The sequence below is a fragment of the Streptomyces sp. NPDC090499 genome, from assembly GCF_044769305.1.
Taxonomy (GTDB): domain Bacteria; phylum Actinomycetota; class Actinomycetes; order Streptomycetales; family Streptomycetaceae; genus Streptomyces.
Map to the genome: position 1 here is coordinate 57,278 of NZ_JBIVXP010000005.1, position 229,134 is coordinate 286,411.

Annotated in this window: 201 protein-coding genes, 1 tRNA gene, 10 pseudogenes and 2 riboswitches (2 of these 214 only partly in view); of the genes and pseudogenes, 132 read left to right on the top strand and 80 right to left on the bottom strand. The window is 71.8% G+C overall.

What is annotated here, in order from left to right; translation table 11 throughout:
- The 6 genes and pseudogenes from ACIQVL_RS19545 to ACIQVL_RS19570 all read left to right on the top strand — a co-directional run.
- Positions 1-41 carry the 3' end of an NADP-dependent oxidoreductase gene (locus ACIQVL_RS19545; protein WP_403475933.1) on the top strand. It extends 868 nt beyond the left edge of the window, so only the last 41 of its 909 coding nucleotides appear in the window; its start codon lies off the left edge, out of view; its stop codon occupies positions 39-41.
- A gap of 66 nt (positions 42-107) precedes the next feature.
- The gene (locus ACIQVL_RS19550) at positions 108-578 is read left to right on the top strand and encodes a hypothetical protein (RefSeq protein ID WP_403442566.1); all 471 of its coding nucleotides are present in this window, start codon (positions 108-110) and stop codon (positions 576-578) included.
- A 232-nt stretch (positions 579-810) separates the two neighbouring features.
- Positions 811-1,566 carry a CoA transferase subunit A gene (locus ACIQVL_RS19555; RefSeq protein WP_403442563.1) on the top strand — a complete coding sequence of 252 codons (756 nt, stop codon included), beginning with the start codon at positions 811-813 and terminating at the stop codon, positions 1,564-1,566.
- Positions 1,563-2,207, top strand: coding sequence for a CoA transferase subunit B (locus tag ACIQVL_RS19560; protein WP_403442561.1), 645 nt, complete (start codon positions 1,563-1,565; stop codon positions 2,205-2,207). The genes ACIQVL_RS19555 and ACIQVL_RS19560 overlap by 4 nt, the downstream gene beginning before the upstream one ends.
- 158 nt (positions 2,208-2,365) lie before the next feature.
- Positions 2,366-2,809, top strand: a pseudogene (locus tag ACIQVL_RS19565) (PAS domain-containing protein); the annotation flags it as partial.
- A 379-nt stretch (positions 2,810-3,188) separates the two neighbouring features.
- Complete coding sequence (locus ACIQVL_RS19570; protein ID WP_403442558.1) at positions 3,189-3,914, top strand: PP2C family protein-serine/threonine phosphatase; 726 nt, start codon at positions 3,189-3,191, stop codon at positions 3,912-3,914.
- Positions 3,915-4,344: 430 nt separating this feature from the next.
- Here the strand turns inward: ACIQVL_RS19570 and ACIQVL_RS19575 are convergent, their stop codons facing one another.
- Positions 4,345-4,923: an NADPH-dependent FMN reductase gene (locus ACIQVL_RS19575; protein ID WP_403442555.1), complete on the bottom strand. Its 579-nt coding sequence runs from the start codon at positions 4,921-4,923 to the stop codon at positions 4,345-4,347.
- 778 nt (positions 4,924-5,701) lie between these two features.
- Here ACIQVL_RS19575 and ACIQVL_RS19580 point away from each other — a divergent pair.
- From ACIQVL_RS19580 to ACIQVL_RS19605, 6 genes are all read left to right on the top strand, one after another.
- Positions 5,702-6,049: a transposase gene (locus ACIQVL_RS19580; protein WP_403476211.1), complete on the top strand. Its 348-nt coding sequence runs from the start codon at positions 5,702-5,704 to the stop codon at positions 6,047-6,049.
- A gap of 345 nt (positions 6,050-6,394) precedes the next feature.
- Positions 6,395-6,946 carry a VOC family protein gene (locus ACIQVL_RS19585; RefSeq protein WP_403442552.1) on the top strand — a complete coding sequence of 184 codons (552 nt, stop codon included), beginning with the start codon at positions 6,395-6,397 and terminating at the stop codon, positions 6,944-6,946.
- Positions 6,943-8,127, top strand: a complete 1,185-nt coding sequence (locus ACIQVL_RS19590) for a hypothetical protein (protein ID WP_403442549.1) — start codon at positions 6,943-6,945, stop codon at positions 8,125-8,127. The genes ACIQVL_RS19585 and ACIQVL_RS19590 overlap by 4 nt, the downstream gene beginning before the upstream one ends.
- Entirely contained in the window at positions 8,124-9,002 is an 879-nt protein-coding gene (locus ACIQVL_RS19595) for an MBL fold metallo-hydrolase (protein WP_403442546.1), read from the top strand. The genes ACIQVL_RS19590 and ACIQVL_RS19595 overlap by 4 nt, the downstream gene beginning before the upstream one ends.
- A gap of 2,118 nt (positions 9,003-11,120) precedes the next feature.
- On the top strand, positions 11,121-12,053 hold the full coding sequence (locus ACIQVL_RS19600; RefSeq protein ID WP_403442544.1) for a LysR family transcriptional regulator: 933 nt from the start codon (positions 11,121-11,123) through the stop codon (positions 12,051-12,053).
- 859 nt (positions 12,054-12,912) lie between these two features.
- Positions 12,913-13,053, top strand: a complete 141-nt coding sequence (locus tag ACIQVL_RS19605) for a hypothetical protein (protein ID WP_403442541.1) — start codon at positions 12,913-12,915, stop codon at positions 13,051-13,053.
- 543 nt (positions 13,054-13,596) lie between these two features.
- On the opposite strand, the gene ACIQVL_RS19610 is transcribed toward ACIQVL_RS19605, so the two are convergent.
- From ACIQVL_RS19610 to ACIQVL_RS19635, 6 genes and pseudogenes are all read right to left on the bottom strand, one after another.
- The gene (locus ACIQVL_RS19610; RefSeq protein WP_403442540.1) at positions 13,597-14,376 is read right to left on the bottom strand and encodes an SDR family NAD(P)-dependent oxidoreductase; all 780 of its coding nucleotides are present in this window, start codon (positions 14,374-14,376) and stop codon (positions 13,597-13,599) included.
- A 76-nt stretch (positions 14,377-14,452) separates the two neighbouring features.
- Positions 14,453-15,208: an SDR family NAD(P)-dependent oxidoreductase gene (locus ACIQVL_RS19615; protein ID WP_403475934.1), complete on the bottom strand. Its 756-nt coding sequence runs from the start codon at positions 15,206-15,208 to the stop codon at positions 14,453-14,455.
- Positions 15,209-16,370: 1,162 nt separating this feature from the next.
- A complete protein-coding gene (locus tag ACIQVL_RS19620; RefSeq protein ID WP_403442535.1) occupies positions 16,371-17,030 on the bottom strand; it encodes a TetR/AcrR family transcriptional regulator in 660 nt (219 codons plus the stop codon).
- A 16-nt stretch (positions 17,031-17,046) separates the two neighbouring features.
- Positions 17,047-17,805: an SDR family oxidoreductase gene (locus ACIQVL_RS19625; protein ID WP_403442532.1), complete on the bottom strand. Its 759-nt coding sequence runs from the start codon at positions 17,803-17,805 to the stop codon at positions 17,047-17,049.
- 612 nt (positions 17,806-18,417) lie between these two features.
- Positions 18,418-18,615 (bottom strand): hypothetical protein, encoded by a 198-nt coding sequence (locus ACIQVL_RS19630; protein WP_403442530.1) that lies wholly within the window; start codon positions 18,613-18,615, stop codon positions 18,418-18,420.
- 75 nt (positions 18,616-18,690) lie between these two features.
- A pseudogene (locus ACIQVL_RS19635) lies at positions 18,691-18,813 on the bottom strand (helix-turn-helix domain-containing protein); the annotation flags it as partial.
- Between the two features lie 257 nt (positions 18,814-19,070).
- Here ACIQVL_RS19635 and ACIQVL_RS19640 point away from each other — a divergent pair.
- The 3 genes from ACIQVL_RS19640 to ACIQVL_RS19650 all read left to right on the top strand — a co-directional run bounded on the left by ACIQVL_RS19640 (position 19,071) and on the right by ACIQVL_RS19650 (position 22,026).
- The gene (locus ACIQVL_RS19640) at positions 19,071-20,069 is read left to right on the top strand and encodes a hypothetical protein (protein WP_403442528.1); all 999 of its coding nucleotides are present in this window, start codon (positions 19,071-19,073) and stop codon (positions 20,067-20,069) included.
- Positions 20,070-20,297: 228 nt separating this feature from the next.
- The gene (locus ACIQVL_RS19645) at positions 20,298-20,720 is read left to right on the top strand and encodes a VOC family protein (protein WP_403442525.1); all 423 of its coding nucleotides are present in this window, start codon (positions 20,298-20,300) and stop codon (positions 20,718-20,720) included.
- 688 nt (positions 20,721-21,408) lie between these two features.
- Complete coding sequence (locus tag ACIQVL_RS19650) at positions 21,409-22,026, top strand: TIGR03086 family metal-binding protein (RefSeq protein WP_403475935.1); 618 nt, start codon at positions 21,409-21,411, stop codon at positions 22,024-22,026.
- Between the two features lie 690 nt (positions 22,027-22,716).
- On the opposite strand, the gene ACIQVL_RS19655 is transcribed toward ACIQVL_RS19650, so the two are convergent.
- The 4 genes from ACIQVL_RS19655 to ACIQVL_RS19670 form a co-directional block, all read right to left on the bottom strand.
- The gene (locus tag ACIQVL_RS19655) at positions 22,717-24,042 is read right to left on the bottom strand and encodes a DUF3500 domain-containing protein (RefSeq protein WP_403442520.1); all 1,326 of its coding nucleotides are present in this window, start codon (positions 24,040-24,042) and stop codon (positions 22,717-22,719) included.
- 175 nt (positions 24,043-24,217) lie between these two features.
- Positions 24,218-25,720: a sensor histidine kinase gene (locus ACIQVL_RS19660; protein ID WP_403442518.1), complete on the bottom strand. Its 1,503-nt coding sequence runs from the start codon at positions 25,718-25,720 to the stop codon at positions 24,218-24,220.
- Entirely contained in the window at positions 25,714-26,442 is a 729-nt protein-coding gene (locus ACIQVL_RS19665; RefSeq protein ID WP_403442515.1) for a response regulator transcription factor, read from the bottom strand. Before ACIQVL_RS19665 ends, ACIQVL_RS19660 begins: the two co-directional genes overlap by 7 nt.
- Positions 26,443-27,483: 1,041 nt before the next feature.
- Positions 27,484-28,125 carry a GntR family transcriptional regulator gene (locus tag ACIQVL_RS19670; RefSeq protein WP_403442512.1) on the bottom strand — a complete coding sequence of 214 codons (642 nt, stop codon included), beginning with the start codon at positions 28,123-28,125 and terminating at the stop codon, positions 27,484-27,486.
- Positions 28,126-28,290: 165 nt separating this feature from the next.
- Between ACIQVL_RS19670 and ACIQVL_RS19675 the strand changes: the two genes are divergently transcribed.
- Both ACIQVL_RS19675 and ACIQVL_RS19680 read left to right on the top strand, forming a co-directional pair.
- Positions 28,291-30,105, top strand: a complete 1,815-nt coding sequence (locus ACIQVL_RS19675; protein WP_403442509.1) for an IlvD/Edd family dehydratase — start codon at positions 28,291-28,293, stop codon at positions 30,103-30,105.
- Positions 30,106-30,171: 66 nt separating this feature from the next.
- Positions 30,172-31,563: a gluconate:H+ symporter gene (locus ACIQVL_RS19680; protein ID WP_403442506.1), complete on the top strand. Its 1,392-nt coding sequence runs from the start codon at positions 30,172-30,174 to the stop codon at positions 31,561-31,563.
- 786 nt (positions 31,564-32,349) lie between these two features.
- Here ACIQVL_RS19680 and ACIQVL_RS19685 read toward each other — a convergent pair.
- On the bottom strand, positions 32,350-33,213 hold the full coding sequence (locus ACIQVL_RS19685) for an oxidoreductase (RefSeq protein ID WP_403442504.1): 864 nt from the start codon (positions 33,211-33,213) through the stop codon (positions 32,350-32,352).
- A gap of 125 nt (positions 33,214-33,338) precedes the next feature.
- Between ACIQVL_RS19685 and ACIQVL_RS19690 the strand changes: the two genes are divergently transcribed.
- The 3 genes from ACIQVL_RS19690 (at position 33,339) to ACIQVL_RS19700 (ending at position 36,549) form a co-directional block, all read left to right on the top strand.
- On the top strand, positions 33,339-34,211 hold the full coding sequence (locus ACIQVL_RS19690) for a helix-turn-helix domain-containing protein (protein WP_403442501.1): 873 nt from the start codon (positions 33,339-33,341) through the stop codon (positions 34,209-34,211).
- 137 nt (positions 34,212-34,348) lie between these two features.
- Complete coding sequence (locus tag ACIQVL_RS19695; RefSeq protein WP_403475936.1) at positions 34,349-35,011, top strand: MBL fold metallo-hydrolase; 663 nt, start codon at positions 34,349-34,351, stop codon at positions 35,009-35,011.
- Between the two features lie 539 nt (positions 35,012-35,550).
- Entirely contained in the window at positions 35,551-36,549 is a 999-nt protein-coding gene (locus ACIQVL_RS19700) for a hypothetical protein (RefSeq protein ID WP_403442498.1), read from the top strand.
- Positions 36,550-37,638: 1,089 nt separating this feature from the next.
- Here ACIQVL_RS19700 and ACIQVL_RS19705 read toward each other — a convergent pair.
- Together ACIQVL_RS19705 and ACIQVL_RS19710 are read right to left on the bottom strand one after the other, a co-directional pair.
- Positions 37,639-38,309 (bottom strand): annotated as a pseudogene (locus ACIQVL_RS19705) (nucleotidyl transferase AbiEii/AbiGii toxin family protein).
- Positions 38,306-38,673 (bottom strand): annotated as a pseudogene (locus ACIQVL_RS19710) (hypothetical protein). Before ACIQVL_RS19710 ends, ACIQVL_RS19705 begins: the two co-directional pseudogenes overlap by 4 nt.
- Positions 38,674-39,029: 356 nt before the next feature.
- On the opposite strand from ACIQVL_RS19710, the gene ACIQVL_RS19715 reads away from it, so the two are divergent.
- Positions 39,030-40,157 (top strand): 8-amino-7-oxononanoate synthase, encoded by a 1,128-nt coding sequence (locus ACIQVL_RS19715; RefSeq protein WP_403475937.1) that lies wholly within the window; start codon positions 39,030-39,032, stop codon positions 40,155-40,157.
- 110 nt (positions 40,158-40,267) lie between these two features.
- On the opposite strand, the gene ACIQVL_RS19720 is transcribed toward ACIQVL_RS19715, so the two are convergent.
- The gene (locus ACIQVL_RS19720; RefSeq protein WP_403442493.1) at positions 40,268-40,495 is read right to left on the bottom strand and encodes a DUF397 domain-containing protein; all 228 of its coding nucleotides are present in this window, start codon (positions 40,493-40,495) and stop codon (positions 40,268-40,270) included.
- A 9-nt stretch (positions 40,496-40,504) separates the two neighbouring features.
- Positions 40,505-41,365 (bottom strand): helix-turn-helix domain-containing protein, encoded by an 861-nt coding sequence (locus tag ACIQVL_RS19725; RefSeq protein WP_403442491.1) that lies wholly within the window; start codon positions 41,363-41,365, stop codon positions 40,505-40,507.
- 212 nt (positions 41,366-41,577) lie between these two features.
- Here ACIQVL_RS19725 and ACIQVL_RS19730 point away from each other — a divergent pair, with 212 nt between their 5' ends.
- Positions 41,578-42,036 carry an ATP-binding protein gene (locus tag ACIQVL_RS19730; protein WP_403476212.1) on the top strand — a complete coding sequence of 153 codons (459 nt, stop codon included), beginning with the start codon at positions 41,578-41,580 and terminating at the stop codon, positions 42,034-42,036.
- 37 nt (positions 42,037-42,073) lie between these two features.
- Here ACIQVL_RS19730 and ACIQVL_RS19735 read toward each other — a convergent pair whose 3' ends face one another.
- The 3 genes from ACIQVL_RS19735 to ACIQVL_RS19745 form a co-directional block, all read right to left on the bottom strand.
- The gene (locus tag ACIQVL_RS19735; protein WP_403442488.1) at positions 42,074-42,547 is read right to left on the bottom strand and encodes a C40 family peptidase; all 474 of its coding nucleotides are present in this window, start codon (positions 42,545-42,547) and stop codon (positions 42,074-42,076) included.
- A gap of 3 nt (positions 42,548-42,550) precedes the next feature.
- A riboswitch (cyclic di-AMP (ydaO/yuaA leader) is annotated at positions 42,551-42,735 on the bottom strand.
- Between the two features lie 361 nt (positions 42,736-43,096).
- Positions 43,097-43,405 (bottom strand): hypothetical protein, encoded by a 309-nt coding sequence (locus ACIQVL_RS19740; protein WP_366357513.1) that lies wholly within the window; start codon positions 43,403-43,405, stop codon positions 43,097-43,099.
- 7 nt (positions 43,406-43,412) lie between these two features.
- On the bottom strand, positions 43,413-44,048 hold the full coding sequence (locus tag ACIQVL_RS19745; protein ID WP_403475938.1) for an ATP-dependent Clp protease proteolytic subunit: 636 nt from the start codon (positions 44,046-44,048) through the stop codon (positions 43,413-43,415).
- 140 nt (positions 44,049-44,188) lie between these two features.
- Between ACIQVL_RS19745 and ACIQVL_RS19750 the strand changes: the two genes are divergently transcribed.
- The 8 genes from ACIQVL_RS19750 (at position 44,189) to ACIQVL_RS19785 (ending at position 51,519) form a co-directional block, all read left to right on the top strand.
- Positions 44,189-44,479 carry a type II toxin-antitoxin system Phd/YefM family antitoxin gene (locus tag ACIQVL_RS19750; protein WP_403442482.1) on the top strand — a complete coding sequence of 97 codons (291 nt, stop codon included), beginning with the start codon at positions 44,189-44,191 and terminating at the stop codon, positions 44,477-44,479.
- 456 nt (positions 44,480-44,935) lie between these two features.
- Positions 44,936-45,238 (top strand): urease subunit gamma, encoded by a 303-nt coding sequence (locus tag ACIQVL_RS19755; protein WP_037782101.1) that lies wholly within the window; start codon positions 44,936-44,938, stop codon positions 45,236-45,238.
- A gap of 11 nt (positions 45,239-45,249) precedes the next feature.
- The gene (locus tag ACIQVL_RS19760; RefSeq protein ID WP_351955696.1) at positions 45,250-45,561 is read left to right on the top strand and encodes an urease subunit beta; all 312 of its coding nucleotides are present in this window, start codon (positions 45,250-45,252) and stop codon (positions 45,559-45,561) included.
- A complete protein-coding gene (locus ACIQVL_RS19765; protein ID WP_403442478.1) occupies positions 45,554-47,275 on the top strand; it encodes an urease subunit alpha in 1,722 nt (573 codons plus the stop codon). Before ACIQVL_RS19760 ends, ACIQVL_RS19765 begins: the two co-directional genes overlap by 8 nt.
- Before the next feature lie 14 nt (positions 47,276-47,289).
- Positions 47,290-47,967 (top strand): urease accessory protein UreF, encoded by a 678-nt coding sequence (locus tag ACIQVL_RS19770; RefSeq protein WP_403442475.1) that lies wholly within the window; start codon positions 47,290-47,292, stop codon positions 47,965-47,967.
- A gap of 379 nt (positions 47,968-48,346) precedes the next feature.
- Positions 48,347-49,027, top strand: a complete 681-nt coding sequence (ureG, locus tag ACIQVL_RS19775; RefSeq protein WP_403442472.1) for an urease accessory protein UreG — start codon at positions 48,347-48,349, stop codon at positions 49,025-49,027.
- The gene (locus ACIQVL_RS19780) at positions 49,024-49,785 is read left to right on the top strand and encodes an urease accessory protein UreD (protein ID WP_403442699.1); all 762 of its coding nucleotides are present in this window, start codon (positions 49,024-49,026) and stop codon (positions 49,783-49,785) included. The genes ureG and ACIQVL_RS19780 overlap by 4 nt, the downstream gene beginning before the upstream one ends.
- A gap of 129 nt (positions 49,786-49,914) precedes the next feature.
- The gene (locus tag ACIQVL_RS19785) at positions 49,915-51,519 is read left to right on the top strand and encodes an alpha/beta hydrolase (protein WP_403475939.1); all 1,605 of its coding nucleotides are present in this window, start codon (positions 49,915-49,917) and stop codon (positions 51,517-51,519) included.
- 69 nt (positions 51,520-51,588) lie between these two features.
- Here the strand turns inward: ACIQVL_RS19785 and ACIQVL_RS19790 are convergent, their stop codons facing one another.
- Positions 51,589-52,314: a lysophospholipid acyltransferase family protein gene (locus ACIQVL_RS19790; RefSeq protein ID WP_403442466.1), complete on the bottom strand. Its 726-nt coding sequence runs from the start codon at positions 52,312-52,314 to the stop codon at positions 51,589-51,591.
- A gap of 217 nt (positions 52,315-52,531) precedes the next feature.
- Positions 52,532-53,755 carry a metallophosphoesterase gene (locus tag ACIQVL_RS19795; protein ID WP_403475940.1) on the bottom strand — a complete coding sequence of 408 codons (1,224 nt, stop codon included), beginning with the start codon at positions 53,753-53,755 and terminating at the stop codon, positions 52,532-52,534.
- Positions 53,756-54,113: 358 nt separating this feature from the next.
- Between ACIQVL_RS19795 and ACIQVL_RS19800 the strand changes: the two are divergent.
- The 4 genes and pseudogenes from ACIQVL_RS19800 to ACIQVL_RS19815 form a co-directional block, all read left to right on the top strand.
- Positions 54,114-54,275: pseudogene (locus ACIQVL_RS19800) on the top strand (RNA polymerase sigma factor); the annotation flags it as partial.
- A 46-nt stretch (positions 54,276-54,321) separates the two neighbouring features.
- The gene (locus tag ACIQVL_RS19805) at positions 54,322-54,882 is read left to right on the top strand and encodes a 2OG-Fe(II) oxygenase (RefSeq protein ID WP_403475941.1); all 561 of its coding nucleotides are present in this window, start codon (positions 54,322-54,324) and stop codon (positions 54,880-54,882) included.
- Complete coding sequence (locus ACIQVL_RS19810) at positions 54,879-55,154, top strand: Ada metal-binding domain-containing protein (RefSeq protein ID WP_403475942.1); 276 nt, start codon at positions 54,879-54,881, stop codon at positions 55,152-55,154. The genes ACIQVL_RS19805 and ACIQVL_RS19810 overlap by 4 nt, the downstream gene beginning before the upstream one ends.
- A gap of 79 nt (positions 55,155-55,233) precedes the next feature.
- Entirely contained in the window at positions 55,234-55,899 is a 666-nt protein-coding gene (locus ACIQVL_RS19815; protein ID WP_403439715.1) for a hypothetical protein, read from the top strand.
- 5 nt (positions 55,900-55,904) lie between these two features.
- Here ACIQVL_RS19815 and ACIQVL_RS19820 read toward each other — a convergent pair whose 3' ends face one another.
- Positions 55,905-56,384, bottom strand: a complete 480-nt coding sequence (locus tag ACIQVL_RS19820; protein ID WP_403439714.1) for a MarR family winged helix-turn-helix transcriptional regulator — start codon at positions 56,382-56,384, stop codon at positions 55,905-55,907.
- 64 nt (positions 56,385-56,448) lie between these two features.
- Here ACIQVL_RS19820 and ACIQVL_RS19825 point away from each other — a divergent pair, with 64 nt between their 5' ends.
- The 3 genes from ACIQVL_RS19825 to ACIQVL_RS19835 all read left to right on the top strand — a co-directional run bounded on the left by ACIQVL_RS19825 (position 56,449) and on the right by ACIQVL_RS19835 (position 58,045).
- Positions 56,449-56,829 carry a 4-oxalocrotonate tautomerase family protein gene (locus ACIQVL_RS19825; RefSeq protein ID WP_403439712.1) on the top strand — a complete coding sequence of 127 codons (381 nt, stop codon included), beginning with the start codon at positions 56,449-56,451 and terminating at the stop codon, positions 56,827-56,829.
- A gap of 108 nt (positions 56,830-56,937) precedes the next feature.
- Positions 56,938-57,345 carry a DUF6153 family protein gene (locus tag ACIQVL_RS19830; RefSeq protein ID WP_403439710.1) on the top strand — a complete coding sequence of 136 codons (408 nt, stop codon included), beginning with the start codon at positions 56,938-56,940 and terminating at the stop codon, positions 57,343-57,345.
- Between the two features lie 82 nt (positions 57,346-57,427).
- The gene (locus ACIQVL_RS19835) at positions 57,428-58,045 is read left to right on the top strand and encodes a DUF305 domain-containing protein (RefSeq protein WP_403439708.1); all 618 of its coding nucleotides are present in this window, start codon (positions 57,428-57,430) and stop codon (positions 58,043-58,045) included.
- Between the two features lie 56 nt (positions 58,046-58,101).
- On the opposite strand, the gene rocD is transcribed toward ACIQVL_RS19835, so the two are convergent.
- From rocD to ACIQVL_RS19850, 3 genes are all read right to left on the bottom strand, one after another.
- Positions 58,102-59,322 carry an ornithine--oxo-acid transaminase gene (gene rocD / locus ACIQVL_RS19840; protein ID WP_403475943.1) on the bottom strand — a complete coding sequence of 407 codons (1,221 nt, stop codon included), beginning with the start codon at positions 59,320-59,322 and terminating at the stop codon, positions 58,102-58,104.
- Between the two features lie 29 nt (positions 59,323-59,351).
- Positions 59,352-60,161, bottom strand: coding sequence for a dimethylargininase (ddaH, locus tag ACIQVL_RS19845; RefSeq protein WP_403439704.1), 810 nt, complete (start codon positions 60,159-60,161; stop codon positions 59,352-59,354).
- Positions 60,162-60,306: 145 nt separating this feature from the next.
- A complete protein-coding gene (locus ACIQVL_RS19850) occupies positions 60,307-60,792 on the bottom strand; it encodes an Lrp/AsnC family transcriptional regulator (RefSeq protein WP_093505900.1) in 486 nt (161 codons plus the stop codon).
- Positions 60,793-60,903: 111 nt separating this feature from the next.
- On the opposite strand from ACIQVL_RS19850, the gene ACIQVL_RS19855 reads away from it, so the two are divergent.
- From ACIQVL_RS19855 to ACIQVL_RS19870, 4 genes are read left to right on the top strand one after another with little or no spacing between them, the layout of a single operon-like run.
- Positions 60,904-61,653: a LytR/AlgR family response regulator transcription factor gene (locus ACIQVL_RS19855; protein ID WP_403439702.1), complete on the top strand. Its 750-nt coding sequence runs from the start codon at positions 60,904-60,906 to the stop codon at positions 61,651-61,653.
- A 2-nt stretch (positions 61,654-61,655) separates the two neighbouring features.
- The gene (locus ACIQVL_RS19860) at positions 61,656-62,024 is read left to right on the top strand and encodes a hypothetical protein (protein ID WP_403439701.1); all 369 of its coding nucleotides are present in this window, start codon (positions 61,656-61,658) and stop codon (positions 62,022-62,024) included.
- 42 nt (positions 62,025-62,066) lie between these two features.
- Entirely contained in the window at positions 62,067-63,779 is a 1,713-nt protein-coding gene (locus tag ACIQVL_RS19865; RefSeq protein ID WP_403439699.1) for a cation acetate symporter, read from the top strand.
- Positions 63,776-64,957 carry a sensor histidine kinase gene (locus tag ACIQVL_RS19870; RefSeq protein ID WP_403439698.1) on the top strand — a complete coding sequence of 394 codons (1,182 nt, stop codon included), beginning with the start codon at positions 63,776-63,778 and terminating at the stop codon, positions 64,955-64,957. The genes ACIQVL_RS19865 and ACIQVL_RS19870 overlap by 4 nt, the downstream gene beginning before the upstream one ends.
- A 110-nt stretch (positions 64,958-65,067) precedes the next feature.
- On the opposite strand, the gene ACIQVL_RS19875 is transcribed toward ACIQVL_RS19870, so the two are convergent.
- The 5 genes from ACIQVL_RS19875 to ACIQVL_RS19895 form a co-directional block, all read right to left on the bottom strand.
- Complete coding sequence (locus ACIQVL_RS19875) at positions 65,068-65,247, bottom strand: hypothetical protein (RefSeq protein ID WP_293996352.1); 180 nt, start codon at positions 65,245-65,247, stop codon at positions 65,068-65,070.
- 44 nt (positions 65,248-65,291) lie between these two features.
- A complete protein-coding gene (locus ACIQVL_RS19880) occupies positions 65,292-66,242 on the bottom strand; it encodes a cytochrome c oxidase assembly protein (protein WP_403439696.1) in 951 nt (316 codons plus the stop codon).
- 188 nt (positions 66,243-66,430) lie between these two features.
- On the bottom strand, positions 66,431-67,456 hold the full coding sequence (locus tag ACIQVL_RS19885) for a 6-phosphofructokinase (protein ID WP_403439694.1): 1,026 nt from the start codon (positions 67,454-67,456) through the stop codon (positions 66,431-66,433).
- A 180-nt stretch (positions 67,457-67,636) separates the two neighbouring features.
- Positions 67,637-68,365 (bottom strand): glutamine amidotransferase, encoded by a 729-nt coding sequence (locus tag ACIQVL_RS19890; protein ID WP_351499378.1) that lies wholly within the window; start codon positions 68,363-68,365, stop codon positions 67,637-67,639.
- Between the two features lie 20 nt (positions 68,366-68,385).
- The gene (locus tag ACIQVL_RS19895) at positions 68,386-69,624 is read right to left on the bottom strand and encodes a MurT ligase domain-containing protein (RefSeq protein WP_403439692.1); all 1,239 of its coding nucleotides are present in this window, start codon (positions 69,622-69,624) and stop codon (positions 68,386-68,388) included.
- 151 nt (positions 69,625-69,775) lie between these two features.
- Here ACIQVL_RS19895 and def point away from each other — a divergent pair, with 151 nt between their 5' ends.
- Positions 69,776-70,315, top strand: a complete 540-nt coding sequence (gene def / locus ACIQVL_RS19900) for a peptide deformylase (protein ID WP_403475944.1) — start codon at positions 69,776-69,778, stop codon at positions 70,313-70,315.
- Between the two features lie 70 nt (positions 70,316-70,385).
- Here def and ACIQVL_RS19905 read toward each other — a convergent pair whose 3' ends face one another.
- Entirely contained in the window at positions 70,386-71,030 is a 645-nt protein-coding gene (locus ACIQVL_RS19905) for a TetR family transcriptional regulator (protein WP_351499384.1), read from the bottom strand.
- 173 nt (positions 71,031-71,203) lie between these two features.
- Between ACIQVL_RS19905 and ACIQVL_RS19910 the strand changes: the two genes are divergently transcribed.
- Entirely contained in the window at positions 71,204-72,430 is a 1,227-nt protein-coding gene (locus ACIQVL_RS19910; protein WP_403439688.1) for an acyl-CoA dehydrogenase family protein, read from the top strand.
- 114 nt (positions 72,431-72,544) lie between these two features.
- On the opposite strand, the gene ACIQVL_RS19915 is transcribed toward ACIQVL_RS19910, so the two are convergent.
- Genes ACIQVL_RS19915 through ACIQVL_RS19925 form a run of 3 tightly spaced genes read right to left on the bottom strand, consistent with a single transcriptional unit; the run spans position 72,545 to position 75,418 of the window.
- Positions 72,545-73,066, bottom strand: coding sequence for a cupin domain-containing protein (locus tag ACIQVL_RS19915; protein ID WP_403439687.1), 522 nt, complete (start codon positions 73,064-73,066; stop codon positions 72,545-72,547).
- Positions 73,067-73,073: 7 nt separating this feature from the next.
- Positions 73,074-74,348 carry a cytochrome P450 gene (locus tag ACIQVL_RS19920; RefSeq protein ID WP_403439685.1) on the bottom strand — a complete coding sequence of 425 codons (1,275 nt, stop codon included), beginning with the start codon at positions 74,346-74,348 and terminating at the stop codon, positions 73,074-73,076.
- A 2-nt stretch (positions 74,349-74,350) separates the two neighbouring features.
- Positions 74,351-75,418, bottom strand: coding sequence for a type III polyketide synthase (locus ACIQVL_RS19925; protein ID WP_403439683.1), 1,068 nt, complete (start codon positions 75,416-75,418; stop codon positions 74,351-74,353).
- Between the two features lie 184 nt (positions 75,419-75,602).
- Between ACIQVL_RS19925 and ACIQVL_RS19930 the strand changes: the two genes are divergently transcribed.
- The gene (locus ACIQVL_RS19930; RefSeq protein WP_403439681.1) at positions 75,603-76,265 is read left to right on the top strand and encodes a transcriptional regulator; all 663 of its coding nucleotides are present in this window, start codon (positions 75,603-75,605) and stop codon (positions 76,263-76,265) included.
- An 81-nt stretch (positions 76,266-76,346) separates the two neighbouring features.
- Here ACIQVL_RS19930 and ACIQVL_RS19935 read toward each other — a convergent pair whose 3' ends face one another.
- The 5 genes from ACIQVL_RS19935 to ACIQVL_RS19955 all read right to left on the bottom strand — a co-directional run bounded on the left by ACIQVL_RS19935 (position 76,347) and on the right by ACIQVL_RS19955 (position 81,031).
- Entirely contained in the window at positions 76,347-76,577 is a 231-nt protein-coding gene (locus ACIQVL_RS19935; RefSeq protein ID WP_089105419.1) for a DUF6213 family protein, read from the bottom strand.
- A 25-nt stretch (positions 76,578-76,602) separates the two neighbouring features.
- On the bottom strand, positions 76,603-77,988 hold the full coding sequence (locus ACIQVL_RS19940; RefSeq protein ID WP_403475945.1) for an NADP-dependent succinic semialdehyde dehydrogenase: 1,386 nt from the start codon (positions 77,986-77,988) through the stop codon (positions 76,603-76,605).
- A gap of 75 nt (positions 77,989-78,063) precedes the next feature.
- Positions 78,064-78,531 (bottom strand): NUDIX domain-containing protein, encoded by a 468-nt coding sequence (locus ACIQVL_RS19945; RefSeq protein ID WP_403475946.1) that lies wholly within the window; start codon positions 78,529-78,531, stop codon positions 78,064-78,066.
- Positions 78,528-80,066 (bottom strand): ATP-dependent DNA ligase, encoded by a 1,539-nt coding sequence (locus ACIQVL_RS19950; RefSeq protein ID WP_403475947.1) that lies wholly within the window; start codon positions 80,064-80,066, stop codon positions 78,528-78,530. Before ACIQVL_RS19950 ends, ACIQVL_RS19945 begins: the two co-directional genes overlap by 4 nt.
- Positions 80,067-80,095: 29 nt before the next feature.
- Positions 80,096-81,031 (bottom strand): NAD(P)/FAD-dependent oxidoreductase, encoded by a 936-nt coding sequence (locus ACIQVL_RS19955; RefSeq protein WP_403439673.1) that lies wholly within the window; start codon positions 81,029-81,031, stop codon positions 80,096-80,098.
- Between the two features lie 78 nt (positions 81,032-81,109).
- Between ACIQVL_RS19955 and ACIQVL_RS19960 the strand changes: the two genes are divergently transcribed.
- The 6 genes from ACIQVL_RS19960 to ACIQVL_RS19985 all read left to right on the top strand — a co-directional run bounded on the left by ACIQVL_RS19960 (position 81,110) and on the right by ACIQVL_RS19985 (position 86,443).
- Entirely contained in the window at positions 81,110-81,682 is a 573-nt protein-coding gene (locus tag ACIQVL_RS19960) for a helix-turn-helix domain-containing protein (protein ID WP_403439671.1), read from the top strand.
- 120 nt (positions 81,683-81,802) lie between these two features.
- Complete coding sequence (locus ACIQVL_RS19965; protein ID WP_403439669.1) at positions 81,803-82,771, top strand: NADPH:quinone oxidoreductase family protein; 969 nt, start codon at positions 81,803-81,805, stop codon at positions 82,769-82,771.
- Positions 82,768-83,985, top strand: coding sequence for an acyl-CoA dehydrogenase family protein (locus ACIQVL_RS19970; protein ID WP_403439668.1), 1,218 nt, complete (start codon positions 82,768-82,770; stop codon positions 83,983-83,985). Before ACIQVL_RS19965 ends, ACIQVL_RS19970 begins: the two co-directional genes overlap by 4 nt.
- The gene (locus ACIQVL_RS19975) at positions 83,982-85,055 is read left to right on the top strand and encodes an acyl-CoA dehydrogenase family protein (RefSeq protein ID WP_403475948.1); all 1,074 of its coding nucleotides are present in this window, start codon (positions 83,982-83,984) and stop codon (positions 85,053-85,055) included. Before ACIQVL_RS19970 ends, ACIQVL_RS19975 begins: the two co-directional genes overlap by 4 nt.
- Before the next feature lie 227 nt (positions 85,056-85,282).
- Positions 85,283-86,146, top strand: coding sequence for a phosphatidylinositol-specific phospholipase C/glycerophosphodiester phosphodiesterase family protein (locus ACIQVL_RS19980; RefSeq protein ID WP_403475949.1), 864 nt, complete (start codon positions 85,283-85,285; stop codon positions 86,144-86,146).
- Positions 86,147-86,248: 102 nt separating this feature from the next.
- Positions 86,249-86,443, top strand: a complete 195-nt coding sequence (locus ACIQVL_RS19985; protein WP_093505948.1) for a hypothetical protein — start codon at positions 86,249-86,251, stop codon at positions 86,441-86,443.
- 46 nt (positions 86,444-86,489) lie between these two features.
- Here the strand turns inward: ACIQVL_RS19985 and ACIQVL_RS19990 are convergent, their stop codons facing one another.
- Both ACIQVL_RS19990 and ACIQVL_RS19995 read right to left on the bottom strand, forming a co-directional pair.
- The gene (locus ACIQVL_RS19990; protein WP_403475950.1) at positions 86,490-87,662 is read right to left on the bottom strand and encodes a phosphodiester glycosidase family protein; all 1,173 of its coding nucleotides are present in this window, start codon (positions 87,660-87,662) and stop codon (positions 86,490-86,492) included.
- Positions 87,663-87,805: 143 nt separating this feature from the next.
- The gene (locus ACIQVL_RS19995; protein WP_403439660.1) at positions 87,806-88,174 is read right to left on the bottom strand and encodes a DUF779 domain-containing protein; all 369 of its coding nucleotides are present in this window, start codon (positions 88,172-88,174) and stop codon (positions 87,806-87,808) included.
- On the opposite strand from ACIQVL_RS19995, the pseudogene ACIQVL_RS20000 reads away from it, so the two are divergent.
- From ACIQVL_RS20000 to ACIQVL_RS20010, 3 genes and pseudogenes are all read left to right on the top strand, one after another.
- Positions 88,173-88,397: pseudogene (locus ACIQVL_RS20000) on the top strand (LuxR C-terminal-related transcriptional regulator); the annotation flags it as partial. The gene ACIQVL_RS19995 and the pseudogene ACIQVL_RS20000 overlap by 2 nt on opposite strands.
- Before the next feature lie 187 nt (positions 88,398-88,584).
- Positions 88,585-89,703 carry an NADAR family protein gene (locus ACIQVL_RS20005; protein WP_403475951.1) on the top strand — a complete coding sequence of 373 codons (1,119 nt, stop codon included), beginning with the start codon at positions 88,585-88,587 and terminating at the stop codon, positions 89,701-89,703.
- A gap of 117 nt (positions 89,704-89,820) precedes the next feature.
- Entirely contained in the window at positions 89,821-91,152 is a 1,332-nt protein-coding gene (locus tag ACIQVL_RS20010) for an enolase C-terminal domain-like protein (RefSeq protein WP_403439656.1), read from the top strand.
- Positions 91,153-91,171: 19 nt separating this feature from the next.
- Here ACIQVL_RS20010 and ACIQVL_RS20015 read toward each other — a convergent pair whose 3' ends face one another.
- Entirely contained in the window at positions 91,172-92,764 is a 1,593-nt protein-coding gene (locus ACIQVL_RS20015) for an MFS transporter (protein WP_403475952.1), read from the bottom strand.
- A gap of 190 nt (positions 92,765-92,954) precedes the next feature.
- Between ACIQVL_RS20015 and ACIQVL_RS20020 the strand changes: the two genes are divergently transcribed.
- Positions 92,955-94,007, top strand: a complete 1,053-nt coding sequence (locus ACIQVL_RS20020) for an Lrp/AsnC family transcriptional regulator (protein WP_403475953.1) — start codon at positions 92,955-92,957, stop codon at positions 94,005-94,007.
- Between the two features lie 55 nt (positions 94,008-94,062).
- Here the strand turns inward: ACIQVL_RS20020 and ACIQVL_RS20025 are convergent, their stop codons facing one another.
- From ACIQVL_RS20025 to mdlC, 3 genes are all read right to left on the bottom strand, one after another.
- On the bottom strand, positions 94,063-95,337 hold the full coding sequence (locus ACIQVL_RS20025; protein WP_403475954.1) for a cytochrome P450: 1,275 nt from the start codon (positions 95,335-95,337) through the stop codon (positions 94,063-94,065).
- Between the two features lie 89 nt (positions 95,338-95,426).
- On the bottom strand, positions 95,427-96,176 hold the full coding sequence (locus ACIQVL_RS20030; protein WP_403439648.1) for an SDR family NAD(P)-dependent oxidoreductase: 750 nt from the start codon (positions 96,174-96,176) through the stop codon (positions 95,427-95,429).
- A gap of 33 nt (positions 96,177-96,209) precedes the next feature.
- Positions 96,210-97,820: a benzoylformate decarboxylase gene (gene mdlC, locus ACIQVL_RS20035; RefSeq protein WP_403475955.1), complete on the bottom strand. Its 1,611-nt coding sequence runs from the start codon at positions 97,818-97,820 to the stop codon at positions 96,210-96,212.
- A 472-nt stretch (positions 97,821-98,292) separates the two neighbouring features.
- Here mdlC and ACIQVL_RS20040 point away from each other — a divergent pair, with 472 nt between their 5' ends.
- A complete protein-coding gene (locus ACIQVL_RS20040; protein WP_403439645.1) occupies positions 98,293-98,697 on the top strand; it encodes a tautomerase family protein in 405 nt (134 codons plus the stop codon).
- Between the two features lie 138 nt (positions 98,698-98,835).
- On the opposite strand, the gene wrbA is transcribed toward ACIQVL_RS20040, so the two are convergent.
- Positions 98,836-99,438, bottom strand: a complete 603-nt coding sequence (gene wrbA, locus ACIQVL_RS20045; RefSeq protein ID WP_403439725.1) for an NAD(P)H:quinone oxidoreductase — start codon at positions 99,436-99,438, stop codon at positions 98,836-98,838.
- 135 nt (positions 99,439-99,573) lie between these two features.
- Positions 99,574-100,017: pseudogene (locus tag ACIQVL_RS20050) on the bottom strand (YceI family protein); the annotation flags it as partial.
- Between the two features lie 152 nt (positions 100,018-100,169).
- On the opposite strand from ACIQVL_RS20050, the gene ACIQVL_RS20055 reads away from it, so the two are divergent.
- From ACIQVL_RS20055 to poxB, 3 genes are all read left to right on the top strand, one after another.
- Positions 100,170-100,760, top strand: coding sequence for a MarR family winged helix-turn-helix transcriptional regulator (locus tag ACIQVL_RS20055; protein ID WP_403475956.1), 591 nt, complete (start codon positions 100,170-100,172; stop codon positions 100,758-100,760).
- Positions 100,761-100,833: 73 nt separating this feature from the next.
- A complete protein-coding gene (locus tag ACIQVL_RS20060) occupies positions 100,834-101,622 on the top strand; it encodes an acetoacetate decarboxylase family protein (RefSeq protein ID WP_403475957.1) in 789 nt (262 codons plus the stop codon).
- A 62-nt stretch (positions 101,623-101,684) separates the two neighbouring features.
- Positions 101,685-103,418 carry a ubiquinone-dependent pyruvate dehydrogenase gene (gene poxB / locus ACIQVL_RS20065; protein ID WP_403475958.1) on the top strand — a complete coding sequence of 578 codons (1,734 nt, stop codon included), beginning with the start codon at positions 101,685-101,687 and terminating at the stop codon, positions 103,416-103,418.
- A 24-nt stretch (positions 103,419-103,442) separates the two neighbouring features.
- Here poxB and ACIQVL_RS20070 read toward each other — a convergent pair whose 3' ends face one another.
- The gene (locus tag ACIQVL_RS20070; RefSeq protein ID WP_403439723.1) at positions 103,443-104,054 is read right to left on the bottom strand and encodes a TetR/AcrR family transcriptional regulator; all 612 of its coding nucleotides are present in this window, start codon (positions 104,052-104,054) and stop codon (positions 103,443-103,445) included.
- A 112-nt stretch (positions 104,055-104,166) separates the two neighbouring features.
- On the opposite strand from ACIQVL_RS20070, the gene ACIQVL_RS20075 reads away from it, so the two are divergent.
- The 3 genes from ACIQVL_RS20075 (at position 104,167) to ACIQVL_RS20085 (ending at position 107,603) form a co-directional block, all read left to right on the top strand.
- On the top strand, positions 104,167-105,594 hold the full coding sequence (locus tag ACIQVL_RS20075) for an aldehyde dehydrogenase family protein (RefSeq protein ID WP_403475959.1): 1,428 nt from the start codon (positions 104,167-104,169) through the stop codon (positions 105,592-105,594).
- A 213-nt stretch (positions 105,595-105,807) separates the two neighbouring features.
- Entirely contained in the window at positions 105,808-106,260 is a 453-nt protein-coding gene (locus ACIQVL_RS20080; RefSeq protein WP_351714496.1) for a MarR family transcriptional regulator, read from the top strand.
- A gap of 122 nt (positions 106,261-106,382) precedes the next feature.
- Positions 106,383-107,603 carry a low temperature requirement protein A gene (locus ACIQVL_RS20085; protein ID WP_403475960.1) on the top strand — a complete coding sequence of 407 codons (1,221 nt, stop codon included), beginning with the start codon at positions 106,383-106,385 and terminating at the stop codon, positions 107,601-107,603.
- 81 nt (positions 107,604-107,684) lie between these two features.
- On the opposite strand, the gene ACIQVL_RS20090 is transcribed toward ACIQVL_RS20085, so the two are convergent.
- The 4 genes from ACIQVL_RS20090 to ACIQVL_RS20105 form a co-directional block, all read right to left on the bottom strand.
- Positions 107,685-109,214 (bottom strand): GMC family oxidoreductase, encoded by a 1,530-nt coding sequence (locus ACIQVL_RS20090; protein WP_403475961.1) that lies wholly within the window; start codon positions 109,212-109,214, stop codon positions 107,685-107,687.
- A gap of 79 nt (positions 109,215-109,293) precedes the next feature.
- The gene (locus ACIQVL_RS20095) at positions 109,294-110,172 is read right to left on the bottom strand and encodes an LLM class F420-dependent oxidoreductase (protein WP_403475962.1); all 879 of its coding nucleotides are present in this window, start codon (positions 110,170-110,172) and stop codon (positions 109,294-109,296) included.
- Between the two features lie 85 nt (positions 110,173-110,257).
- Entirely contained in the window at positions 110,258-110,797 is a 540-nt protein-coding gene (locus tag ACIQVL_RS20100) for a DUF308 domain-containing protein (RefSeq protein WP_351714492.1), read from the bottom strand.
- Positions 110,798-110,918: 121 nt separating this feature from the next.
- Positions 110,919-113,810, bottom strand: a complete 2,892-nt coding sequence (locus ACIQVL_RS20105) for an AAA family ATPase (protein ID WP_403475963.1) — start codon at positions 113,808-113,810, stop codon at positions 110,919-110,921.
- Between the two features lie 84 nt (positions 113,811-113,894).
- Here ACIQVL_RS20105 and ACIQVL_RS20110 point away from each other — a divergent pair, with 84 nt between their 5' ends.
- Positions 113,895-114,344, top strand: a complete 450-nt coding sequence (locus ACIQVL_RS20110) for a MarR family winged helix-turn-helix transcriptional regulator (protein WP_403475964.1) — start codon at positions 113,895-113,897, stop codon at positions 114,342-114,344.
- A gap of 85 nt (positions 114,345-114,429) precedes the next feature.
- Here the strand turns inward: ACIQVL_RS20110 and ACIQVL_RS20115 are convergent, their stop codons facing one another.
- The 8 genes from ACIQVL_RS20115 to ACIQVL_RS20150 form a co-directional block, all read right to left on the bottom strand.
- A complete protein-coding gene (locus tag ACIQVL_RS20115) occupies positions 114,430-115,026 on the bottom strand; it encodes a cysteine hydrolase family protein (protein WP_403439626.1) in 597 nt (198 codons plus the stop codon).
- A gap of 79 nt (positions 115,027-115,105) precedes the next feature.
- A complete protein-coding gene (locus tag ACIQVL_RS20120) occupies positions 115,106-116,530 on the bottom strand; it encodes an MFS transporter (protein ID WP_403475965.1) in 1,425 nt (474 codons plus the stop codon).
- A gap of 213 nt (positions 116,531-116,743) precedes the next feature.
- Positions 116,744-117,367, bottom strand: a complete 624-nt coding sequence (locus ACIQVL_RS20125) for a DedA family protein (protein ID WP_403476213.1) — start codon at positions 117,365-117,367, stop codon at positions 116,744-116,746.
- Between the two features lie 124 nt (positions 117,368-117,491).
- On the bottom strand, positions 117,492-118,658 hold the full coding sequence (locus tag ACIQVL_RS20130; protein ID WP_403475966.1) for a substrate-binding domain-containing protein: 1,167 nt from the start codon (positions 118,656-118,658) through the stop codon (positions 117,492-117,494).
- On the bottom strand, positions 118,655-119,767 hold the full coding sequence (locus ACIQVL_RS20135) for an ABC transporter permease (protein ID WP_403475967.1): 1,113 nt from the start codon (positions 119,765-119,767) through the stop codon (positions 118,655-118,657). The genes ACIQVL_RS20130 and ACIQVL_RS20135 overlap by 4 nt, the downstream gene beginning before the upstream one ends.
- Positions 119,764-121,323 carry a sugar ABC transporter ATP-binding protein gene (locus ACIQVL_RS20140; protein WP_403475968.1) on the bottom strand — a complete coding sequence of 520 codons (1,560 nt, stop codon included), beginning with the start codon at positions 121,321-121,323 and terminating at the stop codon, positions 119,764-119,766. The genes ACIQVL_RS20135 and ACIQVL_RS20140 overlap by 4 nt, the downstream gene beginning before the upstream one ends.
- Before the next feature lie 179 nt (positions 121,324-121,502).
- A complete protein-coding gene (locus ACIQVL_RS20145; RefSeq protein ID WP_403475969.1) occupies positions 121,503-124,397 on the bottom strand; it encodes a SpoIIE family protein phosphatase in 2,895 nt (964 codons plus the stop codon).
- A 108-nt stretch (positions 124,398-124,505) separates the two neighbouring features.
- Complete coding sequence (locus ACIQVL_RS20150; RefSeq protein ID WP_403475970.1) at positions 124,506-125,522, bottom strand: cyclase family protein; 1,017 nt, start codon at positions 125,520-125,522, stop codon at positions 124,506-124,508.
- Between the two features lie 179 nt (positions 125,523-125,701).
- Here ACIQVL_RS20150 and ACIQVL_RS20155 point away from each other — a divergent pair, with 179 nt between their 5' ends.
- Positions 125,702-126,952 carry a PP2C family protein-serine/threonine phosphatase gene (locus tag ACIQVL_RS20155; protein WP_403439612.1) on the top strand — a complete coding sequence of 417 codons (1,251 nt, stop codon included), beginning with the start codon at positions 125,702-125,704 and terminating at the stop codon, positions 126,950-126,952.
- A gap of 33 nt (positions 126,953-126,985) precedes the next feature.
- Here the strand turns inward: ACIQVL_RS20155 and ACIQVL_RS20160 are convergent, their stop codons facing one another.
- A complete protein-coding gene (locus tag ACIQVL_RS20160; RefSeq protein ID WP_403439611.1) occupies positions 126,986-127,564 on the bottom strand; it encodes a TetR/AcrR family transcriptional regulator in 579 nt (192 codons plus the stop codon).
- 211 nt (positions 127,565-127,775) lie between these two features.
- Here ACIQVL_RS20160 and ACIQVL_RS20165 point away from each other — a divergent pair, with 211 nt between their 5' ends.
- Together ACIQVL_RS20165 and ACIQVL_RS20170 are read left to right on the top strand one after the other, a co-directional pair.
- On the top strand, positions 127,776-129,203 hold the full coding sequence (locus tag ACIQVL_RS20165; protein ID WP_403475971.1) for an MFS transporter: 1,428 nt from the start codon (positions 127,776-127,778) through the stop codon (positions 129,201-129,203).
- Between the two features lie 45 nt (positions 129,204-129,248).
- Positions 129,249-129,322: transfer RNA gene (locus tag ACIQVL_RS20170), tRNA-Pro, on the top strand.
- 170 nt (positions 129,323-129,492) lie between these two features.
- On the opposite strand, the pseudogene ACIQVL_RS20175 reads toward ACIQVL_RS20170, so the two are convergent.
- A pseudogene (locus ACIQVL_RS20175) lies at positions 129,493-129,771 on the bottom strand (IS1380 family transposase); the annotation flags it as partial.
- Between the two features lie 122 nt (positions 129,772-129,893).
- Between ACIQVL_RS20175 and ACIQVL_RS20180 the strand changes: the two are divergent.
- A complete protein-coding gene (locus tag ACIQVL_RS20180) occupies positions 129,894-130,634 on the top strand; it encodes a transcriptional regulator (RefSeq protein ID WP_403475972.1) in 741 nt (246 codons plus the stop codon).
- 273 nt (positions 130,635-130,907) lie between these two features.
- On the opposite strand, the gene ACIQVL_RS20185 is transcribed toward ACIQVL_RS20180, so the two are convergent.
- From ACIQVL_RS20185 to ACIQVL_RS20210, 6 genes are all read right to left on the bottom strand, one after another.
- Complete coding sequence (locus tag ACIQVL_RS20185; RefSeq protein ID WP_403475973.1) at positions 130,908-131,291, bottom strand: hypothetical protein; 384 nt, start codon at positions 131,289-131,291, stop codon at positions 130,908-130,910.
- A 139-nt stretch (positions 131,292-131,430) separates the two neighbouring features.
- Positions 131,431-132,276, bottom strand: coding sequence for a DUF1206 domain-containing protein (locus tag ACIQVL_RS20190; RefSeq protein ID WP_403475974.1), 846 nt, complete (start codon positions 132,274-132,276; stop codon positions 131,431-131,433).
- A gap of 225 nt (positions 132,277-132,501) precedes the next feature.
- Positions 132,502-132,975 carry a hypothetical protein gene (locus ACIQVL_RS20195; protein ID WP_403475975.1) on the bottom strand — a complete coding sequence of 158 codons (474 nt, stop codon included), beginning with the start codon at positions 132,973-132,975 and terminating at the stop codon, positions 132,502-132,504.
- Positions 132,972-133,115 carry a hypothetical protein gene (locus tag ACIQVL_RS20200; RefSeq protein ID WP_403475976.1) on the bottom strand — a complete coding sequence of 48 codons (144 nt, stop codon included), beginning with the start codon at positions 133,113-133,115 and terminating at the stop codon, positions 132,972-132,974. The genes ACIQVL_RS20195 and ACIQVL_RS20200 overlap by 4 nt, the downstream gene beginning before the upstream one ends.
- A gap of 63 nt (positions 133,116-133,178) precedes the next feature.
- On the bottom strand, positions 133,179-133,814 hold the full coding sequence (locus ACIQVL_RS20205; RefSeq protein ID WP_403439600.1) for an FMN-dependent NADH-azoreductase: 636 nt from the start codon (positions 133,812-133,814) through the stop codon (positions 133,179-133,181).
- A gap of 67 nt (positions 133,815-133,881) precedes the next feature.
- Positions 133,882-134,601, bottom strand: coding sequence for a DsbA family protein (locus ACIQVL_RS20210; RefSeq protein WP_403475977.1), 720 nt, complete (start codon positions 134,599-134,601; stop codon positions 133,882-133,884).
- 108 nt (positions 134,602-134,709) lie between these two features.
- Between ACIQVL_RS20210 and ACIQVL_RS20215 the strand changes: the two genes are divergently transcribed.
- A complete protein-coding gene (locus ACIQVL_RS20215; RefSeq protein ID WP_403475978.1) occupies positions 134,710-135,150 on the top strand; it encodes a winged helix-turn-helix transcriptional regulator in 441 nt (146 codons plus the stop codon).
- Positions 135,151-135,173: 23 nt separating this feature from the next.
- Here the strand turns inward: ACIQVL_RS20215 and ACIQVL_RS20220 are convergent, their stop codons facing one another.
- The 4 genes from ACIQVL_RS20220 to ACIQVL_RS20235 form a co-directional block, all read right to left on the bottom strand.
- Complete coding sequence (locus tag ACIQVL_RS20220) at positions 135,174-135,449, bottom strand: hypothetical protein (protein WP_403475979.1); 276 nt, start codon at positions 135,447-135,449, stop codon at positions 135,174-135,176.
- A 310-nt stretch (positions 135,450-135,759) separates the two neighbouring features.
- Positions 135,760-136,173 carry a hypothetical protein gene (locus ACIQVL_RS20225; protein ID WP_403475980.1) on the bottom strand — a complete coding sequence of 138 codons (414 nt, stop codon included), beginning with the start codon at positions 136,171-136,173 and terminating at the stop codon, positions 135,760-135,762.
- Between the two features lie 7 nt (positions 136,174-136,180).
- Positions 136,181-136,519: an MBL fold metallo-hydrolase gene (locus ACIQVL_RS20230; protein ID WP_403475981.1), complete on the bottom strand. Its 339-nt coding sequence runs from the start codon at positions 136,517-136,519 to the stop codon at positions 136,181-136,183.
- A gap of 726 nt (positions 136,520-137,245) precedes the next feature.
- Positions 137,246-137,641 carry a DUF3592 domain-containing protein gene (locus ACIQVL_RS20235; protein ID WP_403439588.1) on the bottom strand — a complete coding sequence of 132 codons (396 nt, stop codon included), beginning with the start codon at positions 137,639-137,641 and terminating at the stop codon, positions 137,246-137,248.
- A 160-nt stretch (positions 137,642-137,801) separates the two neighbouring features.
- Between ACIQVL_RS20235 and ACIQVL_RS20240 the strand changes: the two are divergent.
- From ACIQVL_RS20240 to ACIQVL_RS20400, 33 genes and pseudogenes are all read left to right on the top strand, one after another.
- Positions 137,802-137,909 (top strand): annotated as a pseudogene (locus ACIQVL_RS20240) (IS5/IS1182 family transposase); the annotation flags it as partial.
- A gap of 775 nt (positions 137,910-138,684) precedes the next feature.
- Positions 138,685-138,993, top strand: coding sequence for a hypothetical protein (locus ACIQVL_RS20245; protein WP_403439586.1), 309 nt, complete (start codon positions 138,685-138,687; stop codon positions 138,991-138,993).
- Positions 138,990-140,012, top strand: coding sequence for a phosphate ABC transporter permease subunit PstC (gene pstC / locus ACIQVL_RS20250; protein ID WP_403475982.1), 1,023 nt, complete (start codon positions 138,990-138,992; stop codon positions 140,010-140,012). Before ACIQVL_RS20245 ends, pstC begins: the two co-directional genes overlap by 4 nt.
- Before the next feature lies 1 nt (position 140,013).
- Entirely contained in the window at positions 140,014-141,237 is a 1,224-nt protein-coding gene (gene pstA, locus ACIQVL_RS20255; protein ID WP_403475983.1) for a phosphate ABC transporter permease PstA, read from the top strand.
- Positions 141,238-141,290: 53 nt separating this feature from the next.
- Entirely contained in the window at positions 141,291-143,036 is a 1,746-nt protein-coding gene (gene pstS / locus ACIQVL_RS20260; RefSeq protein ID WP_403439580.1) for a phosphate ABC transporter substrate-binding protein PstS, read from the top strand.
- On the top strand, positions 143,033-145,603 hold the full coding sequence (locus tag ACIQVL_RS20265; RefSeq protein WP_403475984.1) for a hypothetical protein: 2,571 nt from the start codon (positions 143,033-143,035) through the stop codon (positions 145,601-145,603). Before pstS ends, ACIQVL_RS20265 begins: the two co-directional genes overlap by 4 nt.
- Before the next feature lie 98 nt (positions 145,604-145,701).
- The gene (locus tag ACIQVL_RS20270; RefSeq protein WP_403439576.1) at positions 145,702-146,700 is read left to right on the top strand and encodes a hypothetical protein; all 999 of its coding nucleotides are present in this window, start codon (positions 145,702-145,704) and stop codon (positions 146,698-146,700) included.
- Between the two features lie 65 nt (positions 146,701-146,765).
- Positions 146,766-148,337, top strand: a complete 1,572-nt coding sequence (locus tag ACIQVL_RS20275; protein ID WP_403439574.1) for an Ig-like domain repeat protein — start codon at positions 146,766-146,768, stop codon at positions 148,335-148,337.
- Positions 148,338-148,542: 205 nt separating this feature from the next.
- Positions 148,543-150,387, top strand: a complete 1,845-nt coding sequence (locus ACIQVL_RS20280) for a hypothetical protein (protein ID WP_403475985.1) — start codon at positions 148,543-148,545, stop codon at positions 150,385-150,387.
- A 40-nt stretch (positions 150,388-150,427) separates the two neighbouring features.
- Positions 150,428-151,342, top strand: coding sequence for a hypothetical protein (locus ACIQVL_RS20285; RefSeq protein WP_403475986.1), 915 nt, complete (start codon positions 150,428-150,430; stop codon positions 151,340-151,342).
- A gap of 20 nt (positions 151,343-151,362) precedes the next feature.
- Positions 151,363-152,670, top strand: a complete 1,308-nt coding sequence (locus tag ACIQVL_RS20290) for an Ig-like domain repeat protein (protein WP_403475987.1) — start codon at positions 151,363-151,365, stop codon at positions 152,668-152,670.
- Positions 152,667-153,593, top strand: coding sequence for a sortase domain-bontaining protein (locus ACIQVL_RS20295; RefSeq protein WP_403475988.1), 927 nt, complete (start codon positions 152,667-152,669; stop codon positions 153,591-153,593). The genes ACIQVL_RS20290 and ACIQVL_RS20295 overlap by 4 nt, the downstream gene beginning before the upstream one ends.
- A gap of 62 nt (positions 153,594-153,655) precedes the next feature.
- Entirely contained in the window at positions 153,656-154,456 is an 801-nt protein-coding gene (locus ACIQVL_RS20300) for a phosphate ABC transporter ATP-binding protein (protein WP_403476214.1), read from the top strand.
- Between the two features lie 459 nt (positions 154,457-154,915).
- Positions 154,916-155,740 (top strand): hypothetical protein, encoded by an 825-nt coding sequence (locus tag ACIQVL_RS20305; RefSeq protein WP_403475989.1) that lies wholly within the window; start codon positions 154,916-154,918, stop codon positions 155,738-155,740.
- Between the two features lie 109 nt (positions 155,741-155,849).
- A complete protein-coding gene (locus ACIQVL_RS20310) occupies positions 155,850-157,040 on the top strand; it encodes a hypothetical protein (protein WP_403475990.1) in 1,191 nt (396 codons plus the stop codon).
- A 41-nt stretch (positions 157,041-157,081) separates the two neighbouring features.
- A complete protein-coding gene (locus ACIQVL_RS20315) occupies positions 157,082-157,474 on the top strand; it encodes a hypothetical protein (protein WP_393662020.1) in 393 nt (130 codons plus the stop codon).
- Positions 157,475-157,477: 3 nt separating this feature from the next.
- The gene (locus ACIQVL_RS20320; protein ID WP_403439561.1) at positions 157,478-157,792 is read left to right on the top strand and encodes a hypothetical protein; all 315 of its coding nucleotides are present in this window, start codon (positions 157,478-157,480) and stop codon (positions 157,790-157,792) included.
- 24 nt (positions 157,793-157,816) lie between these two features.
- Positions 157,817-158,326 carry a hypothetical protein gene (locus tag ACIQVL_RS20325; RefSeq protein ID WP_403475991.1) on the top strand — a complete coding sequence of 170 codons (510 nt, stop codon included), beginning with the start codon at positions 157,817-157,819 and terminating at the stop codon, positions 158,324-158,326.
- Positions 158,327-158,364: 38 nt separating this feature from the next.
- Positions 158,365-158,733, top strand: a complete 369-nt coding sequence (locus tag ACIQVL_RS20330; protein ID WP_403475992.1) for a hypothetical protein — start codon at positions 158,365-158,367, stop codon at positions 158,731-158,733.
- Positions 158,734-158,767: 34 nt separating this feature from the next.
- The gene (locus tag ACIQVL_RS20335; protein ID WP_403475993.1) at positions 158,768-160,411 is read left to right on the top strand and encodes a hypothetical protein; all 1,644 of its coding nucleotides are present in this window, start codon (positions 158,768-158,770) and stop codon (positions 160,409-160,411) included.
- On the top strand, positions 160,411-160,725 hold the full coding sequence (locus ACIQVL_RS20340; RefSeq protein WP_403439554.1) for a hypothetical protein: 315 nt from the start codon (positions 160,411-160,413) through the stop codon (positions 160,723-160,725). Before ACIQVL_RS20335 ends, ACIQVL_RS20340 begins: the two co-directional genes overlap by 1 nt.
- Positions 160,722-161,171 carry a hypothetical protein gene (locus ACIQVL_RS20345; RefSeq protein WP_403439553.1) on the top strand — a complete coding sequence of 150 codons (450 nt, stop codon included), beginning with the start codon at positions 160,722-160,724 and terminating at the stop codon, positions 161,169-161,171. Before ACIQVL_RS20340 ends, ACIQVL_RS20345 begins: the two co-directional genes overlap by 4 nt.
- On the top strand, positions 161,168-162,496 hold the full coding sequence (locus ACIQVL_RS20350) for a baseplate J/gp47 family protein (protein ID WP_403475994.1): 1,329 nt from the start codon (positions 161,168-161,170) through the stop codon (positions 162,494-162,496). Before ACIQVL_RS20345 ends, ACIQVL_RS20350 begins: the two co-directional genes overlap by 4 nt.
- Positions 162,493-165,729 (top strand): LamG-like jellyroll fold domain-containing protein, encoded by a 3,237-nt coding sequence (locus tag ACIQVL_RS20355; protein ID WP_403475995.1) that lies wholly within the window; start codon positions 162,493-162,495, stop codon positions 165,727-165,729. Before ACIQVL_RS20350 ends, ACIQVL_RS20355 begins: the two co-directional genes overlap by 4 nt.
- Entirely contained in the window at positions 165,722-166,333 is a 612-nt protein-coding gene (locus tag ACIQVL_RS20360) for a hypothetical protein (protein ID WP_403475996.1), read from the top strand. Before ACIQVL_RS20355 ends, ACIQVL_RS20360 begins: the two co-directional genes overlap by 8 nt.
- Before the next feature lie 8 nt (positions 166,334-166,341).
- Entirely contained in the window at positions 166,342-166,986 is a 645-nt protein-coding gene (locus ACIQVL_RS20365; protein ID WP_403475997.1) for a hypothetical protein, read from the top strand.
- Between the two features lie 16 nt (positions 166,987-167,002).
- Positions 167,003-167,638: a hypothetical protein gene (locus tag ACIQVL_RS20370; protein ID WP_403475998.1), complete on the top strand. Its 636-nt coding sequence runs from the start codon at positions 167,003-167,005 to the stop codon at positions 167,636-167,638.
- A gap of 9 nt (positions 167,639-167,647) precedes the next feature.
- The gene (locus tag ACIQVL_RS20375) at positions 167,648-169,918 is read left to right on the top strand and encodes a hypothetical protein (RefSeq protein WP_403475999.1); all 2,271 of its coding nucleotides are present in this window, start codon (positions 167,648-167,650) and stop codon (positions 169,916-169,918) included.
- A 6-nt stretch (positions 169,919-169,924) separates the two neighbouring features.
- Positions 169,925-171,613, top strand: a complete 1,689-nt coding sequence (locus ACIQVL_RS20380) for a hypothetical protein (RefSeq protein WP_403439541.1) — start codon at positions 169,925-169,927, stop codon at positions 171,611-171,613.
- 162 nt (positions 171,614-171,775) lie between these two features.
- Entirely contained in the window at positions 171,776-172,594 is an 819-nt protein-coding gene (locus ACIQVL_RS20385; RefSeq protein WP_403439539.1) for a BTAD domain-containing putative transcriptional regulator, read from the top strand.
- 112 nt (positions 172,595-172,706) lie between these two features.
- Entirely contained in the window at positions 172,707-173,678 is a 972-nt protein-coding gene (locus tag ACIQVL_RS20390; protein ID WP_403439537.1) for a glycoside hydrolase family 25 protein, read from the top strand.
- 39 nt (positions 173,679-173,717) lie between these two features.
- Complete coding sequence (locus tag ACIQVL_RS20395; protein ID WP_403439536.1) at positions 173,718-173,993, top strand: hypothetical protein; 276 nt, start codon at positions 173,718-173,720, stop codon at positions 173,991-173,993.
- Positions 173,994-174,330: 337 nt separating this feature from the next.
- Positions 174,331-177,414 carry an AfsR/SARP family transcriptional regulator gene (locus tag ACIQVL_RS20400; protein ID WP_403476000.1) on the top strand — a complete coding sequence of 1,028 codons (3,084 nt, stop codon included), beginning with the start codon at positions 174,331-174,333 and terminating at the stop codon, positions 177,412-177,414.
- Positions 177,415-177,510: 96 nt separating this feature from the next.
- Here ACIQVL_RS20400 and ACIQVL_RS20405 read toward each other — a convergent pair whose 3' ends face one another.
- A complete protein-coding gene (locus ACIQVL_RS20405) occupies positions 177,511-177,699 on the bottom strand; it encodes a hypothetical protein (protein WP_403439532.1) in 189 nt (62 codons plus the stop codon).
- Positions 177,700-177,962: 263 nt separating this feature from the next.
- Here ACIQVL_RS20405 and ACIQVL_RS20410 point away from each other — a divergent pair, with 263 nt between their 5' ends.
- The 17 genes from ACIQVL_RS20410 (at position 177,963) to ACIQVL_RS20490 (ending at position 209,472) form a co-directional block, all read left to right on the top strand.
- On the top strand, positions 177,963-179,219 hold the full coding sequence (locus ACIQVL_RS20410) for a helix-turn-helix domain-containing protein (protein WP_403439530.1): 1,257 nt from the start codon (positions 177,963-177,965) through the stop codon (positions 179,217-179,219).
- 79 nt (positions 179,220-179,298) lie between these two features.
- Complete coding sequence (locus ACIQVL_RS20415; RefSeq protein WP_403476001.1) at positions 179,299-179,742, top strand: cobalamin B12-binding domain-containing protein; 444 nt, start codon at positions 179,299-179,301, stop codon at positions 179,740-179,742.
- Positions 179,739-181,088, top strand: coding sequence for a methylaspartate mutase (locus ACIQVL_RS20420; protein ID WP_403476002.1), 1,350 nt, complete (start codon positions 179,739-179,741; stop codon positions 181,086-181,088). Before ACIQVL_RS20415 ends, ACIQVL_RS20420 begins: the two co-directional genes overlap by 4 nt.
- On the top strand, positions 181,070-182,065 hold the full coding sequence (locus ACIQVL_RS20425; RefSeq protein ID WP_403476003.1) for an asparagine synthetase A: 996 nt from the start codon (positions 181,070-181,072) through the stop codon (positions 182,063-182,065). Before ACIQVL_RS20420 ends, ACIQVL_RS20425 begins: the two co-directional genes overlap by 19 nt.
- Complete coding sequence (locus ACIQVL_RS20430) at positions 182,062-183,336, top strand: glutamate synthase-related protein (protein WP_403476004.1); 1,275 nt, start codon at positions 182,062-182,064, stop codon at positions 183,334-183,336. Before ACIQVL_RS20425 ends, ACIQVL_RS20430 begins: the two co-directional genes overlap by 4 nt.
- A gap of 195 nt (positions 183,337-183,531) precedes the next feature.
- Entirely contained in the window at positions 183,532-188,244 is a 4,713-nt protein-coding gene (locus ACIQVL_RS20435; protein WP_403476005.1) for an amino acid adenylation domain-containing protein, read from the top strand.
- 74 nt (positions 188,245-188,318) lie between these two features.
- The gene (locus ACIQVL_RS20440) at positions 188,319-192,872 is read left to right on the top strand and encodes an amino acid adenylation domain-containing protein (RefSeq protein WP_403476006.1); all 4,554 of its coding nucleotides are present in this window, start codon (positions 188,319-188,321) and stop codon (positions 192,870-192,872) included.
- Between the two features lie 38 nt (positions 192,873-192,910).
- On the top strand, positions 192,911-194,752 hold the full coding sequence (locus ACIQVL_RS20445; protein ID WP_403439518.1) for a non-ribosomal peptide synthetase: 1,842 nt from the start codon (positions 192,911-192,913) through the stop codon (positions 194,750-194,752).
- Positions 194,749-195,543 (top strand): thioesterase II family protein, encoded by a 795-nt coding sequence (locus ACIQVL_RS20450; protein ID WP_403476007.1) that lies wholly within the window; start codon positions 194,749-194,751, stop codon positions 195,541-195,543. The genes ACIQVL_RS20445 and ACIQVL_RS20450 overlap by 4 nt, the downstream gene beginning before the upstream one ends.
- Positions 195,513-196,745, top strand: coding sequence for a cytochrome P450 (locus tag ACIQVL_RS20455; protein ID WP_403439515.1), 1,233 nt, complete (start codon positions 195,513-195,515; stop codon positions 196,743-196,745). Before ACIQVL_RS20450 ends, ACIQVL_RS20455 begins: the two co-directional genes overlap by 31 nt.
- Positions 196,746-196,879: 134 nt before the next feature.
- Complete coding sequence (locus tag ACIQVL_RS20460; protein ID WP_361300713.1) at positions 196,880-197,089, top strand: MbtH family protein; 210 nt, start codon at positions 196,880-196,882, stop codon at positions 197,087-197,089.
- 11 nt (positions 197,090-197,100) lie between these two features.
- Positions 197,101-198,132: a TauD/TfdA family dioxygenase gene (locus ACIQVL_RS20465; protein WP_403439513.1), complete on the top strand. Its 1,032-nt coding sequence runs from the start codon at positions 197,101-197,103 to the stop codon at positions 198,130-198,132.
- A gap of 36 nt (positions 198,133-198,168) precedes the next feature.
- On the top strand, positions 198,169-205,197 hold the full coding sequence (locus tag ACIQVL_RS20470; RefSeq protein WP_403476008.1) for an amino acid adenylation domain-containing protein: 7,029 nt from the start codon (positions 198,169-198,171) through the stop codon (positions 205,195-205,197).
- Positions 205,194-206,483, top strand: coding sequence for an MFS transporter (locus tag ACIQVL_RS20475; RefSeq protein WP_403476009.1), 1,290 nt, complete (start codon positions 205,194-205,196; stop codon positions 206,481-206,483). The genes ACIQVL_RS20470 and ACIQVL_RS20475 overlap by 4 nt, the downstream gene beginning before the upstream one ends.
- Before the next feature lie 6 nt (positions 206,484-206,489).
- Positions 206,490-207,332 carry a dimethylargininase gene (gene ddaH, locus ACIQVL_RS20480; protein WP_403439507.1) on the top strand — a complete coding sequence of 281 codons (843 nt, stop codon included), beginning with the start codon at positions 206,490-206,492 and terminating at the stop codon, positions 207,330-207,332.
- A 126-nt stretch (positions 207,333-207,458) separates the two neighbouring features.
- Positions 207,459-208,370, top strand: coding sequence for a hypothetical protein (locus ACIQVL_RS20485; RefSeq protein ID WP_403439505.1), 912 nt, complete (start codon positions 207,459-207,461; stop codon positions 208,368-208,370).
- A 199-nt stretch (positions 208,371-208,569) separates the two neighbouring features.
- Entirely contained in the window at positions 208,570-209,472 is a 903-nt protein-coding gene (locus tag ACIQVL_RS20490; protein WP_403476010.1) for a hypothetical protein, read from the top strand.
- Here the strand turns inward: ACIQVL_RS20490 and ACIQVL_RS20495 are convergent.
- From ACIQVL_RS20495 to fae, 5 genes and pseudogenes are all read right to left on the bottom strand, one after another.
- The gene (locus ACIQVL_RS20495; RefSeq protein WP_403439502.1) at positions 209,469-210,629 is read right to left on the bottom strand and encodes an iron-containing alcohol dehydrogenase family protein; all 1,161 of its coding nucleotides are present in this window, start codon (positions 210,627-210,629) and stop codon (positions 209,469-209,471) included. The genes ACIQVL_RS20490 and ACIQVL_RS20495 overlap by 4 nt on opposite strands.
- Before the next feature lie 45 nt (positions 210,630-210,674).
- Positions 210,675-211,604 (bottom strand): NAD(P)-dependent oxidoreductase, encoded by a 930-nt coding sequence (locus ACIQVL_RS20500; protein WP_403476011.1) that lies wholly within the window; start codon positions 211,602-211,604, stop codon positions 210,675-210,677.
- 43 nt (positions 211,605-211,647) lie between these two features.
- Positions 211,648-213,169 (bottom strand): annotated as a pseudogene (locus ACIQVL_RS20505) (aldehyde dehydrogenase family protein).
- Positions 213,166-214,278: a mandelate racemase/muconate lactonizing enzyme family protein gene (locus ACIQVL_RS20510; RefSeq protein WP_403476012.1), complete on the bottom strand. Its 1,113-nt coding sequence runs from the start codon at positions 214,276-214,278 to the stop codon at positions 213,166-213,168. Before ACIQVL_RS20510 ends, ACIQVL_RS20505 begins: the two are co-directional and overlap by 4 nt.
- On the bottom strand, positions 214,275-214,838 hold the full coding sequence (gene fae, locus ACIQVL_RS20515) for a formaldehyde-activating enzyme (protein WP_403476013.1): 564 nt from the start codon (positions 214,836-214,838) through the stop codon (positions 214,275-214,277). The genes ACIQVL_RS20510 and fae overlap by 4 nt, the downstream gene beginning before the upstream one ends.
- A gap of 253 nt (positions 214,839-215,091) precedes the next feature.
- Between fae and ACIQVL_RS20520 the strand changes: the two genes are divergently transcribed.
- The 7 genes from ACIQVL_RS20520 to ACIQVL_RS20550 all read left to right on the top strand — a co-directional run bounded on the left by ACIQVL_RS20520 (position 215,092) and on the right by ACIQVL_RS20550 (position 221,912).
- Positions 215,092-215,880, top strand: coding sequence for an IclR family transcriptional regulator (locus ACIQVL_RS20520; RefSeq protein ID WP_403476014.1), 789 nt, complete (start codon positions 215,092-215,094; stop codon positions 215,878-215,880).
- A 157-nt stretch (positions 215,881-216,037) separates the two neighbouring features.
- Positions 216,038-217,513, top strand: coding sequence for an NAD-dependent succinate-semialdehyde dehydrogenase (locus ACIQVL_RS20525; protein WP_403476015.1), 1,476 nt, complete (start codon positions 216,038-216,040; stop codon positions 217,511-217,513).
- Positions 217,514-217,574: 61 nt separating this feature from the next.
- Positions 217,575-218,942, top strand: a complete 1,368-nt coding sequence (locus ACIQVL_RS20530; RefSeq protein WP_403439488.1) for an MFS transporter — start codon at positions 217,575-217,577, stop codon at positions 218,940-218,942.
- 212 nt (positions 218,943-219,154) lie between these two features.
- Positions 219,155-219,493, top strand: a complete 339-nt coding sequence (locus ACIQVL_RS20535) for a DUF2218 domain-containing protein (RefSeq protein WP_403439487.1) — start codon at positions 219,155-219,157, stop codon at positions 219,491-219,493.
- Positions 219,494-219,562: 69 nt separating this feature from the next.
- A complete protein-coding gene (locus tag ACIQVL_RS20540; RefSeq protein WP_403476016.1) occupies positions 219,563-219,814 on the top strand; it encodes a hypothetical protein in 252 nt (83 codons plus the stop codon).
- A 391-nt stretch (positions 219,815-220,205) separates the two neighbouring features.
- Positions 220,206-220,826, top strand: coding sequence for a TetR/AcrR family transcriptional regulator (locus ACIQVL_RS20545; protein WP_403439483.1), 621 nt, complete (start codon positions 220,206-220,208; stop codon positions 220,824-220,826).
- 45 nt (positions 220,827-220,871) lie between these two features.
- Positions 220,872-221,912, top strand: coding sequence for an SDR family oxidoreductase (locus ACIQVL_RS20550; RefSeq protein WP_403476017.1), 1,041 nt, complete (start codon positions 220,872-220,874; stop codon positions 221,910-221,912).
- A 171-nt stretch (positions 221,913-222,083) separates the two neighbouring features.
- Here the strand turns inward: ACIQVL_RS20550 and ACIQVL_RS20555 are convergent, their stop codons facing one another.
- Positions 222,084-222,896 carry a hypothetical protein gene (locus ACIQVL_RS20555; RefSeq protein ID WP_403439480.1) on the bottom strand — a complete coding sequence of 271 codons (813 nt, stop codon included), beginning with the start codon at positions 222,894-222,896 and terminating at the stop codon, positions 222,084-222,086.
- Between the two features lie 166 nt (positions 222,897-223,062).
- Positions 223,063-223,314 (bottom strand): hypothetical protein, encoded by a 252-nt coding sequence (locus ACIQVL_RS20560; RefSeq protein WP_403476018.1) that lies wholly within the window; start codon positions 223,312-223,314, stop codon positions 223,063-223,065.
- Positions 223,315-223,474: 160 nt separating this feature from the next.
- On the opposite strand from ACIQVL_RS20560, the gene ACIQVL_RS20565 reads away from it, so the two are divergent.
- From ACIQVL_RS20565 to ACIQVL_RS20600, 8 genes are all read left to right on the top strand, one after another.
- Positions 223,475-223,606, top strand: a complete 132-nt coding sequence (locus ACIQVL_RS20565; protein ID WP_403439476.1) for a hypothetical protein — start codon at positions 223,475-223,477, stop codon at positions 223,604-223,606.
- 128 nt (positions 223,607-223,734) lie between these two features.
- Positions 223,735-224,607: a glutathione S-transferase C-terminal domain-containing protein gene (locus ACIQVL_RS20570; RefSeq protein ID WP_403476019.1), complete on the top strand. Its 873-nt coding sequence runs from the start codon at positions 223,735-223,737 to the stop codon at positions 224,605-224,607.
- A gap of 77 nt (positions 224,608-224,684) precedes the next feature.
- Positions 224,685-224,808, top strand: a riboswitch (SAM riboswitch).
- Between the two features lie 388 nt (positions 224,809-225,196).
- Positions 225,197-226,177 (top strand): amino acid ABC transporter permease, encoded by a 981-nt coding sequence (locus tag ACIQVL_RS20575; RefSeq protein WP_403439472.1) that lies wholly within the window; start codon positions 225,197-225,199, stop codon positions 226,175-226,177.
- Positions 226,174-226,962 (top strand): amino acid ABC transporter ATP-binding protein, encoded by a 789-nt coding sequence (locus ACIQVL_RS20580; RefSeq protein WP_403439470.1) that lies wholly within the window; start codon positions 226,174-226,176, stop codon positions 226,960-226,962. The genes ACIQVL_RS20575 and ACIQVL_RS20580 overlap by 4 nt, the downstream gene beginning before the upstream one ends.
- Positions 226,963-227,016: 54 nt before the next feature.
- Positions 227,017-228,042 carry an ABC transporter substrate-binding protein gene (locus tag ACIQVL_RS20585; protein WP_403476020.1) on the top strand — a complete coding sequence of 342 codons (1,026 nt, stop codon included), beginning with the start codon at positions 227,017-227,019 and terminating at the stop codon, positions 228,040-228,042.
- Between the two features lie 48 nt (positions 228,043-228,090).
- On the top strand, positions 228,091-228,837 hold the full coding sequence (locus ACIQVL_RS20590) for a GNAT family N-acetyltransferase (protein ID WP_403476021.1): 747 nt from the start codon (positions 228,091-228,093) through the stop codon (positions 228,835-228,837).
- A gap of 52 nt (positions 228,838-228,889) precedes the next feature.
- Positions 228,890-228,985 carry a putative leader peptide gene (locus tag ACIQVL_RS20595; RefSeq protein WP_403439464.1) on the top strand — a complete coding sequence of 32 codons (96 nt, stop codon included), beginning with the start codon at positions 228,890-228,892 and terminating at the stop codon, positions 228,983-228,985.
- A gap of 66 nt (positions 228,986-229,051) precedes the next feature.
- On the top strand, positions 229,052-229,134 hold the beginning of the coding sequence (locus ACIQVL_RS20600; protein WP_403439463.1) for an LLM class flavin-dependent oxidoreductase. The gene runs 1,132 nt beyond the window's last position; 83 of the gene's 1,215 nt are visible here — the first part of the coding sequence; it begins with the start codon at positions 229,052-229,054; the stop codon falls past the right edge of the window.

A 229,134-nucleotide genomic window follows, 5' to 3' on the forward strand; every position in this document is an offset into this window, starting at 1 on the left:
AGGCCCACCACAACAAGGGCAAGGTCGTCCTCCTGCCCTGACCGCTTGACCCCCGAACCCGTGGGAGGGATCAACGCCTCCCACAAGCACAGGAAAGTGAACCAGTCATGAGCACCAAGCCCGCGATACACGTCGCCGACCTCCTCCGGATCGTCCAGGAGTACTACGACTCCGTCGACTCCCGTGATGCCGCCCGTGTCGCCGACAACTACCTTGCCGCGCCGAACACGACGCTGCAGTTCAACGCCGATGCCCCCATCGTGACCGTCGAGGCCATCAAGGAGTTCACGGCGCAGTTCTTCCAGATCGCCTCCGTCGAGCACTCGATGATCGAGGTCTGGACCACCCCGCTGATGGGTGACGTCGTGCCGGTGGACCTGGCGCCGGCCCGGTCTGCCTCCACCGTGACCGTCGCCTCCACCGCCCTGCCGACCTTCTCCGTCGGCACCGGATCGGCGGTGACACGTATCCCGGTGCCGGCGACCTCGATCTTCACCATCGACATCGAGTCGCAGAAGTTCGTCTCGGTCCACAACATGTTCGACCTCGCCAAGGTCTACGCCGCCGTCAGCGGCTGAACCAGCACGGACACCGACACGTCATGCCCGCCTCCCGTCGCAGGAGGGGGCATGGGTGTCGACCAAGACCCGGCTTCGGGACCACGGCGGCTCACTTGCCGATGGCGTTCGCCAGCGCCTCGTAGTGGTAATGGGGCTCTCGGAAGGCACGAGTGACGAAGTCTCGCCACAGAGTCTGGTCGAACGGGAGCAGGTGCCGTGTGCTCTGGTGCAGCAGCAAGAAGGAGACCAGATGAGCAGGACGGTGGTCACCGCCGCCGAGGCGGTTGCCGACATCACCTCGGGCAGCTCGCTGGCCGTCGGCGGGTTCGGGCTCTCCGGGATCCCGGACCGCCTGATCGCGGCACTGGCCGAGCAGGGAGCCGACGGCCTGGAGGTGTTCTCGAACAACTGCGGCGTGGACGGGATCGGGCTCGGCATCCTGCTCGACCTCGGCCGGATCCGCCGGGTCACGGCGTCCTACGTCGGGGAGAACAAGGAGTTCGCCCGCCAGTACCTCTCCGGCGAACTCGAAGTGGAACTCACCCCGCAGGGCACCCTGGCGGAGCGGTTGCGGGCGGGCGGCTCCGGCATCCCCGCGTTCTACACCCCGGCGGGCGTGGGCACGCCGGTCGCCGAGGGCGGCCTGCCGTGGAGGTACGACCGGGCGGGGAACGTCCTGGTCGCCTCACCGCCCAAGGAGGTCCGTGAGTTCCGCGGCCGCCGGTACGTCCTGGAGGAGGGCATCGTCGCCGACTTCGCGCTGGTGCACGCGCGGCTCGGCGACACCGACGGGAACCTCGTCTTCAACAAGGCGACGCTGAATTTCAACCCCCTTGCAGCGATGGCGGGGCGGATCTGCGTCGCGCAGGTCGAGGAACTCGTCGAGCCCGGTGAGATCGACCCCGCCCAGGTGCATCTGCCCGGCATCTACGTCCAGCGGATCGTCCACACCGGCCCGCAGACCAAGCACATCGAGAAGCGCACGGTCCGGGAGAGCGTGGCATGAGCGAGCAGCGGACCGGCTGGACCCGGTCACAGATGGCGGCGCGTGCCGCGCGGGAACTCCGGGACGGCGAGTACGTCAACCTCGGCATCGGCCTGCCGACCCTGATCCCCAACTTCCTCGCGGAGGGGGTCCGGGTCACGTTGCACAGCGAGAACGGCATCCTCGGAACGGGCCCCTACCCGGCCGACGACGAGGTCGACGCCGACCTGATCAACGCGGGCAAGGAGACCGTCACGGTCGGCCCCGGGGCGTCGTACTTCGACTCCGCGCAGAGCTTCGGCATGATCCGCGGCGGCCACATCGACACCGCCGTGCTCGGGGGCATGCAGGTTTCCGGCACGGGTGATCTGGCCAACTGGATGGTGCCCGGGAAGATGGTCAAGGGCATGGGCGGCGCGATGGACCTGGTCCACGGCGCCAAGCGGGTCATCGTCCTCATGGAGCACGTCGCCAAGGACGGCTCCCACAAGATCGTCGAGAGGTGCACGCTGCCGCTCACCGGGCAGGGAGTGGTGCAGCGGATCATCACCGACCTGGCCGTGCTCGACGTCACGGCCGAGGGGTGCCGGCTTGTCGAACTGGCGCCCGGTGTCACCGTGGACGAGTTGCGTGAGAAGACGGGCACTCCTGTCGCGGCCTGACCTGTGACACGACAAAACCGCCCCCCGACCGCGCGCGGTACGGGCCACGGCCCGCCGTGATCGTGGTGTATCCGTATGCAAGTCAGTCCCTTTCCGATACCTCCGCAGGTGAGCTCACGACCTCTGCAGCTCTGGTGGTCGCGGACTCCGGTGGCAGGGTGATCTGCTGGAGTGCCGGGGCACAGGATCTCTGGGGATACACGACGGCGCAGATCACCGGGCGGCCGTTGGCCGATCTGTTCGGAGCCGACGCCTCGGTCCTTCGGGATCGTGGGGGCAGGTCGCTGGAAGGGCGGGCACACCCGTATGCGTTGTCGGCTTACGAGCGACCGGCTGCCTTCCTCCTGACGGCGGAGCGCCGGACGGAAGAGGGCACACGCTCCGCTGATGACCAACTGACGCGATGGCTGTTCGAGCAGTATCCTTCCCCGCTTGCGCTCTTCGGTCCGGACGCGCGACTTCGGAGAATGAACCAGGCCGCGTGTCGCTCGGTCGGCGTGAGCGAAGACGATGTCCGAAATCGATTCGCCACCGACTTCATCAAAGAACCTGCTTACGCCGCGGCGCACCAGCGTCAGCTGGTGCGGCGAGCGTCCGAGACCTCACACCGACAGAGCAGCAGTCCATGGAGATTTTCGTCAGAACGCGGGACGAGCCCAGCGCCCACGCCTGGTCGCTGGATGGTGGGTACCGCCCGGGAACTCGCCGCGGTCGCCGTACCCCGCTTCGCGGACGTCGTCAGCGTCGAGCTGCTGGAACCCGTGTTCCAAGGTGACCTGCCCGGACCTGTGCTATCCGGGCAGGTCCGGATGCGCAGAGCGGCACACCGGTCGGTGGGCCAGCCCCACAAGAACGATCCCGCACCCGGTCCGACGACCCTCCGTCCGCCTTCGTCTCCCGTCGTCCGTTGCCTGGTCACCAGCCGGGCGGAACTGCACGGCGTCACTGCCTCGGACGCAGCCCGGTGGCTGGGCGCGGAGTATGCCCTCGGCCGAGGACGACCGCGCATCCAAAGCGCACTCGGTGATCGTGCCGCCCACCCGGGCGCGCGGCACCACGCTCGGCTCGGCCGTCTTCCTGCGTTGGGCATCCGAGGGCCGGGCCTTCGACTCGGGCGACCTCGCTTTGACCGAGGACCTGGTCACCCGTGTCGCGGTCTGCCTGGACAATGCCCGCCGCTTCACCCGCGAGCGAGGGATCGCGCTCGCGTTGCAACGCCGTCTGCTGCCTCAGGGGCCGATCGCGCATCCGGCTGCGGAGACGGCGGTTCGGTACCTGCCGGCAGGCGGGGAGACCGAGGTGGGAGACGACTGGTTCGACGTCATTCCGTTGCCGGGCGCACGAGTCGGCCTGGTCGTGGGAGACGTCGTAGGACACGGCATCCATGCCTCAGCCGCCATGGGAGGATTGCGTACGGCCGTGCGCACGCTCGCCGACATCGACCTGCCGCCCGACGAACTCCTCACGCATCTCGACGACATCGTGACCCACTCGGTGGACGGTGAGAACCCGGATGCCGAGGCCGCCGGGACGGACTGGATTTCCGGAGACCTCGGGGCGAGGTGTCTCCATGCCGTCTACGACCCGGTGGCCGGCACCTGCACCCTGGCCCTGGGCAGGTCAACTGGTGGGAACGACGCGGCGTTTGACGAGTTCGAATCCAGCGCGTCCGTAGTGTCGGCAAGCACGATCAGCGGACTGCGGTAGGGCAGAAAGGCCGCGATCTGATCGGTGATCGGTCGAGTGCCGCGGTCCGGCACCCCCGGTGCGGTCGCCGTGGCGTTCGCAGTCAGTGACGGGCGCGGCACCGCCGTCAGTGGCAGTCGCGTCCTGCCCACCTCGCCCCACGCCGGTGAGCGTCAGCGGCCGCGCCTTCCGCAGACGGCGGCGGACTCCGCGAGATCCCGACACGTGCCCGCGAATGTGGTCAAGGCTGTGGGTGGATTCCCAGCGTCTGACGTCTGGTTGGGTGACTGCCACTTCTTTGCCTTCCAACGGCACGCCATTGTCCTGGAACAACCAGGACGCCTGTCTGCGGTGGCTGGCCCCCGTTCCTTGCGGGCGGTGAGCAGGGGCGCGGCGTCGCGCCCCTCCCCGAATGCTGCCTTGCGACATGAGCGGCGAGCGGGTCGGCCGGTCAGGAACGCTGCTCGCGCAGCGGGCGCAGCGCACCGGAGACCCGGTGCAGCTCGGCGAGCATGTCGCTGGCCGCGGTGTCGAGGATGTCGGTGCTGTGGAAGTGGCCCGCCTCGTCGAAGAACTGCCCCACCAACGGGATCGCGACGCTCTGGTCGAGCGGCACCATCCTCAACGGCAGAGTGAATTGCCGGAGGGCCTGGACGGCGCGGGAACCGGCCGCGACGCCGCCGTAACTCACGAAGCCGAGGGGCTTGTACTGCCACTCGGCGTGCAGGAAATCGATGGCGTTCTTCAGGGCCGCGCTTGGGCCGTGGTTGTACTCCGGTGTGATGAAGACGAACGCGTCCGCTCGCGCGACGGTCGCGCTCCACTCCTTGGTGTGCGAGTGGGCGTAGCGGCCGAAGAACGCGGGCTCCGGTTCGTCCAGGAACGGCAACGCGACGTCGACGAGGTCGATCAGTTCCACGGTGAAGCGGCCGTCGGCTTCGGCCTGCTGCTGGAACCAATCGGCGATGGGCAGACAGAGCCGACCCGGCCGGGTGCTGCCCATGACGACGTGGAGAACGGGACGGTTCACGATGGACTCCTTCTGATGAGACGGCCGGTGCCGCCAATGGGACTCGGGGGAGAGATGGGGAGCTGAGGAAAACGCGAACCACGACGATGGCGGACATCCGAGCTGGTCGGTCATCGTCGTGGCCGCCCCGCGATCGAGGCCTCGACGGGTTGCCCCGGACCCGCGCACGCCCGGCGCTCGGGTCGAGAGGAACGATCCCAACCAGGTGGTTTTCCCTCGGGTGCGGCGAGCTCCGAGACCGGCCACCAGAGCGCGAGGCGAGCGCGCAGCGCCGCCCAGGCCCGTTTACGGTTCGAAGTCCTCCCACTCGAGGAGACGGTGCAGCTGTTCGTGGCCTCGGCGATCACCTTCCACGGTCCGACCACCCGGAACTCATACCGAGTGAGGACAAGGCGGCGCGCGGCGAGGTATCGGCGGGCCGACTCTTGCTGCCAGCGACGAGTCGGTAGTGGCGGTGCTCGACGACTTACACGGGGACCTCCTTCTTTCCACTGAAAGGCCGCCGATGTTCCTTACAGTAGAGAATGAATCTGTTGAGCGGAAGAGTTGGGCGGTGTTCGGGACCGGCAACGCGCCTCGGTGTGCGCAACGATCCGCAGATCGTGGTCAGGACCTGCCCGGCCGATCATGTGCCCGCCCCATGCTTGGGTCGTTGTCGTGGGCATGGGCGGGGCCGGCCTGACGGATGTGGAGTGGGAACGGCTGCGGCCGCTCCTGCCGGTCAGCAACGGGAGTTGTGGTCGGTGGCGGGATCACCGGCAGGTGACCGAGCGGGATTCTGCACCGGGTTCGCAACGGAGTGCCGTGGCGGGATCTGCCCGAGCGGTTCGGGGTGTGCAGGACAGTCTGGGAACGCCACCGGCTGTGGTCCGCCGACGGCAACTGGGAACGCCCAGCAGATCCAGGCCGCCGCCTATGCCGCCGGCGGCATCGACTGGGCGCTGCGGTGGACTCCACCATCGTGCGTCGAAGGAGGCCGGCACAGCGGAAGACCAGGACGGGACGCCGTGGCAGAGCCTGTGTGCACGCCTGCCTTATCCGGCTCCTCACGCGCCCGGAAGCCCAACCGGCTGCTGTGGTCGACCGGGATCCTCAACACTCCCTTGAACAGGACGAGTTCGTATAGCAGGTCGAAGACCAGACGGACCATGGCCGCACCTGCTCGTCGGGGCCCTTCATGGCCTGGCCGTCGGCGAACGGTCAGATAGCCGACCGGCAGCGGCAGGGCCGGTTCACCTCGGCGGGCCTTGTCGATCCGTTCGTGCCAGCCCGACGCGGATTCCCCGGGGCGACACAATCGATGGCGTGCATCGACAGAACGCAGACAATCTATTGGATTAACCAAGGCCGGGTGCCCAGACTCAGACAAGAGGATGCACCAGGCCGAGCCGTGGGACATGCCCCAGTTTCCATCTGGGGTGGTCGCGGCTGCGTCGGTTCATCTGGTGCCCGACAGTAAAAGGAGAGAATCATGGCGACTCCGTCCGCTCCCGCTGTCCTGGGTCTCGACCACGCTGCGTATCGCTGTCGCGATGCGGAGGAGACCCGTCACTTCTACGAGGACGTTCTTGGGCTGCGCCTCGTTCACACGGTGCGAGAAGAAGCGGTCGTGAGCACGGGCGAGCCCGGCGGGTTCGTGCACCTGTTCTTCGAGCTCAGTGACGGGTCCAGCATGGCGTTCTTCGACCTCGGTGATGGCGAAGCCGCGCAGCCGTCGCCCAATACCCCGCCCTGGGTCACGCACATCGCCTTCAAGCTGTCGTCGCAGGAGGCGCTGGCCGCGATGAAGGCACGGGTCGAGTCCCACGGGGTTGACGTCCTCGGCGTCATCGACCACGAGTCCCAGGTGTCGATCTACTTCTTCGACCCCAATGGCATCCGGCTCGAGTTCACCTTCCTGACGGCAACCGCAGAGCAGCGGCGCGAATATGCCATGACTGCTCATGATCTGCTCAAGGAATGGGACGCAGAAAAGCCCGACCGTCAGCGTCGGCAAGCAGCGGCAGCGGGCGCGCGCGTATGACACCAACCACGGTCGCTCAGTGGGATCGGATTCCGGTCACCATCACGTTTGCTGAGCCGTCCCGTATGGTCGAGACGTACGGCTTTGCAGGGTCTCAGGGGCATGTGGTGTTGGAGGGCCAGCGCCTAGTTCCGCGGGACCGGCCTTCGGACACGGTGTATCTGTTCATGCATCCGTCTTCGACGCTGAACGTGCTTCCGATGCCGACCGCGCTGGCTGACGCGGGACTGCATGTGTTGTGCGCCGGAAGTCGGTATGCAAAAAACGATTCGTCGTTGATCATGGAGAAGGTCGCGTATGACCTGGGCGTCTATGTCAGTCATGCGCGTGAGGTCTTGGGGTATCGCCACGTTGTTTTGGTGGGCTGGTCCGGCGGCGGTTCGCTGGCGCTGTTCTACCAGTCCCAGGCTGAACGGCCCACGATCACCCACACCCCGGCGGGCGACCCGTACGACTTGACCGAGGCCGGATTGCAGTCGGCCGACGGCGTCGTATTCATCGCTGCCCATTTGTCGCGCGCGGAGACGTTGACGGAGTTCATCGATCCGTCGGTGCTCGACGAAACCGACCCCGACACGCGTGACATCGCGTTGGATATCTACAACGACGCCTGCCCGGCCAAGGCGCCGTTCACCGCTGAGTTCGTGCAGGTGTTTCGGGCCGCCCAGCTAGCCCGCAACCGAAGGATCACCGATTGGGTGCGCGACACGCTGGACTTCCTCAAGCGCAAGAACGACGGCGAAATGGAACGGGGGTTCGTCGTTCACCGCACGATGTGCGACGTGCGGTGGCTCGACCTCTCGATCGATCCGAACGGACGCACCCTGAACCAGACCTATCTGGGTGATCCTCGGATCGCGAATGCGGCGCCGGGCGGGCTTGCACGCTTCTGCAGCCTGCGCTCGTGGATGTCGCAGTGGTCCTACGACTATTCCAACGCGACCAGCTGGCGCGCAGCGCCGTCGATCCGCTCGACACCCGTCCTTCAGATCGTCAACGGCGCCGAAGACGCGGTACCCGCACCCCATAACCCCAAAATCCGCGATCTACTGGCCACTCCAGACAAGGAGTATCGCGAGATCGACAATGCAACGCATTATTATCTGGGACAACCAGAACAGCTGGCTGAATGTGTCCGCACTCTCGCGGACTGGAGCGTCAGGAAGGGGCTGCTGAAGTGACTACCGATCTCATGATCGGCGACCTGGCGGTCAGCCGCATCGAAGAGTCATGCGGCCCCTTCTGGAGCACGGACCTGTTCGCGAACCTTCCCAACGGCGCCTTTGATCGCGAAATGCACTGGCTAGCTCCAAACTATTTCGATATCGAGTCGCAGTTGCTGAATTTCAGCTCTCACAGTTGGGTCGTCCGCACCAAGTATCACGTCGTGCTGATCGACACCTGTATCGGCAACGACAAGCCGCGGTGGATTCCGGATGTCAATGAAATGCAGACGCCCTATCTGGAGCGCTTGGCATCGGTCGGCCTGACACCTGGCGATATCGATTTCGTGGTGTGTACCCACCTTCACGTCGATCACGTCGGCTGGAACACTCGGCTGCTGGACGGTCGCTGGGTGCCGACGTTCCCCAAGGCGCGCTACCTGTTCGGACGCCAGGAATTCGAACACGCCAGGCGTGTGGCGACAGGTCCAGACCCGGAATGGGAAGGTGTCTTTTACAACGACAGCATCCTGCCGGTCGTCGAGGCCGGGCAGGTGGAGCTGGTCGACGACGGATACACGATCGACGACAGCCTGGTCATGGAGGCCGCGTATGGCCACACCCCCGGACATATGGTCGTCCGGGCGACGGGGCTGGGGCAGACGGGTCTGTTCACCGGCGATATGATTCATCATCCGATTCAGATTCACCATCCGGACGTGAACAGTCGGTTCTGCATGGACCCGGATGCCGCCGCCACTTCCCGAAGGCGCTTCCTGTCGGAGTGCGCCGACCGGGGCCATCTGCTTTTGCCTGCGCATTTCGGGCCGCCGCACTTCGGACGAATCAGCCGGAACGGCGTAACCTTCCGGTTCGAGCCCGGCCTTGGTTGAAATGCACCGGAAGGTCCCGCGGTGCGAACTGCGTTCGCACGAGTGCAGCGACCGGCCGGCGGTGGAGTCGGTGAAGCTGACCACGCGCTTCTGCGGCGTGGTCGCACTTCGGGGCGTCAATTTGCGCGGCGGATGAGGCCCGCGGGTTCAATTGATCTGACCTCGGACTCTCACAAAGGGGCCGTCCGAGGTTGATCGAATAAGCGCGGAGTGCCTCTGAGCGGGACGATGGGGCTTATCGAAGGTCCTGTTCGTCGCCAAGCCGCAGGCGGTGCACGACCCCCCGAGTGAAATCCTGCTGGACCTTTGCGCTGACGACCGCCCCGGGCGGGGACTGCCTGACCGATGTCGCGATGCCGCACGCCGAACCTGCCGTCTTCGGGCCGGTGGCCCACGACCCGACCGTCTTCTGCCTGGCCGGCATGCTCGCCGTGGCCGGCGCTCGGGAACTGACAGCCATCCGAACCCCCGAAGCCGAAGTCCCCGACAGATGCGTGGCAGTTGGCCGGGCCGGATGCTCCGCACACCGACGGGCAGGTGATCGTGCACCTGGACGGCATGCTGGTGCTGGCCCACCCCGACGCGACGGCCCCGGAGAGCGGGTCTCGGGGCTGCTGGCCGGGCAGGCGAGTTGGTGGGCATGACCGGCGCCGAGCAGATCCATCAGGCGGTGCTGCAGGTTCCCGCCTCCGCGTAGAAGTCGGCCGTCGAACCCGGCGGTGAGATCCGTGACGGTGGCTGGGGCGCCGAACTCGCTGGAGATGTGCTGAACGATTGGCCTAGGAGTATGTGGCTGATCGTCCGCACGGAACGCCCGCACCACAGTGCCCAGTTGCGTTTCCGATGCCGACGGCAGGCACCTGACGGCGTTCGCCACCAACACCGAGGACGTCCTGAACGCCGCGCTGGAGCTGCGGCACCGCCGGCGGGCCCAGGCCGACAAGCACGTTGTGCGTGCCCCGACCGGGGCTTTCACTACAGGGGCGTCACAGTCCCGGACCGCCACACCGACACGGCGTCGGCCACGGGTACGTCGTACCCGGAGTCGACACCCACACGGACACTCTCGTCGCTGCGGTGACCACCACGACGGGGACCATGCTGGACACCCACACCTTCCCGACCACCCAGGAGGGCTGCCGGCATTCTTGGCCTGGGCACACACCTTCAGGCGGCTCCAACGGGCCGACGCCGAGGGCACCGTCCCCTACGGTGCGGCGCTGGCACGCTACCTGCACCGCGAAGGCGTCACGGTCATCGAGGTCAACCAGCGCGACAAGGCCCCCCGCCGCTGGCGCGGCAGGACCGACGCCATCGACGCGGCGGCTGCCGCCCAAGCGGTGCTGTCCTGCCGGGCCCAACCACCAACGCCAAGAGCAGCGACAGGCCGCTGGTGGCCGTCCGGATTTTCAAGATGTCCAAGGGCTTCGCCATCAAGTACCGCTCGCAGGCGGTCAACCAGCGCAAGGCCGTCCGGGTGTCCGCGGATCCTGCTCTGCGCGAGTCACTAACCGGGCTGAGCGACTCCAGCTCATCCGCTGATGCTGCGAGCCGGAGGCCGTGGACGGGATCGGCCCGGCAGGAGCGTCCCGTCACACGCTCCGACTGCCGGCTCGGCGAATCCAGCTCTCAACGGAGAGATCAACGACCTCACCGTGCGCATCAATTGCCGCATCGGCCCGGCAGCGCTGCCGCGTTACCGACAGCGGCCGGTGACAACCCACAACGGATCGGCAAATGAAGCGCCCTTCGCGCATTCCGCAGCGTCAGCCCGTGGAGGCGTCCTCCGGCAAGGCCCAGGGCGCAGGCTCAACGGCAGCGGCGACCGCAAGCCAACTCCGCGCTCTGCGCCATCGTCCTGGCCGGCCTGTGCTGGGGCACCCGCTCGCGCGACTACGTGGAGCGACGCATCAGTGAAGGCAAAACCCGTCGAGAAGTTATCCACTGCCGGAAGCGGTACATCGCACGGGAGATCTACCAGACGATCACCCGCGAACCGGGGTGACAGCAGCACCAGCCGCTCGACATCCACAGGAGCATCGACCTGCTTAGTGGCAGAAAACTCCGCAAGACCTTCGGCCAGCTGGGCGCGTGCACAATCGAGGATAGACTGAAATCATGAGCGAACCGAACCTCACGCGCGTTGATCTCAACCTGCTCGTGGTGTTCGATGCCCTGATGCGCGAACGGCACGTAGGGCACGCCGCCGAGCGGCTCCTATTGTCCCAATCCGCAACGAGCCACGCTCTGAACCGGCTGCGCGCTCTGTTTGACGACCCTCTTTTCACCCGCCATCCAAGGGGCGTCGAGCCAACGCCCAGAGCCCGCGAACTGGCTGAGCCGATCGCGGATGTCCTTGCTCACGTGCGCGGAATCATGCAACCGGTTGCTCCGTTCGACCCCGGCCAGGCACGCCGGACGTTCAGGATCGCGGCCCATGATCTCAGCGTCCTCATGGTTATAGCCCCGATCATGTCCGAATTGATCACCACTGCTCCGGGGGTCGAATTCCGAACGCTCACTCTGGACCCCGAAACGGTCGTGGATGAACTGGACCGAGGTAATCTCGACCTGGCCCTGGGCCCATTCGATTCCATGCCCAAGGCGAGAGAGATTCCGCAGCGGATCGAAATGACGCCGCTGAGTACAGACGAGTTCTTCGGCGTGGCTCGCCGGGGACATCCCGGGCTGGAGCACGGGCGAATGAGTCTGGAGACGTTCGTCGATCTGCCGCATGCTCGGGTGTCGTGGGACGGAAGTGTCCACGGACCGCTTGACGACGCCTTGCATGGGTTGGGCCATCGCCGGCGTGTGGTCCTGACGGTCAGACATTTCCTGGCACTGCCGTTCGTCATCGGATCGAGCGATCTGATCTGCGCGCTTCCCCGCCGGGCTGCGGAGAAGTTGGCTGAGACGGCTGCGCTGACGCTGTTCCCGCTTCCCGTCACCATCGATCCCTTCATCACCTACATTCTGGTATCTCGTCAACTGGCTGGGCAGCCGGATCTGGCGTGGCTCTGCAAGATGCTGCTCAAAGCCGGCAACTGCTGACTTTGGCTATTCATGAGGGCCCGTCAGCCTGCTGACGGGCCCTCATGAATAGCCTTGGGGGGGCACAGTCCGAGCAGTTTGAGTGCGCGGTTGTCGCGTCGGGTGCGCGGGGTTCCTCGGTTCGGGTAGGGGTAGTCCTGCTCGTAGGGACGAGAAGGCGCTGCGCAGACGAGGTTTGGGAGGACGCGAAGCTGGTCCAGGGCTCAGATGGCCACATCGATACGGGGCCAGTTCCCGGCGGGACGGAGGATGCGGCGCCGTCCGGGAGACGGACTGGGTGGCGGTGGAGAACAGGCGCAACCGCAGGCCGCGGGGGTCTCAGAGCCTGGCCGTGGCCGATGAGGGTGACCCGGATGATCTTGCGTCACGTCTCTTGATTGTGCGGTGTTGTGGAGGGGAAGGCTGCGCACGCCGGTGAGGTGGACGGCACGGACGTGGTCCTCGCCGCGGACCCGTTGACGGCGGCGCAGTTCGAGGGTGGCGATGAGCCCTGGACTCTCGGCCTTGGACACTCAGGACACTTGGATCTCGATGGTCTAGGAGAGCAGATGTCCCGTGGACATGAAGCACTGCCCACCGGAGGTCAAGGCGGAGGCCGTCGCGTTTTACGCGGTCCGGCCCGGAGCGAGGAGCAAGTCCGCCGCCGATCTGGTCGTCCCCACCGAGACGCTGCGCAACTGGATTCGCCCTGCTGACGCGGACAGCGGCTTGGCTCCCGCTCCAAGGCCCAGGACCTACCCTCAACGCCGATACGGTGTGGTGCGGTACGTGGCGTCGCGCACCTACCGCGTTCCCAGGATCACAGCCGAACTGCGCGGACGGCGACGAACGCGGTACCCACAAGGGTGTTGTCCGTCGCATGCAGTTCATCGGGCTGGCGGGCCTGAGGCTGCCCACGAAGAACCGCAGCATGGTCCCGGACCAGTCCGCGCCGAAGGCGCCGGACCTGATCGGATGGAACTTCATTGCTCAGACGCCGAACACGACGGACGTTCGGTGACATCATCTTTATCCCGCTGACCGGCGAGAAGTGCCTGTATGTGGTCACGTCCATCGGCCTGCCTCATGGCGGCCGGCCTGCTGGGCCATTGTGGATCGTATGCGTTCCGAGGCCGTCACCGACTCCCTGGTCGCAACCGAGCGCTGCCTCGGCAGCCTCGCCGCCCTGCGCACGGATCCCGGGGGCAAGCAATACGTCTTGGGCGTTCGCCGACGAGCGCGAGGCGAGGCTCTCGCTGTTCCGTCAGCGTCACCACCACAATTCCGTTTGCCGTGACTCCAGCCCCGGAAAACCGCAGCCCGATCCCTCTCGAGACCTCTCGAGACGGCACTCGGTACAGCACCAACTGTGCTCGCCCCAGCCGCATAAACCCGTATCCGGATCAAAGGCTAGAGATCCGGAGACGTCATCCAGAAGATCAAAAACGTGACGAGGGAAATCAATTACCGCCGTCGCCTCGTCGGAGGATGTCTCGCTGGGACAAGCCCATCCCTTGCCCTGACGACTTCATGAGTTAAGGCGCGGTAACCAATTGTCTCAGATCTACGCACCGGTTGAAAAGCCGCCGCCAGAGTACATTTTGGCGTTGATGCCGCCATCGACGGACAGAATTGCACCCGTGACGAAGCGGGCATCCTCCGAACACAGCCAGGTCACTACACCGGCGACATCGTCCGGTTCACCCAAGCGGTTCATCGGGACCGACTGGATCGCCCACGCCATGCCTTCTTCTGGAAGGTCGCCCATGAACGGAGTGTAGATCGGCCCGGGTGCAATCGCATTGACCCGAATTCCCGACGTCGCCATCTCGACTGCTGCTCCCTTGGTCAAGCCCGCGACGGCGTGTTTGCTGGCGCTATACAGGCCGAAGGTCTCAAACGATCGGAACGCGAATACCGATGCCGCATTGACAATTGCCCCGCCGTGCCCGCTCGCCTTGATTGCCAGCAGTTGATACTTCATTGACAGGAAGGTGCCGCGCACGTTGATCGCGAGTAGCCTGTCCATCGCGTCGTCTGGTTCGTCGAGCAAGGGTGTGTTCGTCCCCGATATCCCAGCGCAATTGATTCCGTAATCAAGGCGCCCGAACCTCTGGACCGCCGTGTCGACACATGCCTTGACGTCCTCTGCCACAGAAACATCGCCTTGCAGTGCCAGCAACCTGTCGCTATCCATTTTCTCCAGGACAGCCTCCGAAACCGGAGGGTTTCGATCGAACAGGACGACGCGGGCGCCGGCATCCAGAAAGCGGCTGACGCATTGTCCGCCGATTCCACTGCCGCCGCCGGTGACCATCACTACTTTGCCGTCAAATTCCGTCATCTCTACTCATCCGATGTGTTCTCGCGGACATTTGTATTCGCTTGTGAACATTCGTTTCGGGATTGGAGTCTCAATCCTAGTACTCAATGATTCCCTTGATCCCCCCGCCGGCCTGGATGGTCTGTCCGTTCAGCGCCGTGCTGCTGGGAGAGGCCAGCATCGTGGCCAGCCAGGCAATGGTCGACGGATCGAACAGTCGGCCGCTGCTGGTGGCGGCGGCGAGGCGCTGCTGTACATCTGCGGGCATCGCATCCGTGGGCATGACGCCGGGGTGGATGGCCATGGCGCAGACGCCCTTCAGGCCGAGTTCGTCGGCGAGGTTCTTCGTCAGTGCGGAGACGCCGGCGGTCCGGATCGCCGCGCTGTAGTTTCCTGACAGGCGCGCTCCGAGGCCTCCGATGCTGATGATCCGGCCCCAGCCCGCCTCCACCATGTAGGGCGAGGCTGCGCGTGCGGCACGCAGATAGCCACCGATCTTGATATCGATATCATCGAGCAGATGGCGGACGTCCATCTCTTCAATCGCCGCCACCTTGCGTCCACCCGGAACGGCAGCGTTGTTGATGAGGATATCGATGCCACCGAGCATGTCCGCCGCCGTTGCGACCATGGCTTCGACGGAGCTGTCATCGCTGACGTCGGCCACGATCGGCACGATCTTTCGGCCGGTTTCCTCCGCGAGTTCCCGGGCCGTCGCTTCCAGGGCCTCGCGCGTTCGGGCAGCGATCGAAACATCTACGCCTTCCAGGGCAAGCTGGCGGGCAATTGCCCTGCCAATCCCGCGGCTGCCTCCCGATACCACCGCACGCTTGCCAGTCAACCCGAGATCCATCGCCAACCTCCTCTTCCGGCGACCGGAGAACCGTACTCTCGAAAGACCGAAGGATGGTCGCTGCCCGACGGCCCTGTCTGACTTGCTCGTAGGATGACTGATAACTAAATATCGAGCAAATGGCTTGTATTAAGCATCTTCATGCATGGCATGCATGACGGCATTGCATCGTCCGGCCCGTCGGCATGCGAAGGATTGGGTGCCCACAGCGCGAGCCGCAGTCGACCCAGGGCCAGTTACAAGGTTGTTGATCCTGTGATTCTGAGGAGCTGGACGGGGCCGATCACATTACGTGTGGGGCCGGAGGCGGCGGGCAGGATGCCCGCGCGAGCCAGGCAGGACGCCGCGTAGCCGTGCATCATGGCCCAGATCTTCCACAGGCTGTCGGGCATCTCCTGCCCGGCACACCAGGCCTTTTGGTTCCGCGACGCAGGGCCACCACGCCGCTGCGCGGCTTCGGAGGCCCTTGTGACGGGTCGGCTTCTCGTGACGTTTGATTCAAGGGCCGATGAAGCCGGGGCGGTCGGTTTCGTCGACGAGGTCGGCGACGGCGACACCGGCGCCTCCGTTGGGAGGTCTGGGCCGCGCTGTCCGTCGCCGCCGAGACCTCCGACCGGGTGCGGGAAATCCTCAAGGTGACCGATGACCAGCGGCGCCCAGCCGCACACCGCTGGTGTCCGCAACGACGGGCATCTGCAGAAGGAATCATGCGGCGGGCGTGCACGACGAGTCGGCAGATCACAGGCTGGGCCGAATCCGTCTGGGTGTGAGCAGGGGCAGGAGGTCCTAGCCCTGCGCGTGACCGCCGGGCATCGTGGCGACAGCCCGCAGTTCAACCCCGTCCTGCGCTGTATCCGCGTGGCCGCTCAGGTGCGGGTCGCCCCCGCATCTGCCCCCGCGTGGTCCTGGCTGCCACCGGCCGAGGCAACCGCGCATATCTGCGCTCACGCGGAAGCAAGACGTGCATCCCCCCGTAAGGAGGACCTGGATGTCTACCGCAAGGCCGAGGATTCCAAGAGCGGCCGCCGGTTGTGCCACGCCGTCGAGAACGGCATCAACCGGCTCCCACGTCACCACTCGGCGCGACAAAATCGCCGTCCGCTTCCAAGCCGTCCTGATCATCACCGAGGGAAACTGACCAGCTTATGGAGCAGGCCCCTCTTCAAGGCGCGTTCCACATGTCGCTGAGTTCCGCCCAGTTGGGTGCCGGGCCCGGCAGGGCGGTGGGTTGGTCGGCGGTCGTGACGCGCAGCCCGGCGAGGACCAGGTCGAGGTACCGGAGGTGGAGCGCTGCGGCGCGCTCGCCGGTGGCGGGTATCCGTACGGAGAGATGTTCGAGCAGCAACGGGATGTCAGCGGAGGTGAAATCGGGGCGCAGTGCTCCGGCCCGGTGGGCGCGTTCCACCAGGTCCTCGAACGCGGCCCGCAGCAGGTTGGCGGCAATCACGACGTCGTCCGTGGCGGGTAGGCGGCCTCCGACCAGAGGGAGAAGAGGATTGCCTGTCTCCTGGGAGGACAACGCGTCCCGCAGGAAGCGGACGAAGGCCGCCCAGGGATCGGGCTCCTCGGCGAGAGCCGTGCGTGCCTGGGCGACGAGCTGTTCCATGCCGACGATCCGCATCCGCTCGGCCAGCAGCTCCTTGCTGGGATAACGGCGGTAGAGACTGCCCATGCCGATGCCGGCTCGACGGGCGATCTCCGAGACGGGGGCATCCCAGCCGCGCTCGGCAAAGACCTCGCGCGCTGCCTTCATGAGGCGGACATCGTTACGGTCCGCCTCCCGCATCCGGCCGCGCGGCGTACCTGTGTGCGTGTCACCCATGACGAACCATTCTCCTCTACCGTCGGGCCACCCCGTGGCCACCGTCAACGGTGAGAACCGAGCCGGTGATGAAGTCGGCTTCATCTCCGACGAGCATCGCGATCGCTCGGGCCACATCCTCCGGCTCCGCGACCCGTCCGAGCGGAGTGTGCTCCGCCATGCGGTCTTGGAACTCCTGCGACGTTCGGGCACTGCGTTCGGTGCGGACGAAGCCGGGGGCGACGACGTTGACGTTGACTCCGAGTGGTCCGGCCTCGTAGGCGACGAAGCGGGCGAAGGCGTTCAGGGCGGCCTTGGCAGTGCCATGTGCGGCCATGCCCGGGGCGGGGGGACCGTCGGCCACGGTGCTGGAGACGTACACGATCCGGCCTTGCCCGTTGGCGTGCATGATCGCTAGTGCTTGCTGGGTGAGGGTGTAGACGGACGCGAGTTCGTTCGTCACCTTCGTCCTGAAGTCCTCCCAGGTCAGAGCCTGCACGGGGGTAGGTGTGAAGAGGGCGCCTGCGTTGCAGACAAGGACGTCCAGGTGCCCGTCGACAGCCGAACGCCTCAGGAGGTCGGCCGCCTGGGCGGGGTCGTACACATCGGCCTGTACGGCGAAGGCCTCGCCTCCGTCGGCCTCGATGAGCTTGACCACCTGGTCGGCCGCCTCGGCATTCGAGAAGTAGTTGACAGCTACGCGGTATCCCCGGCCGGCAAGTTCACGCGAAGTGGCTGCGCCGATTCCCCGGCTGCCGCCCGTCACCAGGGCCGTCGGCTTGGGTGTCGCCTTCATGTGTCCTCCACGTCGGTGTGTCCATGTATTGCACAGCAATCCTATTGGAACGGAGCGCTCCGTTCCAGACGTTCTCTCGTCACACGCCCGACTGCTCGGGCCGCCCTGTGAGGTAGGCCACGTCGGGTTGGGCCGGGGGCTGCCTCTGAAGCCGGATATCGCCGCTGGAGGTCTCGTCCCCGCACTGTTCGAACCCGCTGTGGGTGGCTGTCCTGTAGGGCCGTCCGCGCCTGGAGGGGGAGGCGTGGGTGGAGTGGAGGCCGATGGCGCCCTGTTCGCGGGGTGCGCGTGCCGGCAGCTTCTCGGCGAGCGGATCCAGCTGCCGGCGCGTCTCGGTGCCGTTGCCACGGCCGGGTGGTGGGGCGGGTGTGGAGGAACGGCGCCCTTCGGCTCGACGGACTTGGTGCCGAACGGGCAGGCGAGGATGTCCTGCCAGGGTGATGTTGTCCCCGACGTGCTCGATGCCGGGCCGGGCGCTGCCGAACCGTCAAGAGCGGTGAGCGGGTGTGCTGGTCGGTGCGGCGGCCCGGTGCTCTCCGGGACGGGGTGTGATCAGGTTCCGGTTGGGGCGAGTGCTTGCGGCAAGGTGCTGCCTCGTCGCAGGGCGGCGGGTTATTGGGTGGCGGTGGTCTGGATGCCGGACGGCTTGAGTACCTGGTTCAGGGCGGCTCGCCGGTCCTCGCTGATGCGGGTGAGTGCCTGGGCGCTGTCGGGGTGGTGGTCGGCCTGGGCGATGACGGCCAGTAGGGCGGTGCGCATTGCGGGGACGTTGATGCCGGTGCGCAGGCTCCTCAGCCAGGCGGTGGCCACGGTGCGTACGTCGCTGCCTGGTTCGGGGTAGTCGCCGATCTCGGGTCCTTCGAGGACGAGGTCGAAGAGGAGGGTGGCGCGGTCGGGCCAGTGCCGGTAGAGGGTCTGGCGGGTGACGTCGGCGCGTTCGGCCAGCAGGGCGTAGGTGAGTCCGGTGGGTCCGACCTGGGGCAGGAGTTCCCGGGCGATGGTCAGGATGCGGGCGCGGGTGCGCTGGACGCGGGGGTTGCTCGGGGTCGGCTGGCGGCGGTGGACAGGCGTCGGGGGGGCATGACTCCAGGCTGGTCAATACTCATACGCGATGTGTGATGTGGTTCTCGCACCCTTAGAGAATCATGCGCCGAGTATGATAAACCGTCACCGGCCTTACGTGTTGCATCATTTGCGTTTGCCCAGCCGGCGGCGAGCACTGCAGATCGGCGCCCGGGACGGCTGGCGAGCGGAGGGAGCGAGCCATGATGGATCCAGATCCCCGCCCGACCACGGGACGACGTCAGTTGCTGACGGCAGCGCTCGTTGGCGGCATCGCCACCGCCACCGCCCCGGCCGCGGCGGCCGCCACGTCTGGCCGGGTACACATTCCCGGCACCACCCGCTTTCTCGACCACACCGTGGATGTCGCACGTGCCACCCCGCAGTTGGTGCGGCAGCTGAGCGACTATTTCACCGACAAGACGGATCGCAAGCCCGCAATGACCATGGCCCACTTCTCCCGGCAGGTCATCTACGTCGACGCGATACTCGGCTGGTCTCTGTCATGGCAGGCCCTCGACGACCTCTTCGCCAGAATTATGCCGATGTGGCCCGCCACGGCCGAGTCGTACCCGGTAAAGATCCTCGGCAACGCGGACAGCGCGCTGGTCATGTTCACCGACACCCCGGAGCTGTTCGGTCATGAACTGCGCCCGCTGGGATTCGTCGACTTCAGGCACGGCCAGATCGTTCGATGGGTCGACTACTGGGACGGCCGGGAGTTCACCCTCGCGGACATTGCCGCCCAGCGCACGCCCGCCGACCAATTCCCCGACGACTTCGGTGAGAAGGCCGTGGGCGAGAACGCCGCACCCGCGATGCGACGAACCGCCCACGCGCTGGCCCAGGCTCTGGCAGCAGGTGACGCCGTCGCGGCCAGCGCACTGTTCAGCGCGGACGGGATCTTCGAGGACCGGGTCCTCCACACCGGCGTCCACGGACAACAGGCCATACGCTCCTACCTCGGCCGTGCGCTGCACCACCTGCCCTACGGCCTCGGCGCGCAGGTGCGGCACGTCGTGGGCAGCACGGTCGGCGGCGGCTACGAGTGGAAGCAGACCACCGGTCCGGTGCACCGTGGCGGAGCAGCCCTGGAACTGGACCAAGACGGACGCATCTCCCACTTCACCGCCGTCTGGGACGGTTCCCTGGTGTCCGGGGCGGAACTCAACCGCATCCAGTCACTCACCATCGAAAGCTGAGAGGGCTGGCTGGTTTCTTCTTGGGCGGGGACGTCCGTCAACTCCCGCACGTTCCCGCCTGCGCCGAAACGGCGTACCGCGATGCCGCAGGATCGGACAGCAAAGACGTGGAGATGATCGGGGCAGCGCGGAGCAGGCGAAGCGATCCCTAACTTGACCTCAAGTACGGTCGAGGTTTTAGCGTCAATACGCGCCCATCGCTAAAGTCGCATCGGGGAAGGAAATTTCATGCCCAGGCTCGACCACACCATTGTCCACAGCACCGACAAATTTTCCGGTGCCCGCTTCATAGCCGACCTGCTCGGCGCACCCGAGCCCAAGGAAGGCGGCCCGTTCGTCATCGTCCGTCTCGACAACGAGGTTTCCCTCGACTATGCCGAGCACCTGGTCAAGGGAAAGGACTGGGTACCCACCCATTACGCCTTCCACGTCACGGACGCGGAGTTCGACGTTATTTTCGCGCGGATCCAGCAGCGCAACCTGCCGTACTGGGCTGACCCTCAGTGCGCCGAGCCGCAGACCATCAATCACCTGGACGGCGGTCGCGGCGTGTACATCCAGGACCCTGACAGCCATGTCATGGAGTTCCTCACCGTCCCCTACAGTGACGAGACGCTCGCCAATGGGGGTGTCCACCACAGGCGGAGCTGACCTCGGAGCGGACGAGCGGCCTAGGGCTGAGAGACGGGCTCCGGCTCGGAAAACCCTGACACGTCGTGGATCAGCCGCTCGGTCCAGGAAGTGATCCACCGGCAGGGTGGCCCGAGCCGGTCAGGACTGTTGATCGCATCCGCCCCGTGAGCATGGCCCAGCCCGGCTCGGCATATGGGTCTTTGTCTTCGGGCGAAACTCCGCCGGTTGACCCTTGCTGCGCTCGACGGCGTACCCCCGGGCTGGGACCACCGTCAAGCTGCGTCCCGCCGAGTCGCTGAACGCCGAAGGCAAGGTCAGCCGGGCGTCGATCTCCGCTGGGGCCGCGCCGTCGGCCCGGATCTATCGAGTCGTGATCAATCTGGGGACTCGCCCTGGTGACGGGACGTGGTTCGCGCCTCTCCCCTGAGGCGCTGTCATTGAGCAGTAGGGCACTACTGCTGAACGGTGCGTAACGTGTCGGAGCATGACGCTGCTGCCGAACCTGCCTCACACACGGAGCTGCTCCACCTGTTGCGAGAACAGGCTTTCGGCAGGAGCGCGGTGCCTGTGTCTGCCAAGGAGTGGCCCGGCCCCCGCTGCCCTTTCGGACGGTTACGGCCAGCCGAAGGGACAGCACCAGGCAAGGACGGGCTGCTTACGCTGACAGGCATGGACCTGCCCGTCATCGCTTGAGGAGTTGCTACTGATGCAGGCTGTTCGTTTTGCCGTCTCTCCGCTGCTCACGGCCGCGGCGGCACCCACCGTGGGCGTAGTCCGCCAAGTCGGGGCCGATCAGCTTTCCGCCCCGACGCCGTGCAGCGACTGGACCGTGCGGCAGTTGGTCAATCATCAGCTGTCCGGGGCCCTGGCCCTGGGAAGCGTGGCACGCAAGGAGCAGGTGCCGCCGCCCGCCGAAAGCACCGCGGATCTGATCGGTGACGACTGGGCGGCGCGGCTCGAAGAGGAGATCGACCGACTCGTCGCGGCGTGGAGCGAGCCGTCCGCCTGGGAGGGGACCGTCTCGCTGGGTGGTAACGAAAGGCCCGCCGCGGTGGTGGGCGGAGTCGTCCTGACTGAACTGGTCCTGCACGGCTGGGACCTGGCCCGCGCGACCGGTTTGGACGCGGAATGGTCCGACGACGTTCTGGAGTTCGTCCGCGGCGATCTGGCCAAGAGGATCGAGCAGGGCCGCCAACACCGGATGTTCGGTCCCGAGGTCGCGTTGCCGGCCGGCGCATCCGACCTGGACAAACTGCTCGGCCTGAGCGGACGCGACCCGAACTGGACTCCTCGGCCCAGGAATGCAACTCCTCGGCAAAGTTGAGCATCGGCAGGTTCCCGTGCGTGCCGTGCCTGTATCCGCCATCAGACAGCCGGACCTGGCCCGAGCCGGCGTGCGGCTCCCCGATCTCGGCAAGCTGTAGGGCCTCCGAGCCACCCCGCACAGTGCAAATGCCGCGTCTGCACTCCTCGTCACATGCACCTGCCGCCGTACATACATCTCCCGCCGCGGGTGAGGGCGGCGGACATCACCTGAGATTCCCGGCAGGGACGGTCTGGCTCCCGCTGTCCCTCCGGCACACCCCGCTCGACTTCGCTTACTCACGTCAACGGCTGCTGGCCGCACCATTGTTGGAGCAGGTTGCGGAAGGCCCCTCTTCTCCGACCTCGCCGTCCTGATTCGTTTAGCCAGCGGGGACCTGGCCGAGCAGAAGGACGAACTGACCAGGGCCTGCCGCTACATAGGCTCGACCTGCTGGGCGCGGCCGCGATTCCAGCCGATCGGGTCAACCATCGGCGACACCGCCCTGCCCATGCGACTTACCGTACGGTCTCACGGACAAATCGCCGAGTGACCCCTGGTACCCCACTCGAGCAGGCCTGCCCCGCGGAGGCAGGGGGCTTCGACCTCGGTGGTCAAAACCCCCTGCGTGCTGTCGGCGAGCCCCATCGCCGTGCGGGAGTAGGGCGTGTCGCCACCTGCGGTGGTGATGGCGTACTGCCCTCGGTCAGCTCACCGGTGGTGCGGAGAGGTCAGGTAGTGCTGACGCAGGAGTTCCTTGCCGTAGTCGTTGCCGTTGGGCGTACGGATGACGGAGTGTACGTGCTTCTGCGTGGGAGCGTCCCCCTGCTTGGCGCCATACGCACCCGCGAGCGGCCCCGGGGCCTGGCAGTCGACCTCGACCCAGACGACGGGGCTCTGCACGCGGACGTAGAAGGCGTCGTCGTCGCCCGTGCCGCCTGCCCAAGTGACGTAAGTGTCGTCCAGGTGGCTGCGGACTTCGGCCATGCGTACGCGCGCCACGTCGGCCTTCCCGCGGCTGACGAAGGCGTCCACGATGCCGAGCAGCTTCTGCTTCTGCGTGGAGTTGAGGGCGTGGGCGCGCAGGCCTTCGTATGCCTGGACGCTGTTGTCGGAGAAGGCGCCGGCCTTCATCGACTCGTCCGACTTGGTCGCCGAGGCGATCATGACCTTCTGCTGTGCGGCCGTGAGCGACTTGGCGAACGCGAGGCTGGCGGCTACCTCTTCGTGGCAGACGGTGACGGTCTCGCCGTCGATCTCCATCGAGGTCGGCTCGGACCCCCAGAAACAGGGGCTCATGACGACCTGGTCGCCGAGGACGAAGTAGTTGATGACCAGGTGGTGGCCGTCGAACTGGAAGCCCCACGGCTCGTCGGCGGACGGGGTGCCCATGACAGTCCAGTAGTAGGCGTCCTCGTTGAACGACTTCGTGTTGTCGATGGCCTCACCGGCCGCTTGGTTGATCCGACGGATCTTCTCGGTGGTCTCAAGACCGTCGGCGCTGAGCGCCGCCTTCAGCAGGGCGGTACCCAGCTGCTTCTGCTTGTCGGTGAGGTCGGCGAGGGTCACCCCCTGACGCTCGTAGAAGTCGATGTTGCTCCACAGACGCCACTCCGTGGACTGCACTGTGAACTGGGCCGACTTCTTCTGGTCGGCTGTGAGGCCATCCAGGAAGTCGTTGACGGCGCTGATGACCGGGGCGGTGCTCACTCCGGTGGAGTGGATCGTGAACAGGTCGTCGATCCGCTTGCCGTCGGTGGTCACGCCGAAGAACTCCTCGGTGATCCCCTGCTCGGCCATGCCGGCCGGCGCGCCGTCGGGAGCGCCGCCGGCCGAAGGGCTTGCCGACACGTCGGCCGAGCCGGCGGTGGCATCGTCGGCGAGCGCCGTCCAGGCGCCGGCTCCGCCCATCGTTGCGACGGCCGTGGCACCCGAGGCGAAGAACACCCTCCGCATGAAGTTGCGTCGGCCGGCCTCCGCGCGGTGGCCGGCGAGCCGCTTGGGTTCCTTGTGGTCTGCGCTGTCCAGCTGGGGCATCGTCCCTGTCTCCCTTTGCCATGAGCAGGTTCCGTCCGGCACCTGCTGGGAGACACCACCGTGCCGCACTCCACTGAGATCAACCTGAAACGGACCCTGGTCCGGCGGTTGCAAGGCGACTCTGGCAGGCGCGCACCATGCTTGACCTGGCAATTCGCAGCGACTGTGGGACAGCTTAGAGCTGGCGGCTGGGACCGGCGAGCGCGGTGGAAAGTTCCGATTCGAGGGGGAGGGTCAAAGTGAACTCGGTGGCTCCCGGCCGACTTCGCACGGTGATCCCGCCTTCGTGGGCCTGGGCTATCGCGGCCGCGATAGCGAGGCCAAGACCTGAGCCGCCTTCCCGGCCAGGGCTGCGCTTACGGGAGGTTTCAGCCCGAGTGAAGCGTTCGAAGACCCGTGGCAGGAGCGCGGAGGGAATGCCGGGGCCGTTGTCGTGCACCCGGATGGAGCAGTGACCGTCCGAACGCTCCACGGTGACGGTGATCTCCGTGCCGGGGGGAGTGTGCACTCGTGCGTTTGTCAGCAGGTTGGCCAGAACCTGGTGAAGACGTGCCCGATCGCCGACCACGTAGACCGCTGCGTCGACGCGCAACCTGACCTGCCAGTGGTGCCCGGCGGCAGCCGCCTTGGCGTCCCACACGGCCTCTGCTGCAAGCAGGGAGACATTGACGCTGTCCCGGCTCAGAGGCCGGCCTTGGTCCAGGCGGGCAAGCAGGAGGAGATCCTCAACCAGCTCGGCCATACGTGCCGACTCCGCCGAGATCCGCCGCCAGGCGAGGTCCGGCTCCACTGTGCCTGAGCCGCCTTCCATCAGTTGTGCGTATCCTGCGATCGAGGCGAGCGGCGTGCGCAGCTCGTGGCTGGCGTCCGCCAGGAAGCGGCGCATCCCTTCCTCGGTGGCCTGCCGGGCGGCGATGGAACTCTCCACATGGTCGATGAGGTGGTTGAGCGCGAAGCCGACCTGGCCGGTTTCGGTAGCCGGCGAGAGATCGTGCTCGGGCACTCGGCTGAGCGTGGTCACCTCTCCGCGGGCGAGTGGCGCCCGTGCCACCTCGGCGGCCGTCGCGGCGACCCGGCCGAGCGGGCGCAGTTGGCGGCGCACCACCACTGCGCTCGCGGCACCTGCCGCGACGAGACCGCCTGCGGCGATGGCCGTCTCCAACACCACCAAGCCGTTGATCACGTGCTGAACGTCGTCCATGGGAAGTCCCACGAGCACCCTTACCTCGCCGTCGTCGACGAGTGTCAGACGGTAGGTGCCGAGTCCGGAGACCACCTGGGTGTGCATCGTGCCGTCGGCGGACAACCCCTCCAGGCTGTCGCGTTGCGCGGCGGAGAGGGCGCGGTGCTCACCGTCGTCGGTGACCACTCCGGCGGCCAGCACCCGTCCGGACGCGTCGACCCGGGCCGCCAGCGTTCCGGAGGTCTGTCCCCGGATACTGAGGAATCCCGTGTCGGTCGGCCCGCGGGTCCACTGCTGCAAAGCGCCCTGGCTGCGCTCGGCGGCTTCGGTGACCCGCTCGTCCAGGGAGCTCATCAGGTAGTCGTGTTGTGCCCAGGCGGTGACGACGGCCATGGTGGCGCACACGATCGTGAGGATCACGGACACGAAGACGACCAGGCGCGTCCGCAGAGACCAACCCGGCACACCTGGCGCTCGGCCAGCGCGTCTCAGCATGGACGGCCACCAGCGGGCCTCAGCACGTAGCCGACGCCACGCACGGTGTGAATCATAGGACTGCGTCCCTTGTCGATCTTCGATCTGAGGCTGTAGACGTACACCTCCACGAGGTTCCCCTCGCCGTCGAACGAGTGGTTCCAGACGTGATCGAGAAGCTGTGTCTTGCTCAGGACCTGACGGGGGCAGCCGATCAGGTACCAGAGAAGATCGAACTCCTTGGCCGTGAGAGTGATCTCTGCCGCACCGCGCCACACCTCGCGGGTCGTCTCCGACATGACCAGATCGCCCAACCGCCGCACGGTCTCATGGACACCCGCTGTGCCCGCACCACTACGGCGGAGCAGTCCGCGCAGCCGTAGGACCACCTCGTCGACCGAGAACGGCTTGGTCACGTAGTCGTCCGCGCCCGCCGACAGACCCTCCAACCGATGCTCCAGGGCGTCCCGGGCGGTGAGCATGAGTACCGGCAGGTCGGCGTTCTCGTAGCGCAGCCGGCGCAACACCTGCGGTCCGTCGAGATCCGGCAGCATCCAGTCGAGCACTACTACTTGAGGATCGAACACCCGGGCCAGTTCGACTGCATCGCGCCCGTCCGCCGCGAGCAAGGGCTGCCAGCCGGCCCCGGTGACAGCGGCCGACAGTACCTCGGCAAGCTCCGGCTCATCGTCCACCACCAGCACACGGACACCGTTCGGGGAGTCGATCACATTGCGAGACATGGCCTCATGCTGGCGAACAAGACTGTGGGTGTTCTGTGCGCGATTCTTTGGTCCGGGTCACCGCACTCGGCGGCACGGGATCACCTCGTCACGGTCCAGAGGCAGGCCGTTCCCAGGATGACCACTCAACTTGGCACTGCCGGGAAACTTGCTGTTTGCTCATGCGGCAGCGTGATCAAACGGAACGCTCAGGGTGTTCCGAAGCCCCGCTGTTGTCGAGGTGTTCGAAGTCCCGTTCCGGCGAGCGCATTCTTGTGCCGGCGAGCGACCTGGTAGGGACGAAAGCGATGTGGGTGAGAGACCCCCTCAACGTGCTGTGGTGCGACGAGGATCTGAGTGCTGTTCTCGGCACATACACGAATTCCGTGGCTGCTGGTGGTGTGTGCTGCCGGGCTGACCGAACTGTTGACGCAGCTGGCCGCAGTGTCGGTCGAGGGTGTGGAGGCCCGTCGCGACGCGCTGTGCCCGTGGACCGCTGCTGTTCCAGCACGCCCAGACACCGCTGATGGTCCGGCGCCGCTTCCTCCACCACCTCGGCCGTGGCCATGACAGTTGACTCGGCTGCAGAGACTGCCGGGCCTCGACGGGTTCCTCCCGCGTGGTCAGCCGCGGGGCAAGCTCAGTCTCGCCCCCTCAGCGCGTCGCGGGGCTTCCTCTTGCAGACCCTCCACCACCCGCACACGGGCTGCGACCTCCCGCTCCGCCGGTAATCCCAGCACCGACGCCACCGCGCACCCCTTGAGCACGAAGCGGACACAAGACGCCCGCATGTCTTCCTCAACCCGAGCTGCACCATTGGGATGCCGCCTCTGAGTCAAGCGTCGCATCCAAAGCAGCACGATGCGGGTGACGTCGATGAGGCCGGTTTCTTCGGGCCGGTGCACCGCGGCGTCGTGCAGTCGGCCCCGGAACCGGTTCAGACCTCCGGCGTGCGGGACACTCCGGCTGCGACAGTGGACAAGCAGGAGTGTCGGCGTGGACTCGACGTCGGCCCCGGGCCGGCATGCTGCGTGCCTCTGCGTTTGCCGAGTATGGGCCTCCTCATCGGGTCGCGAGGGGCTCCTGAGAGGCGACGATTCGCGCCAGATAGGCATCCCGTGAGGGCAGCAGATGAGCACGGGCGAGCTCGGCGAGTCTGTCGGTGTTGCCCTCTTCGAGGGCGGTGATCATGTGCCAGTGCTCACGCCGCGCGTTGGCCAGGATGTCTGACGAGTTCACGGTGATGGATCGCATGGCGTACGTCTTGCGGGCGTGAAGGCGGATGGCCTCCACCAGCGCGTCGTTGTCGGACAGGGCGAAGACCGCCTCATGAAAGGCGATGTTCGCGTACATGGTGCCTCGGGGATCCCCCGCTTCGGCTGCGGCGTCATGGCGTCGCTGCAGGTCTCTGAGCTCCTCAAGCCGCTGTGGGCCCACCGGTACCTGTATCAGGCGGGCAGCCTGCGTTTCTAGGATCTCCCGTACGACGTACACGTCGCAGACCTCGCGGGCGGTATAAGCGCGGATCAGGGCGCCGGCGTTCTTCCTGCGCTCCACCACACCGCGGACCTCGAGCTCCTGGAGGGCGCGGCGGACCACGTGGCGTTTTGCTTCGAACCGCTCCATGAGCTCGTCCTCGACGAGGCGCTCGCGGGGATACAGCGATCCGAGCGCTACCGCTTCCTCCAGGGCGTGGACGATCACTTCCGCTGTCCCTGCCTGCTGGGCGACTCCGTCCCGCTGCACTTCGCACCCCTCAACATCCCGTTGCCAGCACCGATTCTCGCACAACGGACCCCCTTGTCACGTGGCCGAAACCATGCTTGCATCGATTATCAATAATCATATTGATAATGAAGGTGGTCTGTCATGGAGGCTCTGGACACGGGTGCCATGCCCAGGGGGATGCGCAGTGAGCTGGTGAACTACGGCGACCCGGAGTTCGCGCTGTTCCTGCGCAAGGCCTTCATCAAGGGGGCCGGCTACACCGATGAGGTACTCGACCGCACGGTGATCGGCATCGTCGACACCGGCAGCGGGTTCAACCCGTGCCACGGGAACATGCCCCAGCTGGTGGAGGCCGTTAAGCGCGGCGTCATGCTCAGCGGGGGGCTGCCGGTCGCCTTCCCGACGATCTCGGTCCACGAGAGCTTCGCCAACCCCACGAGCATGCTGCTGCGGAACTTGATGTCGATGGATACCGAGGAGATGATCCGTGCGCTGCCCGTCGATGCGGTGGTGCTCATCGGCGGGTGCGACAAGACGGTTCCAGCTCAGCTCATGGGGGCCGCGTCAGCCGGCAAGCCGGTGATCCAGCTGGTAACCGGGTCGATGCTCACCGGCTCCCACCGGGGGCAGCGCGTGGGAGCCTGCACGGACTGCCGGGCCTTCTGGGGCCGCTACCGGGCCCAGGAGATCGACGACGCCGAGATCACCGAGGTCAACGGCCGGTTGGTCGGCAGCGTCGGCACCTGCTCGGTGGCCGGTACGGCGAGCACGATGGCGTGCATCGCCGAAGCGGCCGGCATCGCGCTGCCGGGAAGTGCCACGCCGCCGGCCGTCACCGCGGACCGCATGCGTGCTGCCGAAGCCACCGGGAGCCGGGCAGTGGGGCTGGCCGATGAGGGACTGACCGCAGGGAAGATCCTCACTCCTCAGGCGTTCGAGAACGCGCTGCGGGTGTTGCTGGCCGTCGGCGGGTCCACCAACGGCCTGATCCATCTGACAGCCGTGGCCGGACGGCTGGGCTACTCGCTCGACCTGGAGCTCTTCGACCGGATGAGCACCGAGACACCGGTCCTGGTCGATCTGAAGCCCTCGGGCAGCCACTACATGGAGGACCTCCACCGCGCCGGCGGCGTTCCCCGGCTTCTCTGGGAGTTGCAGGATCTGCTCCATCTCGGTGCACTCACCGTCACGGGCCGTACGTTGGGCGAGGAACTGGCGGACATGCCGGCCCCGTTCCCGCAGAACGTCATCCGGTCCCGCAGCAAGCCCGTATATCCGGCTGGGGGCATCGCGGTCGTCAGGGGAAACCTCGCACCCGGCGGGGCGATCATCAAGCGATCGGCTGCCACCCAGGATCTGCTCGAACACCGCGGGAGGGCCGTGGTCTTCGAGGACGCGGAGGATCTCGGCAGGCGCATCGACGACGAGAACCTCGACGTGCGGCCCGACGATGTCCTCGTTCTGAAGAACATCGGGCCGGTAGGGGGGCCCGGCATGCCCGAGGCGGGCTACATCCCCATCCCGAAGAAGATCGCCCGGACCGGCGTGAAGGACATGGTCCGCATCTCCGACGGCCGGATGTCGGGTACCGCCGCAGGCACGATCGTCCTCCATGTGACCCCCGAGGCAGCTGTCGGCGGTCCCTTGCAGCTGGTCCGGACGGGAGACACGATCCGGCTGAGCCTGAGCGAACGCTCCCTCGAACTCGAGGTCGCCGAGGACGTGCTGGCCGAGCGTGCCAAGAGCGCACCGGCGCGGCGAGAGGACCGGAGCGCACGCGGCTACCGCCGGCTCTACGTCGACGAGGTGACGCAGGCGGACGAAGGCTGTGACTTCCGCTTCCTGCAGGCCACCACCAAGCGGGGAACCGTGCCGCAGCCCACCGAATCCGGCAACCGCACGTCCCAACCGCTGGAAGGCGCCGATGTGCCTGCGCCTTTCGGCGCGGAGCACTGACGGCCTCCCAGGTGTCGATCAAGGCACGACGATTCATGCACGGCCACTAAACAGAGAGGTTTAGCTGTGCTCACTGGAGCTGAATTCGGCCTTCTGGCCATTGGGCTGGCTGGGATCGTGCTCGTGATCCTGCTGATCACGAGCCCCCTGAAAGTTCATCCGGTCCTCGCCCTCCTCGTCAGCGCGCTGGGCATCGGTCTCGTCGCCGGACAGGAGCCCGACGACGTGGTGAGCGCCATGACGAGCGGGGCAGGCAAAACGTTCGGTGGTACCGGCATCATCGTGGTGCTCGGCACGATCCTCGGGACGATGCTCGCAGAATCCGGTGGAACGCAGAAGCTCGCCGAGGCGCTCACCCGCGGGCGGTCTCTGCGGAGCATCCCATGGATGGTGAGCCTGCTGTCGGTGCTCGTCTCGCTCCCCCTGTTCTTCGAAGTCGCCCTGGCAGTGCTCCTCCCGCTGCTGATCAGCCTCGCCAAGGAGATCGAGAATCAGTTCCTTGACGTAGAAGGCCGCGACTCCCGAGGACGCAGGGTCTCCCCGTACATGCTCGTGGCTGTGCCCGCTCTGGCATCGATCGCGTCGCTGCATGCCCTCGTCCCACCGCACCCTGGGCCCGTGGCAGCGGCCGGCGCGGTTCACGCAAGCATCGGTACGACCGTAGCGTTCGGACTACCCATCGCCCTCCTTACCTCGGTGGTGGTCGGCCAGCTCTTCGTCTGGCCGATGGCGCACCGCATTTTTCCGGTGCCGCCGCAGCGGCTCGTTGACCAGTTCACCGGTAAGCGCGAGAAGGGCGAGGGCAGGGTCCCTTCGGTCCCCGCAGCCGTCGTGCCGGTCGTGCTCCCTCTCGTGCTCATCCTCGCCCCCTCGCTCCCTCTCGCAGCCGGCTTCGGCGCCGTCGTCGATGTCGTGGGCGAGCCGGTCGTGGCGCTCCTGATCGCTGTGATCGTCGCGCTCATCACTCTCGGCTGGGCCCGCGGCGCCAAGGGCAGCGAACTGAAGGGCCATGTGGAGAGCAGCATCGTGGCTGTCGCCCCGATCCTGCTGATCATCGCTGCCGGCGGCGCACTGGGTCAGGTCATGGTCAGCGCCGGTATCAGCGACGTCATCGCCACGGCAGCCCATTCCATCGGTCTTGCTGCTGTGGTCCTCGCCTGGGTCCTGGCGGCGCTCATCCGGCTTGCGGTCGGCTCCGCCACGGTCGCGATCATCACCGCGGCCGGCATCGTGGCCCCCGTGGTCTCGGACGTGTCCCCGGCGCAGGGTGCGCTGGTCGTCCTCGCGCTGGGCACCGGTTCGATCTTCTTGCCGCACGTGAACAACGCCGGCTCCTGGTACGTCAAGGAGAGCTTCGGCATGTCCCTCGGGGAGATGTTCAAAAGCTTCACCGTCATCGAGACCACCGTCTCCGTGCTCGGGTTCGTAAGCGTCACGGTGGCATCTGCGTTCGTTTGATCCGCAACCCGTGTCGACGACACCACGCGATCAGAACGTCTCACGCAGAGTCCCCTCTCTCGCACTGCAGCAGCGTCTTGCAACCTGACCTCCGACGTCGTGTGCAGGGGTGCTCCTAACAGACCACCCCTGCATGTCGGCTGCCCGACCCTCGAAGCGAAATTGTGTGCGGATCCTTCGGAGCGACGGGCGGGATCAAGTGGTGAGGCGGTGGTGCTGCTGCTCTGGGGGGGGAGTACAGGTAGGGATGTTCACGAGCTGTGTGGAAGATCCAGTAGTCCTCGAAGTCGCCGTTGGCGATCAGCGTGCGGAGTCGGAGGACGGCTTCCGTGGTCTCGGCGTCGCGGCCGCCGGGCGGGGCGGCGGAAGGCGTGCACGGCCGTCCAGCAGTACTCGGCAACGTTGACGAAGCCGAGAGCGGGGCATGCAGGCAGATGTCGCGACGCGGCGACGGACCATTCAACGTTGCTCTGACGCGCAATAGGTCCAGGCCATAGATCGTTTGGGCAGGGAGAGCTCCCGGTGGCTGGAGAGGCTGCGGGTGTTGACGTTCAAGGGGCAGACCACGGCTTCCCGCGGGTTGAGCAGTCACGGTCCGGCCGCACCGGTTGAGCGCCGTGATCGCACGGCGGGTGGTGCGATCGGGGGCGCGCTGGGCGAAGTAGGCGCCGTCACTGTGTCGGAAACCCGCGGGCGATGATCACTTCGGCGACCGCGCGGTTCACACCGGGCATCGTGTCGAGAAGGTCAAGGGAGCCTCCGCGTGGGACCACCTGACAGCACTGGTCAGCCGGCGATGGTGTCCAGGTCGGCAACCGCGTCGTCCGGGAGCTCCAGGCTCGCGGCGGCGATGTTCTCCCGCAGGTGCTCCGGCGAGGAGGTGCCGGGGATCAGCGCGATGTTCGGCGATCGGCGCAGCAGCCAGGCCAGCGCAACCTGCTGGGGTGAGGTTCCGAGCCGGCCGGCGACCTTCGCCAGTGTCTCGGACTGCAACGGGGTGAAGCCGCCGAGCGGGAAGTACGGCACGAACGCGATGTTCTCGGCCGCCGTGCGCTCCACCAGCGCGTCGTCCTGCCGGTTGGCCAGGTTGTACAGGTTCTGCACGGTCACGACGGGCGCGATCGAAAGGGCCTCGTCCAGCTGCGCCGCGGTCACTGTGCTCAGCCCGAGGTGGCGGATCAGTCCCTGCTTCCGCAGCTCTGCCAACGCCCCGAACTGCTCGGCCAGAGAGTCGTCGTTCGGGGAGTCCGCGTTTCCCCATCGCAGATTGACGACGTCCAGGGCCTCCAGGCCGAGGTTGCGCAGGTTGTCGTACACCTGTGCCTTCAGGTCCTGGGAATGCCGGGACAGCAGCCAACTGCCGTCGGCTCCCCGGCGAGCGCCGACCTTGGTGACGATGCGGAGCTGCGCGGGATAGGGGTGCAGTGCTTCCTTGATGAGCTCGTTGACGACCACTGGCCCGTAGAAGTCGGAAGTGTCGATGTGCGTGATGCCCGCTTCCACCACCGCGCGCAGCACCCCGAGGGCTCGGCCTCGGTCCTTCGGCGGGCCGAAGACGTGGGGTCCGGCCAGCTGCATGGCTCCGTAACCGACGCGGGTGAGGGTCAGGCCCTCGGCCGGGGTGAGGGTGCCGCCGAGCTGTGCTGTCATGTCGTGCCTCCAGTGATGACCTTGCTCTCTAACCTGCGGCAGTCTCCGCTGCCGTGGCTAGGCCCCGGTGTTCCTGGGAGTGACAGGGACAGGCACCGCCTACCGGTCGGCCGTACGGTGTGGTCATGGACGGATTGAATCCGCTCGGGGAGTTCCTGCGTGCCCGCCGTGCGCTGATACGGCCAGAGGACGTGGGGCTGCCCGGCGGTGGCCTGCGTCGGGTGCCGGGGTTGCGCCGCGAGGAGGTCGCGACGCTGGCCGGTATCAGCTCCGACTACTACCTGCGGCTGGAGCAGGGCCGTGACCGCAACCCGTCCGTGCAGGTTCTGGAGGCTGTCGCCCGGGTACTGCAGCTCGACGCCGACGCCACCACCCATCTCGTCGGCCTCGCCCAGGAGCGACCCAGTCCGGGGGCGGGCTCCGGGCGCTCACGGCAGGTGCCGACGAGCCTGTTGCAGCTCATCGACGGCTGGCCGCGCAACCCTGCATACGTGCAGAACCGCTACTACGACTGCTTGGCAGCCAACGCGCTCGCTACCGCACTCACTCCGAGCTTCCGACCCGGAGTCAACCTGCTGCGGGCCATCTTCCTTGACCCGGCAGAGCGCGAGCTGCACCGCGACTGGGAAGAGCTGACTTCGGAGGCTGTGGCCGCTTTGCGGTCCACGGCCGGGGCGGATGTGGACGGTCCGCGGCTGCGCGACCTGGTAGGCGAGCTGTCCCTGGGCAGCGAACGCTTCCGTACTCTGTGGGCCCGGCACGAGGTGAGGCCCCGCCGCGGCAGGTTGAGCCATCTGACCCACCCAGAGGTCGGCGACCTCGACCTCCGCTCGCACAAGTTGTCCGTGGACGGCACGGACGGGCTCAACATGGTCGTCTTCCATGCCGAGCCCGGCAGCCGCAGCGCCGAACTGCTGGGCATCCTCGGCAGTCTCGCCGCGTGTCCGAGCGGGGAGGCCCGGCGGGACGACGCGCAGGAACGCATCGAGGACCCGTAGACGCAGCCCGTTTTGGGAACCCCTCGTGCGCCGGGGCGGCGGCCCAACCGCCACCGGCACAGGAGGCCGGGGCAGCGTCGGTCCGGATCGCTTCGCCCCCGGGCTGCGCCTCACGCATCGGGTTGAAAGGAACGACCGTGCTCAACGGAGGTACCGACATGCTCAAGAAGATCCGTGACGACCTGTGGGAGACCCGGGGTGAGTCGCCGTTTCCGGGGCTGACCACGCATGCGTACCTGTGGACGCCGCCGTCCGGAGGCAACGTGCTGTTCTACTCGACCGTGACCGACGCCGACTTCGACGAAATCGAGCGGCGGGGCGGCGTGGCGCACCAGTACCTGAGCCATCATGACGAGGCCGGGCCGATGGTGCGGGAGATCGCCAGGTGGTTCGGCGCCCGTCTGCACGGCGGGCTCGGCGATGCCCGGCAGATCGAGAAGGTCGCCGGCGGGGGCGGAATGCGGCTGGACCACCGGCAGGTGGACGAGAACGGGGTCGAGGTCATCCCCACCCCGGGACACACACCGGGCAGCACCTGCTATCTCGTGAACGGTGCGGGCGGCGAAAGCTATCTGTTCACGGGCGACACCATCTATACCGAGCGTGACGGCTCATGGGCAGCCGGAAATCTCTCGTTCAGCGACCCGGTCGCCCTGGCGACCAGCCTGAGGCTGATCGCCGCGCTGCGCCCCGACCTGGTGGCCTCCAGCGCCGCTCCGGGCGGTGCCGGAACGCACGACCTGCGCGGCGACGACTGGGCCGGCAAGGTACGGCAGGCACTCGCCTCTCTGAGCCACTGACGCCCAACCGTCGGCCTCGGAGGGTTAGCCAGAATGAGACCAGCGGCGATGGACTCGCCCATCACACAACCGACAGCGTTCGGGGCACTCCCGCACGAGGACGTCCACCACATGCTGAAGCAGCGCAGGCTTTGGCATTCTGGGCCGGGCAACCCGCCGCAAGAGCGATCCCGACTCCTTCCTTCGGGAGTACCCGCTGATCGACATCCGTGCCGGGATCCGTTGGTGCGGGCGCCAAGACGGTCGTGGTGGTGGGCAACTCCGGCGTCGGTTCGCTCAAGCGACCGAACAGGTGCAGGGCGCCGATCCCAACACGATCACGGTGGCAGAGCACTTCAGACCCCGGCCGACGCAGGCGTCGGCTCAGCGGTCGGCCAGCAGCCCACCTCGCCGCTCGTGTGTCGGCCGAGTCGCAACCGCAGCAGCTGACACAGATCGACCTGTACATCGCGCTCAACCCCCGGGAGGGGCCGCCCCGACGTCTTGACGACGTGTACGGATCCCTTCCGCATCCTCGTGCTCCCCCTCAGGAGAGGCTCATGTTTCGATTGCCACGCCTGGCAGCCGTCACCGCCCTTGCTCTTGCCCTCGGCCTCCTCGCGACCACGCCTGCGGTGGCCGGCGGGCCGACGGTGTCCGATCCGCGAGTCCTCGCCCACTTCGATCTCGCAGCGGGCCAGACGCCCGAGAACATCGCCCTCGTCCCCGACGGCTCGGTCGACGTGACCCTCGCGTACGCCCGCCAGGTCGCCAACGTCAGCCGCAACGGCGCGACGCGCATCCTCGCGACCCTGCCGGACGTCGCCAACCCCAAGACCCCCCTGCTGGGCAGAGCCCTCGTCACCGGCATCGCGCGCGCCGACGACGGCACGCTCTTCGTCGACTATGCCACCGGTACCAGTGAGACCGGCATCTGGCGGATCGACCCCGGGGGCGGTGCTCCGCGCCAGATCGCGCAACTGCCGCCGGGCGGCCTGCCCAACGGCCTTGCCCTCGACGAGCGCCGGGGAGCGCTCTACGTCGCCGACTCCGTGCTGGGCACCGTCTGGCGCGTCCCGTGCACCGGCGGCACCCCCGCGGCGTGGGCCGGCGGAGCCGCCCTGGAGCCGGGCAGTCCCGTGCCGCCCGCTTACGGCATCGGCGTCAACGGACTGCGCTTCCACAATGGTGCGGTGTGGGTCAGCAACACCGACGCCGGTACTGTCCTGCGAATCCCGGTGGAACAGGACGGGTCCGCGGGGGCGATCGAAACCCGGGCGACCGGACTCGCCGGCATCGACGACTTCAACTTCGTGTCCCGCCACAGTGACACCGCCCTCGCCGCGCTCATGATCGCGAACCAGGTCGCCCTCATCCAGGCCGACGGCAGCCACACCATCGTCCTCACCCAGCAGAGTGGCCTGTCCAACCCCAGCTCGGTGGCCGTACGCGGCCACACCGCCTACGTGACCAACTCGGGATACTTCAGTCAGCCGGGCGGTGAGGGCGGCCCCAACCTGCTCGTGGCCCGCGTCCACCAGCGGTATCCGGGGCAATGATGTCCTGAGCCCTCACACCTCAACTTGGCCTCGGACGGGGCGCGGGTGCTGGACTTCGGTATCGCCGATGGCACCGCGGTCACCCGCACGGGCATGTTGACCGGGACGATCAACGGGTGGATAAGGGCTGGCCCGAGATCAATGCCGCATCGCGGCCGGGAGCTCCAAGCGCAGCGAGTGTGGCCGAGGGGGCGTTGTCGTTGCCACGGAAGTCGCGTAAGCCGAAGCGTCGCGTGCCGCCCACCGCCACGCTGATCGGTTTCATGTGGGCCGACTCCCGGGGGAGGAAGGTCCAGCCGGCCGCCGAGGCCGCCCTACTCCTCGGCATCAGCGACCAGACGATCTATGTCTGGCGTTGGCAACACCTCATCGATACGGGGCAGTTGCCCGGCACGAACAGCAGCGACCTGTCCGAGCTGGCTGCGGCACGCAAGCGCATCGCCGAGCTGGAGGCCGAGTTGGCCGTCCACCGGTGGGCAGCCTCACCTCTGGGTGAGGTAACGTCCCCAGAGGTGCTTCGAAGCCATCCGCGTCATGGCCCGCGAGCACCTGCCGGTGCAGCCGGCCTGCCGGGTGCTGCATGTCGCCGAGTCCGGATACTACGCCTGGCCGGACCGTCCACCGTCGAACCGCCTGGGTCAAGTACGCCTGGCTGACCGAGGCCATCGTCGGCATCCACACCGGCTCCCGCGGCACCTACGGCTCGCGCCGAGTGCACGCCGAGCTCGGCCTGGGCCTGGCCATCCATACCACGCCGGTTCGGGGGAGGTCGCCACCGGCCCCGCCTTGCTGGGCCTGGTCGTGCGGCGCTGCCGTTCGCCCTCCCCATCCTTTCGCGGCCCAGGTCAGCGTCGGCGTTCGTTCTGCACGTTCGGTGCCCGAAGGGAGCACACCAAGAGCCGCCAACTTGCGGCCGGATACGTGGGCCAGGGTTCGCCTGGTGGGGTCTGCGTCCAGTTCCGCTGGTCGCGGTACTCGCAGTCGTCGGTCTGGCAGTCGTGGCGGTGGTGGACCTCGTTGAGGTCCTCGGGGCTTGGAGTCGGTGAAGCGTCTTCGGCTGATGCCCGCCTGAGGCGCCCCCGGTCCCGGTCAGCCGTCGAGGTCGTCGTCCATGCCCGTGCTCAGCCGCTGCTCGAGGTCGCTGACCCATTCCTGGGCCCACTGCCGCAGTTCCGAGATCTCCTCTTGGGACAGGCCGTAGGCCTCGAACTCGGCGTCGTCGATCCACTGCGCGGTTCCGAGACGGTCGCGGAGGTCGTCGAGGCGGAAGTCCCCGCGGCCGTGCCGGCTCCCCAGCATCTCCAGATCCGCGATCGTGTGCTCGCGGGCTGCCGCCCGGACGTCGACGAAGTCGCGGGGCGCCGCGCGGTCGGCCAGCGCCCGGACTTTGGTGCCGATCACGTCGTCGAGGCCCAGGACGGTGCCGTACCTGTGAGGACCGGCCGTACCCACAGGTTCTCCTTGAGGACGTCGACCTCCCCCTGCTCCCCGTCGGCGCTGGTCGCCATCAGGCGGGCGGCCAGGGGGTCCACACTGATGATGCCGATGTGCCAGCCGCCTCGGTGAGACCGCGTTCCAGGTCGTCGGCGATGGCGGACCTGACGGGCCGGGTTTTCGGTGGCGACGTCGATGTCCTGGCTGAGGCGGTCGACCAGGCCGTGTGCCTGGGCGGCGTAGCCGCCGGTGATCACCAGCGGGTACGGGGTGCCGATCGCGAGGACGTCGGCAAGGAGCCGGCGGTGCAGAGCGCTGATGTTCACGCGGCGGCGGACGCCTGGTGCGCAAGCTCGGGGAACGCGGCCTCCCACACCTCGCGGACATGCCTGCTGATCATGGTTCTCATCAGGGGCCACTGCGCGAGGAGGAGATCGCGGTTCAGGAAGCCGGTGATGTCATCGCGCTGCCCCCCCCGGCGAGTACCGTCCGATAGAGGCCCATGCACTGACGGGGCCGGTCGAGATCGTAGGTGCGCAGTCCCGACCAGACGATGTGAAGCGGCAGCTCGACCTGACCGTGCTCCGGCCCTGTGAGGTCTTCCAGGGAGGCGGGAAGCCGCCTCGCGTACCGCTCGTGCAGCACCTCGGCGGCAGAGGGAGTGGCATCAGAAGATGACTGCTGGACCATGGCCCCCAGTATTACCGTGTGCGCCGGGCGAATGGCACGGCGGACGCGGCCCGGATGCGGCAACACCGAGCGCCTGTACTCCGCACTCGACTATCTCCCACCCGAGGAGTTCGAGACGGCTTACTACCGCTCTTTGACCACTCCGAACGCCGCCCGAGACACACAAGATCGGCCGCTACGAAACTCGGGGCAGCTCAACAGACCGTGAGAAACGATCACCCCGAGAGGGCGTGATACAGCATCTGACCTGGGCGTTTTCCCTGCTTGACAATACCGGGTGTGGGTATTGCCACACAGTGGGTGGCTGGTGATCCCGCTAGGGTCTGTCCACTGCCTACAAATTCACCGGAGGGGCCATGGCGTTCGGCTGGATCGACGAGCAGGCGGAGCAGCGCCGCCGCGCCGGACTCGTACGGACCCTGCGCCCCCGCCCCGCCGACTCGCCCCTGCTGGACCTGGCGAGCAACGACTACCTGGGCCTCGCCCACCACCCGGAGGTCGCCGAGGGCGCGGCCGGGGCGGCCCGGACCTGGGGCGGCGGCTCCACCGGCTCCCGGCTGGTGACCGGCACGACGGAACTCCACACCGAGCTGGAGCGGGAGCTGGCCGATTTCTGCGGGTTCGAGGCCGCCCTGGTCTTCTCCTCCGGTTACGCGGCCAACCTCGCCGCCGTCACCACGCTCGGCCCGCACGGTTCCCTGATCGTCTCCGACGCCCTCAACCACGCCTCCCTGATCGACGGTTGCCGGCTGGCCCGGGGCGCCACCCAGGTCGTCGGACACGCCGACCCGGACGCCGTGCGCAAGGCCCTCGGGACGCACGAGGGGCCCGCCGTGGCCGTCTCCGACACGGTGTTCTCGGTCGACGGGGACGCGGCACCGCTGGCCGCGCTGGCCGAGGCGTGCCGGGAGCACGGCGCCGGGCTGCTCGTCGACGACGCCCACGGGCTCGGGGTGCTCGGGGACGGCGGGCGGGGCGCGCCGTACGCGGCCGGGCTCTCCGGGGCCGACGACGTCGTGGTCACGGCGACCCTGTCGAAATCGCTGGGCAGCCAGGGCGGGGTGGTGCTGGGCCCGGCCCGGGTGATCGACCACCTGGTGAACGCGGCCCGGACCTTCATCTTCGACACCGGCCTGGCCCCCGCCGCGGCGGGCGCGGCGCTGGCGGCGCTGCGGCTGCTGCGCCGCGAGCCCGCGCGTGCGGAGCGGGCCCGCGAGGTGGCCGCGGAACTGCACGCACGGCTGACCGCCGCGGGTCTGGAAGCGGTACGTCCGGACGCCGCGGTGGTCTCCGTGCGAGCCCCGTCCCCGGAGCAGGCCGTGCGGTGGGCGGCCGACTGCCGTACGGCAGGCCTGGCCGTGGGCTGTTTCCGTCCGCCGTCGGTGCCGGACGGCATCTCGCGGCTCAGGCTGACCGCCCGTGCGGACCTCTCCGGGGCCGAGATCGAACGCGCTGTACGTGTGATCGGCAAGACACGACCATGAGTCGGCGTGACACGGCCGGGCCTGGCTCGCGAGCGGATACGGAGTCGGGAACGGATGGGTGCGAGTCTGATCGATTTCGTTCGTGTCTGATCAGACTCTTCGGGGGCTGATCAGCCGGCGAGTGCCGCCGTGAAACCCGCCCAGCTCTCGGGGGAGAAGAGCAGTGCGGGTCCGGCCGGAGCCTTGGAGTCGCGCACGGCGAGCAGTCCGGCCGACGGGCCGGAGCGCGGCCGTGCCGTCTCCACGCAGTTGTTCGCTCCGGTGCTGTAGCTGCTGCGCAGCCACCGCAGTCCGTGCAGATCAGCACTTGAAGGTACGTTCCGAGGCAGTGCAGTCATGGTGCCTCCTTACGCGCCGTCAGCTATTGCGGCGATGTAATCCAACGAGTCCTCGGGCGAAAGGGCGTGGATCCGGAGCGTGTCGAAGGCCTCCGTGTAGGCCTGCAGGTCTTCTTTCCGCTCCAGGTAGAGGCTACTCGTCAACTGGTCGATAACAACCACGTCCAGATCAGAAGTGCTCGGAAATGAGAAGATTACGAAAGGTCCGGTGATGCCGATATGCGCTCCGGCCGCGAACGGCAGCACCTGGAGCCGTACCTGCGGCAGCCGGGCCGCCTCCATCAGCCGCTCCAGCTGCCGTGCCATCACACCGGGACCGCCCACCTCCCGGCGCAGCACCGCCTCGTCCAGGACCGCGCTCAGCTCCAGCGGCGGATCGTTGCGCAGCACGTCCTGCCTGGCCAGGCGTACCTCCACCAGGGTGTCCAGGGAGTCGTCGGCGTGCCCGTCCATGGCCGCCCGGGTCACCGCGCGTGCGTACTCGGGGGTCTGCAGCAGCCCCGGTACGACCAGGGTCTCCAGCGTGCGCATCGCGCGGGCCTGTGACTCCAGGCTGATGAAGTCCCGGTAGGCGGGCGGCAGGACCCCACGATAGGCGTGCCACCAGTGATGCCGGCCCGCCGTGTCCTCCGACCCCGCCAACACCAGCAGCAACTCGCGCAGTTGCCCCTCGACCACGCCGTAGGCGTCCAGAAGTAACCGCACATCGGCCGGTTTCACACCGCTGGCGCCGGTCTCGATCCGGCTCACTTTCGACTGATGCCAGCCCACCAGACGGGCGGCCTCACCGCTCGTGAGGCCGGCGCCGGTGCGCAGTGTGCGCAGTTCGGCGCCCAGTTTCCGGCGGCGTACCGCGGGACCGTTCTGCATGGGCTACTCCTTACTCCTTCCGAGCCGCCCAAATACGGTCTGAGGTCGCAGAGTTCACCGCTTCGAGCGACAGATATATGCATATCTTGGTGGATCGCTCCCCGTGACCGGCCCGGTAATGGCAGTCTGGCGAAGAAGCACCAGTCCGGGACCGTACTCGAACCATCCGCTCCGTGTCGGACTCCGGTCCCGAGGAAAGGGACGACGTCGCCATGGCAGACCACCTGGAAGCATCCGTCACTCTGCCGAGCGATCCCGCCTCGGTCTCCGCCGCCCGCTCCTACGTGCTGGACACCCTCGCGGAGTGGGGGCTGCCACGGGAGACGGAGACCGCGGACACCGTCCGCCTCATCGTCTCCGAACTCGCCACCAACGCCGTGCAGCACACCTTCGGGCAGTCACCCACCTTCACGGTGGACCTCGTGCTCGACCGGGACGAGCAGCTGTGCATCGGCGTCACGGACAGTCATCCGCGCTTCCCGAAGAGACTCCCCGCCGCGGTCCAGCAGGACAACGGACGCGGCATGGTCATCATCCGCTGGCTGACCGCCGAGTGCGGCGGCAAGCTCCGGGTGCGCCCCACCCGGGAGGGCGGCAAGACCGTCTCCATCGAACTGCCCTGGACGGTCCCGGCGGGCACCGTCACGGCGGCCGGCCAGCAGGAGCCGTAGCCCCGAGCCCCTGCCGGCCGGCCGTCGTGGGAACGGGTCAGCTGACCCGGCCGTACCAGACGCTGCGCGTCCAGATCTTCTGGAGCCTGACCACGTCCCCGGTCTTCGGGGCGTGCCAGATCTTTCCCTTCCCGGCATAGATGCCGACGTGGTACACGCTGGACCCCGAGTGGAAGAAGACCAGGTCCCCGGCCTTGCGGTTGCCGGCCGAGATGTGACGGGTCTTGTTGTACTGCTGGGCAGCCGTACGAGGCAGCTTCTTGCCCGCCTTCTTGAACGAGTACAGCGTCAGCCCGGAGCAGTCGAACCTGTTCGGTCCGGTGGCGCCCCACCTGTAGGGCGAGCCCTTCTTCGAGGCGGCGACCTGAAGTGCCTTCGTCGCCATCGTGGCGGCCGAGGCGTCGGAGGCGACACCCGGTATCACGATCGAGCCGCCCACGGCGGCGATGGTCAGCGCCGAGGCCGTACCGGCCCGGGCCATCAGCGACGGAACACGATTGAGCGCAGTCATGCGCAACCCTTCGTCAGCCGCCTGTGAAGGATGACCTGTCGGATTCGGGCTGGCGAAGTTGCCCGGCCGTGTCACCACGGCTTCACCCCAAGGGCTGCTCGGCCCGGTCATGGCGTGACCGTGCCGGCGACCCGTCGTGCTTGGGTCCTCCACTCCTGCCGATGCACTTCTGTCGACGGGTCAATCCGGGCGGCGGCAGGACTCGGCGTCCGCCCGGACCGCCCCGCCGCTGTGGCGGGGGCTTGTCGTCAGACAGGGATCTTCACTCACGCGTGTCCGAAAATCCCAACGGAATCGGGGATTTGTGGGGTTACTCACCACCCACCCGTTCGGGTGGACAGCCTTCTGTTCGATTCTCCGTCAACTGCCCTGCGTAGCCCCGGACCTGCGCGGAAGCCGCCCGCGGGCACCCCCGCGCAGGCAACCTGAGCGGCTTCCGCGGTCGGGTAAAACCACGCCACGCTCCGCCGAACGGCGGTAACCCCTTTGGGTCGTTTCGGCTCCGGCCCGCCCGCGCCGTCGACGGGCCGGACCGGAGTCCGGCGGGTGTCAACCTACGCAGTCGGGCGGGAGCGCGACGCGAGCGGTCCGGCGCTCGCCGTCGAGCACCCGCAACGCACGTGCCAGCGTGTCCCCGTGAAGCTCCGTCTCGCCCCGCAGATGCATCAGGGCGAGCGCGTCACGCAGCTCGGACGCCGCGCGCACCAGCGCCTGCGCGGCGCGCAGCCCGCGGTAGGTGTCCTCGTTCCGCGCCGGATTGATCCGGCCCAGCAGATCCACCACGTCCAGATAACGGTCGATCAGCTCGCCCTCGGCGCGGGTCAGCGCCGGCAGCGGCGGAAGCTCCGGTGGCAGCATCGGCCGCTCACCCCGCGTCCGGCAGGCCGGGCAGGGACCGGCGGGTGGGCACCACCCGGTCCACCAGCCCGTACGCCAGCGCCTGCGGCGCGTCCAGGACCAGGTCCCGCTCCAGGTCCTGGTGCACCTGTTCGGCGGTACGCCCGGTGTGCCGGACGAGCATCTCCTCGATCATCGCCCGGACCCGGTCCAACTCCGCCGCCTGGATGGCCAGATCACTCGGCTGGCCCTGTACCGGTTCCGGCAGCGACGGCTGCTGGAGCACAATGCGCGCGCCGGGCAGCACGGACCGCTTGCCCGGTGTGCCGGCCGCCAGCAGGACCGCGGCCGACGCCCCGGCCTGCCCGAGGCAGACCGTCTCCACGTCGCAGCTCATGTACTGGACCGTGTCGTAGACCGCGGCCATCGCGCTGTAGGAGCCGCCCGGGGAGTTGATGTACAGGGAGATGTCCCGCTCCGGAGCCGTGTACTCCAGGTACATCAACTGCGCCATCACGTCGTTGGCCGACACCTCGTCGACGGGCGTGCCGAGGAAGACGATCCGCTCCTCCAGCAGCTTCGAGTACGGATCGAGGGTGCGCTGCCCCGCGGCCGTGCGTTCCGTGAACTCGGGCAGGACATAGCGGGCGGACGGTCGGGTCATGGCGTACCCCTCCTCGTGACTGAGGCAGCCCGGGGGCCGGGCTCTCTGTCAAAAATGTACAGGCCGTACAGACCATTAGGAGGGGATTCCGCTGTCGCCGAACAAGATGTGATGTCCGGGGTGCCCCGTAAGCTGGGTCCATGGCCTACGAGATTCCGGTGACCCAAGCCAGGGCTGAGCTCGCCGAACTGATCAACAGGGTGGTGTACGGCGGTGAGCGCGTCGTCGTGACGCGCCACGGCAAGCCGCTGGTCGCCCTCGTCTCCGCCGCCGACCTCGAACGGCTCGAAGAGCTTCCGGAGCCGGCCGAGGAGCACGTGGACCACGTGGTCAGCTCGGTCTCCACGGTCCGCGAGACGGCGGCAGCCGTACGCCCCGAGCGCGGCCGCTTCGGCATCGCGGCGGAGCACCGGGGAGCCGCGGGCTCCTGACGCAGGCTCCTGAACGAACGCCCCCGAAGAAGCGCCCCCGAAGCGGCGCCCCCGAAGGGGTGCGAGGAACTGCGCGACCGGCCACGACGGCGCTGCGGACGAACAACTGCGCATCGTGGCACCCCCGGCTGAGCACCCGGCACGTACCAGGACGCGTCCCGCGGGGCTGCTCCTGCGCCCCCCGGACCATCCGGGTGAGGGCCGTTCAGGTGTCATGGGCCCGCGGTCGGCCTCCGGCGCGGTGAGACGCGTCTTCGCGCCCCCGCCGTGAGGCCCATGCGCCGGTCATGAAGCGATCAAGGTCCGGTTAACGTCGCCGAAACTCCGGCAAACTAGCCTGCCGATCCACGCCACCTGGGGTTTTCCTAGCCGGATTGGGTCCGTGAGCCCATTCCGTCGCGGTGGCCGCGGCAACCGGACCCCGCACGGTCCGGAGCGAGGACTGTGAGGTGGGACGTGCAACTGACCCCGCACGAGCAAGAGAGGCTGCTGATCCACGTGGCGGCCGACGTGGCCGAGAAGCGCCGGGCCCGCGGGCTCCGGCTGAACCACCCCGAGGCGGTCGCCCTCATCACGTCGCACATCCTCGAAGGCGCGCGGGACGGCCGTACCGTCGCCGAACTCATGGCCTCCGGGCGCAAGCTGCTCACCAGGGACGACGTCATGGAGGGCATCCCCGAGATGATCCACGACGTCCAGGTCGAGGCGACCTTCCCGGACGGCACCAAGCTCGTCACCGTCCACGACCCGATCGTCTGAGGAGGCCGCCGATGATTCCCGGAGAAGTGCTCTTCGCCGACGGGCCTGTCGTATTCAATGCGGGCCGTGAGGTCACCCGGCTGACCGTCCTCAACGCCGCCGACCGGCCCGTCCAGGTCGGCTCCCACTACCACTTCGCCGAGGCCAACCCCGGACTGGAGTTCGACCGGGACGCGGCCCGCGGCAAGCGGCTGAACGTCGCCGCCGGCACCGCCGTCCGCTTCGAGCCCGGCATCCCCGTCGACGTCGAACTCGTCCCGCTCACCGGCGCCCGGGTGGTCCCCGGGCTGCGCGGCGAGACCGGAGGTGCCCTCGATGCCTGAGATCTCCCGCGCCGCCTACGCCGACCTGTTCGGGCCGACCACCGGCGACCGGATCCGGCTCGCCGACACCGACCTGGTCGTCGAGATCGAGGAGGACCGCTCCGGCGGCCCCGGACTCGCCGGGGACGAGGCGGTCTTCGGCGGCGGCAAGGTCATCCGCGAATCGATGGGCCAGTCGCGTGCTACGCGCGCAGACGGCACCCCCGACACGGTCATCACGGGTGCCGTGATCATCGACCACTGGGGCATCGTCAAGGCCGACATCGGCATCCGCGACGGCCGCATCACCGGCATCGGCAAGGCCGGCAACCCCGACACCATGGACGGCGTCCACCCCGACCTGGTGATCGGCCCCGAGACCGAGGTCATCGCCGGCAACGGCCGCATCCTCACCGCGGGCGGCGTCGACGCCCACGTCCACTTCATCTGCCCGCAGATCGCCGACGAGGCGCTGGCCGCGGGGATCACGACACTGGTGGGCGGCGGCACCGGTCCCGCCGAGGGCTCGAAGGCGACCACCGTCACCCCCGGCCCCTGGCACCTCGCCCGGATGCTGGAGGCCATGGAGCAGTACCCGCTCAACATCGGCTTCCTCGGCAAGGGCAACACCGTCTCGCACGAGGCGATGCTCTCCCAGATCCGGGGCGGGGCGCTCGGGCTGAAGCTGCACGAGGACTGGGGGTCGACCCCGGCCGTCATCGACGCGGCCCTCACCGTCGCCGACCGGACCGGCATCCAGGTCGCCATCCACACGGACACCCTGAACGAAGCGGGCTTCGTGGCGGACACCCTCGCCGCGATCGGCGGGCGGGGGATCCACGCCTACCACACCGAGGGCGCGGGCGGCGGGCACGCCCCGGACATCATGACCGTCGTCTCCGAACCGCACGTGCTGCCGAGTTCGACCAACCCGACCCGGCCGTACACCGTGAACACCGCCGAGGAACACCTGGACATGCTGATGGTGTGCCACCACCTCAACCCGGCGGTGCCGGAGGACCTGGCCTTCGCCGAGTCGCGGATCCGGCCGTCGACGATCGGCGCGGAGGACATACTCCACGACCTCGGCGCGATCTCGATCATCTCCTCCGACGCCCAGGCCATGGGACGCGTGGGCGAGGTGATCCTGCGGACCTGGCAGACCGCGCACGTGATGAAGCGGCGGCGGGGCGCGCTGCCGGGCGACGGGCGGGCCGACAACCACCGGGTACGGCGGTACGTCGCCAAGTACACGATCAACCCGGCCCTCGCGCAGGGCCTGGCCCGCGAGATCGGCTCGGTCGAGACCGGGAAACTCGCCGACCTGGTGCTCTGGGAGCCCGCGTTCTTCGGGGTCAAGCCGCAGGTCGTCCTCAAGGGCGGCCAGATCGCCTACGCGCAGATGGGCGACGCCAACGCGTCGATCCCGACGCCCCAGCCGATCCTGCCGCGCCCGATGTACGGCGCGATGGGGCGGGCGCCGGCCGCCAACTCCTTCAACTTCGTCGCCCCGTTGGCGATCGAGGACGGCCTGCCGGAGCGGCTGCAGCTCGGGAAGAGGTTCGTCGCCATCGGGTCGACCCGTGGCGTGACCAAGGCGGACATGCGGGAGAACGACGCGCGCCCGCACGTCCGGGTCGACCCCGACAGCTTCGCCGTGTACATCGACGGGGAACTGGTCGAGGCGACGCCGGCCGCCGAACTGCCCATGGCCCAGCGCTACTTCCTCTTCTGAGAGCTGGTGGTGTGATGTCTCGGGCGGCATTGCTGGTGCTGGCCGACGGCCGCTTTCCCGCCGGAGGGCATGCGCACTCCGGCGGGGCGGAGGCGGCCGTCAAGGCCGGCCGGATCACCGGGGCCGCGAGCCTGGAGGAGTACTGCCGGGGGCGGCTGCACACGGCGGGGCTGGTCGCCGGGGCGTTCGCGGCGGCCGCGGTGCTGGGCGCGGACGTGCGGGAGCTGGACGCCGCGGCCGACGCGCGGACGCCGTCGGCCGCGCTGCGGGGCGCTGCGCGCAGGCTCGGGCGGCAGTTGCTGCGGGCCGCGCGGGTGGCCTGGCCTTGTGCCGAACTCGACGCGCTGGCCGGGGAGTTCCCCAAGGGGGCTCATCAGCCGTTGGTGTTGGGGGTGGTGGCCAGGGCGGCGGGGCTCTCGGCGGGGGACGCGGCGTACTGCGCGGCGTACGAGTGCGTGAGCGGGCCGGCGACGGCGGTGGTGCGGTTGCTGGGGCTGGATCCGTTCGAGGCGACGGGGGTGCTGGCGCGGCTGGCGGGGGAGGTGGACCTGGTGGTCGACCGGGCGGTGGAGGCGGCGCGGGGGGTGGTCGGCGGGGCGGGGGTCGAGGCGTTGCCTGCGGCTTCGGCGCCGTTGACGGAGATCGGGGCGGAGTGGCATGCGGGGTGGGCGGTGCGGTTGTTCGCGTCGTAGGCGTTTCCTCGCCCCCGCCGCCCCTACCCGTCCCGTCCCTCCAGGGGGTGGGCCCCCTTCGACCGCCCGGTTCGGGGGCTGCCGCCCCCGGACCCCCGCATCGGCCTCCGGCCTCGTCCTCAAACGCCGGACGGGCTGGAGGGTGGGGGTGCGGGACGGCCGCCGCCCTTGGGTGGGGCTGGAGGTCGGGGGCGTAGCCCGGTCGGCGTCCTCAAACGCCGGACGGGCTGGAGGGTGGGGGTGCGGGACGGCCGCCGCCCTTGGGTGGGGCTGGAGGTCGGGGGCGCAGCCCGGTCGGCGTCCTCAAACGCCGGACGGGCTGGAGGGGGGACCGCCCTGGACGGGCTGAAACACAAAGCTTGTTGAAAAGGAGCCGAACATGCATCTCGACCACGATCACCAGCACGGCCCGGCCGCGCTCAGTGCCGATGCCCGGCGGTCCGACGGGTCCCGTCGGGCTTTGCGGATCGGGCTCGGCGGGCCCGTGGGGTCCGGGAAGACCGCTACTGTCGCCGCGCTGTGCCGGGCGCTGCGGGAGGAGTTGTCGCTCGCCGTCGTCACCAACGACATCTACACCCGTGAGGACGCCGAGTTCCTGCTCCGGGAGGCGGTGCTGCCGCCGGAGCGGATCGCCGCCGTCGAGACGGGGGCGTGTCCGCACACCGCGATCAGGGACGACATCTCGGCCAATCTGGAGGCCGTGGAGGACCTGGAGGACGAGGTCGGGCCGCTGGACCTCGTCCTCGTCGAGTCGGGTGGGGACAATCTCACCGCCACCTTCTCCAAGGGGCTCGTGGACGCGCAGATCTTCGTGATCGACGTGGCGGGAGGGGACGACATCCCGCGCAAGGGCGGGCCGGGGGTGACCACCGCCGATCTGCTCGTCGTCAACAAGACGGACCTGGCGCCCTACGTCGGGTCGGATCTGGCCCGGATGGCCGCCGATGCCAAGGCGCAGCGGGCCGAACTGCCCGTCGTCTTCCAGTCGTTGCGCAGTGAGGCCGGTGTCGCGGACGTGGCCGCGTGGGTGCGGGAGCGGATCGTGGCGTGGGCCGTATGACGGGGACGGCCGTACGCGCTGTCGCTCGGATCGTCGCGCGGGACGACGGGCGGGGCGGTACCTCGCTGCCGGTGCTGGAGGGCGAGGGGCCGCTCGCGCTGCGGCGTACCAGGGGGAGCGGGGCCGAGGCCCGGGTGATGGTCGTCGGGGCGATGAGCGGGCCGCTCGGCGGGGACCGGTTCGGGATCGAGGCCCGGGTCGAGGAAGGCGCCCGGCTGACCGTCGGGTCGGCCGCCGCGACCATCGCCCTGCCCGGACAGGGGAAGGAGGAGGCGCGGTACGACGTGCGGCTCGATGTCGCCGACGGAGGCGAACTGCGCTGGCTGCCCGAGCAGTTGATCTCGGCCAAGGGGAGTGAGCTGTGCGTGACGACACGCGCCGAGGTCGGCGCCCGGGGGCGGCTCGTGGTGCGGGAGGAGCAGGTGCTCGGGCGGGTGGGGGAGGAGCCGGGGCGGCTCGGCAGCCGGCTCACCGTGCGGGTGGCCGGGAGAGCGGTGCTGGACCAGGAGCTGGCCTGCGGGCCCGGGGCGCCCGGCGGCTGGGACGGGCCGGCCGTGCTGGCGGGACATCGCGCGATCGGGCAACTCGTGGTCGCGCGGCCCGAGTTCGCGGAGCACCCGGTGGCCGCACGGATGCTGGGGGAGGGAGCCGCGCTCACCCCGCTCGCCGGGCCCGCGGTGTTGGTGAGTGCGGTGGCGGGCGACGCGCTGCGGCTGCGCCGGATCCTGGACGAGGCGTTGGCCCAGTTCGGCGGTTGATCGCTCAGCGGGACGTCGACGTCCGGTTATCGGATTGGTAAAGACGGCTGTTGAGCCCTGTTCTCAGGGACCTCACAGCAGCAAGGATCTCCCCTGACCATTCGTCATGATGTACGGGGAGGGGCCCACTTGAGGGACAACTTCAGATCGAGGAGCCGGACGCTGGCGCTCGGTTCGGCCGGAGCGCTCGTCACGGCCAGCCTGATCACCGGTGCCCTCGCGGCACCCGCCGCCGGTGCCGAGGCCCGGCACGGCGGCCAGGACCGCGCACAGCAGGGGGCGGCGATCGCGGCCGCACGGGCCGCCAAGGCCGGGATCGGCTGGGCCGACTGCCCGGCCGACTGGGCCCTGACCAAGCCCGTCCAGTGCGGCTGGGTCAGCGTGCCGCTCGACTACACCAAGCCCTACGGCAAGCAGATCAGGCTCGCCGTCGACCGAATAGGCAGCACGGGGACGCCGGCCGAGCGCCAGGGCGCGCTCGTCTACAACCCCGGCGGCCCCGGCGGCTCGGGCATGCGCTTCCCGCTCCGGGTCACCACCAAGAACCCCCTGTGGGTCAACACCTCGAAGGCGTACGACTTCGTGGGCTTCGACCCGCGCGGCGTCGGCCACTCCGCGCCCATCTCCTGCGAGGACCCGCAGGAGTTCGTGAAGGCGCCCAAGGCCGACCCGGTGCCGGACACCGAGGCCGACAAGACCGCACAGCGCAAGCTGGCCAAGGAGTACGCGGACGGCTGCGCCGAGCGCACCGGCCGCGCCATGCTCCAGCAGATGACCACCGCGAACACCGCCCGCGACCTGGACGTCATCCGGGCCGCGCTCGGCGAGCAGAAGCTCAACTACCTGGGTGTCTCCTACGGCACCTACCTCGGCGCGGTGTACGGCACGCTGTTCCCGGGCCACGTGCGCCGGATGATCGTCGACAGCGTCGTCAACCCGTCCCGGAAGAACATCTGGTACCAGGCCAACCTGGACCAGGACGTCGCCTTCGAGGGCCGCTGGAAGGACTGGGAGGACTGGGTCGCCGCACACGACTCCGCCTTCCACCTCGGGACCACGCGGGACGCCGTCCAGGCCAAGTGGCTCCAGCTGCGCGCCACCGCCAAGGCGAACCCGATCGGCGGGGTCGTCGGACCGGCCGAGCTGATCGGCTTCTTCCAGAGCGCGCCGTACTACGACTCCTCGTGGGTCCCGGTCGCCACGGTGTTCAGCAAGTACTTCGCCGGCGACACCCAGGCCCTGGTCGACGCCGCCGCCCCGGACCTGACCGACACGGCCGGCAACATCACGTCGGAGAACGGCAACGCCGTCTACACCGCGGTCGAGTGCACCGACGCCCAGTGGCCGACCGGCTGGCACAAGTGGGACCGCGACAACACCGAGCTCAACACGCAGTACCCCTTCATGACCTGGGCCAACGCCTGGCTCAACCTGCCGTGTGCCACCTGGCCGGTCAAGCAGCAGACCCCGGTGGAGGTCAGGACCCACAAGGGTCTGCCGCCGGTGCTGATCGTGCAGTCCACGCGTGACGCCGCCACCCCGTACCCCGGCGCCGTCGAACTGCACAAGCGCTTCCAGGGCTCCCGCCTCATCACCGAGCAGGGCGCCGGCTCGCACGGCGTGACCGGCCTGGTCAACCCGTGCATCAACAGCCGTGTCGACACCTACCTGCTCACCGGCAGGCTGGACGGCGCGGACGTCCTCTGCACCCCGCACGCGACACCGCAGCCGTAACCCTTCCGGTACGACGACGAGGGGCGGCGGGATCCACTCCCGCCGCCCCTCACTCGTAGGTCCACGACCTCAACTCAGCGGCGCCCGCGGGAACCTGCGCTCCTTCTCGCCCTTCGCCGCCGTCTGCCCGGCCTTGACGACGGCCGCGTACTCGTCGACGTACTCCTGCTCGGACAGGGTCAGGATGGCGTACATGATCTCGTCGGTGATGGCGCGCAGGACGGCCTTCTCGTGCTCCATCCCCGCGTAGCGGGAGAACTCCAGGGGCTTGCCGAAGCGGATCACGACGGGGTGGACGTTCGGGATGACCTTGCCGGGCGGCTGCGCCTCGAAGGTGCCGATCATCGCGCAGGGGATCACCGGGACACCGGCCCGCAGCGCCATCACGGCGACCCCGACCTTGCCCTTGTACAGGCGGCCGTCGTGCGAGCGGGTGCCCTCCGGGTAGATGCCGAGCAGTTCGCCCTTGCCCAGCACCCCGAGCCCCTCCCGGATCGCGGCCTGGCCCGCCTCCTTGCCGGAGCGGTCCACCGGGATCTGCCCCGCGCTGCGGAAGAAGAAGGCGGTCAGCCGGCCCCGCACCCCCGGTCCCGTGAAGTACTCCGCCTTGGCGAGGAAGGTGATGCGCCGCTTGAGGACGGCCGGCATCAGGAAGTGGTCGGAGAAGGAGAGATGGTTGCCCGCGATGATCGCCGGTCCCGTCGGCGGCACATGTTCCAGGCCCTCGATCCGCGGCCGGAACACCACTCTCAGCAGCGGCCCCAGCAGTACGTACTTGAGCAGGTAGTAGAACACGGCTCGCCCCTTACTTGTTCGTTCCCCCAGGTTGGCTGGGCGGCGGGTCGGACTCTGGCGGCGGCTGTCTTCGCCCGTCCCGGACACGGGGTGTGGGTCTGTTCGGGGCAGCTCGATGTACCTGGGACAGGTGTGCCGGAGACTGTCTGGATCTTCGGCACAGTGTCTCAGCGATATGAGGGTGAGTCACTACGGGCGGACCCTGGAGCGTGCCTTCTTACCGCGGCGAGGTGGCCGGCTGCGGGGAGCGGAGCACCAGCAGGGTGATCTCGCTGGGGGCGAAGATGCGGAACGGCGGGCCCCAGAAGCCGGTACCGCGGCTGGTGTAGAGGAGGGTGCGGGCGCCGTGGCGGCTGAGGCCGGCCACGACGGGCTGGTCGATGCGGACCAGGTAGTGGAAGGGCCAGATCTGGCCGCCGTGGGTGTGGCCGGAGAGCTGGAGGTCGACCCCGCCCGCTGCCGCCCGGTCGACGAACTTGGGCTGGTGGGCCAGGAGCAGGACGGGCAGGTCGGGGTCGGCGCCGTCCAGGGCTCCGGCGAGGTGGGCGCGGTGGCCGGCCAGCCCGGAGGACTCGGCGGTGACGTCGTCCACGCCGGCCACCACGATGGTGTCGCCGCCGCGTTCGACCAGCAGGTGGCGGTTGCGCAGCGGCTCCCAGCCCAGCTCGTCCATCAGGTCGACCCAGCCCTGGGCCTCGCTGTAGTACTCGTGGTTGCCGGTGACGTAGACGCGGGCCCGGGTGGCCCGCACGGTACCGAGGGGGACCGCCTGGGCGCGGCGGCGTTCGGCCGTGCCGTCCGCGATGTCGCCGGTGTGGCAGACCACGTCGGCTTCGAGGGTGTTCACCGTCTCGCACACCCGTGCCGACCAGCGGGCGCGGTCGAGCGGGCCGTAGTGGGTGTCGGTGATGAGGGCGACACGCAGGCCGTCCAACCCGGCACCCAGCCGGGGGAGTTGCACGTCGAGGCGGCGTACCCGGGGCACGCGGCGGGCCTCTGCGTACCCCCAGGCGAGCAGTACGGCGGTGGTGCCGAGGACGGCCCACGTGACGATGCGGGCCCGGTCCTGGCTCGCGCCGACTCCGGCCACGGTCAGGGCGAGCCGCAGGAGGACGCCGAGCAGGACGGACCAGGTGAACAGAGTCCAGCCGGCGCCCAGCAGGGTGTCACCTATGATCGCCGCCCGGTCCTGCTGGCGCCGGCCGTGGCCGCGCACCATCGCGAGCGGCATGCCGACGAGGCCGAGGGCGAACAGCGCGGTGGCGGCCGGCGAGACGGGCAGCGGCCAGTGCTGGCCGGTGTACAGGAGCACCCAGCAGGGCACGGCCCACAGCAGGACGGGGGCGATCAGGGGGAGGAAGCGCATCAGGCGGAGCAGTCGGCTCTGCCGCGGAGCCGGCGCTTCGCTGTCGGCGGGTCGGGTGCTGCTGGTGTCGGTCACGCTTGCCCTCTCTGACCAGGCTGCCGTCCCGCGCACTGTATCCGGTCGCCCTCGGGGCAGCGGGACGGGCGTTCACGGGGCGTCGGGACCGGCGTTCACGGGCGTGGCCGGGCCGGGCGACGCGACGGCACCAACCGAGATCTCACGTTCCGTGGGCGGTGTACGTCTACAGGTCAGGAGAAGGGAGACGCGGATGGGCACGCGACACATGGCGATCGACACCCGCCTCGGACCGGTCGTACGCGTCGCCGAGGCGAGGCGATCGCCGACCTGTACTTCGGGCACCACGTCGTTCTGACCGGAAACAAACTGGAATGCAATCGTTTGGCACCCTGGGCGCGTCTTCTATGGGATGGACATGAAACAACCGTTCGAGAGCGTGGTCGTGCGGCACGGTACGACCGTGCTGCGCGTCTGCCGGGTCGTCCTTGGCCCGCACGATGCGGAGGACGCGTGGTCGGAGACCTTCCTGGCCGCCATGCGTGCCTATCCCGGCCTGCCGGGGACGGCGAATGCGGAGGCGTGGCTCGTGACGATCGCGCACCGCAAGGCGGTCGACGGGCTGCGTGCCGCGAAACGGAACCCGCTGCCGGTCGACGAGGTGCCGGAAGCGCCGGGAGGTCAGGGCGTCCCGGACGGAGCCGGTCGAGCGGCTCAAGCAGGCGCTGTACCCGCGGCTGCTGCCCATCGCCCGCAACTGGTGGGCCAGGCTCGGCCGGCCCGCGCCGTGGCCGGACTCGCTCGACGAGTGGCTGCGGATGTGTCACGACGCCGGCCAGACGAAGTCCACGGCGATCCTGCTCCGCTACGGCGAGAAGGACTGGGACGCCCTGCACCGCGACCTGTACGGCGACCTCGTGTTCCCGCTGCAGGTCGTGATCAACCTCAACGAGCCGGGAGTGGATCACACGGGCGGCGAGTTCCTGCTGCTGGAACAGCGCCCGCGCGCCCAGTCCCGGGGCACCGCCACGCTGCTGCCGCACGGCCACGGGTACGTGTTCACCACCCGTGACCGGCCGGTCAGGTCCGCCCGCGGATGGTCCGCCGCGCCGGTCCGGCACGGCGTGTCCGCCATCCGGTCCGGTGAACGCCACACCCTCGCCCTCGTCTTCCACGACGCCGCATGAGCGACGCGCTGAACATTTGCACCCTTCTCGGGACCGACGGCCGCCCCTACCGGTCGCCGGTCAGGGGGCTGTGGGGCGGCCACCGTGGCTCGAAGATCTACGGACGCCTCGACTGCCCGAGCGCGCTGCGCGCCATCGCCCGCGGCAGCTGTGCGAAGCACCGGGTCTTCTTCGCCGACGAGACCACGGCAGCCGCCGCCGGGTTCCGCCCCTGCGGAGCCTGCTGCAAGGACCGCTACCAGGAGTGGAAGGCCGCCCGCGCGCCCCGCTGAATCGGTCGCGCTGTCCAAGGAGGTCCGCGAGCCGCACCCGCACGCGGCCCATCGCCGAAGACGCGTCAGGATGATCGCCATGACCGACGGAATTGCATGGCTTGCCGCTCCCCAGTCGATCGCCTTCGGTGGCTACAGCGTGGTGCTCGCCCGGGGGCTCGACGCCCAGGAGCTGGTGTCCCGGCTCACCGCGACGGTGTTCGGGCCGACACGGACGCCGCGTGGTCTGGGCCGCCTCACCGGCAGGGACCTCATCGATGTCGTGGAGGACGGTCCCTGGCAGCCCTACCCCGCGATAGGCCTGCGCCACGGAGAGGCCGGCGAATGGGTCTTCGTGGTCAAGTACGGCGGCTGGCAGGCGGAGTTCGGCCCGCAGCCGCCGGTCTCCCGGGGTGGCGCACACGTCTTCCAGCTGGAGTTCGAAGAGGAGAACGGCAAGCCGGTACCGCCCCAGTTCTCCTATCTCCATGACGACCGTCTCATGTGTGCGTTCAATCTCCATCTGGACGGCTCATGGGGATACGACGGCGTGGACGGTGACCGTGAGACGGCGGTGCGCGTCGAGGAGATGCTGGCTGCCGCCGGTCTGCCGGATGCCGGCATGCCCCGCCGCGACGTGCACCGCACCGCGCTGGAGGTCGTCCAGCGGTGCTTCGGCCTTTCCCTGCCGCGCAGGCAGGTCCTGGAGGCCGCGCTTCCCGCCGTGGTCCTGGAGCTCGCCCAGCCGGCGACCCCGTCCGGCTGACGCCGCTACGCGTTCCGCTGTCCGTCGCCCGCCTGCTCCAGGGCGGCCTCGTAGGCGTGCAGGGCGGTGATGACCGTGGCGCGCTCCGCGGGGGCGAGGCCGTGCATGACGCATTCCCAGGCGGAGGCGCTGCCGGACAGCCATTCGCCGATCGGAGCGGCGTAGGAGGGGGCGATGGCGACGATGCGGCGGCGCCGGTCGGCGGGATCGGCGGTGCGTTCCAGGACGCCTGGCCGTGACAGCTCGCTGACCATGAGGCTGACGGTCGTCGGGGCCACCTCCAGCCGGGCGGCCAGTTCGTTGACGCTGGTGGGGCCGTCGAACTCCAGGTGGGCCAGCAACGCGAGATGCCGCGGTGCCAGGTCCAGGCCCCGGAGCGCTGGAGGGACGGGCAGGCGCTTGGCGCGGCCGACGAGCCGTGGCATGAGCAACAGCAGGGTGCGGACGGCCTCGTCGACGGCTGGACCGTCCGATTCCGTGGACATCGGCGACCTCTTCCAACTACCTTTAAATACAAAGACTTTGAGTCCAAAGGGAACGGGGTCCACTATGCCGCACCTGACCGTCCACCTTCCAGAGACCAGGCTGACCGGCAAGGAACCCGTGCTCGTCGCCGCGCTGACCGACGCGGTCGTCGACGTCTACGGCGAATGGGCCCGCGACCTCGTGAGCATCCGCCTGGCCGGAGTCCCCGCAGGCCGTTACGCGCAGGGCGGCAAGGCCGTGGACACCAACGCCTCGGTGATCCTGGGTGTCCGCGCCGGCGTCTTCGACCGCCCCGACGCCGCCCGGATCACCGAACGCCTCGGCGCCGGCCTCACCGAGGCGATCGCGCGTGTCGTCGGCGACGACCTCCGCGCCGGGACCATGGTCGAACTCGTGGCGTCACCGCCGGACCGGACCTTCCTCGGCGGAGTCCTGACCGTGTGACGCCCTTTCCGGGCGCCTGCTTGGCCTGCCTTTCGAACGGCGGTCGACACCGTCGACCGGGGCGTGCCCGGGGCGGCCGGTCCTCAGGGTGTGCATAGGATGGGCCCGATGCGCCCCACCGAGCCGCCCGCCCCCCGACCGCCGCACCGGCGTCGGCGTGCCCTGCTCGTGCTGGGACTGCTGGTCGGGCTGTTCGGCATGCACGCGCTGGCGCCCGGCGGTCTCATGGGAATGGGCGGTGGGCACGAGCGGACCGTTTCCCGTCCCGCGGTCGTGGTCACCGCGTACGACGGCTGCTCCGGCGACGACGGCCACTGCGGCGGCGACCACGCGCACCACGCCGACGCGACCTGCGCCTCCGGCGCGGTCAGCGGCGGACCGGCGCTGCCCGCGCTGGTCCCGGACCCGGTCCCCGTGCCCGCGGGCGACTGCCTGGCCGCCGCCCGCCCGGCCACGGCGCCGGACGGCGCACGGGCACCCCCCGACCTGGCCGAACTCCAGCTCCTGCGGATCTAGAGGCACCCGAGCCGGCCGTGCGCGCACAGCGCGGCGGTCGCGCTCCCGCGTGCCCGTACAGACCTATCGCAGGAGACCCAGCATGACCATCACGCGTACCCGTGCCGTCCTCGTCGCGCTCACCGCGACCGCCGCCCTCGCGCTCACCGGGTGCGGCAGCGGCGACGACAGCTCCGACACCGCACACGCGTCGCACTCGGCGGCGGCCGGCACCACCGCGACCGCCAGTGCCGGTGCGCACAACGCTCAGGACGTGTCCTTCGCGCAGAGCATGATCCCGCACCACGAGCAGGCCCTGGAGATGGCCGGGCTCGCCGTCGACCGCGGCTCCTCCGCTCAGGTGCGCAGCCTCGCCGCCCGGATCGAGAAGGCCCAGGACCCGGAGATCAGGACCATGACCGGCTGGCTGAAGGCCTGGGGTGAGGACGTGCCGATGGCGGGCATGGACCACAGCGGTCACGCCGGCATGGCCGGGATGATGTCCGACAAGGACATGACCATGCTGAAGCAGGCCAAGGGGACGGACTTCGACTCGATGTTCCTGACCATGATGGTCGAGCACCACCGGGGTGCCGTCGAGATGGCCGGCACCGAGAAGGCCAAGGGCGCCTACGGCCCCGCCACGAGCATGGCCGATGCCATCGTCACCGCCCAGAACGCCGAGATCAAGGAGATGAAGAAGCTCCTCGGCAAGGGCTGACCGGGGTCGGGGTGGCCGCGCCCACGGGCGAGGCCACGGGCGCGGCCACCCCGGGCTCAGGCCGCCAGCACCTTCTCCAACGCGCCCAGCGCCGACCGCAGTTCCTCCGCCGTGACGGTCAGCGGCGGGGCCAGCCGGATCGTGGAGCCGTGGGTGTCCTTGACCAGGACGCCCTCCCGCATCAGGCGCTCCCCGATCTCCCGCCCGGTGCCGATCGCCGGGTCCACGTCGACGCCCGCCCACAGCCCGCGCGAGCGGAATCCGACCACGCCGTTGCCGACCAGCTCCGCCAGGCCGTCCCGGAGGATCACGCCCAGCTCGGCGGCCCGGCGCTGGAAGTCGCCGGTCTCCAGCAGCTCGACCACCGCGGTGCCGACCGCCGCCGCGAGCGGGTTGCCGCCGAACGTCGAGCCGTGCTCGCCGGGGTGCAGCACCCCGAGCACCTCCCGGCGGGCCACCACCGCCGACACCGGCACGATCCCGCCGCCCAGCGCCTTGCCGAGCAGCAGCACGTCCGGGACGACGTCCTCGTGGTCGACGGCGAGGGTGCGGCCGGTGCGGCCGAGGCCGGACTGGATCTCGTCGGCGATGAACAGGCAGCCCTTGCGGCGGGTCAGCTCCCGGACCCCGGTCAGGTAGCCGTCGTCGGGGATCAGCACCCCGGCCTCGCCCTGGATCGGCTCGATCAGCACCGCCGCCGTGGTCTCGTCGACCGCCGCCTCCAGCGCGGCCAGGTCGTTGTACGGCACGATCCGGAAGCCCGGCGTGAACGGGCCGAAGCCCGCGCGGGCCGTCTCGTCGGTGGAGAAGCTGACGATCGTGGTCGTACGGCCGTGGAAGTTGTCCGCGGCGACGACGATCGTGGCCCGGTCGGCCGGGACGCCCTTCACGTCGTAGGCCCACTTGCGGGCCACCTTGATGCCGGACTCGACCGCCTCGGCACCGGTGTTCATCGGCAGCACCATGTCCAGGCCGGTCAACTCCGCCAGGCGCTCCGCGAATTCGGCGAGCCGGTCGTTGTGGAAGGCGCGCGAGGTGAGGGTGAGGCGGTCCAGCTGGCGGTGCGCGGCCTCGATCAGCGCCGGGTGGCGGTGGCCGAAGTTGAGGGCCGAGTAGCCGGCCAGCATGTCGAGGTAGCGGCGGCCCTCGACGTCCTCCACCCAGGCGCCCTCGGCGCGGGCCACGACGACGGGCAGCGGGTGGTAGTTGTGCGCGAGGACCGGTCCCTCCGCCTCGATCAGCTCGGCGGAGGTGCGTGCGCGTGCGGGTGCGGTCATCAGGGGGATCTCCTGGCCCTCGGCGGATGTCAGCGGATTTCCTGGGTGCAGCACTTGATGCCGCCGCCTGCCTTGTGGAACTCCGACAGGTCGACGGGGACGGGCTCGTAGCCCTGGTCGGCGAGCCGGGCGGCGAGCGCCTCGGCCTGCGGCGCGATGAAGACGTGGCGGCCGTCGGAGACCGAGTTCAGGCCCCATGCCAGCGCGTCGTCGCGGGTGGCGAGGACCGCCTCCGGGAACAGCCGGCTCAGCACCTCGCGGCTGCCGGGGGAGAAGGCCTCGGGGTAGTAGACGATGTTCGCCTCGTCGAGGACGAACAGCGCGGTGTCCAGGTGGTAGAAGTACGGGTCCACCAGGGTCAGGCTGATCACCGGGTGGCCGAAGAACTCCTGGGCCTCGCGGTGCGCCTCGCGGCTGGTGCGGAACCCGGTGCCGGCGAGCAGGTACCGGCCCGTCCACACCAGGTCGCCCTCGCCCTCGACCACCGAGCCCGGACGGTGCACGTCGTAGCCCGCGGTCTTGAACCAGAGGTCGTAGTGGGAGGACTCGGGGCGCCGCTCGGGCGCGTGGAAGAGCGAGCCGAAGACGCGGCCGCCGACGACGACCGCCGAGTTCGCGGCGAACACCATGTCGGGCAGACCGGGGACCGGCTCCAGCCGGTCGACGCTGTGGCCGTGGGTGCGGTAGGCGCCGATCAGCGCGGTCCACTGCTCCTGGGCCAGGTCGACGTCGACCCTGGTGTCGGGGTTCATCCACGGATTGATCGCGTACTGCACGGCGAAATGTCTGGGCTCGCAGACGAGAAAGCGCCTGAGGCGCGGTACACGGCTTTCGGACACAGAGGGGTTCCTCCGCTTTCCCGCGGTGTCGACTGGGGGTTGACACCAAGGTAGAAAGCGTCGGATACGGACGACAAGAAACAAATGTTGCGCGTCTGCGCAGGAACGCTGCGTCTCCGGTCGTACAAACGCAGCATCGGTGCGTTTACTCCGGTACGGGGTGCGTGGCCCCGGCCTCCGGGCTCTCCGGCAGCAGATGCGACAGCACCATCACGCTGATCGTCTTCCGGATGAACGGCTCCACCCTGATCCGCTCCAGCACCTCCTCGAAGTGGTCCACGTCCCGGGCCCGCACATGCAGCAGTGCGTCCGCGCCGCCGGTCACCGTCATGGCCGCGGTGATCTCCGGATGGTTGCGGACCACCTCCGCGAGCCGCCGGGGCGGCGCCGCGCCCTCGCAGTACACCTCGACGTACGCCTCCGTGCGCCAGCCGAGGGCCGCCGGGGTGACGGTGGCCGTGAACCCGGTGATCACACCGGTCTCGCGCAGCCGGTCGACCCGCCGCTTCACTGCCGTCGCGGAGAGCCCGACGGCCGCGCCGATCTCGGCGAAGCTGGTCCGCGCGTTCGCCATCAACGCGGTGGTGATCTTCCGGTCGAGGTCGTCGAAGGGGGCGGTGCCGCTGTTCATGCCCGCACTGTAACCACGGGTGCAGACAGTTCGGGAACACCACGTCATCCGGCGCGAACGTCCACGTCCGGCGCATGTCCAGCGTCGCGTTCCGCCGCCTACACTCCGTTCATGCTGCGCGCCCTCGCCGTCGACGACGAACGCCCCTCGCTGGAGGAGCTGCTCTATCTGCTGAACGCCGATCCGCGCATCGGCAGCGTCGAGGGCGCCGGGGACGCCACCGAGGCGCTGCGCCGCATCACCCGCGCCCTGGAGTCCGGCCCGCAGGGCCCCGAAGCCATCGACGTCGTCTTCCTCGACGTCCAGATGCCCGGCCTGGACGGCCTCGACCTGGCCCGGCTGCTCACCGGCTTCGCCCGGCCCCCGCTGGTCGTCTTCGTCACCGCCCACGAGGACTTCGCGGTAAGGGCCTTCGACCTCAAGGCGGTCGACTACGTCCTGAAGCCGGTCCGCAAGGAGCGCCTCGCGGAGGCCGTGCGCCGGGCCGCCGAACTGCGCGGCACCGCGGCCCGGATACCCGTGCACGAACCCGACCCCGACCACATACCCGTCGAACTCGGCGGTGTGACACGGTTCGTGGCCGTCGACGACATCACCCACGTCGAGGCCCAGGGCGACTACGCCCGCCTGCACACCGACCGCGGCAGCCACCTGGTCCGCATCCCGCTGTCCACCCTGGAGGAGCGCTGGCGCTCCCGCGGCTTCGTCCGCATCCACCGCCGCCACCTCGTCAACCTCCGCCACGTCGGCGAACTCCGCCTGGACGCGGGCACGGTGAGCGTCCTGGTCGGCGGCGAGGAGCTCCAGGTCAGCAGGCGGCACGCCCGCGAGCTGCGGGACCTGCTGATGAGGAGGGCCTGACGATGGCCGCCGACCCCGCCGAGCGCCGGGTCACCGTCACCGGCCCGCCCCGCCGCAGCCGCCGTACCTCCGGCTACTACCGGCCGCGCACCGAGATCGACGAGCAGACCACCCTCGGCCACACCTACGTCCGCTCCCTCATGCGCAGCCAACTGCGCGTCGCGCTCGTCGTGTTCGCCGTCCTGGTGCTGCTCGTCGGCCCGCTCCCGCTGGTCTTCGCCGCCGCCCCCGAGGCCCGCCGCCTGGAGTGGCTGGTGCTCGGCTTCTGCCTCTACGCCCCGCTGATCCTGCTCGCCCGCTGGTACGTGCGCCGCGCCGAACGCAACGAGGAGGACTTCGTCCGCCTCGTCGAGGACCGATGGGACCGATGAACTCCAGCCGCGACGACGCGAGATGAACTCCGACGAGGCCAGATGAACTCCAGTTACGCCGTCCCGGCGGTCGCCCTCGTGGTCGTCGCGACCGTCCTCGTCGGCGCCTTCGGCCTGCGCATCTCCCGGACCACCTCCGACTTCTACGTGGCCTCGCGCACCGTCGGCCCCCGCCTCAACGCGGCCGCGATCAGCGGCGAGTACCTCTCCGCCGCCTCCTTCCTGGGCATCGCGGGACTGGTCCTCGTCCAGGGCCCCGACATGCTCTGGTACCCGGTCGGCTACACCGCCGGCTACCTCGTGCTCCTCCTCTTCGTCGCCGCCCCGCTGCGCCGCTCCGGCGCCTACACCCTCCCCGACTTCGCGGAGGCCCGGCTCGCCTCGCAGGCCGTACGGCGGCTGGCCGGGGCGTTCGTCGTCGGTGTCGGCTGGCTCTACCTGCTGCCCCAACTCCAGGGCGCCGGACTCACGCTGGCGGTCCTCACCGGGGCCCCCGACGCGCTCGGCGGGCTCATCGTCGCCGTGGTCGTGGTGGCCACCGTGGCCGCCGGCGGCATGCGCAGCATCACCTTCGTGCAGGCCTTCCAGTACTGGCTGAAGCTCACCGCCCTGTTCGTCCCCGCCCTCTTCCTCGTCCTCGCCTGGCAGCGCGCCGGCGCCCCCGTCCACGCCTTCGACGAACCGGCCACCTTCCGCGCCCAGCGCGTCGTGGACGTCCAGGACAGCCTCTCCCTCCGGCTCGACCGCCCGCTCGCGGTCACCGTCTCCGGCACGGTCGACGGCCGCCCGCTCCGGGACACCAGGGTCACCCTCCCCGAGGGCACCCACCGCATCGCCGCCGGCACCCGCCTGACCTTCGCCAAGGGCACCCGCGTCCCCGCCACCGACCGGGGCACCAACGGCGGCATGTCCACCTCGCTCGCCGAGAGCCGCGAGGAACGCCCGCTGTACGCCACGTACGGCCTGATCCTCGCCACCTTCCTCGGCACCATGGGACTGCCGCACGTCGTCGTCCGCTTCTACACCAGCCCGCACGGCGTGGCCGCCCGCCGCACCACGGTCGCCGTACTGGCCCTGATCGGCCTCTTCTACCTCCTGCCGCCGGTCTACGGCGCCCTCGGCCGCCTCTACACCCCCGAACTCACCCTCACCGGCGAGACGGACGCCGCCGTCCTGCTGCTGCCCGACCGGGTCGTCGGCGGACTCGGCGGCGACCTGCTCGGCGCGCTGGTGGCGGGCGGCGCGTTCGCCGCGTTCCTCTCCACCGCCTCCGGCCTGACCATGGCGGTCGCCGGCGTCCTCACCCAGGACGTCCTGCCGTCCCGCGGCGTACGGCACTTCAGACTCGGGACCGTGCTCGCCATGGCCGTACCGCTCGCCGCGAGCGTGCTGGTCGGCGGTCTGCCGGTCGCGGACGCCGTCGGACTGGCCTTCGCGGTGTCCGCCTCCTCCTTCTGCCCGCTGCTGGTCCTCGGCATCTGGTGGCGCCGGCTCACCCCGCCCGGCGCGGCCGCCGGGATGCTGGCCGGCGGCGGCTCGGCGTTCTGCGCGGTGGCCGCGACGATGGCCGACCTGCCCGGCACGGGCGACCTGCACGCCCTGCTGGCCTGGCCCGCGCTCTGGTCAGTCCCGCTGGGGTTCCTCACCATGATCCTGGTCTCCCTGGCGACCCCGGGCCGGGTACCGGCCGGCACGGCCGCGATCCTGGCCCGCTTCCACCTGCCGGAAGAGCTGCGCGCGGAGGTCAAGGCGTGACCGGGTTCCTGGCGGGCCTCCTCGTGGCCGTCCTCCCGCTCCTCGCGGCCGGCTTCTGGCTCGGCCGCCGCACCGCCCGCCCCGAGAACCTCGGCGGCCTCGGCACCCCCGTCGAGCACGCCACCTTCGAGACCCTGCACACCGCCTCCCTGGCCGCGCCCCCGCTGCGCGCCGGCCTGACCGAGGAGACCGCCCGCCGCTCGGCCCGCAGGCTGCGCACCCTGCTCGGCACCGACGCGCTCTGCCTCACCGACCACGAGAACCTGCTGGTCTGGGACGGCGTCGGCGACCACCACCGCACCGAGATCATGGAGCGGCTCGCCGGGCCGCTGGAGTCCGGCCGCGGCGAGGCCTTCCGGCTGCACTGCGAGACCCCCGACTGCCCGGTCCGCTGGGCCGTGGTCACCCCGCTCACCGTCGACGACCGCGTCCACGGCATCCTGGTCGCCTGTGCCCCGCGCGAGTCCGCCGTCCTGGTCCGGGCGGCCGGCGAGGTCGCCCGCTGGGTCAGCGTCCAGCTGGAGCTGGCCGACCTCGACCGCTCCCGGACCCGGCTCATCGAGGCCGAGATCCGCGCCCTGCGCGCCCAGATCTCACCGCACTTCATCTTCAACTCGCTGGCGGTGATCGCCTCGTTCGTCCGCACCGATCCCGAACGCGCCCGCGAGCTGCTGCTGGAGTTCGCCGACTTCACCCGCTACTCGTTCCGCCGGCACGGCGACTTCACCACCCTCGCCGACGAGCTCCACGCCATCGACCACTACCTGGCACTGGTCCGGGCCCGCTTCGGCGACCGCCTCACGGTCACGCTCCAGATCGCCCCCGAGGTCCTGCCGGTCACCCTGCCCTTCCTCTGCCTTCAGCCGCTGGTCGAGAACGCCGTCAAGCACGGCCTGGAAGGCAAGACCGGCACCTGCCGCATCCAGATCACCGCGCAGGACGAGGGCGCCGAGGCCCTGGTCGTCATCGAGGACGACGGCGCCGGCATGGACCCGGCGCTGCTGCGCCGCATCCTGGGCGGCGAGACCAGTCCGTCCGGCGGCATCGGCCTGTCCAACGTCGACGATCGGCTCCGCCAGGTGTACGGCGACGACCATGGACTTGTCATCGAGACGGCGCCCGGGGCGGGGATGAAGATCACCGCGCGGTTGCCGAAGTACCAGCCCGGGGTGCACTAGACGCTCCGCGGCGCCGTTGTCGTGTGCCGCGCCATGGGGGCTGGTCGCGCAGTTCCTCCCCCAGCCTCCGGCCGGGGGTACCCCCAGCGCCCTTGCGGGGCGCCGGTGTGTCAGTTGCTCTGGGTGACGACCATGGCCAGGGTCAGCAGGCCCAGGACCACCCAGCCGAACCAGAGCCAGCCGTTGCTGCCGAGGGCCACCGTGTAGGCCGTCACCACGACGAGGCCGCCGACGGTGAGCACCCCCATCGCCTTGGTGGCACCGTTCGAGCCGTTCGCAGAACCGGGCATCGCGACACCCTCCTCATGGTCCGACTCCCTCCATGGTGCCCCGGTCAGCCCTCGCGTGCGTTCAGTGAGGCCAAATACGCGTTGTACGCCTCGAGCTCCTTGTCGCCGTCCCGGTCGGCGGCCCGGTCCGTGCGCCGGGCCTGGCGCTGCTCGGAGCCGTACCACTGGAACAGCAGGGCGATCAGCACCAGGACGGACGGGACCTCGCTGAACGCCCAGGCGATGCCGCCGGCCGCGTTCTGGTCGGAGAGCGCGTCGATGGCGAGCGAGGCGGGCGGGTTCTTGAACGTCTCGACCATGGGCTCCGACGCCATCATCAACGCGATGCCGAAGAACGCGTGGAACGGCATGCCCGCGAACAGCTCCAGCATGCGCATGAGGTACCCCGGCCGGTGCGGGCCCGGGTCGACGCCGATGATCGGCCAGAAGAAGACGACACCGACGGCGAGGAAGTGCACCATCATCGCGATGTGCCCGGCCTTCGAGCCCATCAGGAAGTCGAACAGCGGGGTGAAGTAGAGCGCGTACAGGCTCGCGATGAACAGCGGGATGGTGAAGGCGGGGTGGGTGATGATCCGCATGTACCGGCTGTGCAGCAGGGCCAGCAGCAGCTCACGGGGCCCCTTGCGGCCCTTCCCGGCGACAGGCAGCGCGCGCAGCGCGAGGGTCATCGGCGCGCCCAGCAGGATGAAGATCGGCGACAGCATGCTGATGACCATGTGCTGCACCATGTGCACGCTGAACATGACCATCCCGTAGTCGTTCAGCCTGGTGCACATCACGAGCATGATGGTCAGCACCCCGACGACGAACGACACCGTCCGTCCCACGGACCACGCGTCCCCGCGCCGCCACAGCCGCACCACACCCCACCCGTACAGTGCGAGCCCCGCGAGACACGCGACGAGGAAGAAGGGATCCGCCGACCACTCCAGCCCGCGCCCCAGCGTGAACGGCGGCAGATCCATCATCATGCCGTGCCCGCTGTGATCCATCCGGCGGCTCCTGATTCGTGGGGGTATTTCTATCGACCCCACATTAGAACTGCAGCCGACCCAGCCTGTGAGCGGGGTGCACGATCCCTACCTAAAGGGGCGCTGGGGGTACCCCCGGCCGGAGGCTGGGGGAGGAACTGCGCGACCAGCCCCCACGCACCAGCGGACAACACTCGACCGCGCAATCCTCAAAGCACGGTCTCCGCCTCGTCGTACCGCTCCGAAGGAACCGTCTTCAACGTCTCCACCGCCTCCGCCAGCGGCACCATCACGATGTCCGTCCCCCGCAGCGCGGTCATGTGACCGAACTCCCCCCGGTGGGCGGCCTCCACCGCATGCCACCCGAACCGCGTCGCAAGGACGCGGTCGTACGCCGTCGGCGTGCCACCCCGCTGCACGTGCCCGAGGATGACCGGCCGTGCCTCCTTGCCGAGCCGCTGCTCCAGCTCGATGGAGAGCTGCCGGGCGATCCCGGCGAACCGCTCGTGGCCGTAGATGTCCTTGCCGCCCTCGTCGAAGGCCATCGTGCCCGCCTTCGGCTTGGCCCCCTCCGCCGCGACGACGATCGCGAACCGCTTGCCCGCCTCGAACCGCTCGCCGACCCGGCGGGCCAACTCCTCGATGTCGAAGGGGCGTTCGGGGACGACGATGGCGTGGGCGCCGGCCGCCATGCCGGAGTGCAGGGCGATCCAGCCGGTGTGCCGGCCCATGACCTCGACGACGAGCACCCGCTGGTGGGACTCGGCGGTGGTCTTCAGCCGGTCCAGCGCCTCGGTGGCGACCCCCACGGCCGTGTCGAAGCCGAAGGTCACGTCGGTGACAGCGATGTCGTTGTCGATGGTCTTCGGGACGCCGACGATCGGCAGGCCGGCGTCCGACATCAGCCGGGCCGCCTTCAGCGTGCCCTCACCGCCGATCGGGATGATCGCGTCGAGGCCGAGTTCGGCGACATGGCCCCTGGCCCGCTCCACGCCGTCCCGCAGATGGGAGGGCTGGACCCGGGACGATCCGAGGATGGTGCCGCCGCGGGCCAGGATGCCGGCCACGGCGTCGAGGTCGAGCTTGAGGTAGTCGCACTCCAGGAGGCCCTTCCAGCCGTCCCGGAAGCCGATGACCTCGTCGCCGTGGTCGGCGACGGCGCGGTGCACGACGGACCGGATGACGGCGTTCAGGCCGGGGCAGTCGCCGCCGGACGTGAGGACACCAATGCGCATAGCCCGAAACAACCTTCTCCACGTGGGCCGGAGACCGGACCACGCTGTCCGGCTGACATCGCGGCCACCCTACCGGCGCAAGGGGGTCATTCCGTACCGGGCGTCCGCCTGCTGGACGTGCCCGCACATGTGAGCGGACACCCTGTCAGGCGGGCCCGGAACCGACCGTTCCGACGCAGCTCAGGCGGGCTGCTGGGCGGCCGCGATGCGCTCGTTGCGGAGCGCCTCGTACCAGCGGTCGTCGATCGGCGGCAGCGCGTTCACGTCCAGCGCCAGCTTCAGCAGCAGGTCGGCGATGAGCGGGTTGCGGGCGAGGACCGGCCCGTGCATGTAGGTACCGAAGACGGTCTCGTTGTACGCGCCCTCCGTGCCGTCCCCGGTGCCGTTGCCCCGGCCCAGCTTGACCCGGGCGAAGGGGCGGGCGGTGGGGCCGAGCTGCGTGACGCCCTGGTGGTTCTCGAAGCCGGTCAGCGGGGGCAGGCCGAGCCGCGGGTCGATGTCGCCGAGGACGTCACCGACGCACCGCTCGCCGGTCCCGCGCACGGTCGTCACGTCGAGCAGGCCGAGGCCCGGCTCGCGCTGCCCCAGGTCGTTGATGAACTCGTGGCCGAGGATCTGGTACCCGGCGCACACGGAGAACACGATCGCGCCGTTCTCCACCGCCCGGTACAGGTGCCCGTCGCGGCGCAGCCGCTCGGCGGCGAGCCGCTGCGGACGGTCCTCACCGCCGCCGATGAGGTAGATGTCGCCGGAGGTCGGGATCGGCTGGTCGCTGCGCACGTCGAGCCGGGCCACGTCCAGACCGCGCTGCCGGGCCCGCCGCTCCACGACGAGCGCGTTGCCCTGGTCGCCGTAGGTGCTGAGCAGGTCCGGGTAGATCCACACCAGCCGCAGTTGGTTGTCGCTCATGAACTGTTCGTCCTTCGTGGTCAGTTGCCGACGCGGCGGCGCAGGTCCTGGAACGCGGTGTAGTTCGCGATGACCTCGATCCGGCCGGGCGGGCACATCTGCACGGCCTGGTCGAGGGAGTCGCAGACCTGGAAGTGCTGGTTCGCGACCTCCAGCCGCACCGCGAGGTCCAGCTTGCGGTCGCCGAGCACGAAGATCGGGTGGCCGGTCAGGCGCGTGTAGTCCACGTCCCACAGCCAGGAGGTGTCCGTGCCGTCGGCGCCGCGCGCGTTCACCGAGAGGATGACCGGCGCCGGCGGCGGGTCGATCAGCGAGAACGTCTCCAGCCAGCCGGCCGGGTTCTTGGCGAGCAGCAGCCGCAGGTCGCGGCCCTGGAACTGCACGACGTCGTAGCGGCCGGCGACGGCCTGCACCTGGTACATCCGCTCCAGGGCGACCTGCGGCGGCACCCCGAAGACGGCGGCGACGGCGGCCGAGGAGGCGGCGTTCGCCTTGTTGGCGCGGCCCGGCAGCTGCAGGTGGATCGGCCAGGCCGAGCCGTGCGGGTCGAGCACGTGGTCACCGGAGAGCACCCAGCTCGGCGTCGGCCGCCGGAACCCGCACTCGCCGCAGAACCAGTCGTCGCCGGGCCGCTGCATCACGCCGCCGCAGGACGGGCAGGACCAGGCGTCGTCCTTCCACATCTGCCCGGCCGCGACCCAGATCACGTTGGGGGAGGAGGACGCGGCCCAGACCACCAGCGGGTCGTCGCAGTTCGCCACGATGACGGCCTTCGACCCGGCCAGCCCCTCCCGCCAGTTCTCGGCGAGCATCCGGGTCTCCGCGGCGCGGTCGAGCTGGTCGCGGGAGAGGTTCAGCAGCGCGATGCACTTCGGGTCGGTGTCCCGGGCCACCCCGGCCAGGTACTTCTCGTCGACCTCGATCACGCCGAACTTGGAGTCCGACCCGCCCGCAAGGGCGGAGGTGATACCGGCCGGCATGTTGGCGCCGAGCGCGTTGGAGACGACCGGCCCCGCGGCCTTGAGGGCCTCGGCGATGAGCCTGGTCGTCGTCGTCTTGCCGTTCGTCGCCGAGACGAGGGTCACGTCCAGGTTCTGGGCGAGCCGGGCGAGAAGGTCGGGGTCGAGTTTGAGCGCCACCCGGCCGCCGATCACGGATCCGCTGCCGCGTCCCGCGGCACGGGACGCCGCCGCGACCGCCTTGCCCGCGGTCACGGCGATCTTGGCCCGCGGCGTGAGCGGGTCCGAGTTGCCTGCCATCAGTTCTCGATCCTCCTTGACTACGCGCCGCGCCTGAGCCATCCGGCAACGTGGTGTGCACCTCAGCCTATCGAGATCCATTCGCACACCCGAATTCCGGCCCATGCCTGCGCGGCGAGCAGGGGCCCATCCGAACCGTACCCTTGCGGCCATGCGACACGGTTCCATTCCGGGCGCCCACGGGCGGGTCCGGCCTCTCACCCTGCTCGGCGACCCCGTCCTGCACGCCCGCTGCGCGGAGGTCACCGACTTCGGCCCCGAACTCTCCCGGCTCGTGGAGGACTTGTTCGCGACGATGTACGCGGCGGAGGGCGTGGGCCTGGCCGCGAACCAGGTGGGGGAGTCGCTGCGGGTGTTCGTCTTCGACTGCCCCGACGACGACGAGGTCCGCCACCTGGGCCACGTGGTGAACCCGCGCCTGGTGACGGCGGACGGCTTGACCGTCCGCGGCCCGGAGGGCTGCCTGTCCCTGCCGGGACTGGAGGCGGGCACGGAGCGCTACGACCACGCGGTGGTCGAGGGTTTCACGGCTACGGGAGAGCCGGTCACGATCCACGGAACCGGCTTCTTCGCCCGCTGCCTCCAGCACGAGACCGACCACCTGGAAGGCCGCGTCTACGCCGACCACGTCACCGGCCGGCGCAAGCGCAAGCTGATGCGACAGGTGGCGAAGTCTTCCTGGCGCCGGTGAGGAGACATACCCAGGGGCGCGGGGAACGGCGCGATCAACTCCCACCGGCGGTCAGCCGAAACTCAACCCCTCAGAAGCCCGGACCGCCGATCTTGTCCCCCGCCGCAGCAAGCCGCCCCCACAGAAGATCCGCCAGACTCTTCACGAGTTCCGCACGAGAACAGGGGCGTTCCCCCAGCCACCAGTCCCCGGCCGCATGCATCATCCCGACGATCCCGTGCCCCCACACCCGCGCCAGCTGCTGACTGTTCGGCCCCAGATCCAGCCGGTCCTCGATGACCTGCGCCAGCTCCTCACCCATCCGCCGCAACAGCGGAGCCGAGTGCTTGCCCACGTCGAACCCCTGGTCGGTCCCCGTGCTGCCCTCCGCGGGATGCATCAGGAACCGGTACACCTGGGGCCGCGCCTCGATCGCCGCGAGGTACGTGTCCAGGGTCGCCTCGACCCGCTCACGGCGCTCCGCGGGCGCGTCCAGCGCGGCCCGCAGGGAGTTCAGCAGCGCGTCCGTGTGCCGGGTGGCCAGCGCCGCGTACAGCCCGCTCTTGTCGCCGAAGTGGCGGTAGAGGATGGGTTTGGTGATGCCCGCCTCGGCCGCGATGGCGTTCATGGAAGCCTGTGGGCCGTCGCGCAGCACCACCCGGTCCGCGGCCTCCAGCAGCTCGCGCCGTCGGCGGTCGGCGGACCGTTGCTGTTCGGTCCGCTGCGTGGTGTCCATGTGCTCTCCCCACCCCGTGCTCTTTTCGGTGACGCCTGCGCAAACTAACACCTGACAGCCATCTGCTCTCGAACTGGCTGCCGAGGTGACCTTGGGAGTTGACTTTTCCTACCGACGGGTAACAGACTCGGGTTACCGCTAGTAACACATTATGCGCCGCCGCTGGAGGGGTCATGGCCGAGTTCACCATGGAACTCAACGACGAACAGAAGGAGGTCCGGGACTGGCTGCACGGTTTCGCCGCCGACGTCATCCGTCCCGCGGCCGCCGAATGGGACGAGCGTGAGGAGACTCCCTGGCCGGTCATCCAGGAGGCCGCGAAGGTCGGCATCTACTCCCTCGACTTCTACGCCCAGCAGTACTTCGACCCCACCGGCCTCGGCATCCCGATGGCCATGGAGGAGCTGTTCTGGGGCGACGCGGGCATCGCCCTGTCCATCGTGGGCACGGGCCTCGCCGCGGTCGGCGTCCTGGCCAACGGCACCGAGGAGCAGATCGGCACCTGGATCCCCCAGATGTACGGCGACCCCAACGACGTCAAGGTCGCCGCGTTCTGCTCCTCCGAGCCCGACGCCGGCTCCGACGTCGGCTCCATGCGTACCCGGGCCGTCTACGACGAGGCCAAGGACGAGTGGGTGCTCAACGGCACGAAGACCTGGGCGACCAACGGCGGCATCGCCAACGTCCACGTCGTCGTCGCGGTCGTCGACCCGGAGCTCGGCTCCAAGGGCCACGCCTCCTTCATCGTCCCGCCGGGGACCCCCGGCCTGTCCCAGGGCCAGAAGTTCAAGAAGCACGGAATCCGCGCCTCGCACACCGCCGAGGTCGTCCTGGACGACGCCCGGGTACCCGGGTCCTGCCTGCTCGGCGGCAAGGAGAAGCTGGACGAGCGCCTCGCCCGAGCACGGGAGCGGGCGAAGTCGGGCGGCGAGCGCGTGAAGAACGCGGCGATGGCCACGTTCGAGGCCTCGCGGCCCGCCGTCGGTGCGATGGCCGTCGGCACGGCACGCGCCGCCTACGAGGTCGCCCTCGACTACGCCGTGACCCGGGAGCAGTTCGGGCGGCCGATCATCGACAACCAGGGAGTGGCGTTCCAGCTCGCCGACATGCGGACGGCCGTCGACGCGGCCCGGCTGCTGGTGTGGCGGGCCTCCTGGATGGCGGTGAACGGGAAGCCGTTCACCGCGGCCGAGGGGTCGATGTCGAAGCTGTTCGCGAGCGAGACCGCGAAGAAGGTGACCGCCCAGGCCATCCAGATCCTGGGCGGCAACGGGTACACGCGGGAGTATCCGGTGGAGCGGATGCACCGGGACGCGGCGATCTACACGATCTTCGAGGGCACGAGCGAGATCCAGCGGCTGGTGATCGCCCGTACCTTGTCGGGGATGCCGATCCGGTAGCGCCGTAAGGGTGCGGGTGCTTCGCGGGCAGACCGTGCGTCGTGGTTGCTCGCGCAGTTCCTCCCCCAGCCTTCGGCCGGGGGTACCCCCAGCGCCCCTGCGGGGCGCTCGATCTCACCGGTGCTTCAGAGGTGTGAGTTGCTCGATGTCGTAGCGCTTGCGGAGTATCTCGATCGCCTCGAGGTCCGGAGGACCGCCGCTGCCCAGGATCTCCAGGAGCTCCTCGAAGTAGCGCTCGTGGTCGGGCGGCGGGGAGGACTGGAAGAACATCCGCGCCGGGGTGTCCGTCGGGTTGGCGAAGGCGTGCGGGCAGCCCGGGGGTACGGCGATCAGCGTGCCCGGGGTCGCCCGTACCACCCTCGTGCCCGAACTCGACTCCCATTTCTGCCAGTTGTCGGGGGTACGGATGCGCGGCTCGAAGGCGAGGACGTCCAGCTCGCCTTCGAGGACGTAGAACAGCTCCTCGCTGCGGGTGTGCACATGGGCGCCCACGTCGAAGCCCGGCGGGACGTCCACCTCGAAGGTGGAGGCCATCCGCGAGTGCGTTCCCGTCACCTTGAAGGTGACGCGCTGGGCCGGCGTGTGGACCACGCGCCCGTGTCCTGGCGGGACGAGGAGTCCCTCGGCTGTGGTCATGGTTCACTCACCAACTCACCGGTAGTGCTTCGGGGCCCCGGATCAGCGCGCCCTTCCTGAAGGGCACCTGCTCCGCAGGAACGGCGAGCCGCAGTCCGGGCAGCCGGTCGAGCAGGGCGTCGACGAGGAGTTCCTCCTCCAGCCTGCCGAGCTGGCCGCCGGGACAGTAGTGCGGGCCGAACCCGAAGGACACGTGCGGATTGGGGCTGCGGGCGAAGTCGATGGTCTCGGGGTCCGGGAAGACCTCCGGGTCGCGGTTGGCGGCCAGGTACGAGACGTAGACCGCGTCGCCCGCGCGGATGCGTACGCCCTTGATCTCCACGTCCCGGGTGGCGATCCGGGACAGCCCGACCGCGCTGCGGTGCGGGATCCAGCGCAGCAGCTCGTCGATCGCCCGGGGGCGGATCGCCGGCTCGGTGCGCAGCCGGTCGAGGAGGTCGGGGCGGGTCAGCAGCAGGTAGAACATCTGCCCGCTGTTGTTGGTGACCGCCTCGCCGCCGATCTGGAGGAGGACGGCGAGACCGACGGCCTCCTCCAGCGCGACCTCGCCGCGGCCCACGGCCGCGCCCAGCAGGGAGGTCACGTCCTCGCCCGTGCTGTCCTCGCGCAGGGCGACGAGGTCGGCGAAGTAGGCGCTCATCTCGCGCTTGGCCCTCTCGCTGACCTCCTTGCCGTGGCTGGAGGACAGGATCAGCTGGGTCCACAGGTGCATGGTGTGCCGGTCGGCGGCGGGTACGCCCATCACCTCGCAGATCACCGCGATGGGAAACGGGCTGAGCACCGCCGCCGTGAGATCGGCGGGCGGGCCGTCCTGGACCAGCTCGTCGACGATCTCGTCCAGCATCAGGCGCGCCTTCTCCCGGACCCGCTCCACGCCCTTGGAGGTCAGCGCGGGGGCCACCGTGCGGCGCAGCCGCGTGTGGTCGGGCGGGTCCAGGAAGCCGACCGCTCCGCGGTCCGGAATGAAGTGCGGGGCGAGCCGGGTGACCGGCTGCCTCATCACCGCCTCACGGCTGAACCGAGGGTCGTTGGCCACCGCCCGCACGTCGTCGTACCGGGTGACCAGCCACGCCCAGCCCTCGCCGTTGGGAAGCCGGATCCGGGTGACCGGACCCGCCCGCATCAGCTCGGCCAGGGTGGGGTCGAAGTCCACCCCTGCCAGGTCCGGCACTTCCCAGTGCCGGACCGGACAGGCGGCCGCACCGGCGGCCGCGGAGGTGCCCGCACCGGCGGCCTCCCCGGCGGCCTCGCCGGCGGGGTCGAGCGGTTCGGTGAGCGCCATCTCTACCGCGCCGCCTCTCCGTCCGAACGCCGCCAGCGACCGAGCGACATCTCCGCGGTGATGCCGGGACCGAACCCGGCCAGCAGGCCGCGCGCCTGGTGCTCGGCACCGCCCTCGTCGAACATCCGGCGCAGCGCGTCCAGGACGACGGCGCTCGCGATGTTGCCGTACTCGGTGAGCGTGGACCGGCTGAACCGGAAGGCGTGCGGGTCGACCTCGAGGAACTTGCTCAGGTCGTCCAGGATGCGCGGCCCGCCCGCGTGGACTATGTAGAAGTCCAGGTCGGACGCGTCCCAGCCGTGCAGCCCTGCCAGGTCCTGGAGAGCCGGCGCCAGCGGCTCCATGGTCGCCGGGACCCGCTTGTCCAGCAGGAAGTGGAACCCGGTGGCCCGCACGTCGTACATGATCCACTCTTCGGTCTTCGGGATCAGGTACGAGCCGTTGCGTTCGAGTTCGACGCCCGTGCCGCCCTGGCCGCGGACCACGGCGGCGGCGATACCGTCACCGAAGAGGCCGTTGGAGAGCAGCGAGCCGACGCCGAGGTCGGTCGGCTGGTAGCACAGCGAGCAGAACTCGCAGGCCACGATGAGGGCGTTGGCGTTCGGGTACGCCGAGCAGAAGTCGTGCGCCCGGTTGATCGCCGCTCCGCCGGCCGCGCAGCCGAGCTGCGCGATGGGGATCTGGCGGGTGGTGGAGTCGAAGTCCATCTCGTTGATCAGCCACGCGGTGAGCGACGGCATCATGAAGCCCGTGCACGAGACGTAGATGATCACGTCGATGTCGGTGGTGAGCAGCTCTGCCTCGTCGAGCGCCCGCTGGATGACCGCGGGGACCCGGGCCTTGGCCTCGGTCTCGTAGAGCTTGTTGCGCTCCTCGAAGCCGGGGTGCTTCAGGGTTTCCTCGATCGGCTGCACGATGTGCCGGGTGCGTACGCCCGTGTTCTCGATCAGTCTCAGCGCCAGCGGCAGCTGCGGGTGGTTCTCGTGGTGGGAGCGCGCCAGTTCCAGCGTCTCCTCCATCGTGATCACGTACTCCGGGACCGACACTGAGGGTTTGCACAAAGTCGCCATGAACCGTGCCTGCTTTCAGCCTTCCGGTGGGTTTGGCCCGACCGGTCAGAGAGGTGGTTCACCTCAGGAGGTGGTTCCCTCACGATCACCCGTGAGGGCGACGATCTCTCGCCGGGCTACTCCGAACCGGTGACCCCGTGTCAGGGTCGGATCAGCACAGAGGTATCCAGACGAGGAGGACGCGATGCCCGGCACGGCCGCGGAAATGCTGAAAACGACCAGGTCAGAGCTTGCCCCGGACCCGAACGCCAATCCATTGGTCCCTCTCGTCGCCAGCGGCCGGGCGAGTCTGGAGACACTCGCCGCACTTGCCCTGGAACAACACCGAGTGATCCCCGCCGACCGGCGCGCGTTCCTGCATCTGGCGCAGCGCGCCTCCGGGGAGCCGGCGGCCGCGGGGTTCTTCACCATGCTCGCCGAGGGCGAGGAACTGGCGGCAGAGCGGCTGGGCGCGTTCACCGAGGCGTGCGAAGTGGATGACGAGCGCATGCAGGCGTACGAGCCCCTACCGGGCTGCCAGGCGTACCCGGCGTACATCTCCTGGCTCGCCCTCAACGCGGCCCCGGCGGACGCCGTCCTCGCCATCACGGCCAACTTCGCGACGTGGGGCACGTATTGCGCGACCATCGCGGAAGGGCTGCGCACGCATTACGGCTTCACCGACGAGGCCTGCGCCTTCTTCGACTTCTTCGCCGAACCGGCCCCGGACCTTGACGAGCAGGCGGAGGCGGCGGTGCAGGCGGGACTGGACACTGGCCGACTGGACACGAGCTCGGCGTACACCTACGGCCGCCTGCTCCAGGCCTATGAGGCGATGTTCTGGTCGGCGTTGGGCCAAACCCCCTAGGGGCGCGGGGCTGTGTCGATTTGCGGCTGCCGCCGCGTGGGCGCGACCAGCCCCACACAACCCGCACCCGCCGAACCACCCCTACTCCCCACTGCTATGGGCGATACAAGCCACGTCGATCCGATCGGCGAGCTTCGCGAGCTCGATGGTCAGCGCAGCCACCGTGTCCTCGTCCAGCCCACCCTCGTCGGCCTCCACCAGGCGCAGCCACCGTGCCCCCAACGTCCGCAACAACTTACTCACGTCGGCCGCGGCCACCTGCAAGGTCCCGCGGTCGTCGACGATCAGAGGCAGGGTCACTTCGCGGTTCACACTCGGGATCGTAGTCGTGCGATCCTCACGCACCCTGCCAAACGGTGGTGATGTTGCAGAACTCCCGGATTCCGTGCCCGGACAGCTCACGGCCGTATCCGGACCGCTTCACCCCGCCGAACGGAAACGCCGGGTGGGAGGCGGTCATGCCGTTGACGAACACGCCACCGGCCTCCAGATCCCGTGCGAACCGGTCCACCTCGGCCTCGTCACGCGTCCACACGTTCGAACTCAGTCCGAAGGGCGAGTCGTTGGCGATGAGGATCGCCTCGGCCAGGTCCCCGGCCCGGTACAGCGTCGCCACCGGCCCGAACGCCTCCTCGCGGTGGATGCGCATGTCCCGGTGGATCCCGGCGAGCACGGTCGGCGGGTAGTACCAGCCCGGCCCGTCCGGCCGCTCGCCGCCGCACAGCACCTGGGCACCCGACCGCTTCGCGTCCTCGACCAGCTCCTCCAGGTCCTTGCGCCCCTGCTCGCTGGCGAGCGGCCCGACGTCCGTCGCCTCGTCCGTCGGGTCGCCCGTCCGCAACGCGGCCATGCCCGCGACGAACTTCTCGGCGAACGCCTCGTAGACGTCCGTGTGCACGATGAACCGCTTCGCGGCGATGCACGACTGCCCGTTGTTCTGCACCCGCGCCGTCACCGCGATCTTCGCGGCGCGGTCGATGTCCGCCGAGGGCATCACCACGTACGGGTCGCTGCCGCCCAGTTCCAGCACCGTCTTCTTGATCATCTCGCCGGCGGTGGCGGCGACCGCGCGCCCCGCGGGCTCGCTGCCGGTGAGCGTCGCCGCCCGCACCCGCTCGTCGCGCAGGATGTCGTCGACCGCGCCGGAGCCGATCAGCAGGGTCTGGAAGCAGCCCTCGGTGAAGCCGGCCCGGTGGAACAGGTCCTCCAGGTAAAGGGCGGTCTGAGGGACGTTGGAGGCGTGCTTGAGCAGGCCCACGTTGCCCGCCATCAGCGCGGGCGCGGCGAAGCGGACCACCTGCCAGAGCGGGAAGTTCCACGGCATCACGGCGAGCACCGGCCCGATGGGGCGGTAGCGCACCCGCACCCGGGACGCGCCCGAGTCCTTCACGTCCGTGTCCGCGGGCTCCTCGTCGGCCAGCAGCTCCTCCGCGTGGTCGGCGTACCAGCGCATCGCCTTCGCGCACTTGGCGGCCTCCGCGCGGGCCTGCTTCAGCGGCTTGCCCATCTCGGTGGTCATGGTGCGCGCGATGTCGTCACGGTCGGCGTCCAGCAGGTCGGCGGCGGCGTGCAGCAGCCGGGCGCGCTCGGCGAAGGTACTCGTGCGGTACGTACGGAACGTCGCCTCGGCGAGTTCGAGCCGGCGTTCGAGCTCGTCCTCGTCCATGGCCTCGAACGTTTCGAGCGTCTCGCCGTTCGCCGGGTTGACCGTCGCGATGGGCATGGCTGACCTCCCTGGGAGCGAGCTTGCTAAGACCTTCCCGCGCGGCCGGGTCGGGCGCAACGTATGGGGCTCCGTTCAGCCCGAGTGCTCCGCCAGCCGGTCGAGAAACGCGGCCTGTGCCTTCACGATCACCTCGCGGGCCCGGTCCGGGCTCAGCCAGGCCACCCGGTCCAGTTCGGGGAACTCCTGGATGCGGCCCGACCGCGGCGGCCACTCCATCACGAAGGTGCCGGGGTCGATCGTGTCCGGGTCCAGGTCCGCCTCGATCGCCCACGCGGTGACGACCTTGCCGTTGGTCTGCCGCACCTCGCCCAGTTCGATCGGCTCCCCGTCCGGCGGCGCCAGGCCCAGCTCCTCCCGGAACTCTCGGCGGGCCGCCTCCCAGGCCGGCTCGTCCGGCTCGTACTCGCCCTTGGGCACGGTCCAGGCACCCGCGTCCTTCTTCGCGAAGAACGGCCCGCCCATATGGCCGAGCAGCACCTCGAGTCCCGCGCCGGTACGCCGGAACAACAGCAGTCCGGCGCTTCGCCTCGGCTCCGTCAACGCCGTACCTCCGGGTGCGCGGCCAGTAGGGCTTCCACCGTATCGGCATCCTCGGGCCGTTTGTCCTCGCGGTAGCGGACGACCCGCGCGAAGCGCAGGGTGACGCCGGCCGGGTACCGGGAGGAGCGCTGCAGGCCGTCGTAGGCGATCTCGACGACGAGTTCCGGGCGTACGGTCACCACCCAGCCGTCGTCCGACACCTCCAGCCCCTTGAGCCGGGCGGTCTGCCACTCCAGCATCGCGTCGGTCATGCCCTTGAAGGTCTTTCCGAGCATGGCGAAGGTGCCGTCCGGATTGCGGGCGCCGAGGTGGAGGTTGGACAGCCTGCCGGTGCGGCGGCCGTGGCCCCACTCGGCGGCCAGCACGACCAGGTCGAGGGTGTGGACGGGCTTCACCTTCAGCCAGGACGCGCCCCTGCGGCCCGCGCTGTAGGGGCCGTCCAGCGACTTGACGACCACGCCCTCGTGACCGCGGTCCAGGGCGGCGGCGAGGAACTCCTCGGCGGCCGCCGTGTCGTCCGGCCCGGACACCAGTGCCCGGCGCACCCGCATCGGCTCGGGCACCAGCCGGGCCAGCTCCGCGTGCCGTTCGGCGAACGGCAGGTCGAGCAGGTCGCGACCGTCGACCGAGAGCGCGTCGAAGAAGACCGGGGAGACCGGGACCTCCCGGGCCGCCCTCGCCACGTCGGTCCGGGAGCCGACCCGGCCCGCCGTCTCCTGGAAGGAGCGGGGCCGGCCGGCCGCGTCGAAGGAGATCACCTCGCCGTCCAGGACGAACCGGTCGCCGCCCAACTCGCGGGCGGCGGAGGTCACCTCGGGAAGGCGGTCGGTGATGTCGTCCAGGGTGCGGGTGAAGACCCGTACCGTGTCGCCGTCCCGGTGGACCTGGACCCGGATGCCGTCCAGCTTCTCCTCCACCGCCGAACCGCCCAGCTTCGCCACCGCCTCGGCCACCGAGGAGGCGGTGTGCGCCAGCATGGGCAGCACCGGGCGGCCGACGGTGAGCCGGAACCGGTCCAGGGCCGGCGGCCCGTCCGCCAGCAGTGCCTCGGCCACCGTCTGGAGGGACCCGGCGAGCATCACCGCCCGGCGGACGTCGGCCGCCGCCGCGCCGGTCGCCTGCGCGAGCCCTTCGACGGCGACCGCGTCCAGGGCGCCCTGCCGTACCTCGCCGGAGAGCAGGCCCAGCAGGAAGCGCTGCTCGTCCGCCGTCGCCGCGCCCATCAACTCGCCCACGATCCGGGCCCGTTCGGCCTGCGAGCCGGCCCCGGAGACCTTGCCCAGCTCGCTGAGCCGGGCGTCGACCTCGCGCACGGTGAGGGACGGCTCGCCGGCCGCCGGGACGGCCCGGCTCAGCAGCTTCCAGCCGACGCCGAGGCGGCCCTGCGGGAGCCGTCCGGCCAGGTAGGGGATGACGACCGGTACGTCGTCGGGGGCCGTCTCCCGGAAGAGGCCGGCGAGCAGTGCGGTCTTGCGGGACCTGGCCGCGGTGGCGGCGACCTCCCGGGACACTTCGGCGAGCCGGGTCAGCAGCATGCAGCCATGGTGCAACGGGCCGGCCCGGACTACACCCGCACGGCCGCGTCCAGGGCCGCGAAGAGCAGCTCGCCGTTGATCGCCGCGCCGGCCCGGTAGCCGCGGCTGGCCGCGTTCACCACCTGCTCCGCGAAACCGCTCGCGTTGCCGGCCGCCCACAGGCGGGGCACGGTCGTCCGGCCCAGCTCGTCGATCACCGGGTAGCTGCCGAAGGGGGTCTCCGCCAGCTCCGCGCCCAGCTCGCGCAACAGGTCGTTCCGCGGGACCGGCCGCGGGGCGACGAACAGCGCCTCCCGGTCGTGCGCGCTTCCGTCCCGGAGCCGTACGCCCGTCAACCGGTCGTCCTCGATGCGCAGCCCCGCGACCTCGCCCGGCACCACCCGCACCCCGGCCGCGGCCAGCCGGCGCAGGTCGTCGTCGGTCAGCTCCGTCTCCTCGACCTGGTGCAGGAAGAGGGTCACGTCCTTGGACCACTGGGTGACCATCAACGCCTGGTGCACGCTCATCGGGGTCGTGGCCAGCACGCCGAACGCCTGGTCACGGACCTCCCAGCCGTGGCAGTACGGGCAGTGCAGCACATCCCGGCCGAAGCGCTCGGCCACCCCCGGGACGGGCGGGAGCTCGTCCTTCAGGCCGGTGGCGACGACCAGGTGCCCGGCCCGGACCGTGCGTCCGCCCGCCAGCACCACCGCGAAGCCGTCCGCGCCGTCCTTCGCCGCGCCCACCGCCCGGTCCCGGACCAGCTCCACGCCGTACCGGGCGATCTCCTCCCGGCCCACCGCGAGGAACTCCGCGGGCGGCATGCCGTCGCGGGACAGGAAGCCCTGCATGTGGGCCGCCGGGGCGTTGCGCGGCTCGCCCGCGTCGACGACCAGGGTGCGGCGCCGGGCCCGGCCCAGGACCAGCGCCGCGGACAGTCCGGCCGCGCCGCCTCCGACGACGACCACCTCGTACGTATCGGTCATGGTGACCACCTCCGCGGCCGAGGGTCGCCGGTGCGCTGCCGGATTGACAAACGGCTTTGCCGAAACTGCAATGCAGGCATGACTACGGACGACGTCCTCGCGGGCGTGGGGCCCCGGCTGCGCCGGCTCCGCAAGGAGCGCGAGGTCACCCTCGCCGCCCTCTCCGAGACCACCGGCATCTCGGTCAGCACCCTGTCCCGGCTGGAGTCCGGGCTGCGCAAACCCAGCCTGGAGCTGCTGCTGCCGATCGCGCAGGCCCACCAGGTGCCCCTGGACGAACTGGTCGGCGCCCCGCCGGCCGGCGATCCCCGGGTGCGGACCAAGCCGATGGAGCGGTACGGCCGCACCTTCCTGCCGCTCACCCGGCAGCCCGGCGGACTCCAGGCCTTCAAGGTGGTCGAGCCGAAGCGGAAGCTCGAACCCGAGCCGCGCACCCACGAGGGCTACGAGTGGCTGTACGTGCTGTCCGGGAAGCTGCGGCTGGTGCTGGGGGAGCACGACGTCGTGCTGGGGCCGGGGGAGGCGGCCGAGTTCGACACCCGGGTGCCGCACTGGTTCGGGTCGACGGGGGAGGGGCCTGTGGAGTTCCTCAGCCTGTTCGGGCCGCAGGGGGAACGGATGCACGTGCGGGCGCGGCCGAAGCGGGCGTGACGAATCCGGCGTTCCCCCGGGCGGCTGTTCCCTCCATGGCAAGCGACCGCTTAGTATGCGGTGGACCCGGTCGGACGACGGTCGGACGACGCAGTCGGCACAGTCCCGTGGAGGCACCGCATGCAGGCATGGCAAGTGCACGAGAACGGCGAGCCGAGCGAGGTGATGCGGCTCCAGGAGGTGGAGCGGCCCACGCCCGGCGACGGCCAGGTGCTGCTCAGGGTGCGTGCCGCCAACATCAACTTCCCGGACGTCCTGATGTGCCGGGGGCACTACCAGGTGCGCCCGCCGCTGCCGTTCACCCCGGGCGTCGAGATCTGCGGCGAGACCGAGGACGGACGCCGGGTGATCGCCAACCCCGTGCTTCCCCACGGCGGTTTCGCCGAGTACGCGGTCGCGGACGCCGCCGCGCTGCTGCCCGCCCCGGACGCACTGGACGACGCCGAAGCCGCCGCGCTGCACATCGGCTACCAGACGGGCTGGTTCGGACTGCACCGCAGGGCCGCCCTCCAGGCCGGCGAGACCCTGCTCGTGCACGCCGCCGCCGGCGGGGTCGGCAGCGCGGCCGTCCAGCTCGGCAAGGCGGCCGGGGCACGCGTGATCGGGGTCGTCGGCGGCGCCGACAAGGCCGCCGTCGCCCGTGCGCAGGGCTGTGACGTCGTCGTCGACCGGCGCACCGAGGACGTCGTCGCCGCCGTCAAGGAGGCCACCGGCGGCCGGGGCGCGGACGTGATCTACGACCCGGTGGGCGGCGACGCCTACACCCAGTCCACCAAGGTCGTCGCCTTCGAGGGCCGGATCGTGGTCGTCGGCTTCGCCAGCGGCACCATCCCCAGCCCGGCGCTCAACCACGCCCTGGTGAAGAACTACTCCATCCAGGGCCTGCACTGGGGCCTGTACGCCACCAAGAACCCCCGGCTGATCCTGGACTGCCACCGGCAGCTCACCGAACTGGCCGCCAAGGGCGCCATCAAGCCCCTGGTGAGCGAGCGGGTCCCGCTGTCCGAGGCCGCGGCGGCCGTGCAGCGGGTCGGTGACGGCGTCACCACCGGCCGGGTCACCGTCGTACCGAACGGAGCCGCAGCATGACCGACGCCGCCGAACTCACGCGCCGCACCGCCGAGTTGCTGGCCGCCAACCCGCCCGCCTCGACGGACAGGCTGGACTTCCTCAAGGCCCGCTTCGACGCGGGACTGGCCTGGGTGCACTACCCGGAGGGCCTCGGCGGTCTCGGTGCCCCGCGCTCCCTCCAGGCCGTCGTGGACGCGGCGCTGGAGGCCGCGGGCGCCCCCGACAACGACTCCCGGCGCAACGGCATCGGGCTCGGCATGGCCGCGCCCACCATCCTCAAGTACGGCACGGAGGAGCAGAAGCAGCGCTACCTGCGGCCGCTGTGGATCGGGGAGGAGGTCTGGTGCCAGCTGTTCAGCGAGCCGGGCGCCGGCTCCGACCTGGCGGCGCTGGGTACCCGGGCGGTCCGCGAGGATGGGGGTCCCTCCCGCTCGAGCGAAGCCGAGAGCGGGGGAGGGTGGGTGGTGAACGGGCAGAAGGTGTGGACCTCCGGCGCGCACAACTCCCGCTGGGCCATCCTCATCGCCCGCACCGACCCGGACGTGCCCAAGCACGCGGGCATCACCTACTTCATCTGCGACATGACCGACCCCGGCGTCGACGTCCGCCCGCTGCGGCAGATCACCGGCGAGGCCGAGTTCAACGAGGTCTTCCTCACCGACGTCCGCATCCCCGACTCCCGCCGCCTCGGCGCGGTCGGTGACGGCTGGCGGGTCGCCCAGACCACGCTCAACAACGAGCGCGTCGCCATCGGCGGCATGCGGCTGCCCCGCGAGGGCGGCATGATCGGCCCGGTCGTGAAGACCTGGCGCGAACGCCCCGAACTGCGCACCCACGACCTGCACCAGCGGCTGCTGAAGCTGTGGGTGGAGTCCGAGGTCGCCCGCCTCACCGCCGAGCGCCTGCGCCAGCAGCTGGTCGCGGGCCAGCCCGGCCCCGAGGGCGCCGGCATGAAGCTCGCGTTCGCCCGCCTCAACCAGGAGATCAGCGGCCTTGAGGTCGAACTCCGCGGCGAGGAAGGCCTGTTGTACGACGACTGGACCATGCGCCGGCCCGAACTGGTGGACTTCACCGGCCGCGACGCGGGCTACCGCTACCTCCGCGCCAAGGGCAACAGCATCGAGGGCGGGACCAGCGAGATCCTGCTGAACATCGTCGCCGAGCGCGTCCTGGGCCTGCCGGCCGAACCGCGCACCGACAAGGACGTCGCCTGGAAGGACCTGGCCCGATGACGGATCTGCTGTACTCGGAGGAGGAAGAGGCGCTGCGGGCCGCGGTGCGGGACCTGCTCTCCGACCACTGCGACGCGCCGGGCGTCATCGCCCGCACCGAGTCGGACACCCCGCACGACGCGGCCGCCTGGAAGGCCCTCACCGAGGGCATGGGGCTCGCCGGCCTGCTGGTCCCCGAGGAGCTGGGCGGCCAGGGCGCCTCGCACCGCGAGGCCGCCGTCGTCCTGGAGGAACTGGGGCGGGCGGTCGCGCCGGTGCCGTACCTGACCAGCGCCGTGGTGGCCACCGAGGCGCTGCTGGCCTGCGGCGACGGTCAGCTGCTCGGGAAGCTGGCGTCCGGGCGGACCGTCGGGGCGCTGGCCGTCGGGCTGCACGTCGCTCCGGGCGGCGAGTTCAGGACCGTACGCGTCGAGGACGGGCGCCTGCACGGCGAGTTGACCGGGATCGCGGACGCGGTCGCGGCCGACGTGCTGCTGGTGCCCGGCGACGACGGCGGGCTGTACGCGGTCGAGGCGGGCGCCGTGACCGTCACCCCGCAGGTGTCCTTCGACCTGACCCGGCCGCTCGCCACGGTGACGCTGGACGGGGCGGCCGGGCGGCGCGTGGGCGACGCGGAGCCGGCCGTACGGCGGGCGCTGCGGGCCGGAGCCGGTCTGCTGGCCTCCGAGCAGTTCGGCGTCGCCGAGTGGGCGCTGACCGAGACCGTGCGGTACCTCAAGGAGCGCAAGCAGTTCAACCGGCCGGTGGGCGGCTTCCAGGCGGTCAAGCACCGGCTGGCGCAGCTGTGGCTGGAGGTGGTGAACCTTCGCGCGGCGGCGCGCGGTGCGGCCGACGCGCTGGCCTCCGGCGGGGACGCCGATGTGCTGGTGGCCGTCGCGCAGGCCTACGCGGCGCCGGTTGCCGTGCACGCGGCCGAGGAGGCGCTGCAGTTGCATGCGGGGATCGGGATGACCTGGGAACACCCGATCCAACTGTATCTGAAGCGGGCCAAGGCGGACTCGATTGCCTTTGGTACGGCAGGGGTGCATCGGGAGGCCCTGGGCGCACTGGTTGATGTGCAGGCGCCGTGAGGTAGCGAGTTCGGGTGCGGGTGCGTGGGGGGCTGGTCGCGCAGTTCCTCCCCCAGCCTTCGGCCGGGGGGACCCCCAGCGCCCCTGACGGGGCGCTGCCGGTGAGGCTCGGATGAAATGAACCGGGGGTGGCAGTCCAGCCAACCTCCTGCGCAGGTGCGCCAATTGGGCTCCGGTCGCACGCATACTCCCTTGGGTCACTCATGGCCCTACAAGGGAGGCAGAGCATGGCCCTCACCACCCGTCGCAGAGCCCTCACCACCCTCGGCGCCGCCCTCGTCGGCGCCGTCGCACTGCCCGGCGCGCAGGCCTGGGCGGGCGGCGGCCGGCGTGGTCGGCGACCGCTGTGGCGTGCCCACGCCCACAACGACTACGAGCACACCCACCCCCTGTACGACGCCCTCGGCCACCGGTTCGGGAGCGTCGAGGCCGACATCTTCCTCGTCGGCGACCAGCTCCTGATCGGCCACACCGCAGACGACCTCGACCCGAGCCGCACCCTCGAATCCCTGTACCTCGATCCGCTGGCCGCCATCGTCAAGGCCAACCACGGTTCCGTGTACCGGGGTTGGCGCCGGCCGCTGCAGCTGCTCATCGACATCAAGACCGAGGGCTCCTCGACCTACCTGGAGCTCGACCGGCATCTGCGGCGCTACCCGCACCTGTTCACCACCTACGCCCACGGCCGGGTGATCCCCGGCGCGGTCACCAACGTCATCTCCGGCGACCGTGCCGCGCGCACGCCGATGGAGGCGCAGAGCGTGCGCCGGGCCTTCTACGACGGCCGGCTCACCGACCTCGGCACCTCGGCGCCCGCCTCCTTCGTCCCGCTGATCAGCGACAACTGGCAGCTCAACTTCACCTGGCTCGGCGCGGGCGCGTTCCCCGACGCCGAGCGGCAGAAGCTCCGCGACATCATCGGCCAGGCGCACGCGCACGGCCAGACGGTGCGCTTCTGGAACACCCCCGACGTGGCCGGCTCCGACCGCGACGCGCTGTGGGGCGAACTGCTGGCCGCCGGCATCGACTACTTCAACACCGACGACCTGGCAGGCCTGGAAGCCTTCCTGGACGCCCACGCCGGGTCGTAACACCACTCGAACGGGGGCCGTGTCAACCGCACGGCCCCACCCTCCGCTACGCCACACTTGCGGCCGAACGCCCCCGAACGGGCGTGGCGGAGGAGGTTCGCGATGGCCGTTTCCATCTCTGTGGTGCTGCTGCTCCTGTTGCTGGCCGTGATCTTCATGCGCCAGGGCGCGCTGAAGATCTCGCACGCCCTGGTCTGCATGCTGTTCGGGTTCTTCCTGGCCAGCACCAGCATGGCGCCGACCATCACCAGCGGGCTCACCGCGACCGCGGACCTGGTCAGCAGTCTGCGGCCCTGAGCTTGCCGCCGGGGGTTCCGTCAGGGGGTTCCGTCGGGGGGTTCCGTCAGGGTTTCCAGAAGACCCCGATCCCGTTCGCCACAGCGCGCTCCGGGCTCTCGGTCGGGTGGTTGAGCACGCTCACCGTCTTCGCGCCCGCGGTGCGGGCCACCATGGTCGTGGAGCCGCCGCCGTCCAGGCTGAACGCGTCGGCCGCTCCCAACTGCCGCATCTCGGCGGCCACTTCGGCGATGGTCAGGCCGCTGCGGTAGGCCACCGCACCGTCCAGTGCGAGCAGCAGCAGCCGGCGCCCGCCGTTCGCGTAGCCGACGGCCGTGCGCACCGCCGCGGTGGTGTCGTTGAGGCCGGCCAGCGGCTCGCCGCCGCGCAGCACCGGGTAGCCGCCGACCGCGAAGCGGTACGGGATCCTGGACGCGGACGCCACCATCCGTTCGCGCACCGTGACCCGTTCGCCCTTGGTGAGGGCGCGCAGCCGGTCCGCGCCGGCCTCGCGGCCCAGCAGCACGGTCGTGCCCGCGGCGATCGCACCGCTGCCCGGGGCGGCCGACGTGGCGACGACCTTGCCGCCGCGGATCTGCACCTCGTAGGTGTCCGTGGCGCACCCGGCGGCCCGGTCGGTGTCCGAGCCGCAGGTGGCGCGCTTGCGGGAGGCCGAGCCCCAGGCGGCGGTGTAGGCGCCCACCGACCCCTGCGCCAGGGCGTACTGGTTGAGGCCCCGCAGCGCCAGGGTGGCGTCGGGGGTGCGGACCGTGCCGACGAGGGTCAGCCGGTCGAGCCGGGCCCGGCGGTCCACGCCGACGCCGAGGACATCGGTGGTGTCGGTGCCCGGCGGCAGCGACGGGCCGAACCGCTGGGCCGTCGGCACCGCGGCCTTCAGCACCCTGCCGTGCGCGATCGCCGGGCCGACGCTCGCGCCGGTCGCCGCGACGCCCGGGTGCTGGGTCTCGGTGATGTTGAAGAAGTCGCCGTTCACGCCCGCGACCGCGCCCGCCGCGTCCGCCATCGTGGACACCGGCGACCGTGCGGCCACCGCGCCCGGCGAGAGCAGGTCCACGCGGACGTGCGGGTCGGTCAGGTCGACGGTCAGCAGATGGACGTGGACCGTGCCCTTGGCCGCGGGGAGGTCGAACTGCCGGTAGGCGACGCCGGACGCGATCCGGCCGGCGCCCGACGCGGCGCCGGCCGGTGCCGCCCCCGCGAGGGCCGCACCGGCCAGCACGCCGGACGTGGTGAGAATCGTGCACAGGTTTCGGGTCGTCGCTGCAAGCCGTCTCCGACGATGCGTCACCGCACCCCCTGATGTCTCGTCAAGTTCCTGAGGGACTCAGGAAGTGCAGCAGACGAGAGTGGCCCGCGGGGCGGCTAGCCGTCGACTACGCGAGAACGGGTGAGGAAACGCACCCCCTCGGGTGCCTCCAGGGAGAAACCGCTCCCCCTTCCGGGTACCACGTCCACGATCAGCCGGGTGTGGCTCCACGCCTCGTACTGGCTGCGGGACATCCAGAAGGTGACCGGCTCCTCGACCCCGTCCACCGCCAGCTCGGCGAGCAGCACGTCCGAGCCGCCGGTACGGAACTCGCCGTCCGGATAGCACATCGGCGCGCTGCCGTCGCAGCAGCCGCCGGACTGGTGGAACATCAGCGGCCCGTGCTCGGCATGCAGCCGGCGCACCAGCTCGGCGGCGCTCGGGGTGAGTTCGACGCGCGGGGGCGTCGCTGTCGTGTCGGCCATGGTCACCCTCCTGGGGCCGGGGCGTCGGACCCCTCAGTCTCACGCCTCGTCACCGGCACGTCCAGAAGCGGTCGTCAGGCACCGGCTTCGCGGCCCCGCCCCGCACCGCGACCTCGCCCACCGCACCCCGCGTGAACCGGACGTCCTGCGGCTGCTCGCGCAACGGCTCTCCAACGCCGGACCCGCCGCCCGTCTCCACCTCTCCGAAGCCACCGTCAAGACCCATGTCCCCCGCGTCCTCGGCAAGCTGGGCCGGCGGGACCGCGCCCGGGCGGTGGGCGTCGCCGACGAGACGGGACCGGTCAACCCCCGGCGGCCGTTGCGAGCCTCCTTCCGGCAAGGCGGACACGGCCCGGCAGCCGTCACAAATGCAGGCGCGGCCCGGCCGGTAAGGCCGTCACAATGGCGCGATGATCGGCAAGAGGATCACCTATCGCACGGCGGACGGCATACGCGTCCGTGGAACCTGGCGGCACGCCTTCATCCGCAACGGCGACTACTTTCTGACCGACCTGTTCATCTACGCGGACGGGCTCGTCGACTGCTGGGGTCTGGTCACCCTGGAGGAGTTCGAGGAGAAGCTGCGCACCGGCTGGGTGGCCACCGCACTCCCGGACGGAGCGAGGGCGTCGGCACACGACCTGGCCTCCTGGAAGTTCGGCGAACCGCGTATGTGGCACACCCCCGAGCAGCTCCTGGGCGAGGTACGCGACACCATTGACCAGCTCAACGGCCGCCCGGACTCGACGGAACGCTGCCTGGCCGCGGCAGACGCGTTTCTCGCCGACCGCACCGAGGAGAAGCGGGCGGCCGCCCGGGACGCCTATCTCGCCATCCCCGAGACCTCGCGCCGCTACGCCCTCGGTGACATGGACAACAAGGACTGGCCGTTGCGGGTCCTGGTGACCGGGCCCGGCGGGTGCCTGGACGGACGGCCCCAACCGGTCACGCAGGAGGCGTACGACAGGGCCGTCGCCTACTTCGAGGAGCGGGCGGAGTGGGCGGCCGCACGGGCCTCGCGGGTCCCGGCCGACGGCCCCGAGACGGCCGTGGCCCCCGCGATCCACCTGTACCAGAGCTATCCGCACAGGCCGTCCGAGTCCCCGGGCACCGACGCCCTGCGCAACGACTACCCGGCGCCCGTCGAGGCCGACGGGGCCACCTACCCGTCCGTGGCGCACGCCTACTGGGCGCTGTCCACCGCCGGCGCCCGGGTGCGGACGTCGATCGCGGCGGCGGACAGAGGCGCGGCCGCCCGTGCGCTCGCCGTCGAGGCGCCCCGCCGCGAGGGCTGGGAGCAGGTCCGTACGGCCGTCATGACCGCTCTGCTGCGGGCCAAGTTCGCGCACCACCCGGACCTCGCCGAGATCCTCCTCGCCACCGGCGACGCGACCCTCGTCTACGACGACGCCGACTCCGCCTACTGGGGCGACCGTGGCGGGAGGGGCCGCAACTGGGCCGGCCGGCTCCTGGAACTCGTCCGCTCGGAACTGCACGCCGCACGCGCGGGGCTCGGTCAGGTGATCTGACCGGGGTGTGCGGGAGCTGTCCGGGCCACGCTCCCGCACGCCCATTGACCTGGGCCTGTCCGTATCCTTAACCTCTGTCTGCATACGTAGACGTCGTCGTCCCGAGGATCTCCGCCCATGAGCCAGCCCGTCGTCACCCGCTTCTCCGTGTATCCGGTGGCAGGCCGGGACTCCATGCTGCTCAACCTCTCCGGCGCGCACGCCCCGTACTTCACCCGCAACGTCGTGGTCGTCGAGGACTCCGAGGGCCGCACCGGGCTCGGTGAGGTACCCGGTGGAGAGGCGATCACCCGGACCCTGCGGGATGCCGGGTCCCTGGTGGTCGGAGCCCGGCTGGGGGACTACAAGCGGGTACTGCGGGCCGTGGGGGAGGAGTTCGCGGGGCGGGACGCCGGCGGCCGCGGCGCGCAGACCTTCGACCTGCGCACCGCCGTGCACGCCGTCACCGCCGTGGAGTCCGCGCTCCTCGACCTGCTCGGCCAGCACCTGGAGGTACCCGTCGCCGCGCTGCTCGGCGACGGCAAGCAGCGCGACTCGGTCCGCGTCCTCGGCTACCTCTTCTACGTCGGCGACCCGGACCGCACCGACCTGGACTACCTCCGCGAACCCGACTCCGACGTGCCCTGGCACCGCATCCGCCGCGAGGAGGCCCTCACCCCGGAGGCGGTCGTCCGGCAGGCGGAGGCGGCCTACGACCGCTACGGCTTCCGGGACTTCAAGCTCAAGGGCGGCGTGCTGGCGGGGGCCGAGGAGGTCAGGGCCGTCCGGGCGCTGAAGGACCGCTTCCCCGAGGCCAGGATCACCCTCGACCCCAACGGCGCCTGGTCCCTGCGCGAGGCCGTCGAGCTGTGCCGCCCACTGCTCGGCACCCTCGCCTACGCCGAGGACCCCTGCGGGGCCGAGGGCGGCTACTCCGGGCGGGAGATCCTCGCCGAGTTCCGCCGGGCCACCGGGCTGCCCACCGCGACCAACATGATCGCCACCGACTGGCGGCAGCTCACCCACGCCCTCGCCCTGCAGTCGGTGTCGATCCCGCTCGCGGACCCGCACTTCTGGACCATGCAGGGGTCGGTGCGGGTGGCGCAGCTCTGCCACGAGGCGGGACTGACCTGGGGCTGCCACTCCAACAACCACTTCGACATCTCGCTCGCGATGATGGCGCACTGCGGTGCCGCGGCCCCCGGCGAGTACAACGCCCTGGACACGCACTGGATCTGGCAGGAGGGACAGGAGCGGCTCACCGTCGAGCCCCCGCGGATCACCGGCGGCGAGGTCGCCGTCACCGACGCCCCCGGGCTCGGCGTCCGGCTCGACATGGACCGGCTGCTCGCGGCCCATGCCCGCCACGAGGAGCTGGACCTCGGGGCGGGCCGGGACGACGCGGCCGGGATGCAGTACCTCGTGGCGGGCTGGAGCTTCGACGCCAAACGGCCCTGCCTGGTGCGGTGAGCCGAGCCGTCGGGCGCCGTCAGGCGCCCTGCGCGGCCGAGGACTTCTCGGCGGTGGTGTGCCCGGCCGCCCGGAGCGTGAGCTGCTGCCGGGGTGCGCGCAGCAGGATCAGCGCGACCAGGGCGGCCAGCAGCGTCAGGCTCCCCGCCGTGATCAGGCACAGGCGCATGCCGTCCAGGAAGGAGTCGCCGAGCGCGCCCATCGTCTGCCCGGTCCGGGCGCCCAGGTCCAGGCCGGCTACCGCGCCGAGGCCGTCCGTCCGCGCGGTCGTGACGATCTGGTCCCGCGTCGCGCCGGTGACGCCCGCGTCGGTGAGGTGACCGGGCAGCGCGTCCAGGGCCCGGGTGGTGAGCAGCGCGCCCAGGACGGCCGGGCCGAGGGCGCCGCCGACCTGCCGGAAGGCGTTGTTGCCGGCGGCGGCCATGCCCGCCAGGTGGTGCGGCACGGAGGCCACCGCGGTCGCGGTCATCGCCGTCATGACGAAGCCCATGCCGAGGCCCAGCAGGGCGAGCCGCCAGGCGGCCGAGCCGAACGAGGTGCCGGCGGTCAGACCGGTCAGCGCGAACAGGGCGGCGGTGACCACCAGCAGACCACCGGTGATCATCACCCGGGCCGATATCCGGTGCATCAGCCGCCCGGCCGGTCCGCCGACCAGCAGGGCCGCCCCGGTGACCATCAGCAGCCGCCATGCGGCCTCCATGGTGTCGAGCCGCTGCACCATGCCGAAGTAGAGGCTCAGCACGAAGAAGAAACCGATCAGCGCCAGGAAACTGGTCGTCGCGACCAGCGTGGTGGCGGTGAAGGCGGGGCTGCGGAACAGGCCCAGGTCCAGCATCGGGCTGTCGCTGCGCCGCTCCGCCAGCACGAACCCGGCACCCGCGACCACGGCCGTGAACAGCGCCACCATCACCTTGACGTCGGTGAACGAACTCGCCCCGCCCTCGATCACGCCGTACACCAGGGCGGTGACCGCGAGCGTCGCGGTGAGCTGGCCGGGCCAGTCCAGACGGCGCCCGCCCGGTGCCCGCGAGTCGGCCAGCTGCCGGGCCGCGACGGCGACGGTCAGCAGCGCGACGGGCACGGTCGGCAGGTAGATCCAGCGCCACGAGAAGTGCTGGACGATCACACCGGCGAGCAGCGGACCGACGGCCAGGGCCGCCGTCAGGCAGGTGGCCCAGATGCCGATGAACTTGCCGCGCTCCCGGTGGTCCGGCACCGCATGGCTGATCAGCGCCAGCGTGGTCGGCAGCAGTGCGGCCGCGCCGACGCCGGCCAGGGCCTGTCCGGCCCAGACGGCCTCGACCGAGTGCGCGCACAGGGCGGTGGCCGCGCCCGCCGCCGAGAACAGCAGGCCCGCCTGGAACACCTTCTTGCGCCCGTGGACGTCCCCGAAGACGCCCGCGGTCAGGATGAACGCGGCCATCGGCAGCACGAACGCGTCCTGCACCCATGACAGCTGGGCGGTCGAGGCGTTCAGCGCGGCCTGCAGGGCGGGCAGGCTCACGGCGACGGTGGTGACCGGAAGATAGGCGACGAAGACGCCCAGGCAGGCCATGACGATCGTGGCCGCCCGCCGCTCGACCGGCGCGCTCGCCGGTGTCGTGACGTTCACGGAGATACTCCTTCGCGGCGCACCGCACCGCGGTCGAAGGCCACCGGCGTGTCCGGCGGCCTGTGTCGAACGGGCTTCCGAGGGGAAACCCGCCGCCACAGCATCCGATCCCGCTCACGCAACCGCCAAGCAGAGCACCGGCAGGCAGCAGAATCCTCCAACCTGCCGACGCTCGTGGCAGACTTCCCGCATGCTCGACGAGACGGTCCGGAAAATCCTCCGCGCCCTCCAGTGCGCGCCCCGGCTGCCCTTCCGCCGGATCGGCGAGGTGGCCGGGGTCTCCGAGCAGACCGCGGCCCGCCGCTACCAGGCGCTGCGCCGCGCCGGGGCACTGCGGGTGGTGGGGATGGTCAACCCGTGGGTGTACGGCGCCGCGCAGTGGGTCACCCGCATCCGCTGCCGCCCGGACCGGGTCGCGCCGCTCGCCGACGCCCTCGCCCGGCGCCCCGACATCTCCTGGGCCCACCTGGCCTCGGGCGGTTCGGAGATCATCTGCGTCATGCGCTCGCCGCTCGGCGGGCCGCGGGAGGACGTACTCCTCCGGCAGCTGCCCAGGTCCGCCTCGGTCCTCGACCTCAGCATCGACCTGATCATCCACGGCTACGACGCTCCCGGCACCGCCGGCTGGACCGGCTACGGCGACAGCCTCGACGCCGAGCAGGTCCGGCAGCTGACCTCGGAGCGGCCGCCGCCCGCCGCCGGGCCGCCGCCCCCGCCGGCCGCCGAGGACGCCCCGCTGCTCGACGCCCTCGCCCAGGACGGCCGTACCACCCACACCCGGCTCGCCGAACTCACCGGCTGGTCGCTGTCCCGGGTGGCCCGCCGGCTGGAGTCGCTGGAGGGCTCCGGAACCCTGGAGTACGAGGTCGAACTGCTTCCGGAGCGGCTGGGGTTCGGGCTCAACGCCATCCTCTGGCTGCGGGTCGCCCCCGCTCACCTGGAGCGGGTCGGCGCGGAGACCGCCCGGCTCGACGAGGTCCCCTTCGTCGGCGCCATCAGCGGGGAGAACAACCTGATGGTCAGCGTCATCACCCGTGACCCCGAGGACTTCTACCGCTTCCTGACCACCCGCATCGCCGCGACCCCGGGCATCGACGGCTACGACGTCAGCATCAGCCTCCGCCACCTCAAGAAGGCGGCATCCCTCATCTCCCGGGGCCGACTGGTACCGCCGGTGTCCGTCCAGGGACCGTCCGGCGGATCACGTCACAGGAACGCCGCGGCGACCGATCAGCCGAGGTGAGCGGGTCGGCGCCGCAGCAGGCAGCCGGCATGCCGCGGGGCTTCCGGCGGAGCGCCTAGGCGGAGCCCCCGGAGCCCCCGGAGCCCCCGGAGCCCCCGGAGCCTCCGGTGTCCTCCGCGGCCACGACCGACACGGGCAGTCGCCGTACCCCGTGCATCAGCAGACCCGGCGTCCACTCCAGGTCCGTCTCGGCCACGGCCAGCCCCGCCACCCGCCCCACGAACGCGGTGACCGCGACCTCGGCCTCCATCCGGGCCAGCGGAGCGCCCAGGCAGTGGTGGACGCCGTGCCCGAACGCGAGATGGCCGCCGGCCGGACGGCCGAGGCGGAAGGTGCCCGGGTCCTCGAACCGGGCCGGGTCCCGGTTCGCCGCGGCCAGGGACACCAGCAGCATGTCGCCCCGGCGCACCGGCACCTCGCCGACCTCCAGGTCCTCGGTGGCGAAGCGCTCCGTCGCCGTCAGCACCGGCCCGTCCACCCGGAGGAACTCCTCGACCGCCGCCGCGACCAGCCCCGGATCCGCGCGCAGCGCCTTGAGGAGGTCCGGCTGCCGGGCCAGGCCGAGGAGTACGGTGCCGATGAGGTTCGCGGTCGTCTCGTACCCGGCGATCAGCAACAGGAAGGCCATGCCGACCAGTTCGGGGTCGGTGAGCCGGTCCTCGCCGGTGTCGGTGGCCAGCGCGCTCAGCAGGTCAGGTCCGGGCGCGGAGCGCTTGCCGGCGATCAGCTCCGCCAGATACCCGCTCATCCATACGTAGGCCTCCTCCCGGTCCGCGCCGGCGACCGGGGCCACGATCTGCTCCGAGGCCCAGCGGAACCGGTCCCGGTCGGCGAGCGGCACGCCGAGCAGTTCGCAGATCACGGCGATGGGGACGCGGGCGGCGAAGCCGTCCACCAACTCCGGTGTCTCCTCGGCCAGTACGTCGTCCAGCAGCCGGGACGCGATCTCCCGGGTCCGCGGCCGCAGCGCCGCCACCCGTTGCGGGGTGAAGGCGCGCGCCACCACCGCGCGCAGCCGGGTGTGTTCGGGCGGGTCCACGGTCAGCATGTAGTCGACCCCGACCTCGTCCCGGACCCCGCTCATCAGCCAGCCGGGCGCCAGGCCCGCGCGTTCGCTGCGCTTGGACACCCGCGGATCGGTGAGTACGGCGCGTGCCGCCTCGTACCCGGTGACCAGCAACTGCGGTGGGGCTCCCGCCGGTTCGCAGCGGTGCGCGGCGCCCGACTCGGTGAGCCGCCGCAGCACCGCGTGCGGGTCCGCCCGGAACGCGGACCCCTCCAGCACGGTCCGCAGCGCGGTGCCCTCGCCGTCCGGGGTGTCTGTGGTCATCGGGGTCTCCCACCTGAACATATTGCTTTCGTCGGCAAGCATCATGGCCAAGTGGGAGGCTGTCAAGGAGAGTTCGGGTGGAGAAGACGTCAGAAGCTGGTCCGTGTTCCGCCGTCCACCGTCACCATGCTGCCCGTGATGTAGCCCGCAGCCGGCGACAGCAGGAACGCGGCGGTGCGGCCGAACTCCTCCGGAGTGCCGAGGCGGCGCAGCGGGATGCCGGCGGCGGTGGTGGCGGCGTCGCCGGTGATCGACTGGAGTTCGAGTGTCCGGTCGGTCCCGATGTGGGCCGGCACCAGCCCGACCACGCGGATGCCCCGCGGGCCCAGCTCGCCCGCGAGGGTCTTCGCGTAGCCGGCCAGCGCGGGCCGCATGGCGTTGGAGATGGCGAGGCCGGGGATCGGCTCGTACACCGAGGTCGACAGCACGAACCCGATCACCCCACCCTCGCCGAGCCGCGCGGCGACGGCCCGCGACAGCCGCACCGCGCCCAGGAAGCCCGACTCGAAGGAGGCGCGCCACTGCTCGTCGTCGATGCCGTCCGTGGTGCCCGTCGGCGGGCCGCCGACGCTGATGAGCACGCCGTCGAGCCCGTTGAACGCCTCGTGCGCCGCCGTCAGCAGCCGGTCCGGCGTGCCGGCGTCGGCGTTGTCGGCGACCACCCCGACGGCCTGCCCTGGGCCGCCCAGCTCCGCCTCGGCCGCGGCCAGCGAGTGCGTACTGCGCCCGCTGACCACCACCTTGGCACCGCCGGAGGTCAGCTCGCGGGCGGCGGCCAGGCCGAGACCGCGGGTGCCGCCGGTGACGATGTAGACGCGGTCCTTCAGTCCGAGATCCATCTCTGCTCCCGTGTTCCGTGCTGTCGGCCCCGTCTAGAGCATGGCCTTCTGGGGCTGGGTGGCCACCACGATGACGGTGGTGGTGTCGGCGCCCAGGGCCGTCTTGAACTCGCGCTGCAGGTCCTCGGTCGTGTCGACGTCGACCGCGCGGCACCCGAAGCCGCGGGCCACGCTCGCGATGTCGAGACCCGGCAGGTCGAGTCCGGGGACGCCCGGCGTCTCCTCCAGGACCGCGAACGACTTGAGGATCGAGTACTCCTGGTTGCGCATCACGACGTAGACGACGGGCAGCCGGTGCTGCGCCGCCGTCCAGACGGACTGCACGGAGTACTGGAACGAGCCGTCGCCGATCAGGCCGACGACCGGCCGGGACACGCCCCGCTCCCGGTCGGCGAGGGCCACGCCGACGGCGGCCGGCGCGCCCCACCCGATGCCGCCGCTGGCGGTGGCGAAGAAGGAACCGGTCCGGGTGGTGGGCAGCCACTCGATCTGCTGGGCCATCGTGGAGGTCGACTCGTTGACGATGACCGCGTCGGCCGGCTTGACGCTGCTCAGTGCGGCATAGACCTCCGGCGGGGTGAGCGGGCTGTTGGGCGCCGCCGGGAGCACCCGCGGGCGCTCCATCGGCTGCGGGGCGGTCCGCGCGGAACCGTCCGCGACGGCGGCCAGCAGCTGCTCGATCGCCGCCCCGGGGTCGCCCAGCAGGCTGTCGCCCACCCGGGCCGCGGCGGCCACGTCCGGGTTGCCGGTGATCTGCAGGAGCTCGGTGCCCTCGGGCAGGTACGGGCCCGGCACGTAGGGGTAGTAGCGGAAGACCTCGGCGCCGATCACGACCACCAGGTCGTGGCCCTCCAGACGGTCGCTGATGGTCTTGACCGACATGCCGAGGGGGCCGCGGAAGAGCGGGTGGTCCTCGGGGAAGGAGGCGCGGTCCAGGAGCGGGGAGCCGTAGACGGCCGCGCGCAGCTTCTCGGCGAGGGCGACGGCCGCGTCCCAGCCGCCGGCCTTGTCGACCTCAGGGCCGAAGACCAGCGCCGGACGGCTGCTGGCGGAGATGCGGTCGGCGAAGCTCCGCAGCCGGTCCGGGTCGGGCAGCACCCGGTCGCTGAAGGTCCGCATGCGGGTGAAGCCGGACAGCGGCCGCTTCCAGTCGTCCATGGGGATCGACAGGTAGACGGGTCCGGCGGGCGGCTGCAGGGCCATCGCGTAGGCCCGCAGGAACGCCTCGGGCACGTCCTCGGCGCGTGCGGGTTCGTACGACCACTTCACCCACGGCTTGGGCAGCGTGGTGGCCTCCCGGTTGCCCAGGTAGGGCTCGCCGATCAGCAGTTCCCGGTGCTGCTGGCCCGAGGTCACGATCAGCGGGGTGCCGCCGTGGTAGGCGGCGACCAGGTTGCCGACCGCGTTGCCCAGCCCGGCCGAGGAGTGCACGTTGACCAGCGCGGGCCGGCCGGTGACCTGGGCGAAGGTGTCCGCCATCGCGATGACGGAGGCCTCCTGGAGGGCGAGTACGTAGGTGAAGTCCTCGGGGAACTCCTGGAGGAAGGGCTGTTCGGTGGAGCCAGGGTTGCCGAAGACGGTGGTGAGTCCGAGAGAGCGCAACAGATCGTAGGTCACGCTGCGGACGGTGGCTTGCTCGGTCATGGCAACCTGCCAGTTCTGGTGCGGGGCCCGAAATCGGGATGATCCCGCCCATCCTGACCCGGTCCCGGCCGCGGCGCCTTCCGTCCGATGACTGAGGCCCTGACTGAGCCGACGGCTCCCGGTCGCCTCCGATCCGGTCGCCGGCCACGGCAGTTCCGGTGTCAGTCGGATGACCGAAGCCGGTCCGCGCTGGGCCGTCGGAGTGTGGAGTGAGCCGTTGCCCGCCACGAACACCGCGCCGGACCCGTGGCAGGTGCGGCGCGTGCAGGTCGCTGCCGCAGATGCCGCGCAGGCCGACCTCCACGACGATCTCCACGACGGCCCGGTCGAAGCGGAGTCCCGGCTCGGACCCCGACTCCGGCACGATCTTCCGGTCCGCACCCAGGACCACCGCGTCCGTCACGGCCCGCGCCGCCCGGCCGGCGTCGCCGTGAGCGCTTCCGATGCCGCACCCGTCCGATGAGGAGCCGACATGCCCGTCTACACCTGCACCGCAGCCCAGGGAACACTGACCGGTGAGTCGAAGGCCGCGCTGGCCTCCGAGATCACCCGGATCCACGTGGCGGTCAACCACGTACCGGCCGCCTACGTGAACGTGATCTTCTCCGAGCCGCCGGCGGACAGCGTCTTCGCCGGCGGCTCGCCCGGGGCCCCGCTGATCGTCTCCGGCTGGGTCCGGCGCGGGCACCCGCAGGAGGAGGCGACGCGCCTGGCGCTGGAACTGTCCTCGGCCGCCGCCCGCGTCACGGGGGTGCCGGAGAGCCACGTCATGGTCGTGCTCCAGGACGGCCCCGCCCGCTCCGCCGTCGAAGGCGGCCGCGTGCTGCCCGAACCGGGCGAGGAGCAGGAGTGGCTGGCCCGGAAGGGCGAGTCCTGACCTGGTCCGCGTGCCGGTCCAGCGCCTTGCGGGTGTCCGCACCCTGGTGCCGGGACCGGGTGCCCGGCGGCAGCCCCCTGCCACCGGGCACCCGGCCGTCCGTGGACCGGCCGGCACGTGGTCCCGGCCGCCCGGTGGTTACGCGGCCGTGAAACGGGCGGTGACGGTGGCGACCCGCTTGCCCTGGTAGACGGCGGCGGCGCGGGCGGTGTCGTCGACGGGGATGGCGCCCTGTCCGTTGACGTGGCTGGTGCCGTAGGGGTTGCCGTCGACGAACTTCACCGGGTCGGTGTAGCCCGGGGTGACGAGGATGCCGCCGAAGTGGTGGACGGAGTTGTAGAGCGCGAGCAGCGTGGACTCCTGGCCGCCGTGCGCGGTGGCCGTGGCGGTGAAGCCGCTGTAGACCTTGTCGGCCAGCTTGCCCTGGGCCCACAGCCCGCCGAGCGTGTCGATGAACTGCTTCAGCTGGCTGGCGATGTTGCCGAACCGGGTCGGCGTGCCGAAGACGACGGCGTCCGCCCACTCGATGTCGGCCGGGGTGGCGATCGGGATGTCCTTGGTGGCCGCGGCATGCGCCGACCAGGCGTCGTTGCTCGCGACGGCCTCCTCGGGCGCGAGCTCGGACACGCGCAGCAGCCGTACCTCGGCACCCTCCTTGCGGGCGCCGTCGGCCACCGCCTCCGCCAGCTCGTGGACGGTACCGGTCGACGAGTAGTAGATGACCGCGATCTTGGGGGACATGGGGAATTCCTCTCGCTGTTCTGCGCTGTCGACGGCGGACGCCGTCTCGGTCTTGTGGGCGGCGGATGCCGCCGGGTGGGCGGTGGCGGACAGGGTGAGCCGCAGCAGCCGCGCCGCGAGCCCCTTCGCCGCGGTCAGCCCGTGGCGGTACCGGTCGACGGTCGCCGAGGCCGAGATCCTCAGCGAGCCGTTCTCGACGGAGAGGGTGTCCACCGTCAGCTCGACCGGCGCGCGGTGCCCGCGGACCGTCAGATGACCGTCGACGACCCAGTCGCCGGCCGCGCCGCGGCGCACCCCGGCCGACTCGAACCGGATCTCGGGGTGGCGCTCCGCGTGCAGGAACGCGGCGGAGCGCACGTGCTCGTCACGGCGGGGCGTCCCGGTGCGGAAACTGCCCGCCTCGATCACGGCGTGCGCGGTCGACAGGGTGACCGGCTCGGCGACCGTGAAGCTCCCCGACGCCACCCGGAAGGTGCCGTCCACCCTGCCCAGACCGAACATGTGCCGCGTGCTGAAGCCGATGGACGACCGCTCCGGATCGACCGTGTAGGTCCCCGTGGGGGGCAGTTCGACGCTCATGCCTCTCCGGCCTCTCGGTTGGCGTCGCGCGGCTGGTCCGCTGCGGCGCTTTTGCTTGCCTCGGCAAGTATCTTGACCCTCGTCGAAATGCTTTGTCAAGCAAGTAATATGTGCTGCAGTGGTGAGGCCGGACAAGGAAGGGAGGTCGGCACGTGTCACCGCAGTCGCCGGAGCCCGGGTATCCGCTGAACAACGACGAGGAACGCCTCTGGCGTGCGCTGCAGCGGATGCTGGTGGCGCTGCCCCGGGCGCTCGACGAGGACCTGCTGTGCGCCACGGGCCTGTCGCTCACGCAGTACATCGTGCTGGCCAACCTCTCCGAGGCCGACGGAAACAGCATGCGCATGACCGAACTGGCGGGCGCGGCCGCGCTGTCCGCGAGCCGCATCACCAGGGTGGTGGAGAACCTGCGGGACCTGGGCCTGGTGACCAAGCGCCGCCACTGCTCCGACGCCCGCGGATACGTGGCCGAGCTGACCGAGGCCGGCCGGCTGCGGCTGGCCGGCGCCTATCCGGCGCATCTCGCCAGTGCGCGCAGACGCGTCATGGACCAGCTGGACCCCGCCCTGGTGCGGAGGCTGGCCGAACAGCTGCAGTCGGTGGCCGTCCCGCTCGCCGCCCCGTGCGAACGCGGCACCGCGCGCCGGGAGCGCCCCGCGGCCGGGAACGGGGACGACGGCGGCGGGTGCGAGGAGCTTCCGGGTGACGCGGATGTCTCCAGTCACCGCGAAGCAGTCATCTGACCCAAGCCGGGGAGCGGTGTCCGTGCGGAGCATGGTCTCTTCCGGCCCGCCCACCTTTCTCTGGAGACCCCCCATGCTGCAGGGCTACACCTACCCGCTGTCGCCGCGCGGAGAGGCGAACCTCGCCTCCGCTCCGCCGTGGCACTACGCCGGCGACATCGTCGGCGTCGAGTTCTGGACCGACCCGGCGGCCGCCGCGGCGACCCTCCCGGAGGGCCTGACACCGGACGACGAGTCCGACGGGCGGGTGGTGGCGCTCTTCGTCGACTGGCAGTTCTCCGCGGGGCACGACGAGTACCTCGACCCGGTGCGCAGCCAGTACCGCGAGTTCATGCTGCTGGTGGACGCCCGCTTCCAGGGCGAGCCGGTGTCCTGGTGCCCGTACATCTACGTCGACAACGACCTCGCCATGGCCCGCGGCTGGGTCCAGGGCTTCCCGAAGAAGCTCGGCTCGGTGCACCAGACCCGCGTCTTCGCCTCGCCGGGCAAGGCCTCGCCGTCCCTCGCCGCCGGCGGGCGGTTCGGCGCGTCCCTGTCGGCGGCCGGGCACACCCTCGCCGAGGCACGGGTCACCCTGGAGCGGCCGGCGAGCGACCCGGCGGCCCTGTTCCGGCCCACGGTCAACCTCCGGCACTTCCCGACGCTGACCGCCGGCCAGTACGACAAGCCCGCCGTGCACGAGCTGGTCATGGCCGAGTTCCGCGACCAGCAGCTCGCCGACGTCTGGACCGGCGCCGGCGACATCAGCCTGTTCCCGGCCCGCGGCGAGGAACTGGCGGACCTGGCCCCGGTACGCACCGGCACCGGCTTCCGCGCCTCGATGTCCTACACCGTGACGGACGTCCGCAGGCTGAGCGAGTAGCGGAACAGGACCGGGACCGCCCGTAGCACCCCTCGCACGACCGCCGTACCGAAAGGAAGCTGATGCACACCATCGCCGACCTCATAGTGGACGGCCTGCGGAGCGCGGGCGTCTCCCGGATCCACGGGCTGCCCGGCGACTCCCTCAACGGGCTGACCGACGCCCTGCGCAGGAATCCCTCGGTGACCTGGGAGCACTACCGGCACGAGGAGGCGGCGGCGTTCGCCGCCGCGGGCGAGGCGGCGGTCACCGGCTCGCTCGCGGTCTGCGCCGGCAGCTGTGGACCGGGCAACCTGCACCTGGTCAACGGGTTGTTCGAGGCCCAGCGCAGCCGCGTCCCGGTGCTCGCGATCGCCGCACACATCCCGGGTTCGGAGATCGGCACCGGCTACTTCCAGGAGACCCACCCCCAGGAACTGTTCCGGGAGTGCAGCGACTTCTGCGAGCTGGCCGCCACGCCCGAGCAGTTCCCCCGCCTCCTCGACATCGCCCTGCGCACGGCGGTCGAGCGCAGCGGGGTGTCCGTCCTCGTCGTTCCGGGCGACGTGCTGCTGCACCGGCTCGACCACCCGCGCAGGCCGTCCGTCGTGCTGCCCACCGCGCCGGTGGTGCGCCCGGGTGACGCGGAGATCGAGCGCGCGGCCGCTCTCCTCGACGCCTCGGAACGGATCACCATCCTGGCCGGTGCGGGCTGTGCCGGTGCCCACGACCAACTCGTGCGCCTCGCCGCGGCGTTGCGCGCTCCGGTCGTGCACACCCTGCGCGGCAAGGAACACGTCGAGTACGACAACCCGTACGACGTCGGCATGACCGGGCTGCTCGGCTTCACCTCCGGCTACCGCGCGATGGAGCGGTGCGACACGCTCCTGATGCTCGGCACGGACTTCCCCTACCGGCAGTTCCTGCCCGAGCACGCCACCACGGTGCAGGTGGACGTGCGCGGTGAGCAGATCGGCAGGCGCACCCGGGTGGACCTGGCGCTCGTCGGCACCGTGCGGGACACCGCCGAGGCCCTGCTCCCGAAGCTCGCACCCAGGACCGGTTCCCAGCACCTCGACGCGGCGCGCGCCCACTACGTGGACACCCGTGCAGCCCTGGACCGGCTCGCCGTCGACGACCACGACCGCACCCCGGTCCACCCGCAGTACCTGGCCAGGGTCGTCGACGAACTCGCCGCCGACGACGCGGTGTTCGTTCCGGACGTGGGCTCTCCGGTGATCTGGTCGGCGCGCTATCTGACCATGAACGGCCGCCGCAGGCTGATCGGTTCGTTCACCCACGGCAGCATGGCGAACGCCCTGCCCCAGGCGATCGGCGTCCAGTCGGCCTTCCCGGACCGGCAGGTGATCGCGCTGTCCGGGGACGGCGGACTGGCCATGCTGCTCGGCGACCTGATCACCCTGAAACAGCAGCGGCACCCGGTGAAGATCGTGGTCTTCAACAACGGAGCCCTGAGCTTCGTGGAGCTGGAGATGAAGGCCGAGGGCATGGTGAACTTCGGGACCGACCTCGACAACCCGAACTTCGCCGACGTCGCGACCGCCCTGGGCGTCCACGGCCGCCGGGTGGAGCACCCGGCCGACCTCGGCGAGGCGCTGCGCACCGCGTTCGCCCACCCGGGTCCGGCCCTGGTGGAGGTGATGACGGCCCGGCAGGAGCTGTCCGTCCCGCCGACGATCAAGTTCGAGCAGGCCAAGGGCTTCGCGCTCTACGCCGCCCGTACGGTGCTGTCGGGACGCGGCGACGAGCTCCTCGAACTGGCCCGCACGAACATCTCGCGCCACCTGCCCTCCTGAGCCTGCTGAGCGGCCCGGGGGGTCCTAGGGGGCGTCGGGCGGGCGGGGGTCCGCGAGCCCGATCAGGCTCAGCACGGCCTGCCGGATGCCCTCCAGGTCGTACTCGCCCAGCGGGATCCCCGAGGCGCGGGAGTGCTTGGTGACCCCGACGAAGGCGCCGAACGCCATCGAGAGCAGCACCTGCGGATCACCGGCGCGGAGGGCACCGGCCTTCTGCGCCGCCCGCAGGATCTCCACCAGTTCGGCGTTGAGCCGGTCGGCGACCTCGTAGGCCTGCGGTCGCAGATACGAGCCGTGCACCTGGTGTTCGAGGAACGAGAACGCCTGCGGATAGGCCATGGCGAACGCGACCTGGTGCTCCCAGACCAGGCCGATCGCGGTCACCGGGTCGGCCTCGCGCACGGCGTCGGTGACCACGGTGTCCGCGAACGCCGCCTTCGCCTCGGTGAAGACCGCCTCGCCCAGCGCCTGCTTGTTGGGGAAGTAGCGGTAGATCGTGCCCACCGCGACCCCGGCCCGGGCGGCGATCTCGGGCACGTTGGTGCCGTCCCAGGTCCGCTCGTCGAACAACTCCAGCGCGGCATCCATCACTCTGCGGCGCAGGGGGGTCTCGTCGACTGTCGCGGAGAGGGGCATGGTCACGAATGAAACTTCGTTCAGTCGCTCGATCCTTGTCAAGACGGTGGAGTAGGGTGCGAAGTGAATGAAAATTCATTCACTCGGTTACTCGTTTTTGAGGAGTGCGCTGATGACGCGCTACGGCCACTGGATCGCAGGCGTGGAAGTCGACCCGGCATCGGATCGCTGGCTGCCGTCCCATTCTCCGGGGCAGGACCAGGTCGTGCACGAGATCGCCCTCGGTGACGCCACCGACGTGGACCGGGCCGTCTCGGCGGCCGCCGGCGCGGTCGACGGCTGGTGGAACCGGCAGCCCGTCGAGCGGGGGCGGGTGCTGGCCGCCATCGCGGAGCGGCTGCGCGACCAGGCCGCCGAGCTGGCGGAGCTGGAGTCGGCCGAGACCGGCAAGCCGGCCTGGCAGTCCCCGCTGGAGGTGGAGGGCGCGGCCAACTACTTCGAGTTCTACGCAGGCCTGGTCAACCTGCCCGGCGGCGAGCTGGTCAACATAGGGCCGGGCTTCCACGCGTACACCCGGCGCGAGCCGCTCGGTGTCGTCGGCGTCATCACCCCCTGGAACGCACCCCTGAACCAGGCGGCCCGCTCGATCGCCCCGGCGCTCGCGGCCGGCAACGCGGTCGTGGCCAAGCCGTCCGAGTTCACCTCGGCGACCACGCTCGCCCTGGCGCGCATCGCCACCGAGTGCGGTCTGCCCGAGGGCGTGCTGAACGTCGTCACCGGCACGGGAGACACCGTGGGCGCGGCGCTCGTCGGCCATCCGAAGGTCCGCAAGGTGGCGTTCACCGGTTCCGTCCGGGCCGCCCGCGAGATCGGCCGGATCGCCGCGGACCGCATCATCCCGCTCACGCTGGAACTGGGCGGCAAGTCACCCAACATCGTCTTCGCGGACGCCGACCTCGCCAAGGCCGCCCAGGGGGCCGTCGAGGCGTTCCTGCCCAACGGCGGCCAGTCCTGCATGGCGGGCACCCGGCTGCTGGTGGACGCGCGGATCCACGACCGGTTCGTCGCGGCCCTGCAGACCGTGCTGACCCACATCACGCCCGGGGAGACCTACGGGCCGGCGATCACCCGCGCCCAGTACGACAAGGTCAACGAGTACTTCAAGATCGCCGAGCAGGACGGCGCCACCCTGCTGACCGGCGGCCGGCCGACCGGGGACGGCTGGACCTTCGAGCCGACCGTCTACACCGACGTCACGCCGGACATGCGCATCGCCCGCGAGGAGATCTTCGGTCCGGTGCTCTCCGTCCTGCGCTTCGAGGACGAGGACGAGGCGGTGGCCGTCGCCAACGACTCCGACTACGGTCTCGTCGCCGCCCTGTGGACCGCTGACGTGACCCGCGCCCACCGCGTGGCCGCCCGTCTGGAGGCCGGGCAGGTCTACGTCAACGCCTACCCGCCCGGCATGATGGTCGAAGGCTCGTTCGGCGGCTACAAGAACAGCGGGTACGGCCGTGAGAAGGGCCTGGAGGCGCTGCACCACTACACCCAGACCAAGTTCGTCGCCGTGCGCCTCCAGGAGGACCAGCAGGTGTGGTGACACCGCCGCCGGGTGTGACCGCCCCGGCGCGGGCGGTCACACCCGGGGGAGCCGTGTACGGGCCGCGGCACACTTCGTCGAGCGGCTCCTCCGGGGTCGGCCCGCTCTGTACCCCTCCCTTCGGAGGGCGACGAAAGAACCCAGGCATGAGCGGCTGACCGGCACCCCCGTCACGGGTTGAGGTTGGTTGCTTGAGCACGCTATTCTGGGCGGATGACCGCTGAAGATCCACTGAACGCCCAGGAAGAACGGCTCTGGCGCGCCCTGATGCGCGTCATCGTCGCGCTGCCGCGTTCCCTGGACGACGATCTGCTGCGGTCCACGGGGCTCACGCTCACCGAGTACGTGGTCCTGATGAACCTCTCCGAGGCCGAGAACCAGGAGCTCCGCATGACGGATCTCGCCTCGGCCACCGCCCTGTCGGCGAGCCGCATCACCCGTGTCGTGGACGCCCTGCAGAGCCGCGGCCAGGTCGTCAAGCGGCGCTACGAAGGGGACGCCCGCGGCAATGTCGCGACCCTCACGCCCGAGGGGCTGAAGCGGCTCCAGGACGCCTACCCGGTGCACCTGGCGAGCGCCCGCAAGCGGGTCGTCGACCTGCTCGACGGACGGTCGGTGCCGGCCATGGTGCGGCAGTTCGAAGCGGTGGTCGAGAAGCTCGACTGAGCGCTCCTGACGAGGCTCCCCCGCTACTGTACAAGTGTCAAACAGTTGCCCTGTGCGGCTCCGGCCGGACCGCGACCCCGGGGAGAAGCCATGCAGCAGCGCCTTCGGCGGAGACCGTCGGCATGACCTCGCGACCGGAGAGGCGGGAGGCCTGGGCTCGGCTGCGCCGACAGCTGTGGCGGCCGCCGCGCGCCCACGGCGAACAGCCGCGGCACCGGGTGGTCGGTCCGCTCGAACTCTTCTACGACCTGGTCGTGGTCGTCCTGGTGGCGCAGGCCGCTCATCACCTGGCGGACCATCTCACCTGGCACGGGCTCGGCGAGTTCGCGGTGGTGTTCGCCCTGGTGTGGACCGCCTGGCTGAACGGCACGCTCCACCACGACCTGCACGGCCACGACGACGCCCGGGGCCGCAGCCTCTTCCTCCTGCAGATTCTCGTCCTCGTCCCGCTGGGGTCGTTCATCCCCGGCGCCGGCGGCGCGGAGGGCGCTCATTTCGCGGTCAACGCCGGGATCCTGTTCGCGGTCCTGGCCGTGCTCTGGTTCCTGGCCGGACGCGGCAGCTCCGCGGAGTTCCGCAGACCCACCCGGCTGTACGTGATCGGGACGGCGGCCTGCGCGGTGGTCCTCCTCGCGAGCGCCGGCCTGCCCGTCGGCGCCCGGCTGCCGACCTGGGGGCTGCTGGTCCTCGGCTACCTCGGCGGGTTCGCGTGGATGGTCCTGGCGGCCGCGCCGGCCCAGGAGTCGGCGCTCGCCCTCACCGACTCCCTCGTCGAGCGGTTCGGGCTGCTCATCATCATCGTGCTCGGCGAGACCGTGACCGGTGTCGTGGACGGGCTGGCGGGCGAGCCGACCACCGCCCTGAGCCTCGCGGTCGGGCTGGTGGCCGTGGTGGTCGGATTCGGCGCCTGGTGGACGTACTTCGACTTCGCCGGCCACCGCCGGCCCCGGCGGACCCGCACGGTGACCCTCCGGTGGATGCTCACCCATCTGCCGCTCACGGCCGCGGTGACCGCCATGGGTGCCGCGATGGTCGGCCTGGTCGAGCACGCCCACACCCACCGGACGCCCGCCGCCACGGCCTGGGTGCTGTGCGGGGGCGTGGCCGTCGTCCTGACCGGGACCATGCTGCTCGCGACCGGACTCGAGGTCTGGCAGGGCGAGCGGGACCTCTACCGCCCGCTCGCCCGCACCTGCCTGGCCGTGGCCCTCGCGGCCGTGGCCCTGGGCGCCGCCCGCCCCGCCCCCCTGCTCCTCGGCCTCGCCCTCGTCGCCCTCCTGGGCATCCCCTGGGGTCTTGCCGTGACCCACCGGCTGACCCGCGACGAGCAGGCGGTCCTCTGAACGCCCGGGGCGCCGACTAAGGCCCGGGGCTCGCGGTGCGGGCCCGTAGGGCCTGCTCGGACGGCCGGGGCCGTCGGTGGGTCAACTCCCGTACGCGCGGCGGGCGATGAGTTCGGCGAGCATGATGGTGGTGGCGTTGGTCACCGTCGACGGGACCTCGGGCATGATCGAGGCGTCCACCACGCGCAGCCCGGCCAGGCCCTTGACCGCACCGGACTCGTCCACGACGGCCCACCGGTCCTCGGGTCCGCCCATCGGCACGGTCGACGTCGGGTGCCCGTAGGTGGCGATGCCGCTCTCGATCGCCGCCGCCAGTTCGTCGTCGCCCACGGCGGCGCCCGGAGCCAGTTCCGCCGCCACCGCACCGGCGAGCGGCGCGCTGCCCGCGAGGCGGCGCACCAGCCGTACGGCCTCCAGCATGCGGCGGCGGTCCCGGTCCGTCGCCAGGTAGTTGTCGTCGATGACCGGGGCGTCGTAGGGGGCACGGCTGGCCAGCCGCACCGAGCCGCGTGACTCCGGACGGGTGACGGCCGCCGCGAGGACCATCGCCCCGCCGGTCGGGCTGAAGGAGCCGTCCAGAAGGTGGGTGCCGACGACGGCGAGGTCCAGTTCACCGGGGAGCGCCTCGCGGGAGGCGAGCCAGAGGTGGGCGGCGAAGGCGGACGTCATGGTCTGGTGTGCGGGCGCGAGGGCGAACAGCGAGTGGAAGAACGGGTGGTCCTGGAGCCGGCGGCCGACGGGCAGGTCGGCGACCACCTCGATGCCGAGGTTCCGCAGGTCCGCGGCCGGGCCGACGCCGGAGCGCAGCAGGATGGCCGGGCTGCCGTACGAGCCCGCGCTGAGCACCACCTCACCGGCCCGGAAGAGCGCGCCCGACGCGCTGACGACACCGCGCGCCCTGCCGTCCTCGACCACCACCCTGTCGACCGTGACATCGCTGAGCACCGTCAGGTTGGGGCGGCTGCGCACCTCGGACGTGAGATACGCCAGGGCGGTGTTCCGGCGCACCCCGTCCACGATGTTGACCGGGTAGGGGCCGGTGCCGTCCTGGCGGTCGCCGTTGAAGTCGTCGTTCCGCCGGAAGCCCAGGCCCGCCGCGCTGTCCACGAACGCCCGCATGGGGGAGGTGAGTTCCTCGTACGTCCACTGCCGGACGGGGAAGGGGCCGGTGCGCCCGTGGTGGGCGTCGTCGCCGGACGGTGTGTTCTCCATGTCCCGGAAGACCGGCAGGACCTCGCCGTACGACCAGCCCTTGATCCCGTAGCGCTCTTCCCAGGCGGCGAAGTCCGCGGCCCGCGCGCGGATCGCCACACCGGCGTTCACGGCGGAACTGCCGCCCATGGTCCGGCCGCGCGGTGCGGCGATGCTCGGGGCGCGGTCGGTGGCACGGGCGGTGTAACCCCAGTCGTGGTCGGGGTCGGCCAGGAGGTGCGGGGTCAGCAGTCCTTCGGGAACGCTGTCGGCGGAGTAGTCCGGTCCCGCCTCGACCAGCAGGACCGTGCGTCGCGGGTGCTCGCTGAGCCGGGCGGCCAGGACGGCGCCCGCGGAACCCCCGCCGACGATGACGACATCGGCCTCGTGCGGCGCCGGGTGTTCGCTTGTGGTGGTCATCTGCGTCTCTCCCCAAAAATCTGCTTCAGCAAGCAAATAAAATAGAAGTGATGATGGTCGGTGTCATGTGTGTGCCCGCTCAGAACCGCATCGCCTCGGGCACGACGCGCTCGCCCAGCAGGCGCAGCGCGGCGTGCTGGTCGGCGCCGCGGACCGGGCCGATGACGTGGTCGATGCCGATGCGGTCCAGCCGTCGCAACTCCGCGAGCAGCGCGGGGACCCGCTCGCCGTGCGTGCCGGGATCGAGGGGGAGCAGGACGGTCTTCTCGATCTCGTCGTAGTCCCGCCCGGCCCGTTCGCAGTGCCCGCGGAGCACGTCGAGCTTGTGCGGGAGGTCGGGGCCGTGGAAGAGGTTGCAGGCGTTCCCGTACTCCGCGACGAGCTGCAGCGTCTTGCGCTCGCCGGAGCCGCCGATCAGGATCGGCGGGTGCGGGCGCCGTACCGTGCCGGGGGAGTTGAGGGTGCGTTCGAGGCGGTAGTGGCGACCGGCGAAGGGCTTCTCGTCGTCGCTCCACATCTGCAGGCAGATCCGGAGGGTCTCCTCCAGTCGCTCGAACCGCTCGGCGACCGGCGGGAAGGGCAGTCCGAGCCCGCGGGCCTCGGCGAGGTTGAAGCCGGCGCCGATCCCGATGCCCAGAGCGGCGCGGCCCCCGGAGAGCACGTCGAGCGTGGTGATCATCTTGGCCAGCAGTCCGGGTTCCCGGTAGCCCACCGAGGTCACCAGTGCGAGCAGCTCCGCCCGTTCGGTGGCCGCGGCCAGGTAGCCCAGCGTCGTGTACGCCTCCAGCATCTCCTGCTCGGAGGCGCCCACGATCCCGATCTGGAACAGGTGGTCCATGACAGCGATCCGGGTGAAGCCGAACTCCTCCGCACTGCGGGCGAGTTCGGTCACATGACGGGCGATGCCCGCCGGACCGCCGGACTGGGTGAAATCCGCGATGGCGATGCCTAGGTTCATGCGGGCCTTCCGTGCTCCGTGCCGTCGCCATCGAGTATGCCGGGACTACTATGTGCTTTGTCAAGCAAGGAAAAAGGAGGGTGGCTCAGCCCCCGAGGGCCTCCGGCCGACGGCGGCGGCGCACCTCCGACGAGGCGAAGACCGCCGAGATGCCGTGCACGATGCTGAAGAGGCCGAAGACGGTGGCGAGCGAGACCGCGCCGATGTCCGGCCGTACGAACAGGACGAACCCGAGCGCGACCGACACCAGGCCGGTCAGCAGGAACAGGGCGCGCTCACCCGCCGTCTCCCCGCGCATGAAGGCCAGGGCGACCTCCATGGCACCCGTCGTCAGGGCCCACGCGGCGACCCAGAGGGTGAGCACCAGGGCCGTGATGCCCGGCCAGGCCAGGGAGCTGACGCCGGCCACGACCGACAGCACGGCCAGCAGCAGCCAGCCCAGCACCGGGCCCACCCGGTCGCTGCTGAAGGCGCGGACCCCGTCCATCACCGCGTACATGAACGCGTACACGGCGAAGAGGACGACGAACGCGCCGACGGTGATGCCAGGCCAGGAGACCGAGACGATGCCGATGACGACGGCCAGCAGGCCGCGCCAGAGCAGGGCGTTGGGCGAACTGAGCAAGATGACCTCCGAGAACGAGGGTGCCGTGGCGTCGGCTTCCACCCCGGCCCAGCACCGCGATGACGGGCACGAAGGCTACCGGCGGGACGGCCTCGTGCGATCCGTCATTCGACTCATTCGGCTACTGCTCTGCCGCGTCACCGGGTGCGTGGTCGTCCGCCCCGGCGGCGGACAGCGCCTCCAGCGCGGCGCGCAGAGCGGCCCGCGAGGTGATGCCCAGCTTCGGATACACGCGGTACAGATGCGAGCCGACCGTGCGGTGCGACAGGAACAGCCGCTCGCCGATCTGCTTGTTGCTCAGGCCCGTTGCCGCCAGCTCGGCGATCTGCCGTTCCTGCGCGGTCAGCGGCTCGGGCGCCGCGTCGGACCGGGGGGTGACGGAGACACCGGTCGCGCGCAGCTCGGCCGCGGCGCGCTGCGCCATCATCACGGCGCCGATCCGGTCGAACGTCTCCAGCGCCGCGCCCAGTTGCACGCGGGCCCCGGCCATGTCGTGGGTGCGGCGCAGCCATTGGCCGTACGCGAACCGGACCCGGGCGTAGTCCCAGGGCCAGCGGCAGGCGTCCGGAAGGGCCAGGGCCGCCTCGAAGAGCCCGGCGGCCGCCCGGTCGTCGGCGGCGACGGCGGCGGCCCCCGCGGTGATCAGCTCGATCCGGGGCCCGATCCTGGGCAGCCCGGCCTCCTGGGCGGCACGGACATGTGCCCGCGCGTCCGCCAGGTGACCGGTGCGGACCGCCGCCTCCACGTAGTCCAGCACCATCCAGCGGCCCGGTACACCGGGGGTGGGGGCGCCGGGCGGGCCGATCCGCGCCGCCTGGGCGAGCGCCTCCTCGTAGTCGCCCTGCCCGATGGCCGCGAGGTTGCGCGCCGACCGCGCGTACCCCTCGGTCACCTCCATGCCGCGGGGCGCCGCCCAGGTGGTGGTCTCCGCGCTGCGGCTGCGGGCGAGATCGGCGTTGCCGCGCAGCGCCGCGCCCGAGGCCAGCACGGCCCGCAGCTGCTGTTCCCAGAACTGGTAGCCGTAGGCCGTCGCCAGGTCCAGCCCCTCCTGCGCGAGCTGCTCCGCCTCGTCCCACCGCCCGTGAACGTAGGAGTCCTGGCAGAGCAGCAGCAGTGCGGGGATCACCATGCCGATCGCGCCGCCGTCGCGTTCCCGCTCGATCATGCGCACCAGCAGGGAGCGGTGGTCGGCGAGGGTGTCCATGGCGACGGCGGCGAACCCCAGCGGCACGATCTGCCAGGGAGCCGCGTCGATGGGCAGCTCCGCGAACGCGTCCGCGAGCCCCTCCCGGATCGCGTCGGACTTCCGGACGGGATCGATGTACGCGTCGTAGCAGAGCCGGAACGGCGTGACCGCCTCCGCGGGGAACCGGGCCATCGCGGTGTCGAGCAGCTTCCACGGCTCGGGCCTGAGGGTGTAGAGGCTGACCAGCAGCAGGGTGTACAGGATGCCGAGCCGGTCCCAGTCGTCGGCCGTGGCCTTGCAGGTGACGTCGTCCAGGGCCCGGGCCAGCAGCCGGTAGGCGGCGTCGACGTCGCCGTCGTCGTGCGTGAGGAGGTGGGCGGTGGCGGCGAAGACCAGGCCGGTCGGGGTGTCCGGGGTCTGGCCCGCGTCGGTCAGCAGCCGGTTCACCTGGTCGAGCTGGCCGGTCATGGTGGCGAGGAAGGCGGCCTCCACCAGGCGGCGGGAACGGTCCACCGGGTGCGGACTGAGCTCACCGGCGCGCACGAGCGCCGTGACCGCGCTCGACGCGGCGACCCGCCGCCGGTCGGAGACGAGCGCGCCGACCGGCGGCGGCAGCTCGACGGGGGCGGTGCCGCGCCGCCAGGCGGTCAGCGCCGCCTCGTCCAGCGCCCGCGCCACCGACTCGTCGGGTCCGGTGGCGGCCTCCGCGAGGTGCCAGGCGCGGCGTTCGGGTTCGTCGGTCAGGGCGGCGGCCAGCGCCTCGTGCGCGGCCCGGCGGTCGCTCGGCGCGGCCAGGTCGATCACGGCCGTGCCGATCAGCGGATGGCAGAAGGTGAGGCCGCGGCCGGCCGCGGGCGCGAGCACCAGCCCGGCCCGCTCGGCCGGGACGAGGTCGTCGAGATCGGCCGTCCCGCGCGCCGCGGCCCGCAGGACGGTGACTCCGGCGTCGGCGTCCAGGGCCGCGAGCAGCATGAGCGTGCGGGTCGGAGCGGGCAGTTCCGCGAGCAGGCCGGCGCAGGTGGCCGCCAGCCGCCGGGACAGTGGCAGCCGGTCGGGCAGCGGGTCCTGACCGCACAGCTGCCGCTCGGTCAGCGCCGCGGGCAACTCCCGCAGCGCGAGCGGGTTGCCGTCCGCCTCGGCCAGCAGCCGCCTGCGCACGGCGGGGGCCAGCCCGGACGCGTGCGCGTCCAGAACGGTGCCGGACTCCCCGGCGGCCAGCGACTCGACCTTGTGCTCGGGCAGCCCGGAGCGCCGGAAGAGATCCTCGGTGCCGGTCCGGGAGGCCGCCAGGAAGACGATGGGGGCGTCCGCGATGCGCCGTACGACGAAGCCCACGACGGCCGCGCTGGAATCGTCGAACCACGCCACGTCGTCGGTGACCATCAGCAGTCCGCGCTCGGCGGTGATCAGTTCCAGGAGGGCGAGCACCGCGGTCGACACCAGCGGCTCCGGGGCCGCGGGCAGGGTGAGGCCGAAGACCTGGTGGAGGGCGTCCCGGTGCTGCCCGTCGAGCCGGTCCGCGTCATGCCGTACCGGGTACAGCAGCTGGTGCAGCGCCGAGTACGGGATCCGGGCCTCGCTCTGCACGCCGGCGGCGCGCAGCACCCGCATCCCGAGCGCCGTGGCCCGGGTCGCGGCGGCGTCCAGGAGCGCGGTCTTGCCCACGCCCGGCTCGCCGTGCAGCAGGAGACCCGAGCTGCCCCGGCCGGGACCGGCGAGCAGGGCGCCGATCAGCTCCAGCTCGGCCTTGCGGCCCGGCAGCCGGCCCTCGCCCGATGCTGATCCGGGCGGCTCCTCGGTCCGACGACGCCTCTCGGAGGTGCTCACAGATCTGAATATAGCCTCCCCAAAGTGCTTGACGGCGCAAACAGTTGCGTAAACGGGGAGGTGGGCGCTGGGTAAGGTGGGCGGATGACGAGTGATCCAAGGCCACAGGCCCAGGTCGCCGCCGAGTTGATGAAGGCGATGACCCGGCTGCGCGCCCGGCTGCGCACCGAGTCGGCGCCCAGCGACCGGCGGTGGAACTGGTCGCAGCTGACCACGCTCGCCCGCATCGTCGAGGAGGGCCCGGTCACGGCCACCGAGCTGGCGCAGGCCGAGCACGTACGCCGCCAGTCGATGGCCGAGACACTCGCCGCCCTGCGCGCCGAAGGCCTCGTCGGCACCAGCAAGGATCCCGGCGACGCCCGCAAGACCCTCGTCCACGCGACGCCCGAGGGGCGCACGCTGATCGGGACGATCCCGGTGGCCCGGGCGGCGTGGCTCGGCGCGGCGATCGAGGCGCACCTGCGGGCGGACGAGCGCGAGACCCTGCTGAAGGCCGCCGCGATCATGAACAGGATCGCGGACAGCGGGAGCTGACGGGCGGGGCCCGGCGGCGGCACCGGCAGGGGTGGCCGCCCGTGGCCGCCGGTGGGCGGGCAGGGGCGGCCGGGATCGGTCCGGACTAGGCCTGCTTGGTGAGGTCGGGCAGTTCGCGGGTCTCGACGACGTGGGCCTGGTGCGGGAAGACCTTCTCCGTCAGGACGCGGTGGACCTCGGGGTCGGGGTCGGCGGTCGCGTCCTTGAGGAGGTAGAGCGCGAAGTCGTCGTCGGCCGCCTGCCGAAGCGTCGTCAGGACCACGCCGCCGGTGGACAGTCCGGCGAGGACGAGCGTGTCGACGCCCCGCTCGCGCAGCAGCCCGCGCACGTCGGTGGCGGAGGCGAAGGCGCTGAACCGGGTCTTGCGCACGGTGATGTCCCGCTCCGCCACCTCGAACGACTCGTGCAGGTCGGCCTCGGGGCTGCCGTCGGGCAGGAACCCGTTCTCGGCGACGGCGGCGAACGCCTTGTTCAGCGCGGGTATGGCGGCGAAGTCCTCCGGGGCGAAGGCGACGCGGACGTGGACGACCTGGACGTCGTTCGACCGGGCCCAGGACAGGGCCTCGTGGGCCCGGGAGAGCGCCTGGTCCGGGTCGGCCACGGCGGCGAGGACGGCCGGCTGGAAGTCCATCAGGAACAGGGCGGTGCGGGCGGGGTCGAGGTGCGGGACGGTGCTGGTCATGACCTGAACTTTCTTGTCTTGCCGGATGGTTGAAGCCGTACCGGACGGTCGGGGTGGTGCCGGACGGCGGGGGAGAGGGTCAGGGGGCGGGTCGCCGGTCGGCGTGTGCCAGCTGCCGGTCGAGGACCGTCATGACGAGGACGACGGCGGCGATGCCGACCAGCGCCCAGGAGATGTGCCGGAGGCCGGTGTCGTCGACGTGGGTGTGGAAGGCGGTGCCGGTGATGGCCGCCGAGGCGATGGAGCCGATGTAGCCGAAGGTGCGCAGCAGTCCCGAGGCGGTGCCGACGCTGTCCGCGGGCGCCTCCTGGTACAGCACCGTCTGGTTCGCCACGGTGCCGGCGCCGGAGGTGAGGCCGAACACCGCCGTGATCGCGACCACCACGGCGATGGGCGTGCCGCCGTCCACGAACAGGGTGGCGACCGCGCCCACCAGCAGGAGCAGCGCCGAGACGACCAGCGGCGCGCGGACCCGGCTGCGCCGGGACACCACCCGGGCGGAGACCGCCGACAGGACACCCATCGGGACGAGGACCAGGCCGGACCGGTAGGCGGTGAGTCCGCGGGACGCCTCCAGCCACTGGGTGAGCCCGTAGAGGATCACGTAAGTGCCCAGCAGGGTGAGGCCGTTGCGCAGGTAGGTGCGGGTGAGCGCCAGGTTCGAGGCGAGCAGCCGGACGTTGAGGAAGGGGTTGGCGGCACGCAGTTCCCAGGCCACGAGGACGGCGGCGAGCGCGACGGAGACGCCGAGGGCCGGCCACTCGGGGCCGGGCAGCGAGGACAGGAACACCAGGAGTGCGGTGAGCGCCCCGCCGAAACCGGCGATGCCTGCCAGGTCGACGCGGGAGACGAGTTCGCGCGCCGAGCGTCCGCGCACCCGGTCGGTGTCCCTGGGGATCCAGACCGCGGCCATGACGAAGGCGACGGCCGCGACGGGGACGTTGATCCAGAAGGCCGTCTGCCAGCCGAGCCGGCCGATGAGCAGGCCGCCGACGGCGGGGCCGACGGCGACGGTGGCGGCGCCCGCGATCGCGAGCCCCCCGAGGACGCTGCCGGGCGGTTCCTGCCATCCGGCGGCACGGGCGCGGCGCCGGATCAGCAGCATCGCGGAGGGGTAGCCGGTGGAGGTGCCGGCACCGATGAGCACCCGGGCCGCGACCAGCAGTGATATGTCACGTGCCACCGCGCCGAGGATCCCGCCCGCCAGGACCAGGAGGATGCCGGCGAAGAACACCCGCCGGGGTCCGAGCTCCTCGCCCAGCCGCCCGGCCGCCGGCTGGGCTATCGCGCTGGTCAGATACAGGCTCGATATGAGGATCGCGGTGCCGCCGACGGACGTGTGCATCGCGGCGGCGATCGCCACCAGGGCGGGTGCGATCACCGAGCTGTTGATCGGGTTGAGGACGGCGCCCATGTAGAGCGGGGTCACGAAGGCCGCTCCGAACGGCTTGTCCGGCGGAGCCTGTTCCCGCTGTACGGAGGCGGTGTCGGCGGTGGTTTCCAAGGTGCTTGCTCCTCCCTTCCCGTGCTGCTGCCGGGCCTGCGTGAGGCCGGTCCGGCAATTTACGCAGGCTGCCTGACAAATAATAGCAGGCAGCCTGCCTATCTTTTCGCGGGCGACCCCGGGGGAGGGTGAGGAGGCGGGTGCGGGGGTGTTACGAAGGGCTGGTCCTGCCGGCGGCGGACCGATCCGGCCGCCGCTCCCGCGGCCGTCCGGTCAGCGGTGGCGGCGGGTCCGGCGGGCCTCCAGCAGCAGCGGCAGCAGGGACAGTACGACGATCGCGCCGACCAGCGGCAGCAGGTAGCGGTCGATGTGGGAGACCGAGGAGCCCAGGGCGTACCCGGCGAGGACGAAGGTCTGGGACCAGAGGACTCCGCCGACGGCCTGCCAGACGGTGAACGGCCGTACCGGCACCCCGAGCGCCCCCGCCGCCGGATGCAGCACCGACCGGAGCATCGGCACGAACCGGCCGATCACCAGCGCCTTGCCGTACCCGTAGCGGGCGAGCAGTTCCTCCGCGCGGGCGGCGCCCTGCCGCACCCGCGGCCGCGAGGTACGGGCCAGCAGCGGCCGCCCGCCGTGCCGGCCGATCAGATAGCCGACCTGCCCGCCCGCCACCGCGCCGACGGCCGCGCACACCAGCACCTGCCACAGCTCCAGCCGGGGCGCCCGGTCCGCGGTCGCCGCGCACAGCACCCCGGCCGGGAACAGCAGCGTGTCCCCCGGCAGGAAGAAACCGACGACCAGCAGCCCCGACTCGGCGAAGATCACCGCCAGGACGCCCAGCGCGCCGAAGGCAGCGAGCAGCGAGCCGCTGTCCGTCGGATTGACGGCGATCACCACGCTCGCCTCCCCGCCCCGCTCGCCGGCCGTCTCCCTCAAGTGTCGCGTGGCGACGGCCGCGTACCCGCCCGCAACACCGCGCGTCCGGACGCCTCCGGGACCGGAGGCGGGCCCGGCCGGCTCATCTGCCCCAGATCCTCCGGTAGGCCTCCCGGTAGCCCGGTGGGTCCCAGGCGGTGGCTCCCGCGCTGTTGGCGGCCGTCGAGACGTGGGTGGGGGCGACGTAGCCGCTGGCCGGGCGGCCGGCGAAGGCGCGGTTGAACTCGTCCACGATCTGCCAGCCCTGCTGCGACAGCGGCTCGGGAACGGTGGCGGCCTGGTACTGCCCGCCGTCGATGCGCTGGAAGGCGGACGGGTCGCCGTCCCCGGCCCCGATGTTGAACGGCGGCCCGGTCCCCTTGCGGCCGGCCGCGCGGAAGGCGGGGGCGGCGTCGGCGAAGTACAGGTCGTTGATGGCGGCGGAGTGCGTCCACGTCTCCGGGAAGCGGGCGAGCAGCGAGGCGATCTCGCGCGGGATGCGAGTGCTCGCGTCCGGGACCGGGATGTTCTCGTACGCCAGCAGCCGCACCCCCGCGCAGGTGGCGAGAGCCTTCCTGATCAGGTCGGACTTCGTCCGCGCGAACGGGACCGAGGCGTCGGTGAACAGGACGACCCCGGCCCGGCCGCCGGAATGCGCGATGATCCACTGCGCGCTGATGCCGGCCACGTCCTCGACCCGGGTGGTGACGTTGGTGAAGAGCGGGGGCCGTCTGCTGGGGCCCGGCGCGACGACCGCGTGCCAGCCGACGAGCGGGATGCCGTCGGCGCCGGCCTCGGCGACCTGCTGTGCGGTCGAGCCCGGGTCGAAGCCGCCGATGACGATGCCCGAGGGCCGCAGGGCCACCGCCTCGCCCATGGCCGCCTGGATGCCGGCGGGACTGCCGGCACCGTCGATCACCCGGACGTCCCAGCCGATGACGCGCGCGGCCTCCCGCAGGCCGTTGGCGACGCCCGCGACACCGGGGTTGGTCATGGTCTCCGCGACGAAGACGACCGTCCTGCCGGACACCGCCCTGGGGCCGGTGGCCGGTCCGTCCCAGGCGGTCCCGGTCCGCTCCGCCCGCGCGACGGCGGCTTCCGCCGAGGCCTGGGCGACGGGACACCCGCCGGGGCCGGTGCTGGCGACGGCGGGGCCGTCCGACGAGCCGCGCTGGCAGCCGGTCAGGGCGGCCGCCCCGGCCAGCAGCGCGAGGGCGACGGCCCGCGGAACGGTGGCCCTGCGGCGGCGGGCTGCCCCGGCGGGGGTCATGGCGCGGTGCCTGCGGTGCCGCCTCCGGACGCCGCCGTCGGCGGGCGCGCCGCGGCCGCCGGTGCGTCGCGGGCCGCGTCGGCCCCGGTGCGCAGCCGGCGTGCGGAGTAGCCGGCCAGGCCGACGGCGAGCAGCAGCGTGCCGCCGTAGAACAGCGGGACCGTCCAGAAGTCGGCGCCGAGCTGTCCGATGCCGGTGAGGCCGACGGCGAGCACGGCCACGGCGACGAGCGTGCCGAGGGCATTGGGGCGGCCCGGTCGGATCGCCGTCGAGCCGAGGAGCGCGCCGACGAACGCGGGCAGCAGGTAGTCGAGGCCGACGCTGGGATTGCCGATCTGCTGCTGCGCCGCCAGCAGCACCCCGGCGAAGCCGACGATCAGCCCCGAAGCGGCGAACGCGTGGACGGTGTACCTGCGGGTCGGGATGCCGACCAGTTCGGCGGCGCGCGGATTGGCACCGATGACGTACAGGAACCGGCCCAGCGGCAGCCGCTCCAGCACCACCCAGAGGACGGCGGCGAGGGCGAGGACGTAGAACGCGGGCAGCGGCAGGCCGAGGAGCGTGGAGTCGTACAGGTCGGTGAAGGCGGCCGGCAGACCGGCCGGGCCCGGGACGATCCTGCCGCCGCCGGTCACCCACCCGGTCACCGCGTACAGCATGCTGCCGGTCCCGAGGGTGGCGATGAACGAGTCGATCCGGCCGAACTCGACGGCCACGCCGTTGAGTACCCCCACCACCCCGCCGCCGGCGATCACCGCGAGGCACGCCCAGGGCCAGGGCCACCCGTTGTCGACGACGAGCCGCAGCACCATCACGTGGGCCAGGCCGAGTCCGTAGCCGAGGGAGAGGTCGAAGGAGCCGGTCACGATGGGGACCATGGCGGCGAGCGCGAGGACGGCCGGGATCGACTGGTTGGACAGGATCGAGTCGAGGGTGTCCCGGGTGGGGAACGTGTGCGGCAGCGCGAGGGAGAAGACCACGACGAGCAGCGCGGTGAGGACCAGAAGGCCGTAGGCGGCCGCGAGGTGCCGGGCCGTGTCCCGCCGCAGCGGCCGGGAGCGCGGCGCGGCGGGCGGGGGCACCGCGGGCGGGGGCGCTGCGGCGGTCATGAGCCCGCGCCGGTTCCGGGGACAGGCAGGGCCGAGGCCGCTCGGGCCAGACCGGTTGCCGTGAGGTCCGCACCGCTCAGCTCGGCGGTCACGCGGCCGCGGACGAACACCAGGGCGCGCCGGCACACGCCCGCCACCTCCTCGAAGTCGGTCGAGACGAGCAGGACCGCGAGACCGCCGGCCAGCGCGTCGTCGAGCAGGCGGTGGACCGCGGCCTTGGCGCCGACGTCCACGCTCGCGGTCGGCTCCTCCAGGACCAGCAGCCGGGGGCGCACGCCGAGCCAGCGGCCGATCAGGACCTTCTGCTGGTTCCCGCCGGACAGGGCGGCGAGCGGAGCCTCGCCGTCGCGGGGCCGCACGGCGAACCGCTCGATCAGCTCCGCGGCCCGGTCACGTTCACGGCGCGGACCGGTCCAGCGCAGTGCGGGGCGCCCGCCCGCCCGGGGATTGGCGAGCAGGTTCTCGCGCACGGTCAGTCCCATCGCACAGCCCTCGCGCTGCCGGTCGCCGGGCACCAGGCCGACCCCGGCCGCGACGGCGTCCGCGACCGTACGGGGCCGGTAGGGCAGCCCGCCCAGCAGGACCCGGCCGCCGAGGAAGGGCCGGGCACCGGCCAGCGCGCGGCCCAGCTCCTGGTGCCCGGCGCCCGAGAGGCCGACCAGGCCCAGAGCCTCCCCGGCCCGCAGCTCCGCGGTGACCGGCGCGGTGCCTGCGGTCCGCGCGCCGTCGAGAACCAGGACGGCGGGCGCGGCGGCGGGGACGGCAGGGGCGGCGGGGACGGCGGGGGGAAGCGGGCGGCCCGGTTCCGCGCCGACGGCGGGGTCGCGGGCGGCTTCCGCGCCGACGATGTCGTGGACCAGCCGGGCGGGGTCGTGGCCCGCCAGCGGGCCGTGGCTGACCAGCCGGCCGTCGCGCAGGACGGCGAAGGCGTCGGCCACCTGGTACACCTCGTCCATGCGGTGGGTGACGTAGAGGATGCCGTGCCCCCGGTCCCGCAGGTCGTGCAGGACGTGGAAGAGCCGGGCGCAGTCCGCGGCGGGCAGGCGTGCGGTCGGTTCGTCGAGCACGACGAGTCGGGCGCGGGCCGCCAGCGCCCGGCCGACGGCGACCAGGGAACGCTCGGCGGGACCGAGCCGCGCGACCGGTGTGTCCGGATCGAGGTGTCCGGCGACCGCCTCCAGGGCCCCGGCGCAGCGCTCCCGGGTCCGCCGCCACGAGATGAGTCCGGCGCGGCGCGGATATCCGGTGGTCAGGGCGATGTTCTCGGCGACGGTCATCCACTCCACGAGCCCGAGGTCCTGGTGGATGAAGGACATGCTGCGGGCGGCCGCCTGGCTGCCGAGCGGGTGTCCCGCCACCGTGACCGACCCCGCGTCCGCGTGATGGACCCCGGCGAGCACCTTGATGAGCGTGGACTTCCCGGCGCCGTTGGGGCCGAGGAGGGCGAGGACGCTACCGGCCCGGACATCGAGATCGACACCGTCCAGTGCACGGGTCCCGCCGAACCGCTTGGCCAGCCCGCGGATCCGGACCAGGGGGTCGGGAGGCTCGTGCACGGACAGCTCCGGGGGTCGGCCTGACGTTCTCTTCTTCCCGACTCTCGCCGGTGATACTAGTGGTCCGAGTCGCGGTATTCCGGATTTGCGACTCCTGTGCCGTTTTCGGTGCCGGATCGGACGGCTGCCGCGGCACCGAAACGGCCGGTCACCCCTCCGGCCCAGGCGGGTCCGCGGCCTCAGGCGGCGTCGGTCCCGCACTCGGCCCAGATGACCTTGCCCTGCCGGATGTAGCGGGTGCCCCAGCTGCGCGACAACTGGGCCACCAGGAACAGGCCGCGGCCGCCCTCGTCGGTGGTGGCCGCCCGGCGCAGGTGCGGGGCGGTGTTGCTGCCGTCGGAGACCTCGCAGATCAGGGTCCGGCCGTGCAGCAGACGTACCCGGACGGGGCCGGAGCCGTGCCGGATGGCGTTGGTGACCAGCTCGCTCAGCACCAGCTCCGCCGCGAACCCGGCCTCCTCCAGTCCCCAGTCGGCCAGCCGGCTCAGCGCCGAGGAGCGGACCTCGCTGACGAGGGAGGGGTCGGCGGGCAGGTCCCAGGTGGCGATCCGGTGCGGGGCCAGCGCGTGGGTACGGGCGACGAGCAGGGCGATGTCGTCGTGGGGGTGGACCGGGGCCACCGTGTCCAGCAGCGTCTCGCAGATCTCCTCGGGTGTGCGGTCCGGGGTGGCGAGGGCGCCGCGCAGCCGGTCCAGGACCAGGTCGACGTCGCGGTTGCGGCCCTCGATCAGCCCGTCGGTGTAGAGGACCAGCCGGCTGTCCTCGGGGAGGTCGATGTCGACGGCCTCGAAGGGCAGGCCGCCCAGGCCCAGCGGGGGCCCGGCGGGCAGGTCGGGGAAGGAGACCGTGCCGTCGGGGAGGACGAGCGCGGGAGGCGGGTGCCCGGCGCGGGCCATGGTGCACTGCTGGGTGGTCGGGTCGTAGACGGCGTACAGGCAGGTCGCGCCGAGGATGCCCGTGTCGCCCGCGGCGGGGTCCTCCCGGTCCAGGCGTCCCACCAGGTTGTCGAGGTGGGTGAGGACCTCGTCCGGGGAGAAGTCGAGTTCGGCGAAGCTGCGGGCGGCGGTGCGCAGCCGTCCCATGGTGGCGGCCGAGAGCATGCCGTGGCCCACGACGTCACCTACCAGGAGGCCGACCCGGGTGCCGGAGAGGGGGATGACGTCGTACCAGTCCCCGCCCACGTCCGACTCCGAGGGCAGGTAGCGGTGCGCCACGTCGACGGCGTCCTGGTCGGGCAGTCCCTGCGGGAGCAGGCTGCGCTGCAGGGTCAGGACCATGGTGCGCTCCCGCGTGTAGCGGCGGGCGTTGTCGATCGACAGGGCGGCACGGGCGGCGAGTTCCTGGACGAGTGAGCGGTCGTCGTCGTCGAAGGGCGCGGGCTGCTGCCCGCGGTAGAACGCAGCCACGCCGAGGATGACGCCGCGGGCCACGAGGGGCACGGTGATGAGCGAGTGGACGTGGTCCAGCATCGCCTCGGTGCGCGGCGGGTCGTGGGAGAGCCAGCCCATGGCGGTTCTCAGGTCCGGTTCCAGCACGGCCTGTCCGCCGGTGAGGCAGCGCAGGTGCGGAGTGGCCGGCCCGTATTCGACGCGCTTGCCGACCGGGTGGAACGGACAGTCGTCGGCGATGCCGTGGACCACCGTGCGGTACAGGTCGGAGAACGGGTCGGCGGCCTCCTCGCCGTGCAGCACGGCCTCGGGAAGGTCGATCGTGACGTAGTCGGCCAGCCGTGGCACCGCCGTCTCGGCGAGCTCCTCGGCGGTGCGCCGCACGTCCAGGGTGGTCCCGATGCACGTGCTGGCGTCGGTCAGCAGCTCCAGGCGGCGGCGGGCGGCGAGCGCGTACCGCCCCACGTGCGGCTCTCCCACCAGCACGAGCCCTCTGGCCGGGGGCTCCGCAGGGGGCACCGGCGGGTCGGTGCCGTGCGTCCCGACCCGGAGTGGCACGAGGCCGGGTGCGGTGGTGCCGGGTACGGGGCCGGGTGGTGCGGCGGCGGGGACGGCCGCGGGCGGCGGGACGGCGGGCGTCGCCCTTGCCCCGGCGGTGGACGCGACGGACCCGGCGCCGGCGTGGGCGAAGTCGGCGGGGACGAGGATGGGGCGCGGTGGTTGCTCGGCCTGCCACGGGACGAGGAGGGGCCCGTGCGGTGCGGGGCCGGGCAGGACCGCCTCGATGACGAAGCCCTGCACGCCGGTGGCGGTCGTCGTCGGACGGCTGACCAGCGTGACCCGGCGGCCGTCGGACAGGGCCACGTGGACGGCGGCCCGCTGCGCCCACGCGATCAGCTCGACGGCCTTCTCCATCAGGACCGCCCGGTCGCCGGGGCGCACCTCGAGGGCCGGCTCACCGAGCCCCAGGCGGTGGTGGGGGCCGGCGGCGGTCTCGGCGTCGGTGTCCAGGTACGCCCGCAGCAGGGCCCGCTCGCGTTCGGAACCCTGCCCGAGCAGCCGCCTCTCGATGGCGTGCGCCGCCCGGCGTATCACGGTGGCCAGTGCCGGGTCCTCGGCGCTGCGCGGGTAGCCGAGGCACAGGACGCCCTCGATGCGGCCGCTAATCGGGTCGCGGACGGGCAGCGCCCGGCAGGCGTTGCCCTGTGCGCGCTCGGCGAAGTGCTCGGCGCCGTAGACCTGGACGAGCTGCCGTTCCGCGAGTGCGAGCCCGATCCCGTTGGTGCCGGCGTACCGCTCGGCGAACACGAACCCGGGGACGCGCTGGAACGCCGGCAGGCTGCTGGCCAGCGACGTCTCTCCGAAGCGGCGCAGCAGGACGGTTCCGTTCGCGTCCGCGACGGAGATGTTCATCCTGGTGCCGGAGAACCAGGACTGCAGCCGGTCGAGCACCGGCCCGGCCGCACGGATGATCCGGGCATCACGCTCGAAGTCGTCCCGGAAGGGGAGTCCCGGCTGGTCGGGGGAGAGCCCCAGGGCACGGCAGCGCTGCCACGAGTGCGAGATGGGAGTGCGTACGCCGGCCTCGACCGCCTCGCCCTGGAGGAAACGCTCACGCGAACGGGCGGGGCCCTTGCCGTCCGTCGCACGCCCTGTCGCTGCCGCTTTCCCGCCGCCCCGAACCACGCTTCGCCTCACTCGCGTCCGCAGAGTCCGTTTCGCCAGCACGTCTTGCTGCCAACTTTTACTACAACAATACGATATAGGTGAGATTACGGACATTGCGTACCCGGCTCACAGGACGGCGACCGGGTTGACCGGCGAGCCCGTCCCGCCCGGGATGTCCAGCGGCGCCACCACCAGCAGGAACTCGTACCGCCCGGCCCCGGCCGTCGCCGCCGACAGGGCCTCCAGGTCGAGGTTGTCCAGCAGCGGCACCCCCATCGCGGCCACGACGAGGGCGTGGACGGGCGAGTGCACACCGGCCACGGGGGAGGGGCGTACGTCGCTGTCGCCGTCGCCGCCGAGCAGCGCGATGCCGCGCTCGGCCAGCAGCGGTACGGCGTGCACGTGGAGGCCCGCGCAGGCCGTGCCCGGGTCCCAGGCGCCGAGTTCCGCACGACGGCGGGTCCGCCCGGAGCGCACGAGCACCGCGTCGCCCTCGCCGATCCGCACACCGAGCGCCCGCTCCGCGGCGAGCACGTCCTCCGCGTGCACCGCCAGTCCCGGCTCCAGCCAGCGCACCCCGAGCACGGCGGGGAGATCGAGGAGGACGCCCCGGGTCACGAGGGGGCCGAGCGCCGACACCGCTCCGAAGCGGGCACCGGCGGCGCCGACGACGTCCTTCGACGGCCGGCCGTCGTACAGCCGTCCCCGGTAGGAGACGTGGCACAGGGCGTCGAGATGGGTGACGGACTTGCCGTGGTAGTCGGCGGCGATGAAGTCCTTGTGGGTGGCGGGCTCCGGGCTCTCGACGTCGCCGAGGTCGGTCATGTGGTGCAGGGCGGGCCTGGGGTTGTCGGGGCCGGGCACGGTGTTCCAGGGCAGCGCCAGCGGTACGACCCGGCCGGATCGCACGGCGGCCGCGGCCCCTCGTACCCGCTCCGCGGTCACCCGGTTCCAGGCGCCGCGGTCGGCCGGGGTCCAGCGGCCCCAGGTGCGGACCGCCGCGAAGAGCGCGTCGAAATCCCGGCGGGAGACGGCGGGGCCGTTCCGGGCACCGGTGGGGCCGGGGTCCGGGCCGTCCGCGGGGCCGGGGTCCTGGCCGTTCGCGGGGCCGGGGTCCGGGCCGTTCGCGGGGCTCGCGCTCATCCGTGGTCACCGCCGTCCCTGTCGGTCCGGATCTCCAGCCTGGCACGACCCGCGCCGGGGCGCCGGGTGCACCCGCCCGGGGCGGGGCCCGCCGGTCCGCGAGGCCGCACGGCGGGCACAGGCGCAGTGCGGACCGTAGATTGAGGACGGAGCCGTTGAGGCGGGAAGGAGCGTCAGCGGTGGCATCGCGGGTTGATCACACGGCGCTGTTCGCCGCGACGCCGAGCCCGTATCTGGTGCTCGGTCCCGACCTGGTCATCGTCGATGTGAACCGGGCCTATCTGGCAGTCACCGGACGTACCCGGGAGGACCTGCTCGGGCGGCACATCTTCACCGCGTTCCCGGACAACCCCGCCGACCCGGACGCCGACGGGGTCCGCAACCTCGGGGCCTCCCTGCACCGGGTCCTCGCCACCGGCCGGCCCGACACGATGGCGCTGCAGAAGTACGACATCCCCGTCGTCAGCCGTCCCGGGGTCTTCGAGGAGCGCTGGTGGTCCCCGGTGAACACCCCCGTGCTCGGCCCGGAAGGAGAGGTGACGTACATCATCCACCGGGTGGAGGACGTCACCGCGTTCGTCCAGGAGTACCGGGTCACCCACCCCGACGGAGTCCGGGTGGGGCAGCGGCTGCAGGAGGCGCAGGCCCTGGAGGCGGAACTGTACGCACGGGCACGGGAGTTGCAGCGGCTGAACGAGGAGCTGCGGCAGGCGCACACCCGTGAGCGCGAGGTCGCCGTCATCCTCCAGGAAGCCATGCTGCACGTCCCCGACCTGGCTCACCACCGCGACATCGCGGTGCGCTACCTGCCCGCCACCGGCTCCCTCAACGTCTGCGGCGACTGGTACGACGTCGTCGACATCGCGCCGGACCGGCTCGCCGTCGCGGTCGGCGACGTCATCGGGCACGGCCTGGAGGCGGCGGCGGTCATGGGCATGCTGCGCAGCGCCCTGTCCGCCGCCATCCGGGCCCTGGAGCGCCCCGCCCAGGCCCTGGAGGTGCTCGGCCTGTACGCCAGGTCCGTCGAGGGGGCGCTGGGCACCACCGCCGTCAAGGCGGTCGTCGACATGCGCAGCCGTCTGATCACCTACAGCAGCGCGGGCCACCCGCCGCCGATGCTCATCCATCCCGACGGCAGCTGCGATCTGCTGGACCAGGCCACCGACCCGCCGCTCGGCGCCCGTCCGCAGCACGTGCCCCGTCCGCAGGCGAGCCTGCCGTACCGGCCGGGCGACACCCTCGTCCTGTACACCGACGGGCTCATCGAGCGGCGGGACCAGGACATCGACGTCGGTCTCGGGCAACTGGCCGCCGTTCTCGGCGAGTTCGCCCACGTGGGCACCGAACAGCTCGCCGACACCGTGCTGGCCCGCCTGGGTGTCGCCAGTGGCGGCCGGGACGACATCGCGCTCATCGTCGTACGGCTCTGAGCGGCGGCACTCCGGCGGGGGGAGCGGTGCCCGCTAACGGCCGGCGCGAATTCCGTCCAGGGCGATGCCGAGGACACGGTCGCGCTGGACGTCGTCGTCGAAGGCCGTCGCCGTGATGCCGGAGACCATGCGGAGCAGGTCGCCGATCTCCATGTCGGTGCGGACCACGCCCGCCTTCTGGGCCCGCTCGAGAAGCGGGCCGCCGGCCGCGTACATCGAGTCACGGCAGGCCTGGAAGATCTCCGACTCGTCGTTGAGGGCCTCGCGCACCGCCCGCTTGGTGACCATGTAGCCGGTGAAGCGGTCCAGCCAGGCCGTCAGGGCCTCCCACGGCTCCAGCCCGGCCAGCTCCACGGCGGCCTGGCACAGCGCGTTGACCTCGTCCGCGTAGACGCTCTCGAAGAGGTCGCGGCGGGTGGGGAAGTTCCGGTACAGGGTGCCGATCCCGACTCCGGCGCGGCGGGCGACGTCCTCCAGGGAGACGTCGGCGCCCCGCTCGGCGAACGCCTGACGGGCGGCCGTGACCAGCGCGTCGTAGTTGCGGGCCGCGTCCTTACGGTGCGGTCTGCGGGACGTGACGATCTCGCTGACGGGGAACGGGCTGTCCGTCACTGCTGCCTCCCGTGCGACCGGGGTGAACCGGAGGGTTTCCTCGACTTCGGTTGAAGCGGAGGGTTGCCTCCAGTAGAGTGGAGGGGTACCTCCACTTTAGCAGTGCGGAGCGGTACCGCCATGGCCGGACGCGGCCCGGTGTCCCCTTCCCGCACGCTGACGGAAGTCTCGCTCACTGTTTCCCTCCGTTCCGATGTCGGAGAGGCTCTCCATGCCCCGGAAGTCCACCCGCCTCACCTTCGCGGTCCTCGCGACCGGTGCCGGCGTGTTCTCCATGCTCCAGTCGCTGGTGGCCCCGGCCCTGCCGACCGTCCAGCACGCCCTGCACACCTCCCAGTCCACCGCGACCTGGGTGATGACGGCCTATCTGCTGTCCGCCTCGGTCTTCACCCCGATACTCGGCCGGGTCGGCGACCTGATCGGCAAGAAGCGCACCCTGGTCGCCGTCCTGCTGGCCGTCCTGGCCGGCTGCCTGGTCGCCGCCCTCGCGCCGAACATCGGCGTCCTGATCATCGCCCGGGTCGTCCAGGGCATCGGCGGCGCCCTGTTCCCGCTCTCCTTCGGCATCATCCGCGACGAGTTCACCCCGGCCGAGGTCAGCGGCAGCATCAGCAACCTGTCCGCGGTGATCGCGGCCGGCGGCGGCGTCGGCATCGTGGCCGCGGGGCCGATCGTCTCGGCGCTCGACTACCGCTGGCTGTTCTGGATCCCGGTCGGCGTGGTCGCGGCCACCGTCCTGATCGCCGCCCGCTATGTTCCCGAGTCGCCCAAGCGGGCCGAGGGCAGTGTCAGCTGGCTCGGTGCCGGGCTGCTCTCCGCCTGGCTGGTGGCGCTGCTGCTGCCGCTGAGCCAGGCCGGGCAGTGGGGCTGGGGATCGGCCAGGGTGCTGGGCCTGTTCGGCACGGCCGTCGTCCTGTTCGCCGTCTGGCTGCTCACCGAGTCCCGCTCCGCCAGCCCGCTCATCGACCTGCGCGTGATGCGGCTGCCCGCCGTCTGGACCACCAACTCGGCCGCCCTCCTCTTCGGCGCCGGCATGTACGCGATCTGGTCCTTCCTGCCCGGCTTCGTCCAGACCCCCACCGCGGCCGGCTACGGCTTCGGCGCCACCGTCACCGAGTCCGGCCTGCTCATGCTGCCGATGCTCATCGCCATGTTCCTCTCGGGCATCCTCGGCGGCCGCATCGAACCCCGCGTCGGCGCCAAGGCGCAGCTCACCGCGGGCGCCGCGCTCGGCGCGCTGGCCTGCGGCTTCCTCGCCCTCTGGCACGACAAGGAGTGGCAGATCGGCGTGGTCGCGGGCCTGTTCGGACTCGGTATCGGCCTGGCCTTCGCCTCGATGGCCAACCTCATCGTCGGCAGCGTGCCGCCCGAGCAGACCGGCGCCGCGACCGGCATGAACGCCAACATCCGCACCATCGGCGGCTCCATCGGCGCCGCGCTCACCAGCGTCCTGGTCACCGGCCGGCTCCAGCCCTCCGGGCTGCCGTACGCCTCCGGCTACACCCACGCCTGGACCCTGCTCGCCCTGTTCTGCCTCACCGCGGCCGGGGCGGCCCTCCTCGTCCCGGTCCGCCGCGCGAGCCGCGTCGTCGGCCCGGTCGTGGAGCAGCCGGCGGCAGCACCCGTACGCGTACGGTAGTGTTGACCTGCGTGATCACGCGGCAGGCGCCGCGTGACTCCGCAGCGGGACGTGGCGCAGCTTGGTAGCGCACTTGACTGGGGGTCAAGGGGTCGCAGGTTCAAATCCTGTCGTCCCGACTGGAGACAGTCGCAGGTCAGGGCCGGTTTCGGAGGCATCCGCAACCGGCCCTTGATCATTCTTGGGGACCAGCTGGGGACCAGTGTTCCTTGACCGCTGTCAGCGCGTGAGGACAGTACTGGCGGGCAGGTTGACGGCCCGGCTGTCGCGTCGGGTGGGCGCCGGGTTACGGGCGTTCCTTGCGGACGATCAGCCGCATGCCCCTGGGCCGGCCGTCCACGACATCTCCGGCGAGTTCGGCCACCCAGGCACCCGCACGGATCTCGCCGCCGGGTTCGACGGCCGGTGTCCACGCCGAGGCGGAGATCTTCAACACCGCCTGATGAATTTGCTCGGTGATGGTCATACCGACCGAACACGACAGCCACCGCCCGCGCGCGGTGAGCCAGTTGAGGAACGCGTGAGCGCCGCCGGCGGAGTCGGTCCGGATCAGGGTGGGCCGGCCGCGTCAGGGAGTTCCTCGCCTCCCGCCGGGCCCGCATCACCCCCGAGCAGGCGGGGCTGCCCTCCTACGGCGGCCGCCGACGGGTCAAGGGGCTGCGACGCGAAGAGGTCGCGCTGCTGGCCGGCGTGTCGGTCGACTACTACGTGCGACTGGAGCGGGGCAATCTTTCGGGTGCTTCCGACAGCGTCCTGGACGGCGTGGCCCGCGCCCTCCACCTGGACGACGCCGAACGCCAGTACCTGTTCGACCTCGCACGCCGCCCTTCTCCCCCCGTCACAGTCCGCCGCCGCACCCCCGCAAAGCGCCTCCGACCAGCTCTGCAGTACCTGCTCGACGCCATCACGGATGCGCCCGCGTGGGTCCACAACGACCGCCAGGACCTGCTCGCCGCCAACGATCTGGCGCAGGCCCTGTACGCCCCACTCCTCGCGGGCCCGCGCCGCCCTGCCAACATCGCCAGGTTCACCTACCTCGACCCAGCCGCCCGCGTTTTCCTCCCCGACTGGGACAAGGCCGCCAACGACGTCGCCGCAATGCTCCGCGCCGGAGCCGGCCGGAACCCCTACAGCAAGGACCTCACCGACCTCGTCGGGGGGCTGTCCACCCGCAGCGAGATCTTCCGGAGACGTCGGGCCGACCACAACGTCCGCCAACACCGCACCGGACCCAAGAGGCTCCACCAACCGGCCGTCGGGGACCTGCAGCTGAACTTCGAGACCATGTCCCTCGACTCCGACCCCGGCCTCACCCTCGTGGTCTACACCGCCGTTCCCGACAGCCCCAGCGCTGACGCCCTTCGCCTTCTGGCCACCTGGGCCGCCACCCAGAACCAGGCGCAAGCCGGCCGTCAGGAGCACCTCACGTAGAGAGCTGGGGGAGCACGCGCACTGATGGAGAGCGGCACCTCGTGCATCGGGCAGGGAGCACGCGGCTTTGTTCATGAGAACGGGTTCTGGCACAGCTTTCGTGCAGCGGCCACGGTGAGTGACCACTGAGCGTCGACGGGCAGCGCTCGAAGTCGCCCGAAAATGAGCCGTGGTCAGGGACTGCAAGCCCTACCTGGACGACCGCTGGAACGAGGGCTGCACCAACGCCTGGAGACTCTGGGAAGAGATACTGCCCCTCGGCTACAAAGGCAGCTACCAGCGCGTCCGCGCCTGCCTGCACGACAGGCGCACCTCGCCACGGCCGGTGACCGCACGGCCGCCCTCGCCCCGAACGGTCGCCGGACGGTCGCCGGACGGGTCCTTCGCCGCCCGGACGCCCTCATCGAGCCCGAGCAGGTTCAACTCGAGTCCGTCCGGACACACTGCTCCGAACCCGACGCTCTGACCCGCCACGTCGGGTCCTTCGCGACCATGCTCACCGAGCGCCAAGTCGAACGACTTCCGGACCGGCTCGACGCCGTCCGGCCGGACGACCGTCCCAGCCTCCACACCCTCGCCGCCGGCATCGACCGTGACCGCGATGCCGTCATCGCCGGCCTCACCCTGCCCTGGAACTCCGGAGTCGTCGAAGGCCACGTCAACCGGATCATTCTGTGGAATCAAGATTGTCAAGGATGCCTGGTGCCAGTCGGCGGAAGGCGCTACGGCAGCGGACGCCTTGTTCGTGGTGGCCCTCGGCGGGACGCACGCTCCCCGGCGGGGCGCAGACCCGCCGTCAGACGTCTCGCCAGCGCGCGCTGGCCAAGGAGAAGGCTCCGAAGGACATGAGGCCGACCGCTATCAGCGCCAGCAGCCAGGGGCCCGCAGGGGTGTCGGCGAACGTGCGCAGGGTGTCGTCCATCCCCTTGGCCTTGCCGGGCCTGTGGCGGACGGCCGCGGCGATGGCGAAGCAGCCCGCGGTGGCGAAGACGACGCCCCGGGCCGTACCGCCGAACATGCCGAAGAAGGACACGACTTTGCGCATCCTCTGCGACATGGCGGACATCCTGAGGTGCTTCTCGAACCTGCGCAGGAGAGCCCGGACGGCGATCCATACGCCGACGGCGGCCACCGCGGCGCCCGCCACGCCGACGATCCACTGTCCGCCCGGCCAGGCCAGCGCCTTCGCCGTGACGTCCTGGGAGTTCTTGTCGGAACTGCCGCTGCCGCTGCCCTTGTCCCCGGCCGCGTAGGAGAGCACGGAGTACGCGACGAATCCGTAGAAGCAGAAACGGCCCGCGGCCATCGCCCTTCTGCCCGGCTTCCCGCCGTCGGGGCCCGCCTGTCCGAAGACAGCCTCGGACAGCCGCCACAGAGCCATCCCGGCCAGGGCGATGCCGAGCAACCACAGCAGTACGGTCCCGAAGGGCTTCTGAGCGATTTCGGCGACCGCGCCGCCCCGGTCGGCCTGTCTGCCCCCGCCGGTGAACGCGATCCGCAGTGAGAGAACGCCGATCAGTACGTAGATGACCCCGCGGCCGACGAAGCCCGCACGGGCCGCCGCCGCGACCGCTCTGCCGTTCGCCGCACGGTGAACCCGGCCGAGTCCGCGTGTCGTTGCCGATGCCGATCCAGTAGCCATGTCCTACCGGATGCCCCCGAAGGGCGATGCCATCCTGGCCGCCGACCGGCGTCTTGCCAGGACACGCTGCCGGCAGGGAGCGGCGCCCGACCTCCCCAGGTGCCGCGCCGCTCCCCCACCAACGCACGTCGACTACCCGCGGAATTCCGCCCTACCCTGTCCGACGCCGGCCGCCGGGCCACCGCGCGTGCCGACATCGTTCCCTGCCGGCCGCGGCGGCAGCCTTCAACTGCGGCCAGCGGTGGTCGTGGTGGCGATCGTGATCCGCGTGCCGGCCGTTGTACCAGCCGGGGTGCAGTCCAGGGCCTGGACGATCGACGTCACCAGGACCAGGTTGACGGGCAGCCGGACGGCGGCCAGGTGGTGGTCCTGCTGTCCGCCGACGGCTTCACCGGCCAGGGCGAGCACTTCCTCCACCGTGAACGCCGCCTCTTCCAGGCCCACCCATGTGGCGATGCCGTACCCGGCCACATGCCCGGCCGCCGTCTCCTCCTCCAGGACGACGCAGGCGTCCCGGATCGCCCGGTGCAGGCCCGGCCGGTCTCCGCGCTGAAACCGCTCCGGGTTGTGCAGCAGGACCAGGTCCAGCCGCTTGCGCCCGAACTGGGCGCGGGTCGGCCGGTCTGCCGGCGCACGTAGTCCGGCGTGAGGCTGTGCCCGGCTGCGGCCCGCGTCCTCGCAGAGGGCGCCGTCGTTCACGCGTCGGCGCCGGTGGCTGCGGTGAGGAACCCGGACTTCACGGCGATGCGCATCTGCGGGCGGGCGGCCAGGACCGGGGCGAGGGTGTGTGCCTCGCCGGTGGCGTAGTCAGGGACGCCGCCGGCCGTGCCGTGTTGCATGACGTGGACGGGATCGGGTGCGGTGATCGGTGTGGTCGGTTGCGAGCCCTGAGCTGGGTGGTCTCAGGCCGCCGGGGTCAGGGCCGCGGCGGTGCGGCGGGCCAGGTCGTGGGCCTCGGCGAGCGAGGTCTCGTGGAGCGGGACCAGGTGCCTCATCGGCTCCATGACCGGCGCGTACGTCAACTCGGGAGTGATGGTGCGCACGTCGAGGCCCAGCGCGTCGCCGAGGATGGTCTCCAGGGCGGGAACGACGAAGTCCTTGCCGTGCTGCGGGCTGCCGGGGCCGTAGCCGCCGCCGCGGGCGGAGACGAGGACGGCCGGGCGGCCGGCGGCCGGGGCGTCCGCCGTGCCGAAGGTCCTTCCGGGGATCATGATGTGGTCGAGCCACGCTTTGAACACCGAGGGCATCGAGTAGTTGTACATCGGGACCGCGAACAGGTAGGCGCTCGCGCCCAGGAACTCCTCGACGAGCTCGTCCTGCAGGGCCGCAGCCGCTCGCTGGTCGGGGGTCTGCTGGCCGGCCGGGGTCGCGCGGGCGGTGATCCCGGTGGCGTCCAGGTGGCCGAGCGGGTTGATGGCGAGGTCGCGGGTGACGATCTCTGCGCTCCAGTCCTTGGCGAAGGTGTCGGCGACCTGCCGGGAGTACGAGGCGTCGCCGGAGGCGGAGGAGTCGATGCGAAGCAGGTAGGACTTGGGCATGGTCGTGCTCTCTGTGACGTCGGTGGTGTTCGGGGGTGGGTCGGATGGTGCGGGTGGGTGCGTGGTTTCAGGAGCCGTGCGTGCCGGGAACGGCGCAACCGTCCGGACCACAGACGCTGCCGGTGCCGTCGACGGCGGGCAGCGGCTGCGCGGCCGGGTGGCCGGCGTCCCATGCCTCGGTCATCGCGGCGAGGAGCTGGTCCGTGCCGACGGCGCCGTTGATGGTGCGGCGGCCGTCGATGACGAGGAAGGGCACCCCCCGGGCGCCCAGGCGCTGGGCCTCACGCTGGTCGGCAGCCACCTGCGCGCGGTAGCGGCGCTCTTCGAGGACCTCGGCGGCACTCTCGCCGCCCAGCCCCAGCTGGTCGGCGAAGTCGAGCACCTCGCTCGCGGTCCACAGCTTGCGGCCCTGCCCGAAGTGGGCGCGGAACATCGCCGTCCACGCCTCATTTCCGCGCTCCTGAGCGGTGGCATGGGCGAGCAGTTCGTGGGCCAGGTCGGTGGGGCCGAGCGTGCGGTCCAGGACGCGGTAGGGCGCCAGGCCCTCGGCTGCCGCCTGCCGCTCGACCGGCCGGAGGACCTGGTCGGCGACGGAGGGCACACCAGCCCGCTCCAGCAGTTCCCGCTGGGTCACGCCTTCGCGCGGCAGGTCGGGGTGGAGCTGGAAAGAGCGGTGAACCAGTTGGACGTCAGCGGCGTGGTCGAAACGCTCCAATGCCTTGTGCAGCCGGTGGTCCATCAGCCCGCAGTAGGGGCAGACGATGTCCGACCAGAACTCGATCCTCACGATGGCCAGCTCCCGTAACTCACTTTATGTTCGTAGCCCCACTGTCCATTAGTCTGGCAAGGGTTACAAAAGGCACACTCGTGTGCGTGGCGAGGAGAGGTGACGGTCATGAGCTCGCGCAAGATCGGAGCGGCGCGTGCCGACGTGCTGCGGGCTGTGCGGGCCACGCCGGGTCCGTGCGCGCAGTGGGACAGCGCGGAGACGAACTTCATCCGCGAGATCCTCGACATGGTCGGCGACAAGTGGAGCGTGCTGATCATCGGCACGCTCGCCGAGGGCCCGGTGCGCTACTCCGACCTCGCCGACGCGATCCCCGGCATCTCACAGCGCATGCTCACCCTCACCCTCAAGCACCTCCGGCGCAGCGGAATCGTGAACCGCATCGCCTACCCGGAGGTCCCGCCCCACGTCGAGTACTCCCTGACCGGCCTGGGCACCTCGCTGCTGTCCACGGTCCTGGACCTGGCCGCCTGGTCCGCCGACCACCACCGCGAGATCCGCGACAACCAGAGCGCCTTCGACGCCGAGGCCTCACGAACAAAACGGTAGAGACGCACCGGAACCAGACGCTGCTAAATCGTCGCGTTCGCCAGCCCCACCCCCGACTCGATGGACACGACGTTCACCCCGCGGCGATGCGGCCGAGACGTCAACTCTCGGACAAACACCCGCACTTGCGGCCGACCCGCCGACAACGGATCGACCGCCTCGCGCTCACGCAGCGCCAGGTATTCCGCCGGCCCGCGCGCGTGGGCGTCCAAGGTCCGCGGCGCGCGCCCGAGGTCTTCCCACGCCTGCAGCCAGGTCGCCGCGTGATCGTTTCGTGCCAGTACCGGCCGCTTGGCCATGAGTACCGAGGTACTGCTCGAGCCGTTCCCCAGGATCGTGGATGAAGCCGGGCTGCATGATCACCCAGCTGGATTCCACGTACCTTCAACAAGCAGCATGCTCTGCGTCCACCTCGCAGACCGCTTGCCCCTCGGCAACACCACACAGGCGCGTGACTGTGGACCGCACCCGTCCGACGAAACTGCAAACAGCCACAGCATGGCGGGAGGGGGGGACTGCGCGCACCAAAGGCGTCGCCTTCCGGCAACCAAGTACTCGCTTCCAGACCGGCACCCGGTACGAGTGGCTACGAGGGCGGCGGGTGGATCCTCAGGACAGTGCGGCCTTCGCCGAGTTCCAGAGCACGCCGCGGTTCACGCGGTCGGGATACAGGCGGACTACCGTCTCGTAGAGGTCGGTACAGCTGTTCGCTTTCCCCGCCGCGGCGGTGAAGTCCTCGATGTAGCAGCGGGTCCGGCCGATGTCGTCAGGGCCGTCCTCGTCGCCGTCGCGCTCGTGACCCGAGACCACGGAGGCCGGACGCAGATCCGCGAGGACATCGAGCGCGTGCAGCCACTGCTGCGCACCGTTTTCCTTCGCTTCGCCGAGGTACAGACGGACGTCGCCGTAGACCGCGTCACCGGCGATCACCAGGCCGATGGAGGGCACGTGCAGGACGCTGGTGCCGTCGGTGTCCGTGTGGCCGAGCTCGATCGCGTGCAGCTCCTCGCCCTCCGGTTCCATCCGGCCGTCAGGCAGCGGCTCGGGGGACCAGGTGCCGGTCGGAGATCTGGTCCGGGAAGCGTGGCTGCCAGAACCCGTCGAACCAGGCGGAGCCCCACTGGGCTGCGGCGTGGGCCGACACGTCCGCCGCGGCGACCAGCCGGGCCTGCGGGAAGTGGTCGAGCACCGCGGGTGCCCCGAAGAAGTGGTCGCCGTGCGCGTGGGTGACGAAGATCGTGGTCACGTTCTTGCCCTGGGCGACGACCCAGTCGGCCAGGCGGCGCGACTCGTCCACGGTCAGCAGCGGATCCACCAGGACAGCGTCACGCTCGCCGTAGATCAGCGTCGACGCCGTCGGACACCACATCCGCCGGTCCTCGCCCGGTGGGAGTCGTCCGACACCGCCGGCTTGGACGGAGCGACATGGACGGTGTAGCTGAGTGCGGCCATGGTGACTCCCACAGTCACGGACCATCCAGCGGCCGCGCCGGCCAACAGGCGAGGCCGGACCCGTAGCGGCCGGAATGACCCAACCTCCCCGATTTCCCGCACTATGGACAGTAGCTGCGTCTCAGCAGGGTCACCACTCTGCTCTGCCCTGCCTCGCCGATCTCCGACGAGGCGCGTCGGCTGGCTGAGCATCCACCGCAGCGCCCCGATACGGCCGGCAGGAGCATCGAGCATGCCTTCCGGCCACACCTCCCCGGCCCGGGGACCGCCGACGACCACAACACGCCCGAACCGGTCCTTGCCCAAGAGAGCAAAGCTGATCTCCGCGCGCTGCTTGCAGAAATCGAGCTGCTGATCGGCAGGCGGCCCGGACAGAGACTCGTAGCCGAGCACTGCGCTCACTGTCCACGGCCGAGCAGGCTTTGCGGCGATCCCAGCGACAGCAGCTCGATTTCCGGACTGCGGGAACGGGCGAATGTTGCCTGATGCGGCACCAGTCGTCATCGGGCGGTCAAGGTGTTCCATCTCCCGGTCGGCGCAGCAGCGACCTCTGTGGAGGGAGGGAGTACCAGGGCGCGTCCGATGGGTCCCGTGACGGGTCTGGTGGTGGATCCGTTGATGAGAACGAGGAGGGAGAACAAGGTCAGCGCGTGAGCAGGCACCCAGCCGCGACGCCGAGGAAGATCATGGCTCCGAAGAACAGGCCGACGATCCCGTGCAGGCGGTACTGCCGGGTGAACACCCGTGCGCTTTTCGGCCTTTCGGGCAGGTAGGCGACCGGTACACGGGTTCCGAGGTCCAGACCCGTCGCCGTCGTGGGTGGCCGGAACCTGACGGGCTGGCCCTGCCGGTCGACGAACGCGATGACGGGCGTTGAACTATCGTCCCCGGGTTCATGCTCCTGGTCCACCACCACCCCCTCGGCACGTAGCCCGTGGCGGCTCAGCCGCATCTGCAACCGCGCCTCCCGTGCACTGGCCCACAAACCGGCCAGGCCGACCAATACGGCCAGCCCGATGCCTACCGTTTCACCCGTCATCCGTCCCCTGCTCTCCCTCGCACAGCGCATGCCCGGCACGGGCCGCGCATCAGGAGGACGCGGCACGCAGCCCGATGGTTCACGAAGGGCTGGTGGCCGCCTTCGCCGTCGGCACACGACTTCCGCCCCTGACGAGCCTTCGCTGAGTCGAGCCGGCCCACTGAGTCGGTATCCCGGCGACCTTTCCGATGCCCGCTGGGAGTTGACCGGTCCAACCCTCACCGCCTGGCGGGCCGAGCGCAGAGGCAAGGGCCTGGACGTCGGTCGGACCCTCGGTTGGCCCATGCGCAACGCCGCCTCGCCCGTGACTACGAGACCCCCAGGGCGCCACCGTCGCCGTTGCCCGGGTGCGTTCCTGTGGCTGCCGTGAGTATGTGTGGTGGGAGCCGCCCCGCCGTTGCGGCGATGCCGTATCTCCGGCGAGGCGCGCGTTCACCGACGAGGCCGTCCGTACGGTGCTGGACCGGACCCTCTTCGCCCATGACGGACGCCACTGGCGAACCGCGTCGCCGGACGACGCGCGACGTTCGCTGGTGCCGGTCCGGCCTCAAGGAGCGCCGTGCGGAAGCTTCGTGAGCCACTTGCGTGCCGTCTGGACTGCCTGCCGCACGCCACCCCCGGTGACGGTGCCGATTCGGAGCGCAGTGTGATGGCGGCCTTGATCGTTGTCACAGCGGGTTCTCCAACACCTCCCGTTCATCTTCGTTCCGTTCGGCCTTCGCTCGGCTGTGTTCACAGAACCTCCACAGCCGAAGACTCTCGGGTGCGGCTGCACCAAGGGGGATTTTTTCGGTCAGCGGCGAAAAAACCACATAGGGGAGGGGGTGGTCTCCATGGTCCGCCCACGCTTTTTGTACGTACCGATCGAAGACCTTGGCATGGACCTGCCTGTAGATCCAGAAGGGCAACGAAGACCGGACGGGGGACGCAGACCGGTCGGGTGGCGTCTGGTCAGCGCCAACAACCGTGAACTCGGGCGTTGCACGCGGTCGTTCGAGGACCTTGCCGCGTGTCGGGCCACAGTGGTCCGGCTCCGGGAGCGGGTGACCGAGGTGCGGGCGCTGTTCGTCATGGCCGACGCGCCGGGCGCCTGGACCTGGCGGATCGAGCTCGACGGGCGGGATGTCGCCACGGCCGGACGGTCGTATCAGCGGCAACGGGAGTGCCAGTACAACGTCAAACTGTTCCTGGCCGCGGTGCCGGTGGCCCAGTTGAGCGAGGGGCTGGTCAGCCGGCCGCGTCTGCGCGGGCTGCACCTGCCGGGACCGGCGCGGTCCGCCCGGCCGGAGGCCGAGGCAGAGGAACCTCCCCTGGCCCCTGCCGGGGCGCGAGCCGGGGCGGGTGTGTCGTGAGCGCCGCCGTCTCCGGGCCCGGGCAGCCGGGTCCGGAGCGCCTGGACACGCCCCGTGATCTGCGGACCAGGGTCGAACCGGCGGACCGCCTCTTCCGCGGCGCGGCACGCGGCAGCGGCGCCGTGGTGCTGGCGATCATGCTGCTGGTCGGCGTCTTCCTCGGCTATCGCGCGGCGGAGGCGCTCCGGGTGGCCGGGTGGTCCTTCCTGACCACCTCGGCCTGGGAGCCGGACTCCCACCACTTCGGCATCGCCGCCGTACTCACCGGCACCGTGCTGATCGGCCTGGTGGCGATCACCTTCGCCGTGCCGCTGGCGCTGGGCACCGCCCTGTACATCTCGGAGTACGCGCCCCGGCGGCTGCGACGCACGCTGATCAGCCTCGTGGACCTGATGGCGGCGGTGCCGAGCGTGGTGTACGGGCTGTGGGGGGCCTTCTTCCTGCAGGGCCAGGTGGTCGGACTGTCCCGGTGGATCGCCACGTACTTCGGCTGGTTCCCCCTCTTCAAGGTCGACGGGGCCGACCCGGGCGACCCGCTGGCCACCGCGACGGTCTACACCTCGTCCACCTTCATCGCCGGGATGGTCGTCGCCCTGATGGTGACGCCGATCGCCTGCTCGGTCATGCGCGAGGCGTTCTCCCAGGCGCCGGCGGGCGAGCGGGAGGGGGCGCTGGCGCTCGGCGGGACCAAGTGGGGCATGATCCGTGCGGTCGTCCTGCCCTTCGGCCTGGGCGGGGTGATCGGCGGGACCATGCTGGGCCTCGGCCGCGCCCTGGGTGAGACCATCGCCGTGTACATGATCATCTCGCCGGTCTTCGCCGTCCAGCCGCACCTCCTGCAGAACGGCGCCAACTCCGTCTCCGCGCTGATCGCCCTGCGCTACGGCTCCGCCAGCGACTTCGGCATGTCGGCCCTCATGGCCGCCGGACTCGCCCTCTTCCTCATGACCCTCGTCGTCAACTTCATCGCCTCCTCGATCGTGGCGCGCAGCCGCTCGGGTGTCGGGGCGGAGGCCTGACATGAGCGACCTCATCGACAGCGACCTTCTCGACAAGGAACAGACACCACCGGCCCGCGGGCCCGGCGACGGCCCCGAGACCCGCCGCAACACCTCCGCCGTCCGCGTCACCGACCTGCTCGCCCTGGCCGCCGCCGCGGTGGGGTCCGTCGCCCTGACGATCCTGCTGTTCGCCAGAATCGCGCCGTTCGACTCGGTGCTGGGCTTCGTGGTCGTCACCTATGTGCTCTTCGTCGCCCTCTACGCGGTGCTGGTCTCCTTCGACGAGAACGGCGCCGCGGTACGGGACCGGGTCGCCGCGGTGCTCTGGCACAGCCTCGCCGTGCTGCTCCTCGCGGCCCTGGTCTTCGTGATCGCCTTCACCCTGTGGCGCGGTCACCGGGCTCTGGTCCACCTCAACTTCTTCACCCAGGACATGTCGCGGACCGGCCCGCTGCAGCCGCTCACCGACGGCGGCGTGGTGCACGCGATCGTCGGCACGCTGGAGCAGATCACCATCTCGCTGGCCGTCACCATCCCGCTCGGGCTCGCCTGCGCGGTGTTCCTCAACGAAGTGCCCGGACGCTACGCGCGTTTCGTGCGGACGATCGTCGAGGCGATGACGGCGCTGCCGTCGATCGTGGCCGGCCTGTTCATCTACGCCACGGTCATCCTCGTCCTCGGTCTCGGCAAGTCCGGCCTCGCCGCCGCGCTGGCGCTCAGCGTGATGATGCTGCCCATCGTCATCCGGGCCGCCGACGTGGTCATCCGGCTGGTGCCGAGTTCGCTGCGCGAGGCGTCGTACGCGCTGGGCGCGAGCCAGTGGCGCACGGTGTGGACCGTGGTGCTGCCCACGGCCCGCTCCGGTCTCACCACCGCGGTGATCCTGGGCACCGCCCGCGGGATCGGCGAGACCTCGCCGGTACTGCTCACCTCCGGGGTCAACGCCGGGCTGAACGCCGACCCGGTGCACGATCCGCAGATCTCGCTGCCGCTGGCCACCTTCGACCTGGTGCGCTCGCCGCAACCCTCCTACATCGCCCGGGGATTCGGCTCCGCCGCCCTGCTGATGGCCCTCGTGCTGCTGCTCTTCCTGCTGGCCCGCGTGATCGGCGGCCGTGGGCCCGGCGACCTGACCCGGGGCCAACTGCACCGCAGGGTGCTGGCCTCCCGCCGGGACGCCGAGCGCATGGCGGCCCAGCACGCCGACCCACCGGCCACCGCCACCTCCGCCGAACACCGCTGACCACCACTGAAGAACCCAGGAACCACGACCAAGGAGCCAGGAGCCGACCCGCCATGTCCGGATCACGCCCGGCAGTCCCCGCACGCGCCCGAGCCAGGACCGCCAGGACCACCCGAGCCAGGACCCTGACCGCCCTTGTGATCGCCTTCCTCTACTGCACCCTCGTGCCCGCCGCCGCCGAGACCTACGTCCCGATCTCCGGCGCCGGCTCCACCTGGAGCCAGAACGCCCTGGACCAGTGGCGGGCCAACGTCAAGCAGTACGGCATGACGGTGAACTACAACGGCACCGGCTCCTCCGACGGCCGCAACCAGTTCCGCAACGGCACCGTCGACTACGCGGTGTCGGAAATCCCGTACGGCATCAAGGACTCGGGCGTCGTGGACCCGCCGCCGTCCCGCAAGTACGCGTACATGCCGATCGTGGCCGGTGGTACGTCCTTCATGTACAACCTCACGATCGCGGGCCGCCGGGTGACCAACCTCCGGCTCTCCGGGGACGTCATCGCCAAGATGTTCACCGGCGCCATCACGACCTGGAACGACCCGGCGATCAAGGCCGACAACCCGGCCTTGGCCGCGGCGCTGCCCGCGCGCCGGGTGGTGCCGGTGGTGCGCTCGGACGGCTCGGGCACGACCGCGCAGTTCACGACCTGGATGAGCAAGCGGTACGGCTCCGTGTGGGACGCCTACTGCCGTCGCGCCGGACGCAGCACACCCTGCGGGACCACCTCCAACTACCCGCTCGTACCGGGCAGTGGCTTCGTCGCCCAGTCGGGTTCGAACGGGGTCTCAGGCTATGTCGCCCAGGGCGGCAACGTCGGCACGATCACCTACGTCGAGTACTCGTACGCCGTGTACACCACCGGCTTCCCGGTCGCCAAGGTGCTCAACCAGGCCGGGTACTACGTGGAGCCGAAGGCCAGCAACGTCGCCGTCGCCCTGCTCAAGGCGCGGATCAACGAGGACAGTTCCTCGCCGGGCTATCTCACGCAGATCCTCGACGACGTCTACACCGACCCGGACGCGCGGGCCTATCCGCTGTCGAGCTACAGCTACATGATCCTGCCGACCAGGCTGGAGTCGAACTTCAACACCCAGAAGGGCAAGACGCTCGGCGCCTTCTCGTACTACTTCCTCTGCCAGGGACAGCAGCACGTGGACGACCTCGGTTACTCCCCGCTGCCGATCAACCTCGTGCAGGCCGGCCTCAACCAGGTGCGCAAGATCCCCGGTGTCGACGTCGAGTCGATCAACATCAAGAACTGCCACAACCCCACCTTCTCCAGCGACGGCGGCAACACCCTCGCCAGGACCGCCGCCTACCCGCCCGCCTGTGACAAGAAGGGCACGACCCAGTGCTCCACCGGCACGGGCGGCGCGAAGGACCCGACCGTGGTGGGCGGCGGGTCCGGCGGCGCGGGTGGCACCGGCGGGTCCGGCGGGTCAGGGGGCGCCGGTACGTCGGGTGGGGCGAGCGGGGCGACCGGTGGCGGCGGCAGTTCAGGAGGGTCCGCCTCAGGCGGGGGATCGGGCGGAGGTACGACCGCGGGTGCCGGGTCCGGCGGCAGCGCGAGCCCGTCGACCGACCCGGACACCGGCCAGGTGATCGGCGCGGACGGCGGCTCCGCGGCGAGCGGCGCCGGCGGCGCGTACGCCGTGCCGGTCTCCACGTCCAGGAGCATCGGAAGCGGCATGCAGGCCGTGCTGATGGCGCTGGCGGGCGTGCTGCTGCTGGCCCTCACCGTCGGGCCGCCCCTGATCAACTCCCGGCTCCGGGCGAAGCGGGGCGGCTCATGAGCGCCGTCCGCCGGTCGCCGGCCGGACTGCTCGCCGCCCTCGTCCTCACCCTCGTCCTCGCGCTCGCGACGACCGGCGCGGCCACCTCGTCCGCCACCCCGTCCGCCACCACGGAGGGATCCGCGGTCACCGTCTCGGGGACCGGCGCCTACGCGAACCTGAAGGTCACGGTGAGCCAGACCGCCCACCTGGTCAACCAGGTGATCAAGATCTCCTGGAAGGGCGCCACGCCCACCGTCTCCGACACCGACTACGCGGCCGACTACCTCCAGATCATGCAGTGCTGGGGGGACGGTGCGAGCGGTCCCGACCCGGAGCAGTGCCAGTTCGGCGGCTCCTCCGCGCTCGGTGCCGGCGCGGGCAGCCAGGGCGCCGGCGCGTACACCAACACCCGGCAGCTCACCTACGGCGGCCTGAAGGACCCTGCCCAGCAACTCCCGCCACCGACCTCGACCGGCATCTCGTACATGCCCTTCCACTCGGTGACCGGTGATGTCATCACCAAGGGCAACTGGAACGAGTTCTACGACTCGAACAGCACCAATGAAGTGCCCTACGCCCGCACCGGTTCCGACGGCACCGGCGAGGTGTACTTCGAGGCCCAGACCTCCCTGGAGGCGCCGGGCCTCGGCTGCGGCGCGGTGCCGGCCGGGGCGAGCGCCCCGGCCACCGGCCGCACGTGCTGGCTCGTCGTCGTGCCGCGTGGCGAGAAAGAAGTCGACGGCGGCGGGTACCGGTCCCAGCCGAACGGGCTGCTGCAGTCGTCGCCGCTGACCGCCACCAACTGGCGGCAGCGCATCGTCGTACCGCTGTCGTTCGAGCCGATCGGCAACTTCTGCCCGATCGGCGCCGACGAGCGCAGCACACTGGGCGACGAGCCGGTCGCCGAGGCGGTCCTGCGCTGGCAGCCCGCGCTGTGCCAGACCGGGGACAAGGCCATCTACGGCTATGCCCAGGTCACCGACGACACCGCCCGCGCCAAGCTGGTCTCCGGCAAGCCCGGCATGGTCTTCCTCAACCGCCCGGTCACCGGCGACCAGCTGCCCGCGGACCAGCACCCCGTCTACGCACCGGTGACCCTCTCCGGGCTGACGTTCGGCTTCTTCGTCGAGAGCCGGGCCGGCTTCAACGCCCCCGCCGACGTCAAGGCACGCGACGGCACCCGGCTCGCCTCGCTCGACCTGACCCCGAGACTGGTCGCCAAGCTGCTCACCGAGTCCTATCAGGACGGCAACTCCCGCTTCGCGCCCAGCACCCGGAACAACCCGTTCAACCTGGCCCGCGACCCCGAGTTCCGCAGGTACAATCCCGGCTACGCGGACCTGGACTTCGGCGGCAACCTCGGCGACGCCCTGGTGCCCGAGGCGCTGTCCGACGCGGCCTGGCAGCTGTGGAACTGGGTCGGCCAGGACCCGGCCGCCCGCGAGTTCCTCGACGGGACCGCCGACAACCAGGGCCGCTACGGCGACGCCTCCTTCTCCGGGATGACGGTCAACCCGGCCTACAAGGGCATCAAGCTGCCCGTCACCGACTACCCGAAGAGCGACCCGTTCTGCCAGCAGTTCCAGGACCACCCGGACAACCCGCTGTGCGTGCAGGACAAGCACCCGTACGCCACCGACATGCACGCCGCCGCCCGCGCGGTCGCCCGCGGTGACACGCTGGCCCGCACCACCTGGGACAACACCGCCATCCCGCCCGCCTACAAGAAGAACCCCGCGCAGCCGGCGGGCCAGCGGGCCGTGCTCGCCGTGACCGACACGGCGACGGCGAACCGCTACGGGCTGGTGACGGCGAAACTGCAGAACGCGGCGGGGAAGTTCGTGGCCCCGACCTCGACCGCCCTGCTGGCGGGCGAGGCGGCGATGAAACCCAGCGGTGTCACGGGCGTGCTGCGGACCGACCCGACGTCGACGTCCGCGGGCGCCTATCCGCTGACGCTGCTCACCTATGCCGCGACCGTGCCGGAGAAGCTGACCAAGAAGGAAGGCCAGGACTTCGCGGCGCTGCTGAGGTTCGCAGCGGGCAGCGGGCAGACACCCGGCGTGTCCGCGGGGACCCTGCCGGGCGGGTACGCGCCGCTGCCGAAGAGCCTCCGCGGACAGACCGGTGCCGCGGCCGACGCCATCGCGTCCAGGGCCGGTTCCGGCACCGGGGGCTCCTCCGGCGGCACGAGCGGCGGCTCGGGCGGTGCGGGGGGCGGATCCGGGTCGACCTCGGGCGGCGGCGGTACGACGAGCGGCGGCGCCGGTGCTGGAGGGACGGCGGGCGCGGGCGGCGCCGGGGGCACGTCGGCGTCCCCCTCGTCCCCCTTGTCCTCCCCGCCGCCGTCCGCCCGGCCGTCCGGATCGCCGTCCGCCACGGCCCCCACCGCGAGCGGCAGTTCGACCCCGCTCACTCCGCCCTGGGTGCTCGGCGCCGTGCGCTACACCCTCCTGATCGCCCTCGTCGTCGGCCTCGCGGCGACCGCCGGCGGCCCCCTCCTGCCGAGGGTGGCCCCGCAGCTGGCGGCCGTTGTCGCGGCCCGGCGGGCGAGGGGCCGGACACCCCGCGGCCGGGGGAGGTGATGCCCGCACCCGAAAGATCGACAGGTCCGCGCCAACGAACTGTCTGAAACCGGCGCCGGGCATCACCCGGCGCAAGCCTAGCCGAGGGGTAAACCCACGTGAACACAAGAAAGATAGCCATCGCCGCCGTCGGTCTCGCCGGCCTCCTCACCGGTACCGTCAGCGCCGGCATGGCCGTCGCCGACCCGTCCGGCACTCCGACCTACCGCCAGCTGTCCGGTGTGGGCTCCGACACCACGCAGGGCGTGATGAACGGCCTCGCCAACTCCATCACCGTCAACGGCCAGAAGGTCATCGGTTCGTACGACGCCGTCGGCTCGGCGAACATCACCACCAAGGACCCCGCCACCACGCCCGGCTGCACCATGGCCCGGCCGAACGGCTCGGGTGCCGGCCGGACCGCCCTGTCGAACTCGCTCGCGGCGGGCAACGGCTGCCTGGACTTCTCCCGGTCCTCCAGCCTGAACCTGGCGGCGGCGAGCCCGGGCCTGACCTACGTCCCGTTCGCCGTGGACGCGGTCAGCTACGCGATCACGCCGACCAGCCAGATCCCGCGCAAGCTCGCCCTGACCGACCTCAAGGCGATCTACCACTGCGACCCCAACTACGTGGGGACCGGACCGAACTACGACATCACGGTCTACCTGCCGCAGGCGGGCTCCGGTACGCGCTCCTTCTGGGAGTCGACGATGGGCATCACCGACGCCGACGTGGTCGCGGGCGTCTACCCCTGCATCAAGGACACCAAGAACGGTTCGCCGGTCGAGGAGCACGACGGCCGCGTCCTCGACGACAAGTCGATCGCTCCGTTCTCCATCGCCCAGTACAACGCGCAGAGTTCGCAGACCATCGCGGACGTCCGCGGCCGGGCCATCCTCGGCACCATCGACGACGTGGCGCCCAACACGCTGAACAGCAGCTTCGGCGTGAAGCGCGACGTCTACAACGTGATCCCGACCTCCAAGATCGGTACGGCGCCCTGGAGCACCGTGTTCGTCGGGTCCAACTCGCTCATCTGCCAGCAGTCCAACCTCATCAACGAGTACGGCTTCGCCACCAACGCGAACTGCGGCGACACCAGCAAGCAGACCCCGTGACCGGGTGGGTCGACCCCGAATCACCCGCACCCTCCCAGCAGTCCTCCACGAAGGAGAGCACAACCGTGTGGAAGCTCAGACTCTCGCGGGTCACGGCGGGCGGTCTCGCGGCCCTGGTGGCTCTGCTGACGGTCGGCCTCGTGGCCCCGTCGGCGTCCGCCGCCGAGATCGGCACCGCGACCGTCACCCCGGCGACCGGCACTGACACGTCCAGCATGAACGTCACCACGTCGGGTGCCTGCCCGGCGAACGCCACCAACGTGATCGTGTCGGTGACGGGCTCCGGATTCCCGGCCGCCGGCCAGAACGTCGTCGGCAACTCGCCGATCAGCTCGTACGGCACGGACAGCAACGGCGGCCTGATCATTCCGCTCACGCAGACCATGCGGGACTACGCCAACACGGCCGGTTTCACCACCCTGACGGGCAAGTACACCTTCCTCGTCACCTGCCGTACGGCGTTCAACGGCACCAGCCTCGGTGACTTCCCGGCGTCGGTCTGGTTCACGTCCAACACGACGTACCAGAACACCGACCCGTCGGTGAAGACGCCCACCACCACGTCCCTCGCCGTCTCCCCGGCGAGCCCCGTCACCGCGGGCACCAACGTCACGCTGACCGCGACCGTGGCCCCGGCCGCCGCCGCGGGCACCGTGCAGTTCCGCGACAACGGCACCGCGCTGGGCGCGCCCGTCACCGTGAACAACGGCACGGCCGTCCTCAGCACCGCCAACCTGGCCGCGGGCTCGCACTCGCTGACCGCGGACTTCACGCCGACCAGCACCAGCTACGACGTGTCCTCCTCCAGCGCGGTCGCCTACACGGTCAACACGGCCCCCGCCCAGCAGACCACCACCGCGCTCGCCGTCTCCCCGGCCGGTACGGCGGCCCAGTTCAGCCCGGTCGCCTTCACGGCCACCGTCACGCCGAACGGCGCCGCCGGTTCCGTGAAGTTCCAGGACACCGTGGGCGCGACCACGACCACCCTGGCCACCGTGCCGGTCTCGGGCGGCCAGGCCACGTACAGCACCTCCGGCCTGGCCACCGGGGACCACACCTTCTCCGCCACCTTCGTCCCGGCCGACACCACCAGGTACCTCGGTTCGGACTCGGCCCAGATCGCCTACACGATCGGTGCGTTCGCCGGCGTCACCGCCTCGGAGAACATCACCACGACCGTCAACCCGGGTGCGCTGGTCATCAGCGTCGACGCCCCGAACGTCACCCTGCCGTCGCCCGTGCTCAACACCAACGGCGACCTGCTGACCACCGCCGGCAAGATCAACCCGGTCACGCTGACCGACACCCGTGCCGGCAACCCCGGCTGGTCGGTGAGCGGCCAGGTGTCGGACTTCTCCGACGGCGGCACGCACAAGATCAACGGCCAGAACCTCGGCTGGACCCCGAACGTCGTCGACAAGTCGGCGGCCCAGACCGTCACGGCCGGCGGCGCCGTCGCCGCCGCGAGCGGTGTCGCGCCGGCCGACGCCGGCAACGCCGGTCTGAAGTCGTCCCGTTCGCTGGCCACCGGCACGGGTCTCGGCACCGCGCACCTCGGCGCCGACCTCGCGCTCAACGTGCCGACCTCGACCGTCGCCGGCACCTACACCGCAACGCTCACCCTGACGGCCATCTGACATCCCCGGATGGCCAGGGGTGACGCCGATCCCTACCCCCGGCGTCACCCCGGGTCCGGGGCGGGCGGGCCCCTCCGCCCGCCCCGGACGCACCTCGGCTTCCCCGTGCGGGTCGTCCGCCCCGACTGCCTTTCGGGGCGGGCGGCCGTAGCCTCCCGCCCCACTGACGTCCCAGCCCGCGCTCGCGCCCGATCGGACGACCGACATGATCACCGCCACTGCCCGCCGTCTTGCCGCCCTCCTGCTCGCCGTCTGCGCCCTCGCCGGGCTCCCGGCCGCCGCGTGGGCTGCCGCCTCGTCAACACCGGCCGCCTCGCACGGGCGTACCACCTTCGGCATCCAGCCGTCGGGTGCGAAGAAGCCCGACCGGCGGCCGAACCTCTCGTACAGCGTGACCCCGGGCGCGGCCCTGCGGGACCACGTAGCCGTGTGGAACTACGGCACCAGGCCGCTCACCCTGCGGCTGTACGGGGGCGACGCCTTCATCACCGCCGACGGCGGCTTCGACGTGCTCGCGGCGAACAGGAAGTCGACCGCCGTGGGCTCCTGGGTGAGGCTCGGCAAGGGGCGGGTGACGGTCCCCGGCCGGTCCCATGTCATCGTCCCCTTCACCCTGGCCGTGCCGCGGAACGTGACCCCCGGCGACCACGCGGGCGGCATCGTCGCCTCGCTCGCCGCCACCCGCACGGACGCCAAGGGCAACAAGGTCGAGGTCGACCAGCGTGTGGGCGCGCGCATCTACCTCCGCGTCGCGGGCAAGCTCGACGCGCGGCTCTCCGTGGACGGCCCGCACACCACCTACCACGGCACGCTCAACCCCTTCGGGACCGGCACCGCCACGGTCACCTACACCGTGCGCAACACGGGCAACGTCCGGCTGGGCGCGCGCCAGACGGTGCGGGTGAGCGACCTGTTCGGCGGCGACGCGACGGTCCGCAAGCCCCGGGACATCCCCGAACTCCTGCCCGGCTCCGCCCTGACCGTCACGGCCTCGGCCAGGGGCGTCCTGCCCACGGTGCGGGACACGGCCACCGTCTCCGTCGACCCGGTCCCGGTACGCGGCGACGTCCCGCCGCCGGTGCACCCCCGGGTCACCGCGTCGGCCGGCTTCTGGGCCGTGCCCTGGCCCGCGCTCGGCCTGATTCTGCTGGTGGTCGCGGCCGTGGTGGTGTTCTTCGTGCGACGCCGGCCGCGCCGCCGGGGCACGGGCGCCGCGGGCCGCCGACCTGTGGAAAGTGAGCGGCGCCGGGCCACGGCCGGGCAGGCGGCGGCGATGGCGATCGGCACGACGGCGATGGTGCTCGCCGGTGCGTCCTCCGCGCGGGCGGCCGACGCCGGGCAGCTCACCGTCTCCCCCCAGCACGGCAGTGACACCCAGCCCGTCACCATCACCATGGCCGAGCCCTGCCCGTCAGGCACGACGAACGTCATCGCACGCGTCGCCGGTGCCGGATTCCCCCGCGCCGGCCAGATCGTCGTGGGCAACGCGCCCCTCGCCACGTACCAGAAGACGCCCGGGGGCGGTGCCTCGATCCCGCTGATCTACACGATGCGGGACTACGCCACCACCGCCGGATTCCACACGTTGCGCGGTACGTACACCTTCACGCTCAGCTGCCTCAAGGGGGCGTTCTCGCAGTCGAGCGTGCGGGACTTCAGCGGGTCGCTGCGGTTCTCGTCCAACACCGCGTACCGGGACGGGACGAAGGCGAAGGCGTCGGCAGGTGTGGGCGCGGGGGCAGGGGCCGGCGCGTCGCCGTCGTCCGGGTCGGGGCAGGCGGGCGGTTCGGCCTCGCCCGGGGGCAGCGGCGCGGCGTCCGGGGGATCGTCGCCCGCGGTGCCGAACGGCGGCCCCGCCGCACCCACAGCAGCGGCCGGCGGCGGCGTGCAGAGGGCCGCCGCGCCCACGGCCCAGCACTCGAACGCCAAGCTCATCGCGTTGTCGACGTCCGGATTCGTCGTCGCCCTCCTGGCCCTGCTCGTGGGCGCCCTGTTCTGGGTGCGAGGGCGCCGGGCCCGCGCGGCCGTCACATCCGGATCGAGCGACTGAACACCCACACCCGATCACACGAGCCAGAGGAGACATCACCGTGTCGTCGAAACGTCTGTCCGGTCCGGCCGCCGCCGGCCTCGGAGCGCTGCTGCTGGCCTGCGGCACAGCGGGTCTGCTGGTCGCACCCGGCGCACACGCGGCCGCCGCCGGCGAGCTGGAGGTGGCTCCGGCCACGGGCAAGGACACCGAGACCATGACCCTGACCTCGGCGGCCGCGTGCCCGTCGAACGCCACCAACCTGATCATGACCGTGACCGGTTCCGGCTTCCCGTCGGGCGGCAAGGTCGTGGTCGGCAACTCGCCGCTCACCACGTACGGAACGACGCCCGCCGGCGGCTATGTCGTCCCGCTCACGGAGACGATGCGGGACTACGCGAACGAGGCCGGGTTCCAGACCCTGCAGGGCCGCTACGACTTCACACTCACCTGCCGTACCGCCTTCAACGGCACCAGTCTGGCCGACTTCACCGCGCCGATCTGGTTCACCTCGAACACCGACTACCAGGACACCGACCCCGGCGGGGGCGCCACGACCAGCCCGCCCGCCTCCTCGTCGCCGCCCGCCACCTCGACCCCGTCGGACTCGGCCACGCCGACGGAGACCGACAGCTCCACGGACACGGCGACCCCCACCGACACGGCGACCCCGACGGACACCGCGTCGCCGACCGACACCGCCAGTCCCACGGACACGGCCGGTACGGGCGGTTCGGACGGCGGCAGCACCTCCGGCGGCTCGGAGGGCATAGGCACCGACGTCACCGGCGGTTCCAGCGGCGGCCATGGCTCCCTCGCCTCCACCGGCACCGGCGCGGCCCTGCTGGCCTCCGTCGCCGCGGCCCTCGTCCTGCTGGGCACCCTCTTCGTCCAGTCGGTCCGTCGGCGCCGCCTGCTGGACTTCCCCGAAACCCCGCACCACTCGCACCACGACACCGACCGCTCGCAGGACTGAGAGCAGGAGAAGACACAGCCATGATGTTCACTTCAGTACGCCGTTCCGTGCCGGCCGGTCTCGCCGCCGTGCTCGTCGCCGGGGCGATCGGCCTCGGCGCGACCGGGGCCGAGGCGGCTTCGCTCGGCACCCTGGAGGTCAGCCCGGCCACGGGCACCGACACCAGCGGAATGACCGTCACCACGTCCGGCGCGTGCCCCGGCCCGGCGACGAACCTCATCGTCTCGGTCACCGGTTCCGGCTTCCCGTCGGACGGCAAGGTCGTGGTCAGCAACTCGCCGATCGGCACGTACCAGACGTCACCGGCCGGCGGGATCGTGGTGCCGCTGACGGAGACGATGCGGGACTACGCGAACGAGGCCGGCTTCCAGACCCTGCAGGGCCGCTACGACTTCACGCTCACCTGCCGGGGCGCCTTCGGCTCGGCGACGTACGGCGACTTCGGCGCCCCGATCTGGTTCACCTCCAACACCGCCTACCAGAACACCGACCCGGTCCCGTCCGTGACCGCGACGACGACCACGCTCGCGGCCACCCCGGCGAGCCCGGTCGTGGCGGGCACGTCCGTCAAGCTCACCGCGACGGTGGCGCCCAACACGGCCGCCGGCACGGTCCAGTTCAAGGACGGCACCCAGGCGCTCGGCAGCCCGGTCGCCGTGTCCGCCGGCACGGCGGCGCTGACCACGTCCGCGCTGGCCGCGGGCAGCCACTCCCTGACCGCCGTGTTCACTCCGTCCGACGCCGCCGTGTACGCGCCCTCCGCCTCGACCGCGCTGCCCTACACCGTCAAGGTCAAGCCCCCGACGGTCGTCACGGCGCCGAAGGTGACGGGCACGGTGCGGGTCGGCTCCACCGTGACGTGCAGCGCCACCTTCGGCGGCGCGACCTCCTCCACGTACGCCTGGCTGCGTGACGGCAGCGCGATCGGCGGGGCGACCGCGCGCACCCGCACCCTGGTCGCCGCCGACTACCCGCACAAGCTCGCCTGCCGGGTCACCGCCACCAACAGCGGCGGCAGCACGAGTGCGACCAGCCCCGCCGTGACCGTGGCCCGCGGCCCGGCCCTGAAGAACACCACGCGCCCGTCGGTCACCGGAACGGCGAAGACCGGCAAGCGGCTCACCGCCAAGCCCGGCAGCTGGAAGCCCGCGGCGACGTCGTACGGCTACGTCTGGAAGCGCGACGGGCACGCGATCCGCGGCGGGACGCACTCCACGTACGTCCTCACCCGCACGGACAAGGGCCACCTGATCACGGTGACCATCACCGCGAAGCGGTCCGGCTACGCCAACGGGACGGCCACGTCGAAGTCAGTGAGGGTGGGATGACCTCACCCAGCGCCGTGGTGCGGGCTCCGGCCGGCGGAGGGGCATCCGACCCCTCCGAGGCGGAGCCCGCCCCGGCACGGAAGACCCGCCCGGCCGGCCCCGGGATCCGGGTCCTCGGCGTCGCGCTGAGCATCCTCGGCGCGCTGCTGCTCGGATTCGTCCTGGACGCCGGCCCGTTGGGCGACCTCCGCCACGTCCGCGACCGGCAGGTCGACTACGCCGCCCTCCGGGGCGCCCTGGCCAACGGGGTGGCTCCGGTGGGCGGCGCGGTTCCGCCCGGGACACCGGTGGCACTCCTCAGCATCCCTGCCCTGCACCTGCGCGAGGTCGTCCGGGAGGGCACCACGGCCGACGACCTGTCCCGCGGCCCGGGCCACCGCAGGGACACGCCCCTGCCGGGCCAGGCCGGGGTCAGCGTCGTCATGGGCCGGCAGACGACGTTCGGCGGCCCCTTCCTGCACCTGCGGGAGCTGCGGCCGGGGGTGGAGTTCACCGTGACGACCGGCCAGGGCAGGCACACCTACCGGGTGCTCGGTCTGCGCCGCGCCGGTGATCCGCAGCCGGCGGCACCGGCTGCGGGCCACGGCCGGCTCACCCTGGTCACGGCCGACGGCACGCCCTTCATGCCCCGGGGCATCCTGCGCGTGGACGCGGACCTGGTCTCCCGGGTCCAGGCCACCCCGACGCCTGGCGTCGCCCCCGGCGCCCTCCCGGAGGACGAGACACCGATGGCCGCCCAGCCCTCGGCCTGGCTGTCCCTGGTGCTCTGGGGACAGGCACTCGTGCTCGTGGCCGCGGCCATCGCGTGGAGCCACGCCCGCTGGGGCCGCCGCCACACCTGGGTGTTCGGGGTCCCCCTGCTGGGAGTCCTCGGTCTCGCCGTCGCCGACCGGGCGACCGCACTCCTCCCCAACCTGATGTGACAGCCGACCGAGGACGTGCAGTGACCGAACAGACCAGCGGCGAGACGGACACCACCGTTTCCCTGCCCGCCCATCCGGAGGCGGCCGCCGGCGCCGACCTCGACACCCGCCGGATCTCGGCCTGGTTCGGTGACCACAAAGTCCTGGACCGCGTGTCGCTGTCGATGCCGTCCGGCCTGGTGACGGCCCTCATCGGCCCCTCCGGCTGCGGCAAGTCCACCTTCCTCCGCATCCTCAACCGCATGCACGAGCTGATCCCGGCCGCGACCCTGGCCGGCGAGGTCCTCCTGGACGGCGAGGACATCTACGCTCCCGGCCGCCGTCTCACCGAGACCCGCCGCCAGATCGGCATGGTCTTCCAGAAGCCGAACCCCTTCCCCGCGATGTCCCTCTACGACAACGTCACCTCGGGTCTCAAACTCACCGGTACGCACATGAGCGGCGCGGCCCGCGACGACCTGGTCGAGGAGTGCCTCACCAAGGCGGGCCTGTGGCAGGAGGTGCGCACCCGCCTCCGCCAGCCCGGCGGCGCCCTCTCCGGCGGTCAGCAGCAACGCCTGTGCATAGCCCGCTCCCTCGCGGTCCGCCCCAAGGTCCTCCTCATGGACGAGCCCTGCTCCGCCCTGGACCCCACCTCGACCCTGCGCATCGAGCGGACGATCCGCGAACTGGCCCACGAGGTCACGATCGTCATCGTCACCCACAACATGCAGCAGGCGGCCCGCATATCCGACCGGTGCGCCTTCTTCCTCGCCGCCCAGGGCACCCCCGGCACCATCGTCGAACACGGCCCCACCTCCACCCTGTTCTCCACCCCCTCCGACCCTCGTACGGCGGACTACGTGCAGGGCCGCTTCGGCTGACGACAGGCTCCCGCGTCCGCATGTCCTCCCGGCCGCGGAAGACGTCGATGTCGCCTGATCGCTCTCGGGGACCGTTTGGGTACCAGCGGTCCTTGACCGGTGTCGGCGGGTGAGGAAGGCCGTCGCGGGAAGGTGCCGTCACCACCGGGTTGCGCGACGCCATCGGGCAGTACACCGCCGTCTGGTTCCCCGGCGCCTGGGCCGCGTTCGCACCGCACCGTCCCGCAGGCCGTGTCGACACCGAGGTCGAGCCGCCGGAGAGAGGCCGGCCGGGAGCAGCTCCGAGGCGGCTCGTACCCCCGATGCCCGGTCGGCTTCTCGACGGCTGCCCGCCCGGTGGTGATCCGGCCCCTCCCGCTGACGCCGCGGTGACGCCTCCGTAACGGCCCCCCTGCCAACGTAGCCATCGCCGGACGGGCCTGGACGGCCCGCCGGGACCGGACTACCAGCGGGGGAATCATGTCGGCATTCGGGGACCGGGCACTTCTCGCACTGAGTGACCCGGTCGCTCTCGGGGCGTTGCTGTCGCCCACCGGCGGTTCGGGCGACCAGCGGGTCCGCACGATGCTGGCCTCGGTCTACGACCTGTCGGCCGTCCGGCTCGACACGATCACCGACGCACGGGTGCGGGAGATCGCCCTGCAACGGCCGCTGTTCCCGGCCGGCCGCCAGGACGGGGCGTGGTCGCAACTCGTACCGTCCTACACCCGCACGGAACTGACCCTGACGGTGCCCGAGCCCACCCGGCCGGTCTGGATCGACCTGCGCGCCGCCATCGACGTCACGCTGGTCGCCGAGATCGACCCGGCCGGCGTGGAATCGGTGGTGGCACGGGCGTTCGACGACTTCGCCACCTTCGACGAGTTCCGGGCGAGGTTCACCTTCTTCGATCTCGACGCCTTCCTCGCCGAGCACGCAATCAGCACGGTGGAGGAACTGAAGGACGCCTTCCACTACGTGGTCGCGGAGATACAGCTGCGCACACCACCCCCCTTCGACCCCGACGACCCGGCGAACACGCACACCCTGCCGGTCACCCTGGCGGCCGTGGTCGTCGACCCGTTCGACCTCGCCGGCGGGCTGCGCGCCACCCGGCTCGTACGGGAGGCGGCCCGGCCCCTGACCGGCCCGGTCCCCGCCGGGCTCCCGGCCGAGGCCACCGAGGCCTACGCGACGGCCCTCGTCATCGCCGCCGACGGTCTGCCCGACGGGCTCGCCGCGGCGGACGTCGAACGGCTCTGTGCCGCCGAAGGCGTCGTCAGCCTCTTCCTGCCGGCCTCGTGAGGAAGCCGTCATGACAGCGACCGAGGAGCGGGCCGAGCGGCCCGGGACCCGGCCACCCCTATCTGCCACCGATTCGGCCTGACCGGCCGCGCCATGGAGGAGAACCCTGATGCCCGTTCGGTATATCCGGGTTGACCCGACCGTCAACCTGTTCGCACCGGCCGTCCGCGCCTTCGGCACGATCGCGATCGTGGGCCGCGTGACCACCCCGGACCCCGCCCCGCCCGCGTCCGCGTCCGCGTCGGCGTCGGCCTCGGCGTCGGCGTCGGCCAGGAAGTCGGCCGCCGCGGACGCGGCAGCGGCCGTGCCGCCCACGCCGGTGGCGTTCACCAGCCCGGACAAGGCGGAGGAGACCTTCCCGGGAGAACTCGGCAAGGCACTCACGCTGGTGTTCAAGCAGAGCCCCGGCCCGACTCTCGTCTACGGCGTCCCGGTCGACGCCACCGCGCCGGACTGGAAGGGCGCGCTCTCGGTCGTCGCCGGCCTGAACGTCCAGCTCGTCGTGGTCGCCAACACCCCGATCGACGCCACCTCGAAGGCCCCCGACGGACCCATCGGGCTGCTCTCCGCCCACGTCACCTCGGTGTCCGAAACGGGTGCCGACGGGATGGAGCGCATGGGTGTCGCGATGCTGCCCAAGGGCAGCACGGACCCGAAGGTGATCCTGTCCAACGAGCGGATGGTCTACATCGCGCACAACAGCGAAGAGGACGCGGCGGTGGCCGTGACCGGCACCATCGCGGGCTACGAACCCTTCGTGTCGCTGCTGCTGAAGCAGGTGAACATCGAGAGCCCGCCGTTCAACCCGACCGACATCGACACCTTGAACGGACCGACGGAGGTCTCCGGATCGGGCCCGACGGGAGCCGGTGTCAACTGGCTGACAAGTCCGGCGCTCATCCCCGGCAACGGCGTCTACATGGGCGAGGGCTACACCGGCAACCCCGGCAGCCCCAAGAAGTACATCGACGTCTGCCGCTTCATCGACCACCTGTCCTTCCTGCTCAAGGCACAGCTCATCGGCTCGGTCGGGAACGTGCGGATCAGCAGGTCCGGACTGCGCGCCCTGGTCGCCCAGATGGAGGCGGTGCTCAGCCCCTTCGTGGACGCAGGCGTCCTCAACAGCTTCGAGATCGTCGTCCCCGTCCTCGTCCTCCTGGACAAGGACCCGGCCACGCTCACCACCGACGAGGCGAACCGGATCCACGCCGCCGAGGTGCAGCGCCTCGTGCAGGTGCTGGCCGCCGTCGAGTACGCGGGCGCCGTGCACCGGATCTCCATCGACCTGAAGTTCGAGTAGGGAACCTCGACCAGCCACATCCCACTAGGAAGGCACACCTGATGGCCGACTGGAACACACGCCTCGAAGTGAAACTCGGGGACTCCACCATCACCCCCATCTCGACGTTCACCCCGACCTTCAACGCGCCGCACACCGTGCTGCACAGCGTCGAGGCGGACAACGTCGGGTTCGTCCGCCAGCCCGCGACCTTCACGTTCACCATGGGCGTGCCGGCGGTCGCCACCGCGGTCGCCGACCTGACCCAACTGGCCACCGAGGGAACCGAGTTCCAGATCATCGTGGCCGAGAAGAAGGGTACTGACTGGGCCTTCAACTCGATGAAGTTCGCCCGCTGCGTCGTCACGTCGGCGAACCCCAGCAACGTGGTGATCGACGGCGTCCCGCAGGCGAGCTTCACCTGCCTCGCGCTCTCCGTCGGGGTCGAGGCGTAACCCGTGGACGGCGACCCGGACGAGGGTCCGGACGGCGTCGAGAGCGGTCCCGGCGGCCAGGACGTGTTCCCCGTACCGGGATTCGCGACCGGCGGCCGGGTGGAACGCACCGGGATCGCGCTGGTGCACGAGGGCGAGTACATCGTCCCGCAGGCCGGCAGCGAGGCCGTGATCTCGCCGGAGAGCGGGTCCGCGGTCGTCAACTACTACTTCCCCGTCCAGGTGGAGGTCGTGGGGACGCTGCCGGACACCGAGGTCCAACGGGTGGCCGGTTACGTCTTCGACCAGCTCGACCGGGAACTGGCGACCCGGATCTGACGGACGCGAAGGGGGAGGAAAACGATGGCTGATGCGGTGAACCTGCCGGTGCTGGTGGGCCCTGTGCAGCTGCTGTACGTGCAGAGCATGACCGTCAACGAGGGCTACCGCATCGAGCGGATCATGGGCAGCCGGTTCTCCCAGGCCACCCAGCCCACGAACAAGACGATCGCGATCGAGGCCGTCCTGCTCGGCCCGCAGCGGCTGGAGCAGAAGAAGGCCCTGGAGGCGCTCGCGCTCACCTCGCGGCTGCTGGTCGCCGCCATGGCCCGGGGCGAGTCGGCGGTCGGCATCCCGGTGGTGTCGGGGCTGACCACCAGCCTGAACATGCAGGTCACCGATCTGCGCTTCACCCAGGGAGTGGCCAAGCGGGACGCGCTGGACGTGTCGATCACGCTCCAGCAGATCCCGCCGGCCCTCACCACCGCGGTACTCGGCGAGATCGGCGACCTCGTCCTCGCCGTCGGCACCGCGGCCGTACCCACCGGACCGGTGGCCAGTCCCATCGCCCGTGTCCCGGGCGGCCTGTTGTAAGTCCGCGACGAACCCCGTCATGACCAAGGAGGCAGGATATGGCGGCCCTGAACTACCTCGCCCTGCCCATCGACCCGGCCGACGGGTTCCCGCAGGCGTTCCGGCTCACCCTCGGCGTTCGCTCCTACCGGTTCCGGCTCTACGCCAACGTGGCGGAGGACCTCCTCGACGACGCGTCGGGCGAGCTGCTCGACCTGCCGGCCGAGCGCGCGTTCCTCGTGCTGTCGGTCGACCGCGAGGAGCCGGCCGGCCCGACCACCATCCTGCGGCGCAAGCTGGCGCCCGGGGTGGAGTACCACGCGGCCGAACTGGCCCTGACGTTCCCCACGATGCTGCTGGACCCGCGCAATCTCAACGGCGCCGGCTCGTTCGGCTCCCGGGTCGTCGGAGGGGTGGCCCTGCGATGAACGAACGGGCGAACTCCCGCCGGGAGGTGGCGACATGAGCTTCGTCATCCGGTACGAGGTCGAGATCTCCGCGCCCCTGGCACCCGGCGAGCCCGGACTGCCGGTGACCGTGTCCAACGACGTGCTGGCCGGCTCCTTCGTGCTCGACGCCGACATCACCGTCACGATGACGGAGGGCGCCGCCACCGACACGTTCGAGGTCACGCTCATCAACCTGCCGACGAACGTGATCGCCATGATCCGCGCGGTCCAGGCGCGGACCGCGGTCAACGTCTCCATCCGGCTCGGCTACTTCGACGACCCGTCCACCACGACGGGCGACGCCGGCCGCGTCCTCGTGGGGCGGGTCACCAGGATCTCCGGCACCGTCGGCCAGGACGGCTACGCGCGCACGGTGCTGTACGGGCAGGAGGAGGGCGGTTACCTGCTGCGCAACAGGCCGGTGGCCGTCGGCAGCCCGGCCGGGACGAGCGCGCAGCTGTTCGCCTTCGACCTGCTGAAGAAGGCGGACGTGCCGGTCGCGGCGGGGTCGACCCTGCCGGGAGACCTGAGCGGCTTCACGCTGCGCAGCGGGTCCACCCTGGACGCGCTGCGCACCCTGGCCGAACGGGGCAACGCGCCGCTGGTGGTCCGCGACGGCACGGTCTACCTCGGTGCCGCGGTCGGCGCCGCGAGGGACACGGCACCGGTGGCGCTCGACCCCGACACCAACATCGTGTGGCTGGACAGTTCCTACGGGGAGGACACCGACGGGGCGTTGTCGCCGCCGGTGCGGGCCACCGTGAACCTGGCCGTGCTCGGGCATCCGCGGCTGCGGGTCGGCCAGGTCGCGAAGATCACCGGACTGTCCGGGGTGCCCGACGGCACCCTGCGGCTGACGCGGGTGGTCCACCGGTTCACCACCTCCGGCGGATACACCGCGGAACTCGGCCTGATCGCGGCAGCCGCCGGCGAACGGGCCCAGGTCACCACCGGTGTCCACGTCGTGGTGGACCGCGTGCGGGGCATGGTGGACCGGGCCCGCGACGACCACCCGGCCGTCGACGTCGGCGAGGTCACCGAGTACGCCGCCGGCGCCGGCAAGCACCTCGCGTCCCTGCACTACGCCCAGGTCCCCGACCCCGGAGTGGTCGCGCCCAGCGTGGCCAGCCCCGTCGACACCGGCGCGAGCATGCACGAGAAGCCGATCGCCTCGGTGTTCGCGTTCGACCGCACGGGCCTGGTCGTGCCGGTGTACCCCGGCATGCGCGCCCTCCTCGCCCACAACCGGGGATCCGTCAACGACGCCGTACTGGCCGGGTTCCTCTGGCCGGACAACCCGGCGACCCGGCGCCCGGCCAACGAGCCCGGCGACTACTGGCTGGCGCTGCCCACCGCACTCGGCGACGACGGCCGGCCGACCGGCCCCGGAGCCAACGACCTCACCGACGCGGGCGGCCACCGGATCATCCAGACGACCGGCCTGCACATCGTGGTCGGCAAGGACCTGCTGCCCGAAGTGGGCACCCGTCCCAAGCCGCCGGACGACGACACGATCACCATCGAGCACCACAGCGGTACGACCATCACGGTCGGCGCCGACGGCGCGGTCACCATCAGCACCAAGGACCAGCCGATCCGGCTGACCAACGGCACGGTCGGCCTGGCCCTCGACGGTTCCGCCGTGGCGGTGTCGTGATGGCCGCCGTCCTCACCGCCGCGTCCACGCTCCAATGCCCGCACGGGGCACCGCTGTTGGTCGTGCCCGCCGGACACCTGCTCACCGTGGACGGCCAGCCCGTCCTCACCCGCGCCGACCTGCTCACCGCGACCGTCCCGGCCTGCCCGAACAAACCACCGTGCGGCGCGGTCGCCTCCATCGACACCGGCCTCGCCACGACGCTGACGGTCGGGGGCGAACCGGTGGCACTGGAGACCGCACAGGGACCGACCCTGACGGCCACACCCTGGCGGGTCGTCTCGGCCGGCCAGACGAAACTGGAGGCAACATGACAACGCCGACGTCCCCGGACCCGTTCGGGCGCGGCCTGCGCGTGGACGACGGGGACCTCGTACTCGACGGCGGGGACCTGGCCGAGGTGACCGGCATCGCCAACCTCACCCAGGCGCTGACCCTGCGGGTCCTGACGCCCTTCGGCTCCGACCGGTTCAACACGGGCTACGGCCTGGACGTCACCCGGGCGTTCACCGAACCGAACGGCACCCGCGTCGTCAAGCAGCTCCTGAAGCTGAACCTGGTCGGCACCCTGGGCACGGACCCGCGGGTCAGCGAGGTCAGACAGGTCACCTTCGACGACGACCCCGAACGCCTGGCCGCCGGACCCGGCGCCGTGGCACAGGCGCGCGCCGCCCAGGTCCGCCGCGCGTGGACGGTCGAGGCGGACCTGGAGACGGTGGCCGAGGTTCCGGTCACGCTGCGCGTGAACGTGGAGGTATGACGACCGTGACCGATTACGGGGTGACTGCCGACGGCTTCGTCCTCAAGCCCGTCGACGTGATTCTCAGCGAGTCCTTCGACCGGGCCAGGGCGGCGTTCCCCGGAGCGGACCTGACCAGTACCAGCGCACTGCGCAAGATCCTGGAGACGGCCGCCGCCGAGGACGGCGAGCTGTGGAAACGGCTGGAGGACCTCTACTACGCGAACTTCCTGTCCACGGCGGTCGGTGACGCCCTCGACCTGCTCGGCGAGGACACCGGCCTGGAGCGCGCGCCGCTGGCGAGCACCGGCACGGTCACCGTCACGCTGAACAAGGGGGTGGAGGGCCGGAGTTACGTTCTGCCCCAAGGGGCGATCCTGGTGACCGCCGACCGACCCGGGCTCCCCGCCCAGTCGTTCGGCACGGTGGCGCCGGTCGTGCTCGACAGCCGCGGCACCCCCGCCGCGGACGTCGGCGTGGTGGCGTTCGAGCCGGGACCCGACGGCGACGTCGAAGCTGACAAGATCACCGCCATCGACCCGACGTACCGGTCGATCTACCTGACCGACCTCGGGGCCGCCGACTTCAAGGTGACCAACGCGGCCGCGACGACCGGCGGCACCGAGGAGGAAACGGACGGGACCTACCGAGGCCGGCTGCTCGGGATCGCCCGCAGCCTCTGGACGGTCGAAGCCGTGGCGCAGGCGGCCCAGGGTGTCCGCGGCGTCCTAGACGTCGTCCTGTCCGACCCGCTCGGCGGAGTCGACGTGTCGCAGAGCTACTTCGACCTGTTCCACTTCGACCAGCGGGCGTTCAGCAGCGAACGCCGCGTCGGACAGCCGTACTTCTTCACCGTCGTGGTGGCGCACGACTTCCGCTGGCCGTGGCACACCACCGGCTCCGTGCCCGGCGTCTTCGAGCGGGTCGGCGCGGCGGTCGACGCGGTACGGCCGATCGGCATCCACGCCAACATCGTCGAGGCCGACCACATCGAGGTCGGGGTCCGGGCCACCCTCGTGATCGCGCCCGGCTCGGACGGCGTCGCCCTCCTCTCCGCGGTGCGCCGCCGCCTGGCGACGGACATCGGGGCGCTGCGCCTGGGCGGCGACGTCCTGTACGCGCAGGTGGTCAGCGCGTTCGTCGAACAGCCGGGCGTGCTCGACGTCCAGGGGCTGCATCTGCGCCGGGCACCGGCCGCGTTCGGCCGGATCACCTTCGGCGACGTGCCCTTCCAACGGGTGCTCGCGGAGGGCGCCGTGGGCGAGAACCTGGTCATGGGCCCGACCGAACTGGCGACCTTCGTGGTCGACGGCGAGGCCTTCGACGTGACGGTGGTGACCGGATGACCACCGAGGAGCTCACCCCGGCACCCGAGCTCGCCGCCAGCACGATGGCGCGCCGGCTCACCACACCGTTCGCCCGCGGCGCGGACATCCTCGACCTGCGCCTGCTGCCCTTCGGCAGCTCCCAGGCCGCGGTGGAGAGCTACGACTTCGCCGACCACGAGGCCCGCTTCGGCGTACCGCCCGAGCCCCGCTACGTCCTCGCCACGACCCGGGACATCGACGTAGACATCACGGTGACGATCACCTACCAGGAGCCGGGCGCGCGGACGGTGGACACATCGGTGACGGTACCGGCCGGCACCGTCACCGGCACCTCCTTCCTGCTGGCGGAGCCCGCGACCGCGACCGCCCGGCTGCTCCTGCTCACCATGGGCACGTCACCGTTCGACAACCGGCCCCAGGACTGCTGGACGCTGACCGCACTGCTCGGCACCACGGCCAAGCTGCTGTGGGTGACCGGCGCCGAACGCGACCGGCTGCGGCGGCACGCGGCCACGGCCCTCGCCCAACGGCACCTGCCGTCCGCCCTGGGCCTGAGCCTCGACCTGATCGGCGCCGACCTCGGCGTACCGCGTTTCCCCGCCCTGGCGTACGGCTTCGACACCGACACCGTGGCGCTCTACCACCTCGACGACGACGCCGGGGCCACCCCGCAGGCGGCGGACGCGACCGCCGCGTACCCGGGCCGGACCGCGCACCACGGTGTACTCCAGGGCCCGGTGCAGGTCGGCCTCCCCGGCCGGTACGGGCGGGCGATGGGCTTCCGGTCCGCCGACGCGGTGATCGTGGCCGACACCGACGCCACGTTCGACATCGGCGAGTGGGACGACGCGACCTTCGAGTGCTTCGTCCGCCCCGACCCGGCCCCCGACCCCGATCCGGATCCCGACCCCTGCGCCCACGACGGGCCGGTGCTCGGCCGCCGCCCCGACCCCGGCGAGAAACGGGTCCCGGGCTGGGAGTTCGCGATCGGTGACTTCGGACGCGGGCTCCCGCGCAACGTACGGTTCACGATCGGCGACGGCGACCCGGACCACGACGTGACCCTGTTCGCGGACACCAGCCTGCCGACCGACGGGTTCACGCACATGGCGGCGGTACTCGACCGCACCAGCGGCCGGGTGAAGCTGTTCCTCGACGGACGGCTGCGGGACTGGCGGTTCCTGTACCCGCTCGGCGCGGTGGTGAACACGGCCCCGCTGCGCATCGGCGCGGCCGGCGGCGGCTTCCGCGGGGTCGTCGACGAGGTACGGATCAGTTCCACGCCGCGTTCGGGCTTCGCACCCGCCCTCGGCGAGGACGACGACCACTACCGCCGCCGGCTCGAACTGTTCCGCCGCTGGACCCTGCCGACCCCGGCGAACCTCACCACCCTCCTCAACCGGCTCGCCGGACCGATCGGCGGGCGGCACGACGCGCTGGTGGTCGACGACACGAACGCCACCCTGGTCCGCGGCACCCGGCTCGTGCACATCCGGCCGTACGCCCTGCTGCCCGGCGAGAGCATCGACGCGACCGGACGGCGCCGTACCACCGAGTCGAGCGTGGTGGGCACCGCCGCCCAGGAGGACACCTTCGACCCGGCCTACCTGCTCCGCTACGACCACGCCGGGGTGGACTTCACCCCGGCGCCGGCCCCTGCCGACCCGCACCTGGTCCAGGTCGGGGTCGCCGAGTGTCTCGACCGGCTGGTCACCCTGGCCGGCGCCGAGACCGCACCGCCCGGCCGCCTGCTGGTCGACGCCGCCTACGACCCCCTGGCGGACGACCTGCGGGCAACAGGCCGGGCGGTGCTCCTCTCCCACAGCTCGGTGCCGCCCGGACGCCTCGCGGCACTGGCCCACCGGGCGGGCTTCGACTACGTCACCCACCGGGCCGGAGCGCGGGAGGTCTACGCGGCCACGGCCCAGGGCGACTACTTCAGGATCGACGTCACTCCGGTCGTCTTCACCTCAACTGCCGTCACCCCGAACGAGGTCGGCCCGACGGGCGCTTTCCCGACCGACCTGGACCAGGGCACCACGGTGACCCTGTCCCTGCGTCCCGCGCCCCCCGCGGACGCGTTCGTCAACTGGCTCGTGGTGCCCGGAGGTTCGGGGCGCGGCCTGTTGACGCCGGAGAGCGGGGCCGGGTCCCGGCACCCGACCGCGGCGCTGAACGCCACCGCCCCCGGGCAGTTGATCGTCAAGGCCGACGTGGCCCGGGGCAGACACACCGTCTCGGCGTCGGCGACCCGCACCCTGCGGGTCGGCCTGGCCGGCCTGGACGACGGCGCCACGATCGCCGCGGACGGAACACCCGGCGTGCCCGCGTCGAGCGTGGAGCGCCCGGGAACCTACTTCGACCCGGCGTTCCTCGTCGGCCACAACGACCCCCGGGTCGACTACGGCGGCGACGGCGCCCACCTGATGCAACCGGCCGTGGCCGAACTCCTGGACGCCCTGCTCGCCGAACTGGCACGTAGGTCGGTCACCGGACGGCTCACGGTGACCGCCGGCTTCGACGACGCCGGCGACCCTCCCGACCCGGCCGCCACCGCGGGACGTCGGCTCGTCCTGCGGCACAGCTCCCTGGGCGCCGGAGCGCTGGCCGGACCCGCGTTCGCGGTCGGCTTCGGGTATCTCCGGCGCAGCGGCGACGACTTGGAGGTGCGCCAGGCCCCCGGGCAGCTCGTCGAGGTGCGCGGGCCCGCCGGCGACGAGCAGGGCGCTGTCATCGAACTGGACGAGGGTGCCGTCATCGAGTTGGACGAGGGCACCACCATGGACCTCACCGCGACCCCGCCGCCCGCCGCCCTCGCCGGTCTCGTCGGACAGTTCCCCGGCGAGGGACCGCGCCTGGGCTGGGCGTCGGGGACGTACGACGGCGCCGCGATCACCGTCGCGTCCAGCACTCAGCAGACCGTCACCCTGCGGGCCGACGCGGCCGGAATGGCCTGGGTGCAGGCGAGCTATCTGATCGGCGGGCAGGCGGTCCCGTACACCTTCCAGGTGCGGCTGCGGCCGGAGGCGGACACCCCGGCGACGGTCGTCACCAAGGACCAGCACGACCTGATCATGAACGTCCTCAACGTGCTGCATCCGGTCGGTGTGGAGGTCAACACCGCCGCGCTCCGCGCCCATGTGGTCGAACTCCAGGGTGACCTCTCGCAGGCCAACCCCGACTACACCTACCCGAGGTTCCGCGTCCGCGGCCCACTGCCGCCCCGAGCCAGGAGGCCCGCCGATGGCTGACATCGTGTTCCAACCCACCTTCGTCCACAAGGAGTTCGTGGACGGCCCCGACGGCGACCGGGTCAGGGCCGACGAACCGAACGGATTCAACGCCCGGTTCGCCGCCATCGAGAGCGATCTGGGCCAACTGTCCGGCGTTGTCGCCGAGATCGACGCCGCCGTGGACCGACGCGGCACCGGACCGGCCGGGCATGTGCTCACCCTGGCGCCGCTGCTGCAGGGGGCAGGGGGGGACCTCGCCTGGACAATCACCGCCAGTGGTGCGGCCACGGCGTCGGGCGATGACGTCTTTTACGGACAGATGGAGGTGGCGCTCCCCGACAACGCCCGCCTGACGTCGTTCCGCACGATGGGCCAGGCCGGCAACAACGTGGTGGCGCTGGGCATCTCCCTGTCCCGGGTCAAGATCCCCGGCGGCACTCCGGAGGTACTGGCGTCCGTCGGCGGCGACACGAACCCGTTCGACAGCTCCATGGACGTGGATCCGACGATTGCTGTGACCCAGACCGCGACGTACCGCTACATCATCCAGGCCTCCTTCATAAGTGGTGGTGGCACCACGGTGACTCTCGCCGCCTTCCAGATCGCCTACACGAGCAGCTAGGAGTCGACGTGGCCGACATCAGCTACACCCCGACGTTCCACCATGTCGCCTGGGAGGACCGCAAGGACCGGGTGGAGGCAGCCGGGCCGAACGGGTTCAACATTCGCTTCAACGCGATCGCGAGCGACCTGGGCCAACTGTCCGCCACGGTCACCGACATCGGCGCGGCGATCGACGCGACGAACGCCGCGCCGCCCCCGCAGCCGCAGCGGCTCAGTTTCACACCGACCCTGCGCCCCACCGGACTCCTGTCGGGGGGTGCGTGGAGCTACGACAGGAACGGCGTGGCCCACGCCAACTCCCTCGCCATGACCGGGGTGGCCAACCTCACCCTGCCCCACGGGCTTCGGCTGACCGCGGTACGGGTCGTGGGCGACATGCAGAGAGGTTCCTCCCACGGTGTCGGCGGCGCCATCTCGCTGGCGCGCACACCGATTCGGCTCGTCGTGCCGGCCCCGGCCCCCGAACCGCTGGCGGTCAACGACTCCTTCTCGTCCCTCGGGCCCTTCGACCTCCAGATACCGGTCTCGGCGCCACGCGCCCTGATCGACACCAGCGTCTTCCGCTACGTCCTCACGGCGACCTTCGAGACCGTCCTCTTCGGCAGCATGTCGATCGAGGCCGTCCACCTCACCTTCGCCTCGCCGTCCTGACCGGGAAGGGACACCTGTGACCGACCTCAGCTACACCCCGACGTTCAAGCCCACCGACTGGATCGACAACGTCAGCCGCATCACCGCCGACGGCCCGAACGGCTTCAACGTGCGGTTCGACGCGATCGCGAGCGACCTCCACCAGGCAGCCGCCGTGGTCACCGAGATCGACACCGCGCTCGCCCAGCCCGTCGGCGTACCGACCGGCCAGCAACTGCTCACCCCCGGCCTCGACTTCGTGTCGCTGCCGGGATCGGGCGACGGCTGGCTCTACGACGAGACCGGGGCGGCGTACCCGTCCGTCAGCGGCCCCGACAGCGTCGCGGTGATGGGCCTCAGCCTGCCGGCGAACATCAGACTGGTCTCGTTCCGCGCAGTCGGCCTGTGGTTCGGCAGCCCGGCCGGCTTCAGCATCGTCCTGACCAGGGCCCCGCTGGCGAACGCGAGCGCCGCTCCCGACAAGCTGGCCGAGATCGGTACGGCGACGTCCGCCATCACCAACCCGTACGACATCACCGTGCCCGTCGACGCGGCGTTCGCCGCCGTCGATCCGCAGACGTACCGCTACTGCGTCGTGGCCACGGGTTCGGCCATCCAGGTGGTCGGCGCCACCAGCCTCGCCACCGTCCAGCTCGCCTACACCGCGGGCTGAGCCGGCGCCATGCGGATCGAGTGCCACGTCCCGATCACCCTGCGGATCGTCGGGGTGCCCACCGACGACCAACTGGAGGCGGCAGGACGGGCGTTGACCCGCGCGGTCGCGGCCCGGCTGACCGAGGCCGAACGCCTGCTGGCCGACCGGCACGGCCGGGACTGTGGCACGCCGGTCGACGTGAAGGAGCCGTACGACGCAGACCGGCAGGGCGCCGAGGGGTACGCCGTCCCGTCCTTCGGCGACGGCGGCAAACCGATCGCGGTCCCCGACAGACAGGGCACGTCGGCACCGGCGGGAGCGGAACCGACCAGGACCGGGGCTGCCGAGCCCGCGGCCGCGCCTGCTGCTGAGCCCGTCGCCGCGCCTGCTGCCGAACCCGCGGCCACGCCCGCCGCTGAGCCCGTAGCCGCGCCTGCTGCTGAGCCCGTCGCCGCGCCCGTCGCCGAGCCCGTAGCCACGCCCGCCGCCGAGGCCACGGCCGTTCGCCCTTCCCCGAAGAGCGGTGTCTCGGCCTGGACCCGGGCATGGGCGGTCCGCTTCGGCCTGGACCGGGCGATGTCCGGCGTGGACCAGGCGGTGCCCGCGCCGAGGGTGGCGGCATCCTCGGCCGCCCCCACCGAGGAGGGCACGCCGCCGGCCCCGCACGGTCCGTCGACCACAACGCCGGCACCGGCTCAGGAAACCCACGCGGCGCACCACGACCACGACCCGGCTCCGGTGGACACCGCCCCCCTGCATCCGGACGCACGGGCCTTCCTGGACGACAAGCTGCGCAAGTTCTACGAGCTGATCGGCACCCGGGAGCGCATCAGGCTGAAGCGGAACTCCACCGTCGCCATCGGCCTGGTGACCCTCGACGGTGATCCGCGGCTGGTCTACACGATCGCCGCCAACCGCGGGAGCAAGAAGCTGTTTCAGGCAGCCGAGCAACTGGACCTCGTGTGGTGGACGTACGACACCGGTGTGGAGGGACGGGGAGCGGTCGGAGCGCCCAACGACGCCGAGCAGCTGATGATCGAGTTCGCGCGGGACCATCACGCGACCGTGCACGGCATGGCGGTCTCCCGGCGTCTCTGCGCCGACTGCGCGAGCGTGGTCACCGTCACCGCGCGGGACGGCACCACGAGGACGCGGTACAGCGTCAGCGTGGTCCCCGATCCGATCCCGATACCACGCAAGGCCGCACCCAAGAGCAGGCCGGAGGCGACGACCAAGCCGAAACCCGAGGCAGCGGCAGTGGCGGAGGCAGGGCCGCACGCGGGACCCGACGTGACTGCCGAGGCAAGGCCCGAAGTGGGACCGCAGTCGGAACCCGGCGCAGGACCTGGGACGCCGGCCGGGGCGAGGCCCGAAGCGACGGCCCCGGCAAGCCCCGAGGTGCGATCCGGCGCGACGATCGAGATGCGGGGAGCCCCGGTCGAACCGATCCACAGCCCCGCGAACCTCGATGTGAAGAGCGCTGCCGAGGGCGCCGCCACCATGCTGCTCGCGCTCCAGCTCGGCAGCCTCAGGGGCGCCGAGGAACAGAAGGCGCAGGCCGCGTACGAGGAGTTGTTCGCCCGCGAGATCGGACCCGGACTGGCCCGGGGCAACAGCGTCGGCGTGACCGTGGTGTACGAGGTACCCGACCAGGTCGACATCGCGGCCCACGTGGCAGGGATCGGCGACACCGGCCAGGTGGTCCTGTTCAGGAAGATGTACGTGAGCGGCGAAGCCCCGTACGACCCGGAGAAACCACCGCCCACGGCCTCCACCCCGGCCTCGATGTACGAGAACCTGGCGCCCTCGCTCACGAACGAACCCTGGTACGTGAGCGAGGGGAGGAAGGAGAACCAGCCCACGAAGGGGTTCCACTTCAAGGAGTACTACTTCTCCGTCCAGCCACCCGACCGGAGGGGAAAGCCGCTCCAGGGCCCACGGCGCGGCGGAACGTACCGCCCGCAGGGCTACGTCCTGGTGCGCGGACGCGCCGAGGACGTGGAACTCCGCGGCATGGGCCGACTGCTCTACGTCCCTCCCGCCGGGCACGAGTCCGTCGAGATGTGGGACGTCAACGGCACACAGTACGACTCGCCGTCCGTGGTGCTGCCCGGGGAGTTCCCGCACCGCTGGATCTCCGGAGTCGGAACGGACAAGGCGTACTCCCTTGGCAGCCGTATGGAATACGGCGGACCGGACAAATGGATGATCATCGAGGACGTCACCGGCGAGGACCTCGGTCCGGCACGGCGTGCGGGGAGCACCTGGCGGGCGCGGATCGTCTGGACGAGGAGCTGAACCACCGTGGCGAACCACCACAGCGACGCGGGGACGCGCCGGCGCTACCACCTGCCCACCGACATCACGGTGCCGGACGGCCTGTCGGCGGAGGACGGCCGGCGGCTGCGCACGACGGTCCTGGCCGCGCTCCGAGGCGCTGTGCGCGACGCCGCGCCGGGGGAGACGGTGCCACCGCCGGCGAGCCCGCGACCGCAGCCGCGCGAACGAGTCGCCGGACCCGGCCGCGACAGCTACGCCGTACCGAGTTACGACAGCAACGGCGAAAAGGTCGGCATACCGGTCGCCTCCCCGGCTCCGGCTCCGGCCCCGGCCACCGGCCCCCGACCGTCGCCGCGCGATCCGGCGAACCCGCACAACATCCTTACGGCCGACGAGATGTACGACATCTGGATCGCGTACTGGACGGCCCGTCACAACCGTGCCCACGAGCTCGCCGAGAAGATCAGGGAAGACGTCTGGCGCAGGAATCCCCCCGCCTTCAGCCGCAACTTCGACCGGTTCCAGAACGGACGACGGGACGCGCTCGGGCCCGCGTACGAAGCGGCTGCCAACGACCGGGACTTCTGCACGTTCATGGTCTCCGCGATGCCGGACGTCCTTCGCTGGCTCAACGGCCAGCACTTGCTGGGCAGGCCGGTCACATTCGCTCAGTTGAACAAGGCGGCCTTCGACATGGCTCGGGCCCAGCGGGCCCTGCGGACCTATCTGGAGCCGCTCGCCCTCGCCGCGCTGGCGCTGTCCGTCCCGACGGCCGGGAGCCGGGCCCCCGCGCCCGACGAGATTCCCGCCTCGCCCCGGCTCCCCGCCGCCGAGGTGCCCCCGCCCCCGCCGGGGACACCGTCCGCCCCGGGCGGCTTCCTCGCGTGGACGCGGGGATGGGCGCTGCGGGTCGGGGTGGACCGGGCGATGGTCGGCACGGACACGGCGCTGCCCCCGACCAGAGTGGCGGCGTCCTCGTCCGCGCCCGGCGAAACGAGCCCCTCGCCGACCGCCCCGCCCCGCGTACAGGAGCCGCGCCCGGCGCCACCGGAAGGCACGAGCCCGTCGGCGCCGGACCAGGAACCCGCGACGGCCGTCCGGGCGCCGGAGCCGACCACGTCCGCCGCCCGCCGGTTCGACCTGACCGAGCCCACGCTCACCACCGACCAGGTCTTCGCGCAGATCAGCGACGAGCTGGCCCACCTGCCGACGGCGGCACCGAGCGGCACCGGCCCGGCGGCTGCCGTCGCCGACGCGCGGGCGGCGGGGCTGATCGGTCCCCAGGGCGTGCCGGGCACGGCGGATCTCGCGGTGCAGCGGCACGCGGACGCGTCGGCGGTCCGGGACGCGTACGGGGTGTCGGGCGCACAGATCCAGTCGGCGCACGCCGGCCCGACCTCCTTCCTGCGGGACGTGGACGGCTACAGCCGCCGGAACGCCTTCACCGCGCTGCTCCCCACCTGGGTCCACGCGGCGTTCGACCTGCACTGGAAGAACTGGGCGATGGCCCGGCGCCGGGCCGGTGACACCCGTGTGACGGCCGGGCAGCTGTACGCCGCGATGCTCGGGGCGGTCGACCAGATCCCGCTCCTCGACCAGGCCACCCGGAACACCGTCGCCTGGGTCATCCACCGTGAACTCTTCTACGACCTGGGACTCTCTCCAGGCGACCTCCTGACCCTCCCGTACCCCAACGTGCCGCCCAGCCCGTGACCCGACGGGCAGGCGTCCATGGCCGGTCCGATGAGCGGAACGGCATATGACAGCAGCCGTCCCGCCTCGCCACGCTGGTCGTACCGGACCCGCGCGAACGCCGGTCCGGGCACACGGGGGCCGTTCAACCGGCGGTCGCCACACGGGGAAACGGGGACGGCGATGGCCTGGAACGAACTGACCGCGGAAGCGCGAAGACACGAAGACACGACGGAACAGCCCCCGGGGCTCGCCAGACTGCGTCTGTTCGGCGCCTTCAGGCTGGAGGGCACCGAGGGGGGTATCGCCGTCCCGGCCAACGAGCAGCGGCTGCTGGCCTATCTCGGACTGCACCAGCGCGCGCCCCGGTCGGTGGTCGCCGGGACCCTGTGGCCCGACGTCAGCGAGGAGCACGCGCAGGGCAGCCTCCGTACGACGCTGTGGCGGCTGCGCCGGGTGCGGTACCCGGTGGTCGGCAGCGACGGCGACACCCTGTACCTCGCGGACGGCGTGTCCGTCGACGTCGACGACTTCACCCGGGCCGCCCTGCGCCTGACCGGCTCCGCGCACGATCCGGGCGACGCGCTGCCTCCGCTCGGCCTGCTGGCGAGAGGCGAACTGCTCCCCGGATGGGACGAGGAGTGGATCTGCTCCGAGCGCGAGCGGCTGCGCCAACTCCGCCTGCACGCACTCGAATCGCTGAGCGCCCGGCACGCCCGGAGCGGCTGCTACGCACTCGCGCTGGAGGCCGCCCTCACCTGCGTCGCGATCGAGCCCCTCCGCGAGAGCGCGCACTGCGCGGTGGTGACCGTGCATCTGGCGGAGAGCAATGTCGTCGAGGCGATCCGGCACTACGAGGCGTTCCGGCGGCTGCTCCGTGCGGAGCTGGGCATCGAACCCTCGGCACGCTTCGCCGGCATGATCCCGTACCGCGCCAAGGGCGCTGCCCGTACCCCGTCGCCCTCGGCCGCGACACCCGAGCGGCACGACCGCCCGGAATGACCGGGCCCGGCCCGACGGCGTCGTGTTGATACGGCGGTGACGTCCCGGTCACGCGGTGCCTGCCATCGTTCACCACTCACGCCGTACGACGACCCGAAAGGGGAATGCCGACATGGCCACATGCCGTGGCGTCGACGTCTCCGCATACCAGACAGCCCAGAACTGGACCGCCCGCAAGGCCGAAGGCGTCGTGTTCGCCTTCGCCAAGGCCAGCGAGGGCGAGCACACCCACGACACCCGCTTCGCCCAGCACATCACCGCCGTCATCGGCGCCGGACTCGTCCCCGGCGCCTACCACTTCGGCTGGCCGAACCAGAGCGCCACCACCGAGGCGGCCAACTACGTGGCCGCCGTGAAACCCCACGCCCGGCCCGGCTTCGTGCACTGGCTCGACCTGGAACGCCGGTCCGACGGAGCCAACTACGCGGGCGTCTCCGCGGCCGGGATCCTGTCCTACGCCAGGGCGTGGATCAAAGCGGTCCAGGCCGCGTTCCCCGGCCAGCGAGTCGGCGTCTACACCTCGGGCAGCGACCTGGCCGCCGGTCACGCTCCCGCCGACGCACCGCTGTGGTACCCGGCCTACCCCTGGTCCGGCGCCGCGACCTACGCACAGGCGGAGGCACACGCGCGGCCCGCCCCGGCCGGCCGTACGCCGCTGTTCTGGCAGTTCACCTCGACTCCGCTGGACCGATCCATCTGCTACCTGAGCGAGTCCGCGTTGCGCGCGTGGGCCGCCGGAACGGAGACCGACATGCCGCTCACCGCCGCCGAGATCGTCAGTATCGCCACCGCTTCCGCGAAGGCGGTGCTCACCATGGACGGCTTGATCGCCGCCCCGGCCGACGCCCCCGACGCGAAGACCAACCCTCACTGGCAACTCCAGTCCTACATCAAGGACACCAACCTCCGCCTGCGGGCCGTCCAGGCGACCGAGGCGGCGCAGAGCGCGGCCATCACCCAACTCGCCGCCGCCATAGCGAGGTTCGACAAGACCATCGACCCCGCCGCCCTGGTCTCGTCCATCACCGCGGCCATCGAGGCGGCCGTGGGCAAGGTCGTCGTACACCTCGACACCGCCTCCTGACGGCACCCGGAACCACGAGGCACGGAAAGGACTCTCCCGGTGAACCTCTTTGTCAGCTTCATGCGTACGGTCGTACCGATAGTCGCCGGACTCGTACTGACCCTGCTGGTGCGTATCGGTGTCACCTTCGACTCGGCGGCGGTGGCCAGCGTGGTCACCGCGATCCTGACGGGCGCCTACTACACCCTGTTCCGGCTCCTGGAGACCCTCGCGGTGAAGATCCGGAACCGGCCGCTCGCGGCCGTCGCCGGGATCCTGCTGGGCTGGGCGACTCCGCCGGACTACCCGGACACGGCTGCCGCGGGCACCGCGTGACGCACCGGCGTCCCCGCCCTGCCGGACACGGCGGGGGCGCGTGAGGCCGTCGCGGCGGGTGCTGCGCACGACGTCGCCGGCAGGCGCGGCGTCGGCCCGCCCGCCGCAGGTCGGCAGGCCGCAATCCTGTCGTCCCGACGGTGTGAAGGGTCTTCGCAGGCCAGAGCCTGCGGGGGCCCTCTTCGCGTGTGGGGTGGTCGGCGCCGGACTGGCGGGAATCGAGTGCGGTTTTCGGTCAAAAGATCTCGATAATCGGTCTGTCGGCTTGCAGGTGAGTGGGGGCTGGCAGAGCATCGGGATGCGCCCGGCGGGGAGGCTGGGGGTCAGGGGGAGGGGAATGGCCGAGGGCATTCGGTTCGTCGTGCTCGGGGCCGTACAGGTACTGCGGAACGGGGCGGCCCTCCCCACCAGGTCCCCCCAGCAGCAGGCGCTGCTGGCCGCCCTGCTGCTCAGGTCCGGCCGGGGGGCCTCCGCCCACGAGCTGATCAGCGCGGTCTGGGGCGAGGAACCCCCGGACTCCGCCCTCTCCACGCTGCGAACCTACGCGTGGAGACTGCGGCAGGTCATGGAGGAGGACCGGGCCGCGCCCAAGCTCCTGGTGTCGCTGCGCGACGGCTATCAGCTGACGGTCCCGCCGGCGTCGGTGGACGCGGTGCGCGCCGAGATGCTCGCGGCCGAAGCCCTGCGGGCACGGGACGCCGGCCGGGAGACGGAGTGCGGCAGCCTGCTGAACGAGGCGCTCGGGCTCTGGCGCGGCGAACCCCTGACCGGTGTGCCGGGGCCGTTCGCCGAACAGCAGCGCTCCCGGCTCAGCGCGCTGCGGCTCACCCTGATGGAGCAGAGATTCGAGCACCGCCTCCGGGAGGGGCACCACGCTCTGGTCATCCCGGACCTCATCGCGTTCACCCACGAACACCCGATGCAGGAGAGACCCTACGGTTTCCTGATGCGAGCGCTCTACGCCGCCGGACGCCAGGCCGAGGCGCTGGCGGTGTTCGGCAGGGCGCGCCAGGTGCTCGCCGAGGAACTGGGCATCGACCCCGGCCCGGAACTGACCGGCCTGCACGCCCGGGTCCTCGCCGGCGACCCGCAGCTGATGGGGCCCGCGGCGGGCCGTGCCACGGACACCGCCAGGCCTGCGGCCACGGCCGGCCCGGCCACGGCCGGACCGGCCAGGGTCACGCCGGCCGCGGCCGACGCGGACGAAGCCGCAGGAGCCGCCGAGCCCGCCGAGACGCCCGCGCCCGCCCCGCCCCTGCGGCCGGCCCAGTTACCCGCCGACGCGGCCGACTTCACCGGACGGACGGCCGAGGTCGACGCGCTGTGCAGTGCCCTCACCGACCCCGCCCGGGTGGCCCTGCCCGTCGTCTCCATCAGCGGCATGGGCGGCATCGGCAAGAGCACCCTCGCCCTGCGCGGCGCGCACCGGGCCAAACCCGACTTCCCCGGCGGGCAGCTCTACGCCGACCTGCACGGCAACGGCCTGGAACCCGCCGACCCGGCAGCCGTCCTGGGCAGCTTCCTCACCGCGCTCGGCACCCCCGGACACAGCCTGCCCGCCGCCACCGAGGACCGCGCCCGCCTCTTCCGCACCACCCTCGACGGTCGGCGCATCCTGCTCATGCTGGACAACGCCCGTGACCCCGCCCAGGTCAGACCGCTGCTGCCCGGCTCGGCCGACTGCGGGGTGATCATCACCAGCCGGGGCCGGCTGAGCGGACTGCCCACCATCCTGCAGACCGATCTCGACGTCTTCGACACCGACGAGGCCCTCGCCCTGCTCCGCTCGATCGCCGGAGCGGAGCGGGTCGCGGCGGAACCCGGGGCGGCCGCCGAGCTGGTGGCCCTGTGCGGACACCTGCCGCTCGCCGTGCGGATCGTCGCGTCCCGGCTCGCGGCCCGTCCCCGGTGGCGGATCGAGGCCATGACCGCCCGCCTCGCCGACGAACGGCTGCGCATCGGAGAACTGCGTGCCGGGGACCTGGGCGTGGCCGCGGCCTTCGAACTCGGTTACCGCCAGCTCACGGACGACCAGGCCCGCGCCTTCCGGCTGCTCGCGCCGCTCGCACGGCCCGGCATCGGCATCGAGGCCGCCGCGGTGGTGCTCGAACTGGACGAGTACGAGGCCGAGGAGCTGCTGGAGTCGGTCGTCGACGCGGCCATGCTGGAGGCGCCGCTGCCCGGCCGGTACCGCTATCACGACCTGCTGCGGTCCTTCGCGCTCCAGCTGACGGCCCCCGCCGCGGCCCAGCGCGCCGCCGAGCCGTCCGGCCCGGCGGCGGCCGAGGGCACCGCCGCCCTGGGCCGGCTCCTCGGCCACCTGCTCGATGTGGCCTGTTCGGCCTTCCAGACCATGGTGCCCGGCGATCCGGTCGGCGCCATCCTCGGCGGCGGCGCCCCGTCCGGACACCGCTTCGCCACGCTGGCCGACGCACGTGCCTGGGTGACCTCGGAGTTCGACTGCACCACGAACGCGGTGACCGCCGCCGCCCGGCTCGCGCTCGGCGGCGACACCCCCATGCTGCGCACGGCCACCGATCTGCTGGTCGCGCTCACCCCCTTCGGCCGGGACATCCCGTACGCGCAACTGGCGACGGCGGCCCGGGTGGTCGCTGAGGCCGCCGCGCTGCGGGGCGACGACCAGGCCGAGGGCCGGGCCCGGTTCGTGTGCGGCAACGCCGCGCTGCAGAACACCCAGCTCGCCGAGGCCGAGTCGCAGGCCCGGCTGGCCACCGAGGCCTGCCGGCGGGCCGGCGACACCGTCATCCTGCGGCAGATCCTCAACGACCGCGGCCTGATAGCCCAGTTCCAGCACCGGTACGCCGACGCCGCGGACTCCTACGACCGGGCGATCGAACTCGCCAGGGAACTGGGCCACCGCTCGGGCGAGTTGGTGACCCGGCTGAACGCCGCCCAGGCACGGCTGCGCAGCGGCCGCGCGCACGAGGCCGCCGCCATGTGCGAGGAGGTCCTGGCCGAACTGCGGGACGTGGCGGACCCGCACGGCACCTCCTACGCGTGGTACGTCCACGGCATGGCACTGCACGAACTCGAACGCCACCCGGACGCCGTCGCCAGCTACACCAGGTGCCTGGAGACCTGCACGGCGCTCCGTATCCGGGGCCGCGAGGCGCAGGTCAGGTCCCGGCTCGCGGCGACCTGGCGGGTCATGGGGAAGCCGGACCTCGCGCTGTCCGAGGGCGAGGCGGCCCTGGCCCTGTGCGAGGAACTCGGCGCCGAGCGCGAGAAGGGCAACGCCCTGCTGGTCCTCGGCCGGGCGCTCGCCGACCTCGGCGACCACCCGGCCGCGCTGTCCCGGGCCCGGCAGGCGGTCGCCGTCTTCACCCGCCTGGGACTGCCCGACGCCGACGAGGCGGCGCAGCTGGCGGCACGGCTGCCGGAGGCCCCGCCGGTCCCGTGACAGCGGGAACCCCGCACCGGAGAACGCCCGTTGAACGAACAAGCGGCCCAGCCGAAGACCGGCTGGGCCGCTGACCCGTACGGGGGCTGTCCCGGGTCAGCCCGTGCTGTTCCACTCGTCCGGGGCACCGCCGTCGGCCAGCACGGTCGTGGCGTGGTGGGCCGGCTTCGGGGCGTCCGCGTGGGTGTCCACCGACACCGCCACGGTCAGCGCGGCGGCACACCCGACGGTGGCGATCAGCAGCGCCGCCTTGCGCGGGACCAGGGACTTCGGGAATGCCTTCATGAGGTGCCGTCCGCCTTCGGGATCGGACCCAGGAGCTGGGTCTCGGGTACCGGGGGAGCCCGGTGAGGCCGTGTGCCTCGTTCTGGTCCCAGACTGCCGAGGGCCGATCTACACGGGATGGAGGCCCGATCACCGCCGCGTCCGCGCGGCCGCGGACGGCTGATGATCCCCCGTATATCCGTCCCGACCACCATCCATTCCAGGCGGCGACCGGATCCGGCCTCCGCCCGATCGTCGGTGTGGTGATGTGAAGGGAAATCGGCATGGATGGTGGGCAGCCGGTGTCCGGCTTCGGCGAACTGCTCAGATCCCGGCGTGAACACGCCGGGATGACCCAGCAGTGCCTGGCCGATCACGCGACGCTGAGCGTGCGTGCGGTACGGGACATGGAGGCCGGCCGGGTCCGGCGGCCGCGGCACGAGACCGTACGGCTGATGGCCGACGCGCTGCGGCTGACCGGCAGCGCGCGTTCCGCCTTCGAGGCGGCGGCACGGCGGCAGGCGCCCGCCGCGGAACCCGCGGCCCCGCCCGCGCCGCGCACCGCGATCGTCGGGCGCGAACGGGAGACCGCGGCGCTCGCGCACTGCCTCACCGGGGACGGCGACCGGCTGGTGTCGGTCGTCGGCCTGGGCGGGGTGGGCAAGACCCGGCTGGCCCTGGAGGCGGCCTGGCGCGTGCACGACTCGGGGCGCTGGCCGGTGCACTGGGTGTCCTGCGGCGACCGGGGTTCCCTGGCCGCGCTCACCGGCGGTACCGGTCTCGCGGAGGTGGCCGGCGACCGGCCCGCGCTGCTGGTGCTCGACGGGGCCGACGACGGGCTGGACCACACCCTGCTGGACCGGGCCTTCCGCCGTCGCCCCGGTCTGCGGGTACTGATCACCACCCGGTCGCCGCTGTCGCTCGACGGCGAACAGGTGGTACCGCTCGCGCCGTTGGACACGCCCCGTCCGGACACGGCGGCGCGGGAACTGGCCGAGGTGCCGGCCGTGCGGCTGATGCTGGCCCACATGCGGCGGCTCCGCCCCGGCCTGACCCTGGAGCCCTCCGACCTCCCGGCCGTCGCCGGACTCTGCGCCTACCTGGACGGACTGCCCCGGGCCCTGGAGTACGCGGCGGGCTGGACGCTGCTCGAATCCCCGGCCCGGCTGACCGAACGCCTCTCCGCCGCCCCGTTCGGGCTGGCCGCCCCACCCGTCACGCACTGCGAACGGGGCGACGTGCGCGAGGCCCTGGACGAGGCCCTGCGCTCGCTGACCGCCGACCAGCTGGCCTTCGTACGACTGCTGTCCGACCCGGACACCGACTGGTCCCTGGAAGAGGCCGCGGCGGCCGGCGGCCGAAGCGCCCGGCACTGCCACCAGGCCGTGCACGAACTCCTCTCACGCGGTCTGCTGCGTCTGGCCCCGGAGCGGGGCGGCGCCAGGTTCGCCGTGCTCAACCTCGTCCGCACGGTCTGCCGGGAGCGGTACCGGACCCCCGGCCTGCCCCTCGCCCCGTTCCCGGCGGCGCTGGTCTCCTGACCCGCCGCGAGCCCCCGCACCGCGCCGCTCCGCCGATCCCCCCACCTCCCCATCCCTACTGAACCAACGAGGAATCCCCGTGGAACTGGGCAAGGCCGAGCACGTCGGCCTGGACGTCGTCGTCTCGACCATGGCGTCGGACGCACACACCTGGAATCTGGTCTTCCTGCAACTGCTGCTGGAAGAACTCGGCCACCGCGTCACCAACCTGGGCGCCTGCGTCCCGGACGCCGACCTGATCGGCGAGTGCCGGCGGCTCGCCCCCGACCTGATCGTCCTCAGCAGCGTCAACGGACACGGGTTCAACGACGCCCAGCGGGTCATCCCCGGACTGCGCGCCTGCCCCGAACTGGAGCACACCCAGATGGTGATCGGCGGCAAGCTGGGCATCACCGGCGCCGACGACGGGTCGGTCGCGCGGACGCTGCGGGCGGCCGGCTTCGACAAGGTCTTCGAGGAGAGCGCCTCCGCCGACGAACTGCGCTCGTTCGTCCGCGCGCTGGCCCGGGCGGTGCCGGTATGACCGGTGCGAGCGCCCGTCCGGCCGCACCGGCCGTGCCGTTCGGGCGGTTCGTGGCCCGGGCACAGGACCGGGGCCGGCTGGTGGTGCAGCCGCGGATGGGCATGAGCCGCCCCGACCGGATGCGGGACGGCCTGCGGGCCACCCGCGGCGCGGCGGCCACCACGGTCGGCACCATCACCGTGGACAGCTACACGAGGACCGGCGACGCCGTGGCGGCCCGTGAAGCCGTCACCCGGGGCGTGGCGCTCAACGGCTACCCGATCGCCACCCACGACCCGGCCGTGACCCGGCAGGTGCTGCGCGGGGTCGCGGACGACGGATTCCCGGTGCAGGTCCGGCACGGCTCGGCCCGCCCGGAGCGGATCGTCACCGCGCTGCTGGCCGCCGGGCTCGACGCCACCGAGGGCGGCCCCGTCTCCTACTGCCTGCCCTACAGCCGGGTCCCGCTCAACGTGGCCGTGGCCTCCTGGGAACGCAGCTGCGCGCTGCTCGCCGAGGCCCGGCACACCGGCGCCCACCCGCACCTGGAGACGTTCGGCGGCTGCATGATGGGCCAGCTCTGCCCGCCCGGCCTGCTGATCGCGCTCAGCGTGCTGGAAGCGCTCTTCTTCCGGCAGCACGGGCTGCGCAGCGTCTCCCTGAGCTACGCGCAGCAGGCCAACGCCCGCCAGGACGAGGAGTCGGTCACCGCGCTGTCGCGGCTCGCCGCCGCACTGCTGCCCGACGTCGAATGGCACATCGTCGTCTACGCGCACATGGGGATGTACCCGCAGACCCCCGGCGGAGCGCGGTTGCTCCTGGAAGAGGCGGCCCGGCTGGCGGTCCGCACCGGCGCGGCCCGGCTGATAGTGAAGACGACCGCCGAGGCCCACCGCATCCCCACCGTCACCGAGAACGTCCGGGCGCTGGAGACGGCCGCGGCGGCGGCCCGCGCCGAGGCGTCCGCGCCTAGCACGGCAGACGTCCCGGACACCGGGATCCATGCCGAGGCGAGCGCCCTGGTCGACGCCGTCCTGGGCCTGGACCGGGACATCGGCCGCGCCCTGGTGACCGCCTTCGCCCGCGGCTACCTGGACGTGCCGTTCTGCCTCCACCCCGACAACGCCGGCCGCGCCCGCAGCGGCCTGGACGCCGACGGCCGCCTGTACTGGTCCGCCGCCGGAGCGATGCCGCTGCCCGCCCGTCCCGACCGGGGCCGGGCACCGATCCTCGGCGCGGACGGCCTGATGGCCGCCCTGTCCCACGTACAGCGCACCTTCGACCAGCGCGCCCGGACCGAGGCCGCCCGGCCCCGGTCCCACCCCGGCCACGCCCCGACCACCGACAGATGGGATCAGCGACCATGAACCACGACCTGCCCGACCCCCGGGCACACCTCGGCTCCCCGGCCACCCGCAGCACCCTGCGCATCCAGAACCAGCTGATCGCCGCCGCCCGCGAGTACCTCACGACGGCCGGGTTCACCGAGATGCTGGCACCGGTCATCGGGCCGGTCACCGACCCGGGCAGCCGCGGCTCCAAGCAGGTGGACATCGACTTCTACGGCCACCGCTACAAGCTCATGACCAGCGCCATCCTCTACAAGCAGGCCTCTCTGCTGGCCTTCGGCAAGATCTTCTGCATCGCCCCCAACGTCCGTCTGGAGCCGCTGGAGACCACCGACACCGACCGGCACCTCGCGGAGTTCCACCAGCTCGACGTGGAGGTGGCGGGCGCGGACCGGGAGCGGATCACCGCACTCCTGGAGGACCTCGTCGTCCACATGGTCCGCTCCGCCCGCGACACGCTGCCCGCCGACTTCGAGCTCCTCGGCAGGGACGTCGACGCCTTCACCGAGCTGCTGCACGGGTCGTTCGGCCGGCTCACGCACGCCGAGGCGGTCGCCGAACTGCGGGCCGTGGGGCACGACCAGAACCCGGACGCCGAGATCGACTGGGCGGGCGAGGCGCTGCTGTCGGCCAAGGCCGCGCGCCCGTTCTTCGTCACCGACTACCCGAAGGGGTCCCGCGGCTTCTACGACCGCGAGTCGCGCACCGAGCCCGGCGTGCTGCGCAACTTCGACCTCGTCGCCCCCGAGGGCTTCGGCGAGCTGTGCAGCGGCAGCGAACGCACCAACGACTACGCGCAGATCGTCACCCGCATGCGGGAGACCGGCGAGAACCCGCAGAAGTACCGCTGGTACCTCGACCTGGTGCGCGAGGGCGTCCCCGCCAGCGCGGGCTTCGGCATCGGCGTCGAGCGCCTGACCCGGTACGTCGCCGGACGCGACGCGGTCTGGCAGGCCAGCGCCTTCCCCAAGCTGCCCGGGGTGGTCTCGCCGTGAGCCCCGCCGCCCCCGCCTTCCCCGAGGACGAGGTCCGGCGCCGGGCCCGGTCCGGAGCGGCCGCCGCGTTCCCGGCCGCCGAGGACTACGGGCACGTGCTCTTCGGCGGCCGCACGCCCACCGCCCCCGAGGACGACCTGGACCGGACGCGTCTCGTCCCGCCCGTCTTCATGCCCGAGCGGCTGAAGAAGCTGATCGAACTGGGCCGCGAGCCGATGTACGACGACGTCGAACTCACCACCGGCATCGGCGGCTTCACCTCGGCACTGCCCGTGTACGTCTCGGCGCTGGGCTCCACCCGGGCCGCCGCCGGCGACCCCGGCCTCGCGCTGAGCCGCCAGGCCGCCCGCCTCGGACTGCCCATGGTCATCGGCGAGAACGTGGTCCCGGTGCACGGCTACGGCCGCCTGGACGGGCCGGACGGACCGGAGGCCGGCGCCTCGACCACGCTGCTCGGGCGGCTGCGTGCCTACGCCGGTGAACTGCCCGACGGGGTCGGCGGGGTGGCCGTGCAGCAGAGCACCGAGGACGCCGACGCCGAGGTCTGGAACCTCGTCTACAGCGACCCCGCCGCCCGGCCCCTGCTGGACTCCGGACGGCTCGCCTTCGAACTGAAGACGGGACAGGGCGCCAAACCCGGACTCGGCGGGATGACCGTCCTCGACACGGCGACGACGGCGCGGTTCGGCGACCGCTACGGCCTGGACGCGACGGCCCTCGGCGAACGACACGTGCTGCGCTCCAGCAGCCCCGGCACCTTCACGGCGGAGATCCTGCGGCAGCAGATCCGGCTGATGCGCAACAACTTCCCCCGGGCCAGGGTCTGGGTCAAGCTGCACCCCGGCCGCGACGTCGCCGACGCGGCCCGGGTGGCCGTGGACGCGGGCGCGGACGCGGTGACGGTGGACGGCGCCGAGGGCGGCACCGGCTGGGCGCCCCTCGCCTTCACCGGCGGGGTCGGGCTGCCGCTCGCCGTGTGCCTGCGACGCCTGGCCGCCGCCCCGCCGCCCTGTCTGCTGGTGTCGGGCCGGATGTGGGAGGGCACCCGCGCGGTCAAGAGCCTGGCGCTGGGCGCCCGGGCCGTCGGACTGGGCCGGGCCGCGCTGCTGTCCGTCGCGGAGGACCCGGACCAGGGGCTGATCCGCTTCACGGAATGCCTCGCCCTGGAAATGCGGCTGCTGATCAGCGCCCTGGGCAAATACGCCCCGGACACCCTCGACCGGCAGGACGTCTGGGCACCCGACGGCGATCGGGCCGGGGACAGCAGCTGAGCCCGGCACGGCAATTGAGCCGGCGACAGCAATCGAGCGCGCGACAGCGATTGAGCCGAGCCGGCGACAGCAATTGACCCAGGCGCTCGAAAGTGCCGTTCTTCTTCCTCTCCAACTGCCCGTCCACCGAATGAGCGCGGCCTAGCGTTTTTCGCGTCGTCCATTCCGCGGGCTTTCCATCATCGGGGTGAACCCATGTCCTCAGACGGTATTCCCTTCGCATTCGAGGCGGCCGTACGCCGCCATTCCGGCCGGCCGGCGGTGCGCTGCGCGGGCCGGACCCTCAGCTACGCGGAACTCGACGCGCTGACCGGCGCCCTGGCGGCGGACCTCGCCCCGGGCCAGGTCGTCGCGGTCTCCGGCCGGGACCGGCTCGACCACGTGGTCGGGCTGCTGGCCGTGCTGCGGGCCGGCGCGATCCACCTGCCCGTCGACGCCGACGCCCCGGCCGAGCGCACCGAGTTCATCGTCCGGGACGCCGGGGCGACGGCCTTCCTCACCCACGGCGAACTCGCCGCCCCCACCCCCGCCCCCGCGTCCGGGCCGGCCGGCGGCTCCGGCTACCTCGTCCACACCTCCGGCACCACCGGCCGCCCGAAGGGCGTCCACGTCGAGGCGTCCGTACTGGCGCGGCACATCGAGGCCGCCACCGCCCGGTTCGGCATCACCCACCGGGACGTCGTCCTGCACCTGGCGCGGCCCTCCGTGGACGTGGCCGTCGAGCAGGTCCTGACTGCCCTGACCAGCGGAGCCTGCCTGGTCGTACCGGAGCGGGGCCTGCTCGCGGCCGGTGAACTCCTCGACCTGCTGGCGGCCGAGCAGGTCACGGTCGCCAACCTGTCCGCCGGCTACTTCCAGGAGGTCGTCGCCGCCCTGCGTGCCGGTGCCCGCGTCCCCGGATCGCTGCGCCTGATGATCTCCGGCAGCGATCGGCTGTACCCGGACACGGCGGCCGCCTGGACCGCACTCACCGGCGTGCCGCTCATGAACGCCTACGGCCCCACCGAGACGACGGTCACCGCCACCGTCCAGGACGTCCACGAGCTGCCGGAAGGGGCCGACGGCGAGCCCCGGGTCCCGATCGGCGACGCGCTCGGCGACCGCGCCCTGTACGTCCTGGACGACGCCCTGCGCCCGGTGCCCGACGGCACGGCGGGCGAACTCCACGTCGGCGGCCCGCTGCTGGCCTCCGGCTACTGGGGCCGGGCCGCGGCGACCGCCGAACGCTTCGTCGCCGACCCGTTCTCGGCCGTACCGGGTGCCCGGATGTACCGCACGGGCGACCTGGTGCGGCGGGTCGCCGGTGCCCTGGAGTTCGTCGGGCGCACCGACCACCAGGTGAAGATCCGCGGCTTCCGGGTCGAGCCCGGCGAGGTCGAACGGGCGCTGGCCGCGCACCCGTCGGTCGCCGCCTGCGTGGTGACCGCCCACGAGGGCCGGCTCGCCGCCCACGTCACCTCCGGCGCGCCGGTTCCGCCCACGTACCAGGAGGTCCGCGCCTTCCTCGCGGAGCGGCTGCCCGAGCACATGATCCCCGCCGGCCTCACCGTCCTCGCCGCCTTCCCGCTGACCGCGGGCGGAAAGGTCGACCGCGCCGCCCTGCCGCGGCCCGGCGCGGACGCAGGCGTACGGGACGGGTACGTCGCGCCGCGCACCGAGGCCGAGCGGCTGCTCGCCGGAGTCTGGTCCGACGTGCTCGGCGTGCCCGACGTCGGCGTCCACGACAACTTCTTCCACCTCGGCGGCGACTCGCTCACCGCGGTGCGGGTCGTCGGGCGGGTCGCGGACGTCTTCGGCGTGGTCTCCCCGTACGCGATCTTCGAGGCGCCGACCCTCGCGGAGTTCGCCGCCGTCGCCACCGCGCCGGAGGGCGAGCGGCTGCCGGCCCTGACCCGGTCGGGGCACACCGAGGCACCGCTCTCGGCGTACCAGCGCGGCCTGTGGTTCCTCGACCAGTGGAACCCCGGCTCGGCCACCTACAACGTGCCCTGGGTGTTCCGCTTCGCCGCCGATCCCGACCCCGGCCTGCTGCACCAGGCCCTGCAGACGCTGGTCGCGCGGCACGAGAGCCTGCGTACCTGCTTCGTCCTCGGCGACACCGGCCCCCGGCAGGTCGTCCGGGACCGCGTCAGCGTGCCGTTCAGCGTCGGCGAGGCACCCGCGGAGGGTGTCGGCGCGCTGGTCGCGGCGGCCGCCGTCGAGCCGTTCGACCTGGAGACCGGACCGCTGCTGCGCGCCCACGTCTGGCGGGTGCCGGGCGGCGGGACCGTGCTCCTCCTGGTCCTGCACCACATCGTGTGGGACGAGGGCTCCCTGCCCGTCCTGGAGACCGAACTCAAGGAGGTCTACGAGGCGTTGCGGGCCGGCCGCCCGCATCGGCTGCCCGAACTCGACGCCCAGTACGCCGACTACAGCCGCTGGCAGCACGACGAAGCGGTGGCCGCCGCCACCGACGCCCAGCTCGCCTACTGGGCCGGGCAGTTGGCGGACGCACCGCAGACCACCGCGCTGCCCACCGACCGGCCGCGCCCCGAACTCCAGGCGTTCCGGGGCGCCCACCACGGCTTCACGATGCCGGAGCCGGTCGCGCGGGCGGTGCGCCGGCTGGCCCGTGAGGAGGACGCCACCCCGTTCATGGTGCTGCTCGCCGCGCTGGCGACCACGCTGCACCGGCGGTCGGGGGAGCGGGACATGGTCATCGGCTCGCCGGTGAACGTACGCGGCCGGGCCGGAGCGGCCGGACTGATCGGCTACTTCGTCAACCTGCTGCCACTGCGGCTGCGCGTCGACCCCGACCTGCCGTTCCGCGACCTGGTACGCCACGTCCGGGACGTCTCGGTGGGCGCCTACCGCAACCAGGACGCCTCCTTCGACGCGATCGTCGACCGGACCGTCACCGACCCGCCCCGCGACCGCAACCCGCTCTGCCAGGTCCTGCTCGAACTGCATCCGCTGGACACCCGCCCGCTGGACGTCGACGGCATCCCCGTCACCCGTGAGCTCCACGTGCAGGGAGTCTCCCGGTTCGACCTCTCGGTCTCCGTCGACGACCTCGGCACCGGTTTCACCGGTCGGTTCGAGTACGACAGCGACCTGTTCGACGCGACGACCATGGCGGGGCTCTGCGACAGCTGGCTGGGCACCCTGGCCGCGGCCGTCGCCGCCCCCGCGCACACCCTGTTCGAGGCGGCCGCCGCCCGTACCCCGGACGCCGTCGCTCTCGTCACAGGCGACGAGGAACTCACGTACGGCCAACTCAACCTGCGCGCCAACCGGGTCGCCCACCTCCTCGCCGAGCGGGGCGCCGGGCGCGGGACGGTCGTCGCGGTGCTGGTGGAGCGCGGCTTCGACCTCGTCGTGGCCCTGCTCGCGGCGCTGAAGACCGGCGCCGGATACACCCTGCTGGACCCCGACTTCCCGGCCGAGCGGCTCGCCGGCGCGGTCGCCGACAGCGGCGCCGCACACCTGGTCACCCATCGCGGCCGGCCGGTGCCGTTCGCCTGGCAGGGCGCGCACATCGACCTGAACGCCGTCGCCGCGGAGCTGGCCCGGCAGCCGGCGGGCGACCCCGCGCTCTCCGTCACCGGAGACGACCTGGCCTGCGTGATGTTCACCTCCGGCTCCACCGGCCGCCCCAAGGGCGTCGCCGTGCCGCACCGCGCCCTGACCGGCACCTACGCGGGCCAGGACTACGCCCGGTTCGGCCCGGACGAGGTCTGGCTCCAGTGCTCCCCGGTCTCGTGGGACGCCTTCGCCCTCGAGTTGTTCGGCGCCCTGATGTTCGGCGGCACCTGCGTCCTGCAGCCCGGGCAGCGGCCCGACCCGCAGACCGTGGCCGACCTCACCCGCCGCCACGGGGTCACCCAGCTCCAGCTGTCCGCGAGCCTGTTCAACTTCCTCCTGGAGGAGTTCCCGGACACCTTCGCCGGACTGCGCACCGCCTTCACCGCCGGCGAGCGGGCCTCGGTGACCCATGTCGCCAAGGCGCTGGAGATGTACCCCGGCCTCCGGGTCGCCAACGGCTACGGCCCGGTGGAGAGCCTCGGCCTCACCACCTGCCACACCGTCGTGCCCGAGGACGCCACCGCCGCCTCCGTCCCCATCGGCCGGCCGTTGTACGGCAAGGACGTCCTGGTCCTGGACGAGGCCCTGCGGCCCGTCGAACCCGGCGTCACCGGCGAGCTCTACACGACCGGCTGCGGCCTGGCCCTCGGCTACACGGGCCGGCCCGGCCTCACCGCCACCCGCTTCGTCGCCGACCCCGGCGGCTACGGCGGGCGGCTGTACCGGACCGGGGACCTCGGGCGCCGTACGGCGGACGGCCTGCTGGAGATCACCGGCCGGGCCGACGACCAGGTCAAGATCCGGGGCTTCCGGGTGGAACCGGGCGAGATCGAGGACGCTCTGACCCGCCACCCGGGCATCCGGGAGGCCGTTGTGGCCGTGTACGAACCCTCGCCCGGCGACCGGCGGCTCGCCGCCTACGTCACCACCGCGGCCGGCGTTCCCGCCACGGCCGACGCCCTCCTCGAATACCTGTCCGGGCGGCTCCCGGAGTACATGGTCCCGGCCACCGTCGACGTCCTGGACGCGCTGCCGCTGAACGCCAACGGCAAGGCCGACCGCCGTGCCCTGCCCGCGCCGGCGGCGGCCACCGGAGGAAGCGGGGACGACGGCGGCGACGCCGCGCTGGCGGGCCGGGAACGGCTGGTCGCCGACGTGATGCGGGAGATCCTCGGCCTCGACGAGGTCGGCCGCCACGACAGCTTCTTCCGGATCGGCGGCAACTCCCTGTCGGCCGTGCGCGTCGCGATGCGCCTGTCCCGGGAGACCGGCACCCGCGTCCCGCCGCACCTGGTGTTCCGCGCCAGGACCGTGAGCGCGATCGCCGAACTGCTGCCGGCCTGAGCGCCCGGCACCCCGGGTCCGCGCCCCGCGCCGGCCCCGCCCCTCCGCTCCCCGACAAGGAAGGCAGAACGACAGTGAGTTCGCCCACGGACACGGCCCCGCCGCCCGCTCCCGCCCCACCGTCTGCTCCCGTTCCGGCCCCGCGGCCCGTTCCCGTCCCGTCGTCGGTACCGGCGCCCGCCAGGACCGCACCGCTCTCCGGCCTCCAGCGCGGCCTGTGGTTCCTGGACCGCTGGCACCCCGGGACCGCCACCTACAACACCCCCTGGGTCTTCGAGTTCACCGGCCCGCTCGACACCGCGCTCCTCGAACGCTCCCTCAACACCGTCGTCGCCCGCCACGAGGCGCTGCGCACCACCTTCACCCTGACCGCCGAAGGTCCCCGCCAACTCGTCCACTCCGGCCCGGAGATCCCGCTCACCGTCGTCGACCTGCGGGAGCTGCCCGCGGACGAGCGGGACCGGCAGGCCGGGCAGCGGCTCGCCACCGAGGCGTCGGCGCCCTTCGACCTCGCCGCCGGACCGCTGCTGCGGGCGACGGCCCTGCTCCGGTCGGACACCGAGACCACCGTCGTCCTCGTCGTCCACCACATCGTCTGGGACGGCTGGTCGGCCGACGTCTTCGAGACGGAACTCGCGGAGACCTACACCGCCCTCACCGAGCACCGCGCGCCCCGGCTGCCCGAACTGACCGTCCAGTACGCCGACTTCGCGACCGAGGAGGAGAGCCGTTCCTTCGAGGACCAGCTGGCCTACTGGAAGGACCGGCTGGACGGCGCCCCCGGCCTGCTGGAGCTGCCCGCCGACCGGCCGCGCCCGGCCGAGCGCGACCACCACGGCCGCACCGAGGCCTTCGCCCTGCCGGCCGGCACCGCGGCCCGGGTCCGCGCGCTGGCCGAGAGCGAGGGGGTGACCCCGTTCACCGTGCAACTGGCCGCCTTCGCACTCCTGGTGAACCGTCACACCGGCGCCGAGGACATGGTGATCGGCACCCCGGTCACCACCCGGGACCGGCCCGAACTGGAGAACCTGGTCGGCTACTTCGTCAACCTGCTGCCGCTGCGGATCCGGCTCGGCGCCCGCACCACCTTCCGCGAACTCCTCGCCCACGTCTCGGACGTGGCCTTCGAGGCGTACGGCTATCTCGACGTGCCGTTCGACACGATCGTCGACCAGCTTGCCCCGGACCGCTCCGCCGCCCACCCGCCGCTCGTCCAGGTCGTCTTCGGCTCGCACACCGAGAACCGGACACCGCTCGCGTTCGGGCCCGCCTCGGCCGACCGGCGGGTGCATGCCAACGGCACCAGCAAGTTCGACCTGACCTGGTCCGTCTACGACGACGGCGAGCTGCGCGGCGAGGTCGAGTTCGGCACCGGCCTCTTCGACACCGCGACGGTACGCCGGATGACCGACGACTGGCGGGCCCTGCTGACCGCCGCCCTCGACGACACCGGCCGTACCGTGCGCGACCTGACCCGCGCGGCCGACCCGCGGCCGCCCGCCGCCCCGGTCCGCATCCCCGAAGGCCAGGCCCTGCACCGCCTGTTCGAGGAGGCCGTCGACGCCCATCCCACCCGCACGGCCCTCACCGCCGGCGACCTGTCGCTGACCTATGCGGAGCTGGACGAGCGGGCCAACCGGCTGGCCCACGCGCTGATCGCCCGCGGTGTCCGCCCCGGCGACCGGGTCGGCCTGCTGCTCGACCGCACACAGGAGATCCCCGTCTCGGTGCTCGGCGTGCTGAAGGCGGGCGCGGCCTACGTGCCCGTGGACCTGACCGCCCCCGCCGACCGGGCCGCGATGGTCTTCGGGGACACCGGAGTCCGGGTCGTCGTCACCGACCGGCCCGACCGCGTCCCGGACGGCCCCTGGGAGCGCCTCGAACCGGCCCTGGACGAAGCCGGGCCGGCCGCGCTTGCGGCCACTCGCCCCGCCGTCACGGTGCGTCCCGCGGACACCGCCTACCTCATCTTCACCTCGGGCTCCACCGGCCGCCCCAAGGGCGTCGCGGTCGCCCACGAACACGTCAGCCGCCTGATGGACGCCGGCACCCGGCACTTCGCCTTCGGCCCCGACGAGGTGTGGACCCTCTTCCACAGCTACGCCTTCGACTGGACGGTCTGGGAGTTGTGGGGCGCCCTCCTGCACGGCGGACGGCTGGTCGTGGTGCCGTACCTGACCAGCCGCTCGCCCGAGGAGTTCACGGAGCTGCTCGCCGCCGAGGCCGTCTCCTTCCTCTGCCTGACCCCGTCCGCGCTGCGCCAGCTCGAACTCGCCCTGCGGCAACGGCCGCGCGCCCTGCCCGCGCTGAAACAGATCATGCTCGGCGGCGAGGCCCTCGACCCCGCCGTGGTACAGCGCTGGAACGCCCTCGACCCGCTGCCCCCGGCCCGGCTGTGCAACCTGTACGGCATCACCGAGACCACCGTCCACGTGACCACCCACGACCTCGGTCCCGCCGCGGACGACTTCGACCGCAGCCTGATCGGCAGCCCGATGCCGCACCTCAGCGCGATGGTCCTCGACGACTGGCTGCGGCCCTGCCCGGTGGGCGTGCCCGGCGAGCTGTACGTCGGCGGCGGCAGCCTCGCCCACGGCTACTGGGACCGGCCCGGCCTCACCTCCGCACGCTTCGTCGCCGACCCCTACGCCACCGCGCCCGGAGCCCGCATGTACCGCACCGGGGACCTGGCCAGGCGGCTGCCCGACGGCGGCCTGGAGTACCTGGGGCGCGCGGACTTCCAGGTGAAGCTGCGCGGCTTCCGCATCGAACTCGGCGAGATCGAGAACGCGCTGGCCGCCCACCCGGACGTCGACACCTGCGTGGTCACCGTCCACCAGCAGCGGCTCGCGGCCTACGTCACCGGCCGCGAACCGGCCGGGATGCGCGAGTTCCTGTCCCGTTCCCTGCCCGACTACATGATCCCGGCGACCGTCACCGTCCTGGACACCCTGCCGCTGACCGTCAACGGGAAGGTCGACCGCCGCGCCCTGCCCGACCCGAGCCCGCACGGCACCGCGTCGGCCGTGGCGGCGGCCGGACACGTGGCGCCCCGCGACGCCACCGAACGGGACTTCGCCGCCGTCTGGTCACGGGTCCTGGACGTCACCGGCATCGGCGTGCACGACGACTTCTTCCACCTCGGCGGCGACTCGATCCGCGCCGTGCAGCTCTCCGGAGAGCTGCAGGAGGCCGGCTGGACGGTCACCCTGCGGGACATCTTCAACGCCCCGACCATCGCCGCCCTGGCGCCGCTCGCCCGCCCGGTGGCCGGCGCGGACACCGCCGACGGCCCGTTCGCGCTGATCGACGCCGAGACCCGGGCCGAACTCCCGGCCGGTGTCGTGGACGCCTACCCGATGGTGTCGATGCAGCTCAGCATGGTCTTCCACATGGAGATCGCCGGATCGACCGACAGCTACCACAACGTCAACAGCTACCGGATCAGCGCGCCGCTCGACGAGGACGCCTTCCGCCGGGCCGTGACCGAGGCGATGACCCGCCACCCCGTCCTGCGGACCGGCCTGGACATCTCCGGTTACGCCGAACCCCTCCAGCTCGTGCACGGCGAGCTCGCGCCGCCCGTCACCTTCGGCGACCTCCGGCGACTGACCGCCCACGAACGCGACGAGGCGGTCACCGCGGTCTTCGAACAGCACCGCGGCACCCCCTTCGACCTGCTGGCGCCGCCGCTCTTCCGGATCACCGTGCAGCGGCTGACGGACGTCTCCTTCCAGCTCACCGTCTCCGAGCACCACGCCATCCTCGACGGCTGGAGCTTCACCTCGCTCCTCGCCGAACTCCTCGCCCGGCACACCGAGTTGTCGGCCGACCCGGACAGCGCCCCGGCCGCCCCGCCCGGCTCCCGGTACCGGGACTTCGTCGCCGTCGAACGGGAGGCCGCGGCCGACCCCGTGTCCCTCGCGTACTGGCGCGACAAGCTCGACGGCGTCAGCGGCGAGCTGTGGGAGGGCGCCGGCGACACCCACGAACTGGCCCGCGTCGTGGAACGGGTGCTGCCGAAGGCCCCCGGCCAGTTGCGCCGCGTCGCCGACGCCACCGGTGTCCCCGTCAAGTCCGTGGCGCTCGCCGCCCATGTGCACGCGCTGCGGGAGATCACCGGCCGCCGCCGGATCACCACGGGACTGGCGATGAACGGCCGCCTGGAGCGGCGCGGCGGCACCGAGGTGTACGGCCTGTTCCTCAACACCGTGCCCCTGGTGGCCGGGGACGACGGCACGGACGGCGCGGGCGGCGATCCGCTGGCCCTGGTGCGCCAGGTGCACCGCGAGGAACTCGACATGATGCCGCACCGCCGGGTCCCGATCGCCCGGCTGGCCCGGCTGATGACCGGCACCCGGCTGGACAGCCAGTTCGGCTTCCTGCGCTTCCACGCCCTCGGACACCTGGGCGATGCCCGGATCGAGGACGACCGGATCGGCTGCGAGCCCACCCTGCGCCACGAGCCCAACAGCTTCGCCTTCGGGGCCTCACTGATCCAGGACCCCGTCTCCGACCGCGTCCTGCTGGCCGTCGACCACCAGCGGTCCGTGGTGCCGGACGCGCTCGCCGAGGCCTTCCTCGACGCCTACGAGGCGGCCCTGAACGCGATGGACGCGGCCCTGTGACCACCCGCGCAGACCTACCAGAGAGCGAGACACGCCCCATGACCGACATCCACGGCCCCCGTCCGGCCGACCCGCTGGCCCGGTTCCTGGCCGCCGCCGACGCCACCCCCGCGCGCACCGCGGTGGTGGCCGCCGACGGCCGGCTCAGCTACGCCGAACTCGCCCGCCGCACCGCGGAGCTGGCGGGCGCCCTGCGCGCCCACGGCATCGGCCGCGGCGACCGGGTCGGCATCCACCTGCGCCGCACCGCCGACCTCCCGGTGGCGCTGCTCGCCGTGTGGCGGGCGGGCGCGGCCTACGTACCGCTCGACCCCGCCTACCCGCGGGAGCGGCTCGCCTTCATGGCCGCCGACGCGGGACTGGCCCTGCTGCTCACCGCCGAGCCGGGCGCCGTCCCGCTGCCCGGCGGCGTCCCGGTCCTCGGCCCGGACGCGACGGGGGAGACCGGCCCGGACACCCCGGTCACCGCGCTGGACGCGGCCTACGTCATCCACACCTCGGGCTCCACCGGCCGCCCCAAGGGCGTCGAGGCCACCCGCGGCGGTGTCGCCGCCCTCCTGGCCGGCCTGGAGGAACGCGGCCTGTACCGGTCCGCGCCGGGCGTGGTCGGCTGGAGCGCGAGCGTGTCCTTCGACGCCTCCGTCCAGCAGTGGGCGCGGATCTGCCGGGGCGACACCGTCGTCGTGGTGGACGACAGGACCCGCACCGACCCGGACCGGCTGGCCGCCCTGCTCGACGCGCACGGCGTCACCGACCTGGACCTCACGCCCTCGCACTGGGAGCTGCTGCGCGAGCCGCTGGCGGCCCGCCCGGTCCGGCTGTTCATGGGCGGCGAGCCCGTACCGCAGGCCACCTGGGACGAGATCACCGCCGGTGGCACCGACGCGTTCAACCTGTACGGCCCCACCGAGTGCACCGTCGACTCCACCACCACCCCGATCGGCGGGCCCCGCCCGCACCTCGGCGACGCGCTGCCCGCCGCGGCCGTGCACCTGCTGGACCGGGAGCTGCGGCCGGTGGCACCCGGCACCACCGGCGAGCTGTACATCGCCGGTCCCGCCGTCGCCCACGGATACATAGGCCGGCCGGGCCTGACCGCCGAACGGTTCGTGGCCAGCCCCTTCGCGCCCGGTGCGCGCATGTACCGCACCGGCGACCTGGCCCGCCGCGGCCCCGACGGCACCCTGGAGTTCGCCGGCCGCGCCGACCGCCAGCTCAAGCTGCGCGGCTTCCGCATCGAACCGGGCGAGATCGAGGGCGCCCTGACCCGCCATCCGGGGATCCGCGAGGCCGCCGTCAAGGTCCACGAGGCCGCCCCCGGCGACCAGCGGCTGATCGCCTACGTCACCACGTCCGGCACCGTGGAGCCGGGTGCCGACGGCGTCCTGGCGCACGCCCGCACCCTGCTGCCCGTCCACATGGTCCCGTCCGCGGCCGTCGTCCTCGACGCGCTGCCGCTCACCCCCAACGGCAAACTCGACCACGCGGCGCTGCCCGCACCGGCCCCCGCCACGGCGTCCCGGCCCCGGCCGGCCGACAAGACGGCCGGCCGGGCGGCCGACGGCGCGTCGGACGCCGGTGCCGCGGACACCTGCGCGGCGGACAAGGGCCTGGCCGAACAGGTCGCCGACGTCTGGCGGACCGTCCTCGGCCGTGACGACATCCGCCCCGACGACGACTTCCTCACCCTCGGCGGCCACTCGATCGCCGCGCTGCGGGTCATCCACGTCCTGCGCCGCACCCTCGGCGCCGAACTCCAGCTGCGCCACCTGCTCGACGCCCGCGACCTCGCCGACTTCACCGAGGCGGTCCGCACGGCGGTCCTGGCCCCGGCACCCCGGCGCCCCGCCCTCGTCGGCGGCACGGCAGGTGCCAGGTGACATCCCCACGACCGCGGATCGAGGGCGACTGGCTGCTGGTGCCCGCACCCCAGGACCACCGGCCCTACCGGCTGTTCTGCTTCCCGCACGCCGGCGGGGACGCCACCGCCTTCGCCCCGCTGGCCCACGCGCTCGCCCCGGCCGCCGAGGTGTGGGCGCTGCGCATGCCGGCCCGGGGCGGCCGCAGCCGGCACCGGATGCCCGCCACGTTCGACCTGCTGGTGCGGACCGTGACGGAGGCCCTCCTCCCGCACCTGAACGGCCGCTTCGGGTTCTACGGGCAGAGCTTCGGCTCCCTGCTGGCCTACGAGGTGGCGCGCGCCCTGCCCGCCGGGCAGCGGCCGGAGACGGTGATCGCCGGCTCCGCGTCCGCGCCCGGCACCTGGTCCGCCCCGACCCCGCCGCAGTACCAGGCCGAGGAACTGCTGCGCACCTGCGGCATGGGCGAACTCGTGCAGGCCGAGCCGGAGTTGCGGGAGCTGGCGTTGCGGGCCATCCGCAGCGACCTCGCGGTGCGCGACACCTACCGGTACCGGCCGGTCCCGCTCCTCGACACCGCCCTGCACGCCGTCGCGGGCGACGCCGACCCGCTGCTCGACGCCGCCCTGCTCGCGGGCTGGGCGGAGCACACCTCGGGCGCCTTCGGCCTGACGGTGGTCCCCGGCGGACACCTGCTGGCGACCGTAGAACGGCCCGGACCGGTGGGCCTGCTGACCTCGATCGTCGGGCACCGGCCCGAACCGACCCCCAGGGAGCCCCGATGGCCACGAGCACAGTCCCTCGTCCGCTGACCCCCGCCCCGGCACCGGCCGGCCCCGTCGACCTGAGCGATCCGGGCCTGTGGACCCGCCCCGACCTGCCCGTCGTCGTCGACCGGCTGCGGGAGGCAGGCCCCGTCCAGCGCACCCTGACCGCCGACGACGGACCGGTCTGGTCGGTGCTCTCCTACGACCTGGCCGTCGAGGTCCTCAAGGACGCGGCCACCTACAGCTCGGAGGGCGGCTCGCTGCTCGGCGCCGGAGCCGGGAACACGCCCGTCGGCGCGGGCCGCATGATGGCCCTGACCGACCCGCCCCGCCACCGCGAACTCCGCGCCCCCGCCTCGCCGTTCCTCTCGCCCGGCGGCGCCCGCGGCGCGGCGCCCGGCATCACCGAGCTGTCCCGTCGGATCGTCACCGCGGCCGTGGAACAGGGCGAGGCCGACCTCGTCGACGTCGTCTCCCCGCTGCCCCTGACCGTCATGTGCGACCTGCTCGACGTCCCGGACCAGGACCGCGAGATGGTCGTACAGGTCTGCGACGACGCCTTCCTCGGCCGCACTGCCCAGGAACGCAGGGCCGGTCACCAGCGGCTCATCCCGTACCTCATGCACCAGGTCATGAAACGGCGGGCCGACCCCCGGGACGACCTGATCAGCATGATGGCCACGTACCGGATCGGCGGACGGCCGCTGCCCGTCGAGGACGTGGTCCTCAACCTCGACAACATCGTCGTCGGCGGTGTGCAGACCGTGCGTCACACCGCCGTGATGGGGCTGCTCGCGCTGGTGCGGCACCCGGAGCTGTGGCGGCAACTGCAGAGCGGCGAGGCCGAGATGGGGCCGGCCCTCGACGAACTGCTGCGCTGGACCTCGGTCGGCCTGCACACCCTGCGCACCGTCACCCGGGACACCGTGCTCGGCGGCCACCAGATCCGGCGCGGCGAGCGCGTCGTCGTCTGGACGTGGGCCGCCAACCACGACCCGGCCGCCTTCGACCGCCCGCACGACATCGTGCTCGACCGCAGCCCCAACCGCCATGTGGCGCTCGGCCTCGGCGCCCACTACTGCATCGGCGCGCCGCTGGCCAAGACGGAGCTGAGCGCGCTCTTCACGGCCCTGCTGGAACACGTCGAACGGATCGAGCCGACCGGACCGGTCCAGTACAACCGCTCGATCATCAACTTCGGCCTGGACCACTTCCCGGTGCGCCTGATCGCCCGCCGAACCCGCTGAACTTCCGCTCTCCTGCCGGAACTCCTGCCTGTCGGCGCGGTCGTGCGCCGATAACTTCGAGAAGTCCGCACGGAATTCCGGGAATTGAGGGAATTCCGAAACGCCCGCCCCGCTCACGACGGAGGAAAACCATCATGACGAATCCCTTCGAAGACGAGAACGGCACCTACAAGGTGCTCGTCAACGACGAGAACCAGCACTCCCTGTGGCCCGCGTGGATCGACGTCCCGGCCGGCTGGACCGTCGCTTTCGGCGAGGCCGACCGGCAGGCCTGCCTCGCCTGGATCGAGGAGAACTGGACCGACATCCGTCCGGCGAGCCTGCTCGCCGCCCTCGGCCGCTAGGAGGCGCCGCCGTGTCGACCGCACCGACCGCACCGCGCTGGGAGACCGCTCCCGGCCGCCCGGCCCTGACCCGCGTGACAGGCGTCCACGACATGGACGCGGCCGTCGACTGGCTCCAGGACAACGGCCCGCACCTGCGGGCCGCCCTCGCCGAGCACGGCGTGATCTTCCTGCGGGGCCTGCCGGTCGCCGCCGGCGAGGACGTCGCCCGGGTCCGGGACGTGCTCCTGCCGGAACCCACCCCGTACCGGGAGAAGGCCACCCCGCGCAGCGACTTCGGCCACGGGATCTTCTCCTCGACCGACCTGCCGCCCCACCAGTCGATCCGGATGCACAACGAGAACAGCTACACGCTCACCTTCCCCGGCAAGCTGCTCTTCGCCTGCCTGACCGCGCCCGCCGAGGGCGGCGCCACCCCCGTCGCTGACTGCCGCAAGGTCCTCGCGAACCTGCCCGCCGGCCTCGTGGACCGGGTGCGCGCCAGCGGCTGGACGCTCACCCGGAACTACTCCGAGTACGTCTCCCTGGACTGGCGCACCGCCTTCGCGACCGACGACCCGGCGCAGGTCGAGGCGTACTGCGCCGAGAACCTCGTCTCCTGGGAGTGGCGGGAGGACGGCCGGCTGCGCACCCGCCAGCTGCGGCCCGGCACCATCACCCACCCGGAGACCGGCGAGGAGGTCTGGTTCAACCACCTCGCGTTCTGGAGCGAGTGGTCGCTCGACCCGGTGATCCGCGAGGCCCTGACCGACGAGTTCGGCCCCGACGGCCTGCCCTTCAACACCGGCGTCGGCGACGGAGCCCCGCTCACCCGGGACGACGTGGACACCCTCAACGCCGTCTACGAGGCGGCCACCGTCCGCGAGCCCTGGCAGCGCGGCGACGTGATGCTCGTCGACAACATCCTCGCCGCCCACGGCCGCGACCCGTTCGGCGGCGACCGCAAGATCGCCGTCGCCATGGGATCGCCCGTCGACGTCCTGGACTGCCGGCCCGGCGTGCCGCCCGCCGCGTTCCGCGCCGCACCCCTGCCCACCGCCTGACCAGGCCCCCGTGGCCCGTGACGTAAGGACAGATCCGTGATCCCGGTTTCCTTCGCGCAGCAGCGTCTGTGGCTGACCGACCAGATCGAAGGGCCTGGCCCGCTGTACAACCTGCCGTTCGCGGTCCGCGTGCGCGGCGTCCCGGACCCGGCGGCCCTGCGGGCCGCGGCCGTGGACGTCGTCACCCGGCACGCGGCGCTGCGCACGGTCTTCCCGGCCGTGGCCGGCGTCCCCGTGCAGCAGGTGGTGCCCGCCGAACGGGCGGCGGCGGATCTCTCCTTCACGGTGGTCGACTGCACGGCCGACCCCGGCGGCTATCCCGCGCGACGCGACGCGGCGGCGGCCGAACCCTTCGACCTGCGCGGCGAACTCCCGGTACGCCTATGGGTGTTCGTCCTCGCCCCGGACGAGTACGTGCTGCTGACCGTGCTGCACCACATCGCCGGCGACGGCTGGTCCAGGGGACCCTTCCTGCGCGACCTGGCCGCCGCCCACGCGGCCAGGCGCGCGGGCCGCGCCCCCGACTGGGAGCCGCTGCCCGTCCAGTACGCCGACTACGCCGTCTGGCAGCGCGAACTGCTCGGCGACGACAGCGACCCGGACAGCCTGATGGCACGTCAACTGGCCTACTGGCGGACCAAGCTGGCCGGACTCCCCGAGGAACTGACGCTGCCCGCCGACCGGCCCAGGCCGCGTGCCCTGGGCGGCGGCGCCGACGCGCTGCCGATCCGTTTCGACGCGGAACTGCACGCCGCACTGCTGGAGCTGGCGCGCACCCACCGGGTGACCCTGTTCATGGTCCTCCAGGCGGCCCTGGCCGCCCTGATCTCCCGGCTGGGCGGCGGCACCGACGTGCCGGTCGGCTCGGTCGTGGCGGGCCGCTCCGAGGAGGCGCTCGACGACCTGGTCGGCTTCTTCGTCAACACGCTGGTGCTGCGCACCGACCTCTCCGGCGACCCGTCCTTCACCGAACTCCTGGCCCGGGTCCGGGAGACCCACCTGGAGGCCCACGCCCACCAGGACGTCCCCTTCGAACGCCTGGTGGAGGAACTGAACCCGGTCCGCTCGACGGCCCGCCACCCGCTGTTCCAGGTGATGGCCGTCCTGCAGCGCAACGAGAACACCCCGAGCGCCCAAACGGGCCCGGACGGCCTGGACTTCACGCCCGAACCGCTGGGGCTCAGGGTCGCCAAGTTCGACCTCAACATCGGACTGGAGGAGAACCACGCCCCGGACGGCACCCCGGCCGGGATCACCGGCTCCGTCGAGTTCGCCGCCGACCTCTTCGACACCGGGACGGTCGCGGCGTTCGCCGCCCGCTGGGAACGGCTGCTCGAAGCGGCCGTCGCCGACCCGGACGCGCCGGTCGGCCGGCACGACCTGCTGGGCGAGGACGAACGGGCCCGGATCCTGGGGGAGTGGAACGACACCGCACGCCCGGTGCCGGGCGACTCCACCCTGACCGAGGCGTTCGCCCGGCAGGCCGCACGCACCCCGCACGCCGTCGCCGTCGTGTCGGACGACGTCACCTACACCTACGCGCAGGTACGGGCCCGCGCGGAGAGCCTCGCGGCCCGGCTCGCCGCGCTGGGCGTGGGACCCGAGACGCCGGTGGCCATGCTGCTGGAGCGCTCGGCCGAGGTCGTGGTCGCCACGCTGGCGATCGTGCTGGCGGGCGGGGCGTACGTGCCGCTGCACGCCTCGCTCCCGCCGGACCGCCTGGAGTGGGTGCTGGCCCAGGCCGGCGCGCCGGTGCTGCTGACGGACCGCGACGACCTCGGCTTCGTCCCGGACGCCCTGGTGATGCGGCCCGACGGCGATCCGGTGCCCGGGTTCCGGCCGCCGGCGGCCCACCCGGACCAGCTCGCCTACGTGATGTACACCTCCGGCTCCACCGGGCTGCCCAAGGGCGTCGCGGTCCGCCACCGCGACGTCGTCGCCCTCGCCACCGACCACCGCTGGCAGGGCGCCGACCACCGCCGTGTCCTGCTGCACTCGCCGCACGCCTTCGACGCCGCCACCTACGAACTCTGGGCGCCCCTGCTGTCCGGCGGCACCGTCGTCGTCGCCCCGCCCGGCCACCTCGACCCGGCCGTCCTGCGCGCGGTCGTAGAACGCCACGCGGTGACGGCGGCCTGGCTCACCAAGGGCCTCTTCGACGTCGTCGCCGAGGAGAGCCCGCAGGCCCTCGCCGGACTGCGCGCCGTCACCACCGGCGGCGACGCGGCCGCGCCGGCCCTGCTGCGCCGGGTCCTGGACGCCTGCCCCGGCCTGGTCCTGGGCAACGGCTACGGCCCCACCGAGACCACCACCTTCGCCACGTTCCGCCGGATCACCGACGACGACCTGACCGGCGCCCGGGTGCCGATCGGCACCCCGCTCGACAACATGCGCGCCTACGTCCTGGACGGCGGCCTGCGCCCGGTGCCGCCGGGCGTCCACGGCGAGCTGTACGTGACCGGAGCCGGCCTCGCCCGCGGCTACGCGGCCCGGCCCGCCCTGACCGCCGAACGGTTCGTGGCCTGCCCCTTCGAGCCGGGCGAACGGATGTACCGCACCGGCGACCTGGTACGCCACCGCGCCGACGGCGCCATCGAGTTCCTCGGCCGCACCGACCACCAGGTCAAGATCCGCGGCTTCCGCATCGAACCCGGCGAGATCGAGGCCGTACTGGCCCGGCACGAGGGGGTCGGCCAGGTCGCCGTGGTGGTCCGCGAGGACGACGGCGACAAGCGGCTGGTGGCCTACTGCACCCCCGCGGGCGACCGGCAGGACCTGGCGGCCGCGCTGCACCGGTACGCCGCCGACACCCTGCCGGGCTACATGGTCCCGCTCGTGATGGTCCTCGACCGGCTCCCGCAGACCGCCAACGACAAACTGGACCGCGCCGCCCTGCCCGCCCCCGACCTCGGCGGACCGGCCGGCGGACGCACGCCCCGCACGCCCCGCGAGGAGATCCTGTGCGGCCTGTTCGCCGAACTGCTGGGCCTCCCCTCGGTGGGCGTCGACGACGACTTCTTCGCCCTCGGCGGCCACTCCCTGACCGCCACCCGGCTGGTCAGCCGCATCCGCACCGTCCTGGGCGCCGAGATCCCGCTGGCCGACCTGTTCCAGGCACCGACGCCCGCGGGCCTCGCCGACCGGCTCGCCGACGGCACCACGGGCAGCCCGGCCCGCCCGGCACCCCGGCCCGCCGACCGGCCGGAGCGGGTGCCGCTCTCCTTCGCCCAGCAGCGGCTCTGGTTCATCGGCCAGACCGAGGGCCCGAGCGCCACCTACAACGTCTCCCTGGCCCTGCGGCTGCGCGGCGCCCTGGACACCAGCGCGCTGGAGGCCGCCCTGCGGGACGTCGTCGCCCGCCACGAGGCCCTGCGCACCGTCTACCGCACCTTCGACGGCGTCCCCCACCAGCACGTCCTCGACGAACCGCCCGCCCCGCTGCTGACCGTCGCGGACATCCCCGTCGCCGCCGCCGCGGGCCACGTCTTCGACCTCGCCACCGACATCCCCGTGCACGCCCACCTGATCCCGGCCGGACCCGGCGAACAGATCCTCGTCCTGGTCCTGCACCACATCGCCGCCGACGGCGCCTCCCTGCGCCCGCTCTTCGACGACCTCACCGCCGCCTACCGGGCCCGCCGCGCCGGCGCCGCACCGAACTGGCGGCCGCTGCCGGTGCAGTACGCCGACTACGCGCTCTGGCAGCGCGACCTGCTCGGCACCGACCAGGACCCCGACAGCCTCCTGACCCGGCAGCTCGCCCACTGGAGGACCGCCCTCGCCGGACTGCCCGACGAACTCAGCCTGCCCGCCGACCGGCCCCGCCCGGCGGTGCCCGGCCACCGCGGCGACACCGTCCGCTTCGAGCTCGGCCCCGCCCTGCACGCCCGGCTCACCGACCTGGCCCGCACCCACGGCGCCACCCTGTTCATGGTCCTGCAGGCCGCGTTCGCCACCCTCCTGCACCGCTTCGGCGCCGGGGACGACATCCCCGTCGGCACCCCCGTGGCCGGCCGGGCGGACGGCGCCCTGGACGACCTGGTCGGCTTCTTCGTCAACACCCTCGTGCTCCGCACCGACCTGTCGGGCCGCCCGAGCTTCACCGACCTGCTGAACCGTGTCCGCACCGCCGGCCTCGCCGCCTACGCCCACCAGGACGTGCCCTTCGAACGCCTGGTGGAGGAGCTCAACCCGGTCCGCTCCGCGGCCCGCAACCCGCTGTTCCAGGTGATGCTGGCCTACGACAACACCACCGAGGCGGACATCACGTTCCCCGGCGTGCACGCCGAGCACGTGACCACCGACTTCACGGCCTCCCCGTTCGACCTGTGCCTCAACGTCTCCGAACGCCACGGACCCGACGGCACCACGACCGGACTGGGCGGTGCGCTGGAGTACGCCACCGACCTGTTCGACCGGGACACCGCCGAGCGGCTCACCACCGCCCTCACCGCCGTGCTGACCCAGGTCGCCGACGACCCCGGCCGGCCCGTCGGCAGCCTGGACCTCCTGACGTCCGACGACCGTACGGCGCTGGCGCGTTGGAACGACACCGCGCTCCCCGAAGCACCGGCCCTGCTGCCCGAGATCTTCGCCACGCAGGCCGCCAGGACCCCCGACGCCGTGGCCCTGGTCAGCGGTGACACCTCGCTGACCTACCGCGAACTGGACGCCCGCGCCGACGCGCTGGCCCACCGGCTGACCGCCGCCGGCGTCGGCCCCGAACAGGTCGTCGCCCTCGCCCTGGACCGCTCGGCCGACTCGGTCGTCGCGATCCTGGCCGTGCTTCGGGCCGGCGGCGCCTACCTGCCGCTGGACGCCGACTACCCGGCCGACCGCCTCACCCACATGCTCCGCGACACCGCCCCGCTGCTCGCCCTGACCCACGCCCCCTGGCCCCTCCCGGAGATCCTGGACGGCGTGCCCCGGCTGGCACTGGAGGAGGACGGCTCCGTACCCGCCCACCCCGCCCGGCCCGCGCCCCGGGCCGGCGCCCGCAACGCCGCCTACCTCATCTACACCTCCGGCTCGACCGGCCGGCCCAAGGGCGTGGTGATCGAGCACCGGGGCGTCGCCAACCTGTACGCGTTCCACCGGGCCACCACCATCGCGGAGGCCGAACACGCCCACCCGGGACGGCGGTTCAGGTTCGCGCTCACCGCCTCCCTGTCCTTCGACACCTCCTGGGAGGGAATTCTCTGGATGGTGGCCGGGCACGAGCTGCACCTGCTCGACGACGACTGCCGCCGCGACGCCGCCGCCGTGGTCCGCTACGTCGCGGAAGCCGGCATCGACGCGCTGGACGTCACCCCGACCTACGCCGAACAGCTCCTGGAGGAAGGGCTGCTGGAGCGACGGCGGCTGCCGGTCCTGATGCTCGGCGGCGAGGCGGCGGGCCCGGCCCTGTGGACCGCCGTGCGCGCAACGCCCGGTGTGACCGGCCACAACCTCTACGGCCCGACCGAGTACAGCGTCGACGCCCTCCACGCCCGGCTGGCCGAGCACGAAACCCCGCTGATCGGCGAGCCGTTGACGAACACCCGGGCCCATGTGCTGGACGAGAACCTGCGCCCGGTCCCGGTCGGTGTGGCCGGCGAGCTGTACCTGGCCGGCGCGGGCATCGCACGCGGCTACCTGAACCGACCCGGCCTGAGCGCCGAGCGGTTCGTGGCCGACCCGTTCGCGGCGGGCGAGCGGATGTACCGCACCGGCGACCTGGTGCGCCGCCGCCCGGACGGGGCGGTGGAGTACCTGGGACGCACCGACCACCAGGTCAAGATCCGCGGCTTCCGCATCGAACTCGGCGAGGTGGAGGCCGTGCTGGCCCGCTGCCCCGGAGTGACGCAGGCCGTGGTCGTCGCCCACGAGGGGAGACTGGCCGGCTACGTGACCGGAGCGGCGGACGGCACCGCAGTACGGGAGTTCGCGGCGGGCCTGCTGCCCGGGTACATGGTCCCGGCGGTCGTGACGGTGCTGGACACGCTGCCCCTGAACGTCAACGGCAAGCTCGACCGCGCGGCACTGCCCGCGCCGCGCTTCGCGGGCACGGCTGCCGGGCGGGCGCCGGCGAGCCCGCGCGAGGAGACCCTGTGCGGTCTGTTCACCGAGGTGCTGGGCCTGGAGTCGGTCTCGGCGGACGACGACTTCTTCGCCCTGGGCGGCCACTCGCTGCTGGCGACCCGGCTGCTGAGCCGGATCCGCGCCGTCCTGGGCGAGGACATCGGCATCCGCGCCCTGTTCGAACACCCCACCCCGGCCGGTCTCACCCGCCACCTCGACACCGAGCGCGGCCCGCAGGACTCCCTCGGGATCCTGCTGCCGCTGCGGACCGGCGGCACCGCGACCCCGCTGTTCTGCGTGCACCCCGGAGCCGGCATCAGCTGGGTCTACTCCGGCCTGCTGCGCCACCTCGACGCCGCCCACCCGGTGTACGGCCTGCAGGCCCCCGGCCTCCAGGGCGGCGCCACCCCCGACAGCGTCGGCGAGCTGGCCGCGACCTACCTGCGGCACATCCGGACCGTCCAGCCCAACGGCCCCTACCACCTGCTCGGCTGGTCCTTCGGCGCCGTCGTCGCCCACGAGATGGCCGTACGGCTCCAGGCGGCCGGCGAGGACACCGGTGCCCTGATCCTGCTGGACGGCTACCCGCCGTCCGCCGTCCCCGACCCCGGCGCCGCCGCGGACCCCGGGCAGCCGACCGATCCGCTCGCCGCCCTGCTCACCTCCCTCGGCCTTCCCGTCGAGGACGGCGTACCGGACGCCCTGCGGGCCATGCTCGGCGACGCCGCCGACACCCTGCCCCGGGTCTTCGCCGACCACGACAGGCTGCTGGCCGCACACCAGCCCGGCGTCCACCACGGAGACGCCCTGTTCATCGGCGCCGCGCTCGACAAGCCCGCCGACTGGCCGTACGAGAGCGCCTGGCGGCCGTACGTCACCGGCCTGATCGAACACGACCTGCTCGCCTGCGAGCACGGCGCGATGACCCGGCCCGGCCCGATCGCCCTGATCGCGGAAGCGGTCGCCAAGAAACTCCGCTCCGCACAGCCGGGAGACCACCGATGAGCCGCGCCTACGCCGGTCCCGCCGCACCCGGGCGGGAGAAGGAGCGGCCCGCCCGCGGCCGTCTGGGACTGTGGTCCGAACGGAACTTCCGCAGGCTGTGGCTCGGCGAGACCACCAGCGGCCTGGGCACCGCCGTCGGCCATGTCTCGCTGTCCCTGGTCGCGGTGGTCACGCTGCACGCCTCCCCGTTCATGATGGGCGTGCTCACCGCGGCGGCCTGGACGCCGTGGCTGCTCATCGGGCTCCCGGCCGGAGCCTGGGTGGACCGCTGGCCGCGCCGCAGGACCATGCTGGTCTGCGACCTGGCGCTGCTGGTCCTGTTCGGGAGCGTTCCCGTGGCCGCCTGGCTCGGGGTGCTCACGCTGGCCCAGGTCGTGCTCGTCGCCCTGCTCTCCGGCGCGGCGAAGGTCTTCTTCAGCACCGCCTACACCGCGCTGCTGCCCGCGCTCGTGGCCGACGACGACATGCTGGAGGCCAACGCCAAGCTGCACGGCGCCGAATCGGCGGCGGACGTCGCCGGACCCGGCGTGGCGGGCCTGGTCACCCAGGCCTTCGGCGCGGTCACCGGGGTCTTCCTCGACGCGGCGACCTACCTGGTCTCCGCGCTCTGCCTCGGCGGGATCGACGTCCGCGAGAACCCGCCGGAGCCGTCGCAACGCCGGGCGCTGCGGCGGGAGATCGCCGAAGGCGTCCGGTTCGTGGCCCGCGACCCGTACCTGCGGACCCTGGCGGGCTTCGGCGCCCTCGCCAACCTGGCCCTCAACGGCATCCAGGCCGTACAGACCGTCTTCCTGGTCCGGGACGTCGGCCTGCAACCGGGCGCCGTCGGCACCGTGTTCGCGGTGGTGAGCGTCGGCGGCCTGGCCGGGGCCGCCCTCGCCGGACGCGTCGCCCGCTGGTTCGGCACCGCACGCGGACTGCTGCTGTGCATGCTGGTCGTGGCGCCCTTCATCTTCCTGCTGCCCTTCGCGGGACGGCAGTTGCCGCTCATGGTGAGCGCCCTGGCCTGGGGCGTCGCGGTGTGCGGGGTGGTCGCGGGCAACGTCATCGTCGCCGGCTTCTACCAGACCTACTGCCCCTCCCACCTGCTCGGCCGGGTCCGGGCGAGCGCGTCGACCGTCAACTACGGGGCGATCCCCGTCGGCGCCCTGCTCGGCGGCTGGCTGGGCGGCGCCGTGGGCAGCAGACCCACCATCTGGATCATGTCCGGCGTGCTGCTGTGCGCCGCCCTCGTCCTGCTCGCGAGCCCTCTTCGCACCCTCCGCAACCTTCCCCGGATGTCGTAAGGACTGATGACCGTCATGGAACCGAGCACCCAGCGCTCCGCCCGCACCCGGCACTACCTGATGTGCCGCCCGACCCACTTCGAGGTGACGTACTCGATCAACCCCTGGATGGACCCCGGCAAGCCGGTGGACACCGAACTCGCCGTCACCCAGTGGGAGCAGCTTCTCGCCCTGCACCGGCGGCTCGGCCACCACGTCGAGCTCGTCGACCCGCTGCCCGGCTACCCCGACATGGTGTACGCGGCCAACGGCGCCACGGTGGTGGACGGCAGGGTCCTCGGGGCCCGGTTCCGCGACGTGGAGCGGGCCGCCGAGGGACCGGCCTACCTACAGTGGTTCCGCGAGCGCGGATACCTGGTGCACGACCCCGTCCACGTCAACGAGGGCGAGGGCGACTTCCTGCTCGCCGGTGACCGGCTGCTGGCCGGCACGGGCTTCCGCAGTGCCCCCGAGAGCCACGCGGAGGCCGAGGAGTTCCTCGGCCGCCCGGTCGTCGGCCTGGAACTGGTCGACCCGCGCTTCTACCACCTCGACACGGCCCTGACCGTCCTCGACCACGACGAGATCATGTACTACCCGGGCGCCTTCGCCCCGCACAGCCTGGCCGTGCTGCGCCGCCTGTACCCGGACGCGATCCAGGTCGACGAGGCCGACGCCGAGCACTTCGGCCTCAACGCGGTCAGCGACGGCCGCCACGTCATCCTCCCCGAGTCGGCCGCCGGGGTGGCGCGGCGCCTGCGGGAGCGCGGCTTCGAACCCGTCGGCCTCGACCTGTCCGAACTGCTCAAGGGCGGCGGCAGCGTGAAGTGCTGCACGCTGGAGATCCGCGACCGCCCCGCCCGCGACTGACATGCGGCGGACACCCGGGTACCGGACAGGTGGCGGGATCGAGCGTCCATCCGCTGTAGATCGCTCCCCGGTTTCATCGAACGACGAGGGTCTCCGACGGGGGAGCCCGGAGAGGAACGACCAGGCATGACTACCGAGGAGTTCACGCACCCTCCCACCGAGGAGGAGGCGCGGGCCGCCTTCGTGTCCCGGGCGGCCGGGGCGGCGGCGGACGCCGGGGAACTGATCGACCGGGCCGCGGCCCTGCTGCCGCCCGCCGTCACCGGGGACCGGGCCCGGACCGGCGGCGAGGAGGACCTCGACACCCTGCTGGCCGCGCTGGCGGGGCAGCTGGCCGGCCGGTCCCGCCTCGGCACGGTCCCCCCGCAGTCCACCGCGTGGGGGCTCGACCTGGACACCGGCGTCCTGCGCCGGGTGCCCGCCGAGCGGCTGGCCGTGCCGGCCGACCCGGCCGGAAACCCCGCGGTGGGAGTGGCGGCGGGCCTCACCTGGGTGGGCGCCCTGGAGGCCGGCATGACCGCGCACTGCGAGGCGCTGCTGGCCCGGCGCCTCGCGGAGCCCGGCACCCGGGTGCCCCGGCTGTGCGCCGCGGGCCGGTGCGACGGCCGGTGTGCCGCCAACGACTGCGCCAGGATCGCCACAGGTGCCTCGCGCCCCCTCTACGCGGCGGGCGAACCCGTCGCCCACGACCTGTCCGGGCTGCTCTCGCTGCCCGGCTGCGCGATCCGGCTGGACCCCCGCCCGGACACGGTCGTGGCGACCGGCGCCACCCGCGCCGAGGCCCTGCGCCGTGCCACCGCGCGCGCCCTGGCCGCCGCCGCGGGCCGCGGCCCACGCCCGCTGCCCGCGATCGGCCCGGACCGGGAACTCCCGCCGCCCGGAGCCGGACCGTCCGCCCCCGTGCACTGGTCCCGGCCCCTCGACGCGCTGCGCGCCCAGGGCCGTACCCCGGTCGCGGTGCTCCTGGACCAGGACCCCCGCGTCAACGAGGTACTTCCCTACCTGGTCCACGTCGTGCTGCTCGACGGCCCTCGATGACGCCACCGCGCGCTCCGGCCGGTGGCGCCCGTCCGCCGGCCGGTCACGAGCCGATCGCGCCGGCCCGGCAGGGGAAGCCGTGGGTGGGTTCCGCCGTCGGCCGAGTCGGGCGGCCGAGCCGGGCGGCCGGTCCGGGCCCGGTGGGGATGTGTGACCATCGGTGACGGCAGTGACCGTCGGTCCGCTCGGAGGGAGACGCGTGCAGGGACTGGTCCGGGTGCTGGTCGCCGACGAGATCGTCGTGGCGAAGTACGGCGATCTGATCGACGACGTGCTGGACGTGCCGCTGTTCTGTCCCCGCTGCGGCCGCACGGCAGGGCTGACGCTGGTGGCCGACGGACGCGAGGCGCACCTGGAGTGCGCGGAGGGCCACGTCTGGACCGACCCCGAGGTGGCCGCGTGCGGGGTGCGGCAGCTGCTGCACCTGAGCGCACAGGGTGCTCCGCCCCGGTTCCCGGGCGCGAGGGTCAGGATCGACATGCTGCCGCGGATCTCCGAGGACCGGACGCTGTACCCGCCGTCGCCGGGCGCCCCCGGGCACCTGCGCTGGGAGGACCGTGTCCTGACCGCGACCGGCACCCCGCCGCTGACCGACTGCCTGCACTGGGCGCGGCGGCTGTGCGCCTGGGCCCTGCCGAGCGACGGCGAGGTCTACGAGCGGCTCTACCCGCCCGCCGGAGGCAACGCGCTCGACGCGCACATGGCCGTCGTACTGGTCGCACTGGCCCTGTACGCGACCGCCGCCGGAGAGGACCTGGCCCGCTGCGAGCAGGTGGTGCCGGACCGGGCGGCGGAGCCGCTGGCCGGTGCGGAGCTGCGGTGGCTGCGCCCGACGGGAGCGGGCGGCCTGGGCGGCCGGCTCCGGGTGACCGACGTGCACCGGCTGGCGACCGCCGCGCCCGACACCTACGAACGGTGGCGGACGGCAGCCCGCCTCGTGCTCTCCGCGAACGCCGACGACCGGCCCGCCGTGCCACTGGCGGACCGCAACGGGCGCCTGCCCGCGGTGGCCGACGGCGTGACCTGGTACGCCCCGGTCGGCAGACCCGACGTGGGGCGCACCGGTGACGGGCCCTTCGGAACCCACCGGGGACAGGCCTAGTACACCGCTTCGAGGATCCCCAGGATCTGCTCCTCGGTGGGCTGCCGGGGCGCGTTGCGGGTGACCGCGTCCGCGAGGGCGCCCGCGGCGACGGGGCGCAGCAGGTCCGGGCGGGCGCCCAGCTCGCGCAGGGGCCGCTTGATGCCGAGGGCGCCGGAGATCTCGCGGACGGCACCGATCGCGGCGCGCGCCCAGTCGCCGTCGGCGGGCGGGGCGAGCCGCAGGGCGCGGGCGGTCTGCTCGTACGCCTCCTGCGCGGCCGGTGCGCTGAACTCCAGGACCTCCTCCAGGACGGCGGCGAGCGCGACCCCGTGCGGGGTGCCGGTGTGGGCGGTCAGGGCGTGCCCGATGCCGTGCACCAGGCCGAGCCCCGAGATGGTCAGGGCCTGGCCCGCCAGGTGGGCGCCGAGCATCAGCCCGGCCCGTGCCTCCAGGTCCGAGCCGTCGGCGTGGGCGACGGGCAGCCAGCGGCCGACCATCGCCACCGCCTGCGTCGCGTACGCCACCGACACCGGGTTCGCGCCCCGCGAGGCCAGCGACTCGATGCCGTGCACGAGGGCGTCGATGCCGGTGGCCGCCGTGATCCGGGCGGGCAGGCCGAGCGTCAGCTCCGGGTCGAGCAGCGCGATCCGCGGCTTCACCGAAGGGTGGCCGAGGTACACCTTGCGGCGGGCCCCGGTGTCCTCGACGACCCCGAAGCCGTTGGTCTCCGCACCGGTGCCCGAGGTGGTCGGGACCGCGATCAGCGGCAGCCCGTCGAGCGCCTCCCACAGCGCGTCCGCGTCGGCCGCCGCCGCGTCCGCGTTGCCGACCAGGAGCGAGATGCCCTTGGCCGCGTCGAGGACCGAGCCGCCGCCGAGGGCGACCACCACGGCCGGGCCGAACTCCCGCGCTCGTGCGGCGCCTTCGTCGACGTTGCCGGTGGAGGGGTTGGCGCCGACCCCGTCGTACACCCCGTGCTCGACGCCCGCCGCGTCCAGCACCTTGAGCACCCGGCCGACGATGCCGGCGGCCCGCAGCCCGCGGTCGGTGACCACGAACGCGCGGCTCATGCCGAGGGAGGAGACCAGGTCGGGCAGGTACGAGAGGCGGCCCGGACCGAACTCGATACGGCAGGTGGGGTCGACGGTCAGCTGGCTGGTGAGGGACTCGCCCATGGCGTACGGCTCCTGGAGACGCGGGTGGAGGGTGTGTGGTTCGACTCAGGCGGGGGTGCTCAGCAGGGCCTCCTCCGGACTCGGCAGCCGGAACTCCCGCCCGGCCAGGGCCTCGTAGAGCCGGACCGGGCTCATCTCCCCGGCCAGGTCGCCGTGTTCCGCCTTGGAGCGGCGGTAGATCTGCTCCACGAGCGCGGACAGCTCGGTGGCGACGCCCAGGTCGCGGCCCAGGTCCACGGCGAGGCCCAGGTCCTTGCAGGCGAGGACCATGGCGAACGAGTCGTCGTAGTCGCCGTCGACCAGCACGGACAGCAGGTCCTTCTCCAGGAGGTGCGAGGCGGCCGGGCTGGCGAGCAGCGAGGTGCGCAGCACGCCCAGGTCGACGCCCGCCTTCGTACCCATGGCCAGCACCTCGGAGGTGGCGACCAGGTGCGTGAACCACAGCAGGTTGATCATCAGCTTGACCGTGTAGCCGGCCCCCAGCGGGCCCACGTGCAGCACCTTGTCGGGGTCGCCCATGGCCTCGAGGACCGGCAGGCAGGCCCGGAAGTCGTCCGCGGCGCCGCCGACGAAGATCTGCAGCCGCCCGGCCTCGGCACCGTGCGCCATGCCGCTGACGGGGGCGTCCAGGCGGCGCACCCCGCGCCGGTCCAGGACGTCGGCGGCGATCCGGTCCGCGACGGCCGGGGTGGAGGTCGACATGTCGATCCACCGGGCGCCCGCGGGCAGCGCCTCGGCGGCCGCGCCGCGCAGCAGCACCTCCTCCACGATGCGCGGGTTCGGCAGCATCGTGATCAGCAGTTCGGCGTCGGCCACGCACGCGGCAGGGGTGCCGGCCCAGCTCGCGCCGAGCGCCAGATGTTCGGCGGCGGCCTCGGGCCGGGTGTCGTGCACGGTGACCCGGTGTCCCGCCTGGATCAGGTGGCGGGCCATGTGGCGTCCCATGTTGCCCAGGCCGATGAAACCGATCCTCATCGTTGTCCTCGCTAGGTGAAGTGAAGTAGGGGGACGGGGCCGTTCAGGCCAGGTTGATCCAGGTGGTCTTCAGCGCCGTGTACGCGTCCAGCGCGTGCAGGGACTTGTCGCGTCCCGCGCCGGTGGCCTTGAAGCCGCCGAACGGGGTGATCACGTCACTCGCGTCGAAGGTGTTGATCCAGACCGTGCCGGCCCGCAGCCGCCTCGCGGTGCGGTGGGCGACCGTCACGTCCCGGGTCCAGACGGACGCGACCAGCCCGAAGTCGCTCTCGTTCGCGAGCCGTACGCCGTCCTCGACATCCCCGTCGTACGACACCACGGCGAGCACCGGGCCGAAGATCTCCTCCCGGCCGACGACGGACGTGTTCGCCACGCCGTCCAGCACGGTCGGCTCGACGAAGCTGCCGCCGGTGCCGGTGAGGGTGCGCCCGCCGCCCAGCAGCACCCGGGCCCCGTCCGCCTTTCCGCGCTCGATGTAGCCGAGGACCCTGGCGAGTTGGGCCTCGTCCACGACGGGTCCCATGACGGTGGCCGGGTCGAGCGGGTCGCCGACGCGGAAGGTCTCGGCGGTGATCCGCCCCACGGCGTCGAGGAGTCGGTCCTTGACCGAGGCGTGCACGACGACCCGGGAACCGGCGTTGCAGGTCTGGCCCGTGTTGTAGAAGATCCCCCACGCCACGGCGGACGCGGCGGCCTCGATGTCGGCGTCGGCCAGGACCAGCTGGGGCGACTTGCCGCCCGCCTCCACGGCGACCTGCTTGCCGTTGGACTCGCCCGCGTACACCTGGAAGAGCCGGGCGACCTCCGCAGACCCGGTGAACGCGATCTTGTCGACCTCCGGGTGGCGCCCGAGCGCCTGGCCGGCGACCTCCCCGCGCCCCGGAACCACGTTGAGCACGCCGTCCGGCAGCCCCGCCTCGGTGGCCAGCGCCGCCAGCCGGAGCGTGGCGAGCGAGGTCTGCTCGGCGGGCTTGAGGACCACGCTGTTGCCGGTGGCGAGCGCCGGGCCCAGCTTCCAACTGGCGATCAGGAGCGCGTAGTTCCAGGGCACGACCACGCCGACGACACCGAGGGGTTCGCGGGTGATCAGCGCCAGCGCGTCACCGGGGGTCGGGGCCACCTCGTCGTACGTCTTGTCGATCGTCTCGGCGTACCAGGCGATCGTCTCCGCCGCCTTGGCCACGTCGACCCGCACCGACTCGGTGATGGGCTTGCCCATCTCCAGGGTGTCCAGGAGGGCCCAGTTCCTCGGCGTCGGCGAGGATCAGTTCGGCCCAGCGCAGCAGGATCCGCTTGCGCTCCTTCGGGGCGAGGTCACGCCAGCGGCCGTCCTCGAAGGCGGCGCGCGCGGACCGCACCGCCCGGTCGACGTCCTCGGCGCCCGCGGCCTGCACCTGGGCCAGCACCGCACCGTCGCGCGGCGAGACGCTGGTGAAGGAGTCGCCGGAGGTGGCGTCGGTGAAGGAGCCGTCGATGAACGGGCGCGTCTCGAAGGCGAGTTTGCCGGCCGCGGCCAGCCAGTCTGTGTACGAGCGTGCCAGCAACTCGTCGATCGGGTATGTCACTTGATCCTCCAGCGGTCGATCGCGTCCTCGTCCAGCTCGACGCCGAGGCCGGGCAGGTCCGGGACCTCCAGATCGCCGTCGGCGTTCACCCGTACCGGCTCGGCGAGCATGAAGTCGCGGCGCTCGGGGGTCCAGCCGGGCGGGTCGTAGGGGAACTCGAAGAACGGGCCGCCGCCGACGCCCGCCGCGACCTGCAGGTTGGCGAGCACGCCGATGCCGTTGGTCCAGCTGTGCGGAGTGAACTGACGGTGCTTCAGCTGGGCCAGCTCGGCCAGGGTGCGGGCGCGGTGCATGCCGATCGCGAGCACCACGTCCATCTGGTAGATGTCGAGGGCGTCCTCCTCCAGGTAGCGCAGCAACTCGGTGGGGGAGTGGTGCATCTCGCCGGCGGCGATCCGCACCCCCGGGTTCTCGGCCCGCAGCTGCCGGAAGCCGTTCAGGTCGGCGTACGGCAGCGGTTCCTCCACCCAGAAGACGTCGAGTTCGGCGAGGCGGGCGACGGTCTTGCGGGTCCTGGCGAGGTCGGAGGCGTTCGCGGTGTCACCGGCCATCCGCCAGGACTGGTTGAGGTCGACCATGATCTCGAAGCCGGGCCCCAGTTCCTCGCGCACCGCCCGGACCGCCGCGACGCCCTCGTCGACGCGGTTGCGGTCGATCCGGATCTTCATGGCGCGGAAACCGGCCTCGCGCACCCTCAGCGCGGTCTCGACCCGCTCCTCGGGGGACTTGAGCTCGCCGGAGGAGGCGTACGCGGGCAGCTTCTTCGCCGCGTTGCCGAAGAGCTCCGAAACCGGGCGGCCGTGCACCTTGCCGATGACGTCCCAGAGCGCGGCCTCCAGCGGCCAGTAGTGGGCGCCGTGGAAGTTGGCGGTCTCGATCGCCCGCACGTGCCGGGTGATGTCGAGCGGGTCCTCGCCGACGAACAGGTGCTTGTACGTCTCGAACCCGTCCATCAGGTCGCCGGAGCCGATGCCGGTGACGCCCTCGTCGGTGTGGACGCGCACGATGGTCGCGTCGAAGACGCGGCGCGGCTCGGGGTCCCAGGCGGCGCGGAACGGGGGGTCCAGCTCCAGCCGGAGCCGGTCCAGGACGACGTCGGTGATCTTCATCGGGCGAGCACCTCGGCGGTCGGCGAGTAGAACGGGTTCGTGGCGCCCTCCTTGGCGGCCGCCAGCACGTCGGCGACGGTCGGCGTGCCGGTCACGGCGGCCCGGACCGCGCCGTACGCGGCGGCGCGCTGGTTGCGGAAGGAGGCGTCCAGGTCGTCGACCGCGGGGTTGACCCAGATCGCGGCGATGATCAGCAGGTCGTCGGCGTCCGCGGCCGGGACCAGCCCCTCCTCGACGGCGTCCGCGACCCCCTGCGCGAGGCCGGCCTGGGCGGCACCCCAGGTCGCCCGCTCGTGCAGCTCGCCCGCGGCGGCCGCCTTGGTCACGAACAGGGTCAGCGGCTTCACCGGCACCGAAGGCCGCACGACCGTGAGGAACGGCACGTGCCCGGCGCTCGGCGTGGCCAGCGCCGTCGCCCACGCGGTCTCGACGGGGCCGCCCTTGCGTCCGAGCACGATGTTGGTGTGGGCGGCGTTCGCGCCGTCGCCGACGAACGACTCGCCGATCAGCGCGGTCGCCGCGAAGCCGGGCGGACGGGTGGGGGAAACCGGCGTGGGCATCGGATCTCCTGAGCCTGGGAAGCGTGACGCACCGGGCGCGGAAGGACGAACCTCACGTGCGGCTCGTATGCGGAACCTGTTGCCAGGACGAACCTCGCATTCGGTGCGGTTCCTCCGGCCCGATGCGGCGAATCTAGGTCGGCCGCCACCCCCTCGCAAGGCGCCGACGGGAATCGAAACGCCGGTTGCTCTGCTGACAACTTCGACGCTGACCTGGGGTTCCTTCACCGGTTTACGCGCCTACGATGACCCCGTGACCGACTCCTCCGCGGCCTCCCGCGGCCACGGCCTGCGCCGCGACATCGACCTCCTCGAAGCCCTCGCCTCCGACGAGGCCCAGGATGCCGGCGGCCTCGGCGTCGTACGCCTCGCCCAGCTGGTGGGCCGCGAGAAGACCCAGATCTCCCGGGCCCTGAAGGCGCTGGCCGCCGAGGGCATCGTCGAGCGCGACCCCGACACCCTGGAGTACCGCCTCGGCTGGCGGCTCTTCTCCCTGGTCGCCCGCACCTCCGAGAGCCGGCTGGTGCGGGTGGCCGAGCCGGTCATGCACGCGCTGTCCGCCGACCTGGAGGAGACCAGCCACCTGTGCGTGCTCAGCGACCGGGACGTCCTCACCCTGCTCTCCGTCTCCGGGCACTCCTTCCGCGTGCACGGTTGGGAGGGGCGCGGGGTGCCCGCCTGGCGGCTGTCGGCCGGGCGCGTGCTGCTCGCCGACGCGACCCCGGACGAGCTGTACGTCCGCTTCGGGACGACCGGCGAGATACCGGTGCAGGACCTGTGGGCGCTCATCCAGGACGCCCGGCGGCAGGGCTACGCGCGGGTCAGCGAGGAGTTCGAGGAGGAGCTGGTCGGGGTGTCGGCGCCGATCCGGGACTTCCGGGGCCGGGTCGTCGCCGCGATCAACATCTCCGCCCCGAAGGCCCGGCTCGGCGACCGGCTCGACGAGGCGGGGCGCACCACGGCACGGGCGGCGGCCAGGGTGTCGTCGCTGCTGGGCTGGGAGCCCCGGCGTGCCCCGCAGGCGCGGGCCCGGCTCACCTGAGGGCTCTCCTGCGGCGGGCTCCCCGCGTGATCGGCGAGTTGCCCTCACAGCAACCCCCGTTGCGATCGGCCGGGGTTGCCTTGTCGGCTTCATGACGCGCTCGTAAATTCACCGCGCATCGGACGAGCCTCGTCCGGAACGGAGAAAAGAGCAGCTCATGAACCTCGCCGGCATCGACCTCCTGGCCAAGGCGCCGCTCGCGGAAGGCGATGTGTTCCTCGGCGGCCGCTGGCTCCCGGCCGCCGACGGACGGACCTACCCCGTGTACGACCCGGCCACCGGCGATCCGGTCAGAGAGGTCTCGGCGGCGGGGCCCGAGGACGCCCGCGCGGCGGTCGAGGCGGCACAGGCGGCCGCGGCCGGCTGGCGGGCGACCCCGCCCCGGCGCCGTTCGGAGATCCTGCACCGCACCTTCGAGCTGATGCGCGAGCACACCGACACCCTCGCCCGGCTCATCGTGCTGGAGAACGGCAAGGCCCACCGGGACGCGGCGGCCGAGGTGGGCTACGCGGCCGAGTTCTTCCGCTGGTTCGCCGAGGAGGCGGTCCGGATCGGCTCCTCCTTCGGGGACGCCCCGGCCGGCGGCTACCGGCACGTCGTACGCAGGCACCCCGTCGGCGTCACCGCGTTCGTGACCCCCTGGAACTTCCCGGCCGCCATGGCCACCCGCAAGATCGCCCCCGCGCTCGCGGCCGGCTGCCCGGTGCTGCTCAAGCCCGCCCCCGAGACCCCGCTCACCGCGCTCGCGGTCGCCGCACTGCTCACCGAAGCCGGCCTGCCCGATGGCCTGCTGAACGTGCTGCCGACCGACCGCGCCCCCGAGGTCGTCACCGCCTGGCTCGGCGACGAACGGGTCCGCAAGTTCTCCTTCACCGGCTCCACCGCCACCGGCAGGCTCCTCCTGGCGCAGGCCGCGGCGAACGTCGTCAACGTGACGATGGAGCTGGGCGGCAACGCCCCCTTCGTGGTGTGCGCGGACGCCGACGTCGACGCCGCCGTACGCGGCGCGATGGACGCCAAGATGCGCGGCGGCGGCGAGGTCTGCATCGCCGCCAACCGGTTCTACGTCCACGCAGGCGTCGCCGCCGAGTTCGCCGAGAAGTTCGGCGCCGCCATGACCGCCGTCCGCGTCGGCCCCGGCCTCGCGGAGGGCGTCACCCTCGGCCCGATGATCAACCAGGCGGCCGTGGACAAGATCCGCTCCCTGGTCGACGACGCGGTGGCACGCGGCGCCCGGATCGCCGCGCAGGGCGAAGTCCCGGACGGACCCGGCCACTTCCACCCCGCGACCGTCCTCGTCGACGTCCCCGACGACGCCCGCATCCTGCACGAGGAGGTCTTCGGTCCCGTCGCGCCGCTCACCACCTTCACCGACGAGGACGAGATGGTCACCCGCGCCAACGCCACCGTCCACGGCCTGGCCTCGTACGTCCACTCCCGCGACGTCGGCCGCGCCCTGCGCCTCGCCGAACGCCTGGAGGCCGGCATGGTCGGCGTCAACCGCGGCCTGCTCTCCGACCCCGCCGCGCCCTTCGGCGGCGTCAAGCAGTCCGGCCTCGGCCGGGAAGGCGGCCGCGAGGGCATCGAGGCCTTCCTGGAGACGCAGTACATCGCCCTCGACTGGCCCCTCTGACCGGCCCCTTCGCACCTCTGCCCGTCCCCGCCCGCTCACCCGCTCACCCCGAGGACCGCTCATGGCAATGACGCCTGCGACCCAGCAACCGCCCGGCACCCCCGAAGTGCCCGCCGACCGCGTCCGCGAACGCCGCCGCCTGCAGACGAAGCTGAAGCTCGCCACCCAGATCGGCGAGGGCATCGACGGCTACATCATCGGCGGCATCGGCATGGCGATGACCGCGCTCACCGCCGACCTGCACCTCTCCACGCTCATGGAGGGCCTGGTCGGCGCCTCCCCGCTGATCGGCATCTTCGTCGGCGGCCCGCTCTTCGGCCGCCTCGCCGACCGCTACGGCCGCCGCCCGGTGTTCCTCGCCGACATGCTGGTCTTCCTGGTCGGCTCGGTCCTCCAGTTCTTCGTCACCGACGGGCTCCAGCTCTTCCTGATCCGGCTGCTGATGGGTGTCGCGATCGGCGGTGAGTACGCCATCGGCGCCCCGCTGCTGTCCGAGTACGCCCCGAAGCAGGGCCGCGGCCGGCTGCTGGCCAGCCTGGAGATCAGCTGGTACGTCGGCTACGCGCTGGCCACCGTGGTCGGCGCCCTGTTCGCGGACGTCGACGGCGGCTGGCGCTGGTCCCTGGCCAGCAGCGCGGTCATCGCGGTGGTGTGCGTGTCCCTCCGGGGCGGCATCCCCGAGTCGGCCCGCTGGCTGCTGAGCAAGGGGCGCCGGGAGGAGGCCGAGGCGCTGATCGAGCGCTACGGCATCGAGATCGACGTCGACGCGGAACTCGACGAGCGGAGCGCGACCGGACAGGCCGGCTTCTGGGCGCTGTTCAGCAGGGACCACCTGCGCAGCACGGTCTTCGCGAGCGTCTTCTGGGCGGCCCTGGTGCTGCCGTACTTCGCCATCGGCACGTTCTGGACGCAGGTCTTCGACGCCCTGAACATGGGCGACAACGCGGTCGCGGCGCTGCTCGTCTACTCGTTCACCGCGGTCGCCGGGGTCACCGCCGGCTGCCTGGTCGTGGACCGCATCGGCCGCCGCAGGCTGCTGATCCCGCCGTTCTGGATCACCGCGGCCTGTCTCGCGCTGGTCGCGGTGTGGCCGCACTCGACGCCCGTCATCGTCTGCGGCTTCCTCTTCTTCATCTTCCTCAACGCGGCCTCCAGCGCGCTCACCGCCGTCTACCCGCTGGAGGTGTTCCCCACCTCGCTGCGCGCCACGGGCGTCGGCTTCGCCACCGCGATGAGCAGGGTCGGCGCGGCCGTCGGCACCTTCCTGCTGCCGATGGGCCTCGACCGGTTCGGAGTCGAGTTCGTCCTCCTCGTCGGCGCCGGGGTGCTCGCGCTCGGCGGCCTGGTCTCCCAGTTCCTCGCCCCGGAGACCACGGACCTGGACCTCGCGAAGGCGGCGCGGACGGCACGCGGCCCGGTGAACGGCTGACGCCCCTGCCCACGAGGCCGGGCGGGCCCCGCGAGCGAACGCCCGCGGGGCCCGCCCGGCCGTGCCGGGTGCCGTCCGCGCGGGCTTCGACGGCGTCAGGTGACACGACCGGCATGCATAGCTTGCGGCCCCGGGTACGGCGCCGGACCCCCCGCCCCGACGTAGCGTGAGCCCGTCACCGCCCGCCCGCCCCGCACCACCGGGAGTCCCAGATGGCCCGCTCCGAAGCCCGCGTCCCCACCGACCGCCCCGCCCGCTACGCCAAGCAGCTCGCCTCGCACCTCGGCCGCCGCTCGCAGACCAGCTGGGACGAGGAGACGGGCACCGGCGGCATCGTCTTCCAGAACGGCACCGGCACCCTCACCGCGACCGAGGGCGCCCTGCTGCTGACCGTGGAGACGGACCCCGGGAACCTCGACGTCCTGGAAGACGTCGTCGGCCGGCACCTGGTCCGCTTCGGTACCCGCGACGAACTCGTCGTCGCCTGGCACCGCGACAACGGCGAGCCGGGCACCACCCAGCGCAACTCCGAGGACCCGAAACCCCACTGAGCCGGCTGTACCGGCTTGACGGGGACGCGGCGGGCGCCCTCGCCACGGCGGTCGCGCAGCGTCCGGGCGATGCGCGCGAACGGCACCGCGTCGCCGGACGCGGCGACGAACCCGTGTCCGGCCGCCGCGGGCGCGGTCAGGGCGCGCAGGTGCAGGTCCGCGACGCCGCGCACGTCGACCACGGCGGTGTGCGGGTCGGGGATGCCGGGCACCCTCCCGGTCATCATGGCCTGGACCAGCTGCAGCGACCCGGACAGGTGCGAGCCCCGGGCCGGGCCGAAGACGCCGACCGGGTCGACCACCGCCGGCTCCGGCCCCTGATCCCGCTCGCGCACGAAGTCCCACGCGGCCCTCTCGGCCGGCGTCCTGGACTTCGTGCACGCGGTGACGCCTGGCCCTGACAGGTCGCTCAAGTCGTCTTCGGCGAACGCTCGGCCACTCGCCGGACGGCCGTATCCGGCCGCGCCGAACGACGAGGTCAGCACGGCGCGGCGCACGCCGGCCGTGCGGGCCGCGCGCAGCACCCGCAGGGTGCCCTCGCGGGCGGGCGCCTGCCGGCTCACGGTGGTGCCTCTCTCCGATCCGGGCGGAACCTTTCCGTCCAGCCGCGGTTGCAGGGCCGAGTTGCGTCCGCGTTATCGAAAACGTACTGTCGAAAATGCGTTTTCGCTACGTGCGCGGCGCATACCACCCACGACCGGAGGCGGGGACCATGACCGACAAGCAGGCGCCGGGATCGCGGCGCCGGCGGCTGACGGCCGAACGGGAACGGGAGATCCTCGACATCGCCTTCGACCTGGTCGCCGAGGTCGGCTACGAGCAGGCCACCGTCGACGAGGTGGCCCGGCGCGCGAAGGCCAGCACCGCCACCCTGTACCGGCAGTGGGAGAACAAGCCGAGGCTGGTCGTGACCGCCATGGTCACGCGCAAGTACCCGCCGCTGGCCCCGATCGACACCGGCGACCTGCGCGGCGACCTGGTGGAGCTGGCATCGTCGATGCCCGCCCCGCACCCCTACGGCACCCCGACGCTGGGCATCTGGCAGGCGGTCATGGCCGACCCCCAGCTCGCCCAGGCGCTGCGCGACGTGATGTTCGCCCCCTACCTGGACCAGCTGCGCTCGATCCTGAACCGGTACGTCGAACGCGGCGTCGTCCGTGCCGACAATCCGGCGCTGGCGCATGCGGAGATGTTCCTGCTCGGCAGCTTCTTCGTGGAGAAGCTCTTCACCGGCACCGAGGCAGGTCCGGCCCAGCTCATCGCAGTCGTCGACGCCCTGCTGCTGCCCGCATTGACCGCCGGCAGCTCGGACCGCACACCGCCCGGCCGCTGATTTCCCCGTACCTCCGTTCTTCGAATGCTCGAAAGGACCCCTCTGATGAGCACCGACACTGTCCTGGTCACCGGCGGCTCAGGCTTCCTGGGCGGACGGGTGATCGCCCAGGCCCTGGCCGAGGGCCACCAGGTCCGCACCACCGTGCGCTCCCTGGCCCGCGAGCCCCAGGTCCGCACGGACCTGGACGCCATGGGCGCCCGGGCGGGCGACCGGCTGACCTTCGTCGAGGCCGACCTGACCCGTGACGACGGCTGGGCGCAGGCCGTCGCCGGCTGCCGCTACGTCCTGCACACCGCCTCGCCGTTCCCGGGTGAGGAGCCCGAGCACGAGGACGACCTGATCGTCCCGGCCCGCGAGGGCACGCTGCGGGTGCTGCGCGCGGCCCGCGACGCGGGCGTCGAGCGCACCGTGGTCACCTCCTCCTTCGCCGCCGTCGGCTACGGCCGCCCGGCCACCGACCGGGCGTTCACCGAGGAGGACTGGAGCGACACGGACGCCGATCTGCCCGCCTACATCAAGTCCAAGACCCTGGCCGAGCAGGCCGCGTGGGACTTCATGAAGCACCGGGGCGGCACGATGGAGTTGTCCGTCGTCAACCCGGTCGGCATCTTCGGCCCGGTCGTCGGAACCGACCATGCCGCCTCGATCAACATGATCACGGGCCTGTTCCACGGCGCACTGCCCGGCACCCCGCGCCTGTACTTCGCGGTCGTGGACGTGCGCGACGCCGCCGAGCTGCACCTGCGCGCCATGACCGCACCCGAGGCCGCCGGGCAGCGGTTCATCGCCGCGGCCGGGGACGCCGTCTCCCTGCACCAGATCGCGCTCGCCGTCCGCGCCCGGCTCGGCGAAGCCGCCGCACGCGTACCCGTCCTCGAACTGCCCGACGAGGCGGTCCGCCAGGCGGCCGAGACCAACCCGGCACTCAAGGGCCTGCTGCCCAACCTCGGCAAGATCCGCCACGTCAGCAACGACAAGGCCCGCACCCTGCTGGGCTGGACCCCGCGCAGCAGCGAGGACTCCGTCGCCGCCACCGCCGAAAGCCTCCTCCAGCTCGGCCTCCTGCCGACAGCCGGCTCCTGACCCCCGCACCCCACCACGTCCGGCTCGCGCCCGACGCCGAGCGCCCGGGGGTGTGGACCGACCCGGACCGCTGACGGGCGGGGGCCGCACGGCAGGCCAGGGCGGCACGAGTTGCACCCGTTGATCGACTCCCGCAGAGGTGCCCGTGCCCCACCCCGATGCCCGACCGGCCTAGTCGAACTGGCTCGGCAGCGGTGCCGGGGTCTTGCCGGACAGCACATCCCGGAGGCGCTTGGCGCCGTTCTGCACGGCCAGGGCGGTGCTGTCGTGGTCGGCGCCCGAGAGGCCGCCGTTGGTGACCGCGGCCCCGGAGGCGCCGACGCGCAGCACCGCGACGTCCAGGGTGGTCGTGGCGGGCTGCCCGTTCGAGGTGCCCGCGACGGTGACCGTGAGGGCCGCCAGGTTGTCGCCCGCCTTGGGCGGTTCCTTGTACTCGACGACCTGGACGGTCCGCTTGCTGCCGTCGGAGGCGGTGGCCGAGAACTGGTTGCACTCCGTGGGGAGGTTCTTCAGCCACTTGACGGTGGCGTCCACGGCCGCCTGGCCGTAGTCGCCGACCTGGTACAGCAGCCGGGAGTCCTCCGAGGTGAAGCCGCGCAGCCCGGAGGCGCCGGTGGCGCGGCCCAGCAGGGTGTCGGAGTAGAGGCTGTCCAGCAGCCGCTGGCAGTCGGCCGCGTCGGACTTGGCGGTGAGGAAGCCGGCGACGTCGACCTTCCCGACCAGCATCTGGTTGCGCCAGGTGGCCGCGTCGTTGGCCAGCTGCCAGTCGTCCTCGATGTCGGCCGGCGTGATCAGTGCGGCCTGCGCCCCGGGGCCGGTGAGCGCGGGGGTGCGCGACGGGGCCGGGGAGCGCTCGGCGGCGGGCGACACGGCCGCGGCCTCGGGGGAGCCGCTGCCGTCCGAACAGGCCGCCGCCGTGGCGAGCAGGGTCCCCGCCGCCAGGGCCGTGGCGAGCACACGCGCGGGTCGGGACGGACGGGTCATCGCGACTGCCTCCTCGGGAACGCGGTACGTCACCGGCGGACGGCGCCGGTGCGCCCCTTTCGCCGGACGACGCCGGACGACGCCGGACGGCGTCGGTACGACCTCCACGCCACCACCGGCCGCGGGCCCCGACCACTCGCACGTGCCATTCGGGTGAGCGTCGTGATCAGGCCGGCGTGATCCGCACCCGCCGGCTGCCGCAGCGCGGGCACACCGCGTCCGTGAGCGGCGACGGCACGGCCCGGCCTGCCTCGTCGACGTACTCCAGGGTGCTCTGCAGCTCCGGATCGGCGACCGGGTCGGTGAAGAACACCGCCTGGAAGACGGCCTCCCAGCCATGGCCGCACCGCCCGCAGCGGAACGCGAAGGTCTCGGGCACGGCGCCCGGCACCGGCCCGGGACCCGGGGGCTCGGTCATCGGCACCGGCTCCTGTCACTCGGCCTCCGCCACCAGCGCACCGCCCCGCCCGGCCGACGGCAAGTCGGAGCCGGGTGTCCCAGGCGTGGACGCCCCCTTGACGCCGGGCGGAGGCCGATCGACACTCCAGATGGGAATCCTAGTGAAAAGGTAGGGAAAGATGGGTCGCCTGCGCATGCTCACCGGCAGACAGCGCCGCGAGAGCCCCGCACCCTGGCCGGCCCCCCTGCTCACCTCCCGCCGCCACCTCGACCTGCTGCGCATGTGCGGCGCCACCGGCCGCAGAGGCTGAGCGCCCGATCCCGGCCGTACGAGCCGGGCGCCCGTCCGCCAGGACGCACCGAATCCCGCCGAGCACCCGACCGACGAACGCTTCGGCCGCGCGTACGTCCGCGCGCCCGCCCGCCCCCGGGGAGACGCATGTCCATCACTCCACTCGCCGCCCTGCCGGCCGTCCGCACCGCCCCCGCCTTCCGGGGCCGCATCGGCCGCGACGCGCGCAGCGGCCACTACGCCGTGCCGCGCCGCTACCGGCTGCACCTGTCCACGGCCTGTCCCGACGGCCTGCGGATCGCCGTCGGGCACACCCTGCTGGCCCTGGACGACTGTTGTCCGGTCACCTTCCTGCCCGCCGTCCCGGACTGTCCCGACGGCAGCCACGCGGTGCTGCGCCCGCTGTACGAGGCCAGCGCGCACCGCTATGCGGGACCGGCCCTCGCGCCGGTGTTCAGCGACGGCTGGTCCGGCCGTATCGTCAGCACGCACAGCCGGGACATCCTGCGCGACCTCGACCAGCACTTCGGTGACGGCGCCGCCCGGCTCTACCCGTGCGGTGCCGAGGGCGGGATCGAGGCCGTCGAGCGGCTGTGCGCCGAGGACATCGAGCAGGCCGCCCAGCGCGCCGGACGCGAGGGCGGCGACCCGCAGGCGCTGGCGGTGCTGCTCGCGGCCCTGGCCGAGCTGGAGCGCCGGCTGACCGGGGCCGAGTTCCTGGTCGGCGATCAACTCACGGCCGCCGACATCGAGTTGTGGGTGGCGCTGGTGCAACTCGACACCGTGCACCGCAACCACCTCGACGCCGCCGCGGTGCACGCCGTCGCCGGCCACCCGGCGCTGTGGGCCTACGCCCGCCGGCTGGCCGCCCACCCGGCCTTCGGCACCCACCTGGACCTCGACGGCATCGCCCGCCGCCACCACGGCCGTTGCCAGGGCCTGGAGGCCGCCGGCGCGGCCGTCCAGATCCTGGACTGGGCGGGCCACGCGGCGGACGCACCCGGCTGTCCGCGCAGGTGAGAGCGGCCCGAACCGTTTCGCCAGTCGGACAGGCGTTGACATTCGTTCGGGCAACTGCGTTACTTGCGGACCAGAACGGTCATGAGCGTCAGCGTCAAGCCCTGGCTTGCTGACCGGCAACCCTCGCACCGCGGTGGGGTGCCCCAGGTGACGACCGGACCGACGACGTTTCGGCAAGCGACGATTCGGTAAGCGCGAGTGCCCCTCGGGGCCGGCACGACAGTGACAGGTGACGGACATGTACGCAGCCTCCAGCACGGCCCAGCGCCGCGCCGACGGCTGCGTACGCCCGTACCCGAGCCCGCTCGTCGCCGACCGCGCCGTCGACCTGCTCCGTGTCAACAGCGCCCTGTGTAGCGCGTGTACCGCACCGGGCTGTGCCCGCTGTCGGGTCTGACCAGGCCTTTCCGCCGGTTCCCCGCAGCTTCGCACCCCAGCGTCCCCGTCGAGACACCGGCCGTCCGGTGTGCCGCCGTCCGCCCCGCCCCGTGCCCCGCGCGCCTCCGCGCACCGCGCCGTGCCCGAACACGGCCCGGTGCGCGGCCCCCGCCGCGGGACACGTGGGTGTCCGACTCCGCCGGAGCCCGCCATGAGTGAACCCCCAGGCGCCACGATCGCCGCCCCCGAGGCACCCGCCGCCGACGAACCGTCACCGCCCCTCGCCGCACAGCGCGTTCAGCAGCTGCGCAGACCGGGACGGTGGATCGCCACCGCCGTCGTCCTGGTCCTGGCCGCCCAGTTCGTGCACGGACTGGTGACCAACCCCTTCTACCAGTGGGACCGCTGGGGCTACTGGTTCCTGCGGCCGACCATCCTCGACGGACTCGCCATCACCCTCGAAGTCACCGCCTACAGCGCGGTGCTGGGCCTGCTCGGGGGCATCCTCCTGGCCCTGGCCCGGCTCTCGAGGAGCCCGGTGCTGCGGGCGGTCAGCTGGACCTACGTGTGGGCGCTGCGGTCCATACCGCTCATCGTGGTCCTGCTCTTCCTCTACAACTTCAGCGCCCTGTACAAGACGTTGAGCATCGGCGTCCCCTTCGGGCCCGCCTTCTTCTCCTTCGACGAGTCGAAGCTCGCCACCGACATGGTCGTCGCCGTCATCGGCCTCAGCCTCAACGAGGCCGCCTACGCGGCCGAGGTGGTCCGCGGCGGCATCCTCTCCGTGGACCAGGGCCAGCACGAGGCGGCCGCGGCGCTCGGCCTGCCCAAGGGCTACCAGTTCCGGAAGATCGTGTTCCCGCAGGCGCTCAGGTCGATCACCCCGAACTACGTCAACCAGCTGATCGGTCTGATCAAGAGCACCTCGCTGGTCTTCTACGTCTCGCTGCTCGACCTGTTCGGCTCCGCGCAGAGCATGGGCTCCACCTACCCCGGCGACATCGTGCCGCTGCTCCTCGTGGTGACCGTCTGGTACCTGATCCTGACCAGCGTCGTCTCCGTGATCCAGTTCTACGTGGAGCGGTACTACGCCCGCGGCGCCACCCGCGCGCTGCCCCCGACCCCCCTGCAGAAACTGCGCGCCGGCCTCACCGAACTGCGCGCCCGCATCCGCCGGGAGGCCGCGGTATGACCACCACCGACACCCTGGAGACGGCCCCCGCCGCCCTGGAGATCCACGGCGTCCACAAGTGGTACGGCGCCCACCGCGTCCTCGACGGCATCGACCTGACCATCCGCCCCGGCGAGGTCACCGTCGTCATCGGCCCGTCCGGCTCCGGCAAGTCCACCCTCCTCAGGGTCGTCAACCACCTGGAGAAGCCCGAGCGCGGCCACGTCAGCATCAACGGCGAGCCGATCGGGGTGAAGCGGCAGAGCGGCCGGCTCAAGGAGCTGAGCGAGCGCGCCATCCTGGCCCAGCGCGGCCGGATCGGCTTCGTCTTCCAGAACTTCAACCTCTTCCCGCACCTGACCGTGCTGGACAACGTGGCCGCCGCCCCCGCCGCCACCGGGAAGCTCGGCAAGCCCGCGGCCCAGGCGCTGGCCAAGGAACTCCTGGAACGGGTCGGCCTCGGCGAGCGCATCGGCGCCTACCCCCGGCAGCTCTCCGGCGGCCAGCAGCAGCGCGTCGCCATCGCCCGTGCGCTCGCCCTGCGCCCCGGCGTGATCCTCTTCGACGAGCCCACCTCCGCCCTGGACCCCGAACTCGTCGGCGAGGTCCTCGCCGTCATCAAGGACCTGGCGACCAGCGGCACCACCCTGGTCATCGTCACCCACGAGATCGGCTTCGCCCGCGAGATCGCCGACCGGGTCGTCTTCATCGACGGCGGCCGGATCGTCGAGCAGGGCCCGCCCTCCGAGGTCCTCGACAACCCGCAGCACGAGCGGACCAGGGACTTCCTCAGCAAGGTCCTCTGAACCACCCCTTTCACCCGCCCCGTCACCTCTCTCATCACCTCACGAAGGACAGCCATGCCCACGCTCCTCACCCGACGCAGCCTGCTCAGAGGCATCACCGCGGCCACCGCCGTCGCCTCCCTCGCCACCGGGCTTGCCGCCTGCGGGGGCGACAGCGACGCGGCCACCACCACCTCCGCCGCGAAGACCGGCGAGGTCGTCATCGGCCAGGTCTCCAACGGCGCCGCCACCCAGACCACGATCAAGGTCTCCGAGGTCAAGTCCATCAGCGCCGAACTGCCCGCCTCGGTCAGGAAGAGCGGCAAGCTCGTCATCGGCGAGGGTGCCCTGCCCGCCGGGTTCCCGCCGCTGGCCTTCGTGGGCAGCGACCAGAAGACCCTCACCGGCTCCGAGCCCGACCTCGCGCGCCTGGTCGCCGCGGTTCTCGGTCTGAAGCCGGAGATCCAGAACGCCACCTGGGAGAACATGTTCGTCGGGATCGACAGCGGCAAGGTCGACGTGGCCTTCTCCAACGTCACCGACACCGAGGAGCGCAAGAAGAAGTACGAGTTCGCCTCCTACCGGCAGGACAACCTCGCCTTCGCCGTGCCGAAGAAGAGCACCTGGAACTTCGACGGCGACTACGAGAACCTCGCCGGCAAGACCGTCTCCGTGGGCGCCGGCACCAACCAGGAGAAGATCCTCCTGGAGTGGAAGAAGAAGCTGGAGAGCGAGGGCAAGAAGCTCACCGTCAAGTACTTCCAGGACAGCAACAGCGTCTACCTGGCCCTGTCCAGCGGCAAGATCGACGCCTACCTCGGCCCCAACCCCGGCATCGCTTACCACAACAAGCAGACCGCGAACACGCCCAACGCCACCCGTACCGCGGGCACCTACTCCGGCGCGGGCGGCAGCCTCCAGGGCCTGATCGCGGCCACCGCCAAGAAGGACAGCGGCCTCGCCAAGCCCCTTGCGGACGCCATCAACCACCTGATCGAGAACGGCCAGTACGCCGAGTGGCTCAAGGCCTACAACCTCTCCAACGAGGCGGTCGCCAAGTCCGAGGTCAACCCGCCCGGACTGCCGCTCGACAACAGCTGACCACCCGTCAGGAAGCAACACCGCAAGGCGAGAAAGGACCGCGCCTCCGTGACCCTCCAGACCGGCCTCCACGGAGGCGGTGCCCCGCTCGCCCCCGACACGTCCCCGCTCGACAACGCCGTCTGGTCGGCCCTCACCGGCCCGCACGCCCACCTCGCCGAGCGGTTCGGCAGGGCGGCCCGGTACCCCGACGACGTCTACACCTACGCGGCGCTCGCCGACCCCACCGACCCGGCCGCCTGGGCCGACCTGCGCACACTCGTCGGCCCGGGAGCGACCGTGAAGATCAAGCCGGTCGAGGCGGCACCGACCGGCTGGGAGGTGATCGGCGGCGGGACCGGCGTCCAGTTCGTGGACACGGCACTGCGGGCCGAGCCCGCCCCCGAGGCGGTACGGCTCGGGCCGGACGACGTGCCCGAGATGCTCGACCTGGTCGCCCGCACCGAACCCGGCCCGTTCCGCACCCGGACCGTCGAGATGGGCACCTATCTCGGCATCCGGCACCGCGGCCGGCTGATCGCCATGGCGGGGGAGAGGCTGCGGCCGCCCGGCTGGACGGAGATCAGCGCCGTCTGCACCGACCCGGAGCACCGGGGCCGGGGCCTTGCCACCCGCCTCGTCCGCGCGGTCGCCGCCGGGATCCGGGAGCGCGGCGAGACCCCGTTCCTGCACGCGGCCCCGGGCAACGCGAACGCGATCCGGCTCTACGAGTCGATCGGCTTCACCGAGCGGCTGCGCGGCCGCACCCTGCTGCTGCGCAGCCCGGGAACAACCACGAACGCCGGTCTGTTGTGAGTCACGCCGAGATGTACGCGGAGCAGACCGGGAGAGCGGGGAGGTACGGGACGTGACACGTGTCCTCAGCCGCAGCCGCCGTACCGTCCTGCACTCCCGGCCGCACATCGACCTCCAGCGCGTGGCCGCCGCGCTCTGTTGTTCCTGACCAGTCGTCCCCCGCCGCGCCCCCTCTCCGGCGCGCCCTCGTACGGACCCTCAGGAAGGCACCACTGTGTCCTCATCTCCCGCTTCACACCTGCACCTCGCCGTCGCCCTGGACGGCACCGGCTGGCACCCGGCGTCCTGGCGCGAGCC

Bases quoted from the DNA above. Each gene is read 5' to 3' on its own strand.
- ACIQVL_RS19880 (WP_403439696.1), bottom strand. From the start codon at position 66,242: ATGGATCACAGCGGGCACGGCATGATGATGGATCTGCCGCCGTTCACG.
- pstS (WP_403439580.1), top strand. From the start codon at position 141,291: ATGTCCGGATCACGCCCGGCAGTCCCCGCACGCGCCCGAGCCAGGACC.
- ACIQVL_RS19665 (WP_403442515.1), bottom strand. From the start codon at position 26,442: ATGTCTCGCAATGTGATCGACTCCCCGAACGGTGTCCGTGTGCTGGTG.
- ACIQVL_RS20345 (WP_403439553.1), top strand. From the start codon at position 160,722: ATGACAACGCCGACGTCCCCGGACCCGTTCGGGCGCGGCCTGCGCGTG.
- ACIQVL_RS19765 (WP_403442478.1), top strand. From the start codon at position 45,554: ATGCCTGAGATCTCCCGCGCCGCCTACGCCGACCTGTTCGGGCCGACC.
- ACIQVL_RS19600 (WP_403442544.1), top strand. From the start codon at position 11,121: ATGAGCGAACCGAACCTCACGCGCGTTGATCTCAACCTGCTCGTGGTG.
- ACIQVL_RS19810 (WP_403475942.1), top strand. From the start codon at position 54,879: ATGAGCGACGCGCTGAACATTTGCACCCTTCTCGGGACCGACGGCCGC.
- ACIQVL_RS19610 (WP_403442540.1), bottom strand. From the start codon at position 14,376: ATGACGGAATTTGACGGCAAAGTAGTGATGGTCACCGGCGGCGGCAGT.
- ACIQVL_RS20200 (WP_403475976.1), bottom strand. From the start codon at position 133,115: ATGCAACACGGCACGGCCGGCGGCGTCCCTGACTACGCCACCGGCGAG.
- ACIQVL_RS19955 (WP_403439673.1), bottom strand. From the start codon at position 81,031: ATGACCGATACGTACGAGGTGGTCGTCGTCGGAGGCGGCGCGGCCGGA.
- ACIQVL_RS19730 (WP_403476212.1), top strand. From the start codon at position 41,578: ATGGCAGACCACCTGGAAGCATCCGTCACTCTGCCGAGCGATCCCGCC.
- ACIQVL_RS19570 (WP_403442558.1), top strand. From the start codon at position 3,189: ATGCCCTCGGCCGAGGACGACCGCGCATCCAAAGCGCACTCGGTGATC.
- ACIQVL_RS19660 (WP_403442518.1), bottom strand. From the start codon at position 25,720: ATGCTGAGACGCGCTGGCCGAGCGCCAGGTGTGCCGGGTTGGTCTCTG.
- ACIQVL_RS19985 (WP_093505948.1), top strand. From the start codon at position 86,249: ATGGCCGTTTCCATCTCTGTGGTGCTGCTGCTCCTGTTGCTGGCCGTG.
- ddaH (WP_403439507.1), top strand. From the start codon at position 206,490: ATGACCGTCATGGAACCGAGCACCCAGCGCTCCGCCCGCACCCGGCAC.
- ACIQVL_RS20530 (WP_403439488.1), top strand. From the start codon at position 217,575: ATGGCAATGACGCCTGCGACCCAGCAACCGCCCGGCACCCCCGAAGTG.
- ACIQVL_RS20295 (WP_403475988.1), top strand. From the start codon at position 152,667: ATGACCTCACCCAGCGCCGTGGTGCGGGCTCCGGCCGGCGGAGGGGCA.
- ACIQVL_RS20385 (WP_403439539.1), top strand. From the start codon at position 171,776: ATGGCCTGGAACGAACTGACCGCGGAAGCGCGAAGACACGAAGACACG.
- ACIQVL_RS20305 (WP_403475989.1), top strand. From the start codon at position 154,916: ATGTCGGCATTCGGGGACCGGGCACTTCTCGCACTGAGTGACCCGGTC.
- ACIQVL_RS19960 (WP_403439671.1), top strand. From the start codon at position 81,110: ATGACTACGGACGACGTCCTCGCGGGCGTGGGGCCCCGGCTGCGCCGG.
- ACIQVL_RS19700 (WP_403442498.1), top strand. From the start codon at position 35,551: ATGTTTCGATTGCCACGCCTGGCAGCCGTCACCGCCCTTGCTCTTGCC.
- ACIQVL_RS19835 (WP_403439708.1), top strand. From the start codon at position 57,428: ATGACCATCACGCGTACCCGTGCCGTCCTCGTCGCGCTCACCGCGACC.
- ACIQVL_RS20190 (WP_403475974.1), bottom strand. From the start codon at position 132,276: ATGGCTACTGGATCGGCATCGGCAACGACACGCGGACTCGGCCGGGTT.
- ACIQVL_RS19950 (WP_403475947.1), bottom strand. From the start codon at position 80,066: ATGCTGCTGACCCGGCTCGCCGAAGTGTCCCGGGAGGTCGCCGCCACC.
- fae (WP_403476013.1), bottom strand. From the start codon at position 214,838: ATGCCCACGCCGGTTTCCCCCACCCGTCCGCCCGGCTTCGCGGCGACC.
- ACIQVL_RS19735 (WP_403442488.1), bottom strand. From the start codon at position 42,547: ATGACTGCGCTCAATCGTGTTCCGTCGCTGATGGCCCGGGCCGGTACG.
- ACIQVL_RS20340 (WP_403439554.1), top strand. From the start codon at position 160,411: ATGGCCGCCGTCCTCACCGCCGCGTCCACGCTCCAATGCCCGCACGGG.
- ACIQVL_RS20325 (WP_403475991.1), top strand. From the start codon at position 157,817: ATGGCTGATGCGGTGAACCTGCCGGTGCTGGTGGGCCCTGTGCAGCTG.
- ACIQVL_RS19930 (WP_403439681.1), top strand. From the start codon at position 75,603: ATGCCCGGCACGGCCGCGGAAATGCTGAAAACGACCAGGTCAGAGCTT.
- ACIQVL_RS20290 (WP_403475987.1), top strand. From the start codon at position 151,363: ATGATGTTCACTTCAGTACGCCGTTCCGTGCCGGCCGGTCTCGCCGCC.
- ACIQVL_RS20070 (WP_403439723.1), bottom strand. From the start codon at position 104,054: ATGCCCCTCTCCGCGACAGTCGACGAGACCCCCCTGCGCCGCAGAGTG.
- ACIQVL_RS19725 (WP_403442491.1), bottom strand. From the start codon at position 41,365: ATGCAGAACGGTCCCGCGGTACGCCGCCGGAAACTGGGCGCCGAACTG.
- ACIQVL_RS19720 (WP_403442493.1), bottom strand. From the start codon at position 40,495: ATGACTGCACTGCCTCGGAACGTACCTTCAAGTGCTGATCTGCACGGA.
- ACIQVL_RS20090 (WP_403475961.1), bottom strand. From the start codon at position 109,214: ATGACCACCACAAGCGAACACCCGGCGCCGCACGAGGCCGATGTCGTC.
- ACIQVL_RS20585 (WP_403476020.1), top strand. From the start codon at position 227,017: ATGCCCACGCTCCTCACCCGACGCAGCCTGCTCAGAGGCATCACCGCG.
- ACIQVL_RS19970 (WP_403439668.1), top strand. From the start codon at position 82,768: ATGACCGACGCCGCCGAACTCACGCGCCGCACCGCCGAGTTGCTGGCC.
- ACIQVL_RS19675 (WP_403442509.1), top strand. From the start codon at position 28,291: ATGGAGGCTCTGGACACGGGTGCCATGCCCAGGGGGATGCGCAGTGAG.
- ureG (WP_403442472.1), top strand. From the start codon at position 48,347: ATGCATCTCGACCACGATCACCAGCACGGCCCGGCCGCGCTCAGTGCC.
- ACIQVL_RS20560 (WP_403476018.1), bottom strand. From the start codon at position 223,314: ATGACCGAGCCCCCGGGTCCCGGGCCGGTGCCGGGCGCCGTGCCCGAG.
- ACIQVL_RS20025 (WP_403475954.1), bottom strand. From the start codon at position 95,337: ATGACCACAGACACCCCGGACGGCGAGGGCACCGCGCTGCGGACCGTG.
- ACIQVL_RS20235 (WP_403439588.1), bottom strand. From the start codon at position 137,641: ATGACGGGTGAAACGGTAGGCATCGGGCTGGCCGTATTGGTCGGCCTG.
- ACIQVL_RS19975 (WP_403475948.1), top strand. From the start codon at position 83,982: ATGACGGATCTGCTGTACTCGGAGGAGGAAGAGGCGCTGCGGGCCGCG.
- ACIQVL_RS20020 (WP_403475953.1), top strand. From the start codon at position 92,955: ATGCTCGACGAGACGGTCCGGAAAATCCTCCGCGCCCTCCAGTGCGCG.
- ACIQVL_RS20280 (WP_403475985.1), top strand. From the start codon at position 148,543: ATGATCACCGCCACTGCCCGCCGTCTTGCCGCCCTCCTGCTCGCCGTC.
- ACIQVL_RS20545 (WP_403439483.1), top strand. From the start codon at position 220,206: ATGACCGACAAGCAGGCGCCGGGATCGCGGCGCCGGCGGCTGACGGCC.
- ACIQVL_RS19925 (WP_403439683.1), bottom strand. From the start codon at position 75,418: ATGGCGACTTTGTGCAAACCCTCAGTGTCGGTCCCGGAGTACGTGATC.
- ACIQVL_RS19865 (WP_403439699.1), top strand. From the start codon at position 62,067: ATGAACTCCAGTTACGCCGTCCCGGCGGTCGCCCTCGTGGTCGTCGCG.
- ACIQVL_RS19590 (WP_403442549.1), top strand. From the start codon at position 6,943: ATGACACCAACCACGGTCGCTCAGTGGGATCGGATTCCGGTCACCATC.
- ACIQVL_RS19690 (WP_403442501.1), top strand. From the start codon at position 33,339: ATGGACGGATTGAATCCGCTCGGGGAGTTCCTGCGTGCCCGCCGTGCG.
- ACIQVL_RS20500 (WP_403476011.1), bottom strand. From the start codon at position 211,604: ATGAGGATCGGTTTCATCGGCCTGGGCAACATGGGACGCCACATGGCC.
- ACIQVL_RS20510 (WP_403476012.1), bottom strand. From the start codon at position 214,278: ATGAAGATCACCGACGTCGTCCTGGACCGGCTCCGGCTGGAGCTGGAC.
- ACIQVL_RS19750 (WP_403442482.1), top strand. From the start codon at position 44,189: ATGGCCTACGAGATTCCGGTGACCCAAGCCAGGGCTGAGCTCGCCGAA.
- ACIQVL_RS20060 (WP_403475957.1), top strand. From the start codon at position 100,834: ATGCTGCAGGGCTACACCTACCCGCTGTCGCCGCGCGGAGAGGCGAAC.
- ACIQVL_RS20350 (WP_403475994.1), top strand. From the start codon at position 161,168: ATGACGACCGTGACCGATTACGGGGTGACTGCCGACGGCTTCGTCCTC.
- ACIQVL_RS19770 (WP_403442475.1), top strand. From the start codon at position 47,290: ATGTCTCGGGCGGCATTGCTGGTGCTGGCCGACGGCCGCTTTCCCGCC.
- ACIQVL_RS19745 (WP_403475938.1), bottom strand. From the start codon at position 44,048: ATGACCCGACCGTCCGCCCGCTATGTCCTGCCCGAGTTCACGGAACGC.
- ACIQVL_RS19625 (WP_403442532.1), bottom strand. From the start codon at position 17,805: ATGAAGGCGACACCCAAGCCGACGGCCCTGGTGACGGGCGGCAGCCGG.
- def (WP_403475944.1), top strand. From the start codon at position 69,776: ATGCGACACGGTTCCATTCCGGGCGCCCACGGGCGGGTCCGGCCTCTC.
- ACIQVL_RS19655 (WP_403442520.1), bottom strand. From the start codon at position 24,042: ATGCCCCAGCTGGACAGCGCAGACCACAAGGAACCCAAGCGGCTCGCC.
- ACIQVL_RS20310 (WP_403475990.1), top strand. From the start codon at position 155,850: ATGCCCGTTCGGTATATCCGGGTTGACCCGACCGTCAACCTGTTCGCA.
- ACIQVL_RS19560 (WP_403442561.1), top strand. From the start codon at position 1,563: ATGAGCGAGCAGCGGACCGGCTGGACCCGGTCACAGATGGCGGCGCGT.
- ACIQVL_RS19685 (WP_403442504.1), bottom strand. From the start codon at position 33,213: ATGACAGCACAGCTCGGCGGCACCCTCACCCCGGCCGAGGGCCTGACC.
- ACIQVL_RS20405 (WP_403439532.1), bottom strand. From the start codon at position 177,699: ATGAAGGCATTCCCGAAGTCCCTGGTCCCGCGCAAGGCGGCGCTGCTG.
- poxB (WP_403475958.1), top strand. From the start codon at position 101,685: ATGCACACCATCGCCGACCTCATAGTGGACGGCCTGCGGAGCGCGGGC.
- ACIQVL_RS20525 (WP_403476015.1), top strand. From the start codon at position 216,038: ATGAACCTCGCCGGCATCGACCTCCTGGCCAAGGCGCCGCTCGCGGAA.
- ACIQVL_RS19855 (WP_403439702.1), top strand. From the start codon at position 60,904: ATGCTGCGCGCCCTCGCCGTCGACGACGAACGCCCCTCGCTGGAGGAG.
- ACIQVL_RS20265 (WP_403475984.1), top strand. From the start codon at position 143,033: ATGAGCGCCGTCCGCCGGTCGCCGGCCGGACTGCTCGCCGCCCTCGTC.
- ACIQVL_RS20085 (WP_403475960.1), top strand. From the start codon at position 106,383: ATGACCTCGCGACCGGAGAGGCGGGAGGCCTGGGCTCGGCTGCGCCGA.
- ACIQVL_RS20030 (WP_403439648.1), bottom strand. From the start codon at position 96,176: ATGGATCTCGGACTGAAGGACCGCGTCTACATCGTCACCGGCGGCACC.
- ACIQVL_RS20390 (WP_403439537.1), top strand. From the start codon at position 172,707: ATGGCCACATGCCGTGGCGTCGACGTCTCCGCATACCAGACAGCCCAG.
- ACIQVL_RS20165 (WP_403475971.1), top strand. From the start codon at position 127,776: ATGCCCCGGAAGTCCACCCGCCTCACCTTCGCGGTCCTCGCGACCGGT.
- ACIQVL_RS20010 (WP_403439656.1), top strand. From the start codon at position 89,821: ATGAGCCAGCCCGTCGTCACCCGCTTCTCCGTGTATCCGGTGGCAGGC.
- ACIQVL_RS20135 (WP_403475967.1), bottom strand. From the start codon at position 119,767: ATGACCGCCGCAGCGCCCCCGCCCGCGGTGCCCCCGCCCGCCGCGCCG.
- ACIQVL_RS20355 (WP_403475995.1), top strand. From the start codon at position 162,493: ATGACCACCGAGGAGCTCACCCCGGCACCCGAGCTCGCCGCCAGCACG.
- ACIQVL_RS20040 (WP_403439645.1), top strand. From the start codon at position 98,293: ATGCCCGTCTACACCTGCACCGCAGCCCAGGGAACACTGACCGGTGAG.
- ACIQVL_RS20535 (WP_403439487.1), top strand. From the start codon at position 219,155: ATGGCCCGCTCCGAAGCCCGCGTCCCCACCGACCGCCCCGCCCGCTAC.
- ACIQVL_RS20420 (WP_403476002.1), top strand. From the start codon at position 179,739: ATGACCGGTGCGAGCGCCCGTCCGGCCGCACCGGCCGTGCCGTTCGGG.
- ACIQVL_RS19780 (WP_403442699.1), top strand. From the start codon at position 49,024: ATGACGGGGACGGCCGTACGCGCTGTCGCTCGGATCGTCGCGCGGGAC.
- ACIQVL_RS20075 (WP_403475959.1), top strand. From the start codon at position 104,167: ATGACGCGCTACGGCCACTGGATCGCAGGCGTGGAAGTCGACCCGGCA.
- ACIQVL_RS19995 (WP_403439660.1), bottom strand. From the start codon at position 88,174: ATGGCCGACACGACAGCGACGCCCCCGCGCGTCGAACTCACCCCGAGC.
- ACIQVL_RS20580 (WP_403439470.1), top strand. From the start codon at position 226,174: ATGACCACCACCGACACCCTGGAGACGGCCCCCGCCGCCCTGGAGATC.
- ACIQVL_RS19650 (WP_403475935.1), top strand. From the start codon at position 21,409: ATGCAGGCTGTTCGTTTTGCCGTCTCTCCGCTGCTCACGGCCGCGGCG.
- ACIQVL_RS20575 (WP_403439472.1), top strand. From the start codon at position 225,197: ATGAGTGAACCCCCAGGCGCCACGATCGCCGCCCCCGAGGCACCCGCC.
- ACIQVL_RS19980 (WP_403475949.1), top strand. From the start codon at position 85,283: ATGGCCCTCACCACCCGTCGCAGAGCCCTCACCACCCTCGGCGCCGCC.
- ACIQVL_RS20225 (WP_403475980.1), bottom strand. From the start codon at position 136,173: ATGGAACCGGAGGGCGAGGAGCTGCACGCGATCGAGCTCGGCCACACG.
- ACIQVL_RS20205 (WP_403439600.1), bottom strand. From the start codon at position 133,814: ATGCCCAAGTCCTACCTGCTTCGCATCGACTCCTCCGCCTCCGGCGAC.
- ACIQVL_RS20410 (WP_403439530.1), top strand. From the start codon at position 177,963: ATGGATGGTGGGCAGCCGGTGTCCGGCTTCGGCGAACTGCTCAGATCC.
- ACIQVL_RS20215 (WP_403475978.1), top strand. From the start codon at position 134,710: ATGAGCTCGCGCAAGATCGGAGCGGCGCGTGCCGACGTGCTGCGGGCT.
- ACIQVL_RS19740 (WP_366357513.1), bottom strand. From the start codon at position 43,405: ATGCTGCCACCGGAGCTTCCGCCGCTGCCGGCGCTGACCCGCGCCGAG.
- ACIQVL_RS20445 (WP_403439518.1), top strand. From the start codon at position 192,911: ATGACCGACATCCACGGCCCCCGTCCGGCCGACCCGCTGGCCCGGTTC.
- ACIQVL_RS20485 (WP_403439505.1), top strand. From the start codon at position 207,459: ATGACTACCGAGGAGTTCACGCACCCTCCCACCGAGGAGGAGGCGCGG.
- ACIQVL_RS20220 (WP_403475979.1), bottom strand. From the start codon at position 135,449: ATGGCCAAGCGGCCGGTACTGGCACGAAACGATCACGCGGCGACCTGG.
- ACIQVL_RS19895 (WP_403439692.1), bottom strand. From the start codon at position 69,624: ATGGCAGGCAACTCGGACCCGCTCACGCCGCGGGCCAAGATCGCCGTG.
- ACIQVL_RS19850 (WP_093505900.1), bottom strand. From the start codon at position 60,792: ATGAACAGCGGCACCGCCCCCTTCGACGACCTCGACCGGAAGATCACC.
- ACIQVL_RS20005 (WP_403475951.1), top strand. From the start codon at position 88,585: ATGATCGGCAAGAGGATCACCTATCGCACGGCGGACGGCATACGCGTC.
- rocD (WP_403475943.1), bottom strand. From the start codon at position 59,322: ATGACCGCACCCGCACGCGCACGCACCTCCGCCGAGCTGATCGAGGCG.
- ACIQVL_RS20550 (WP_403476017.1), top strand. From the start codon at position 220,872: ATGAGCACCGACACTGTCCTGGTCACCGGCGGCTCAGGCTTCCTGGGC.
- ACIQVL_RS19640 (WP_403442528.1), top strand. From the start codon at position 19,071: ATGATGGATCCAGATCCCCGCCCGACCACGGGACGACGTCAGTTGCTG.
- ACIQVL_RS19905 (WP_351499384.1), bottom strand. From the start codon at position 71,030: ATGGACACCACGCAGCGGACCGAACAGCAACGGTCCGCCGACCGCCGA.
- ACIQVL_RS20335 (WP_403475993.1), top strand. From the start codon at position 158,768: ATGAGCTTCGTCATCCGGTACGAGGTCGAGATCTCCGCGCCCCTGGCA.
- ACIQVL_RS20130 (WP_403475966.1), bottom strand. From the start codon at position 118,658: ATGACCCCCGCCGGGGCAGCCCGCCGCCGCAGGGCCACCGTTCCGCGG.
- ACIQVL_RS20230 (WP_403475981.1), bottom strand. From the start codon at position 136,519: ATGTGGTGTCCGACGGCGTCGACGCTGATCTACGGCGAGCGTGACGCT.
- ACIQVL_RS19910 (WP_403439688.1), top strand. From the start codon at position 71,204: ATGGCCGAGTTCACCATGGAACTCAACGACGAACAGAAGGAGGTCCGG.
- ACIQVL_RS19890 (WP_351499378.1), bottom strand. From the start codon at position 68,365: ATGAGCGACAACCAACTGCGGCTGGTGTGGATCTACCCGGACCTGCTC.
- ACIQVL_RS19920 (WP_403439685.1), bottom strand. From the start codon at position 74,348: ATGGCGCTCACCGAACCGCTCGACCCCGCCGGCGAGGCCGCCGGGGAG.
- ACIQVL_RS19860 (WP_403439701.1), top strand. From the start codon at position 61,656: ATGGCCGCCGACCCCGCCGAGCGCCGGGTCACCGTCACCGGCCCGCCC.
- ACIQVL_RS19555 (WP_403442563.1), top strand. From the start codon at position 811: ATGAGCAGGACGGTGGTCACCGCCGCCGAGGCGGTTGCCGACATCACC.
- ACIQVL_RS20115 (WP_403439626.1), bottom strand. From the start codon at position 115,026: ATGACCAGCACCGTCCCGCACCTCGACCCCGCCCGCACCGCCCTGTTC.
- mdlC (WP_403475955.1), bottom strand. From the start codon at position 97,820: ATGACCGAGCAAGCCACCGTCCGCAGCGTGACCTACGATCTGTTGCGC.
- ACIQVL_RS20330 (WP_403475992.1), top strand. From the start codon at position 158,365: ATGGCGGCCCTGAACTACCTCGCCCTGCCCATCGACCCGGCCGACGGG.
- ACIQVL_RS20080 (WP_351714496.1), top strand. From the start codon at position 105,808: ATGACCGCTGAAGATCCACTGAACGCCCAGGAAGAACGGCTCTGGCGC.
- ACIQVL_RS19715 (WP_403475937.1), top strand. From the start codon at position 39,030: ATGGCGTTCGGCTGGATCGACGAGCAGGCGGAGCAGCGCCGCCGCGCC.
- ACIQVL_RS20110 (WP_403475964.1), top strand. From the start codon at position 113,895: ATGACGAGTGATCCAAGGCCACAGGCCCAGGTCGCCGCCGAGTTGATG.
- ACIQVL_RS20315 (WP_393662020.1), top strand. From the start codon at position 157,082: ATGGCCGACTGGAACACACGCCTCGAAGTGAAACTCGGGGACTCCACC.
- ACIQVL_RS20095 (WP_403475962.1), bottom strand. From the start codon at position 110,172: ATGAACCTAGGCATCGCCATCGCGGATTTCACCCAGTCCGGCGGTCCG.
- ACIQVL_RS19645 (WP_403442525.1), top strand. From the start codon at position 20,298: ATGCCCAGGCTCGACCACACCATTGTCCACAGCACCGACAAATTTTCC.
- ACIQVL_RS20475 (WP_403476009.1), top strand. From the start codon at position 205,194: ATGAGCCGCGCCTACGCCGGTCCCGCCGCACCCGGGCGGGAGAAGGAG.
- ACIQVL_RS20460 (WP_361300713.1), top strand. From the start codon at position 196,880: ATGACGAATCCCTTCGAAGACGAGAACGGCACCTACAAGGTGCTCGTC.
- ACIQVL_RS20540 (WP_403476016.1), top strand. From the start codon at position 219,563: ATGCGCGCGAACGGCACCGCGTCGCCGGACGCGGCGACGAACCCGTGT.
- ACIQVL_RS20495 (WP_403439502.1), bottom strand. From the start codon at position 210,629: ATGGGCGAGTCCCTCACCAGCCAGCTGACCGTCGACCCCACCTGCCGT.
- ACIQVL_RS19585 (WP_403442552.1), top strand. From the start codon at position 6,395: ATGGCGACTCCGTCCGCTCCCGCTGTCCTGGGTCTCGACCACGCTGCG.
- ACIQVL_RS19885 (WP_403439694.1), bottom strand. From the start codon at position 67,456: ATGCGCATTGGTGTCCTCACGTCCGGCGGCGACTGCCCCGGCCTGAAC.
- ACIQVL_RS19875 (WP_293996352.1), bottom strand. From the start codon at position 65,247: ATGCCCGGTTCTGCGAACGGCTCGAACGGTGCCACCAAGGCGATGGGG.
- ACIQVL_RS20425 (WP_403476003.1), top strand. From the start codon at position 181,070: ATGGGATCAGCGACCATGAACCACGACCTGCCCGACCCCCGGGCACAC.
- ACIQVL_RS19940 (WP_403475945.1), bottom strand. From the start codon at position 77,988: ATGCCCATCGCGACGGTCAACCCGGCGAACGGCGAGACGCTCGAAACG.
- ACIQVL_RS20150 (WP_403475970.1), bottom strand. From the start codon at position 125,522: ATGAGCGCGAGCCCCGCGAACGGCCCGGACCCCGGCCCCGCGAACGGC.
- ACIQVL_RS19815 (WP_403439715.1), top strand. From the start codon at position 55,234: ATGACCGACGGAATTGCATGGCTTGCCGCTCCCCAGTCGATCGCCTTC.
- ACIQVL_RS19820 (WP_403439714.1), bottom strand. From the start codon at position 56,384: ATGTCCACGGAATCGGACGGTCCAGCCGTCGACGAGGCCGTCCGCACC.
- ACIQVL_RS20400 (WP_403476000.1), top strand. From the start codon at position 174,331: ATGGCCGAGGGCATTCGGTTCGTCGTGCTCGGGGCCGTACAGGTACTG.
- ACIQVL_RS19825 (WP_403439712.1), top strand. From the start codon at position 56,449: ATGCCGCACCTGACCGTCCACCTTCCAGAGACCAGGCTGACCGGCAAG.
- ACIQVL_RS19915 (WP_403439687.1), bottom strand. From the start codon at position 73,066: ATGACCACAGCCGAGGGACTCCTCGTCCCGCCAGGACACGGGCGCGTG.
- ACIQVL_RS20570 (WP_403476019.1), top strand. From the start codon at position 223,735: ATGTCCATCACTCCACTCGCCGCCCTGCCGGCCGTCCGCACCGCCCCC.
- ACIQVL_RS20565 (WP_403439476.1), top strand. From the start codon at position 223,475: ATGGGTCGCCTGCGCATGCTCACCGGCAGACAGCGCCGCGAGAGCCCC.
- ACIQVL_RS20375 (WP_403475999.1), top strand. From the start codon at position 167,648: ATGCGGATCGAGTGCCACGTCCCGATCACCCTGCGGATCGTCGGGGTG.
- ACIQVL_RS19830 (WP_403439710.1), top strand. From the start codon at position 56,938: ATGCGCCCCACCGAGCCGCCCGCCCCCCGACCGCCGCACCGGCGTCGG.
- ACIQVL_RS19965 (WP_403439669.1), top strand. From the start codon at position 81,803: ATGCAGGCATGGCAAGTGCACGAGAACGGCGAGCCGAGCGAGGTGATG.
- ACIQVL_RS20360 (WP_403475996.1), top strand. From the start codon at position 165,722: ATGGCTGACATCGTGTTCCAACCCACCTTCGTCCACAAGGAGTTCGTG.
- ACIQVL_RS20455 (WP_403439515.1), top strand. From the start codon at position 195,513: ATGGCCACGAGCACAGTCCCTCGTCCGCTGACCCCCGCCCCGGCACCG.
- ACIQVL_RS20555 (WP_403439480.1), bottom strand. From the start codon at position 222,896: ATGACCCGTCCGTCCCGACCCGCGCGTGTGCTCGCCACGGCCCTGGCG.
- ACIQVL_RS19605 (WP_403442541.1), top strand. From the start codon at position 12,913: ATGCAGTTCATCGGGCTGGCGGGCCTGAGGCTGCCCACGAAGAACCGC.
- ACIQVL_RS19760 (WP_351955696.1), top strand. From the start codon at position 45,250: ATGATTCCCGGAGAAGTGCTCTTCGCCGACGGGCCTGTCGTATTCAAT.
- ACIQVL_RS19615 (WP_403475934.1), bottom strand. From the start codon at position 15,208: ATGGATCTCGGGTTGACTGGCAAGCGTGCGGTGGTATCGGGAGGCAGC.
- ACIQVL_RS19550 (WP_403442566.1), top strand. From the start codon at position 108: ATGAGCACCAAGCCCGCGATACACGTCGCCGACCTCCTCCGGATCGTC.
- ACIQVL_RS19620 (WP_403442535.1), bottom strand. From the start codon at position 17,030: ATGGGTGACACGCACACAGGTACGCCGCGCGGCCGGATGCGGGAGGCG.
- wrbA (WP_403439725.1), bottom strand. From the start codon at position 99,438: ATGTCCCCCAAGATCGCGGTCATCTACTACTCGTCGACCGGTACCGTC.
- ACIQVL_RS20435 (WP_403476005.1), top strand. From the start codon at position 183,532: ATGTCCTCAGACGGTATTCCCTTCGCATTCGAGGCGGCCGTACGCCGC.
- pstA (WP_403475983.1), top strand. From the start codon at position 140,014: ATGAGCGACCTCATCGACAGCGACCTTCTCGACAAGGAACAGACACCA.